The sequence below is a fragment of the Halorubellus amylolyticus genome (genome assembly GCF_034808145.1).
GTDB lineage: Archaea > Halobacteriota > Halobacteria > Halobacteriales > Natrialbaceae > Halorubellus.
Genome location: NZ_JAXHGM010000001.1, coordinates 44,321 through 268,843, shown reverse-complemented (window position 1 = coordinate 268,843; position 224,523 = coordinate 44,321). Strand labels below are relative to the sequence as shown.

The 224,523-nt window shown below is 69.4% G+C and carries 222 protein-coding genes and 2 tRNA genes (1 of these 224 running past the window's edge); 106 read left to right on the top strand and 118 right to left on the bottom strand.

The annotated features are described in order from the left end of the window. From SM754_RS01345 to SM754_RS01295, 11 genes are all read left to right on the top strand, one after another. Positions 1 to 482 carry the 3' portion of a V-type ATP synthase subunit E gene (locus tag SM754_RS01345; protein ID WP_323674419.1) on the top strand. 106 nt of this gene lie to the left of the window's left edge, so 482 of the gene's 588 nt are visible here — the last part of the coding sequence; its start codon lies beyond the left edge, outside the window; its stop codon occupies positions 480 to 482. Beyond that, entirely contained in the window at positions 479 to 1,534 is a 1,056-nt protein-coding gene (locus SM754_RS01340) for a V-type ATP synthase subunit C (protein WP_323674418.1), read from the top strand. Before SM754_RS01345 ends, SM754_RS01340 begins: the two co-directional genes overlap by 4 nt. Next, entirely contained in the window at positions 1,531 to 1,851 is a 321-nt protein-coding gene (locus SM754_RS01335; protein ID WP_323674417.1) for a V-type ATP synthase subunit F, read from the top strand. The genes SM754_RS01340 and SM754_RS01335 overlap by 4 nt, the downstream gene beginning before the upstream one ends. Position 1,852: 1 nt before the next feature. Further along, positions 1,853 to 3,619 carry an ATP synthase subunit A gene (locus SM754_RS01330; protein ID WP_323674416.1) on the top strand — a complete coding sequence of 589 codons (1,767 nt, stop codon included), beginning with the start codon at positions 1,853 to 1,855 and terminating at the stop codon, positions 3,617 to 3,619. Positions 3,620 to 3,621: 2 nt separating this feature from the next. Continuing rightward, positions 3,622 to 5,043 (top strand): ATP synthase subunit B, encoded by a 1,422-nt coding sequence (locus tag SM754_RS01325; RefSeq protein WP_323674415.1) that lies wholly within the window; start codon positions 3,622 to 3,624, stop codon positions 5,041 to 5,043. A 123-nt stretch (positions 5,044 to 5,166) separates the two neighbouring features. After that, the gene (locus tag SM754_RS01320) at positions 5,167 to 6,906 is read left to right on the top strand and encodes a bacterio-opsin activator domain-containing protein (protein WP_323674414.1); all 1,740 of its coding nucleotides are present in this window, start codon (positions 5,167 to 5,169) and stop codon (positions 6,904 to 6,906) included. 72 nt (positions 6,907 to 6,978) lie between these two features. Beyond that, positions 6,979 to 7,740, top strand: a complete 762-nt coding sequence (locus tag SM754_RS01315; RefSeq protein ID WP_323674413.1) for a bacteriorhodopsin — start codon at positions 6,979 to 6,981, stop codon at positions 7,738 to 7,740. A gap of 133 nt (positions 7,741 to 7,873) precedes the next feature. Beyond that, positions 7,874 to 8,671, top strand: coding sequence for a lycopene cyclase domain-containing protein (locus tag SM754_RS01310; protein WP_323674412.1), 798 nt, complete (start codon positions 7,874 to 7,876; stop codon positions 8,669 to 8,671). Next, positions 8,668 to 9,714 (top strand): Brp/Blh family beta-carotene 15,15'-dioxygenase, encoded by a 1,047-nt coding sequence (locus SM754_RS01305; protein ID WP_323674411.1) that lies wholly within the window; start codon positions 8,668 to 8,670, stop codon positions 9,712 to 9,714. The genes SM754_RS01310 and SM754_RS01305 overlap by 4 nt, the downstream gene beginning before the upstream one ends. Positions 9,715 to 9,851: 137 nt before the next feature. Then, positions 9,852 to 10,559: a V-type ATP synthase subunit D gene (locus SM754_RS01300; RefSeq protein ID WP_323674410.1), complete on the top strand. Its 708-nt coding sequence runs from the start codon at positions 9,852 to 9,854 to the stop codon at positions 10,557 to 10,559. A gap of 89 nt (positions 10,560 to 10,648) precedes the next feature. Beyond that, the gene (locus SM754_RS01295; protein ID WP_323674409.1) at positions 10,649 to 11,044 is read left to right on the top strand and encodes a DUF6276 family protein; all 396 of its coding nucleotides are present in this window, start codon (positions 10,649 to 10,651) and stop codon (positions 11,042 to 11,044) included. Between the two features lie 337 nt (positions 11,045 to 11,381). On the opposite strand, the gene prf1 is transcribed toward SM754_RS01295, so the two are convergent. Next, positions 11,382 to 12,623 carry a peptide chain release factor aRF-1 gene (prf1, locus tag SM754_RS01290; protein ID WP_323674408.1) on the bottom strand — a complete coding sequence of 414 codons (1,242 nt, stop codon included), beginning with the start codon at positions 12,621 to 12,623 and terminating at the stop codon, positions 11,382 to 11,384. Positions 12,624 to 12,820: 197 nt separating this feature from the next. Next, complete coding sequence (locus SM754_RS01285) at positions 12,821 to 13,363, bottom strand: hypothetical protein (protein ID WP_323674407.1); 543 nt, start codon at positions 13,361 to 13,363, stop codon at positions 12,821 to 12,823. 289 nt (positions 13,364 to 13,652) lie between these two features. On the opposite strand from SM754_RS01285, the gene minD reads away from it, so the two are divergent. Next, positions 13,653 to 14,681 (top strand): cell division ATPase MinD, encoded by a 1,029-nt coding sequence (gene minD / locus SM754_RS01280; RefSeq protein ID WP_323674406.1) that lies wholly within the window; start codon positions 13,653 to 13,655, stop codon positions 14,679 to 14,681. A gap of 174 nt (positions 14,682 to 14,855) precedes the next feature. Further along, complete coding sequence (locus tag SM754_RS01275; RefSeq protein WP_323674405.1) at positions 14,856 to 15,002, top strand: hypothetical protein; 147 nt, start codon at positions 14,856 to 14,858, stop codon at positions 15,000 to 15,002. A 97-nt stretch (positions 15,003 to 15,099) separates the two neighbouring features. Here the strand turns inward: SM754_RS01275 and argS are convergent, their stop codons facing one another. The 6 genes from argS to SM754_RS01245 all read right to left on the bottom strand — a co-directional run bounded on the left by argS (position 15,100) and on the right by SM754_RS01245 (position 22,165). Next, on the bottom strand, positions 15,100 to 16,851 hold the full coding sequence (argS, locus tag SM754_RS01270) for an arginine--tRNA ligase (RefSeq protein WP_323674404.1): 1,752 nt from the start codon (positions 16,849 to 16,851) through the stop codon (positions 15,100 to 15,102). Positions 16,852 to 16,912: 61 nt separating this feature from the next. Then, positions 16,913 to 18,397: a DUF5305 domain-containing protein gene (locus tag SM754_RS01265; protein WP_323674403.1), complete on the bottom strand. Its 1,485-nt coding sequence runs from the start codon at positions 18,395 to 18,397 to the stop codon at positions 16,913 to 16,915. A gap of 41 nt (positions 18,398 to 18,438) precedes the next feature. Beyond that, complete coding sequence (locus tag SM754_RS01260; RefSeq protein ID WP_323674402.1) at positions 18,439 to 19,578, bottom strand: S26 family signal peptidase; 1,140 nt, start codon at positions 19,576 to 19,578, stop codon at positions 18,439 to 18,441. Positions 19,579 to 19,870: 292 nt separating this feature from the next. Beyond that, on the bottom strand, positions 19,871 to 20,428 hold the full coding sequence (locus tag SM754_RS01255; RefSeq protein ID WP_323674401.1) for a DUF1102 domain-containing protein: 558 nt from the start codon (positions 20,426 to 20,428) through the stop codon (positions 19,871 to 19,873). A gap of 576 nt (positions 20,429 to 21,004) precedes the next feature. Further along, positions 21,005 to 21,571: a hypothetical protein gene (locus SM754_RS01250; protein WP_323674400.1), complete on the bottom strand. Its 567-nt coding sequence runs from the start codon at positions 21,569 to 21,571 to the stop codon at positions 21,005 to 21,007. A 3-nt stretch (positions 21,572 to 21,574) separates the two neighbouring features. Continuing rightward, entirely contained in the window at positions 21,575 to 22,165 is a 591-nt protein-coding gene (locus SM754_RS01245) for a DUF7344 domain-containing protein (protein WP_323674399.1), read from the bottom strand. Between the two features lie 425 nt (positions 22,166 to 22,590). On the opposite strand from SM754_RS01245, the gene SM754_RS01240 reads away from it, so the two are divergent. After that, positions 22,591 to 23,205, top strand: coding sequence for a DUF7344 domain-containing protein (locus tag SM754_RS01240; protein WP_323674398.1), 615 nt, complete (start codon positions 22,591 to 22,593; stop codon positions 23,203 to 23,205). A 44-nt stretch (positions 23,206 to 23,249) separates the two neighbouring features. Here the strand turns inward: SM754_RS01240 and SM754_RS01235 are convergent, their stop codons facing one another. Continuing rightward, positions 23,250 to 24,431: a CBS domain-containing protein gene (locus SM754_RS01235; protein ID WP_323674397.1), complete on the bottom strand. Its 1,182-nt coding sequence runs from the start codon at positions 24,429 to 24,431 to the stop codon at positions 23,250 to 23,252. 139 nt (positions 24,432 to 24,570) lie between these two features. On the opposite strand from SM754_RS01235, the gene SM754_RS01230 reads away from it, so the two are divergent. Together SM754_RS01230 and SM754_RS01225 are read left to right on the top strand one after the other, a co-directional pair. Continuing rightward, complete coding sequence (locus tag SM754_RS01230) at positions 24,571 to 24,951, top strand: cupin domain-containing protein (protein ID WP_323674396.1); 381 nt, start codon at positions 24,571 to 24,573, stop codon at positions 24,949 to 24,951. Positions 24,952 to 25,086: 135 nt separating this feature from the next. Continuing rightward, on the top strand, positions 25,087 to 25,209 hold the full coding sequence (locus SM754_RS01225) for a hypothetical protein (protein ID WP_323674395.1): 123 nt from the start codon (positions 25,087 to 25,089) through the stop codon (positions 25,207 to 25,209). A 65-nt stretch (positions 25,210 to 25,274) separates the two neighbouring features. Here SM754_RS01225 and SM754_RS01220 read toward each other — a convergent pair whose 3' ends face one another. Beyond that, entirely contained in the window at positions 25,275 to 26,288 is a 1,014-nt protein-coding gene (locus tag SM754_RS01220; protein WP_323674394.1) for a hypothetical protein, read from the bottom strand. A 128-nt stretch (positions 26,289 to 26,416) separates the two neighbouring features. On the opposite strand from SM754_RS01220, the gene SM754_RS01215 reads away from it, so the two are divergent. The 6 genes from SM754_RS01215 (at position 26,417) to SM754_RS01190 (ending at position 33,864) form a co-directional block, all read left to right on the top strand. After that, a complete protein-coding gene (locus tag SM754_RS01215) occupies positions 26,417 to 28,471 on the top strand; it encodes a DEAD/DEAH box helicase (protein ID WP_323674393.1) in 2,055 nt (684 codons plus the stop codon). Positions 28,472 to 28,554: 83 nt separating this feature from the next. Then, the gene (locus SM754_RS01210; protein WP_323674392.1) at positions 28,555 to 29,295 is read left to right on the top strand and encodes a DUF7504 family protein; all 741 of its coding nucleotides are present in this window, start codon (positions 28,555 to 28,557) and stop codon (positions 29,293 to 29,295) included. A gap of 234 nt (positions 29,296 to 29,529) precedes the next feature. Beyond that, a complete protein-coding gene (locus SM754_RS01205; protein WP_323674391.1) occupies positions 29,530 to 30,237 on the top strand; it encodes a DUF7504 family protein in 708 nt (235 codons plus the stop codon). 114 nt (positions 30,238 to 30,351) lie between these two features. Continuing rightward, the gene (locus tag SM754_RS01200) at positions 30,352 to 32,241 is read left to right on the top strand and encodes an SLC13 family permease (RefSeq protein ID WP_501993725.1); all 1,890 of its coding nucleotides are present in this window, start codon (positions 30,352 to 30,354) and stop codon (positions 32,239 to 32,241) included. A 49-nt stretch (positions 32,242 to 32,290) separates the two neighbouring features. Next, positions 32,291 to 32,363 (top strand) — tRNA-Pro (locus SM754_RS01195). A 241-nt stretch (positions 32,364 to 32,604) separates the two neighbouring features. After that, positions 32,605 to 33,864, top strand: a complete 1,260-nt coding sequence (locus tag SM754_RS01190) for a right-handed parallel beta-helix repeat-containing protein (protein WP_323674390.1) — start codon at positions 32,605 to 32,607, stop codon at positions 33,862 to 33,864. A 32-nt stretch (positions 33,865 to 33,896) separates the two neighbouring features. Here the strand turns inward: SM754_RS01190 and SM754_RS01185 are convergent, their stop codons facing one another. Continuing rightward, a complete protein-coding gene (locus SM754_RS01185; protein WP_323674389.1) occupies positions 33,897 to 35,288 on the bottom strand; it encodes a PAS domain-containing sensor histidine kinase in 1,392 nt (463 codons plus the stop codon). Between the two features lie 78 nt (positions 35,289 to 35,366). Further along, entirely contained in the window at positions 35,367 to 35,741 is a 375-nt protein-coding gene (locus SM754_RS01180) for a hypothetical protein (RefSeq protein ID WP_323674388.1), read from the bottom strand. Between the two features lie 89 nt (positions 35,742 to 35,830). On the opposite strand from SM754_RS01180, the gene SM754_RS01175 reads away from it, so the two are divergent. Both SM754_RS01175 and SM754_RS01170 read left to right on the top strand, forming a co-directional pair. Then, positions 35,831 to 36,298 carry a hypothetical protein gene (locus SM754_RS01175; RefSeq protein ID WP_323674387.1) on the top strand — a complete coding sequence of 156 codons (468 nt, stop codon included), beginning with the start codon at positions 35,831 to 35,833 and terminating at the stop codon, positions 36,296 to 36,298. A 120-nt stretch (positions 36,299 to 36,418) separates the two neighbouring features. Beyond that, positions 36,419 to 37,054, top strand: a complete 636-nt coding sequence (locus SM754_RS01170) for a type IV pilin domain-containing protein (RefSeq protein WP_323674386.1) — start codon at positions 36,419 to 36,421, stop codon at positions 37,052 to 37,054. A gap of 73 nt (positions 37,055 to 37,127) precedes the next feature. Here SM754_RS01170 and SM754_RS01165 read toward each other — a convergent pair whose 3' ends face one another. Continuing rightward, positions 37,128 to 37,469, bottom strand: a complete 342-nt coding sequence (locus SM754_RS01165) for a hypothetical protein (protein WP_323674385.1) — start codon at positions 37,467 to 37,469, stop codon at positions 37,128 to 37,130. A gap of 71 nt (positions 37,470 to 37,540) precedes the next feature. Beyond that, the gene (locus SM754_RS01160) at positions 37,541 to 38,665 is read right to left on the bottom strand and encodes an alpha/beta fold hydrolase (RefSeq protein WP_323674384.1); all 1,125 of its coding nucleotides are present in this window, start codon (positions 38,663 to 38,665) and stop codon (positions 37,541 to 37,543) included. Positions 38,666 to 38,806: 141 nt separating this feature from the next. On the opposite strand from SM754_RS01160, the gene SM754_RS01155 reads away from it, so the two are divergent. From SM754_RS01155 to SM754_RS01130, 6 genes are all read left to right on the top strand, one after another. Continuing rightward, positions 38,807 to 42,319, top strand: a complete 3,513-nt coding sequence (locus tag SM754_RS01155) for an LAGLIDADG family homing endonuclease (protein ID WP_323674383.1) — start codon at positions 38,807 to 38,809, stop codon at positions 42,317 to 42,319. After that, positions 42,320 to 42,601, top strand: coding sequence for a DUF7854 family protein (locus SM754_RS01150; protein ID WP_323674382.1), 282 nt, complete (start codon positions 42,320 to 42,322; stop codon positions 42,599 to 42,601). A gap of 66 nt (positions 42,602 to 42,667) precedes the next feature. Beyond that, positions 42,668 to 43,006 (top strand): DUF7855 family protein, encoded by a 339-nt coding sequence (locus tag SM754_RS01145; protein ID WP_323674381.1) that lies wholly within the window; start codon positions 42,668 to 42,670, stop codon positions 43,004 to 43,006. Further along, positions 43,003 to 43,863, top strand: a complete 861-nt coding sequence (locus SM754_RS01140) for a DUF7856 family protein (protein WP_501993724.1) — start codon at positions 43,003 to 43,005, stop codon at positions 43,861 to 43,863. Before SM754_RS01145 ends, SM754_RS01140 begins: the two co-directional genes overlap by 4 nt. A gap of 86 nt (positions 43,864 to 43,949) precedes the next feature. Next, positions 43,950 to 44,423, top strand: coding sequence for a DUF7857 domain-containing protein (locus tag SM754_RS01135; RefSeq protein ID WP_323674379.1), 474 nt, complete (start codon positions 43,950 to 43,952; stop codon positions 44,421 to 44,423). Further along, entirely contained in the window at positions 44,420 to 45,106 is a 687-nt protein-coding gene (locus SM754_RS01130) for a P-loop NTPase (RefSeq protein WP_501993743.1), read from the top strand. Before SM754_RS01135 ends, SM754_RS01130 begins: the two co-directional genes overlap by 4 nt. Positions 45,107 to 45,116: 10 nt before the next feature. Here the strand turns inward: SM754_RS01130 and SM754_RS01125 are convergent, their stop codons facing one another. Further along, the gene (locus tag SM754_RS01125) at positions 45,117 to 46,028 is read right to left on the bottom strand and encodes a transcription initiation factor IIB (RefSeq protein WP_323674377.1); all 912 of its coding nucleotides are present in this window, start codon (positions 46,026 to 46,028) and stop codon (positions 45,117 to 45,119) included. Between the two features lie 170 nt (positions 46,029 to 46,198). On the opposite strand from SM754_RS01125, the gene SM754_RS01120 reads away from it, so the two are divergent. Further along, positions 46,199 to 46,714 carry a DUF7858 family protein gene (locus SM754_RS01120; RefSeq protein ID WP_323674376.1) on the top strand — a complete coding sequence of 172 codons (516 nt, stop codon included), beginning with the start codon at positions 46,199 to 46,201 and terminating at the stop codon, positions 46,712 to 46,714. 122 nt (positions 46,715 to 46,836) lie between these two features. Here the strand turns inward: SM754_RS01120 and SM754_RS01115 are convergent, their stop codons facing one another. Beyond that, positions 46,837 to 47,592: a P-loop NTPase family protein gene (locus SM754_RS01115; RefSeq protein ID WP_323674375.1), complete on the bottom strand. Its 756-nt coding sequence runs from the start codon at positions 47,590 to 47,592 to the stop codon at positions 46,837 to 46,839. 50 nt (positions 47,593 to 47,642) lie between these two features. Next, the gene (locus SM754_RS01110; RefSeq protein ID WP_323674374.1) at positions 47,643 to 48,071 is read right to left on the bottom strand and encodes an HIT family protein; all 429 of its coding nucleotides are present in this window, start codon (positions 48,069 to 48,071) and stop codon (positions 47,643 to 47,645) included. A 165-nt stretch (positions 48,072 to 48,236) separates the two neighbouring features. On the opposite strand from SM754_RS01110, the gene SM754_RS01105 reads away from it, so the two are divergent. Further along, entirely contained in the window at positions 48,237 to 48,518 is a 282-nt protein-coding gene (locus SM754_RS01105) for a hypothetical protein (protein WP_323674373.1), read from the top strand. A 109-nt stretch (positions 48,519 to 48,627) separates the two neighbouring features. After that, positions 48,628 to 49,392: a hypothetical protein gene (locus SM754_RS01100; RefSeq protein WP_323674372.1), complete on the top strand. Its 765-nt coding sequence runs from the start codon at positions 48,628 to 48,630 to the stop codon at positions 49,390 to 49,392. Positions 49,393 to 49,421: 29 nt separating this feature from the next. Here SM754_RS01100 and SM754_RS01095 read toward each other — a convergent pair whose 3' ends face one another. Continuing rightward, positions 49,422 to 49,628, bottom strand: coding sequence for a hypothetical protein (locus SM754_RS01095; RefSeq protein ID WP_323674371.1), 207 nt, complete (start codon positions 49,626 to 49,628; stop codon positions 49,422 to 49,424). Positions 49,629 to 49,747: 119 nt separating this feature from the next. Here SM754_RS01095 and ileS point away from each other — a divergent pair, with 119 nt between their 5' ends. After that, positions 49,748 to 52,930: an isoleucine--tRNA ligase gene (gene ileS / locus SM754_RS01090; protein WP_323674370.1), complete on the top strand. Its 3,183-nt coding sequence runs from the start codon at positions 49,748 to 49,750 to the stop codon at positions 52,928 to 52,930. A 123-nt stretch (positions 52,931 to 53,053) separates the two neighbouring features. Beyond that, positions 53,054 to 55,231, top strand: a complete 2,178-nt coding sequence (locus tag SM754_RS01085) for a CARDB domain-containing protein (protein ID WP_323674369.1) — start codon at positions 53,054 to 53,056, stop codon at positions 55,229 to 55,231. A 29-nt stretch (positions 55,232 to 55,260) separates the two neighbouring features. On the opposite strand, the gene SM754_RS01080 is transcribed toward SM754_RS01085, so the two are convergent. The 3 genes from SM754_RS01080 to SM754_RS01070 all read right to left on the bottom strand — a co-directional run bounded on the left by SM754_RS01080 (position 55,261) and on the right by SM754_RS01070 (position 57,706). Further along, the gene (locus tag SM754_RS01080) at positions 55,261 to 55,797 is read right to left on the bottom strand and encodes a heme NO-binding domain-containing protein (RefSeq protein WP_323674368.1); all 537 of its coding nucleotides are present in this window, start codon (positions 55,795 to 55,797) and stop codon (positions 55,261 to 55,263) included. 129 nt (positions 55,798 to 55,926) lie between these two features. Beyond that, positions 55,927 to 56,775, bottom strand: a complete 849-nt coding sequence (gene prs / locus SM754_RS01075; protein ID WP_323674367.1) for a ribose-phosphate diphosphokinase — start codon at positions 56,773 to 56,775, stop codon at positions 55,927 to 55,929. Between the two features lie 73 nt (positions 56,776 to 56,848). Next, entirely contained in the window at positions 56,849 to 57,706 is an 858-nt protein-coding gene (locus SM754_RS01070) for an HVO_0234 family beta-propeller protein (RefSeq protein WP_323674366.1), read from the bottom strand. Between the two features lie 230 nt (positions 57,707 to 57,936). On the opposite strand from SM754_RS01070, the gene glmM reads away from it, so the two are divergent. Then, positions 57,937 to 59,301 (top strand): phosphoglucosamine mutase, encoded by a 1,365-nt coding sequence (glmM, locus tag SM754_RS01065; RefSeq protein WP_323674365.1) that lies wholly within the window; start codon positions 57,937 to 57,939, stop codon positions 59,299 to 59,301. Between the two features lie 19 nt (positions 59,302 to 59,320). Here the strand turns inward: glmM and SM754_RS01060 are convergent, their stop codons facing one another. The 4 genes from SM754_RS01060 to SM754_RS01045 form a co-directional block, all read right to left on the bottom strand. Then, positions 59,321 to 60,457, bottom strand: coding sequence for a DUF7118 family protein (locus SM754_RS01060; RefSeq protein ID WP_323674364.1), 1,137 nt, complete (start codon positions 60,455 to 60,457; stop codon positions 59,321 to 59,323). Continuing rightward, positions 60,450 to 60,821, bottom strand: coding sequence for a phosphoribosyl-AMP cyclohydrolase (gene hisI / locus SM754_RS01055; protein WP_323674363.1), 372 nt, complete (start codon positions 60,819 to 60,821; stop codon positions 60,450 to 60,452). The genes SM754_RS01060 and hisI overlap by 8 nt, the downstream gene beginning before the upstream one ends. A gap of 97 nt (positions 60,822 to 60,918) precedes the next feature. Continuing rightward, the gene (fer, locus tag SM754_RS01050; protein WP_323674362.1) at positions 60,919 to 61,308 is read right to left on the bottom strand and encodes a ferredoxin Fer; all 390 of its coding nucleotides are present in this window, start codon (positions 61,306 to 61,308) and stop codon (positions 60,919 to 60,921) included. A gap of 131 nt (positions 61,309 to 61,439) precedes the next feature. After that, complete coding sequence (locus SM754_RS01045; RefSeq protein ID WP_323674361.1) at positions 61,440 to 62,585, bottom strand: inorganic phosphate transporter; 1,146 nt, start codon at positions 62,583 to 62,585, stop codon at positions 61,440 to 61,442. Positions 62,586 to 62,789: 204 nt separating this feature from the next. On the opposite strand from SM754_RS01045, the gene hisA reads away from it, so the two are divergent. Then, a complete protein-coding gene (gene hisA, locus SM754_RS01040; protein WP_323674360.1) occupies positions 62,790 to 63,524 on the top strand; it encodes a 1-(5-phosphoribosyl)-5-[(5-phosphoribosylamino)methylideneamino]imidazole-4-carboxamide isomerase in 735 nt (244 codons plus the stop codon). A 219-nt stretch (positions 63,525 to 63,743) separates the two neighbouring features. Here the strand turns inward: hisA and SM754_RS01035 are convergent, their stop codons facing one another. Next, on the bottom strand, positions 63,744 to 63,992 hold the full coding sequence (locus SM754_RS01035) for a DUF8028 family protein (RefSeq protein WP_323674359.1): 249 nt from the start codon (positions 63,990 to 63,992) through the stop codon (positions 63,744 to 63,746). A 392-nt stretch (positions 63,993 to 64,384) separates the two neighbouring features. On the opposite strand from SM754_RS01035, the gene hisB reads away from it, so the two are divergent. From hisB to SM754_RS01000, 7 genes are all read left to right on the top strand, one after another. Continuing rightward, complete coding sequence (gene hisB, locus SM754_RS01030) at positions 64,385 to 64,972, top strand: imidazoleglycerol-phosphate dehydratase HisB (protein WP_323674358.1); 588 nt, start codon at positions 64,385 to 64,387, stop codon at positions 64,970 to 64,972. Between the two features lie 142 nt (positions 64,973 to 65,114). Beyond that, positions 65,115 to 65,618, top strand: a complete 504-nt coding sequence (gene trpY, locus SM754_RS01025; protein WP_323674357.1) for a TrpY family transcription regulator — start codon at positions 65,115 to 65,117, stop codon at positions 65,616 to 65,618. 283 nt (positions 65,619 to 65,901) lie between these two features. Beyond that, positions 65,902 to 66,120, top strand: coding sequence for a hypothetical protein (locus tag SM754_RS01020; RefSeq protein WP_323674356.1), 219 nt, complete (start codon positions 65,902 to 65,904; stop codon positions 66,118 to 66,120). A 70-nt stretch (positions 66,121 to 66,190) separates the two neighbouring features. Then, positions 66,191 to 66,346: a hypothetical protein gene (locus SM754_RS01015; RefSeq protein WP_323674355.1), complete on the top strand. Its 156-nt coding sequence runs from the start codon at positions 66,191 to 66,193 to the stop codon at positions 66,344 to 66,346. 67 nt (positions 66,347 to 66,413) lie between these two features. Then, entirely contained in the window at positions 66,414 to 66,938 is a 525-nt protein-coding gene (locus SM754_RS01010) for a hypothetical protein (protein ID WP_323674354.1), read from the top strand. Beyond that, positions 66,935 to 67,540: an IMPACT family protein gene (locus tag SM754_RS01005; RefSeq protein ID WP_323674353.1), complete on the top strand. Its 606-nt coding sequence runs from the start codon at positions 66,935 to 66,937 to the stop codon at positions 67,538 to 67,540. The genes SM754_RS01010 and SM754_RS01005 overlap by 4 nt, the downstream gene beginning before the upstream one ends. A 79-nt stretch (positions 67,541 to 67,619) precedes the next feature. Further along, positions 67,620 to 69,818, top strand: coding sequence for a S9 family peptidase (locus tag SM754_RS01000; RefSeq protein ID WP_323674352.1), 2,199 nt, complete (start codon positions 67,620 to 67,622; stop codon positions 69,816 to 69,818). Between the two features lie 6 nt (positions 69,819 to 69,824). On the opposite strand, the gene SM754_RS00995 is transcribed toward SM754_RS01000, so the two are convergent. Further along, positions 69,825 to 70,313, bottom strand: a complete 489-nt coding sequence (locus tag SM754_RS00995; protein WP_323674351.1) for a hypothetical protein — start codon at positions 70,311 to 70,313, stop codon at positions 69,825 to 69,827. Positions 70,314 to 70,510: 197 nt separating this feature from the next. Here SM754_RS00995 and SM754_RS00990 point away from each other — a divergent pair, with 197 nt between their 5' ends. Beyond that, a complete protein-coding gene (locus SM754_RS00990; RefSeq protein ID WP_323674350.1) occupies positions 70,511 to 71,746 on the top strand; it encodes an outer membrane protein assembly factor BamB family protein in 1,236 nt (411 codons plus the stop codon). 36 nt (positions 71,747 to 71,782) lie between these two features. Here SM754_RS00990 and SM754_RS00985 read toward each other — a convergent pair whose 3' ends face one another. Continuing rightward, entirely contained in the window at positions 71,783 to 73,006 is a 1,224-nt protein-coding gene (locus SM754_RS00985; protein WP_323674349.1) for a PQQ-binding-like beta-propeller repeat protein, read from the bottom strand. Positions 73,007 to 73,121: 115 nt separating this feature from the next. Between SM754_RS00985 and SM754_RS00980 the strand changes: the two genes are divergently transcribed. The 4 genes from SM754_RS00980 (at position 73,122) to SM754_RS00965 (ending at position 76,639) form a co-directional block, all read left to right on the top strand. Beyond that, complete coding sequence (locus SM754_RS00980; RefSeq protein WP_323674348.1) at positions 73,122 to 73,703, top strand: magnesium transporter; 582 nt, start codon at positions 73,122 to 73,124, stop codon at positions 73,701 to 73,703. Then, positions 73,704 to 74,267: a magnesium transporter gene (locus SM754_RS00975; RefSeq protein ID WP_323674347.1), complete on the top strand. Its 564-nt coding sequence runs from the start codon at positions 73,704 to 73,706 to the stop codon at positions 74,265 to 74,267. 125 nt (positions 74,268 to 74,392) lie between these two features. Beyond that, positions 74,393 to 75,469, top strand: coding sequence for a hypothetical protein (locus tag SM754_RS00970; protein WP_323674346.1), 1,077 nt, complete (start codon positions 74,393 to 74,395; stop codon positions 75,467 to 75,469). A 123-nt stretch (positions 75,470 to 75,592) separates the two neighbouring features. Then, entirely contained in the window at positions 75,593 to 76,639 is a 1,047-nt protein-coding gene (locus SM754_RS00965) for a nucleoside recognition domain-containing protein (protein ID WP_323674345.1), read from the top strand. Positions 76,640 to 76,651: 12 nt separating this feature from the next. Here the strand turns inward: SM754_RS00965 and SM754_RS00960 are convergent, their stop codons facing one another. Next, positions 76,652 to 77,566 (bottom strand): CBS domain-containing protein, encoded by a 915-nt coding sequence (locus SM754_RS00960; protein WP_323674344.1) that lies wholly within the window; start codon positions 77,564 to 77,566, stop codon positions 76,652 to 76,654. 153 nt (positions 77,567 to 77,719) lie between these two features. On the opposite strand from SM754_RS00960, the gene SM754_RS00955 reads away from it, so the two are divergent. Next, positions 77,720 to 78,781 carry a molybdopterin-dependent oxidoreductase gene (locus tag SM754_RS00955; RefSeq protein ID WP_501993723.1) on the top strand — a complete coding sequence of 354 codons (1,062 nt, stop codon included), beginning with the start codon at positions 77,720 to 77,722 and terminating at the stop codon, positions 78,779 to 78,781. Positions 78,782 to 78,821: 40 nt separating this feature from the next. Here SM754_RS00955 and SM754_RS00950 read toward each other — a convergent pair whose 3' ends face one another. The 4 genes from SM754_RS00950 to SM754_RS00935 form a co-directional block, all read right to left on the bottom strand. After that, entirely contained in the window at positions 78,822 to 79,484 is a 663-nt protein-coding gene (locus SM754_RS00950) for an HAD family hydrolase (protein WP_323674342.1), read from the bottom strand. A gap of 73 nt (positions 79,485 to 79,557) precedes the next feature. Then, complete coding sequence (locus SM754_RS00945) at positions 79,558 to 79,995, bottom strand: MaoC family dehydratase (protein WP_323674341.1); 438 nt, start codon at positions 79,993 to 79,995, stop codon at positions 79,558 to 79,560. 165 nt (positions 79,996 to 80,160) lie between these two features. Beyond that, a tRNA-Arg gene (locus SM754_RS00940) sits at positions 80,161 to 80,267 on the bottom strand. 90 nt (positions 80,268 to 80,357) lie between these two features. After that, a complete protein-coding gene (locus SM754_RS00935; RefSeq protein ID WP_323674340.1) occupies positions 80,358 to 80,735 on the bottom strand; it encodes a YccF domain-containing protein in 378 nt (125 codons plus the stop codon). A 103-nt stretch (positions 80,736 to 80,838) separates the two neighbouring features. On the opposite strand from SM754_RS00935, the gene SM754_RS00930 reads away from it, so the two are divergent. Further along, complete coding sequence (locus SM754_RS00930) at positions 80,839 to 81,411, top strand: AAA family ATPase (protein WP_323674339.1); 573 nt, start codon at positions 80,839 to 80,841, stop codon at positions 81,409 to 81,411. After that, on the top strand, positions 81,408 to 81,842 hold the full coding sequence (locus SM754_RS00925) for an RNA-binding domain-containing protein (protein ID WP_323674338.1): 435 nt from the start codon (positions 81,408 to 81,410) through the stop codon (positions 81,840 to 81,842). Before SM754_RS00930 ends, SM754_RS00925 begins: the two co-directional genes overlap by 4 nt. 65 nt (positions 81,843 to 81,907) lie before the next feature. On the opposite strand, the gene SM754_RS00920 is transcribed toward SM754_RS00925, so the two are convergent. The 5 genes from SM754_RS00920 to SM754_RS00900 form a co-directional block, all read right to left on the bottom strand. Beyond that, positions 81,908 to 83,383: a right-handed parallel beta-helix repeat-containing protein gene (locus tag SM754_RS00920; RefSeq protein ID WP_323674337.1), complete on the bottom strand. Its 1,476-nt coding sequence runs from the start codon at positions 83,381 to 83,383 to the stop codon at positions 81,908 to 81,910. A 119-nt stretch (positions 83,384 to 83,502) separates the two neighbouring features. After that, the gene (locus tag SM754_RS00915) at positions 83,503 to 84,603 is read right to left on the bottom strand and encodes an aminopeptidase (RefSeq protein ID WP_323674336.1); all 1,101 of its coding nucleotides are present in this window, start codon (positions 84,601 to 84,603) and stop codon (positions 83,503 to 83,505) included. Positions 84,604 to 84,821: 218 nt separating this feature from the next. Continuing rightward, positions 84,822 to 86,789, bottom strand: a complete 1,968-nt coding sequence (locus tag SM754_RS00910) for a phenylalanine--tRNA ligase subunit beta (protein ID WP_323674335.1) — start codon at positions 86,787 to 86,789, stop codon at positions 84,822 to 84,824. After that, positions 86,789 to 88,291, bottom strand: a complete 1,503-nt coding sequence (gene pheS, locus SM754_RS00905; RefSeq protein WP_323674334.1) for a phenylalanine--tRNA ligase subunit alpha — start codon at positions 88,289 to 88,291, stop codon at positions 86,789 to 86,791. The genes SM754_RS00910 and pheS overlap by 1 nt, the downstream gene beginning before the upstream one ends. A 427-nt stretch (positions 88,292 to 88,718) precedes the next feature. Then, positions 88,719 to 89,150: a hypothetical protein gene (locus SM754_RS00900; RefSeq protein WP_323674333.1), complete on the bottom strand. Its 432-nt coding sequence runs from the start codon at positions 89,148 to 89,150 to the stop codon at positions 88,719 to 88,721. Positions 89,151 to 89,319: 169 nt separating this feature from the next. Between SM754_RS00900 and SM754_RS00895 the strand changes: the two genes are divergently transcribed. Then, positions 89,320 to 89,976: a class I SAM-dependent methyltransferase gene (locus SM754_RS00895; protein WP_323674332.1), complete on the top strand. Its 657-nt coding sequence runs from the start codon at positions 89,320 to 89,322 to the stop codon at positions 89,974 to 89,976. Between the two features lie 83 nt (positions 89,977 to 90,059). Here the strand turns inward: SM754_RS00895 and SM754_RS00890 are convergent, their stop codons facing one another. Both SM754_RS00890 and SM754_RS00885 read right to left on the bottom strand, forming a co-directional pair. Next, positions 90,060 to 91,793 carry a hypothetical protein gene (locus tag SM754_RS00890; protein ID WP_323674331.1) on the bottom strand — a complete coding sequence of 578 codons (1,734 nt, stop codon included), beginning with the start codon at positions 91,791 to 91,793 and terminating at the stop codon, positions 90,060 to 90,062. Positions 91,794 to 91,961: 168 nt separating this feature from the next. Then, positions 91,962 to 93,572 carry a tryptophan--tRNA ligase gene (locus SM754_RS00885; RefSeq protein WP_323674330.1) on the bottom strand — a complete coding sequence of 537 codons (1,611 nt, stop codon included), beginning with the start codon at positions 93,570 to 93,572 and terminating at the stop codon, positions 91,962 to 91,964. A gap of 114 nt (positions 93,573 to 93,686) precedes the next feature. Between SM754_RS00885 and SM754_RS00880 the strand changes: the two genes are divergently transcribed. Beyond that, positions 93,687 to 93,866, top strand: a complete 180-nt coding sequence (locus SM754_RS00880; protein WP_323674329.1) for a hypothetical protein — start codon at positions 93,687 to 93,689, stop codon at positions 93,864 to 93,866. Between the two features lie 15 nt (positions 93,867 to 93,881). Here the strand turns inward: SM754_RS00880 and SM754_RS00875 are convergent, their stop codons facing one another. Next, positions 93,882 to 94,934, bottom strand: a complete 1,053-nt coding sequence (locus SM754_RS00875; protein ID WP_501993722.1) for a tRNA-intron lyase — start codon at positions 94,932 to 94,934, stop codon at positions 93,882 to 93,884. 224 nt (positions 94,935 to 95,158) lie between these two features. After that, positions 95,159 to 95,920 (bottom strand): topoisomerase DNA-binding C4 zinc finger domain-containing protein, encoded by a 762-nt coding sequence (locus tag SM754_RS00870; RefSeq protein WP_323674328.1) that lies wholly within the window; start codon positions 95,918 to 95,920, stop codon positions 95,159 to 95,161. A gap of 99 nt (positions 95,921 to 96,019) precedes the next feature. On the opposite strand from SM754_RS00870, the gene SM754_RS00865 reads away from it, so the two are divergent. Next, positions 96,020 to 97,036: a threonine aldolase family protein gene (locus SM754_RS00865; RefSeq protein ID WP_323674327.1), complete on the top strand. Its 1,017-nt coding sequence runs from the start codon at positions 96,020 to 96,022 to the stop codon at positions 97,034 to 97,036. 38 nt (positions 97,037 to 97,074) lie between these two features. Here the strand turns inward: SM754_RS00865 and SM754_RS00860 are convergent, their stop codons facing one another. Next, entirely contained in the window at positions 97,075 to 97,218 is a 144-nt protein-coding gene (locus SM754_RS00860) for a DUF7859 family protein (protein WP_227133913.1), read from the bottom strand. Between the two features lie 286 nt (positions 97,219 to 97,504). Between SM754_RS00860 and SM754_RS00855 the strand changes: the two genes are divergently transcribed. Next, positions 97,505 to 98,182, top strand: a complete 678-nt coding sequence (locus SM754_RS00855) for an ArsR/SmtB family transcription factor (RefSeq protein ID WP_323674326.1) — start codon at positions 97,505 to 97,507, stop codon at positions 98,180 to 98,182. A 391-nt stretch (positions 98,183 to 98,573) separates the two neighbouring features. Here the strand turns inward: SM754_RS00855 and SM754_RS00850 are convergent, their stop codons facing one another. Then, entirely contained in the window at positions 98,574 to 99,104 is a 531-nt protein-coding gene (locus SM754_RS00850) for a metallophosphoesterase (RefSeq protein WP_323674325.1), read from the bottom strand. A gap of 193 nt (positions 99,105 to 99,297) precedes the next feature. On the opposite strand from SM754_RS00850, the gene SM754_RS00845 reads away from it, so the two are divergent. Beyond that, a complete protein-coding gene (locus SM754_RS00845; RefSeq protein WP_323674324.1) occupies positions 99,298 to 99,894 on the top strand; it encodes a hypothetical protein in 597 nt (198 codons plus the stop codon). A gap of 81 nt (positions 99,895 to 99,975) precedes the next feature. Then, positions 99,976 to 100,956, top strand: coding sequence for a cation diffusion facilitator family transporter (locus tag SM754_RS00840; RefSeq protein WP_323674323.1), 981 nt, complete (start codon positions 99,976 to 99,978; stop codon positions 100,954 to 100,956). A 42-nt stretch (positions 100,957 to 100,998) separates the two neighbouring features. On the opposite strand, the gene SM754_RS00835 is transcribed toward SM754_RS00840, so the two are convergent. The 3 genes from SM754_RS00835 to SM754_RS00825 form a co-directional block, all read right to left on the bottom strand. Further along, positions 100,999 to 101,169, bottom strand: coding sequence for a DUF8027 family protein (locus tag SM754_RS00835; RefSeq protein WP_323674322.1), 171 nt, complete (start codon positions 101,167 to 101,169; stop codon positions 100,999 to 101,001). Between the two features lie 158 nt (positions 101,170 to 101,327). Next, the gene (locus SM754_RS00830) at positions 101,328 to 102,539 is read right to left on the bottom strand and encodes an ABC transporter permease (protein WP_501993742.1); all 1,212 of its coding nucleotides are present in this window, start codon (positions 102,537 to 102,539) and stop codon (positions 101,328 to 101,330) included. Positions 102,540 to 102,559: 20 nt separating this feature from the next. Further along, positions 102,560 to 103,348: an ABC transporter ATP-binding protein gene (locus tag SM754_RS00825; protein ID WP_323675234.1), complete on the bottom strand. Its 789-nt coding sequence runs from the start codon at positions 103,346 to 103,348 to the stop codon at positions 102,560 to 102,562. 235 nt (positions 103,349 to 103,583) lie between these two features. On the opposite strand from SM754_RS00825, the gene rpiA reads away from it, so the two are divergent. Next, entirely contained in the window at positions 103,584 to 104,318 is a 735-nt protein-coding gene (rpiA, locus tag SM754_RS00820) for a ribose-5-phosphate isomerase RpiA (RefSeq protein WP_323674320.1), read from the top strand. 210 nt (positions 104,319 to 104,528) lie between these two features. On the opposite strand, the gene SM754_RS00815 is transcribed toward rpiA, so the two are convergent. Continuing rightward, positions 104,529 to 104,696: a DUF1931 family protein gene (locus SM754_RS00815; protein ID WP_166039076.1), complete on the bottom strand. Its 168-nt coding sequence runs from the start codon at positions 104,694 to 104,696 to the stop codon at positions 104,529 to 104,531. 267 nt (positions 104,697 to 104,963) lie between these two features. Here SM754_RS00815 and larB point away from each other — a divergent pair, with 267 nt between their 5' ends. The 5 genes from larB (at position 104,964) to SM754_RS00795 (ending at position 108,770) form a co-directional block, all read left to right on the top strand. Next, complete coding sequence (larB, locus tag SM754_RS00810) at positions 104,964 to 105,737, top strand: nickel pincer cofactor biosynthesis protein LarB (RefSeq protein ID WP_323674319.1); 774 nt, start codon at positions 104,964 to 104,966, stop codon at positions 105,735 to 105,737. Between the two features lie 134 nt (positions 105,738 to 105,871). Continuing rightward, positions 105,872 to 106,024: a DUF7563 family protein gene (locus SM754_RS20460; RefSeq protein WP_418934291.1), complete on the top strand. Its 153-nt coding sequence runs from the start codon at positions 105,872 to 105,874 to the stop codon at positions 106,022 to 106,024. A gap of 56 nt (positions 106,025 to 106,080) precedes the next feature. Then, complete coding sequence (locus SM754_RS00805) at positions 106,081 to 106,344, top strand: GIY-YIG nuclease family protein (protein WP_323674318.1); 264 nt, start codon at positions 106,081 to 106,083, stop codon at positions 106,342 to 106,344. Positions 106,345 to 106,425: 81 nt separating this feature from the next. Next, entirely contained in the window at positions 106,426 to 106,671 is a 246-nt protein-coding gene (locus SM754_RS00800) for a ferredoxin (RefSeq protein ID WP_323674317.1), read from the top strand. A gap of 125 nt (positions 106,672 to 106,796) precedes the next feature. Beyond that, a complete protein-coding gene (locus SM754_RS00795) occupies positions 106,797 to 108,770 on the top strand; it encodes a bacterio-opsin activator domain-containing protein (RefSeq protein WP_323674316.1) in 1,974 nt (657 codons plus the stop codon). Between the two features lie 378 nt (positions 108,771 to 109,148). Here SM754_RS00795 and mdh read toward each other — a convergent pair whose 3' ends face one another. Next, complete coding sequence (gene mdh, locus SM754_RS00790) at positions 109,149 to 110,063, bottom strand: malate dehydrogenase (protein ID WP_323674315.1); 915 nt, start codon at positions 110,061 to 110,063, stop codon at positions 109,149 to 109,151. A gap of 308 nt (positions 110,064 to 110,371) precedes the next feature. Here mdh and SM754_RS00785 point away from each other — a divergent pair, with 308 nt between their 5' ends. Further along, on the top strand, positions 110,372 to 111,040 hold the full coding sequence (locus tag SM754_RS00785) for an Sjogren's syndrome/scleroderma autoantigen 1 family protein (protein WP_323674314.1): 669 nt from the start codon (positions 110,372 to 110,374) through the stop codon (positions 111,038 to 111,040). A 30-nt stretch (positions 111,041 to 111,070) separates the two neighbouring features. On the opposite strand, the gene SM754_RS00780 is transcribed toward SM754_RS00785, so the two are convergent. The 11 genes from SM754_RS00780 to SM754_RS00730 all read right to left on the bottom strand — a co-directional run bounded on the left by SM754_RS00780 (position 111,071) and on the right by SM754_RS00730 (position 126,167). Then, positions 111,071 to 113,596, bottom strand: coding sequence for a DEAD/DEAH box helicase (locus tag SM754_RS00780; RefSeq protein WP_323674313.1), 2,526 nt, complete (start codon positions 113,594 to 113,596; stop codon positions 111,071 to 111,073). A gap of 120 nt (positions 113,597 to 113,716) precedes the next feature. After that, positions 113,717 to 114,349: a dolichol kinase gene (locus SM754_RS00775; RefSeq protein ID WP_323674312.1), complete on the bottom strand. Its 633-nt coding sequence runs from the start codon at positions 114,347 to 114,349 to the stop codon at positions 113,717 to 113,719. Beyond that, positions 114,346 to 116,079: a glycine--tRNA ligase gene (glyS, locus tag SM754_RS00770; RefSeq protein ID WP_323674311.1), complete on the bottom strand. Its 1,734-nt coding sequence runs from the start codon at positions 116,077 to 116,079 to the stop codon at positions 114,346 to 114,348. Before glyS ends, SM754_RS00775 begins: the two co-directional genes overlap by 4 nt. Further along, positions 116,072 to 116,923, bottom strand: a complete 852-nt coding sequence (locus SM754_RS00765; protein WP_323674310.1) for a CBS domain-containing protein — start codon at positions 116,921 to 116,923, stop codon at positions 116,072 to 116,074. The genes glyS and SM754_RS00765 overlap by 8 nt, the downstream gene beginning before the upstream one ends. Positions 116,924 to 117,010: 87 nt before the next feature. Further along, entirely contained in the window at positions 117,011 to 117,643 is a 633-nt protein-coding gene (locus tag SM754_RS00760) for a DUF7529 family protein (protein WP_323674309.1), read from the bottom strand. A 140-nt stretch (positions 117,644 to 117,783) separates the two neighbouring features. Continuing rightward, complete coding sequence (locus SM754_RS00755) at positions 117,784 to 118,242, bottom strand: DUF7555 family protein (RefSeq protein ID WP_323674308.1); 459 nt, start codon at positions 118,240 to 118,242, stop codon at positions 117,784 to 117,786. 1 nt (position 118,243) lies between these two features. Next, on the bottom strand, positions 118,244 to 119,890 hold the full coding sequence (locus tag SM754_RS00750) for an ABC transporter ATP-binding protein (protein ID WP_501993741.1): 1,647 nt from the start codon (positions 119,888 to 119,890) through the stop codon (positions 118,244 to 118,246). 11 nt (positions 119,891 to 119,901) lie between these two features. Next, a complete protein-coding gene (locus SM754_RS00745; protein ID WP_323674306.1) occupies positions 119,902 to 121,290 on the bottom strand; it encodes an ABC transporter ATP-binding protein in 1,389 nt (462 codons plus the stop codon). After that, positions 121,290 to 123,029: an ABC transporter permease gene (locus tag SM754_RS00740; RefSeq protein WP_323674305.1), complete on the bottom strand. Its 1,740-nt coding sequence runs from the start codon at positions 123,027 to 123,029 to the stop codon at positions 121,290 to 121,292. The genes SM754_RS00745 and SM754_RS00740 overlap by 1 nt, the downstream gene beginning before the upstream one ends. Next, on the bottom strand, positions 123,026 to 124,096 hold the full coding sequence (locus SM754_RS00735; protein ID WP_323674304.1) for an ABC transporter permease: 1,071 nt from the start codon (positions 124,094 to 124,096) through the stop codon (positions 123,026 to 123,028). The genes SM754_RS00740 and SM754_RS00735 overlap by 4 nt, the downstream gene beginning before the upstream one ends. 157 nt (positions 124,097 to 124,253) lie before the next feature. Next, positions 124,254 to 126,167 (bottom strand): ABC transporter substrate-binding protein, encoded by a 1,914-nt coding sequence (locus SM754_RS00730; RefSeq protein ID WP_323674303.1) that lies wholly within the window; start codon positions 126,165 to 126,167, stop codon positions 124,254 to 124,256. A 401-nt stretch (positions 126,168 to 126,568) separates the two neighbouring features. Between SM754_RS00730 and SM754_RS00725 the strand changes: the two genes are divergently transcribed. The 6 genes from SM754_RS00725 (at position 126,569) to SM754_RS00700 (ending at position 133,128) form a co-directional block, all read left to right on the top strand. After that, complete coding sequence (locus SM754_RS00725; protein ID WP_166039045.1) at positions 126,569 to 126,739, top strand: DUF7556 family protein; 171 nt, start codon at positions 126,569 to 126,571, stop codon at positions 126,737 to 126,739. 142 nt (positions 126,740 to 126,881) lie between these two features. Next, positions 126,882 to 127,301: a PPC domain-containing DNA-binding protein gene (locus SM754_RS00720; protein WP_323674302.1), complete on the top strand. Its 420-nt coding sequence runs from the start codon at positions 126,882 to 126,884 to the stop codon at positions 127,299 to 127,301. After that, positions 127,302 to 131,000 (top strand): DNA polymerase II large subunit, encoded by a 3,699-nt coding sequence (locus SM754_RS00715; protein WP_323674301.1) that lies wholly within the window; start codon positions 127,302 to 127,304, stop codon positions 130,998 to 131,000. A 288-nt stretch (positions 131,001 to 131,288) separates the two neighbouring features. Next, positions 131,289 to 131,675 carry a hypothetical protein gene (locus SM754_RS00710; protein ID WP_323674300.1) on the top strand — a complete coding sequence of 129 codons (387 nt, stop codon included), beginning with the start codon at positions 131,289 to 131,291 and terminating at the stop codon, positions 131,673 to 131,675. A gap of 157 nt (positions 131,676 to 131,832) precedes the next feature. Next, positions 131,833 to 132,132 carry a DUF7130 family rubredoxin-like protein gene (locus SM754_RS00705; RefSeq protein WP_323674299.1) on the top strand — a complete coding sequence of 100 codons (300 nt, stop codon included), beginning with the start codon at positions 131,833 to 131,835 and terminating at the stop codon, positions 132,130 to 132,132. A gap of 78 nt (positions 132,133 to 132,210) precedes the next feature. Next, positions 132,211 to 133,128, top strand: coding sequence for a ketopantoate reductase family protein (locus SM754_RS00700; RefSeq protein WP_323674298.1), 918 nt, complete (start codon positions 132,211 to 132,213; stop codon positions 133,126 to 133,128). 46 nt (positions 133,129 to 133,174) lie between these two features. Here SM754_RS00700 and SM754_RS00695 read toward each other — a convergent pair whose 3' ends face one another. From SM754_RS00695 to SM754_RS00675, 5 genes are all read right to left on the bottom strand, one after another. Then, entirely contained in the window at positions 133,175 to 134,209 is a 1,035-nt protein-coding gene (locus SM754_RS00695) for a lysylphosphatidylglycerol synthase transmembrane domain-containing protein (RefSeq protein ID WP_323674297.1), read from the bottom strand. Between the two features lie 70 nt (positions 134,210 to 134,279). Beyond that, positions 134,280 to 135,842, bottom strand: a complete 1,563-nt coding sequence (locus tag SM754_RS00690; RefSeq protein WP_323674296.1) for a sulfatase family protein — start codon at positions 135,840 to 135,842, stop codon at positions 134,280 to 134,282. 114 nt (positions 135,843 to 135,956) lie between these two features. Further along, on the bottom strand, positions 135,957 to 136,313 hold the full coding sequence (locus SM754_RS00685) for a NifU family protein (protein ID WP_323674295.1): 357 nt from the start codon (positions 136,311 to 136,313) through the stop codon (positions 135,957 to 135,959). Positions 136,314 to 136,517: 204 nt separating this feature from the next. After that, a complete protein-coding gene (locus SM754_RS00680; RefSeq protein WP_323674294.1) occupies positions 136,518 to 137,207 on the bottom strand; it encodes a phosphatase PAP2 family protein in 690 nt (229 codons plus the stop codon). 121 nt (positions 137,208 to 137,328) lie between these two features. Continuing rightward, positions 137,329 to 137,646 carry a DUF5783 family protein gene (locus SM754_RS00675; RefSeq protein WP_323674293.1) on the bottom strand — a complete coding sequence of 106 codons (318 nt, stop codon included), beginning with the start codon at positions 137,644 to 137,646 and terminating at the stop codon, positions 137,329 to 137,331. A gap of 156 nt (positions 137,647 to 137,802) precedes the next feature. On the opposite strand from SM754_RS00675, the gene SM754_RS00670 reads away from it, so the two are divergent. Continuing rightward, a complete protein-coding gene (locus SM754_RS00670) occupies positions 137,803 to 139,599 on the top strand; it encodes a vWA domain-containing protein (protein WP_323674292.1) in 1,797 nt (598 codons plus the stop codon). 1,109 nt (positions 139,600 to 140,708) lie between these two features. On the opposite strand, the gene SM754_RS00665 is transcribed toward SM754_RS00670, so the two are convergent. Next, positions 140,709 to 141,317, bottom strand: coding sequence for a DsrE/DsrF/DrsH-like family protein (locus tag SM754_RS00665; protein WP_323674291.1), 609 nt, complete (start codon positions 141,315 to 141,317; stop codon positions 140,709 to 140,711). Between the two features lies 1 nt (position 141,318). After that, on the bottom strand, positions 141,319 to 141,564 hold the full coding sequence (locus tag SM754_RS00660) for a sulfurtransferase TusA family protein (RefSeq protein WP_323674290.1): 246 nt from the start codon (positions 141,562 to 141,564) through the stop codon (positions 141,319 to 141,321). Between the two features lie 259 nt (positions 141,565 to 141,823). Here SM754_RS00660 and SM754_RS00655 point away from each other — a divergent pair, with 259 nt between their 5' ends. The 7 genes from SM754_RS00655 (at position 141,824) to SM754_RS00625 (ending at position 147,102) form a co-directional block, all read left to right on the top strand. Next, on the top strand, positions 141,824 to 143,008 hold the full coding sequence (locus SM754_RS00655; protein ID WP_323674289.1) for an MBL fold metallo-hydrolase: 1,185 nt from the start codon (positions 141,824 to 141,826) through the stop codon (positions 143,006 to 143,008). Between the two features lies 1 nt (position 143,009). After that, complete coding sequence (locus SM754_RS00650; RefSeq protein ID WP_323674288.1) at positions 143,010 to 143,480, top strand: YeeE/YedE family protein; 471 nt, start codon at positions 143,010 to 143,012, stop codon at positions 143,478 to 143,480. Next, positions 143,477 to 143,953, top strand: coding sequence for a DUF6691 family protein (locus SM754_RS00645; protein WP_323674287.1), 477 nt, complete (start codon positions 143,477 to 143,479; stop codon positions 143,951 to 143,953). Before SM754_RS00650 ends, SM754_RS00645 begins: the two co-directional genes overlap by 4 nt. Positions 143,954 to 144,545: 592 nt before the next feature. After that, entirely contained in the window at positions 144,546 to 144,695 is a 150-nt protein-coding gene (locus SM754_RS00640; protein ID WP_323674286.1) for a DUF7512 family protein, read from the top strand. A 2-nt stretch (positions 144,696 to 144,697) separates the two neighbouring features. Next, positions 144,698 to 145,744, top strand: coding sequence for a sulfite exporter TauE/SafE family protein (locus SM754_RS00635; RefSeq protein WP_323674285.1), 1,047 nt, complete (start codon positions 144,698 to 144,700; stop codon positions 145,742 to 145,744). An 82-nt stretch (positions 145,745 to 145,826) separates the two neighbouring features. Next, positions 145,827 to 146,237 carry a helix-turn-helix domain-containing protein gene (locus SM754_RS00630; protein ID WP_323674284.1) on the top strand — a complete coding sequence of 137 codons (411 nt, stop codon included), beginning with the start codon at positions 145,827 to 145,829 and terminating at the stop codon, positions 146,235 to 146,237. Between the two features lie 217 nt (positions 146,238 to 146,454). Then, entirely contained in the window at positions 146,455 to 147,102 is a 648-nt protein-coding gene (locus SM754_RS00625; protein ID WP_323675233.1) for a DUF2270 domain-containing protein, read from the top strand. Between the two features lie 133 nt (positions 147,103 to 147,235). On the opposite strand, the gene SM754_RS00620 is transcribed toward SM754_RS00625, so the two are convergent. Then, positions 147,236 to 147,943 (bottom strand): TVP38/TMEM64 family protein, encoded by a 708-nt coding sequence (locus tag SM754_RS00620; RefSeq protein WP_323674283.1) that lies wholly within the window; start codon positions 147,941 to 147,943, stop codon positions 147,236 to 147,238. A 147-nt stretch (positions 147,944 to 148,090) separates the two neighbouring features. After that, entirely contained in the window at positions 148,091 to 148,711 is a 621-nt protein-coding gene (locus SM754_RS00615; protein WP_323674282.1) for a DUF2238 domain-containing protein, read from the bottom strand. 64 nt (positions 148,712 to 148,775) lie between these two features. Between SM754_RS00615 and SM754_RS00610 the strand changes: the two genes are divergently transcribed. Both SM754_RS00610 and SM754_RS00605 read left to right on the top strand, forming a co-directional pair. Further along, entirely contained in the window at positions 148,776 to 149,378 is a 603-nt protein-coding gene (locus tag SM754_RS00610) for a metal-dependent hydrolase (RefSeq protein ID WP_323674281.1), read from the top strand. Positions 149,379 to 149,598: 220 nt separating this feature from the next. Then, positions 149,599 to 150,735: a substrate-binding domain-containing protein gene (locus SM754_RS00605; RefSeq protein ID WP_323674280.1), complete on the top strand. Its 1,137-nt coding sequence runs from the start codon at positions 149,599 to 149,601 to the stop codon at positions 150,733 to 150,735. A 137-nt stretch (positions 150,736 to 150,872) separates the two neighbouring features. Here SM754_RS00605 and recJ read toward each other — a convergent pair whose 3' ends face one another. Next, positions 150,873 to 152,285, bottom strand: a complete 1,413-nt coding sequence (gene recJ, locus SM754_RS00600; RefSeq protein WP_323674279.1) for a RecJ family nuclease — start codon at positions 152,283 to 152,285, stop codon at positions 150,873 to 150,875. 60 nt (positions 152,286 to 152,345) lie between these two features. Next, on the bottom strand, positions 152,346 to 153,647 hold the full coding sequence (locus SM754_RS00595; protein WP_323674278.1) for a DUF2332 domain-containing protein: 1,302 nt from the start codon (positions 153,645 to 153,647) through the stop codon (positions 152,346 to 152,348). Positions 153,648 to 154,670: 1,023 nt separating this feature from the next. Here SM754_RS00595 and SM754_RS00590 point away from each other — a divergent pair. The 3 genes from SM754_RS00590 to SM754_RS00580 are packed head-to-tail and all read left to right on the top strand — an operon-like array spanning position 154,671 to position 159,087. Continuing rightward, positions 154,671 to 157,547, top strand: a complete 2,877-nt coding sequence (locus tag SM754_RS00590; protein WP_323674277.1) for a PAS domain-containing protein — start codon at positions 154,671 to 154,673, stop codon at positions 157,545 to 157,547. Beyond that, entirely contained in the window at positions 157,544 to 157,990 is a 447-nt protein-coding gene (locus SM754_RS00585; protein ID WP_323674276.1) for a response regulator, read from the top strand. The genes SM754_RS00590 and SM754_RS00585 overlap by 4 nt, the downstream gene beginning before the upstream one ends. Beyond that, positions 157,987 to 159,087: a hybrid sensor histidine kinase/response regulator gene (locus tag SM754_RS00580; protein WP_323674275.1), complete on the top strand. Its 1,101-nt coding sequence runs from the start codon at positions 157,987 to 157,989 to the stop codon at positions 159,085 to 159,087. The genes SM754_RS00585 and SM754_RS00580 overlap by 4 nt, the downstream gene beginning before the upstream one ends. A gap of 4 nt (positions 159,088 to 159,091) precedes the next feature. Here the strand turns inward: SM754_RS00580 and SM754_RS00575 are convergent, their stop codons facing one another. From SM754_RS00575 to hemL, 7 genes are all read right to left on the bottom strand, one after another. Then, the gene (locus tag SM754_RS00575) at positions 159,092 to 160,024 is read right to left on the bottom strand and encodes an ABC transporter permease (protein WP_323674274.1); all 933 of its coding nucleotides are present in this window, start codon (positions 160,022 to 160,024) and stop codon (positions 159,092 to 159,094) included. Then, positions 160,021 to 161,088 (bottom strand): ATP-binding cassette domain-containing protein, encoded by a 1,068-nt coding sequence (locus SM754_RS00570; protein WP_501993721.1) that lies wholly within the window; start codon positions 161,086 to 161,088, stop codon positions 160,021 to 160,023. Before SM754_RS00570 ends, SM754_RS00575 begins: the two co-directional genes overlap by 4 nt. 289 nt (positions 161,089 to 161,377) lie before the next feature. Next, the gene (locus SM754_RS00565; RefSeq protein ID WP_323674273.1) at positions 161,378 to 162,127 is read right to left on the bottom strand and encodes a uroporphyrinogen-III synthase; all 750 of its coding nucleotides are present in this window, start codon (positions 162,125 to 162,127) and stop codon (positions 161,378 to 161,380) included. After that, on the bottom strand, positions 162,124 to 163,026 hold the full coding sequence (cobA, locus tag SM754_RS00560; protein ID WP_323674272.1) for a uroporphyrinogen-III C-methyltransferase: 903 nt from the start codon (positions 163,024 to 163,026) through the stop codon (positions 162,124 to 162,126). Before cobA ends, SM754_RS00565 begins: the two co-directional genes overlap by 4 nt. Positions 163,027 to 163,029: 3 nt before the next feature. After that, positions 163,030 to 164,154, bottom strand: coding sequence for a hydroxymethylbilane synthase (gene hemC / locus SM754_RS00555; protein ID WP_323674271.1), 1,125 nt, complete (start codon positions 164,152 to 164,154; stop codon positions 163,030 to 163,032). A gap of 83 nt (positions 164,155 to 164,237) precedes the next feature. Continuing rightward, on the bottom strand, positions 164,238 to 164,570 hold the full coding sequence (locus SM754_RS00550; RefSeq protein ID WP_323674270.1) for a hypothetical protein: 333 nt from the start codon (positions 164,568 to 164,570) through the stop codon (positions 164,238 to 164,240). A 250-nt stretch (positions 164,571 to 164,820) separates the two neighbouring features. Continuing rightward, positions 164,821 to 166,158, bottom strand: coding sequence for a glutamate-1-semialdehyde 2,1-aminomutase (gene hemL, locus SM754_RS00545; protein WP_323674269.1), 1,338 nt, complete (start codon positions 166,156 to 166,158; stop codon positions 164,821 to 164,823). A gap of 191 nt (positions 166,159 to 166,349) precedes the next feature. Here hemL and SM754_RS00540 point away from each other — a divergent pair, with 191 nt between their 5' ends. Further along, positions 166,350 to 167,267 carry a DMT family transporter gene (locus SM754_RS00540; RefSeq protein ID WP_323674268.1) on the top strand — a complete coding sequence of 306 codons (918 nt, stop codon included), beginning with the start codon at positions 166,350 to 166,352 and terminating at the stop codon, positions 167,265 to 167,267. A 187-nt stretch (positions 167,268 to 167,454) separates the two neighbouring features. Continuing rightward, positions 167,455 to 167,649, top strand: a complete 195-nt coding sequence (locus tag SM754_RS00535) for a hypothetical protein (protein WP_323674267.1) — start codon at positions 167,455 to 167,457, stop codon at positions 167,647 to 167,649. 176 nt (positions 167,650 to 167,825) lie between these two features. On the opposite strand, the gene SM754_RS00530 is transcribed toward SM754_RS00535, so the two are convergent. From SM754_RS00530 to hemB, 6 genes are all read right to left on the bottom strand, one after another. Beyond that, a complete protein-coding gene (locus SM754_RS00530) occupies positions 167,826 to 169,136 on the bottom strand; it encodes an O-acetylhomoserine aminocarboxypropyltransferase/cysteine synthase family protein (RefSeq protein ID WP_323674266.1) in 1,311 nt (436 codons plus the stop codon). A gap of 201 nt (positions 169,137 to 169,337) precedes the next feature. Continuing rightward, a complete protein-coding gene (gene glnK1 / locus SM754_RS00525) occupies positions 169,338 to 169,691 on the bottom strand; it encodes a nitrogen regulatory protein GlnK1 (protein ID WP_323674265.1) in 354 nt (117 codons plus the stop codon). Beyond that, positions 169,684 to 171,174, bottom strand: coding sequence for an ammonium transporter (locus SM754_RS00520; protein ID WP_323674264.1), 1,491 nt, complete (start codon positions 171,172 to 171,174; stop codon positions 169,684 to 169,686). The genes glnK1 and SM754_RS00520 overlap by 8 nt, the downstream gene beginning before the upstream one ends. Further along, positions 171,174 to 171,332, bottom strand: coding sequence for a hypothetical protein (locus tag SM754_RS00515; RefSeq protein ID WP_323674263.1), 159 nt, complete (start codon positions 171,330 to 171,332; stop codon positions 171,174 to 171,176). The genes SM754_RS00520 and SM754_RS00515 overlap by 1 nt, the downstream gene beginning before the upstream one ends. A 419-nt stretch (positions 171,333 to 171,751) precedes the next feature. After that, on the bottom strand, positions 171,752 to 172,174 hold the full coding sequence (locus SM754_RS00510; protein WP_323674262.1) for a hypothetical protein: 423 nt from the start codon (positions 172,172 to 172,174) through the stop codon (positions 171,752 to 171,754). A 164-nt stretch (positions 172,175 to 172,338) separates the two neighbouring features. Next, positions 172,339 to 173,322, bottom strand: a complete 984-nt coding sequence (hemB, locus tag SM754_RS00505) for a porphobilinogen synthase (protein WP_323674261.1) — start codon at positions 173,320 to 173,322, stop codon at positions 172,339 to 172,341. Positions 173,323 to 173,525: 203 nt separating this feature from the next. Between hemB and SM754_RS00500 the strand changes: the two genes are divergently transcribed. The 5 genes from SM754_RS00500 (at position 173,526) to SM754_RS00480 (ending at position 176,469) form a co-directional block, all read left to right on the top strand. Beyond that, positions 173,526 to 174,170 carry a DedA family protein gene (locus SM754_RS00500; protein ID WP_323674260.1) on the top strand — a complete coding sequence of 215 codons (645 nt, stop codon included), beginning with the start codon at positions 173,526 to 173,528 and terminating at the stop codon, positions 174,168 to 174,170. 62 nt (positions 174,171 to 174,232) lie between these two features. Beyond that, complete coding sequence (locus SM754_RS00495) at positions 174,233 to 174,775, top strand: GNAT family N-acetyltransferase (protein ID WP_323674259.1); 543 nt, start codon at positions 174,233 to 174,235, stop codon at positions 174,773 to 174,775. 61 nt (positions 174,776 to 174,836) lie between these two features. After that, entirely contained in the window at positions 174,837 to 175,391 is a 555-nt protein-coding gene (locus tag SM754_RS00490) for a GNAT family N-acetyltransferase (RefSeq protein ID WP_323674258.1), read from the top strand. A gap of 113 nt (positions 175,392 to 175,504) precedes the next feature. Then, a complete protein-coding gene (locus tag SM754_RS00485; protein ID WP_323674257.1) occupies positions 175,505 to 175,843 on the top strand; it encodes a hypothetical protein in 339 nt (112 codons plus the stop codon). Between the two features lie 179 nt (positions 175,844 to 176,022). Continuing rightward, complete coding sequence (locus SM754_RS00480; protein ID WP_323674256.1) at positions 176,023 to 176,469, top strand: DUF4870 domain-containing protein; 447 nt, start codon at positions 176,023 to 176,025, stop codon at positions 176,467 to 176,469. A 156-nt stretch (positions 176,470 to 176,625) separates the two neighbouring features. On the opposite strand, the gene SM754_RS00475 is transcribed toward SM754_RS00480, so the two are convergent. Further along, positions 176,626 to 178,791, bottom strand: coding sequence for a (Fe-S)-binding protein (locus tag SM754_RS00475; RefSeq protein WP_323674255.1), 2,166 nt, complete (start codon positions 178,789 to 178,791; stop codon positions 176,626 to 176,628). A 335-nt stretch (positions 178,792 to 179,126) separates the two neighbouring features. Here SM754_RS00475 and SM754_RS00470 point away from each other — a divergent pair, with 335 nt between their 5' ends. After that, positions 179,127 to 179,747, top strand: coding sequence for a conditioned medium-induced protein 4 (locus tag SM754_RS00470; protein ID WP_323674254.1), 621 nt, complete (start codon positions 179,127 to 179,129; stop codon positions 179,745 to 179,747). A 93-nt stretch (positions 179,748 to 179,840) separates the two neighbouring features. Then, a complete protein-coding gene (locus SM754_RS00465) occupies positions 179,841 to 180,551 on the top strand; it encodes a CRISPR-associated protein Cas4 (protein ID WP_323674253.1) in 711 nt (236 codons plus the stop codon). 21 nt (positions 180,552 to 180,572) lie between these two features. Here the strand turns inward: SM754_RS00465 and SM754_RS00460 are convergent, their stop codons facing one another. Together SM754_RS00460 and SM754_RS00455 are read right to left on the bottom strand one after the other, a co-directional pair. Beyond that, positions 180,573 to 180,938, bottom strand: a complete 366-nt coding sequence (locus tag SM754_RS00460) for a hypothetical protein (protein WP_323674252.1) — start codon at positions 180,936 to 180,938, stop codon at positions 180,573 to 180,575. A 52-nt stretch (positions 180,939 to 180,990) separates the two neighbouring features. Then, entirely contained in the window at positions 180,991 to 181,608 is a 618-nt protein-coding gene (locus SM754_RS00455; RefSeq protein WP_323674251.1) for an L-threonylcarbamoyladenylate synthase, read from the bottom strand. Positions 181,609 to 181,733: 125 nt separating this feature from the next. On the opposite strand from SM754_RS00455, the gene SM754_RS00450 reads away from it, so the two are divergent. Further along, the gene (locus SM754_RS00450) at positions 181,734 to 181,949 is read left to right on the top strand and encodes a hypothetical protein (RefSeq protein ID WP_323674250.1); all 216 of its coding nucleotides are present in this window, start codon (positions 181,734 to 181,736) and stop codon (positions 181,947 to 181,949) included. A gap of 60 nt (positions 181,950 to 182,009) precedes the next feature. On the opposite strand, the gene SM754_RS00445 is transcribed toward SM754_RS00450, so the two are convergent. Both SM754_RS00445 and SM754_RS00440 read right to left on the bottom strand, forming a co-directional pair. Further along, the gene (locus tag SM754_RS00445) at positions 182,010 to 182,528 is read right to left on the bottom strand and encodes a peroxiredoxin family protein (protein WP_323674249.1); all 519 of its coding nucleotides are present in this window, start codon (positions 182,526 to 182,528) and stop codon (positions 182,010 to 182,012) included. Beyond that, complete coding sequence (locus SM754_RS00440) at positions 182,528 to 182,872, bottom strand: glutathione S-transferase N-terminal domain-containing protein (protein ID WP_501993720.1); 345 nt, start codon at positions 182,870 to 182,872, stop codon at positions 182,528 to 182,530. The genes SM754_RS00445 and SM754_RS00440 overlap by 1 nt, the downstream gene beginning before the upstream one ends. 132 nt (positions 182,873 to 183,004) lie before the next feature. Between SM754_RS00440 and SM754_RS00435 the strand changes: the two genes are divergently transcribed. Continuing rightward, positions 183,005 to 184,402: a hemolysin family protein gene (locus SM754_RS00435; protein WP_323674248.1), complete on the top strand. Its 1,398-nt coding sequence runs from the start codon at positions 183,005 to 183,007 to the stop codon at positions 184,400 to 184,402. 42 nt (positions 184,403 to 184,444) lie between these two features. Here SM754_RS00435 and SM754_RS00430 read toward each other — a convergent pair whose 3' ends face one another. Both SM754_RS00430 and SM754_RS00425 read right to left on the bottom strand, forming a co-directional pair. Continuing rightward, a complete protein-coding gene (locus SM754_RS00430; protein WP_323674247.1) occupies positions 184,445 to 185,638 on the bottom strand; it encodes an inorganic phosphate transporter in 1,194 nt (397 codons plus the stop codon). Between the two features lie 88 nt (positions 185,639 to 185,726). Next, positions 185,727 to 186,464 (bottom strand): response regulator, encoded by a 738-nt coding sequence (locus tag SM754_RS00425; protein ID WP_323674246.1) that lies wholly within the window; start codon positions 186,462 to 186,464, stop codon positions 185,727 to 185,729. A 125-nt stretch (positions 186,465 to 186,589) separates the two neighbouring features. Between SM754_RS00425 and SM754_RS00420 the strand changes: the two genes are divergently transcribed. Beyond that, entirely contained in the window at positions 186,590 to 187,495 is a 906-nt protein-coding gene (locus tag SM754_RS00420; protein WP_323674245.1) for a hypothetical protein, read from the top strand. Here SM754_RS00420 and SM754_RS00415 read toward each other — a convergent pair. Continuing rightward, the gene (locus tag SM754_RS00415) at positions 187,492 to 188,190 is read right to left on the bottom strand and encodes a DUF5828 family protein (RefSeq protein ID WP_323674244.1); all 699 of its coding nucleotides are present in this window, start codon (positions 188,188 to 188,190) and stop codon (positions 187,492 to 187,494) included. The genes SM754_RS00420 and SM754_RS00415 overlap by 4 nt on opposite strands. 165 nt (positions 188,191 to 188,355) lie before the next feature. On the opposite strand from SM754_RS00415, the gene upp reads away from it, so the two are divergent. The 3 genes from upp (at position 188,356) to surE (ending at position 190,805) form a co-directional block, all read left to right on the top strand. Beyond that, on the top strand, positions 188,356 to 189,033 hold the full coding sequence (gene upp, locus SM754_RS00410) for a uracil phosphoribosyltransferase (protein WP_323674243.1): 678 nt from the start codon (positions 188,356 to 188,358) through the stop codon (positions 189,031 to 189,033). 86 nt (positions 189,034 to 189,119) lie between these two features. Next, positions 189,120 to 189,329, top strand: coding sequence for a DUF7569 family protein (locus SM754_RS00405; RefSeq protein ID WP_323674242.1), 210 nt, complete (start codon positions 189,120 to 189,122; stop codon positions 189,327 to 189,329). Positions 189,330 to 189,938: 609 nt separating this feature from the next. Then, on the top strand, positions 189,939 to 190,805 hold the full coding sequence (surE, locus tag SM754_RS00400; protein WP_323674241.1) for a 5'/3'-nucleotidase SurE: 867 nt from the start codon (positions 189,939 to 189,941) through the stop codon (positions 190,803 to 190,805). A 33-nt stretch (positions 190,806 to 190,838) separates the two neighbouring features. Here surE and SM754_RS00395 read toward each other — a convergent pair whose 3' ends face one another. The 6 genes from SM754_RS00395 to rpl18a all read right to left on the bottom strand — a co-directional run bounded on the left by SM754_RS00395 (position 190,839) and on the right by rpl18a (position 196,369). Next, positions 190,839 to 192,065 carry an MFS transporter gene (locus SM754_RS00395; RefSeq protein ID WP_323674240.1) on the bottom strand — a complete coding sequence of 409 codons (1,227 nt, stop codon included), beginning with the start codon at positions 192,063 to 192,065 and terminating at the stop codon, positions 190,839 to 190,841. A gap of 3 nt (positions 192,066 to 192,068) precedes the next feature. Beyond that, a complete protein-coding gene (locus tag SM754_RS00390; RefSeq protein WP_323674239.1) occupies positions 192,069 to 193,472 on the bottom strand; it encodes a signal recognition particle protein Srp54 in 1,404 nt (467 codons plus the stop codon). A 313-nt stretch (positions 193,473 to 193,785) separates the two neighbouring features. Beyond that, on the bottom strand, positions 193,786 to 194,358 hold the full coding sequence (locus SM754_RS00385; RefSeq protein WP_323674238.1) for a response regulator transcription factor: 573 nt from the start codon (positions 194,356 to 194,358) through the stop codon (positions 193,786 to 193,788). 113 nt (positions 194,359 to 194,471) lie between these two features. Next, positions 194,472 to 195,725: a signal recognition particle-docking protein FtsY gene (ftsY, locus tag SM754_RS00380; protein ID WP_323674237.1), complete on the bottom strand. Its 1,254-nt coding sequence runs from the start codon at positions 195,723 to 195,725 to the stop codon at positions 194,472 to 194,474. A gap of 6 nt (positions 195,726 to 195,731) precedes the next feature. Further along, on the bottom strand, positions 195,732 to 196,196 hold the full coding sequence (gene pfdA / locus SM754_RS00375) for a prefoldin subunit alpha (RefSeq protein ID WP_323674236.1): 465 nt from the start codon (positions 196,194 to 196,196) through the stop codon (positions 195,732 to 195,734). Continuing rightward, on the bottom strand, positions 196,193 to 196,369 hold the full coding sequence (gene rpl18a / locus SM754_RS00370) for a 50S ribosomal protein L18Ae (RefSeq protein ID WP_323674235.1): 177 nt from the start codon (positions 196,367 to 196,369) through the stop codon (positions 196,193 to 196,195). The genes pfdA and rpl18a overlap by 4 nt, the downstream gene beginning before the upstream one ends. 364 nt (positions 196,370 to 196,733) lie before the next feature. Here rpl18a and SM754_RS00365 point away from each other — a divergent pair, with 364 nt between their 5' ends. Next, positions 196,734 to 198,788 carry a DUF7289 family protein gene (locus SM754_RS00365; protein ID WP_323674234.1) on the top strand — a complete coding sequence of 685 codons (2,055 nt, stop codon included), beginning with the start codon at positions 196,734 to 196,736 and terminating at the stop codon, positions 198,786 to 198,788. A gap of 34 nt (positions 198,789 to 198,822) precedes the next feature. Here the strand turns inward: SM754_RS00365 and SM754_RS00360 are convergent, their stop codons facing one another. The 4 genes from SM754_RS00360 to thpR all read right to left on the bottom strand — a co-directional run bounded on the left by SM754_RS00360 (position 198,823) and on the right by thpR (position 200,595). Next, positions 198,823 to 199,488 carry a translation initiation factor IF-6 gene (locus SM754_RS00360; RefSeq protein WP_323674233.1) on the bottom strand — a complete coding sequence of 222 codons (666 nt, stop codon included), beginning with the start codon at positions 199,486 to 199,488 and terminating at the stop codon, positions 198,823 to 198,825. A 2-nt stretch (positions 199,489 to 199,490) separates the two neighbouring features. Further along, positions 199,491 to 199,769, bottom strand: a complete 279-nt coding sequence (locus SM754_RS00355) for a 50S ribosomal protein L31e (RefSeq protein WP_323674232.1) — start codon at positions 199,767 to 199,769, stop codon at positions 199,491 to 199,493. Between the two features lie 2 nt (positions 199,770 to 199,771). Continuing rightward, entirely contained in the window at positions 199,772 to 199,924 is a 153-nt protein-coding gene (locus tag SM754_RS00350; RefSeq protein WP_166042609.1) for a 50S ribosomal protein L39e, read from the bottom strand. Between the two features lie 116 nt (positions 199,925 to 200,040). Continuing rightward, positions 200,041 to 200,595 carry an RNA 2',3'-cyclic phosphodiesterase gene (thpR, locus tag SM754_RS00345; protein ID WP_323674231.1) on the bottom strand — a complete coding sequence of 185 codons (555 nt, stop codon included), beginning with the start codon at positions 200,593 to 200,595 and terminating at the stop codon, positions 200,041 to 200,043. Between the two features lie 195 nt (positions 200,596 to 200,790). On the opposite strand from thpR, the gene SM754_RS00340 reads away from it, so the two are divergent. Beyond that, the gene (locus tag SM754_RS00340) at positions 200,791 to 201,831 is read left to right on the top strand and encodes a DNA primase large subunit PriL (protein ID WP_323674230.1); all 1,041 of its coding nucleotides are present in this window, start codon (positions 200,791 to 200,793) and stop codon (positions 201,829 to 201,831) included. A 46-nt stretch (positions 201,832 to 201,877) separates the two neighbouring features. Here SM754_RS00340 and SM754_RS00335 read toward each other — a convergent pair whose 3' ends face one another. The 5 genes from SM754_RS00335 to SM754_RS00315 all read right to left on the bottom strand — a co-directional run bounded on the left by SM754_RS00335 (position 201,878) and on the right by SM754_RS00315 (position 205,822). Then, on the bottom strand, positions 201,878 to 202,114 hold the full coding sequence (locus SM754_RS00335) for a DUF7472 family protein (protein ID WP_323674229.1): 237 nt from the start codon (positions 202,112 to 202,114) through the stop codon (positions 201,878 to 201,880). Positions 202,115 to 202,178: 64 nt separating this feature from the next. After that, positions 202,179 to 203,261: a DUF7350 domain-containing protein gene (locus SM754_RS00330; RefSeq protein WP_323674228.1), complete on the bottom strand. Its 1,083-nt coding sequence runs from the start codon at positions 203,259 to 203,261 to the stop codon at positions 202,179 to 202,181. A 103-nt stretch (positions 203,262 to 203,364) separates the two neighbouring features. Next, on the bottom strand, positions 203,365 to 204,651 hold the full coding sequence (locus SM754_RS00325) for a DUF7405 family protein (protein WP_323674227.1): 1,287 nt from the start codon (positions 204,649 to 204,651) through the stop codon (positions 203,365 to 203,367). A 296-nt stretch (positions 204,652 to 204,947) separates the two neighbouring features. Beyond that, positions 204,948 to 205,463, bottom strand: coding sequence for a winged helix-turn-helix transcriptional regulator (locus tag SM754_RS00320; protein ID WP_323674226.1), 516 nt, complete (start codon positions 205,461 to 205,463; stop codon positions 204,948 to 204,950). Between the two features lie 23 nt (positions 205,464 to 205,486). After that, complete coding sequence (locus SM754_RS00315; protein ID WP_323674225.1) at positions 205,487 to 205,822, bottom strand: DUF7471 family protein; 336 nt, start codon at positions 205,820 to 205,822, stop codon at positions 205,487 to 205,489. A gap of 187 nt (positions 205,823 to 206,009) precedes the next feature. Here SM754_RS00315 and SM754_RS00310 point away from each other — a divergent pair, with 187 nt between their 5' ends. Both SM754_RS00310 and SM754_RS00305 read left to right on the top strand, forming a co-directional pair. Next, positions 206,010 to 206,801: an SWIM zinc finger family protein gene (locus SM754_RS00310; protein WP_323674224.1), complete on the top strand. Its 792-nt coding sequence runs from the start codon at positions 206,010 to 206,012 to the stop codon at positions 206,799 to 206,801. Between the two features lie 92 nt (positions 206,802 to 206,893). Further along, on the top strand, positions 206,894 to 209,371 hold the full coding sequence (locus SM754_RS00305) for a DUF5059 domain-containing protein (RefSeq protein ID WP_323674223.1): 2,478 nt from the start codon (positions 206,894 to 206,896) through the stop codon (positions 209,369 to 209,371). An 84-nt stretch (positions 209,372 to 209,455) separates the two neighbouring features. Here SM754_RS00305 and hjc read toward each other — a convergent pair whose 3' ends face one another. Then, on the bottom strand, positions 209,456 to 209,884 hold the full coding sequence (gene hjc / locus SM754_RS00300) for a Holliday junction resolvase Hjc (protein ID WP_323674222.1): 429 nt from the start codon (positions 209,882 to 209,884) through the stop codon (positions 209,456 to 209,458). A gap of 203 nt (positions 209,885 to 210,087) precedes the next feature. Next, entirely contained in the window at positions 210,088 to 211,371 is a 1,284-nt protein-coding gene (locus SM754_RS00295; protein ID WP_323674221.1) for an adenosylhomocysteinase, read from the bottom strand. Between the two features lie 390 nt (positions 211,372 to 211,761). On the opposite strand from SM754_RS00295, the gene SM754_RS00290 reads away from it, so the two are divergent. Further along, positions 211,762 to 214,200, top strand: a complete 2,439-nt coding sequence (locus tag SM754_RS00290) for a PAS domain S-box protein (RefSeq protein WP_323674220.1) — start codon at positions 211,762 to 211,764, stop codon at positions 214,198 to 214,200. Positions 214,201 to 214,522: 322 nt separating this feature from the next. Here SM754_RS00290 and SM754_RS00285 read toward each other — a convergent pair whose 3' ends face one another. From SM754_RS00285 to SM754_RS00270, 3 genes are all read right to left on the bottom strand, one after another. Next, positions 214,523 to 215,251 carry a hypothetical protein gene (locus SM754_RS00285; protein ID WP_323674219.1) on the bottom strand — a complete coding sequence of 243 codons (729 nt, stop codon included), beginning with the start codon at positions 215,249 to 215,251 and terminating at the stop codon, positions 214,523 to 214,525. Positions 215,252 to 216,524: 1,273 nt separating this feature from the next. Continuing rightward, on the bottom strand, positions 216,525 to 217,811 hold the full coding sequence (locus tag SM754_RS00275) for an amidohydrolase (RefSeq protein ID WP_323674218.1): 1,287 nt from the start codon (positions 217,809 to 217,811) through the stop codon (positions 216,525 to 216,527). Between the two features lie 89 nt (positions 217,812 to 217,900). Next, positions 217,901 to 218,263, bottom strand: coding sequence for a hypothetical protein (locus tag SM754_RS00270; RefSeq protein WP_323674217.1), 363 nt, complete (start codon positions 218,261 to 218,263; stop codon positions 217,901 to 217,903). Between the two features lie 97 nt (positions 218,264 to 218,360). On the opposite strand from SM754_RS00270, the gene hisG reads away from it, so the two are divergent. Further along, positions 218,361 to 219,209, top strand: a complete 849-nt coding sequence (gene hisG, locus SM754_RS00265; RefSeq protein ID WP_323674216.1) for an ATP phosphoribosyltransferase — start codon at positions 218,361 to 218,363, stop codon at positions 219,207 to 219,209. Between the two features lie 79 nt (positions 219,210 to 219,288). Here the strand turns inward: hisG and SM754_RS00260 are convergent, their stop codons facing one another. The 3 genes from SM754_RS00260 to SM754_RS00250 all read right to left on the bottom strand — a co-directional run bounded on the left by SM754_RS00260 (position 219,289) and on the right by SM754_RS00250 (position 220,904). Then, positions 219,289 to 219,639: a hypothetical protein gene (locus SM754_RS00260; protein ID WP_323674215.1), complete on the bottom strand. Its 351-nt coding sequence runs from the start codon at positions 219,637 to 219,639 to the stop codon at positions 219,289 to 219,291. A gap of 77 nt (positions 219,640 to 219,716) precedes the next feature. Further along, positions 219,717 to 220,091 carry a DUF7473 family protein gene (locus tag SM754_RS00255; RefSeq protein ID WP_323674214.1) on the bottom strand — a complete coding sequence of 125 codons (375 nt, stop codon included), beginning with the start codon at positions 220,089 to 220,091 and terminating at the stop codon, positions 219,717 to 219,719. 243 nt (positions 220,092 to 220,334) lie between these two features. Next, positions 220,335 to 220,904 carry a TATA-box-binding protein gene (locus SM754_RS00250; protein ID WP_323674213.1) on the bottom strand — a complete coding sequence of 190 codons (570 nt, stop codon included), beginning with the start codon at positions 220,902 to 220,904 and terminating at the stop codon, positions 220,335 to 220,337. A gap of 172 nt (positions 220,905 to 221,076) precedes the next feature. Between SM754_RS00250 and SM754_RS00245 the strand changes: the two genes are divergently transcribed. After that, positions 221,077 to 222,186: a THUMP domain-containing protein gene (locus tag SM754_RS00245; protein WP_323674212.1), complete on the top strand. Its 1,110-nt coding sequence runs from the start codon at positions 221,077 to 221,079 to the stop codon at positions 222,184 to 222,186. 74 nt (positions 222,187 to 222,260) lie between these two features. On the opposite strand, the gene SM754_RS00240 is transcribed toward SM754_RS00245, so the two are convergent. The 3 genes from SM754_RS00240 to SM754_RS00230 form a co-directional block, all read right to left on the bottom strand. Next, entirely contained in the window at positions 222,261 to 222,641 is a 381-nt protein-coding gene (locus SM754_RS00240; protein WP_323674211.1) for a hypothetical protein, read from the bottom strand. Between the two features lie 97 nt (positions 222,642 to 222,738). After that, positions 222,739 to 223,176, bottom strand: coding sequence for an acyl-CoA thioesterase (locus SM754_RS00235; RefSeq protein ID WP_323674210.1), 438 nt, complete (start codon positions 223,174 to 223,176; stop codon positions 222,739 to 222,741). Between the two features lie 46 nt (positions 223,177 to 223,222). Continuing rightward, complete coding sequence (locus SM754_RS00230) at positions 223,223 to 224,245, bottom strand: AAA family ATPase (protein WP_323675231.1); 1,023 nt, start codon at positions 224,243 to 224,245, stop codon at positions 223,223 to 223,225. Between the last annotated feature and the right edge of the window lie 278 nt (positions 224,246 to 224,523).

Here is a 224,523-nt window from a genome sequence, read left to right as displayed (position 1 = left end):
CCGAAGCGGACGCCGAGGAGACGATAGAGGAGGCAGAGCGCGCGGCGGAACGGGCGGTCGAACAGGAGCGAGAACAGAAGATATCCAGCGCGAAGCTCGAAGCGAAGCAGATGCGGCTCGAAGCTCGCCGTGACGTCCTCGAGGACGTCCGCGAGCAGGTCGAGGACGCGCTCGCGTCGATGGAGGGCGAACGCCGCACGGAGCTCACGACCGCGCTGCTGGACGCTGCGAGCGTCGAGTTCGAGGGCGAGGAGAGCGTGAGCGTGTACGGTCGCGAGGACGACCAGGACCTGCTCGCCGACGTGGTCGCGGACTACGACGGCTACGAGGTCGCCGGCGTCCGCGACTGTCTCGGTGGCGTCGTCGTCGAGGCCGACGAGAGTCGGGTTCGCGTGAACAACACGTTCGACTCCCTCCTGGAGGACGTCTGGGAGGACAACCTCAGAGACATCAGTAACCGGTTGTTCGACGAGGAAGAATGAGCAGCGCACAGGGAGCCAATCCGGAGTACGTGAACGCGCGGATCCGGGCCCGCCGTGCGAATCTGTTCGGCGACGAGGACTACCGGAAGCTCCTCCGGATGGGGCCGAGTGAGATCTCTCGGTACATGGAGGAGTCCGAGTACGAGGCGGAGATGAACGCGCTCGGGTCGCGTCACAGTGGCGTGGACCTCATCGAGTACTCGCTGAACCGGAATCTCGCGGAGAACTTCGAGGACATCCTCGACTGGGCTGGCGGTGGCCTCTACGAGCAGATCGCGTCGTACCTGCGGAAGTTCGACGCGTGGAACGTCAAGACCGTCCTGCGCGGTATCTACTCGGACGCGCCGCGTGACGAGGTCGAAGCGGACCTCATCCGAGCGGGCGAGTTCGACGACCGCTTCCTGGAGCGCTTGCTGGACGCACAGTCCATCGAGGGCGTCGTCGAGCTGCTCGACGGCACGATCTTCGGGCGCGGGATGGCGGCTGCGTTCCCCGAGTACGAGGAGTCGGACGTCCTCGTGCCGCTGGAGAACGCCGCGGACCGTGCGTTCTACGAGAACCTCATCGCGGAGCTCGGCGACTACGAGCCCGACAGTGCGCTCGCGCTGTACGCTGGGTTCCTGAAGGCCGAGATCGACTTCCGGAACGCGCGGAACGCGCTACGGCTCGCGCGCAGTGGCGCGGACTTGGATCCGGCGGAGTACCACATCGCAGGCGGTGATCTGTTCTCCGAGGGACAGCTGTCGTCGCTCGTGTCGAGTTCGAGCGAGCTCGTCTCCGTGATCCGCGACAGCGAGTACGGTGACGAGCTCGGGCAGGCGCTCGCGGAGCTCGAGGACGCCGACAGCCTCATCGGGTTCGAGCGTGCGCTGGACGCGGCACTCCAGGAGTACGCCGACCACCTGAGTCACGTGCACCCGCTCTCGATCACGCCCGTGCTTTCCTACATCATCGCGAAGGAGCGCGAGGTCGACAACATCCGTGCTATCGCGCGCGGTCGAGAGGCCGGGTTGAGCGAGGACGAGATCGAGAAGGAGCTGGTCACGATATGAGTCAGGAGATCGCTGTCGTCGGGGCGCCGGACTTCACGACGGGCTTTCGGCTCGCTGGCGTCCGGAAGTTCCATAACGTCGACGGCGACGACGTGGAGGCGCTTGAGGATGCGGTCCGGGAGGTGGCGCGCGACGAGGACGTCGGTATCGTCGTGATGCACGACGAGGACGTCGCGAAGCTGTCCCGGGAACCGCGGAGTATCGTGGATACGAGTATCGAGCCGACGTTCGTGACGCTCGGCGGCGGTGCGGGGTCGGGCGGGCTGCGCGAGCAGATCAAGCGAGCGATCGGTATCGACCTGATGGACGAGGACTAATATGAGTCAAGCAACAGACACTGACGTCCGCGAGGACGGCCAGATCGAGAGCGTGAGTGGTCCGGTCGTGACCGCCACGGACCTCGGTGCCCGGATGAACGACGTCGTCTACGTGGGCGACGAAGGACTGATGGGCGAGGTCATCGAGATCGAAGGGAACCTGTACACCATTCAGGTGTACGAGGAGACGTCTGCGGTCGCGCCGGGCGAGCCCGTCGAGAACACGGGCGAGCCGCTGAGCGTCGACCTCGGGCCGGGGATGCTGGACACCATCTACGACGGTGTGCAGCGTCCGCTGGACGTGCTCGAGGAGAAGATGAACTCGGCGTTCCTGGACCGTGGTGTCGACGCGCCGGGTATCGACCTGGAGAAGACCTGGGAGTTCGAGCCGACCGTCGAGGAAGGCGACGAGGTCGAACCGGGTGACGTGATCGGGATCGTCGACGAGACGGTCACGATCGAGCACAAGGTCATGGTCCCGCCGGATTACGATGGTGGCGAGGTCGTCGCCATCGAGCACGGGAACTTCACCGTTGAGGAGCCGGTTGCGGAGCTGGCGAACGGTGAGGAGATCCAGATGCGTCAGGAGTGGCCGGTCCGCGAGGCGCGGCCGGCTGGTGACAAGCAGACGCCGACGACGCCGCTCGTCTCGGGGCAGCGTATCCTGGACGGCCTGTTCCCGCTCGCGAAGGGCGGGACGGCGGCGATTCCGGGGCCGTTCGGGTCCGGGAAGACGGTCACCCAGCAGAGCCTGGCGAAGTTCTCCGACGCGGACATCGTCGTGTACATCGGGTGTGGTGAGCGTGGGAACGAGATGACGGAGGTCATCGACGACTTCCCGGAGCTGCCGGACCCGCAGACGGGGAACGCCCTCATGGCGCGTACCTGTCTCATCGCGAACACGTCGAACATGCCGGTGGCGGCGCGCGAATCCTGCGTGTATACGGGTATCACCATCGCGGAGTTCTACCGCGACATGGGGTACGACGTCGCGCTGATGGCTGACTCCACCTCTCGGTGGGCCGAAGCGATGCGCGAGATCTCCTCGCGTCTCGAGGAGATGCCCGGCGAGGAGGGGTATCCGGCGTACCTCGCAGCGCGCCTCAGCCAGTTCTACGAGCGTGCAGGGTACTTCGAGACGATCAACGGCATGGAGGGCTCCATCTCGGTCATCGGCGCCGTGTCGCCGCCGGGTGGGGACTTCTCGGAGCCGGTCACGCAGAACACGCTCCGTATCGTGAAGACGTTCTGGGCGCTCGACGCGGACCTCGCGGAACGGCGTCACTTCCCGGCGATCAACTGGGACGAGTCGTACTCGCTGTACAAGGACCAGCTCGACCCGTGGTACCGGGAGAACGTCGCGGAGGACTTCCCGGAGATCCGCCAGTGGGCGGTCGACATCCTCGACGAGGAGGGCGAGCTCCAGGAGATCGTGCAGCTCGTCGGGAAGGACGCCCTCCCCGAGGACCAGCGCCTGATCTTGGAGGTCGCGAAGTACCTCCGCGAGGCGTGGCTCCAGCAGAACGCGTTCATCGAGGTGGACCAGTACTGTCCCCCCGAGAAGACCTACCGCATCCTCCAAGCGATCAAGCACTTCAACGACGAGGCCAGCGAGGCCTTGGAGGCTGGCGTGCCGGTCGAGGAGATCCAGAACGTGGATTCGGCGCCGAAGCTGAACCGTATCGCGTCGACGGAGGACGACGACGTCCCCGAGTTCGTGGACGAGCTCGAGGACGAGCTCTCGAATCAGCTGCGTGAACTCTACTGACCATGAAGGAATACCAAACCATTACGGAGATCTCCGGTCCGCTCGTGTTCGCCGAGGTCGACGAGGACATCGGTTACGACGAGATGGTCGAGATCGAGACGCCCGGCGGCGACACGCGCCGCGGGCAGGTGCTTGAGTCCAGCGAGGGCCTGGTCGCGATCCAGGTGTTCGAGGGGACCTCGGGTATCGACATGGAGTCGTCCGTCCGGTTCCTGGGCGAGACGATGAAGATGCCCGTGACCGAGGACCTCCTCGGGCGGGTGCTCGACGGGTCCGGGAATCCGATCGACGGTGGGCCGGACATCGTTCCGGAGGAGCGACGCGACATCGTCGGCGAGGCGATCAATCCGTACGCTCGCGAGTACCCCGAGGAGTTCATCCAGACGGGTGTCTCGGGTATCGACGGGATGAACACGCTCGTTCGCGGCCAGAAGCTCCCGATCTTCTCGGGGAGTGGGCTGCCGCACAACGACCTCGCGCTCCAGATCGCCCGGCAGGCGACGGTTCCGGAGGAGGCAGAGGGCGAGGGCGACGACGACGACGAGGAGTCGGAGTTCGCGGTCATCTTCGGTGCGATGGGGATCACGCAGGAGGAGGCCAACGAGTTCATGGCCGACTTCGAGCGCACGGGTGCGCTGGAGCGGTCGGTGGTCTTCATGAACCTCGCGGACGACCCGGCAGTCGAGCGGACGGTCACGCCGCGGCTCGCGCTCACGACCGCGGAGTACCTCGCGTTCGAGCACGGCTATCACACGCTCGTCATCCTCACGGACATGACGAACTACTGTGAGGCGCTGCGCGAGATCGGTGCGGCGCGCGAGGAGGTCCCGGGTCGTCGTGGCTACCCGGGGTACATGTACACGGACCTGGCGCAGATCTACGAGCGTGCGGGTCGCATCAAGGGCGTCGAGGGGTCGATCACGCAGATCCCGATCCTGACGATGCCCGGCGACGACGACACGCACCCGATCCCGGACCTGACGGGGTACATCACGGAGGGGCAGATCGTGATGGACCGCGACCTGAACAGTCAGGGATTGAAGCCGCCGGTGAACGTCCTGCCGTCGCTGTCGCGCCTGATGGACGACGGTATCGGCGAGGGCTTCACGCGGGCGGACCACGCGGACGTGTCCGACCAGATGTACGCGGCGTACGCGGAAGGTGAGGACCTCCGTGACCTCGTGAACATCGTCGGTCGCGAGGCGCTGTCCGAGCGTGACAACAAGTTCCTGGACTTCGCGGACCGGTTCGAGGCGGAGTTCGTCGACCAGGGCTTCCAGACGGACCGCTCGATCGACGAGACGCTCGACATCGGATGGGAGCTCCTGTCGATGCTCCCGCGGACGGAACTGAACCGCGTCGACGAGGAGCTCATCGACGAGCACTACCACGAGGACGTCGGCGAGGAAGTCGCCGCGGACTGACTGCGGGTCTCTCTCTCTTTCGTCGCTGGTCGTCGACGAGCGACTGCGAGCGGTCGGTTCGTCGATGGTGATGGGTAACTGGTCGGGGTGTAGGGACTTGGTAGCTCGTGACGTACGTGGGGTATGCGAGAGCGCGAGCGCCGTCGGTCGGACCGAGTGGTCCTGGCGGATGGTGGGTCGAGCGTGTTCGAGGAGGAGCCGGTTCCGTCCCAGCGCGAGCGGGCGCGTGCGGTGCCGGTGACGGAGGCGGTCAAGCAGCAGGCGATGGACGCGGCGCCGGTCGGGATCACGCTCACGGACCCGTCGCTCCCGGATAACCCGCTCGTGTACGTGAACGACGCGTACGAGCGCATCACGGGGTACGGTCGCGAGGACGTCATCGGGCGGAACTGTCGGCTCCTGCAGGGGCCGGAGACGCGGGAGGCGCCGGTCGCGAAGATGCGGGCGGCGGTCGCGGAGGCGGAGCCGGTGACGGTGATGTTACGGAACTACCGGAAGGACGGCGAGCTGTTCTGGAATCGCGTGGAGCTCGCGCCGTTGTTCGACGACGATGGCGAGGTCGCGTTCTACGTCGGGTTCCAGTTGGACGTGACGCGTCGGAAGCACGCGGAGCGTGCGGCTCGGGAGCGGGCGCGAGCGTACCGCGACGAGCGGATGGCGTTGGAGGCGGTCCTGTCGCGGGTGAACGGGTTGCTCGCGGACGTCTCGGCGACGGTCGTGCAGGCGACGACGCGCGAGGAGTTACAGGTGCAGGTGTGTCGATGCGTGGCGAGTACGCCGGAGTACGCGTTCGCGTGGGTCGGCGAGTACGGGCTGTCGGGGGAGACGGTCGACCCGGTCGTCGGGTTCGGTGGTGCGGGGGGTGCGCCGCGGCGCGTCGACGAGGTGTCGGTGTCGTTCGACGACGGCGATCCGGTGATGGCGGCGGTCGCGACGAACGCACTCCAGGTGCGGGACGCGAGCGAGTGCGCGGGTGGGCGATTGCACGGCGCGGAGTGGCCGGACCGGTACGGGTCGGTCGCGGTCGTACCGCTCTCGTACGGTGACGTGACCTACGGTGTGCTCGCGGTGTACGCCGACGGGGCGGGCGCGTTCGACGAGCACGAGCGCGTGGTGCTCGCGTCGCTGGGGCGGACGGTGGCGACGGCGATCAACGCGGTGGAGTCCCACGAGCGCGTGGTGACGGACGACGTCGCGGAGGCCAGGTTGGACGTCTCGGGGACGGAGCTGTTCCCGGTGGTGCTCGCGGCGGCTCGCGAGTGCGAGGTCGCGTTCGCGGGTGCGGAGGTCGCGAACGGGTCGGTGTCCGTGCTGTGGGACGTGTCGGGCGTCGACGCCGGAGTGGTCCTGGAGATGGCCGAGGGGTTCCCGGCGGTGTCGGCGTCCGTGGTTGTCGAGGGCGAGGACGGGTGTCTGGTGTCGGTGACGGGGTCGATGGGGGAGCTCGTCGAGGGGCTCGCGGCGCGGGGCGTCGAGGTCACGTCGCTCTCGGCTATCGGCGAGGGCGCGTCGCTCGTGTTATCGGTTCCGGCGGGCTGTGACGGCCGTGAGGTGGTGTCGACGGTCCAGTCGCGGTTCCCGGCGGCGACCCTGGAGGCGTACCGGTCGAGCGAGCGGTCGGTGCGGACGCGCCGGGAGTTCGTCGCGGCGCTGGACGCGGACCTGACGGACCGCCAGCGGGCGGCGCTCGTTCGGGCGCACGCGGCGGGGTTCTTCGAGACGCCGCGGGCGGTCAGCGGGGAGACGCTCGCGGCGTCGATGGGGGTGTCGACGTCGACGTTCCACGAGCATCTGCGGGCGGCGCTCGGGAAGGTCGTGAGCGAAGTCGCCGACGGCGTCGCCCCCACGGACGCCCACGTATAAACGCGGGTCGGTGGGGTCGGAAATTTCCGGTGGTGCAGTTAGTTCCGTCCCACTCGTATGGGTTGGTGTAGCATGGCATCACCAGAAGGCGAAGCACTGTGGCTATGGCTCGGTACCGCGGGAATGTTCCTGGGGATGGTCTACTTCATCGCCAGGGGCTGGGGCGTAGAGAACGAGAGACGACAGAAGTTCTACATCGCGACGATATTCATCACCGCGATCGCGTTCGCGAACTATCTCGCGATGGCGCTCGGGTACGGGTTGACGACAGTCGTCGTCGGTGGGGAGGAGATTCCCATCTACTGGGCGCGGTACACCGACTGGCTGTTCACCACCCCGCTGCTCCTGTACGACCTCGGGTTGCTCGCGGGCGCCGACCGGAACACGATCTACACGCTCGTCGGGCTCGACGTCGCGATGATCGGGACCGGCGCGGTCGCGACCCTCACGGGCGACCTGCAGGGCGCCGCGCTCTCCACGGGCGCGCAGCGACTCGTCTGGTGGGGCGTCAGCACGGCGTTCCTGCTCGTCCTCCTCGTGTTCCTCTTCCGGAACCTCACCCAGCAGGCCCGGAACCTGTCCGGCGAAGCTCAAGGGAAGTTCCGGCTGTTACGGAACATGCTGACCGTCATCTGGCTGGTCTACCCCGTGTGGTGGCTGATCGGGACGGAGGGCGTCAGCGCGGTCGGGCTCGGCATCGAGACGGCCGGGTTCATGGTCCTCGATCTGGTTGCGAAGGTCGGGTTCGGGTTCATCCTCCTGTCGAGTCACGCGATCCTCGACGAGGCCGACACCGCGACCGAGGCGCCGAGCGGCGCGACCACGGCTGACTGACGGCGTCCCGACGCGGTCTTTTCGTACACGACTCACTCATGCACCCGATACGCTCGTCCGGTCGACGGTCGCCTCGTGGCTTCGAGACCCGCTTCGGTCGTTCACCTCGCCGCCGTTCGCGGGGTGAGTGGGCGTGACCGACGCGTTGACCTACGTCGCCTTCCACCTGGCGTTCGTGGTTCCGGCGCTCGTGGCAGTTGCCGCCCTCCGGCGAGCCCGTGGACTGGGCGAGTGGACGCGGACGCTGAAGGTCGGGACGCCGGTCGTGGTCGTGCTCGCAGTCGCGTACACGACACCGTGGGACAACTACCTCGTCGCACGGGGCGTGTGGACGTACGGTGAGGGGACGGTGCTCGCGCGCCTGTGGTGGGCGCCCGTCGAGGAGTACGCGTTCTTCGTCCTCCAGTCGGTGCTCGCGGCGCTGTGGGTGGGGAGCCTCGGGTTCGCGGACGTCGCCGACGCCACCGTCTCGCGTCGGCAGCGCGTCGCCGGCGCGCTCGCCGCCGGCGCCGTCACCGCGCTCGGGCTGGCGTGGACGCTCCAGGGCGGACAGACGCTGTACCTCGGCGCCATCCTGGCGTGGGCCGGTCCCGTCCTCGCCGTCCAGTGGGCGTTCGGCTGGCCGGTCCTCGTCCGCGCCCGCAGAACCGTCCTCCTCGGCGTGCTCGCGCCGACGCTGTACCTCTGCGTCGCCGACCGGGTCGCCATCGACGCGGGCGTCTGGACGCTCTCGGAGACGTACACCACGGGCGTGCTCGTCCTCGGCCTCCCCGTCGAGGAGGGCCTGTTCTTCCTCGTGACGAACGTCTTCGTCGCCCAGAGCCTCGTCCTCCTCCGGTGGGTGTACGCCGCCCCCGCCGCCGCCGTGCCAGCGCCGCTGCGCCGGTTCGTCCGACTGGAGACGACCCGCGGCGAGGGCGTTCCGCGATGACCGAGCGCAGCTATCGCGTCCGGTCGACGCCGGCAGCGAGCGTCCGCGACCGGGTCGTCGCCCTCGGGCTCGCACCGTCGTGGGCGGTCGTCGGCGTCCTCGCGCTCGCGTTCGCCGCCGGCGTCGACCGCCCGCCGCTCTCGGTCCAACTCGTCCCGCTCGTCGCGAGCGTCGTCCTGTTCGGGCTCCCCCACGGCGCCGTCGACCACCTCGCGCTCGCACGAGCGGGCGGGCAGGCCGCGACGCGCGCCCACCAGCTCCGCGTCGGCGCGCTCTACGCCGTTCTCGGCGGCGCGTACGCGGTCGCGTGGTTCGTCGCCCCGGTCGCGGCCGCGGTCGCGTTCGTCCTCCTGACGTGGGCGCACTGGGGGCAGGGCGACCTCTACCCGCTCGTCTCGCTCTTCGACGGCCGACACCCCCACGGACGCGGCCAGCGCGCACTCACCGCCGCGGTCCGCGGGGCGCTCCCGATGACGATACCGCTCGTCGCGTTCCCCGGCCAGTACGAGCGCGTCCTCGGGTGGTTCGTCGCGCCGTTCGGCGCGAACACCGACGCGCTCGCGTGGCTGTTCACGGCCGACAGCCGGCTCGCGGTCGCGGGTGCCGTCGGCGCGCTCACCGTCCTCGCGCTCGCGAACGGCTCCCGTACCGACGGCGCCTCGGCCGCGTGGGTCGTCGACGTCGCCGAGACGCTCGCGCTCTGGGCGTTCTTCCTCCTCGTGCCGCCCATCCTCGCCGTCGGCGCGTACTTCTCCGCGTGGCACGCGCTCCGGCACGTCGCCCGCCTCGTCACCGTCGACGACGACGCCGTCGCCGCCCTCGAACGCGGGAGCGCACTCGGCGCACTCGCGGCGTTCGCGCGCGACGCCGCCCCCCTCACCGCCGGCGCGCTCGTCGTCCTCGCCGCACTCGCCGTCGCCGTCCCCACGACACCGACCGCCCTCCCCGGACTCGTCGGCCTCTACCTCGTCGGCATCGCCGTCCTCACCCTCCCGCACGTCGCCGTCGTCACCGGCATGGACCGCCACCAGGGGGTCCTGTAGCACGCTCGCGGACGCTTCCCGTCGCCACCCGACTCCGGTCGTCTCGTCGGCGGACGGTGCCGCGAGCGGCCCGCTCGCACCGCCGCACCCGCTGGAATCGTAAAGGGTTAACAGGCTGGCTACGCAACTGGCGCGTAATGGCCAAGGACGTCAAGCCGACCCGGAAGAACCTCATGGCGATCGAGGACCGCATCGAGCTGTCCGAGCGCGGCCACGACACGCTCGAGCAGAAGCGCGACGGACTCATCATGGAGTTCATGGACATCCTCGACAAGGCCCAGGACGTCCGCGGCGGCCTGGAGCAGGACTACCAGACCGCCCAGAAGAAGATCAACATGGCGCGCGCGATGGAGGGCGACGTCACCGTCCGCGGTGCCGCAGCGGCGCTGAAGGAGCACCCCGAGATCACGACGGAGTCGAACAACATCATGGGCGTCGTCGTCCCCCAGATCGAGTCCTCGAAGGTGAAGAAGAGCCTCGACGAGCGCGGGTACGGCGTCCTCGGCACCTCGGCGCGCATCGACGAGGCCGCCGAAGCCTACGAGGACCTCCTCGAATCTATCATCCTCGCGGCGGAGGTCGAGACGGCGATGAAGAAGATGCTGAAGGAGATCGAGACGACGAAGCGTCGCGTGAACGCCCTCGAGTTCAAGCTCCTTCCCGAGCTCTACGACAACCAGGAGTACATCGAGCAGAAGCTCGAGGAGCAGGAGCGCGAGGAGATCTTCCGCCTGAAGAAGATCAAGGACAAGAAGGAAGCAGAGGAGAAGGCCGAGGCGGAAGCGGAGGCCGAGAAGGAGGCGGAGGCCGAGGCGGCCGGGAGCGAGACGGTCGACGCGGACTGAGTCCGTCGGCGCGGTCGGCGGCGGCGTTCGAGCGCCGTTGGTCGGCGAAGCAGACTAGTTTTTAGGCGGTCGGGCGTGTCGGGGGGATTATGCAATGCTCTGAGTGTCGCGGTGACGTGACTGCGTTCGAGGTACCCGCCGACCTGCGCGAGTACGCACCGGGTGACGCGGCGACTATCTGCACGCAGTGCCTGACGGTGGCCGCGGCGGATCCGGCGAACGCGCAGAGCGCCGAGGAGGTGCGGTTCGAGGACGTCGTGGAGTCGTTCCCGTCCGGGACCGCGGGCGTGCGGATGGCGCTCGTCGTGGGGATGCTGTCGTCGCTGGCGTTGAATCGTTCGAACATCGAGACGCTCGTCGAGGACCTCACCGCGGACGGCGTTGACGCGATGCTGATACTGGAGGACCTCGAGAGCGAGTCGTCGCTCCAGCCGCGGGTCGCGATCGGTCGTCGCCGGAATCAACTCGAGCAACTCATGGAATAGTTCGGCGACCGCAATCGGGTGCTCTCGACCCCACAGCTCGACGGCACCGATAGACCTAAGTATTAGTTCTCGCGGTGCGTGCATCCGACCGGTAGGTGACGACTTACCGGTGCTCGACCTACGTTCCGGTGTCGTTCGACGCGACGACGGGAGCCGCCCACCAACGGCTACCGCACTCACCAGGGGGGAATCGGCGGCGACGGTCTGACACGAACCCGCCGTCGACGTCGAACGCACCGCCAGGTTCGCCGAGACCGACGCCTCTCCGATCGACGGTCAGCGAAGCAGACGACGAGGATGAAGAGTCAGGCGACCTCGCGGTCGCAGTTCGAAGCGATCAGACGCCGGTCTCGTACCGCAGCAAGCCGGCGATACCACCGAACGCGTTCAGGAGCTGTTCGCCCTTCTCGAAGTCCGTGGAGATGAACTTCGTCTCCGTCCCGCGCTGGTCGGCGATCGACATCAGGAACTCGATGACGTCCTCGCGCTCCTGGAGTTCGGCCTCGGTGCCGTCCTCGCACTCGTGACTCGGCGTCGCCTTCCGCGCGTTGAACACCTCGTACTCCTCGGTGTTCCCGCACTCGAAGACGGCGACGTCCTGCCGGAGGTCCTCGCTGATGAGGAGGTGCTCGACGGAGCCCATGACGAGGTTCTGGCGCGTCGGCTCGAACCCGTACGTCGCCTTGTTCCCGTCGTGGAGCTGCTTGAAGAACCGCTCCATCAGCTCCTTGTCCTCCATGATCTCCGCGTCCGCGAGCACGTCCTGGGCCGCGTCGACGAGGTCGTAGAGGCCGGACTCGTCGGTGTACGCGACGTCGAACTTCCCGAGGACCGAGTCCTGAAGCTCGTGGTGGAGGTAGTCGCCGTCGAGGAACTCGTCCTTCGTCGGCGAGGGACCGCCGACGAGCACGCCGTCGAGCTCGTGGCGTTCGGGGACGAACAGCTCGTTCGCCATCTCCGCGACCTCCTGGTAGAAGTTGTCGATGGCCTCCAGACGCAGACGAGCGAACCGCTGCGCGGACTGGCCACCCTTCCGCTGTTTCCCGGGGACGAGCGAGCTCGCGGATTTCACGGGTTCGACACGCTTCCCGCGGAGCCACCCGACGTTCGCCTCGCGGCGGTCGAGGACGACCAGGCCGTAGAGGCCCTTGTCCGCGAGCATGTGTTCGAGCGGTTCGGTGAGGAACTCGCTGTCGCAGTGATACCGGAAGGACTCGACGGACTGGGGCGGTGACTCAAGCACCTCGGTCTTCATGTCGGTCTGGCCACCGCCGGAGTCGATCGCGCCCGAGAACAGCACCATGCCGTTCTCCGGCGGGGTGTCGTAGTACTTCAGGCGCGCCTTCAGGGACGACAACGCGTCCTGGACGGCCGTCCGCGTCTGCTTGGACTTGATGTTCGACGCCTCGCTGTGCTCCTGGGTGATGTGGGCGACGACGTCGGAGATCCGACGGTCCTCCGGCACGTAGATGGTGACGAGTTGCGTTCCTGATCCCTCGTGGGACTGGAGGTCCTCGATGACCTTCTGGAACTCGTACTTCTTCCGGTCGGACTGTTCCTCGTCCGCTTGCTGACTCATTGACTACAACTGGCCGTCGTGCGCGTAAGTAACTGTTCCTTGTCCGCGAAACGGTCGCACGGGCCCGTTCGCGGGCGTGTACGTCCACGCGGTCGCTGTCGCTGGCCGGTCGCGTGCCAGTGCGTGAAGGAAGGTCGGTAGCCGTTCGAACCGTGCGAGCGAGTCACGTGCTGACTGGTCGCGTCGGTCGAGTCACGTCAGGCGTCGGCGTCGTCGCTCGTGAGGAACGAGACGACGGCGTGCACGACGCCCTCGTCGTTCGCGTTCGAACTGGCCTGACTCTGGCCGGTCGCGCTCGCGTTCGCCTCGGCGTCGTCGCCGCCGACGACGCTCGAGATGGCGTCACCGAGCGAGTCGTGCTCGCGGTCGCTCTCGTTCGCGCCGAACCAGTCGGCGATGGTCGACTGGACGGTCCTAGCGGTGTCGCTGGCCTGCGCGGGGAGCGACCGGTCGTTCGCCCCGGCCGTCGGGACGTCGACGGGTGCGTTCGCGCCCGGCTCGGCGTCGGCCTCGCTATCGTCGTCGTCCGCCGCCTCGTCGCCGTCGTCGTCAGGCTCGGCCGCGGGCGGTGCGCTGTCGCTCGCGCCCGCGTCGTCGGATTCGTTCGCGGCGTGGTCGTCGCCCGGGAGGACGTCCGCCGCGGTCTGTCCAACAGGCGATGCCGCCGGCGTGGCCGCGACCGCTCCCGCGCCCACGACGAGCACGGCGAGGACGGCCGCGACGACGTGTTTCGCGTTCATGATTGCTGCACTCGGTGCGAGGACCCAGAGACACTTGAAGCGCCAACGTCGTTCTGGACAGTTCGAGCGTTTCAAGCGCTCTGAACGGGTTTCGGGCGGTTCTGAACGTCGTGAACGAGCGTGAACGGCGGTGGAGACGGACGGTGCGAACGCCCCTGAAGCGAGTGAACGACGACGTCCAGGAGCCGGCGAGCGACGCACGCCATCCCGTCGTGCACGGTCGAGCCTGCGCGATCGAGTGCCGCGCGAACCACCATTTATTACTCCACCAGCACTGTATCGATTCGTAATGAGTACGCAGGAGACGGTGTACGCCATCGCGAGTGGGAAGGGTGGCGTCGGGAAGACGACGACGACGGTGAACTTGGGCACGGCACTGGCTGGCGTCGGTAATCGCGTCGTCATCGTCGACGTGGACCTCGGCATGGCGAACCTCGCCGGGTTCGTGAGTCTCGACGCACAGGGCACGTCGCTCCACGACGTCCTCGGCGGCTCCGCGACCGTCGACCAGGCGACGTACGAGCTCGCGAACGGCATCTGGGCGATCCCCAGTGGCGTCGAGCTCGACGGGTACGCGGACGTCGCGACGGAGGAGCTCACGACCGTCGTCGCGGAGCTCCGCGAGCGCTTCGACTACGTCCTCCTCGACGTCGGCGCGGGCGTGAGTCACGAGACCGTGCTTCCGCTCGGGCTCGCGGACGCGACGCTCCTGGTGTCGACGACGGAGCCGGCGTCGATCCAGGACGCGAAGAAGACCGTCGACCTCGTCGGGCGCGCCGGCGGGACCGTCGGCGGGATGGTGGTGACGCGAACGCGCCCGGACGACCCCGTGTCGCCCGAGGACGTTGCGGAGAACGTCGGGACAGATCTCCTGGTGGCGGTCCCGGAGGACCCGAAGGTCCGCGAGAGCGTGCACGCCGGCACACCGCTCGTCGTCCACGAACCGAAGTCGCCGGCGGCGCAGGCGTACCGGTACCTCGCCGCGCGCCTCCTCGGGCAGGCCGACGACGACGACCGGCCGCGGTTCGGCGCGAGAGACGACGACCGGGCGGCCGGGAGCGAGTCGTCCGAGAGCGAGGGTTCGGCCGACGACGGCGACGTGGCGTCGGCGGACGACGTGTCGAGTGCGATCAGCGAGGTGGACGCGGAGGACGGCGACGCCGACCGCGTCGACATCCCGGACGCGGACGCGGACTACGGCGCGCGGAGCGCGGACGACGAGCACGTCGAGCGCGCGCTCGCCGACCCCGAGCGCGACGGGGAGGACACGGGCGAACCGGCGACCGACGGCGGCCGCGACGACGACGACGACCGCTGACGTCGGCCGTCGCGAGCGAGGTCGGACGTCGGCGAGTCGAGCGTCGCCCCGGGCCTCGGCGAGTCGCGCGTCGACTCGAACATCGGGAGTCGCGCGTCGACCCGAGCCGAGCGTCGTACTGTGTGCGCTCTCGAACGGAAACGGCTTTCCCGTCCGACGTTCCAACGACCGTACATGGCTGACGACAACTCGATTCCGCTCTCGTGGATACTGCTCTTCCTGGTGCTCGTCATCGGCGTCGGCGCCGGCGCCGTCGTCTTCGTCGGCGGCAGCATCATGCCAACCGGCAGTGGCGTCATCGCACTCCCGCTACTCGGGTAGTCGCCGCCGTCGACCCGACTCGGTGAGCCGACAGGACGTCGTGAGCGCGTCGTCTCGACGCCCGGGACCGCGGTGACGTGGTCGTGTCGCCGGTCGCTTACATCGAGTCGGGAGCGGCGACGCCGAGGAGCGAGAGCGCGTTCGCGACGGTGTGGCGGGCGGCGGCGACGAGCGCGACCCGGGCCGCGCGCAGTTCGGGGTCGTCCTCGCTGAGGACGGGGCACTCGCGGTAGAAGGCGTTGAACGTCTCAGCGAACTCGCGCGTGTACGTCGCGACGGTGTGCGGCTCCAGGGCTTCCGCGGCGGACTCGACGACCGCGGGGAACCGCGCGATCGTCCGCAGGAGGTCGTGGGCCTCCTCGTTCTCGAGCGCGCTCGCGTCGAACTCGGGGACATCGTCGACGTCGTCGAGGATTCCGCAGGTCCGGGCGTGCACGTACTGGACGTACGGCGCGCTCTGGGCTTCGAAGTCGAGTGCACGGTCCCACTCGAACGTGATGGTCTTCGTGAGTTGCTTCGAGATGATGTCGTACCGGACCGCGCCGATACCGACCTGATGCGCGATGCGGTCGACGTCCTCGTCGGCGAGTTCGTCGTCGCGGATGCGGTCCTCCATGCGGTCCTCGACCTCCTGGCGCGCGCGGTCGACGGCCTCGTCGAGGAGGTCGTCGAGGTCGACGCCGGTCCCTTCGCGCGTGGACATCCCGAAGCCGCCGGGGAGATTCACCCACGAGAAGATGACGTTCTCCAGCTGGCTCGTGTCGTTCCCGAGGAGCTCGAGGGTCGTCCCGAGCTGTTCGGCCTGCAGCTTGTGGTCCTCGCCGAGGACGGTCACCGCGCGGTCGTAGTTCTCGAACTTCCACTCGTGGTGCGCGAGGTCCCGGGTCGTGTAGAGGCTCGTGTCGTCCGACCGCAGGAACACCATGTTCTTGTCGATGCCGTGCGCGGAGAGGTCGAGCTGCCAGGCGTCCTCCTCGTAGACCGCCTCGTCGAGCTCCTTCAGGCGGTCGACGAGGTCGTCCGTGGAGCCGTCGAACATGAACCGCGATTCCTTGACGAACTCGTCGAACTCCGCGGGCAGGCGTGCGAGGCACTCGCGCATCCCGGAGAGCACCTGGTCGACGACCTCGGTGACGCGCTCGTGGACGGCCTCGTCGCCTTCTTCGAGCCCCTGCATGATCGCCTGAATCTCCGCTTCGGCTTCCTCGACCTCGTCGGCGGGGCCGTCCTCGAGGAACGCGTTCCCCTTCCGGTAGTACCGGACGAGGTCGTACTCGATGCGGTCGCGTTCGGGCTCGGCGTCGAGGTCATCCTCGTCGAAGTGCTCGTACGCCCACGTGAACACGGCCATCTGGCGGCCGGCGTCGTTCACGTAGTAGTGCCGGTCGACGTCGTACCCCGCGAAGTCGAGGACGTTCGCGACCGCGTCCCCGACGATGGGGTTGCGGGCGCGTCCGACGTGGACGGGCCCGGTCGGGTTCGCGCTCGTGTGCTCGACGACCGCGGACTCGCCGGTGTCCTCGAGCCGCCCGTAGTCGGTGGTCTGGGCGGCTTCGAGCGTGCCGGCGTAGTACGCGTCGCTCGGCAGGAAGTTCACGTACGGGCCCTGCGTCGTGATAGCGGCGACGGACTCGATGTCGGCGGCGTCGAGCGCGTCCGCGATCTCCGCGGCGACCTGCGGCGGCGGCGCACCGGCTTCGCTGGCCAGTCGGAACGCGACGCTGGACGCGAGCACGGCGTCGACGTCTTCCGGCGGTTCCTCGATTCCGAGGTCGTCGGTCGGGTAGTCGAGGGCCTGGAGCGCGTCCGCGAGCGCGTCCTCGACGGCCGACCGGAGTGTCAGGAACATACTCTCCGGTTCCCCGCCGTCGCCTAAAGGGGTTACTGAACCACGTGACGGGGGAACGCGGTCAGTCCTCGGCGTTCGCGCCCGACGTCGCCGTGCCGTCGTCGCCCGTCGCACGTCCGGCGTCGACGGTCGTTCGCTCGTCGTTCCCCGTCGTCGCGCTGTCATCCGCATCCTCGGTGTCGTCGTCCCCATCTTCGGGGTTCGCGTCCGCGTCCTCGGAGTCGTCGACCGGGTCGACGTCGGGGGAGCCGTCGTCGAGGACGGCGTCCGGGTCGCGAGCGTCCGCGTCGCCGAACGGCAGGTCCTCGGGGTCGAGCGCTTCGGCGGTCAGGGTCGGTGGGTCGGCGTCGTCGGCTGGCGCGTCGTCGACTGGTGCGTCATCGTCCGGTGCGCCGTCGGCTGGTGCGTCCGTGGCCGCGAGCGCGTCGGCCGCGGCGGCCTCGTCGTCGGGGACGTCGTCTGCTGGCGCGTCGTCGACCGGTGCGTCGTAGGGGTCCGCCGGTGGCTCGAAGACGTACAGGAGGTCGTCGTGGACGACCACGTACTCCCCGCGGTCGCGGTCGTGGACGACGCGTTCGCCCGCGTCGATGGCGACGTCCGCGAGCCCCGCGAGCGAGTCGACGACGACCCGAGGGCGGTCCAGCGCGGTCGATGGAAGACGGCCCTCGGTTATCCAGTCGGCGTAGTCCGCGCGGTCCTCCCGGTACGCGAGCGCCGCCAGTTCCGCGTCGTCGACGTCGAGCGCGCCGCTACGTCGGAGGGTACGCATGGAGATGACGCCGAGCAGTCCGACGACAAGTGCGAGCGGGCCGCCGACGGACCGCAGCACGCCCGGCGGGTCGGCGACGGTCGTCGTCGCCGTGTGGTTGAACGGGACCGACCGCGGGCCGTCCTCGACGCGGTAGACGCTCCCGTCGCTCGTCACCGGGAGGACGAACGAGAGCGTCTCGTTCCCGCTCGCGCCCTCGCGGTCGACAGTCACGTCGAAAACGACCCGGGTCTGGACGGTGCCGGGGGCGCCCAGGCGTGCGCTCTCGTTGCGCGCCGCCGAGAGGGTCTCGGAGACGTTCAGCGAGAACGGAACGGTCGTCCGGTCGCCGGGCGCGAGCGTGGTCGCGTTCGACCCGAGCGACCGGACGTCCCGCCAGTACACCGTCCGGTCGGCTTCATCGCGTCCAGTCGAGGCGCTCTGGACGACGAGGCGACGGGAGACGCGGACCGTCGCCGGCGAGTCCGCGTCCGCGTACCGGAGCGACAGCCGGCCCGCGAGCGTCGGCATCACACGCGAGAAGTAGACGCTCCGGTTGTGCACGGTCGCTCCCGGCTCGAACGTCGTCGTGTTCGCGCCCTCGCGGACGGTCGCCTGATGTGCGAACGACCCGTCGACGCGGAAGTCCTCGACGGTCCGCTCGACCTGGCGCTCGTCCGGCGTCGCGTGCGCGTCGTACGCGACGGCACCGCCGACGACGGCGAGCGCGAGCGCGACGACGACGAGCACCGTCGCGTACTCGTCGAGTATCGCGCGCGTCCGAATCCCCCCAATCATGATATCATGTTGTCTTTTTGAATGGTATGCGTGTTGCTTGATTATCGGTACAGTCGCCGCAGTCGCCGCGTGAGAGACAGGCTGACGGGGAGCGTCCGCGACGGTTCGAGCTTGAGGCGCCCGCGCGCCCGACCGAGGACGAGTCGCGTGACCGAGAACGCCCCCAGCGCGAGGACGGCGTCGACCGCCCCGCGAGCCAGCCACGGGTCGACGTCGTGCAACCACCGTATCGCAGCCGGCGGCAGGACGCCGACGTACCGGTACTGGTCGACCGTCGCTTCATAGCTCCCCGTCGTCGCGGGCGCCGACAGCGTCGCGTTCACGGTCGCGTTCCCCCGTGGACCGAGCACCACCGGGTCGGCGGGCACGCTCGCGTGCGGCCCGGACGCTTCCACGACGGCGACGCTCGGCAGCGCGCCCGCGTTCGAGAGCGACACGCCGACCGCGCTCGACTCGCCCGCGACGATGCCGCCCTGCTCCGCGTCCGCTGGCGCGACGCTGTCGAACCCGAGGGTCGTCCCGCCCGTCGCGAGCACCATCGACACCGTCGCGGCGACGACGACGACCAGCACGCTCGCCACGAGGAGCACTCGGACGTCGTACCCGTCGGCACGCCCGACCGGCCGCTCCTCGCTCCGCGTCCCGTCGGACTCGGCGAGAAGTTCGTCCAGCAGGAACGCAGACATCGTCGTCGCGAACAGCATCGTCGCGAGCCGGCTCGGGTCGCCCGACAGGCCGATGGTTCGGGCCACAGCCCCAACGACGCCGCGAGCCCCCTCTACGACGGCGCCGACGCCGGGCAGCACCAGCGCGTCGCCGCCGGGCGCCCACGCGACGGCCACGATGCGGTCGCGCGACACCGGTCGGTCGCCGGCCTGCTGGTCGGTGAACGCGTTCGCGTCGCCACGCGTCACGAACCCATCGTCGGTCTCGCCGACGACGCGATGCGTCGTCAACCGGCCGTTGCGACCGTGGAACGTCACGACGTCGCCCTCGTCGACGCCACCGGCGAGCGGCGTCGGTACTGCGACGAACCCGTCGCCGGGTTCGAGGGTCGGTGCCATGCTCCCCGTCTCAACGAACGCGACGAGCACGGGCTGTCCCATGACGAACCCCGCGAACACGGCGACGAGCGCGACGACGACGACCAGCTCGAGTCCTCGTTCGACGACGTCGTTCATACCATTCCCCCTCGTTCGATTCCGGGCATCGACCGTCGATCGCGCCGACGCCCGGTCACGACACACTTTCGCTCACGCGTCCCCGTCAACATGCGTCCGTTGAGCCTCCCGAATGCCGCGTTTACTCCCGGCCTCGCGACGGGAACCCGCTTCGGCGTCCACGCGATCGAATCGGACGTCGATGAGTGCGGTGAGGACGATAGGACGACGAGCGAAAAAAGCGAATCGTGGACCGCAATGGTACCGAGCCGGATCCGCTCGGTCACCTACCTCGATCGCCTACGTGAGTCGACTACGTGCCGCCGCCGGACGTGTCGTCGGCGTGAATCGTGAAGTCGTCGTTCCCGGTGAGGACCTCCTGCGGGTTGTCGACGTCCTCCAGGTCGATCTTGACGCCGACGTCCACGTTCGTGTCCGCACCCTGGGCGTTCTCGAGCCTGACCGCGTTCCCCTGCGTCGTCGATCCGGAGTTCTTGCTGGACCAGTAGAAGCTGAGGTGCGGGTTGTCGCTCTCGATCCAGACGTCGAACGCCCCGCCGTTGTCCTGCGCGGCGATACGGAACACGCCGTCGAAGTAGTTCACCGAATCCGCGTTCAGGCCCTGCCCGTTCGTCGGCCCCGGCGAGCTGGTCTCCTTCGCGAAGTCGAGGACGAGCTGGCCGTCCTCGATGGACGAGAACTTGCTGTTCTCCCCGTACGAGCGGAACTTGAGGTAGGCGTACTTGTCGCCGACGATCTCCCCGGTGGCGGTACGGTCCATAGTCGATTCGCTGAGCGCGCCCGTACCGATTGCGGCTGCGCTTCCACTGAGCAATGCGCCTGCGCCGATGATGAACTTGCGTCGTTCCATAGTCGTTCCCCCCTTTCGGGGCACTTGTATCGAGAGTCTACACCCATGTTTACATGCGCCGAGAGAGTGCAACAGAGGGGGCGATTGTGGTACCCGCACGAGCCGATTACGGAGCGTAGACGCCGGCTTCCGACGACTCCGAACCGCTCGGAGTGGGCGAACTGCGAACCGATTCGTCGTACTCGACGAACAGCCATGCTGCTCGTACTATCCAGCGACCCGCGACGTGGGTCGTGCGCACCTGCACGCGGCTACCTGGCTCGCACCGAGTTGCCGCGTGCGGCTGGCGACCGAAGCCAGTCGCGTCGTTACGTCGCTAACGGAACGACAGCGACGGAGCGGCCGTGGTCGTCGAACGTCGGTAGCTTCGGATCGAACGGTCCGCGATTGGGTCACGATTCGAACCCGAGTCCCGGAGATCGCACAGGTCTCGTGGCGCGGTACAAGGGCGAGCCGGGTCGCTCTGTTAATTCGGTCAGCGTAGACATGTCGACGGAGGACTCTGATAACCGCGCGTTCCAGTCGAGCGCGCGAGTGCGCGTACCGTGTATAACGATTCACGCGGTCGGAGCGCGTTCAGGTCGTCGTCTGGGTCGTCGTACTGTTCGTCCCCGTGCCGTCGGTCGTCGTCCCGCTCGCTCCGGGTGCGCCTGCGGCGTCGTTCGGCGGACCCGCGCAGCGCACGGTCACGTCGTACTCGACGACGACGCGGAGACTGTCCGCGGTGTCGACGAACGTGACGCGGACCGGGACGGTCGTCGGTCCGCGCGCACCGCTGCAGTCCACAGTCCCACGGACGGGAGCGATAGCGCCGGTGCGGACGTCCCGTGCCGTCGCGTCGATCTCGACGTCGGTCCCTGCTGCATCCGTGACGTGGACGTGCCCGACGGCCCCGACGTTGTTCTGGACGACGACGACGCGCACGACGTCGTCGGGCGACGTGACCGGGTCTTCCCCGGGGTACATCGGCGGTTCCGGGGACGCGCCACCAGGGTCCCAGATGGCGACAGCCGCGTCCTCCGCCGGGGCAACCCTGACGACCGCCCCGCGGTCCAGGGTCGCGGCACTCAGCGACCCCGACGGCACGAGGAACAGCACCGAGAGAGCGACGAGTCCGAGGATTGCGACGCGACGCGAGGGCATCCGTCAGTCACCCCTGAGTTCCGGTGGTTTCTCGCGTTCGCCGAGGCGGTTCGCGCCCTGATAGTAGTGGTTCGCGCACGCGGACACGAGGAGGGTAACGGAGAGGAACAGGCCCGCGCCGACGTCAGGGATGCCGGCGAACGGCCCGACGTTCAGCGCCGTCACGGCGGTGACGGCCGCGCCGAGCGCGCCGATGCCGAGGTAGTACTCGCTCCAGGGGATGTCCCGGCCGTCGACGAGCTCCAGGTAGACGTCGAGTTCGGCGGCGCGCTCCGTGAGTTCGACCTCGCGGCGCTCGGTCTCGACGAGGCCGGTGTCGTCGAGCTCCGGGACGTGCGTCTGCTGGAGCGCGTTGTACACGCGACGGCGTTGCTTGGACGTGACGGCCTCGACCGGGACGTCGTTCTCCCACGCGGCGACCTGCGTCGCCAGGTCGCCGACGTCGACGGGTTCGTCCGCGCGCTTGAGGTGGTGGATGGCGTACCGTCGACGGCGGTTCCGGAGGACGTGGAACAGCTCGTCGCGGGTCGGGCCGTCGTCGTCGCTCGGGTCGAACGTCGCTTGCGTCGTGGGGCTATCCGGTGTCGTGCTCATGTGTAGCGATGGCGGCGTTCGGCCGGCGGCTGGCAGGGCAGGTCGACGCCGCCAGGGGTAGGTCCAGTTCGCGATAGGTGTTTCTTCCACGTTGTTATATACTACAATCGGGTGCGGGCGCTTCGACGACCGAGACCGGAATGACGCTCCTCGAGCGGACAGTGACCGCCTTCGAGTCGGGTCGGCTGACATCACGCTCGCGTGGCGCACGCACCCGGAGTCCCCGCCGATGGTGGACGTTCGACGGCCGAGTCCCGGTTTCATGTCTGGAATCGGCCTGCAGTTGGTCCGTAAACGTCGCTTACGGGTTGAGAGCGGTCAGTAACGCGATAGTCTACGGACGCGGATGCATGAAACTTGCATGATAAGGTAGTACAACTAAGGGGATGCGTCGTCGTCTATAAATTCGTCCGGGGGGACATTCGATGAGCAAAGCACAACCGAAGGGGGGAGTCGATACCACCACGTCGTCCGACGAGACGGAGACGGACGTGGACGGTACCACGGCCGACGACGCGGCCGAACCGAGCGACGACGAGGTGTTCGAGTTACTGGCGAACCAGCGTCGACGGTTCGTCCTGCACTACCTGCGGCGGCGTCCGGACGAGTCCGTGTCGCTGTCGACGCTGTCGGAGGCCGTCGCCGGCTGGGAGCACGGCGTCGACCCGGCGGAACTGGACTACCGGGAGCGAAAGAGCGTCCGGAACTCGCTCCACCAGTTCCACCTGCCGAAGCTCGACGACGCCGGAATCGTCTCGTACGACGACCGAGACGGCGAGATAACGCTGCACGACCCGGTCGTCGTGGACGCGTACCACGCGGTCGCGGGCGGCGACGAGGCGGTCCCGTGGACGGCGTACGTCGTCGGTGCGGGCGCGGGCGCGGTCGGCGTGCTCGTGCTCGCCGCGGTCGGCGTCGTCCAGGGGGTCGTCGCCTGGGCGCTCGCGGTGCTCGCCGCGATGGCGGTGACGGCGGCGCACTACCACGGTCGAACGGCCGACCGGGACGTCGACGGCCCGCCGCCGGAGTGCAGGGAGTAGGCGGCGGTCGGGTCGGTCCGTCGGGGCCTCGGCGTCGAGTCGACTCAGGCGATCCGGCTGTCGCGGTCGTTCGCGGGTTCGGCGGTCGAACCGGCGAGCCGACCGCTCTCTTGGATGACGTTGAACGCGGTGACGAGGTCGGTTCTGGAGACGAGACCGACGAGGTCGCCGTCCGCGACGACGAGGAGCCGTCCGACGTTGCTGCCCTGTATCTCCTGAAGGGCGTCCATCGCCGCGGTGTTCGGTTCGATGGTCTTCAGTTCGGTCGTCATGACGTCGCTGACGGTGTACGCGTCGCGCTCGACGGGTTTGACGTCCTTCGCGTCCGCGAGCGTGACGACGCCGACGAGGTGACCGTCGTCGAGCACCGGGTAGCCGGTGTGGCGCTCGCGGAACATGCGTTCGACGAGTTCGGCGATGCTCGTCTCAGGCGTGACCGTGTGCAGGTGCTCGCGGGTCGTCATCACGTCCGAGACCGTGACGCCGTTGAAGACCGCCTTCATCACGACCTGCTGGCTCTCGCCGCTCGCGCCGATGTAGATGAAGAACGCGATACCGATCATGAGTAACTGCGTCGTGAGGAGGCCGAACAGCCCGAGGAGGACGGCGAAGCCCTTCCCGACGCTCGCGGCGATCTGCGTCGCCTTCGCGTACGGCCGGTTCCGGGCGAGGAGCGCGCGGAGGACGCGGCCGCCGTCCATCGGGAACCCCGGGAGCATGTTGAACACGGCGAGTGCGATGTTCATCACGGCGAGGTACGCGACGACGAACGCGACCGCGGCGAGGGTCTCCGGGACGACGAACGCGACGGCGACGTACGCGAGCGCGCCGAGCGCCACGGAGACGGCGGGGCCGGCGATGGCGACCGCGAACTCCTGCTTCCAGTCCTCGGGCATCTCGGAGAGCGACGCGATGCCGCCGAAGATCCAGAGCGTGATGGAGTCGATGGTGTACCCGTACCGCATCGCGGTCAGCGAATGCCCGAGCTCGTGGAGGACGACGCTCGTGAACAGCCCGATGGCTGCGGCGCTCCCGACGACCCAGCGGATGGTCTCGCCTTCGAGCGCGCCGGCGTCGACGGTGATCTGCGGGAGCTGGTTGACGAGCTCGACGGTGCTCGCGACCTGGCCGGCGATGAGGTACGCGAACAGCGGGAGGACGAGGAGGAACGTCACGTCCAACTTGATCGGGATACCGAACAGCGACCCGATGCGGTAGCTTCGCATACGTGCACGTAGCGGTGGAAGGGGCTTAAATCGCCGGCCACGCTGGCACGGCGACCGCGGCGTCCGTCGTCTCGACTGCGCGCTGGGGTCCGCGTGGCGACGAGTCGGTTTCAAGTGCGGGCGCGGCGAACGGTCGGGCATGAGCGAGAGCGAGGAGGCGACGCCGGTGGTTCGGCGCGCGGGAGACGTGGAGTACGAGGCGGTGGACGCGGCGGCGGGCCTCGAGAAGGGCGTCCTGTTGGACGAGTCCGACGGTGCGCCGAACTTCGCGATGCGGCGGTTCACGCTCGCATCGGGGAGCGAGGTCCCCGAGCACACGAACGCGGTCGAGCACGAGCAGTACGTGCTCGAGGGCGAGTACGTGGTCGGTATCGGTGACGAGGAGTACGAGGTCGCTGCTGGTGATTCGCTCCTCATCCCGGCGGGCGTCGTGCACTGGTATCGGAACGAGAGCGACGAGGCGGGCGCGTTCGTCTGCGTCGTGCCGAACGGCGACGACACCATCGAACTCGTGCAGTAGCGGCGACGACACCATCGAACTCGTGCAGTAGCGGCGACGACACCATCGAACTCGTCGAGTAGTGGGAGCATCGAGGTCGGGCCGGGGCCGGTCGCGACCGGCACGCTTTTGTCCGTTTAGGGCAACCTAAATCGTATGAACGAGCGAGACTCGCCCCGGACCACGCGCGCCCGAACCGGGCTGGCGCTGTTCGGCGCCGTCTTCGGGTTCGGCGGTCGCGACGACGCCCTGCGCGCCGACGGCGGCGACGAGGACTGACAGCCGCGAACGCCGGCCGCACGTTGGCCACGCCCCGCGACGACGACCACCAGCGACCGCCTCGGTCAGATATCGAGGTAGAGGTTGAACACGTACCAGTCGCCGTCGTAGGACGCGACCGCGTGCCGGAAGTCGACGCGCTCGTCGTACTCGCCGAACGGCCGCAGGTCGTCCCCCATCCCGAGCGCGTCGACGACCGTCGAAAGCGCGTCGGAGAGCGGCGGGGCCTCCTCGTAGCGCCCCCCGTCCGACTCGCTGACGGCCGCGTCCAGCACCTCGCGGACCGCGTCTGACGGCTCGTCGAACCGGGCCTCGGGGACCGTCTCCTCGAGGTAGTCCTCGAGTTCGCTGCGCGTCTCCGCGACGCGCTCGACCGCGAACGTCCGCTCCGGGACCGTCACCGTTCGCCGTCGGGCGACGACGCGGAACGTCTCGTCGTAGTAGTCGACGTACTCGAACGGCGGGTCGGGGACGAGGTCGCTCGCGGCCGCCGACACGTCCCGGTGATATTGGACGGGACGGAGCCCGTCGATCTCCGGTTCCCCGAGGAAACCGTCGTTGCCGGCGTACACGGCGTCGAGCGCCGACTGGAGTATCTCGCGGTCGCGCTCGGAGAGCGAGTCGAACGGCTCGCTCCGGACGGTCGCGTCCCCGGGCGGTTCCTCGTCGGTCCGCGTGGTCGCGAACAGCCAGCGGTCGCGCTCGACCTGACGGATCCGCTCGGTGGTGACCGCGTGGAACGCGCCCTCGTGCTGGAGGACGGTTGGTCGTGGACGGACGTCGTCGCCCCACTCGTCCGGTTCGACGAGCGGCCACTGGACCGCGGTGACGCGCCCGGCATCGAACAGTTCGTCCAGCCACTCGCGTTTCGTCGCCTCGTCGAAGTCGAGCCGCGTGTCCGCGCGGACCGCCGTCGGGTCGGGGACGACGAACCTGCTGGCGAGCGAGCCATCGACGTCGTCGGCGTGGAGCACGTACCTGTCGTTCGACCCGATACTCACGCATCCAGCGCCCGCGGTCGCGGTGACTGCAGCGAGCGCGCCAGCCGAACGGAGGAGGGTGCGTCGAGAGGACGGCATCGTCCGGAACGTTCCAGCAAACCGGCAAACGTCTTGTGTTCGGCCACGCCGCCCCACCCGGAGCCGAGGCTGCGGGTCGCTAGCGTGACTCCGAGAACCTGAAATACCCGGGTCGAGTACGCTCTCGCGTGTCACAGCAGGTCCAGCGCGTCGACACGCTGTTCCTCCACGAGCGCGGCGACCGGTACGACGTCGTCGTCGAGTCGGGTGGAGAGCGTGCGCTCCGCGGGAAGCTCGAACCGAAGGAGACCAGCGCGGGCCCGCGCCCCGGGAAGTTCCGCGTCGTCGACGGCTCCAGCGAGGACCCCAGGTCCCCCGACGAGTTCGTGGACCTGGCGCGTCGCGCCGACCGCATCCGCATCAGCGAACAGACGAGTCAGCGGGCGCGCGACGAGATCCGCGACCTCCTCGACGGCTACCAGCTCTCCGCGAAGGTCGTCCGCACGTGCCGGTACTGCGCGACCGACGGCCGGTACTCGCCCGTCACGAGCGACACCGCCATCAAGGCCGGACGCGACGAGATCTGTCCGGACTGCGCTCGCGCGGAGCTCGAACAGGAGCTCGCGTTCCACGGCGAGTTCACCGCGGACGCGAAGGACCGACTCGAGGAGCTCATGGTCGACGTCCGCGACCTCGGCCGCATCAAGAACCTCCTAGAGGGCCAGCTCGACCCGGACCTGACGAAGTTCGACGAGATCTCCGCGACGACCGACGACATCGACCTCGTCAACGTCGACACCCTCGACCTCCACCCGGGCATCCAGGACCACCTCGAAGGCCGGTTCGACACCTTGCTGCCCGTGCAGAGTCTCGCCGTCGAGAACGGGCTGTTCGACGGGAGAGACCAGCTCGTCGTCTCCGCGACGGCGACCGGGAAGACCCTCGTCGGCGAGCTCACCGGCCTGGACCGCGTGCTGAACGGGCAGGGGAAGATGCTCTTTCTCGTCCCGCTGGTCGCGCTTGCGAACCAGAAGCACGAGGACTTCCAGGACCGGTACGGCGACATGGTCGACGTCACCATCCGCGTCGGCGCGAGCCGCATCAACGACGACGGGAACCAGTTCGACCCCGGGGCGGACGTCATCGTCGGCACGTACGAGGGCATCGACCACGCCCTGCGGACGGGGAAGGACCTCGGGGACATCGGGACGGTCGTCATCGACGAGGTCCACACGCTCAAGGAGCCCGAGCGCGGCCATCGGCTGGACGGACTCATCTCGCGCCTGAAGTACTACTGCGAGAACCGCCAGGAGCGACGGTCGGAGTACGGTGGCGCGCAGTGGGTGTACCTCTCGGCGACCGTCGGGAACCCCCGCGAGCTCGCCGCGGGCCTGGAGGCGAACCTCGTCGAGTTCGAGGAACGCCCGGTACCGATCGAACGGCACGTGACGTTCGCGAGCGGGAAGGAGAAACCGCAGATAGAGAACCGGCTCGTGAAACGCGAGTTCGACCGGGAGTCCTCGAAGGGGTATCGCGGACAGACGATCATCTTCACGAACTCGCGCCGGCGCTGCCACGAGATCTCTCGGAAGCTCGAGTACTCGTCGGCGCCGTATCACGCGGGCCTGGACTACGGGCGACGGAAGACCGTCGAACGGAAGTTCGGGAACCAGGACCTCGCCGCCGTCGTCACGACCGCGGCGCTCGCGGCCGGCGTGGACTTCCCCGCGAACCAGGTCATCTTCGACACGCTCGCGATGGGCATCGAGTGGCTCTCCGTCCAGGAGTTCGAGCAGATGCTCGGTCGCGCGGGCCGCCCGGACTACCACGACCGCGGGAAGGTGTACGTGCTCGTCGAACCCGATTGCGCGTACCACAACTCGATGGAGATGACGGAGGACGAGGTCGCGTTCAAGCTCCTCAAAGGCGAGATGGAGGACGTCCTCACGGAGTACGACGAGGACGGGGCGGTCGAGGAGACGCTCGCGAACGTCGCCGTCGGTGGCACGGACGCAAAGCGGTTGAACGACCGGATGCTCGGGGACATCCCGACGAAGCACGCGCTCGGGAAGCTCCTCGAGTTCGAGTTCATCGACGGGTTCGAGCCGACGCCGATCGGTCGCGTCGTCTGCACGCACTTCCTGACGCCCGGGGACGCGTTCACCATCCTCGACGGGGTCCGGAAGGACGCGCACCCCTACGATATCGTGGCTGATATCGAACTGAAGGACGCGAACCTGTAGCCGCGAGTCGAGCGGCAGGAGGGGGCCAGAAGTATCAAGGCGACGCATCTCAATTTTCTAACAACGCAGGCCGGGGTTGGAACATGGGATCTGTAGACATCGACGACGCCGCGTGTAACGTGCTCGTGACGTCCGACGACGTGGAGACGTGCACGGGCTGCCTCGACGAGGGGGACCCCGATCGCCGCGCGGAGCTGACGGTGACGTACCCGAGCGAGTCCGCGGAGGACGGCGGGTTCGGCGATCATACGCGGATGCAGCCCGCGAAGAAGGGCCTCGTCTCGGTCGGGGACGTGATGCGGTCGGCGTCCGCAGCCAGCGGCGGCGGCCCGGACTTCACGGGAGCGGTCGCGCAGGACGCCATCGCCGACCCGACGAACCTCCAGCGGCTCGGGACGTCGATCAGCGAGTTCTGCCAGCGCTGGGACGACACTGGCTACGACATCTACGTCTGCTTCGATTCGCTCTCCGCGCTCCTCGAGTACACGTCTCCGGAGGTCGTCTTCCAGTTCTGTCACGTCCTCACGAAGCGTCTGGAGTCCGTGGACGCGACCGCGCACTTCCACCTCGACCCGGAGCGGCACGCGGAGGAGACGGTGGCGACGTTCCAGTCGATCTTCGATCAGGTCGTCGGTGAGGAGACGGCGGCGTCGACGGTTGACGTCGACTACGAGGAGGCGAGCGACGACGAGATCGCGGCGCTCGCCGAGGACTGGAGCGAGGACGCGTCGTACTCGATCGTCGGCGACGCGTACGACCGACCGGACGACGTGACGGAGGCGACCGACGACGACATCGAGCAGACCCTCGCCGACCGCCTCTGACGCGGTCGTCGACCTCCGCTCCCCGGCATTCGACGCGTCGGTTCCGGCGACCGTCGCGGCGGTCCGGTTCGTTCTCCACCCCGACTCGAACGACCGACCACCGCGGCATGGATACCCAACGTCACCAGAGCCAGATAACCAACAGAGATAACCGTAGCGGAGCTCTCGGGCCGGAAACCATTTACTTACGGTCTCCGTGAGTCGTTACGAACCGGACACCGACCGGGGCATCCGATGACCGACCGAACCGAACCAGAGAAAGCCGTCCTGCTCGTCGACGAGACCCTCGACGACGAGGACGGCGAACACTGCGACGACCTCATGAACGTCGCCGCCGCCAGCGACCGCGCCGAGCTGTTCGTCACGTTCCCCGTCGACGCGACCGACCGCGTCGGGTTCGGGTCCGTCGGGATGGGTCGACAACCCCACAAACGCGGTATCGTCGTCGTCGGCGAGACCGTCGGCGCGCACGCCGACGAACCCGACTACGACGACCCCCTCGCCGAAGCCCACGTCGCCGACGCCGGCGACCTCCGCGCCGTCGGGCAATCTATCAGTCGATTCTGTCGGGCCTGGAACGACCGCGGCCACGAGATCGGCGTCTGCATCGACGGCCTCGGCGACCTCCTCGACGCGAACGACGCCGAAGCCGTCTTCGAGTTCCTCCACGTCCTCACCGACCGTCTCGAGACCGTCGGTGCGACCACGCACGTCCACGTCGACCCCGACCGCGTCCCCGAACGCACCCACCTCACGTTCGAACAGCTCTTCGACGAGATCGTCCACGAGGAGGTCGAGCTCGACGCGCTCATCCCGACGAGCAGCGACACCGCGAGCGACGACGACGTCGCACGCGCCGTCGGCGACGACGGCGAAGCTCGAACGCACCGCTCGACGAGCGAAGCCAGCGACGACGACATCACCGACGCCCTCCCCGACTGACCCGTCGCACCCCCTCACGACCACCGCCGTGGAAGCGCACCCGCGCTCACGCCGACCGCCACCGGTCCGGCCGGCTTCCCTAGGTTTTAGGCAGCGACCTCCGTCCACACTGCCGTGGTCGCACTCACGCCCGAGATACTCGTCGTCTTCCTCGTCATCGCGGGCGCACTCGCACTGTTCGCGACCGAAGTCGTCCCCGTCGACATCACCGCGCTCGGCGTCGTCGTCGCCCTCCTCGTCGTCTCCGAAGGCAGCCAGTACCTCCAATCGCTCGGCGTCATCGCCGACAGCGTCGTGCTCGTCACCCCACAGGAAGGTATCAGCGGGTTCGCGAGCACCGCCACCATCACCGTCCTCGCGATGTTCATCCTCTCCGAGGGCGTCCAGCGAACCGGCATCGTCGGCATCCTCGGCCGGAAGATGGCCGCGTTCACCAAGGACGACGAGAACCGCCAGCTCGGCGCCACCATGGGCCTCGTCGCCCCCATCAGCGGCTTCATCAACAACACCGCCGCCGTCGCCATCCTCCTCCCGATGGTCACCGACCTCGCACACGACGGCAAGACCTCCCCGAGCAAGCTCCTCATCCCCCTCAGTTACGCGTCGATGTTCGGCGGTACCCTCACCCTCATCGGCACGAGCACGAACATCCTCGCGAGCGAACTCGCTGCCGGCCTCTACGTCGCCGACGACGTACGCTTCGCCGGTCTCGAAGGCGGCTTCAGTATGTTCGAGTTCACCGCCCTCGGCGCGATCGTCACCGTCGTCGGGTTCGCGTACCTCTTCACCGTCGGCCGCTACCTCCTCCCCGAACGCGTCAAACCCAGGGCCGACCTCACCGAGGAGTTCCGGATGGCGGACTACCTCACCGAAGTCCAGGTCCGCGAGGACTCCCCAATCGTCGGACAGACCGTCAGGGACGCACTCCTCCAGACTGACTTCGACGTCGACCTCGTCCAGCTCATCCGCGGCGACGAGGTCTTCCTCGAACCCCTCGCCCCGAAGACCATCCAAGCCGGCGACGTCTTCGCGGTCCGCACCGACCGCGACACCCTCGTCGACCTCATGGACACCGAAGGCCTCGACCTCCTCGCCGACGTCACCGTCGACGAAGCCGAACTCGAGACCGCCGAAGGCGCCGAGAACCTCGTCGAGATCGTCATCGCACCCGGGAGTTCACTCGTCGCCGAGAGCCTCCGCACGTCCACGTTCCGCCAGCGCTACGACGCGACCGTCCTCGCACTCCGCCGCGGCGACGAGCTCTTCCGGAAACGCATGGACGACGTCCAGTTCCGCGTCGGCGACACCCTCCTCGTCCAAGGCACCGCCGACAGCATCGAGCGCATGGACGCGAACCGCGACTTCATCGTCGCCCAAGAGATCGAACGCCACGACTGGCGCGAATCCAAGATCCCCGTCGCACTCGGCATCGTCGCCGCCGTCGTCGGCGTCGCCGCCGCCGGCATCCTCCCCATCGTCGTCAGCGCCCTCGCCGGCGCACTCGCGATGGTCCTCACCGGCTGCCTCAAACCCGGCGAAATCTACGACGCCGTCCAATGGGACGTCATCGTCCTCCTCGCCGGCGTCATCCCCCTCGGCATCGCCATGGAGACCAGTGGCGCCGCCGCACTCGTCGCCGACCTCCTCGTCGACGCCGCCGACGTCCTCCCCGCCGTCGTCATCCTCGGCCTCTTCTACGTCCTCACCGCCGCCCTCACGAACGTCATCAGCAACAACGCCAGCGTCGTCCTCATGATCCCCGTCGCCGCCGAAGCCGCCGTCACCCTCGACGCCTGGGCGTACCCGTTCATCCTCGCCGTCACGTTCGCCGCCAGCACCGCGTTCATGACCCCCGTCGGCTACCAGACGAACCTCTTCGTGTACGGCCCCGGCGGCTACCGCTTCACCGACTACCTCCGCATCGGCACCCCACTCCAAGCCATCTTCGCCGTCGTCACCACCCTCGGCATCTACCTCCTCTGGGGCCTCCAACCACCGGCCTGAACACGCGGAACGAAACCCTTACCACCAAACCCAGCCAACGTACGACCGAGGGCTGGTGGGTTAGCCTGGTATACTTCGGGCCCTGGGAGCCTGCGACGCCAGTTCAAATCTGGCCCAGCCCACTCTGAATCGATACTTTTTGAGCGATTAGTTAACAGTTCGACCGTTCTGAGCGGGTGGTCTGCATGAGCGTCGACCACCGCGAGGAACACCGAAGCTGCGACTTCTGCGGGCACCGGATCGGCGAGCCGCTGAAGCGGTGCCTGGCGCTCGACGAGGGGGTGTCGGCCGTGAGACGGGGCCATTCAACGCTGTCTTTGAGTTTGCCGTAGGCACTTTTCCGTGGCTGTCGTGTGCCGAGGTATGAGCGGTGTTCGTTCGGTCGTGGTCGTCGTGTTCGTGGTCGTGGTTGCGGCCGCGAGCGTGCCTGCGGTAGCGAACGAGGCGTCGAGTGGTGGAGCGTCGCATGGCGAGGCATCGAGTGGCGAGGTGCTGGTGGTGGACGCCGACGGCGGGGCCGAGTTCCAGCGGGTCCAGCCGGCGGTGCGTGCGGCGTCGGACGGTGATACGGTGCGTGTGCGGCCGGGGACGTACCGGGAGTCGGTGACGGTTCGCGAGGACGTGCGTCTCGTGGCGCCGCGTGGAGCGACGCTGAACGGGAGTGGGTTGTCCGGCAATCGCGGCGAGTCGGGGGTGCGTATCGAGCGCGACGCGGCGCCGGTGGTGTCGGGGTTCCGTATCGCGGCGTTCGACGTCGGGGTGTGGGCGTGGGGGACGTCGGGCGAGTGGCGGGTCGCGAACACGACCATCGTGGGGACGCCGGGTGGGGGTGTGATTGCGGTGGGGTCGTCCGGCACGTGGCGGGTGTCGAACGTGACGGTTCGCGATTCCGGCGCTGGCGTGGAGGCCGTGATGGCGTCGGGCAACTGGACGGTCGAGCGTTCGGTGATTCGGAACGTGACAGAAGCGCACGGTGTCGACGCGGGGTCGTCGACGGGCGACTGGACGCTGTCGAACGTGACCGTGATGAACGCCGATTTCGTCGGCGTGGCGGCGTCGCACTCGCGTGGCGACTGGCGTGTCGTCGAGAGCACGGTCCGCGGGGCGGTCGTGGGTTTGGCGGCGGTCGAGGCGAGCGGGAACTGGAGCGTGCGCCGGTCGGTGTTCCGGAACGTGTCACCGTCGAGCCGGTACGATTTCTGGCAGCCGCCACTCGCGGAGGGCGTGGGCGTGGACGCGTCGAGCACGAACGGTTCGTGGTCGGTGTCGACGAGTCGGTTCGTGGACGCGGCGGAGACGGGAATCGATGCGACGGGTGCGGTCCGCGAGGGGGATGGGACGCGGAACTGGTTCGGGAACGGAACGACGACCGACGGCGAGGCGTGCACCGGGCACGTGGATTGCTCGAAGGCGCTGACAGCGTGGCCGCCAGCGACGAATCGCACCACCGGCACGACGACCGACCAGCCAGCGACGAATCGAACCGCCAGCACGACGCTCGCGACTGCGTCAGCTCCCGGTGACGGCGACGACAGCGCGTCGACTTCGGGGTTCGGGGTCGTCCCGAGCGTCCTCGCGATTCTCGGGGTGGTGCTCGCGGTTCGGCGACGCGGGCGGCCGTGAACGGCCGTGCCCGTCGGGGCGAGTGCGCGGGTTCAGTCTGTGGCGCGGTCGAACGTCACCTGGATGCGGTTCCCGCTCTCGTCCGAGTCGACGGTGATGTGGCCGTTGGAGCGTTCGACGAGCCAGTAGACGAGCCAGAACCCGAGGCCGCTGGAGTGGTAGACCTCACTCATGTCGTGGTGGCCGGTGAGGACGTTCGCTTCGATGCCGGGGATGGGTGTGGCGTCGTCGGTGACGGTGACGATGACGGCGTCGGTGGTTCGGGCGACGGTGACGTGAACGGTCGGGTCGGGGTCGTCGTTGTGACGGATGGCGTTCTCGAGGAGTTCGGCGATGGCGAGGTCGAGCCCGTCGACGCAGCGCGCGACGGCCGACTCGGGGCATTCCGCGTCGACGGTACTGTCCGGATAGCGCTCGGTGATACGCGCGACGGACTCGTCGACGGCGGTGACGACGTCGACGCGGTGCCTAGACGCGTCGACGTCGAGGCGTTCGATGAGCGTCCGGCCTTTCTCCGCGCTGGCGAGCAGCGCTTGCGCGGTCTCGCGGATGACCTCGGTGTGCGTGGCAGCGTCCGGGTGCTTGCTCGCGATGCGTTGCGCCTCGCCGAGGACGACCGTGAGGTCGTTCCGGAGGTTGTGCCTGAGGAGCGTATCCATCACGTACAGTTGCCGTTCACGACGCCGACGGTCGGTGACGTCGCGCGTGAAGCCCGTGATGCGGACGACCTCGCCGTCTTCGAATATCGGTTCCGCCTCCACCCACACCCACGTCCCGTACCCGTCGGTCGGGTCGACGCGGTACTCGATGCTCTGTGAGTCGCCGCCGGTGAGTGCAACCATCGCCTCCTCGACGCGCGGCACGTCCTCGGGATGGACGGTATCGAGGAAGGACGCGGGGTTCGCGCGGAGCTCCGCCGTACGCCCGCCGTAGACGTCCTCGTACGCGGGATTGACGAAGAGGAGGTCCGTCCAGTCGGCGCTGAACATCCAGAGGACGTCGCCCGTGGTCGCGGCGAGTTCCCGGAGGCGCGAGGTGGTCTGGCGCTGGTCGCGTTCCGCGGCGACGCGGTCGGTGACGTCGCGCGAACTGACGACGAACCCGTCGAGTTCGTCGTTCGTGCAGTTCGACAACAGGGATTCGAACGTCACCCACGACCCGTCGGCGTGCCGGAACCGGTACGTGACGGTGGTCTCGGTGTAGGTCTCGGCGTCGACGATGTCCTCGAACGCGGCGCGGGCGACGTCGACGTCGTCCGGGTGGACGTAGTCGAACGCGTTCGTGTCGCGGAACTCGTCGGGGTCGTACCCGAGGGTTCGGCGGACCGCCTCGTTCGCGTACGTGATGACGCCGTCCTCGTCGATCACGACGATCTTGTCCTGGGCGAGATCGAGGAGGGTGTCGAGCGACCCGGACGAGACCATTGACTAGGACCGTAGGAGCTTGGAGGTGTATAGGTTCGTCGGCAAACTATCCGGTTCCTTATGCGTCGAACGGGTCGGTCAGTCGTCGACGCCGTCGGTAGACGTCTCCTCGGCGTCGTACGGGTCGACGTAGAGGTTGACGCCGAGGATGGTGATCTCCTGGTCGCTCGCGGGGTCGTCGGCGGGGAACTCGGGCGTGACGTACTGGTAGGAGCGTTCGCGGACGACGTACGCCTGGTCGTCGACCGCGAGGTCGCCTTCGGCGCGGGCGTCGCCGTCGCTCCGGTCGATGGGGAGCGACCCGAACTCGACGACCTCGCCGACCTCCGGGACGGGGAGCTGGGACGCGAACCGCGTCTCGAGGAGCTCCTCGGTGTCGTCGTCGCGGAAGTAGTGATACGTCTGGTTGGGTGCGCGCGGGCCGGCGTTCACGTCGATACTCGGGTCGGTCATACCTGACGGTTCTCCGGACCGCGAAATAAGGGTTGGGTGCGCGAGCCCCAAGACGTACGCCGCCCGCGTGAGAAGTCGACCGTGACTCGATGCACGTCCGCGCCCTCCTCGTCGACTCGCGTGCCGTCGCACCGGTCGTGCAGTTCGTCCTCGGTGTCGGGGTCGCGCTCGCCGTCGTCGCCGTGGCCGTCGTCGCACTCGGCGGCGTCGCCCCCGCGCTCGCGTGCCAGGTCGTCGGCGGTTGTCAGGACCCCACGGCCACCGCGACCCTGGACGGAACGGGCGACCCCGGGACCGACGGCTGGGGGACCGGCGACGAGACCGTGACGTTCGTTCACCGCGGCGGCGACAGTATCGCGGTCGCGCGACTATCGTTCCGCGTCGCCGACGATCGCGTGACCGGGGTCACGTGGCCCGACGGCGACCGCTGGAACCGCGGGGAACGCGCGACGTACGACGGGGTCGTTCCGGCGGACGCCGAGGTCGTCGTCGTCTGGACGAGCGCCGACGGCGAGAACAGACTGGTTCTCGGCGCCTGGACCGCGGGCAGGAACTGACTCGACCGCCCCGACCGGTCGAGCGTCGGAGTCACTCGGGACGCTCGCGGAGGTCCAGGAGCGCGCACGTCCGTCGGCAATCAGCGGCAAGAAACTTCAGTCTCGACGGCAAGTACCGGTATGGTCACCCGAAGCGAACGCGGCGTCTCCTCGGTCGTCGCAGCCGTCCTCATGGTCGCGGTGACCGTCATCATGGCCGCCGCCGTCGGCTCGTTCGCACTCGAGTTCTCAGGCGTCGAGCAACAACCCGCGCCGCAGGTCGCGAACGCGGACGCGAAGTTCCTCGTTACGGGCGGTGGGACCGATCAGACCGTCCGCATCACGCACCGCGGCGGCGACACGGTCGACGTCGCCGACCTCGAGATCGTCGTGTCGTTCTCGGACTCACCGAAGCGGTCCAGGCTCGTCGGTATTCCGACCAAAAAGGTCGGCGCGGGTGACTACGAAGGCGACAACATCTGGGACGGACGTGCAGGTATCGGTGTCGCCGGTGCGCTCTCTCGCAGCGACCCCGCGGGTAGCGACGGCGAGTGGTCCGCCGGTGAGTACATCCAGTTCCGAACCAAGAGCGGGGCTGTGGACGTCAAATCGGGAGAGCACGTGTACGTCACCGTCGTCCACGAGCCCAGCGGGAAGGTCCTCCTCGAACGCTCGCTGCGAGCGACGACGAACGCACTCGAACCACGGTCGGCAGCGAGCTCGCTCGTATCGCCAGCCGCAGTTCCGGCAGCCTGGGTCGTTCAGGCGCGCGGATAGCGAGCGCGCCGCCAGCGCTCGTTGCCGGCCATCGGAGCGTCACCGGTCGGCCACCGTCTTCTTTACGCGTCGCTTAGACGCGCAACTCGTGACGCGACGACGCGGCCAGTGGGACGACGAATCGGAGCAGGACGACTGGAGTGACGACGGGGCTTGGTCGCGCGAACGCAAGGCAGTCGCCGCAATCGCCGCGACGCTCGTCGTCGCCGCCGCGGTCGCAGCGTTCGTCGGCGCGTACGTCCTGGAACCGGGAGGCCCGCCATGGTCCGACGACCGGCCACGTGCGCCCCAGGTGGCCTTCAGTGCGTCCGCCGACCCCGGCGCGGGCGGCTGGGGGACCGGCGACGAGACCGTCGAGATACAGCACGACGGCGGCGACGCGCTCGACCCGGAGACGCTCGAACTGGTCGCCCACGAGTCCACCGGCGACCCAGTCGATGGCGTCACCTGGCCGAACGACGCGTGGACGGCCGGCGAGACCGTGACCTACACCGGAACGGTCTCGGCGGATGCGCCCCTCACCATCGTCTGGACCGCTCCAGCAGCCGACACTGCCCAGATACTCTGGGAGAGCGACGTCGAGGCCCTCGACGGCGGCGCAACGCCGTCCACCGAGTTCACGGCGCCGAGCACCGAGGAACCGACGACGACCGGCGAGTCCCCCACCACCGAGGAACCGACGACGACCGGGGAGTCACCCACCACAGCGGAATCGACGACGGCCGGTGACGACCGCGGCACCGAGGTCCGCGACGTCGCGTTCGCCGCACCCGCGCTCGAACAGCGGTCGTACTCGGCGCAGACCCACGCGTCGACGGCGGCCGCGAGGCGGTCGTGCGCGGTCGGATACGTGACGGTCGCGGGCTGACCGCCGGCCTGCCCGTAGTACCAGCCCGCCTGCGAGTGGTTCATGCCGTCGATGCGGACGACGGACGCGTTCGCGGGGAGGTTCCCCGTGGTCTCGCGGAAGCGGTCGCGGTCGAGGACCGCGTCGCGCGTGCCGACCACCGAGAGCGCCGGGATGCGCTCGACGGGCCGGTCGCAGTACGCGCCGACGAGCAGGAGTCCGTCCACGCGGTCGGGGTTCGCGTTCGCGTACCGGCACGCCATCGCCCCGCCCAGCGAGTGCCCGCCGACGACCCACGTCTCCACCTCGCCCTCACCCTCGATAATCGCGTTCGCTTTCCCCTGCGAGAGCACCGCGAGGTTCGCCGTCATCCGCGGAACGAACACCGTCGCCCCCGTCTCCTCGACGACGCGCGCCGCCGACGACAGGTACGCGTCCGGCGCCACGCGCCCACCCGGATAGAACACCACGCCGAGGCCGTCACCGGTCGTTCGCGTCGCCTCGTCCAGCTCACCCGTCGGTCGCACCACGAACCCGCCGTACGCGCGCTCGACGTTCACGTCCGGGTTCGCGCGCACCGACTCCGTGACCGCCGCAGGCGCCTGGAACCCCAGCACACCGAAGTACACCCAGAACCCGACCGCGGCGAGCACCAGCACCGCGAGCACGCCCGCGACGACCACGCCCACCCACTGCCGGCGCGACCACGACGGTACCCGCTCACGAACTGCGTCGACGAACGACGATTGCACGCGTTCGAGCACGCACACCAGCCTCCTCAAACCACGTGGTCCCGGTCACGACGGACCGGCAGCATCCCGCTGTCCCACCCACGTTCGACCGCGCGTTCACTTCCACCCGGGTTTGCGAACCTTCTTGAGTCGGCACGCGTCTAGAAGCGTGTAATGGCTGCAGGGGACAACTCCGAACTCGTCGACGCGTTCCTCGACTTCTACCGCACATACTATCGCGACGAAATCGGGAAACTCGCACAGAACTACCCCACCGACCAGCGCTCGCTGTACATCGACTACGACGACCTCTACCGGTTCGACCCCGACCTCGCCGACGACTACGAGAACCAACCCGAACAACTCCAGCGGTACGCCGAGGAAGCCCTCCGGCTCTACGACCTCCCCGTCGACGTCAAACTCGGGCAGGCGCACGTCCGCATGGACCCGCTCCCGGACTCCACGGACATCCGCGAGATCCGCGCCCGGCACGTCAACACGCTCGTCACCGTCCGCGGCACCGTCAACAAGGCCACCGACGTCCGCCCGAAGATGCAGGAGGCCGCGTTCGAATGCCAGCGCTGCGGCACCCTCACACGCATCCCCCAGTCCGGCGGCGACTTCCAGGAACCACACGAGTGCGGCGGCTGCGAACGCCAGGGCCCGTTCGGCCTGAACTACGACCAGTCCGAGTTCGTCGACTCCCAGAAACTCCGCGTCCAGGAATCACCCGAAGGCCTGCGCGGCGGCGAGACCCCGCAAGCGATCGACGTCCAGATCGAGGACGATATCACCGGGAACGTCACCCCCGGCGACCACGTCGCCGCCACCGGCATCCTCCGCCTCGAACAACAGGGCAGCGACCAGGACAAGTCCGCGGTGTTCGACGTCTACATGGACGGCGTCAGCGTCGTCATCGACGAGGAGGACTTCGAGGACATGGAGATCACGGACGCCGACAAGGAAGCGATCTACGAGCTCTCCAACAACCCCGACATCTACGAGAAGATGGTCGCCTCCGTCGCCCCCAGCATCTACGGGTACGACGAGGAGAAGCTCTCCATGATCCTCCAGCTCTTCTCCGGCGTCACCAAACACCTCCCCGACGGCTCCCGCATCCGCGGCGACCTCCACATGCTATTGATAGGGGATCCGGGTACGGGGAAGTGCGTCGCCGGCGACACCACCGTGACGCTCGCCGACGGAAGCGAACGCGAGATACGCGACCTCGTCGATTCGAACCTCGACGACCCGAAGCCCGTCGACGACGGCGTCTGGGACCACGCCGACTTCGATCTGCCGTCCCTCCACCCCGACGGTGGCATCGCGACGGAATCCGCGACGAAGGTCTGGAAGCGCGAAGCACCCGGAAAGATGTATCGAATACGGACGTCCAGCGGCCGCGAGATCGACGTCACGCCCTCGCATCCGCTGTTCGTACAGAGCGACGCCGGATTCGAGGCCGTGAAAGCTGACGGCCTTACGGAGGGTGATTTCGTCGCCACTCCGAGCGAACTCGATGTCGGTAGCAACGATGCAATCGACGTCTCGTACCGGCGGTCGAAGTCGCCGAACGCAGTTCGACTCGACTTGCCAGACGAGTGGACGCCGTGGCTGGCACGGCTCGTCGGGTATCTCGTCGCTGAGGGATACATCGAGTACGGCGACGACAACACGGGATTCGTCTCGGTGACGAACAACGACAAAGAGGTACTTGAGTCCGTCGCCGGGAGCCTGGATCGACTCGGTCTCAACTGGTCGAAACGACAAAGTCGAGAACACAAAGCTGCGCACGAGATACTGTGCACGTCGGGTGAGTTCGCGAGTTTCCTCGAAAACCTCGAACCATCTCTCCTCGACGGCTCCGCGTCGAAGACGGTACCGGATCCGGTCTTCCGGGCGTCTGAAGAGACCCAGCGTGCATTCCTCCAAGCGTTCATCGAAGGAGAGGGTCACGTGACGTCGACGCAACGCGAGATAACGGTCGCGTCGATGAGCCGCGAACTCCTCGAAGGGGTTCGGCGTCTGCTCCTTCGGTTTGGCATCCAGAGTCAACTCCATCCGCGCCAGAACGGCAGTCATCGGCTCCGAATCAGCGGCTTCGAGGCTGCGAGATACGTTCGTGAGATCGGGTTCCTGACTGACCGCAAGCAATCCGTCGGCGACGAATACGCGAGTGGCTCGGGGAACACGAACCGGGACGTGATTCCGGACGTCGGTGCGGTTTGTCGGCGCGTTCGTGAAGGGCTCGGACTCAGCCAGTCTGACTGTGGTCTCCCACGGTCGACGTACCAGCACTACGAGCGCGGTGACCGGAACCCGAGCAGAGAGAGTCTGTTGACCGTCGTCGAGGAATTCGAGAAGGCCCTCGTCGAGCAACCAGCCCCCACGCCAGCGGGCCAGACTGCCGATGGTGGAAGCCTCAGAGCAGCTATTACAGGACTCCGTCATCTCGCAGAAGGTGACGTCACCTGGGACCGAATCGACTCGGTCGAGGCGTACGAACCCGACGACGAATGGGTGTACGACCTCGAAGTCGCCGGGACGCACACGTACATCTCGAACGGCGTCATCTCGCACAACTCACAGCTCCTGTCGTACATCAAAAACGTTGCGCCGCGGTCCGTCTATACGTCCGGTAAAGGCTCCAGCTCGGCGGGTTTGACCGCTGCGGCTGTTCGCGACGATTTCGGGGATGGCCAGCAGTGGTCGCTGGAGGCCGGTGCGCTCGTGTTGGCTGACCGTGGAATCGCGGCGGTGGACGAGTTGGACAAGATGGCGCCGGACGACCGGTCGGCGATGCATCAGGCCCTGGAGCAGCAGGAGATCTCGGTGTCGAAGGCGGGGATCAACGCGACGTTGAAGTCTCGGTGTTCGCTGTTGGGGGCGGCGAACCCGAAGTACGGGCGGTTCGATCAGTACGAGCCGATCGGCGAGCAGATAGACTTAGAGCCGGCGCTGATCTCGCGGTTCGACCTGATCTTCACGGTGACGGACCAGCCGGACGAGGAGGAGGACCGGAATCTCGCGCAGCACATCCTGAACACGAACTACGCGGGGGAGTTGGAGACCCAGCGGACGAAGATGACGAACGTGGACGTCTCCAGCGAGGAGATCGATTCGGTGACGGCGAACGTCGATCCGGACATCGATCCGGAGTTGATGCGGAAGTACATCGCGTACGCGAAGCAGAACTGTCATCCGCGGATGACCGACGGGGCGCGGCAGGCGATCGAGGATTTCTACGTGGACCTGCGGTCGAAGGGGCAGGACGAGGATTCGCCGGTGCCGGTGACGGCGCGCCAGCTGGAGGCGATCGTGCGGTTGGCGGAGGCCTCTGCGAGGGTGCGGTTGTCGGATACGGTCGACGAGGCGGATTCGGAGCGCGTCATCGAGATCGTGCGGTCGTGCCTGCAGGACATCGGCGTGGACCCCGAAACCGGGGAGTTCGACGCGGACGTGGTGGAGACGGGGCAGTCGAAGACTCAGCGCGACCGCATCAAGAACCTGAAGGCGCTCATCGCGGACATCGAGGAGGAGTACGACGACGGGGCGCCGGTCGACGTGGTGATGGATCGGGCGGACGAGATCGGGATGGACGCGAGCAAGGCCGAGCACGAGATTGACAAGTTGAAGCAGAAGGGCGAGGTGTACGAGCCCAAGCACGAGCACCTGCGGACGACGTAGATGGACCGGATCTCTGCGTTACGGAACGTCGAGACCGCGCTCCGGGAGTTCGAGGACGGCGAGTGTTCGTTCGCGGAGCTGGAGGGGACGGTGCAGGGCGTGTTGCGGACGTACGTGTCGTCGTTCGAGGGCGATGGGGTGGCGCCGTATCGCGTGGTGGAGGGGCCGGAGGTGGCGGTGGGCGTGGTCGTCGTGGCCGAGGACGCGGTGGGGGCGCGCGAGCGGGTTCGCGGCCTCGTGGACGTCGAGGGCGGGGTGCTGTCGGTCGAGCGCGTGACCTAGGCGGGAGTGGCGTCGGTCGAACGAGTGACGGAGCACTTTTTTCGGACGGGGTTGGAGTGAATGGTAGTGATACTGGTGGTGACGTACTCGCGGGCGGCGCGGCAGGCGCTCCGGAACGCGTGTCGGGCACACGAGGACGCCGTCGTCCGTCGGTTCGGTCGGGTTGCGCTCCTGGAGGCGACGGCGTTCGGGGCGTTCCTCGGGTTGCGGTTGCGCGAACGCCACGGCGGTGACGTCCAGCTGGAGCGGACGATGCCGTTGAACGAGTTCGAGGACGCGTTCGCGGACGCTCGCGAGGCGGCGGTCGCGTACGAGGACCGGGAGTCGCCGTCGACGCCGTACGCGAAGTTCGCGGCGGGCCGGGACCTGCCGTCGAAGGAGCGGCTCCGCGAGCAGGAGCTGTGAGGGTCGCGTACGGGTCGGCGTCGTGGTCTGGGCCGGCGGTCGACGTGCGTGACGTGGCCGTGCCAGTGCGTGCGTTCGCGGCTGCGGTTCGCGCCAGCGGGTCGGTCGCGGTCGACGGCGACCGGGAGTTGCGGGTGGAGTGCGACCCGCCGGGGTGCGTCTTCGAGCACGTCGGCGTCGTGCGCGCCGGGACGACGGTCGACGTGCGGGCGGCGCTGGCGGCCGCGGCGCGGTCGCGCGACGTGGACGTCGAGGGTGCGTCCGCGCTGTCGGAGGCGAGGGCGTCGCTCGCCGCGGTCGAGGTTCCGGAGGTGGACGTGTCGGCGGCGCGCGAGCGGGTGGCGGCGGCGCGGGCGGCCGTCGAGGCGGTGTCGGCGGACGTGGCGGCGGCGCGCGGTGCGGTGCAGGCGCGCGAGGACTTGGACGCGGACGTGGACGTCGGCCGGGAGCGGTTGCGGGCGGCGGTGGCGGACGCGAGCGAGCGCGAGACCGAGCTGGTCGCGGCCGAGCAGGCGCTCGCCCGGGAGCGCGAGCGTGCTCGGGAGGCGCGGGACGCGCGCGACCGACGGTTGTCGTTGGCGGACCGCGTCGGACGGTTGGAGCGGGAGGTGCGCGCGAACCGCGTCGCGGCGACGTGGCCGGCGTTCCGCGAGGCGGTCGCGGCCGTTCCCGGCGGTGACCGAGACGAGGCGGGGGCGGAGCCGGGGTCGTTCGCGGGCGACGACGCGACCGCGGCGCTCGCAGTCGCGCGCGTCGCCGCGGTCGATGCGCCGGTGGTCGTCGGCGTCGACCGGTTCGACGACGTCGACGCCGCACGCCGCACGCTCGACGCGCCGGTCGTGCTCGCCGCGGACTGACCGGCGGTCGTTGCTCGCGGTCCCGCGACGCGGGCCGTACGCGAGCGCGTCGTCGTTTATCAGTGATGACGCGGCCAGGTCGGAGTATGGTCGACGTGAGTGTGCGGCGGTCGCGCCGGGACGGCGTGACGTTCGCGACGGTCGTCGTGGAGAACCGATCGAGTGAGCGCCGGCGCGTGCGGTTGGCGGTGGACTGCGAGGGCGCGCTCTGGCCGCCGCGGCGTCGTGGCGTGCCGGCGGCGGGGTGGGACGCCGACGGCGTGACGCTGACGGTCGCCGCGGGCGGCGTTCGCGGGGTCGGGTTCGCGACGCCCGCGTCGACGGTCGACGTCGAGTGCGTCGCGACGGAGCGCCGTGGTGGTGTCGACGCCACCGACCCTCTCCGCGCGGACTCGGGGGAGCGCGACGGCGCGGACGTCGACGGCGTGGTGCGGGCGCTCGGGTCGTTCGCGCCGCCGCTCGCCGCGACGCCGCGCGAGACCGCGGGCGAGCGGCCGGCAGGTGCCGGCGGGTGCTCGGGGAGCGTGGCGTCCTCGGACGACGACGGGTGGAGCGCGTGATCCTCGCGGTCGCGGGCGGGAAGGGCGGCGTGGGGAAGTCGACGGTGGCGCTGAACGTCGCGGACGCGCTGTCGGCTGTCGTCGTGGACGCGGACCTGGCGATGGCGGACCTCCCGGGCGGTCGCGGCCCGGACCTCCACGACGTCCTCGCGGGGCGGGCGAGCGCGCTGGAGGCGGTTCGGTCGGTCGCCGGCGTTCGCGTGCTCTCGTGCGGTCGGACGCTCGCGGGGGCGCGAGCGAGCGACGTTCGGCGACTTCGACCGGCGCTGCGGGCGGTCGAGCGCGAGTTCGGCGCGGTGGTCGTGGACTGTCCGGCGGGGATGGCGGCGGACGCGGGCGTGGCGGTCGCGGTCGCGGACCGCGTCGGCGTGGTCTGCGAGCCGACCGCGTTCGCCGTCCCGGCGGCGGTGCGGACGCGAGCGCTCGCTCGCGAGCTCGACGCCGGACTCGCGGGCGTCGTCGTGAACCGTGCGCCCGCCGACCTCGACGTCGCGCGGTTCTCGCGCGCGCTCGGCGCACCGGCGGTCGCCGTCCCCGACAGCGACGCCGTCGCGAGCGCGCAAGCCCGAGGACGTCCCGTCGCGCGCGACGCCCCCGACGCACCGGCCGTCGACGCGTTCGGGTCGGTCGCGCGGACGCTCGCGGACGGCGCGACCGACGGGCGAGCACGCCCCGAAGGCTGAACGGCCGCGGTCAGTCGTCCGCGGGCGCGGGTGAGACGCCGTCGCCGGCCGGTTCGTCGCATCGCTCGTCGAGCGCCTGGTACGTGTGGCGGACGGTGACCGGCGAGACGTCCGCGGCGTCGGCGGCGGCGGCCTGCGTGCAGTCGACGCCCGCCTCGGTCGCGGCGAGGTAGAGGCAGCCCGCGGCGACGCCGCTCGGGTTCTTCCCCGTGGCGAGCCCGGAGTCGACCGCGGTCGCGGCGAGGTCGGTCGCGCGCCCCTCGACGCGCTGGGGGAGCGAGAGGGCGTTCGCGTACCGCGGCAGGTACTCGCGGGGGTCGACCGGGCCGGTGGGGAGTCCGAGGTCGCGATTGAGGGCGTCGTACGCGACGCGGAGTTCGCGTTCGTCGGCGCGCGCGACCGCGGCGATCTCCTCGACGGTCCGGGAGAGAGACCGGACGCGACACGTGGCGTACACCGCTGCGGCGGCGAACCCCTCCAGCGACCGACCCTTGAGGAGGTCCTCGTTCTGCGCCGATTCGAAGAGCGTGCACGCGGACTCCTGGATGGACTCGGGGAGGGAGAGCGCGCCGACCACGCGGCGGACCTCGGTGAACGCGTACACCTGGTTCCGGTCGCGTTTCGTCGCGATGCGCGCTCTGGCGTGCTCGCGACGCATCCGCGCGACGCGACGGCGCTTCCGGCCCGTCAGGCGCGTATCGTTCCCGTGCCCGATGGTCGTGGAGAGTCCGCGGTCGTGCCGAGAGCGCGTCAGCGGCGCGCCCGTTCGCTTGCCGTCCGCGGGGCCGTCGTCGAAGCTCCGCCACTCGGGCCCGCGGTCGACGCGGTCGGCGCTGACCACGAGGCCGCAGTCGGTGCAGACGGACTCGTCGTCGCTCGGTCGAACGGCGCCATCGCACTCGGGGCAGACTGTCGTTCCCATACTCGAACGTTCGCCGCGAACCCTTACTTAACTGCAGGTGGTCGCGGGGCGAATCACCCTACTGCGACGCGTCGAACGTACCGGATTCCGGTACGTTCCTCGTCCGGACCGGCGTTAGATACGCTCACGTATGCGATGGTTTAAACCCCGATAGCGACGTACGTGCTGGCATGGGGTTGGCCGACATCGCGGCGGGACTGTCGACGACGACCGAGCAGGACGAGCGCGGCGTGGCGAGCGTCGACGCCACGGACGCCGTTCTGGGGGACGCGCTCGCGGAGTTCGCCGCGGCGTTGCCCTGCAAGCCCGTGGCCGCAGCAGCGGTCGCGGAGGCGTACGTCGGCGGTGCGGCGGTCGACGCCGCCGGCCACGACGCGGGCGTCGCGCCGATGACGGCCGCGAAGACGCTGCATCGACTCGGATTCGCGGGGCTGTCGCCGGTGAGCGCGACCGGCGAGCGCGTGCTCGAGGATCACCTCGCGGGCCGGGTGTCGCGAGCGGACGCTCGTGGATTGCTGTCGCTGTCGGACGCCGAGTTCGCGCTCGCGACGTACGTGGCGACCCACGACGCCATCGACGGGGCGCGCGACGTCGTCGAGGGCGCGCTCGCCGCGGAGCGGACGGCGAGCGTCGAGAAACGCGACGCGCTCGACGCGACGATGCCGGACGGCGAGAACCGGCCGTAGCACGCAGCGGTCGTCGCGAACGGTCGCCCGGTCGAGCGCGTCGACCTGGACGGCGGTTACTGGGGTCTCGAAGAGACGGTTATTCCGCGCCGAAGAAGCGGGTACTCCACCTGGAGAGTCGGTTATTCCGCGCCGAAGAGCCGAGCGGTAACGCCGGTCGGTTCGAGGTCGACGTCGAGTTCGACGTCGAACGCGCGCTCGGCGAGTGCGGCGACCGCGCTCGGGAACGCGCCGGTCGCGGTGTCGCTCACCGGGGTGTCGGTCGGGTCGACGACGTCGCTCTCGGGGACCGCGACCGCGGGGTCCGCGACGACGGGCGGGTCGTCGACGCGGTTCGCGACGACGAGGTCGCCGGGTGCGGCCGCGTCGAGGTCGCGGAGGCGGTCGCGGACGCGCGGGAGTGCGTCCGCGCCGCGGCGTCCGTCGGGGGCGACGACGGCGACGCGGTCGGTGGCGGTGACCGCGGCGACGTGCTGGTTCGCGGCGACCGGTGGGACGTCCACGAGGACGTGGTCGAAGGCGTCGGCTGTCTCGCGGACGACGGCGTCGAAGCGTTCGGCGGCGTCCGCGGTCTTCGCGTCGGCGAGTTCGGTGAACGACGCGCGGACGGGGCACGCGGCGACGCGGCCGGGTGCGTCCACGTCGAGGTCGACGAGCGACTCGCTCGGTGCGACCGCGTCGTCCGTGAGCAGTCGGGTCGCGTCGACGTCGACGTCGCCGGGGACGTACTGAGCGAGTCGTTGCGTGGCGAACGCGGCGTCGAAGACGGCGACGTCGCGGCCGTCGCGTGCGAGGACGGCGGCGGTCTCGACGACGAGTCGCGTCGCGCCCGCACCGCCGGTGGCGCCGACGACCGCGACCGAACGTGGCGTACTCATACCTCCAGTTCGGTCGCTTTCACTGATAAACCTCGTGAACGAAAGCGCGATTACGTGGCGTCGCCGGCGATGCGTGCGGCGATGTCGTCGAGTTCGTCGTCGTCGAGGTCGGGTCGGGCGCCGGCGATGGCGTGGATGGGGCCGCCGCCGTCGCCCTCGAACCGCGGGATGACGTGCCCGTGGACGTGCGGGACCTCCTGGCCGGCGGTCTCGCCGTTGTTGAACGCGACGTTCGACGCGTCGGCGTCCACGGCGTTCTCGACGACCGGCGTCAGGCGGTGGAGGGCGGCGAACACGCTCTCGCCGGCGTCCGCGGGGAGGTCGCCGAGCGTCTCGTGGTGCGTCTTCGGGATGACGAGCGTATGCCCGGGCGCGAGCGGGTTCGCATCGAGGAACGCGAGCACGTCGTCGTCCTCGTAGACGGTCCGGCTCGGGATGTCGCCCGCGACGATCTGACAGAAGATGCAGTCCTCGCTCATGTCCGTGTCGTCGTCCGGCGGCCGTATGAAGATTACCCGTAGCCGTCAGCGGTCGCTGGCGAGGTGACGGCAAGGCCATCCGGTACCAGCTCGTCCCGACGCCATCCCTTGGATATACAGCCAGAACGTTCCTAACCGTCCCGTCTGTCGGTCCGCTTACAGGGAATGGGTTCGAGCATCTTCGCCGACGAGTCGGGGGACGAGTCGGTGCGCGAGGAACGGGGGGACGGACGACCACCGTCGGTGTTCCGGCGGCGTCGCGACGACGAGGGCGGACGCGCGGACGATAGCGGCGAGACGACCGACGGCGACGAGCGAACCGACGACGACGCTCGACGGGAACCCGATGCCGGCGCTCGCCGGGCGTACGGGGACGACGACGAGTCGACGATGACGGTGTTCAGCGGCGACGAGGTCTACGAGGTCGTGGTCGACGACGCCGAGTGAGTGGCCGACGACGGACGAGGGACGTGGTCGGAAACGGGCGGTTCGTGGCACGTGACTGGAGACCCCCCGTCCGGAACGTTTATCATTCGACCGGGATTCGTCTGGAACCATGTCAGGGTGGTTATCGGTGAATGGACGCGTGGACGACACGGACGTGGACGAAGGGGCGGAGGTGGACGGCGACGTGGATGACCCGGAGCTGGGCGACGCGGACGAGGGGCGGCTCCGGACCGACGGCGGCACCGACGACGACGCCGCCGAGATCAAGCAGTTGCTCTCGGAGGGTGACGACGACGGCGGCCTCGCGGACGCCGTCACCGGCGAGGACGAGGACGACGAGTACGAGGGCGGGCCCGCGATGGACTTCGGGTTGAAGCTCGGTGCGCCGTTCGCGCTCGTCGCCGTCGGCCTGCTGTTCGTCGGCCCACAGCCCCTGCTCGAGTTCGACCCGACGGGGAGGTACGTCATCGACACGCTCGACGTCGGCGGCCCCGGGAACATCGTGTACATCTCCGCGGCGACGCTCGCGCTGTCGTTCCTCGCTGGATTACTGTACCCGTCGGTCGCCGACGACCTCGACGCCGACGACGACTTCAAGATGGACCTCGGCCTCGGGCTGTCGCTCCCGACCGTCGCCGTGATGGGCCTGGGCGTCCTCTTCTTCATGTTCTGGCCCGCCGTGTTCGCGCTCCTGAACGGCGCGCTCGTCGAAGCGCTCCTCACGGTGGTCGTGGCGGTCGTCCTCGTCGCGATCGCGGTCGCCGGCTCGGTCGTCACGCTCGTCGTCGCCGCCGTCGCGACGCTGTACTTCGTCGGCCCCGCCCTCGTCGGCTCGTACGTCGGCGGGTTCATCGGGGAGCGTATCGCGACCTGACGGCGACGGGTCGCGGTCGCCGCGCGCGGTCACCGACGAGCTCGTCGCCTGCGCGACAGGACGTGGAGACCGACGAGCATCGAGACCGCCGCGACGACGAACGAGAGACCAGTCGTCGCGAGACGCGAGACTCCGGCGAGGTCGGTCCCGAACCACGCCATCGCGGCGACGGTGGTCGCGACGACGACCACCGCGCTGGCCTCCTCCGTCGAGAACGACGACAGTGTCGCGTTCATACCAACCTTTCGTAGAGGAATCATATCAAGCCCAGTGGAGGTTCGCGTGGCGCTGCGGTCGTCCGGTCTCCGCCTGCAGGACCGAACCCACTTTAGTGACGGAGGGAGTTAGCGCGGATATGGAACGGTTCGAGGAGGTCGCGGACCAGTACGACCCCGACGCGGTCGAGGACCGCGTGTTCGAGCACTGGGACGCGGTCGACGCCTACGAGCAGACACGACGCCACCGCGAGGGCGAGGAGACGTTCTTCTTCGTCGACGGCCCGCCGTACACCTCGGGTGCGGCGCACATGGGGACGACGTGGAACAAGACCCTGAAGGACGCGTTCATCCGGTACTACACGATGCAGGGGTTCGACGTCACCGACCGTCCGGGCTACGACATGCACGGGCTCCCCATCGAGACGCGCGTCGAGGAGAACCTCGGGTTCGAGAACAAGAAGGACATCGAGGAGTTCGGCGTCGAGAACTTCATCGAGGAGTGCAAGGACTTCGCCGACGAGCAGCTCGAGGGGCTCCAGGAGGACTTCCAGAGCTTCGGCGTCTGGATGGACTGGGAGAACCCCTACAAGACCGTCGAGCCGGAGTACATGGAGGCGGCGTGGTTCGGGTTCGAGAAGGCCCACGAGCGCGGGCTCGTCGAGCAGGGCCAGCGGTCGATCAACCAGTGTCCGCGCTGCGAGACCGCGATCGCGAACAACGAGGTCGAGCGCCACGACGTCCACAAGCCGGCAATCTACGTGCGGTTCCCGCTGGTGGGCGAGGAGGGGAACCTCGTCGTCTGGACGACGACGCCGTGGACGATCCCCGCGAACACGTTCGTCGCCGTGGACCCCGACGGCGAGTACGCGAAGGTCCGCGCCGAGAAGGGCGGCGAGAGCGACGTGCTGTGGGTGTCGGCGAGCCAGGTCGAGGACGTCCTGTCGGCGGCCCGGTACGAGGACTACGAGGTCCTCGAGGAGCGCGACGCCGACGAGCTGGTCGGCATGGAGTACGAGCACCCGCTCGGCGAGGAGGTCCCCGACCACCCGCAGGGCGAGGGCGCCGGCCAAGTATACACCGCCGAGTACGCGGACGCCACGGACAGGTCCGGGATGGTGCACTCCGCGCCCGGGCACGGTGAGGAGGACTTCGAGCGCGGCCGCGAACTCGACCTGGAGATCTTCTGTCCGGTCGGGAGCGACGGCTGCTACGGCGACGGCGGCGGCAAGTACGCCGGGACGTTCGTGCGTGACGCGAACGCGGACGTCATCGCTGACCTCGACGAGAAGGGGTTCCTGCTCGCGCACGACGAGAACTACCTCGTCGAGGGCGAGGGGAAGTGCTGGCGCTGCGACACCGACATCGTCCGGCTCGTCACCGACCAGTGGTTCATCACGGTCAGCGACATCAAGGACGAGCTGCTGGCGAACATCGAGGACTCCGAGTGGCATCCGAGCGACGCTCGCGACAGTCGCTTCAAGGACTTCGTCGAAGGGTCCCCGGACTGGAACGTCTCCCGGCAGCGCTACTGGGGCATCCCCATCCCCATCTGGACGTGCGACGACGACGAGTGCGAGCACCTGAACGTCGTCGACACGCGCGAGACGCTCGCCGACCGCGTCCACCAGGACGTCGACCCGACGGCCGTGGACCTCCACAAGCCGACGGTGGACGACCTGACGATGGACTGCGCGGGCTGCGGCGCCGAGGCGACCCGCGTCCCGGACGTGTTCGACGTCTGGCTGGACTCGTCGGTGGCCTCGTGGGGGACGCTCGACTACCCCGAGGACGATTCGCAGTTCGACGAGCTGTGGCCCGCCGACCTCATCATGGAGGCCCACGACCAGACCCGCGGGTGGTTCTGGAGTCAGCTCGGCATGGGAACGGCGGCGTTCGGCGAGATTCCCTACGAGGAGGTGCTCATGCACGGGTGGGCGCTGATGCCCGACGGCCGCACGATGAGCAAGTCCAAGGGCATCCTCGTCGACCCGCAGGAGGTCATCGAGGACTACGGCGTCGACCCGATGCGGGCGTTCCTCCTCAGTCAGAACCCGCAGGGGAGCGACATGAAGTTCTCGTGGGACGGCATGGACAACGTCTCCCGGGACCTGAACATCCTCTGGAACGTCTTCCGGTTCCCGCTGCCGTACATGGAGATGGACGACTTCCGCCCGGGCGACGAGGACCTCGCGCAGCTCGACACGCGCCTCGTCGACGAGTGGGTACTCGCGCGCCTCCAGTCCGTGAAGCGCGAGATGACCGAACACTGGGAGGCGCGTCGGCCGGACAAGGCGCTGGACGCGCTCCTGTCGTTCGTCGTCGACGACGTGTCGCGGTTCTACGTGCAGGCGATCCGCGAGCGCGTGTGGGAGGAGGACGACAGCGAGAGCAAGCTCGCCGCCTACGCGACGACCTACGAGGTCCTCCACGAGGTCGTCGCGTTGCTCGCGCCGTACGCGCCGTTCGTCGCGGACGAGATGTACGGGACGCTCACGGGCGACAGCGGGTTCGATACCGTCCACATGCGCGACTGGCCCGCGGTCGAGGAGACGTGGGTGGACGCGGAACTCGAGGCGGACGTCGAGGCGCTGCGCGCGATGGAGGAGGCGGGTGCGAACGCGCGCCAGCAGGCCGACCGGAAGCTCCGCTGGCCGGTGACGCGCGTCGTCGTCGCGCCGAACGACGAGCGGACGTACGAGGCCGTCGACCGTCACGCGTCGCTGCTCGCGGAGCGGTTGAACGCGCGCGACGTCGAGCTCGTCGACCCGGACGAGCAGTGGGGCGAGCTCGCGTACTCCGCTCGCGCGGACATGAGCGAGCTCGGGCCGGCGTTCGGCGACCGCGCGGGCGAGGTCATGCAGGCGCTGAACGACGCGCGGCTCGACGCGAAGGACCTCGACGCGCTCCGTGACGTCGTCGGCGAACCCGACCTCGGCGAGTCGATGGTGTCGTTCGAGTCGGAGACGCCCGAGAGCGTCGCCGGGTCGACGTTCGAGGTCGAGGGCGACACGAGAGGCGTCGTGTACGTCGACACGACGCTCACCGAGGACATCGAGAGCGAGGGGTACGCGCGGGAGGTCATCCGGCGCGTCCAGGAGATGCGCAAGGACCTCGAGTTGGACGTCGACGAGCAGGTGCGCCTGCACGTCGAGATCTCCGACGACCGCATCGCGGACCTGGTCGACCGGCACCGCGACCTCGTCGCCGAGGAGACCCGCGCGACGTTCGACGCGGACGTCGACGGCACGACCCGCGAGTGGGACGTCGAGGGAACGACGGTCACTATCGCGCTCGACCCGGTCGCCGAAGCCGAGGCCTGACCCGGCCGACCAGTCGAGGCAGTCGCCGACGCCGGACCCGGTCGACCCGCTGGGGCCGACGGCGACGGGCGAGCGGTGGCGGGTCGGGACAAGAGTCTTCTCCGGACCGACCGAACGACGGGTGTGTTCCGTCGGCTCGCGCTCGTCGTCGTCCTCGTCGTCTCGCTCCCAGCGGTCGCAACCGCCGGTGTCGGTGCGCCCGCGTCGCCGCAGTCCGTCGATTCGCGAGCCGCTACGCCCGTGTCGCCACAGTCCGTCGACGCGCGAACCGGTGACGTCGGTCAGTCCGCGGCCGACTCCGTCGAGCCCCGGGCGAGTGCGTCGGAGGTCGGTGCCGCTTCTGCGGGCGCGTCTGCGGAGACCATCCGGCGCGTCGTCGAACTGTCGTTGACGCCCGACGAGCCGGGGTCGGTGCGGGCGGTGGTGCGGTACGACGTCCCGTCGGCGGTGACGCGCCTCGAGATGTCGGTCGGCGAGGACTCGACGGTCGTGGCGGCCGACGGCTTCGAGCGGGAGGGCGACGGGACGTACGCGTGGACGGAGTCCACGTCGACGCCGACGCTCGAGTTGCGCGTGGACGCGAACCAGACGTCGGGCGGCCGTCGCGCCGTCTCCGACGGAGCCCGCGGTCTCGCGGCGGCCACCCGCGCGGGCGGTGACGGGACGGCGAGCGACGACGGGTACGTGTTCGTGGACGCCGGGTCGTGGGCGCTCGTCCAGGTGCCGCGCGTCGGGACGCGCTGGCGGTGGACGGGCGCCGACGACGTCGGACTGGAGAAGGAGGCGGTCGTCGACGGGCCGGGCGCGACCGGCGGCGAGATGGCGTACCTCGGTCCCGTCGAGCGGTACGCCGCCGACGGACGAGATGAGCGCTTCGAGCTCGTCGTCCCCGAGCGCGCCGAGTTGAACGCGACGCCGGACGCGGTCCTCGGATCGCTCGTCGCGGCGAGCGAGGCCCTCCGCGTCGACGCGCGAAGCGAGTCGGTGTTCGTCGTCGCCGCGCCCGACGACGTCGACTGGGAGGTCGCCGGCCTCCAGTACGGCGAGGACGACGCGTGGGTGCTCGCCGGGTCGCCCGTCGAGTCACCGGACAGCGTGTGGCTCCACGAGTACGTCCATACGCGCCAGGCGTTCGAAACGAGCGACAGCGGCCGGTGGGTGACGGAGGCGACCGCGGACTACTACGCGGCGTTGCTCGCGTACGAGCAGGGACTGGCGAGCTACGGGGCGTTCCGCGAGCAGCTGGCGCGCGGCCAGCGCGACCGGTACGACGACGACGTCCTGGCGTTCCCGCAGACGTGGAGCGGCGGCGCGAACTACCTGAAGGGCGCGCTCGCGACCGGCGCCGTCGACCTGGCCGTGCGCGAGTCCACGAACTCGTCCGCGTCGTTCCAGACGGTGTTCCGGGCGCTGAACGAGCGCGACGGGGCGGTGTCGAACGACGTGATACTCGACGCGGTCGGGGACGCCGGCGGCGGCGACGTCCGCGAGTACGCGGCGGCGTTGACCCGGAGCGACCGGACCGCGGAGACGTGGGACGCGGGCACGCACGAGCGGTACTTCGGCGTGCAACCGCCCGTGTTCGACGTCTCGGTGCCGGTGGACGGCGTCGCGGCGTCCGGGTCGTACGGCGAGCGGACGCTCGGGCGGACGCGAGCGACGGTCGTCACCGGGGAGACGCTCTCCGTGACGGCGACGGTGGCGAACGTCGGCTGGCGGGCCGGCACGTACGCGACCGAGATGCGCGTCGACGGCGAGCGCGTCGCGGCCCGCGACGGCGAGCTCGCCGCGGGGGCGTCGACGACGGTCACGTTCGAACGGGCGTTCGACGCGCCGGGCACGTACCGGGTGCGCGTCGGCGGTCGGACGCTCACCGTCGAGGTCGTCCGACCGCCGTCACCGACCGTCGAGGACGTCTCGGTGCCGACGACGGTCGCGGCCGGCGACCAGGTGACGTTGTCGTTCTCGGTGCGGAACGACGCGCCCGTACCGGGGCGCGTGGTCGTCCCGGTGACGCTCGACGGCGAGGTGCTCGCGAACGAGACCGTGGTCGTGCCCGCGGAGTCGAGCGTCAAGCGGACGTACGCCGTGTCGTTCGCCGACCCCGGCGAGCGCGTCGTCAGCGTCCGCGACACGACCGTAACCGTCCAGGTGACGGGGACGGCGGCCACGGCCACGTCCGAACCCGGGAACGCGAGTGCGACCGAGCCGTCGCTCCCCGTTCCCGGCTTCGGTGCGAGCGCCGCACTCGCCGCGCTTGCGGCGCTCGCGGGGGCTGCCGTCGGTCGAGCGCGCGGCTAGCTCCGCGTTCGCCCTCGCGCCGGCCGCGTCTAGGTGCGTTCGACGTGGAACTCGCAGTGGTCCTCGCCGTCGCGCGTACACGACTCCTGGGTGACCTCGCACGGGTCGTCGAGCGCGTCGGCGACGCCGACGAGGATGCCCTCGCCGAGCGTGCAGAGGTCGCGGTCGGACCGGAACTCGACGACCGCGGTCCCCTCGGTCAGGCGTTCGGTCGCGACGTCCGGCGTGGTCGTCTCCGGGTTCTGGGCCTCTATCTGCTCGTAGATGCCGGGTAGGTTCCTGAGGAGGTCGAACGTCGTCCAGTCGTCGCGAACGTGCGCCTTGAACGTCGAGAGCAGGTCCGCGGCGAGGAACGCGCCGAAGTCCCGCTGGACCGCCGCCTCGTCGTGCCCGCTCATCTCCGCGATGACCGACAGCGACCTCGTGAGGTCGCTGTCCGGGTAGTGCGAGACCGGGAGGTAGAGCTTCGGGTCGATATCTGCGCGCTCGAGGACGTCGTCCCAGACGTCTTCGCCCATGTTCTCGGCGACGTACGTCTTCAGTGACTTGTGGAGGATTCCGTGCATGTTGCGTGGTCGACTGACTGACTGTCGCCTACGTACGGCGACCACATCTTAAAGGATTGGGGTGAGTCCCGCGTTGACGACAGGAACCCGACGCGCACTCGCGGTGCGACGACGGGAATCGTCCCGCGGTCAGAGGTGCTCGGCGATGGCGGGGGCGACGCTGACGACGCTCTGGGGGCGTTCGAGCGTGTCGGTGCCGACGATGCGGGAGACGCCCGCGCGCCGGAGTTTCGTGACGGCGTTCGCGGCGAACAGCGGGTGGACGGTCGCGACCGAGACCGACGCGGCGTCGCGCTCGCGGAGCACCGCGATGCTCTCGCTCATCGTCGTCCCGGTGGCGACGATGTCGTCGACGACGACGACGTCCCGTTCGGCGACCGTCGCGTCGCTCGGCGTGATCTCGACCTCGTCGCCGCTGACGCGGTGCTTCACGAAGTGGTCGACGTCGCCGTGGCCGTACGCGTCCCGCACCGTCTCGGCGAGGTCGCACGCGCCCTCGTCGGGCGCGAGGAACAGCGGCTCGCCGAGGTCCCCAGGGAGCGGGTCCGCGAGCACGCCCGCGGCGTCCACGGCCGTCGCGGTCGGCTCGAAGAACTCGCAGACGGCCGTCTCGTGAGGGTTCACGGTGAGGACGCGGTCGGTGTTCGCGGAGAGCGCGCGAGCGACGGCACGCGCCGACACCGGGTCGCCGGCGGTGAACGCCTCGTCCTGGCGCGCGTACCCCATGTACGGCACGACCGTGACGACCTCGCTCGCACCGGCCTCGCGCGCCGCGTCCTGCAGCTGGAGGCACTCCACGTGCGCGTCGCTGGACGCGGTCGACGCGACCACGACCGCACGGTCCGGGGCGACGTCGCCGACGTTCACCTTCAGTTCGCCGTCCGGGAACCGCTCGTAGTCGACGAGCGCCAGTTCCTCGTCGAGTTCGCTCGCGAGCGCCGCCGCGAGCGACTGGGTGCAGGACCCACCGAGTATCATGTTCGACGCCTCGCCGCGGGCGCGTAAATCCGTTTTCTTTACGCGCGAGAGCAGCCGCTTGACGGCGAGCGCGTCAGTCGGTCGTCGTCCGCGCGACCGCCGCCGTCACGTCCCGCACGCCGAGTTCCTGATGCCGCCAGCCGTCCGGACCCTCGGCGGCGAACCGGCCGTCCGCCGACACCGCGTACACCGTGTCGCCGTACGCGACGTCCACGACCGGGCGTTCGAGCTGCGTCGTCGACGACCAGTCGCCGTCGTGGTGCGCGTACAGCACCTCGTCGGTGCCGGCGTGCGCGCGCCCGAGGCGGCCGTCGGCCGACCCCGGGTCGCTCGCGACGAACCGGAAGTCGCCGTCGGCGACGTCCATCCAGCCGTTCCCGAGCTGGAACAGGCCCTCGTCGGTCGTCGCGAGCGGGACGCCGGCGGCCGCGACGTCCGTCGCGCTCGCCAGCCCCGCGTGCCGGAGGGCGTCGTCGAGCGCGCGGTAGACGCCGTCCGCGGTCGCGAGCAGGTCGCCGTCCATCCGCGCGACCGCCGTCAGCTCGCCGAGGTCGCGCCACTCGCCGTCGCGGTACCGCGAGACCGCGCCGTCGTCGGTCGCCGCGAGCACGTCCTCGCCGTGGACCGCGACCGCCGACGCCGCCCCGAAGCCCGTCGGCGCGAACCGCTCGCCAGAATCGGCGGCAGTCGACCCCTCTCCGTCGCCCGCGTCCAGGAGGACGGCGTCGTCCGTCGCGACCGCCAGCCCCGCCGGGCCGCTCGCGACGTCCCGCGCCGTACAGCGCACCGCGAGCTCGAACCCGCCGACGCGCTCCTCGACCACCGACACGGCGACCACGCCCGTCGACGCGGCGACGTACACGGTCGTCTCGCGCTCGTCGCCATCGTACACGCGCTTCTCGTCGATCCCGATGTCCTCGTCCGCGCTCATCACCCGTTCCTTCGGCGCGTCCACGTATCAAACCCCGGCCGGGAACGCCCGTCGTCGCCGGCGGCGTCGACCGCACGCCGGGCGCGCATCCCTCAGCGGTATCGGCCGCGCATCCTCCAGCGACTTCGACCGCTCGTCGTCCGCTGGCGTCGAGCCGGGGCCTGCGAGCGCGTGACGGACGCGAGCGGTAACGGAATCCCTTAGTCGACGCCGCGCAAGAGGGGACACGAATGAAGGTATTCGGTTCCAGTGGGACACGCGGCGTCGCCAACGACGAGTTGACGCCGGGATTCGTCCTCCGCGTCGCGAAGGCCGCGGGCACGGCCTGGACCGCGGAGCGCGTCGCCATCGCGCGGGACACGCGAGCGACCGGACGGATGCTCGCCGACGCCGCCGCCGCGGGCCTGGCGAGCGTCGGCGTGGACGTCGACCGCCTCGGCGTCGTCGCGACCCCGGGCGCGCAAGCGTACGCCGAACACGAGCACGTGCCGGCGGTCATGATCACCGCGAGCCACAACCCGCCGGAGTACAACGGCGTGAAGCTCGTCGGCGCCGACGGCGTCGAACTCGCCGTCGAGGACCTGGAGCGGGTCGAGGACGTCCTCGTCGGGGAGACGTTCGCGGACGCCACCTGGGACGAGGTGGGCGACGAGACGCGGGTCGCCGACGCCCGCGACCGCTACGTCGACGAGCTCCTCGCGAGCGTGGACCGCGAGCGGATCGCGGACGCCGACCTGACGGTCGCGCTCGACCCCGGGCACGGCGCCGGCTGCCTCACGAGCCCGACGTTCTTCCGGCAACTCGGCTGCAAGGTCGTCACCGTGAACGCCCAGCCCGACGGCCACTTCCCGGGTCGGGACCCCGAACCCGTCCCGAAGAACCTCACGGACCTGGGGCGGCTCGTCCGGTCGACGGACGCGGACGTCGGTATCGCGCACGACGGCGACGCCGACCGCGCCATCTTCTACGACGAACGCGGCGAGTACGTCGAGGGCGACGCGACCCTCGCCGCGCTCGCCGCCGCGAAGCTCGAACCCGGCGACACCACCGTCTCGGCGGTGAACGTCTCCCAGCGGCTCGTCGACGTCGCCGCCGACGCCGACGCCGACCTCGAACTGACGCCCATCGGGTCCACGAACATCATCACGCGCATCGAGGAGCTCGAAGCCGACGGCGAGCACGTCCCCGTCGCCGGCGAAGGCAACGGCGGCGTCTTCTTCCCCGACTACCGGCTCTCCCGGGACGGCGCGTTCGTCGGCGCACGCTTCCTCGAACTCGTCGCCGACCGGCCCGTGAGCGAGATCGTCGCCCCCTACGACGACTACCACAACGTCCGGCGGAACCTCGACTACGACACCGAGGCCGAACGGACCGCGATGCTCGACGCCGCCGACGCCGTCGCCGCCGACGCCGACGCCGACCTGTCGACCATCGACGGCTACCGGCTCGACTACGGCGACGCGTGGGTGCTCGCCCGGCCCTCGGGCACGGAGCCGCTCGTCCGCGTGTACGCCGAAGCCCGCAGCGAAGAGCGCGCGAACGAGCTCGCGGACTTCGTCGTCGCGGAACTCGCCGACGCGCGCGACGCGGCGTAGAGACCGCTCGGAGCGTTCTTCACGCGAGGTCGTCCGTGTCGTCGAGCGCCCCCCGCAGGTCGTCGCGCTCGCGTTCGAGCGCGTCGCGCGCCTCGACGACCGCACCGGACGCCAGCCTATCGCGCTCCTCGGGACCGAGTTCGTCGAGCGCGACCGCAGCGGTCCGCAGGCGCTCGTAGTCCTCGCGCCACGCGAGCTCGCGGACCGACTGGAGCGTCGCCGCGACGTCCTCGTCCGCGAACCCGGGCACGACCGACAGCAGCTCGCGGGTCACGTACTGGAGGACCTCCGCCTCCGGCGGCGGCCACCCGATCGTGAACCCGGCGCCGTCGAGCCGGTCGAGGTACGTCCGGCGCGTCCCCACCGCCGTCCGGAGCGCCCCCGGGTCGTCGACGTAGTGCTCGAGCTTCGACTGCGAGTAGTCCGCGTACTCCAGGAGCTCCGGGATGGTGTGGTCGTCGCCCGCGGCCGCGACGTACTCGCGGAGCTCGTCCGGCGGCGCGTCGACGTCGACGAGCGGGTACGCCGCGGCGTCCGCGAGCACGTCGAACACCTCGCCCGCCCGAGCCTCCCGTCGGAACGACGCGAACGCGTCCGTGACCGCGTCGTCGTACGTCTCGACGGGGTCACGGAGGGCCTCGACGGGCGCATCCAGGTCCGCGTCCCCCAGCTCCAGCAACCGCTCGCGCGCCGCGAGACCGTTCCGGACGGCCTCCAATCGGTCGGTCGCGCGACGCCGCGCGTCCGCGAAGTCCTCGCGCGCCGCGTCCAGGCGCTCGCGGACCGACGCCAGCTCGCGCGCCGGCTCGAGCGCGTCCCGCGCCGCCGCGAAGTCCGACTCGCTCAACCGACGCTTGTCCACGCGCTCGGCCGCGGCCTCGAACGCCTCGCGCTCCGGGAGCTCGTCGTCGAGTTCCTCGACGAGCGTCGCGAACTCGTCTTGGAACTGCACGTACGACTGGAAGTCGCCCGTCCCCGTCGCCGACTCCTCGTAGCCGTCCAGCTTCCGGTCCGCATCCCGGAGCGCCGACGCGACCGCCTCCAAGCGCTCCCGACCGCCGTGGTCCGCGACCGCCTCGCGCGCCGCGCGCAACTCCGCGGCGGCGTCCCGGAGCGCGTCCGCCGCCCCCGCGTCCGACGGGTCGACGTCACTCATCGTAGACCTCGTCCGGATCGAACACGCGCTCGCCCACGACGTCGCCGTCGACCGTGCGGTGGAAGCACGACTCGAACCCGGTATGGCACGCCCCACCCTCCTGCTCGACGAGATAGAGCAGGGCGTCGGCGTCACAGTCGACGCGCACCTCCTCGACGCGCTGCACGTGCCCGCTCGACCCGCCCTTCTGCCAGAGCTCACCGCTCGACCGCGAATGATAATGCGCGAGCCCCGACTCCAAGGTCGCATCCAGCGCCTCCTCGTCCACGTACGCGAGCATCAGCACCTCGCCCGAATCCGCGTCCTGCGCGACCGCCGGGACGAGTCCATCCTCCCCGAAATCGATATCCAGACCCTCGCTCATGGACGAGAGTCGCCCCGGACGCGCCATGGGTCTTTCCCTCGGACAGGACACACCCGCCGCTCGCCGACGGGCGAGTCAAAGAGAAAGGAGTGACCTTTCAGATGACGCGGTTCTGCAGGTAGTCGAGGTGCTTGGCGTTGTAGACGATCTTGACCTCGTCGGCGGCGGGGCTGCCGATGCAGGTGAGGCGGACCATCTTCTCTTCGACCTCTTCGTCGGAGAGGATCTGCTGCATGTCCATGTCGATCTCGCCCTCCTTGACGATGGCTGCGCAGTTCGCGCAGGCGCCGGCGCGGCACGAGAACGGCCAGTCGTAGCCCTGGGCTTCGGCGGCTTCGAGGATGTATTCGCCCTGGTTGACTTCGAGGGAGCCGTAGTCTTCGTCGTCGAGACCGGCTTCTGCGGCGTTCTCGAAGAGGTCGTCGTCGTCCATGTCCCAGCCGTTGTCGTCGAGTACTTCGTAGTTGAGGTATTCTACCGTGGGCATCAACGCGTGGGTTCGAGTTCACGCCCCTAAGACCTTGCTGTTTGCGAAATCACGAACGACCATGGAGGATTCGGCGTTCCAGGGTGGGGAGCGGGGGTGTCAGAGGGGGTAACGGGCGGGGAGCGGGAGCGTCAGAGGAGGTCGACGGTGGAGAACAGTGCGTAGCTCGCGCCGGCGGAGATGCTGGGGGTGAGCACCCAGAGCATGATGACGCGGCCGGTCGCGCGTGGGTCGAAGAGGTCGCTGGCGTCGAGTTCGTCCGGTTTCTCCTCGCCGATGGGGGCGACGTCCTTCCCGGGTTCGTCGGCGTTGAGTGCGCTCATCGCGACGCCGGCTTCGGCGGGTTCCTCGTCGGGGTCCTCGATACCTTGTCCCTGGACGGCTTTGGTGGCGGCTTCGGAGATGGTGGTGGTGCGGGTTGCGCGCCCCCAGCCGAGGCCGACGATGCTCATCGTCGCGGACACGGCGAGGCTGGCGGGGATGCCGAGGAAGGAGAGGAAGGAGATGAGGCTCGCGCTCACGGTCTCGACGATGAGCGACGCGAGCAGCGGGAGGTCGGTGAGGTCGTTCCCGACGGTGTCGAGGGTGCGGCGGGCGATGGTGAACGCGCCGAGTGCGATGGCGCCGCCGGCGAGGAACACGCCGTTGTTCGCGGAGAGCTCGTTCGCGCCGACGAGTGGTGCGACCGCGTTCGCGACGTTGCTCGCGCCCGCGGAGTACGCCATGTAGCAGCCGATGGCGACGACGAGGAACTGCCCGATGCGTTCGGCGATGTCGCTGGACTCGCCGGTGCCGAGCGGGAACGACGACGCGAGGTAGGGGTAGAGGTAGCGACCGATCATCGCGCACACCCAGAACGCGAGGATGGGGGCGACGAACCACCACGTGACGATCTCGCCCATCTTCTCGAGGTTGAGTTTGCCGATGGCGGCGCCCATCCCGGCGATGGCACCGACGGCTGTCATCGACGTTGACGCGGGGACGCCGAAGAGGTTCGAGATGAGGAGCGCGAACCCGACGAAGAAGAGGATGGCGACGCTCGCGGCGAGCGTGAACGTCACGGTGACTATCTCGCTCGACATCGTCGTGATGACCTCGCGGCCGGCGGTCCAACCGCCGATGAGCGCGAACGTGCTCATCAACGCTGCCGCGCCGCCCTTCCCGATGGTGTCGCTCCCGACTGCGGGCCCGAACGCCACGCCCGTCGAGGACCCACCGATGTTGAACCCGACGAACACGGCGACCGCGATACCGACGAGTAGCAACAGGGCAACCATTCGTCACCCCGTACCGACCGACAACCCGTATGGCTTCCGGTCCCCGCCAGTGCCGGAGACGGCGTCGCGGCGTGAATGCCAGGGCGGCCGTCGGCGTGAGCGGTCGCGGTCGAGAGTGGCCGTCGAGGTGAACGGTCGCGGTCGGGAGCGCCCGCCGACGCGGATTCCGGTGGGTTCTTGCGCGACGCCGTCGGTCTGGCGCGTATGCAACCGTTCCCGGAGTTCGAGGTCGTGCCCGCCGTCGACGTCCAGGACGGCGAGGTGGTACAGCTCGTGCAGGGCGAACGCGGCACGGAGACGACGTACGGCGACCCGGTCGACGCTGCCCGCAGATGGGTCGAAGCGGGCGCGGAGACGCTGCATCTCGTCGATCTCGACGGGGCGTTCGAGGGCGAGCGCGCGAACGCGGCGGCGGTCGAGCGCGTCGTGGACGCGGTCGACGTCCCCGTCCAGCTCGGTGGAGGTATCCGGACTGCCGCGGACGCTCGCGACCTCCTCGACCGCGGCGTCGACCGCGTCATCCTCGGGACGGCGGCGGTTCAGGAGCCCGAGATCGTCGCGGAGATCAGCGAGACGCATCCGGACTCGGTCGTGGTGAGCCTGGACGCGAAGGACGGCGAGGTCGTCGTCGAGGGCTGGACGGAGTCGACGGGGCTGGCGCCGGCCGAGGCGGCGACGCGGTACGCGGACCTCGGTGCCGTGGCCATCCTGTTCACGGACGTGGACGTCGAGGGCCGGTTGGAGGGCGTGGCGACCGAGCCGGTGCGCGAGCTCGCGGCCGCGGTCGACCTCCCGGTCGTCGCGAGCGGTGGCGTCGCCACCGTCGACGACGTCCTCGCGCTCCGCGACGCCGGCGCGGCCGCGACGGTCGTCGGGAGCGCGCTCTACGAGGGTCGCTTCTCGCTCGCCGACGCGCGCGACGCACTCGCCGACGAGTGACGACCCGGGCGGTCTCGACGTGCTTCTACTGAATCGCGGGTGCGTAGCAGGTTGGCAGCGGCCTGGAGAGCCGCTGCTACGTGGTGGGTTGGGAAGGTGGAGGAGGGTCGTCCACGACCACGTGTCGCCCGTGCCGCGTCGGGCGCGGCGTGGGCGCGCACCGCGTTGGTGTGGGAGTCCGGTGCGCGCGTGGGTCGTGCGATGCCAGGGGAGTCGCGTCTATTCGCCGGGTTGGTGTCCGTGTCCGGCCGCGAGCGCGAGGACGTGCAGGCCGAGCAGGAGAGCGAACGTCGTGGTCTGCGAGACGGTCTCGAGCCCGGACACCAGCAGGGGCACGTACGCGAGGGGGAGCGCGAGTGCCGCGTAGAAGCTGGTCGCGCGGACGGGCTTGAGTATCGTCTCGACGCCGAGACGGGAGCGGAGGTCGGTGGGGGACGGTTCGGACGTGGAGGGAGTGGTCGTGGACATGGTGAACACCTCGTCGGCAATCGTCCCTATAACCTGTACCATAATAAACGGGGTCGAGGGTTCGGTTGAATTCGCGACGTTTCACCCGGTTCTCGCCATTTTACGGATTCGATTTGGCGCTTCGAGAGGCGGTTAGACGTTTTATGGGCGTTTTTGGAACGATACGATAGTAACTGAGAACCACGCCGATAATGTATACGTTTACTGGTATTTACCGGGTAAGGCGGGGTTTCTGCGAGTGTCGAGTTGTTCGCGCGCACCGTCCGGTCGCGACCGTCGAATCGACCCGAGGTCGCGCTCGCGTTCGGTGCGGAACGACGCGTCACCGCCTCGTCCGGTCCGGGTCGACGCGCCCCGCCAGCGCTATGAGTCCGCCCACCCAACCCCGAAGTATGACCGACCGAACCGCCGCCGTCACGCGAGAGACGGCGGAGACGGACGTGGAGGTGACCGTCGCCATCGACGGCGACGGCGACAGCGAGGTCGACACCGGCATCGGATTCCTGGACCACATGCTCGCGTCGTTCGCGAAGCACGGCCTGTTCGACGTGACCGTCCGCTGCGACGGCGACCTTGAGGTCGACGACCACCACACCGTCGAGGACGTCGCCATCACGCTCGGGTCGGCGTTCGCGGACGCCCTCGACGACAAGCGCGGCATCCGCCGGTTCGCGGACCGGAAGGTCCCGCTCGACGAGGCGGTCGCCGGCGTCGTCGTGGACGTCTCCGGCCGCCCCCTGTTCGAGTTCGACGGCGCGTTCAGCCAGGCGCAGGTCGGCGGGATGACGAGCCACATGGCCGAGCACTTCCTGCGGTCGTTCGCGATGAACGCCGGCCTCACGCTCCACGCCGAGGTCTCGGGTGCGAACGCCCACCACGAGATCGAGGCGCTGTTCAAGGCGCTCGCGCGGACGCTCGACGACGCGACCCGGCTCGACGACCGCCGGAGCGACACGCCGAGCACGAAGGGCGAACTGTAGCTTCGAGCACGCGCGTTCGTGCGACCCGCAGTGGGCGTGCGCTGTCTCCCGACCGCCGCTGGCGGCGTGAGACGCCCGGTCACGCGCCGCGCTGCGGTCGACAACCACAGTCCTAAATCGTCGGGCGTCGTCGATGGACGTGATGTTCGACGAGATCATGGAGAAGTTCGAGGGGTCGCCGAGCCAGCAGGCCGTCATCCGCCTGCTCCTCGAACGCGGGTTCTCCGTGAACGACGACGGGCGAGTGGTCTCCGGAGGCATCGAGATACCGAACACGGGCATCGCGCGCGAAATCGGGGTCGACCGCCGCGTCGTCGACTCGACGACCGACGCCATCCTCGCGGACGAGGAACTGCGGCGCATCTTCCAGAACATCTCGCAGGTGCCCAGTCTCATGGACCTCGCGCCCGTCCTCGACCTCACCGTCCTCACCATCGCGGTCCACGACGCCGACGACGTCGGCATCGTCGCCACCGTCACCGGCCTGCTCGCCGACCACGACGTCTCCATCCGCCAGACCATCAGCGAGGACCCCGAGTTCACCGACGAACCGAAACTCCACATCGTCACCGACCACGACCTCCCCGGCGACCTCATCAACGAGTTCCGCAACCTCGAGTTCGTCCGGAAACTCGAGTTTCAATAACTCAGCCAGATATAGACAGAAAGATTACACACCCGCTGGGCGTCTGATTCCCAATAAGGATGGACGCACTGATGCATCGGAGTCGTCGCTCGGTGCTCGCCGCCTGCGGCAGTGTGCTAGCCCTCTCCGGGTGCCAGTCGGGGGCGTCCGAAGCGACGCGAATCTCCAGACTGTTGCTCTCGAACCGGTTAGAGGAGCCGCGCCGGGTCGTCCTCTACCTCACCCGCGCGGTGAAACCGTCCTCGACGACGAGTTCCGGGCTCCTCCAACCGCTGATGGTGTGATGGGAACACGGATGATCGAGATGGACTGGCCGGACGGCCCTGCGAGGTACGTGCTCGAAGCGCAGTACCCGACGGAGACGGACCACGACGGTGCGACGATGGGACGGGGCGAGTTCACGCTCGACCCAGTTCCGGGTGGGGAGAACGATTGCACGTACGTCAAAGTGTACATCGGCCCGACTGGTGGACTCACGTACGGTTTCGGCAACAAGTGGTGACCAGGGACGACATCGTGACGATTCGCGGTTGTTGCAAAGGTTGAACAGGTTCGTTATCGTATAAGAACGCATGTCACACTATGTCGGTCCGAGCCTGCTCGCAGCGGGTGTGCTCGTCCTCGCACTGTCAGCCGTCTATCAGGTTGTCCAACGCGAGTTCGACGGCGTGTTCTTCCTCTCGGTGGCGCTGTGCTGCGTGTTCGCCGGGGGGTACGTCGCGCTGTGAGGGCGGTCGACCCACCGTCGCGCCGAACACCGACGCGTTGAGGTAGCGCGAACCCCGAGCGTGGGGTATGGACGAGAACGTGGACGCGGCCTTGCGCGTCGGCGCCCTCCAGCTCTCGCTCGTCACGGCCGCCATCCACCTCTGGGTGGGGTGGCCGCGGCTGTTCGTCTACGTGCAGGCGGGGACGCCGTTCATCGACCCGCTCCAGATCCTCTTCGTGCTGTCCTCTCTCGCGGTGCTCGCCGGCGTCGGCCTCGCCGCGTGGGGGGTGCGTCGCGACTACGTGTACGCGCTCGGCGTCGTCCTCATGCTGGGCTACCTGCTCGGGTGGGTGTTCCTCGGCGGGCATCGAACGGGCGGGGCGCTCGTCGCGCCGGCGTGGGAGACGACCGGGCACGCCCACGGCACCGCGCTCGCGACGCTCGTCGAGCACCTGTTCGAGGACTGGCTGTTGCTCGTGAGCAAGGTCGTCGAGGCGACGGCGCTCGTCGTCCTGCTCGCGCTCCTGTACGGCGAACGGACGACCGACGACGCGACCGCCGGGAGCGCGGCCGGCGACGCGAGCGACGGCGACCCGGGGACCGACGCGTGACCGACGACACCTACGAGACCGTCGCGGGCCGCGGCGAGGCCGCGTTCGAAGTGCAGGGCTCGGAGTTCGTCGGTCGCGTGCGACCCGTGGAGACCGTCGACGAGGCGGAGGCGTTCGTCGACGAGGTCGCGACCGAGTTCGCGGACGCGACGCACAACGTCCCCGCGTACCGCGTGCGCGCCGACCCGCTCCGGGAGTACGCGAGCGACGACGGCGAGCCCACGGGGAGCGCGGGCAAACCGATGCTGAACGTCCTCCAGATGCGCGAGCTGGAGAACGTCGCGGTCGTCGTCACCCGATACTACGGCGGGACGAACCTCGGCGTCGGCGGGCTCGCGCGCTCGTACTCGAAGGCCGTGAAGGACGCCGTCGACGACGCCGGCGTCGTCGCCGAGCGCCCGCACGAGCGCGTCGAGGCGGTCGTCGACTACGACGACTCCGGGACCGTTCGGGGTATCGTCGAGAGCGAGGGCGTCGAGTTCGACGCCGACTACGGCGAGCGCGTCCGCATCGACGCGCGCGTTCCCGTCGAGGACGCCGAAGCCCTCCGCGACCGCCTGCGGTCGGCGACGAGCGGGCGCGTCGAGTTCGACGCGGAGTGACACCGGCGGTCGCCTCGGGCTCGCGGCCGGCGGTTCCTCGGTCCGAATTCCCTTGTGGGTGGCTGGCGTTCGCCGATGCATGAGGACTGTCGACGCCGAGGACTACCTGGAACTGGCGACGCCGAGCGACCCGCGGGTGTCGCCCGACGGCGAGCGCGTCGCGTTCGTCCGTCGGACGGCGCGCGTGGACGACCGCGAGCTCGGGACCGACGCTGACGCCTGCGACGAGGGCGAGGACGCCCGGTCGGTCGACGGCGAGGGCGACGGTGAGATGGACGCGACGGACGTTCGAGAGGTCGAGGCGTCGGTGTACGTCGTCGACCTCGGTGGTGGCGAACCGCGTCGGTTCACGGCGGCGGCGGGCGTGGATTCGGAGCCGCGATGGTCGCCGAGCGGTGACCGCATCGCGTTCGCCACGGACCGCGGCGAGGAGCGCCCGCCGGACGTGTGGGTGCTCCCGGTCGACGGCGGGGAGGCGCGCCGCGTGACGAACGTGCCGGGCGGCGTGTCGGCGCTCGCGTGGGGGCCCGACGGCGACCGGGTGGCGTTCCTGCAATCGACGACGGCGGGCGAGCGCGAGCGCGGGGACGACCTCGCGGTCGACGACGACTACGAGCGCGAGGACCCGGACCCGCGCGTCGTCGACCGCACGGTCTACCGCGCCGCGCAGTCGTACACTGACGGGACGCGCTCGCACGTCTACGTCGCCGACCTGACCGCGGACGACGCGGTGACTCGCGTCACCGACGGCGCGGTCGACCACACCGCGCCGGCGTGGGGAGACGACGGTGCGCTCTACTTCGGGGCGCGCGACCCCGCCGACGACGCGGCCGACCCCGACGACACCACCGAGTTCGCGCTCCGGCGTCGCGGCCCCGACGGCGGCGTGGAGACGCTCGTCCGCGACACGTCCTGGGCGCCCCGTCTCGCGGTGGCGGACGACGGGCGGGTCGCGTACGCGTCCACGCCAGAGGACCGCAGCACGCTCCGGCAGGCGGACGTGCACCTCTACGACCCCGACACGGGAGACGTCCGCGTGCCGACCGCCGACCTCGACCGCACCATCGAGGGCGACGCGCCACTCCAGTTCGGGCCGGGCGACGAGTCGGTGTACGTGCTGACACCGGAGACGGGGAGCGTCGTCGTGCGACGCGTCCCGGTCGCACCCGCTGGTGCAGACGCGCCTCCGGATGCGGCGCCGACCGTGGTCGTCGGCGAGGACGCGCACTGTAGCGGGTTCGACGCGAGCGCGGACGTCCTCGCGTTCGCGGCGAGCGAATGGGACCACCCCGGCGACGTCTTCGCCGCCACCCCGCGCGGCGCGGAGCAGACGCGGCTCTCCACGCTGAACCGCGACTACCTCGACGAACGCGCCGTCGTCCAACCCGAAGCGCTGTCGTTCCCCGCGGGCGACGCGAGCGCGCTCCGCCCCGACGACGGTGCGGCGTCGGACGACGGAAACGAGACGCGGGCCGTGGCGTCGGTCGACGCGGACCGCGTCGCGGACGCGGCCGTCCAGGGCTGGCTGTTCACGCCGCCGGAGCTCGGCCCCGAGGAGTCCGCGCCGCTCGTCGTCGAGGTCCACGGCGGCCCCCACGCCACGTGGACGGGGTCGGGGACGATGTGGCACGAGTTCCAGACGCTCGCCGCCGCCGGCTTCTGCGTGTTCGCGTGCAACCCGCGCGGCTCCACCGGGTACGGCGAGGCGTTCCAGGCCGCCATCGAGCGCGACTGGGGCGCGGTCACGGCCGCGGACGTCCTCGCCGGCGTCGACCGCGTCACCGAGCGGGACGCCGTCGACGACGACGAGCTGTTCCTCGCCGGCGGCTCCTTCGGCGGGTACATGACCGCGTGGCTGCTCGCACACACCGACCGGTTCGACGCGGGCGTCCCGCAGCGCGGCGTCTACGACCTCGTGTCGTTCTACGGGTCGACCGACGGCGCGTACAAGCTCGTCGAGGACGACTTCGGCGAGACGCCGTGGACCGACCCCGAGTTCCTCGCAGCGCACTCGCCGGCGATGGCCGCCGACGCCATCGACGCGCCGACGCTCGTCGTGCACGCCGAGGACGACTACCGCGTCCCCATCGGTGGCGCGGAGCTCCTCTACCGCGGCCTCCGCAAGAACGGCACGCCGACGCGGCTCGTCCGCTACCCCCGGGAGGGCCACGAGCTCTCGCGCTCGGGCGAACCCGGGCACGTCGTCGACCGCATCGAGCGCATCCGCGACTGGTTCCGCGGGTACTCGGACGCCTTCGAGCTCGACGAGCCGCTCTGAGAAGCCCTACCGGACGACGTCGAGGACGACGAGGTTCGCGCCGCCGACCGCGACGACCACGCCGAGCGTCCCGACCGTCACCGTCACCCCGCCGACCGCGACGAGCGCGACGCCGCTCCCGGCCGCGAGCGCGGCGAGACCGACCGCGAGCGTCCCGTGCCCGAGCGCCCGCAGGCCCTGGCCGCGAGCGCTCGCCTTCCCGCCCGCCGCGACGGCAGCGAGCCCGAACAGCCAGAACGCCACCGCGAGCGCCGACACCGACCCGCCCGGGACCGCGACCGCCGTCGACCCGTCCAGCCAGAGCGCGAACGCGACCGACGCGCTCACGAGCGACCCGACCTCCGCCGCCAACCAGCCGGCGCCGTCCACGTCGTCGACGTCGCTCTGTGCGTCGCCGTCCGCGTGCGCGGCGACACCGGTCGCGTCGGTGCCGTCGGTCGCGACCGTGGCGGGCTCGCTCTCGTCGGCGTCCGTTCCGGCGGCGGAGTCGGTCATCGTTCGTGGGTCGGGTCGCGCGGTCGGAATACCTGTCGCTTCCGGGTCAGCACCATCGGTCGTCTCCGGGTCAGCACCATCGGTCGTCTCCGGGTCAGCACCATCGGTCGTCTCCGGGTCAGCACCGTCGGAGTCGACGCCCGACCGTCGGTCGCTCAACCCCTATGCCTAAAACCACCGCGCTGAAATAGGGGTCCATGAATCGCCGCGCCATGGTCGGCTTTCTTGGAACGGCTCTGACGGGCGGGTGTCTGCGACTCACCGAGGACGGGACGTCGACCGCGGCGAGTACGTCGACGGCGCGCGAACAGACCGAAACCACGTCCGAGGCGACAGCGACGCAGACCGCAACGCGCACCGAGACAGGGACGACCGAAGAGACCGCGACAGAGCGGCCGCAGCAGGCAGACGTCGAGACGGTCTGGGCGGCCGACCACGGCGCGGGCTTCTCCCATCCACACCCGCGCGTCGACGGCGACATCGTTGCGGGCGACGTCGACGACGGCATCGTGCGGCTCTCGACGACCGATGGGTCGGTCGTTTGGCGGCAGCAGCTCGCGAACGCGACGCCGCCACGGAACCTGACCGTCACTGCCGCCGACGGGCGACTGTTCCTCGCGTCGAAGCGACGGTTCGTCGCGCTGAACGCGAAGACGGGCGCCGTCGACTGGATGACGTCAATCCCCACGCAGGCGTCGGACCCACGCGAACTGGAGGTCGAGAGCGTCGTCGCCGACGGCACGGTCCTCTTCGCGGTGGAATACAGACTCGCCGACGACGAGAACCGCGCCGCGCTCGTCGGCGTCGACGCCGCCACCGGCGACGTGACGTGGCGCCATACGCACGACGAGATCGCCAGCGAGTGGGACGCCTGGCTCGGCGTCCAGTCGCTCTCCCCGCAGATCGCTGGGCGAACGATCGTGGGTGGATGGAACAACGACTTCTGGATCGACGTCGCCACGGGCGCGTTCGGCGAGTCCACCCGGGGCGACGCCAGGTACCAGTCGGTACGCGACGGCGACTACCTGTACGGGTCCGGCGGTGGCGTCCTCTACGGCTGGCAGGTGACGGGCGGCGCCGTCGAGGAGGCGTGGTCGTTCGAGCCGTTCGGCCGGTCGAGTTCACCGCCGTCTGTCGCTGACGGAACGGTTTACGTCGCCGCCGACGACGACGGCGTGTACGCAGTACGCGACGGAGAACAACAATGGCGATTCCGGACGAACGGCGAGATCCGAACGCCGCCAGTCGCGACGGATTCAGCCGTCTGGGCGGGCGAAGACGAGGTGTACGTGATCGACAGGGAGACCGGGGAGGGGTTGCTCGGCGGGTCGACGGTAGAGGGCAGCGACTGGGTCGTGTCGCTGTCGGCCCACGGCGACACCGCGGTCGTCAGTTACAGGCACCGGACCGTCGCGTACCGCGTCGTCCGCTGAGTGCCGGCCGACGCATTCGCCGCGAGTAGGGCGCAATCACCGTTCGAGCGGAAACCGGCTGACCCGCGAGTCGCCGGTCGCGTAGTAAAGCCAGCCGTCGGCAATCGCGACGTTCGTGTTCCGCACGCGCTCCGGTGAGAGGCTGTGAGAGGCGAAGACGACTCCCGATGCCGGGTCGAGTTCGTACGCCGTCGTCTGCGTGCTCGCGACGACGCGGCCGTCGGTGAAGGCGAGGTGGCGTCCCGCCTCGGCGGCCTCCCGTGAGCGAATAGACCACTGTCGGTCGCCTGACGCGACGCCGAAGGCGTGCGTTCCCGCCGATTGTGACGAGACGAAGACGCGGCCGTCTCGAACGAGCGGTCGCATCGGGACGTTCCCGTCCTTCTCGACGCTGACTCGCCAGCTTTCCTCGCCCGACGCGACGTCGAACGCGGCCACCGTCCCGTATCGACCGGCGAGCACTGCGATTCCGCGTTCCTCCGAGACCGCGACGGGGGAGACGAGCGAGTCCGCGTCCACTTTCGTCCGCCAAGAGGTCTCGCCCGTGGCGGGGTCGAGTCCATAGACGATGCTCCGGTCGCTCGGTCGCGTCTGCGAGTCGCCTGCATCGCTAGTCACGAGGACGCCGTCGACGAGTGCGGGGCGAGCACCGAACGCGCTCGGACTGTCCTTCTGCCACTTCTCCCGCACGTCGTCGACATCGAGAGCGAGGAGGTCCTCGGCGGCGTAATACAGCGTATCGTCGACGACCAGCGGGGCGTTGATCCCGAAATTGACGTCGAAGTTCCACTCGTCGAGCGGCGGATCCAGCGTCCGTTCGCCGGTCTGCGCGTCGACACCGAAGATGCCACTCGGACCGGTCCCGTAGACGACGCCCGCTTCGAACGCGAGCCCGGACCCGACCTGGTCCCCGACATCGGACTTGAAGACTTCCGCGCCACTGCGGGCATCGATCCCGTACAGGTTGTGGTCCATGTTTCCCACGAGAACCAATCCGTCCCGGACGAGTGGAGTCGTGGTCACTGGGGCCGGCAACTGGGTCGACCACGGGTCGCCCTCGGCTGACGCCGTGGTCTCCTCGGTCGTCTGCGAGCGATCGTCAGTGCTCGCCGAGTCTCCCTCGCCCGACGTCGTCGCAGCGTCAGTACTGGTGCTCTGAGTCGCCGATTCAGAGTTGGTGAGCCGAAGACAACCGCTCGTCCCAGCCGCCGCCAACGCTGCCGTGGCGAGGAATCGCCGTCGAGAGTTCCGCGAGGACATCTGTTAAAGGCCCAAGAGGAGCAAGCATTTGAAAGTTCACGTCCGGCGGTTTGCAGAGGCCGTCGAACTCGCCGCCTGGGGAACTGTCAAGGGCCATCGGCGTGTGCCGTCTGGCATGACAGTCCGCGAGGTCGCCGCGAGCGCGTACCGCGAGGCACTCCCGGCCCTCGCCGCGAGCGTCGTCGGCGGCCTGTTCGCGGGCGCGGTGCTCGGCGGGATGCGCGCGGAGCTCGGTGAGGTCTCCGGCCTCCTCGTGCTCGTCCCCGCGTTGCTCGCGACGCGCGGGAACGTCTACGGGAGTCTCGGTGCGCGCCTCGCCACCGGCCTCCACCAGGGGCTGCTGGAACCGAAGATCGACCTCGGCGACGACCGCCTCCGGGGCGCCGTCGCGGCCGCGCTCGCGAACGGCGTGCTCGTGTCCGTGCTCGCCGCGGTCGCGACGTACGCCGCCCTCGTCGCACTCGGCGAGAACCCCGCGGGCCTCCTCGCGCTCGTCAGCATCGCGCTCATCGCCGGCGTCCTCTCCGGGGTCGCGCTCACCGTCGCCGTCGTCTCCGTCGTCATCGTCGGCTTCCGGAGAGGACTCGACCCCGACACGTTCGTCGGCCCCGTCGTCACGACGACCGGCGACTTCGTCGGGCTCGCCGTCCTCCTGCTCGCCACGCGGATCGTCGCCGCCGCCCTCGGAGGTATCTAGATGCCGGAACACTGGACGGTGCGCGCCATCACGCGCGCCACGCTCCCGCTCCTCGTCGTCCTCTCGCTGGTCGAACTCGGGAGCGGGCTCGTCCTCGGGAGCGTCGAGGACACCCTCCTATCTTCGCCGTCGCTCCTCGTGCTCGTCCCCGTCACCATCGGGACCGCGGGGAACCTCGGGAGCGTCCTCGCCGCCCGTCTCTCCACCGCCGTCCACCTCGGGACCGTCAGCTTCGAACCCGACGACGACGCGCTCGTCGGGAACGCGCTCGCGACGTTCGCGCTCGCCGCGACCGTCTTCCCCATCGTCGGCCTCGGCTCCTGGACGACTGCCGCCATCGTCGCCGGCACCACGCGCCTCTCGCCGCTCCGCGTCGTCCTCGTCGCGACCGTCGCCGGCGTCGTGCTCGCCGTCCTCGCGGTCGCCGTCACGCTCGCCGCCACGTACGTCGCGTACCGTCGCGGCCTCGACCCGGACGACGTCGTCATCCCCGTCGTGACGAACGCCTGCGACGTCCTCGGCGTCCTCGTCCTCGTCGGCGTCGCGTCCGTCCTCGCACCGTAGCACGCCAGTTCGACCGCACCGCGGGCTCTCGAGTTCGGACGCGTGAACCGTCGTGAACGGTTCGAATAGTCTGAACCTACCGGAACCGCCAACGCGTTCAAGGGGCCGTAGACGCAGGTGAACGTATGGAACGACGAGACATGCTCGGCACGATAGCGACCCTCGGCGCGGGCGCCATCGCGGGCTGTTCGAGTGCGCCGACGTCCGGCGGGACCGACGACGGCGATGGCGGGGGCGACGCCGACGGCAGCGGTGGCGATGGCGGGACAACTGACGGGAGCGGTGGTGGCTCCGGCGGTGACGGCACCGGCGACGAGAGCGAGGCGACGACGAGCGACGAGAACGACGCCGACCTCTACATCGCGCAGGCGGTGAGTACGCTGAACGCGGTCGCGCTCCGCCTGAACAAGGTCAAGGACAAGCTCGACTCGCCCGACGACGTCGACCTCGACAAACAGACGCTCCTCGACGGAATCGAGGAGGCTCGCGGCCAGCTCGACACGGCGAGCGAGACCGCGACCGAGACCCAGACCGCGCAGATAGCGACCCTCCGGAACCTCGCGACCGTGCTCGCGGAGATGACGCGCGTCGTCGACCTCCTGCTGTCCGTCGACGCGGACACCGTCGCCGGGGACGCCCAGACGGCGCTCGACGCGGGGAACTACGACGAGGCGCTGTCGGTCGTCCGCGACGCGAAGGAGACGGCCGCGACCGCCGAGGAACGCACCACGACCGCGCAGGAGACACTCGAGGGCGTGAACCAGGAGCGACTCGCCGCCGTCGACGGCGTGGAGTACGCGAAGGTCGAGAGCGCGGTCGCGCAGACCACGTCGCTCGTCGACACGCTCGACGCCCTCACGAGCGGGTACGAGGCGACCATCCTCGGCTCGAAGGACCTGGAGACCGGGCGCTCACAGAGCGAATCCAAGGAGTACGAGAAGGCCGAGGAGACCTTCGGAGAGGCGAAGACGCACTTCGAGACGGGCGACGCGACGTTCGCGGACGTCGCCGGGGACGCACCGGACGACGTCGCCGCACGCGTCGAGGTCGCGGCGTGCCAGACCACGCATCTCCTGAAGGCCGCGACCGCGTTCGAGAAGAGCGCCGCGGCGGCGAGCGACGGCGACCTCGCGGACGCGAAATCCCACCAGAACGACGGCGAAGCCCAGATGCAGCAGGTCGACGAGTGCAGTACCGACTGACTGCAGCAGGTCGACGAAGACGGTGACGGCCGGCGGCGTCCCACGTTCGGGTCGCAGACGCCGATGGACGAAGGACGCGCTGACATCGAGACGACTTTACTCGCGCCGTGCTGACGTCGACGCGTGAGCGAGGCGTCCATCCTCGAGGTCGTCGTCGGACAGGTCCTCCCGCGAGTCCTCACCGTCACCGCACTCATCGCGGTCGGCGTGACGCTCGCGAACCTCGCCGTCGAGTTCGGCGTCGTCGACCGCGTCCGCGGCCTCGCCGAACCGCTCACCGCGAAGGCGAACCTGCCCGCGGAGGCCGGCGTCGCCGTCGTCACCACCGCCGCCTCCCCGACCGCCGGCTACGGGATGCTCGCCACCCTCCGGGATTCCGGGACGCTCGACGACCGCGCGACGCTCGTCGCCGTCACCATCAACACGTTCTTCGGGTTCGTCCAGCACATCTTCACGTTCTACGTCCCCGTGCTGCTACCGATTCTCGGCCTCGAGGTCGGGCTCATGTACGTCGGCGCACGCGCCGCCATCAGCCTCGGCATCACCCTCACCGGCGTCCTCGCCGGCGCCGTCCTCCTCTCGCCCGCGAACGTCGACCCGGACGCGACCCCCGCCGACCTCGCCGCGGACGACGACGACACCGACGTCGCGAGCGACGGCGGTCGCGAGCCCGGCGACGCGGACGCCGACCCGGACGGCGACGAACCGCCGTCGATGCGCGAGCGCGCCAGCGAGGCCTTTGACTCGACGCGGTCGACGCTCCGCCGGGTCGTGCCGCGTCTGCTCGTCGTGTACTCGCTCGTCCTCGTCGTCGTCGAACGCTACCCGAGCGTGTTCGACGCCGTCACCGGCGTCGCCGACCCGCTCACGAGCCTGCTCGGACTCCCCGGCGCCGCCGCGGGCGTCGTCGGCGTGTTCGCCGTCGACACCACCTCGGGCGCGTTCTTCATCGCACCTCTCGTCGGCGCGGACGGCCCCTTCACCGCGCGGACCGCGGTCGCGACGATGCTCGTCGGCGGCATCGTCTCCTTCGCCGTCTCCACGTTCAAACGCTCCATCCCCTTCCAGTACGGCATCTGGGGCGCCAGCTTCGGCTCCAAGGTCGTCGCGCTCAATACCGCACTCAAGGTCGTCTTCATCGCGCTCGCGCTCGCCGTCCTCCTCGTCTGACTCACCCGCTCGCTACTGCTCGGGGATGTCGTCGACGAGCACCGTCGACGCGCCCTCAAGGAGCTCCTCGCCGGCTTCGTTCTGGACGCGGGCGTCGAGACGGAAGCGGTCGTCGCCGAGGTCGTCGACGACCTCGCACATCGCCATGCAGCGGTCGCCGAGGTCGACGGGCCCGAGGTACGAGCAGTCCTGGCTCAGGTAGATTATCGCGCCCGGCATCCGCGCGAGCGCCGCGGAGACGAGCCCGAGCGTGAGCACGCCGTGGGCGATGCGGCGCCCGAACCGCGTCCCCTCGGCGAACGCGTCGTCGAGATGCAGGCGGTTCGTGTCGCCGGTCGCGTGCGCGAACTCCTCGACGTCCCCCTCGGTGACCCGCTTCGAGAACCGCGCGACGTTCCCGACCGCGATACCGTCCCCGCCGTCCCACTCGAACGCCCAGTCGTCCTCCTCGTACGCCGTATCGGCGCGCCCCGGCCGTCGGACGTGCCCGTGACGGTCGCGCTCGCCGACCGCCGTCGGCTCCTCGCTCCCCGGGACCGCGTGCCGTCGTGCGAGCGCCGGCACGTAGTCGACGACGTCCGTCGCCGACAGCACGCCCACGACCGCCCCGTCGTCGTCGACCACGACGACCTGGCCGACGTCCGCGTCCCCGAGGACCTCCGCGGCGTCGCCGAGCGCGTCGTCCTGGCGAACCGAGAGCGGCGGCGCGGACATCGCGTCCGCGACCGTCCCCGAGGTGTCGCCCGCGGCGAGCGCACGAACGAGGTCCGACTGCGTGACGATACCGACCGCGTCGCCGTTTTCCACAACGACGAGCGACCCGTACCCCGCCGCGAGTCGCGTCGCGGCCGCGGTGAGCGTCGCGTCCGGCGCGATCGTCTCCACGGGGCGCGTCATGACGTCCGCGACCGCGAGTTCGACGAGCATACCCCGACGTGCGACGCGGACCGGCAAAGTCCTCGGGGTGGTTGGACGCGAATCAGCGACATCGCCGAGATGGTGCGGCGCGAACCAGCGACGTCGTCGAGGTGACGTCTCGGCTCGCGTGCCGCCGAGAGCGCGAGCACGGTACCAGCACTCATGCCCGTCCGGACCGTACGCATCCCCGTGCCCTGGCTGTCGTCGCAGCTCGTGGACGCGCTCCTGCTCGCGGGCGTCGTCGTCGCGGCCGTCACGGGGGTCGCGAGCATCCTCGCCGGGACCGCGAGCGACGCGTGGGTGTTCTGGACGCACGGTATCGCGGGCGTCGTGCTCGTCGGCGCGCTCGCCGCGAAACTCGCCAGGGTCCGCCATCGCCTCACCGGGTCGTGGAACTGGACCGTCCGGGTGTCGGTCGCGCTCACCGTCGTCGCCGTGCTCGCGCTCGCGAGCGGGCTCGCGTGGACGCTCGGCGTCGTCGAACAGGTCGGCCCGTTCACGCTCCTCGTCCTGCATGCGTACGTCGGCATCGCGCTCCTCCCCGTCTTCCTCGTCCACCTCCACTCGCGGTTCCGGACGCCGACGGCGCAGGACGCGACCCGGCGGAACGCCCTCAAGCTCTCCGCGACGCTCGTCGTCGGCGCGGTCGCGTGGCGCGCCAGCCGCCTCCTCGGCCCCGCACGCCGCTTCACGGGCTCGACCGAACGCGGGAGCGACGACGGGAACCGCTTCCCGGTCACGTCGTGGGTCGCCGACGACCCCGAACCCGTCGACGTCGACGACTGGACGCTCTCGGTCACCGGCCGCGTCGACAGCCCGCTCGACCTCGACGAGCGCACGGTGCTCGGCGACGCGACGCTCGACCACGACACGTCCCGCGTCGTCCTCGACTGCACGAGCGGCTGGTACAGCGAACACGACTGGCGGGGCGTCCGCGTCGCGGACCTCTTGGACGCCGCCGACGCCGACCCGGACGCCGACTGGGTCCGGTTCACCTCGATAACCGGCTACCGGTGGAGCCTCCCGCGCGAGGAGGCCGAACGCGCGCTCCTCGCGACGCACGCCGACGACGACCGGCTCTCGCACGGCCACGGCTACCCGCTCCGCCTCGTCGCGCCCGGCCGCCGCGGGTTCCAGTGGGTGAAGTGGATCGACTCGGTCGAGGTCCGGGACCGCGCCGACCCCGCGCAGTGGGTCGTCACGCTGATCTCCGGGTTCGACTGAGTGGCGGACGTCGGCTGCACCGGTGCGGCGCGCTCGCCGGTCAGTTCAGCCGGTCGAGCAGGTCGTCGAACGACTTCAGGGGGTCGCTCGCGGGCGAGTCGCCGTCCGGCGCGTAGTGGATACCGCGCCACCCCATCGCGCGAGCGCCCTCGACGTCCGCCTCGTAGGAATCGCCGACCATCACGTACTCCTCGGCGGGCAGACGCTCCGCGGCGAGCGCGAACGGGCGCTCGTCGGGCTTGTGCGCGCCCGCCTCGTAGGACACCACGGTCGCGTCGACGTACCCGTCGAGGTCGTTCCCGCGGAGCTTCGCGAGCTGGAAGTCGGGGACGCCGTTCGTGAGCACGCCCACGCCGACGTCGCTGCCGCCGAGTTCCGCGAGCACGCGCTCGATGCCCGGTGCGGGCGCGACGCCCGCGACCTCGCGCTCGCGGAGCGTCGCCACGAGCGCGTCCACGGACTCGACCGCGTCCGCGTAGTCGTGCTCGGCGAGCGCGTGCTCGAACGCCCGCCGGTACGGGTCGTCAGCGTGGTCGCCGAGCAGTTCGAGGAACCGGTCGCTGTAGGTCACCTCGAACGCCTCGTCGCCGCCGCCCAGGTGGCGCTCGGTCACCTTCCGGAGCACCGTCGCATACGCCGTCTCGAACTCGAGGAGCGTGTGGTCGAGGTCGAAGAACACCGCACGCCGGAACGCGTCAGTCATACCGACGACGACGACGACAGCACGCACCGAAAAACCACCGCCAGCACGCCACACCGTCGCACGCGACGCGTCCTCAGTCCCGTTTCTCGTACAGCACGAGCCCGACGAACGTACACACCTCGCGGTCGTCCTGATTGAGCGTCCGCGTCTGCGACCGCACCAACCCCACACCCGGCTGCCAGTCCTCCTTCGCGAGCACCGTCGTCTCCACGCGAAGCGTATCCCCCGGGAACACCGGCTGCTTCCACCGCAACTCGTCCACCCCGATGGCACCCATCGCCTTCGTGTCCTGCAACTCGTTCTCCACCAGCAACCGCATCGTCATCGCGCACGTATGCCACCCGGACGCCACCAGGTCCCCGAACATCGACTCCTGGGCCGCCTCCGGGTCCGTGTGGAACGTCTGCGGGTCGTACCGCTCGCCGAACTCGATTATCTCGTCCTCGTCGACCTCGTACTCGCCGAACGCGTGCTCCTCACCGACCGTGACGTCCTCGAAGTACCCGTCCATACCAGCGCGTTCGCGGACCACCGGCAAAACCACTCGGGTCACAGCCCACCCGACGCACCCCACGAACAAGCGCGAGCACGAACGGAGCGAGCGCGAGCGAGCACGAACGGATTCGAATCCCTCGCTTCGCGATCCGCTCCTCACGGCCGTTCGTCGTAGAATCGACGAGCACGAGGGGATTCGAACCCCTGACCATCGGATGTCTCCCCCCACCACCCGTGAGTGCGTGGGGATAGAAGTCCGACGCTCTATCCTGGCTGAGCTACGTGCCCTCGTTGTCGTGTGGACGGCGCGGGCAAAAAAGCAGTCCGGATTCGGTGTCCGAGCGAGTCAGGCGTCCAACTGGCCGGGCCGCGAGCGAGTCAGGCGTCCAGCCGGTAGAGGCTCGTGACGTAGGGAAGCTTCCCGAACATCCAGATACCGAAGGGAAGGCCGATGACGGTGACGCAGAGCGCCCACGCGAGATTCGCCCAGATGAAGCTCGCCCACCAGCCGACGAACACGAAGTAGATGGCGCGCACGACGAGGTTCGTCTGCGGGACGCCATCCGGGTCGAACCCGGTGTCGCGGCGCTTCAGCGTCAGGAGATACGGGACGCGATTGATGATCTTGATTCCGACGGGGAGGAGGACGACGGTGACGTTCAGGAACCACGCCACGTTGATCGCGAGGAGCGCGAGCCACCAACCGACGAGGAAGAACCAGACGATGCGGACGACGAGCGAGTGCTGGTCTGACATACACACTCGTATCCTCCTCGGACGTATGGGTCTTCTCCCGGCCGCGACGCCCGCGAGCGAGAGAGCGGTGGGGTTAAGCCGCCGACTCGACTATTCGTCTCCAATGACTGTCATCGGTACCGTCGGCCTGGCCGGCAGCGGGAAAGGCGAGGCCGCGGCGGTCGCACGCGACACCGGCATCCCCGTGGTGACGATGGGGGACGTCATCCGCCAGGAGTGCCGGGACCGCGGCCTCGACCCCGCGACCCACCACGGCGAGATCGCGCAAGCGCTCCGCGAGGAGAACGGCCCCGACGCCATCGCACGACGCTCGCTCCCCATCATCCGCGAGCACCTCGACGAGACCGACACCGTCCTCGTCGACGGCCTCCGCTCCGGCGTCGAAGCCGACCGCTTCGAGGACGCGTTCGGCGACGACTGGCTCCTCGTCAGCGTCGAAGCGCCCTTCGACGTCCGCAAGGACCGCATCACCGAACGCGGCCGCGACAACACCGACGGCGACGTCGGCGAGAGCCTCCGCGAGCGCGACGAGCGGGAGCGCGGATTCGGGATGGACGACGCCATGGCGCGCGCCGACGTCACCATCGACAACACGGACACGCTCGAATCGTTCCGCGCCCGCATCCAGGCGCTCCTCGAAGACGGCCCGGACGCCGTCACGGAGGTCGACGCATGATATACTCCGTGGACGTCGAGATAACCGCACCCGTCAACGACACCGAGGTCACCGACCGCGTCGTGGACGCCGTCACGAACCTCTTCCCCGACGCCGACGTCACCGAGCGACCCGGCGAGGTGCTGGCGACCACGCACCAGCTCGAGGACTTCTCCGAGCGCTTGCACGCCCAGGAGATACTCGACACCGCCCGCGGCCAGTTCCAGGCCGGCACGGACGGCGACGCGTTCGCGTTCGCACTCAAGAAACAGGCGGCGTTCCAGGGCGTCGTGAACTTCGCCGTGGGGAACCCCGACGAACTCGGCGACATCCACGTCCGCGTCAGCGTCGACGACCCCACCGTCGACGAGGTCGTCGACTACGTCGCCCCGCCGACCGAGGACGGGCGGCCCGTGACGAGCGACGCCGAGGACCGCGGCCCCGGGAACTGACCGCGCCCTCGACGACCACCGGAACGGTCGCGTCGTCGGCCTCGGCAAGCCCGCTCGCGGCGCGCTCACGTCGACGCGAGCCAGGTGCCTCCGTCCGGCGTCGCGCGGTACGGCGTCCACGGCGCCGACGTGACGTCCCAGACGGTCGCGTTCATCGTGCCGGCGTACTCGGCGTACCCGTGCCACTCGCCGGTCTCGTTCGGGTCGCCGTCATTCGTCCCCCATCGGTTGACGAGCGTGCGCGTGCCCTCGTCGACGATGTCCTGGTGGTCGACGCCGTAGACGCTGTCGAGGACGGCGTGGACCGCGTCCGACCCGACGAACAGTTGCCAGTCGACAGCGGGATCGCCGCCGAGACCGAGGATGCGGCAGTGGTCGGCCTCGACGCGTGCGAGCGTCGTGCTCGCGTCCGCCGACGACCGGACGCCCCAGAGGTTCGTCGCCGTCGACCCCGCGCCCATCAGGCGGACGAGGGGCGCCCAGCCCTTCTCAGTCCCCCAGTTCTCGACGGCGACGTCGGACACCGTCGCGTCGCGGCCGCCGACGAACAGGCCGGCGTTCGCGACGTCCGCGACGTACCCCGATGACACCGTCGTGTGGCGGCCACCGCTGGCGATACGCACGCCCATCGAGAGGTTCTTCTTCGCGACGAAGTTAGTGAGGACGTTCCCCGGGGACGTGAACTCGAACGCGACGCCGTCGTGGAGGTCGAAGACGGTGAGGTTCGAGAAGTTCCCGTGGGTCCCGTTCTGCGCGACGCCGCCGCCGGTACCGGTGACGTGAACGTTGTCGACTTTCACGCGAGAACCGTCGTCGACCCGCAACGCCCTGCCCGGGCAGTTCTCCAGCCAGCAGTTCGTGACGCGCGTCCCGGATCCGCTCGCATGCACGCGAACCGCGTCGCTTCCGCCGTGGCGAACGATGGCGTTCTCGATGACGTGGTCGTAGGGGTTCGGACCGGCCTCGAGAATCGGGGCGTCACCGACATCCATTCCCGCACCGTAGAGTGCGACGTTCCGGACGCCACCCCCGTTGCCCTTCGCCGCCTGGAGCGTCACCGTCGGCGTCGACCCGTCGACGTGCTCGACCGCGGTCGCCCACACGCCGTCGCCCTCGACGTACACCGGACAGTCGTCCCAGTTCAGGGACGCGTCCGTCGCCAGGCCACTCGTCACCCAGCGGCCCCTGTGGAGGACGAACCGCCCCTGGAACCCCTCGAGTGCGGACTCGTCGAGCGTGTACGGGTCCGCCGACGGCGGCGCGTTCTCGCCGCGGCCACTCCCCCCGGTCGGTGTCGCGTACCGGACTCCGTTGACGTTCCGCGTCGACACGGAATCGTTGTCCACGGGCGCGACGAGGTTCCCGTCCTCGAAGTACGCGCTCACCGACTCGGGGTCGTCGACGTCGACCGTCGTCGCGCCGGGCGAGCCCCCGGTTCTCCCGCCGTCCATCCCCACGGATTCGCGGCCAGGGCTCGAACAGCCCGCGAGCGCGAACAGCGAACCGGCCACGGCGAGAGCGTCTCTCCGAGGAAGTTGCATGCAATCAACCATTTCGACAGTTTGCATAAGTATAGGCCGCCTACCGTCGTCGAACGACGGGACCGAGCTCGCGCTCGCGGTCTCGCCGTCCGCTCGCAGACGACGCCCAACGGACCGGGTTACGCGCCCTCGAACCCGTCCTCGAACCGGAAGGTGCCGTTGCGCTGGACGACCTCGCCGTCGACCTCGATACGGGAGTCCTCGCTCATGTCCACGATCATGTCGACGTGCACCGCGGAGTCGTTCTGCTCGTTGTCCTCGCCGACGGTCGCGTCGTACGCACGGCCGACCGCCATGTGGACGGTGTCGCCCATCTTCTCGTCGAACAGCATGTTGTACGTGAACTCGGTGATGTCGCGGTTCATCCCAATTCCGAGCTCGCCGAGGTAGCGCGCGCCCTCGTCGGTGTCGAGCACGCCCGTGAGGACGTCCTCGTTCTTCTCGGCGGCGTGCTCGACGACCTGCCCGTCCTCGAAGGCGAGGTGGACGCCCGTGATCTCGCGGCCCTGATGGTAGAGCGGCTTGTCGAACAGCACCTCACCTTCGACGGAGTCCTTCACGGGCGCGGTGAACACCTCGCCGCCGGGCAGGTTCCGTTCGGCGGTGTCGTTCAGCGTCGAGTTCCCGGCGACGCTCATCGTCAGGTCCGTCTCCTCGCCGGAGACGATGCGGACCTCGTCGCCGTCGTTCAGGACGTCCACCATCTGCTGCTGGAACGCGCCCTGGGCCTCCCAGTCCTTGTTCACGGCGTCCCAGACGAACCCCTCGTACGCTTCCGTGCTCATCTCCGCGAGCTGCGCGAACGAGTCCGTCGGGTACTGCGTGAGCACCCACGTCTTCCCGAGACGCTCCTCCAGGAGCGGTCGACGCGCCTTGTCGTACGCCATCTGGACGTCGCTGTCCACGTCGCTCGTCTGCGTGACGTTCCCCCCGGAGCGGATGGCGACGTACACGTCCATCTCCTCGAACAACGCCATCTCGTGACTCGGGAGCTCGAACTCGTCGGGGTCGGCGTTCCGGAGGTACGCACGGCGGAACCGGTCGCCCATCCGCTGATTTATCGACAGCGGGTTCGCGCCGACGTCCGCGCACTGCTCGAACAGGGCGGTGACGAGGTCGTCGGCCGTCCCGTGCGCGTCGACGACCACGTTGTCGCCCGCCTCGATGCCAGCCGAATGATTCGCGATGATCTGTGCGTGCTCGCGTACTCGTGGGTCCATACCTCGCAGTCCGACGGCAGCCCGCAAACACCTTTTCGTTTCGAATCACGTCGAACGCGCTCCGAGGTCGAGCGACGACCACCTCTTGTCGCGGGCCTCGCTCCGGCTCACGGGCAACGCCCGTTCGCCATCGAGGCGACTCCGTCGCCTCGTTTCGCTCGGTCCGCGCGAAACGTGGGCGAGAAACAGGACGCGAAAGCTCGCTCGCTATCGGGGGGTCACTCCAGCGCCGCCAGGTCGAACTCGAACGCGACCGCCGGCACCTCCAGGTCGTGCTCGACGAGCACCGACGGGTGGAGTTCGCCGACGATACCAGCGGGCTCGCCGTCGAGTTCGACGGTCGCGGTCCGACCGCCGATGAACGACGGATGCTCAGTGGGTGGGGTGGCGAGGTCGACGTCGAAGTTCCGTGCGAGCGCCTGCAGTCGCGCCTTCGCGTCCTCGTAGGAGGCGTCGGCGCGCGCCAGGACGGCGGCGACGTGACGCTCCTCGCGGACGCCCGTCGGCTCGTCGGGGTCGACGTGCGCGACCAGCCCGATCTCCGCGAGGTCCTGGGGGTACTGGCGGTGCGTGTTGTTCTCTAGGACCATCGCGAGGCTCGGGAGCGCCCACGACCGCAGCATCTCGTAGTCCTCGCTGTACGGCTCCGTGATCGTCACCGGCGGTGCCGCGCCGAGCGCGTCGGCCTCGACCGCCGAGTCCGCCGCGGCGAGGTTCATGCGGTCGTAGTTCTCCTCGGTCGCGATCATGTGGAAGTTCAGGAGGTCCTGGAACCCGAGACCGACGAGCTGGCCGCGGACCGCGCGTTCGAGCCGCGAGCGCTCGTGACGGCCGCCGGTCGTCGACACGTCCGGGGACTTCGGGTCGAGTTCGTTGAACCCGTACGCACGACCGAGGTCGTCCACGACGTCGAGCGCGTGCAGGACGTCCACGCGGTACGGCGGCACGTCGACGTCGTACACGAGATCGCCCTCGACGGTCGGGCCCGCGTCGGCGTCCGCGTCGCGGTCCGCGCTCGCCGTCGTCGCGGCGTCGCCCTCGATGCCGCCACGCGGGTCGTCGGGGAGGTCGTTCCCCACGTCGTCGCTCGCCTCGGGATGCGCGCCCGTCGCGGTGTCGATGGGCGTCGCGTCCAGCCCCGCTCGCTCGGCGAGGTCGACGACGTCGGTCGCGTCGAGCGCGACGCCGAGCACGCGCTCGATGCGGTCGTGCGCGACGCGCTTCTCGTCGACGTCCAGGTTCGGGCGGACGAGCGTCGCGTCCGGGTCGACGAGGTCGTCCGCGGCGTACACGCCCGAATCGGGGTACTCGACCTGGACCTCCTCGACGGTCGCGCCGCGCGCTTCGAGCGCGTAACAGACGACGTTCAGCATCTTGTCGATCGTCCACTGGTCGGTACCGGTCATCTCCACGAACAGGTCCCGCGAGCCCGTCGAGACCTCCGTCCGCCGACCGTTGATGACCGGCGGGAACGAGAACAACCCGAGGTCGTCGTAGATCGCCGGATACCGCTCGTACCCGGAGACGAGGTCCGCGTACTCGCGGCCGGTCGCGTGCTCGGCGAGCACGTCCGCGGGCGTCATCTCGCGGTCGCTGTCGAGCGGAACGAACGTGTCCTCCTCGGGTTCGAGGCCGACGTACGAGATGGACTTGCTCGTCTCCGAGACCCGGACGTCGTCGCCGACGTCCGCCGCTGTCTCGCCGACATCGGCGGCGTCGTCGTCGCGCTCGACCTGCGAGCCCTTCAGCGCGATGAGGTCGTGGATACCGATGGCGCCCTTCGCGCGCTTGCGGCCCATCGTCGCGTGGAGCTTCTCCTGGAGCTGGATGAGCGAATCCAGCGCGTCCTCGTCGAGGTTCACGTCCCGGATCACGGCACCGGTGACGTACGGGCGCTCGTCGGGCACCGAGTCGTCGACCTCGATCGTCCAGTCCGCGTCGTTCGTGCTCGGGACGTAGACGCCGCGGTCGTCGCCGTACTGATACCGCAGGCTCCGGGCGACGCCCTCGACGGAGAGGCGGTCGAGGCGGTCCGGTGCGAACTCCAGTTCGAACGCGCCGTCCTCGGTCTCGCCCTCGAACTCGAGGCCGAGCGCGAACAGGTCGCTCTTGAGTTCCTCGTCTCCCTTCTCGTCGTGCCCGGTGAGCTCGCGGAGGTCGTCGGGGTGAACGTCGACGACGGGCATCAGTACACCACCTCCTCGCCGCGGAGGAAGTCGAGGTCGACGAGCGTCCCGTGGACGTCGCGGATGTCCTCGAACCCGTGCGTGAGCATCAGCAACCGCTCGAGGGCGAGCCCCCACGCCATCACGTCGCACTCCACGCCGAGCGGCTCCAGGACCTCCTCGCGGAACAACCCGGAGTTCCCGATCTCGACGACCTCGCCCGTCTCCGGGTGCTCGCCGAACAGCTCGAAGCTCGGTTCGGTGTAGGGATTGTAGTGAGGCTTGAACTCGATGTCCGTGATGCCGAACTGCGCGTAGAACTCCTCGAACGTCCCCATGAGGTCGCGCACCGACAGGTCCTCGGCCATCACCCAGCCCTCGATCTGGAAGAACTCGAGCAGGTGCGTCGCGTCCAGCGTGTCGTTCCGGTACACCTTCTCCACGCTGAAGTACCGCTCGGGCGGCTCCAGGTCCCCCATCTGCTCGCCGGAGAGGTACCGCATCGAGAGCGAGGTCGTGTGCCCGCGGAGGTCGACGCCTCTGGCCATCTCCTCGCCCCACGGCGAGTGATAGCCGTCGCCGTCCTCGCCGACGCCCTCCCTGTGGGCGTGCTCGACGCGGTCCATCAGGTCCTCGGGGAGGTCCTGCATCGGCGGGACGTCGAGCGCGAACTGGTCCCAGTGGGTGCGAGCGGGGTGGTCCTGGGGCATGAACAGGCAGTCGTTGATCCAGAACTCCGCGTCCGCGTGCGGGCCGTCCATCTCCCGGAAGCCCATCCCGACGAGGACGTCCTTCACGCGCTCGGCGGTCTGCCGGAGCACGTGCTCCTTGCCGCCGTACTCGACGTCCGCGTCCGCTTCGACGTCGTACGCCGCGAACTCCGCGTCGCGCCACGCGTCCGAGGACAGCATCTCGGGCGTCACCTGACCGACCGCGTCGGTCGCCTCCACGCCCTCCATGAGCGCCGTGACGCCGTCCTCGGTCAGCTCCACGAACCGGTTCGTGCGCTCGTCGACCGCGACGAGGTTCCGACGCTCCAGGTCCCCGAGGACGTCCTCGTCGACGGCCTCGCCCGCGGCGACCGCGTCGAGCGCCGCCGCCTCCGGGTCGGCGTCCGGGGCAGCGTCCCCGCTCGCCGTGACCGCACCGGCGTCGACGACGCCGTACCCCTTCCGCGCGTAGTTCGCCAGGGCGATGTCGACCGCGTCCCCGAGGTCGCTCGCTCCGATGACCTCGCCCATCGGAACCGCGTCCTCGTCGGTCGCCCCGACGTCTCGCGCCGCCCGGTACAGGCGAACCTCCGGCAGGCCCGCCGCTCGATACGACTCCCCTTCCTCGGTCAGTTCGACGGTCTCCTCGACGCGCTCCGTGACGTCGACGAGCCCGCGCTCCGCGAGGTCGAACGCCGCGCCCGCGACCGACTCCGGGGGCTCCCCCGCGTCGTCCGCGAGCGCGTCGACCGACCGCGCCTCGGTCGCGTCCGCGGCCTCTAAGACCGCGACGTGTGTCGCTTTCAGTTCCATCAGTCTTGTGTGCGTATCCGCAACTCGGTCAGTTATCTGTTCCGACAACGCGACGACCGCGGTTTCGCGACCCCTCGGCGGGACGACCCTCGCCCTCGGCCGTGGTGGCCCTCCACCGCGCTCACGCCACCGCGAAGAAGAAGCCGGCTCCCGCGACCGTGGGGCGTTCGTGCACGCTACCACCGGAGCCGGATGCGGCTACCATACCTCAACGTAGGCGTCCCTCGACCGTTAAACGTTCCGTCAGCAGCGCCGCCGCCACACCACGCCACGTCGGACCGCGTCTCACCACGTCACGTCGGACCGCGTCCCACCGCGGTCCCCCGCACCCACGTCCATCGCGTCGGGTCCCGCATCGTGCGCGACCGACCACCAGTCGAATCCCGATCCGAGGTCGCTACCGGTCCGCCTCGCGGAACCGGCGTCGCTACCAGTCGACGTCGAGCTCCCAGTCGGGCGTCGGGTCGTCGACGTCCGCCCACTCGAAGCGCGTGTTCGCGGGCGGGACGGCGTACAGCGTGTTCGCGAGGAACGCCGCCGCGTTCTCGTAAGGGATGGAGTCGACCTCCGTGTTCGCCGCGACGTCCTCGAAGTCCGCGCGCTCGCGACCGAGTCCACCGGCGTCGTCGGCGGCGTCGTCGACCGCGCGGTCGGTCGTCGCGTCCGTGGGTGCGTCGACGACGGACGCGAGTTCCGCGAGGGCGTCGTCGAGCGCCGGGAGCACGGGTGCCTCGTCGTCGGTCCCGTCCGCGACCGTGTAGACGTCGACGTCGTCGAGCGCGGTGAGGACGTCGTCGATGTCGCCGGCCGGCGTGTACGGGACGGACGGCACTTCCTCTGGGCTGGACGTGGTTGCCATTAAATCAGGTATCGGCGCAATATTATTTAATAGTTGTAATCGTTTCACGTCGTAGGTTCCGCCGAACAAGACGCAATCGGACCGCGATCGACCGTAGGCCTCGTTTACGGGCGCGTCGAGCGCGAACGCGCTCCGCAACCCTGAAGCCCCAATCGGGCCCAGCGTCGGTATGGGTTTCTCGTGGGAGTCGTACTACGACGACGGCGACTGGGAGCGTGGCGCGTACGTCGGCGGCGACGACATGGCGACGCACCTCGAAGCGTTCCTCGACCGCGTCGGTGACGTCGACGCGGTCGCGAGCATCGGGTGCGGGCCGGCCACCGCGGAGTTCGACGTCGCCGCACGACGCCCGGACGTCTCGTTCGCGTGCTACGACGCCGCGCCCGCGGTCGTGGACGCGAACCGCGAGAAAGCGCGCGCGGACGACGTCGAGAACGTCGCGTTCGACGTCGCCACGCTTCCAGACACCGGCGTGGACCGCGAGTTCGACGTCGTGTACTGCATGGCCGTCCTCTACTTCGTCCGCGACGCCGAGGCGGCGCTGCGCGAACTCTGGCGGCTCACCGCACCCGGGGGCGCGCTCGCGTTCACGTACCCGAACCGGAACATGCAGTCGTGGGCGCAGGGACTCGGCGACGACGACCACGACAAGCGCGAGGCGTTCGCTCTCGTCGCCGCCGGCGAGAACCTCCTCTCCTACGACCGGATTCGCGACGTCCTCGGCGCGTCCCCGCGGAACTACTGGACCGCCGTCGACGCCGACCCCGACGCCGACTACGTCCAACGCAGCGGCTCGCCGGCCGTGTACGTGCGGAAGCAAGCGTGACGCCGCCCGCACCGACCGACACCCCACACTGACCGGCACCGCCCGCATTGATTCGACGCCGCCCGCGTGGGGCGGCCGGGCGGTCAGTCGCTCGCGCTCGTCCGGTCCTCGCCGAGCCCCGAGGACTCGTTCACCCACACGAAGCCGTCGTCGGTCTCCCGTTCGTCCGCGGGGTCGGCGGTCGGGTCGAACTCGTCCTCGAACGTGAGTCGCGTCTCCGCAGGTTCCGCGCGCGGTATCTCGGGGAGGAACTCGTCGTCGTCGAGCAGGCCGCGACACGAGATGCCCGCGGGTGCGGCGATGGCCGCGCCGACCGCCGCGAACCGGTCGTCCTCCGTCTGCTCGCCGGCGTCCACGCCGAAGGAATCGCCCTCGACGCGACTCGTCTCCGCGCCCGCGTCGAACGACGACGCCGCGTCCGCCGAGAAGAACCCGTCGCCGCTGTCGGCGGCGTCCGCCTCCTCGCTCCCGATAGTGTCCCCGCTCCCGGTTCCATCTCCGTTCCCGCTCCCGCTAGCGTCCGGGCTGGCAGAGAGCGGGTCGTCGGTCGCGGTCGCGTCCTCGGTCGTGTCGTCGTCCCCCCACGTGAACCCCGACGTGGACAGGTCGCCGGACGAGTCTCCGTCGTCGACCGGCGTCGAGGAACGCGTGGTCGCGTCGACCGACCCGCCGACGGACCAGCCATCGAGGTCGTCGTCCGTCCCGTCCGACGCCGTCCCGGCGCCCGGGACGCCACCGGTCTCCGCGTCGCGGACGACCGTCGACCCGCCGCGTTCCGCCTCCGGGACGTCGACCCCGCTCGACTCGTCGCGCGTCGACGTGGCGTCGTCGGTCGACCCGGTGTCGGGGGCGTCGACGAACTCGATGGCGGCCGCCGCGTCGGCCGCGTCCGCGTCGCTACCGCCCGCGTCACCACCACCGGCCGCTGCGTCCGCGCTCTCGGTCGCCGCGTCACCGCGGTCGCCGTCGTCCGCGAGGTGGTCGAGGCCGCCGACGTGGTCCGCGTCGAACGCGTCCGCCGTCACCCGACGGCCGCGCCACGACCGCTCGCGGGACTCGCGCGCCCACGCCGGTACCGGCACGCCCCCGTCGTCCCGGGAGACCGCGTCGCTACCAGCGCCCGCACCGTCCACACCGATACCAGCGCCGTCGGGGTCGGCGTCGTCGAGACCGGGGACGTACGCCGCCGGCTGGTCCGTGGCGAGCAGCGGCCGGTCGAACGCCGCGATACGGTCACCGAACCGGTCGACGAGCCGCTCTAGTTCCTCGGACTCCACGAGCGCGAACCGCCAGCGGTCCGTCCCGTCCGACAGCTGGACGAACCGACAGTCCAGCCCGAACAGGAGCTCGCGGTTGATCGTTGCCACGAGCGCCGGATAGTTGTCGTCGCCGAGCGGCGTGTCCGGGAACGAGAACTCCGTCGACCGCGTCCGCCCGTCGGCGTCCTCGACGCGCAACCGGTACGGTTCGGCGTCGTCGACCGACAGCGACCGCCCGTTCGCGCTCTTCACGTCGAACGTCCAGTCGATGGCCGCGAACACGTCCCCGAGCTGGGTCTCCGGGGCGGTCGTCCAGAACCGCGCGGGCGAATCCACGCCCCGGGGCGCCGCGGCGACCGTCCGTCGAACGAACGCCGTCGGGTGCTCGGGGTCCGCGAGCGCACGCTGGATGGCGGCCTCCAGGTCGTCGACCGCGTCGACGGTCGCCGCGTCCGCGACGCGCTCCCGGACGTGCGTACTCGACACGCCGAACCCGCCGAGGACGTCAGCGCACGCGAGCGCGTCCTCTCGCTCGAACCCCGGGGTACCCTGGCGCATGACTCCGCGTGACTACGCTCTTGGACGGACGAACGTATATATTTTCGTCAGACGAACCCGCGAGGAAACCTATCAGTGAGAGCTAGAGACGTCCTACTGGCGGAACCGTCCCGACCGCCTGCAGGCGGTTCCACGGCCACGCCAGCAGTCACATCGGCCCGAACCCGACTATCGCTTCCGCGAGGACTCCAGCTGGACGTCGAGGTCGTCGAGGAGCGCCTCGGCCTCCTCGCGCTTCTCCTGGTGGTCCTCGAGGAACTCCCGCATCAGCGTCGCCGCCTGCTCCTTGCAGTCCCCGCAGAGGCGCTCGCCGCCGACGCACTCCTCGTACACCTCGGTCGCGAAGTCGTCGTCGTCGTTCGCGAGCAGGTACGCGTACAGCTCGTACACCGGGCACTCGTCGGCCTTCCCGCCCTTCTCGCGCTGCTCCTCGGCGGACTGTCGGCCGCCGGTCGTCGCGGACTTCACCTTGTCGTAGCCGTCCTCGGGGTCATCGAGCAGGCTGATGTGACTCGCGGGAATCGACGACGACATCTTCCCGCCCGTGAGTCCCGTCATGAACCGATGGTAGATCGACGAGGGTGCGACGAACCCGTAGCCGCCGTGGTCGAGCTCCACCTGGCGCGCGAGCGCCTCGGCCTCGCCGCGGTCGAGGTCGAACGCGTCCACGTGCCCCTCGTACACGCGCTTCTCGCCGTCGACCGCGTCGATGAGCGCCTCGAACGCCTCGTCGGTCGCCTGCCGGTCGAAGAACCGCGTGCGGGGGCGAACGGGCTCCATCCCGGCCTCGTCGAGCTTCGCGACCACGGACTCGCGCGCGCCGGTCGGCTCGGGCGCGTGCTCGCGCAGCCAGTCCGCCGCGTCCTCGCACCGGACCGTCTCGTCCTCGTCGACGTCGTCGGCGAGCGCCGCGTACGCCGCCGCGACGAGGTCGCGCTCGGCGTCCTCGCACTCGAAGCTCGCGTACGCCTTCGAGACCTTGAAGAACCGCATCCGCGTCGCGAGGTCCCGCGCGAGCCGAACGTGGGGGTCCTGGTCGGGGCCGACCGGGATGACCGTCGGCTTCGGCTCGTCGAGCTGCGGGTAGAGGATGTCGGCCATCTGCGTGACGACGCTCTGCATGTGACTCACGTCCGTCTCCCCGTCGAACCCGTAGATCGCCTGGAACTCCGAGAAGTTCGCCTCCGCGCCCAGCTCGAACGCGAGGTCCTGCAGCTCGCGGTTCTCGCTCTGCCGGTACAGCTCGCCGTCCTCGGGGTCGAACCCGAGCGCGATGAGGGAGAGGAGGTAGTCCCGCGAGTGCTCGTCGATCTCCGCCCACGTCAACCCGCGCGCAGCGTGCGCTTCCAGGTCCGCGATGAGGCCGTACGCGTCCCCGCCCTGCTGTTGATGCCAGATGAGCTCGTCGAACACGAGCTTGTGCCCGATGTGCGGGTCCCCGGTTGGCATGAACCCCGACAGCGCCGCGAACGGCTCGCCCTCGCGCATCGCTTCGGCGACCGGGTCGTAGTCACGATGCCCGAAGATGACGCCGCGACGCATCAGGTAGTGCGGGTTCGGCACGCCCTCCAGCAGTTCGTCGAAGCTCTCGATACCGAACTCCTCGAAGAGCTTCCGGTAGTCCGCGACCGTCGAGGACCCCCACGGGTCCAGGGTCACGTCGTCCGCGCCCGCAGCCGCGGTGTCCCCGCCGTCGGCGCGCAGGTCGTCGTCGAGTCCCGTCCCGGGAGCGCCGTCGCCGGCGTCCGAGTCGGCCGCGTCCGCGTCGTCGTCTGTCATACCCCGCACTCGCCGCGGAACGCGCAAAAAGCGTTCGCTCTCGGCACCGCCGCTCGCCGCGGGACGCCGACGGAGACCCCGAGCGTTTTCCCGTGTCGTTCCGTGCGTCGAGTCGTGCAGTTGGAAGACCGGATACCGGACCGTCTCGACGACATGGCGGTGGGGAGCGCGTTCGGTATCGCCATCGGAACCCTTGCGACGAGTTCAGGTGGCAGCGCGCTCGCGGAACGACTCCTGTTCGCCATCGCGAGCGGGTGCCTCGCCTACGCGATCGTCTGGGCGGTCCGACGGTAGGGCGAAACTCGGTCGCTACGGCGTGAGTCGCTGGATGGCGAGCCAGTCGACGCTCGCATCGTCGACCGTACTCTCGGTATCGTCGACGATGGCGTACGTCATCGTCTTCTTGACGCCGTTTGCGAGGCGGACGTCGAGCGCGAGGTCGCGGGGCGCGAACGCGTGGCCGGCGGGGAGGACGCGCACGAGGCGTTCGCTGTGCCCGACGTCGTCGGGGCTCCGGAAGTCGGCGTACGTCCGGAAGTCCGCGCCGAACTTGAACCCGGTCTTGGGGGCGACGCCGCCGGCGCGGAGGTCGCGATACGCGGCGAGCCGACGGTCGAACCGGTCGCCTTCGACGTCTCGACCGCGTGCGACCGCGTCGGCGGGGTCGACGTCGAGCGCGCCCTCGGCGGCGAGGGACGCGCCTTCGACGAGCGACAGCACGACCGCGTCCCGGCCGGTGTCGCGCCCGGAGAGCGGCGTGCCGTAGAACCCGGTCTCGTAGAGCGCCTCGCCGGCCGCGCCCCAGACGGTGACGCGGTCCGCGAGCAGGTCCGCGTCCGCGCCGTCCGGGAGGCCAGCGGTCACGTCGCCCGCGACCTCGGGGCGGGTCGTGTCGAGGTACGTGATCTCGGACTCCTCGTCGACGACGGCGAGCACGCAGTCGCCGAGCGCGCTCGCGGGCACCTCGGTGCGTTCGCCGGTGACGCGGACGCGGTACGCGAGTTCGCCGTCGCCCGGGCCGCTCCCGCGCGGATAGACGACGAAGTCGTCCGATTCGCGAGCGAACTCGGTCCAGTCCGGGTGCGAGGGCGCGCAGTAGAACCCGCGCTCGCGGAGGTCCGCGTACACGAGGTACCGGACGGGCAAGGTCGGGTCGTCGCTCGCGCGGAGGAACGCGCGGAATCCCATGCCGTCGACCGCCGCGAGGTCCTCCCTGGCGAGGAGGTGCGCGGCCTCGACGGGCGCGAGCGCAACCGCGTTCCCTTCGAGCGGATAGCCGTAGCCGCGGGAGTCGTGGAACCGCTGGCGGGCGTCGTGCCCGACGTGCACGACGTCGCCGTCGACGTGGCCCTCGATGTTCATGCTCGAACCGTGTCCGTGGCCGCCGAAAGCGGTGTCGGTACGCACTGACCGCACCAGCATACGGCGGCCGCTAGGCCGCTGTTTCTGTTCTCCTGATCGCACCACCGTACGGCGGCCCCCAGGCCACCGTTTCTGTTCTCCTGATTGCAGCAGCATCCGATGACCGCCAGGCCGCTGTTTCGTGCGGTGTGACGGTGGCTGTCGGTTGCGAGGGTCGTGAGGGGTCAGGTGCGGTCGCAGGTGGCGTCGAGGCAGCGGCGGCCGTTGGGGACGGTGAACGCGGGGAGGCCGCAGTTGCAGGTGCCGTCGTGGATGCCGTTGGGGACGTAGTAGGCGGTGTCGCAGTCGGGGCGGTGTTCGCAGGCGAGGTAGAGGCCGCGTTCGCGTTGGACGACGAGGTCGCCGTTGCAGGCGGGGCAGTCGAACGCGTGGTCGAGGTGGTCGCTGACGTGGTCGTCGAGCCGTTCGCAGTGGCGGTCGACGCAGCAGTCGATGGCGGCGCCGCGTTCGACGCGCATCCGCGGGAGGCCGCACTCGCAGCGTGCGCCGTGGAGGACGGCGTCGTCGGGGTAGCCGTGTGTCTCGTCGCAGTGGATGCATGCGACGGCGCTGCCGGTGTCGACGAGCGCGCCGTCGCAGTCGGGGCAGTCGCCGACCGGTTCGCCAGCGACCGACACGGGGTAGCGGCCCGAGAGCGCGGGGCGGCCGTCGTCGCCGGTGGCGTCGTGGCCGGTGACGCGCAGCCAGTCGTCGGCGCGTTCGTCGTGTGCGGTGACGCGGACCGCGTCCTCGTCGTCGGTGACGGTGACGGCGTCGGCGCGCGTGAGCCACGCGACCGGCTGGTAGCCGGATTCGTCGTGGACGAGGACGGTCCCGTCGGGTTTGGCGAGGACGACGACGTGCCCGCGGTGCTCGCGTCGGTCGGTCGCGTCCTCGACGACGGTCGCATCGCCGGCGTACAGCGTCGCGGTCTCTGTGGGCGGCATACCCCGGGTGGCCGCGGGTTCGTACTTGAACCCTCGGCGTGGTGGCGGGCGGGTTCCGCGTGGGGCAGGTTTTTGCTGGCACCGCGGGTACGTCCGAGCATGATAGATCTCAGGAGCGACACGGTGACGACACCGAGCGAGGAGATGCGAGCGGCGATGGCGGACGCCGAGGTCGGGGACGACGTGTACGGCGAGGACCCGACGCTGAACGAACTGGAGGCGCGTGCCGCCGAGCTGCTGGGGATGGAGGCGGCGCTGTTCGTCCCGAGTGGGACGATGGGGAACCAGATCGCGGCGCGCGTGCACACCGAACGCGGCCAGGAGGCCGTCGTGGACGTCCAGAGTCACGTCTACAAGTGGGAGCTCGCCGGGTTCGCGCAGCACGCCGAGTTGCAGGTGCGGACGGTGGATGCGCTCCGGGGCGTGCCCTCGCCCGAGCAGGTCGAGTCCGCGCTCGTCGACGAGGACCTGCATCGGCCCGGCACGGGCCTGCTCTGTCTGGAGAACACGCACAACTCGCGCGGCGGGCTCGCCATCCCGCCGAGCGAACTCGGGGACGCGGCCGCCGTCGCGCAGGACGCGGGCGTGCCCGTGCACCTCGACGGCGCGCGCCTGTTCAACGCCGCCGTGGCGCTCGACGAGCCCGCGAGCGCGTTCGCCGCGCACGTCGACTCCGCGATGTTCTGCCTCTCGAAGGGCCTGGGTGCGCCCGTCGGGTCGATGCTCGCCGGGAGCGAGGCGTTCGTCGAGGAGGCGCGACGCGTCCGGAAGCTGTTCGGTGGCGGGATGCGGCAGGCGGGCGTGCTCGGCGCCGCCGGCCTGTACGCGCTCGAGAACGTCGACCGGCTCGCGACCGACCACGAGCACGCGCAGCTGCTCGCCGCCGGGCTCGACGACGTCTCGGGTGTCACGGTCGAGCAGCCGGAGACGAACATCGTCGTCGCCGACGTCACCGGGACGGGGATGACCGAGGACGAGTTCGCGGACGCGTGCGCCGACGCCGGCGTCCAGTGCTCCGGGTTCGGCGGCGGTCGCGTCCGCCTCTGCACGCATCTCGACGTCGCCCGCGAGGACGTGGACGAGGCTATCGATGTCGTCGCGGACGTCGTCGGCTGAATGGCGTCGACCGACTTCGGTCGTCGGCGTCGAACCGGCTAGTTCTGGCCTTTCCGCATGCCCTCGCTGAACTCGGTGACGGTCTTGCGGAGCATGAGGTACACGAAGAAGATGAGCCCGAGGACGAGGAGGACGAACACGAGCGCGACGGGGTCCTCCGGGATGAAGCCTAACCACGCCATTGTTGCGTGGACGTTCCGGCAGTGGCGGCATAGGCCTTTCGCAGGATGCGTGGGATGCGCACGACCGCAACCACGTGGTGTGCACGCACGAACCAGGAGAAAGTTTGACAATGCTGCTGGTGATTTCCATGTCGGTCACAGTGTTTCTACGAGACGTGAACCGCACTCGCGGTATTGCCTCGCATCTCACCAATCGTCAGCGACGTTCGTTCGACGGTTCGGTACCGTGTTTCTCCAGGGGAGAAATATACAAACATTCATGGGAACCGATGACTAGCCGTTGCACATGGCTGACTTGCTGCCCTCCACCCCCGACACGTCGGCCGTCGAGGACGCGGAACCCCGCGTCATCGGGCTCGACAGCGAGGACGCCGACGACCTCATCGGGGCGCTCTCCTCGGGCACTGCCAGGGAACTGCTGACGGCACTCCACGAGGACCCAGCGACACCGTCGAAGCTCGCCGACCGCGTCGACACCTCGCTCCAGAACACCCAGTACCACCTCGAGAAGCTGGAGGACGCGGACGTCATCGAGGTCATCGACACCGCGTACTCCGCGAAAGGCCGCGAGATGAAGGTGTACGCGCCCGCGAACCAACCGCTGGTGGTGTTCGCCGGCGGCGAGGAGAAGTCCACGGGGCTGAAAGCCGCGCTCACGCGCCTCCTGGGTGCGTTCGCCCTTCTCGCCGGCCTCTCCGTGCTCCTGCAGGCACTCGTCGGGGACCTCGGCGCGCTGTTCGGCGGCGACGCCGGCGTCGGTCGACCCGCACCGGGGCCGGGCGAGGCTCCCGTCGCCGGGAACGCGAACAACTCGACGGTCGAGACGACCACCGCCGCCACGGACGCCGCGGCGGGCGCGGCCGACGCCGCGCTGAACGCGGTCCCGCCAGGCGTCGCGTTCTTCCTCGGTGGCGCGCTCGTGCTCGCCGCCGGGTTCGCGTACTGGTACACCACGAGCGCCTGAAGACCGTCCAGCAGTCGTCTCGGCGCCCGTTTTCGGGCACATGGACGTTTTTCGCGACGCCCGCAGGGGCTAGGTAAAACTCCGGTTTGAGTATTCGGTATGCCTTTTGATACATACGCTGTACGTACAGGTGCGTCCCGGGCGTCGCGCTGATGCCCGCCCCTCCACCCCCACCCCCCACCCACCCACCTCGGTGGCGCGCGACGACGCGTCGCACGCCGCCCCCGCTGACGCGACCGCCCGGTCCCCCGCTGACGCGGTCGGCCCTTGACGGACGCCCACCTCCACCAACCCCTACCCTTCCTGCGGTTCGTCGCGAACGACGGCGAGCGAACGCTCGACGACGCTCCTCCGGTTACTGCGTCCCGTTCGGTTGCTTCGTCCCGCTCGATTACTGCATCTCGTCACCGCCGCTCGCGGGGACGTGGAACGTATCCGCGACGGTGCCGTCGGGCGACACGAGTCGACCGTCGAGTCCGTCCTCCGTCGGTTCGAGCTCCGCGTGTCCGGGTCGATTCCCGCGCGGGTCCGCGTGACTCCCCGGGTTCAGGAGCGTGAGCGCGTCCGCGCGCTCGACCCGCGGGCGATGCGTGTGGCCGGAGACGACCAGGTCCGCGTCGCGCTCCCGGCCGAACAGTTCCAGACCCATCCCGCCACCGCGCTGGCGGTGCGTCATCGCGACGGACACGTCCGCGTACGCGAACGAGCGCGCGGTCGGCAGGCGCTCGCGGACGCCCGACCGGTCCGCGTTCCCGTGCACGGCGTGGAGTCGCCCGGCGACGTCGTGGAACGCGTCCAGCGCGTCCTCGGTGACGAAGTCCCCGGCGTGCGCGACCACGTCCGCCTCGCGGACGGCGTCGAGTGTCCGCCCCTCCAGTCCGGTCCCGGTCTCCCGATGCGAGTCAGAGACGACGACGAGCATACCCGCCGTTCGAACCGACGCCTGTCGTGTCTTTCGGCACGCTACGACCGCACCCCGACGCCCGGTCAGGACCCCGCTCCGTCACTCGACCGCGACCGCGCTCCGCCAGTCGACCGCGGCCGCTCCAATCCCGACCCGATGCGGGCGCGTCGAGTGGGAAAGGACCATGTGGACGGGTCACCAACGCAGGCGTATGTCCCAGGAGGGCGAGCACGACGACGCGGCGACGTCCGCCGGCGACGACCCATCGGAGCGACCGCCGGTCGTCGACCGCGACGCGGTGTCGGCCGCGTTCGTCGACGCCGCACCACGCACGCTCCCCGAGGTCGTCGACGAGACCGGGGTCGAGCGCGAGCGCGCCGCGGACGCGCTCGACGCGCTCGTCGCCGACGGCGACCTCGCAACGAAGCGACTGCAGTCCGGCGCCGCGACGCTCCGCGTCTGGTACCTGCCCGCGACGGCGCACGTGGAACGGCTCGCGTCCGGGACGCCGGACGCGGACCGGACCGACGCGGTCGAGGACGCCATCGCCGACCTCGACGTCCCCGGCGTGAGCGAGATGATGCAGGACTGGCGGCGGGACGCCATCCGGAACGCGTGGGGGTACCTCGCCGAGCACGGGGCGGCGACCGACGCCGGAATCATCGACGCCGTCTACGGCGCTCACAGCGCCGGCTACGACGACCGACAGCAGTGGTGGGAGTGCGTCCGGCCGCGTCTCCGAACGCTCCCCGGCGTCACCGCACCGGGTGACGGCGACGACGACGTCTGGACGTACGTCCCTGCCTGACGCCGGTCGCGTCCTCGACGACGCCCGTCGGGCGATACGGAAACTACTTTTGTCGACGGGAGCGCGTGACAGAACGAATAGATGGCCTCCAGTACAAGCGTCGTTCTCGCAGCGCTCATCGCGAACGGAGCCATCGCGGTCCTGAAGTTCGTCGGGTATCTCCTGACGGGCAGTCCCGCGATGCTCTCGGAAGTGTATCACTCCATCTCGGACACCGGGAACCAGGTGTTCCTCCTCGTCGGCATCAAGTACGGCGGGAAGGACGCCTCGCGCAGCCACCCGTTCGGGTACGGGAAGGCGCAGTTCTTCTACGCCTTTCTCGTCTCGGTGATGCTCTTCGGTATCGCGGGCTGGGAGTCCGCGAAGCACGGCTGGCACGCCATCAACCATCCCGAGCCGGTGTCGACGTCGTCGGTGCTCCTCCCGGTCGTCGAGGTGTCGATCACGAGCGTGTGGGTGAACTACGCCGTCCTCGTCGGTGCCATCGTCTTCGAGGCGTGGGCGTTCGCGAAGGCGTACAAGGCGATCAAGAAGCAGATGGAGCGCAACGGGTGGACGACGGTTCGAGAGGCGTTCCGGAAGACGAGCGACATCACGACGCTCACCGCGCTCACCGAGGACACGATCGCGATGGCGGGCGCCGGAATCGCGCTGCTGGGCGTCTACCTCTCTCGCGTCACCGGCAACCCCATCTACGACGCGTCGTCGGCGTTCATCATCGGCCTGCTCCTGATGGGGTTCGCGATCGCGCTCGCCTGGGAGAACAAGCGCCTCATCCTCGGGGAGAGCCTCCCAGAGGACGCCGAGAGCCCGCTCCGTGACGTCGTCGCGGAGTGGGAGGGCGTGGAGAACGTCGCGGACTTCCGGACGGTGTTCTTCGGCCCGCAGAAGCTCGTCGTCACGGCGGACGTGGCGTTCCGGAGCGACATGGATACCGAGGAGATAGACGACGCCATCACCGCCATCGAGTCGAAGCTGAAGACGATGGAGTCGTCGGTGAAGACGGTGTACATCGAGCCGCGCGTGCTCGGTGGCGTCGAGGGCGAGGCGACGGGCGACTGACGGTCGCCGCCGGCGTTCCGTCGTGTGACCGGCGTCGGTCCGTCAGGCTGTGACGCGGTCGAGGTCGTCTTCGTCGAGGACGTCGAGCAGGCTCTCGCCGGCGTCGAGTCGTGCGCGGTCCTCGTCGCTGAGGACGTCGTCGAGCTTCTTCTCGTCGATGCGTTCGCGGAGGTTCTCGTCGAGGTCGTCGAGGTCGTAGCCGGGAATGACCATGCTAGAATATACCACACGAACGGTCTTATCTCTGGTCCCGGCCAGGCGTCCGCGAGCGCCTGCCGACCGCGCGTTCGGCCCGGACGCGACCTGGCCAGGCCGCGACTCGGTCACGCACGGGCGTGACCCACGACTCGCGCCCGGAGCCCGATGCGGGCCTACTCGTACCGGAGCGCGTCGATCGGGTCGGTCTTCGACGCGTTGTACGCCGGGTAGAGGCCGGCGAGGACGCCGACGCCGATACCGACAACGACGGCGATGGCGCCCCACTCCCAGGGAACGACGAGCTCCTCGAACCCGACGAGCTGCGCGACGCCGTACCCGGCGACGAGCCCGAGCACGAGCCCGAGGATGGCGCCGACGACGCCGAGCACCATCGCCTCGACGATGAACAGCTGGAGGATGTCGCGGCGCTGCGCGCCGACCGCCTTCATGATGCCTATCTCGCGCGTGCGTTCGGTGACGGAGACGAGCATGATGTTCGCGATGCCGATGGAGCCGACGAGCAGCGAGATGGCGGCGACCCCGACGACGAAGTTCTGGAGGACGCTGAACAGCTCCTGGAACTGGTCGAGGAGCTCCAGGCTCGTCTGGAAGTTGAACACGAGGTCCTCCTCGCCGAAGTTCGAGGCGTCGCTCGCGGAGCTGTTCAGGTACGCGAGCGTCTGACTGCGCGCGTCCTCGACGCTCCCGCGGTCGACCGCCTCGACGACGACGAGCGAGAACCGCGTCCGGTCGGCCTGCGTCACGTCCGTCACGTACGGGTCCGTCGGCAGGTACACGCGCGGCGACGGCTCGAACCCCTCGAACGGACTCCGGGACTCCGCGTTCGCCGTGATGCCGACGACGGTCGCGTTCACGCTCCCGACGACCGGCACCTGGACCTCGATCACGTCCCCGACCGTGAGGTTCTCCTCGAACAGCGCCGCCGCCGCGGGGTTCAGGACGGCTTCGCGTTCCCCCGTCCGGAACTGGCGGCCCTCGGCGACGTCCTCGGCGTCGACGTACGCCGGCCCGGTCGCGTACACGCCGCTCCCGCGCGGCACCGTCTCGTTGCCGGCCGAGAGCGTCTGCGTCGGTACCGGCTGGAAGCCGTACGCCGCCCGGACCGCTGGCTCGTCCTCTATCGCCGAAAGGTCCCGGGGCGTGAACACCGGCTGGGCGCCGGCACCCGGCCCGCCGTTCGTGTCCGGTGGCGACGCCCACCCGTAGACGTTCTCGCGGTCGTCGGGGCTCACGTCCCCAATGACGCCCGCCTGCAGGCTCGCGCCGAGGATGACGAAGGTCAACACCGCGGCGACGCCGATGACGACGCCGAGCGTCGTCAGCGTCGACCGGAGCTTGTGCGCGCGGATGGCGCGCCACGCCATCGTCACCGTCGTTCCGGCCTTCACGCCGCATCACCGCCGACGTCGCGGCGACCGCCAGCGTCGTCGTGCGGCGTCCCGCCGCCGTCGCCGCGAGCGCCCTCGCGTTCGCTCGCCGCCGCCTCGTCGTCGTGTCGGCGTCCTTCGAGGTCGTCGACCGCCTCGATGCGCTCGATCTGGCCGTCGAGCAGGTGGACGATGCGGTCGGCGCGCTCGGCGACGTCGCGCTCGTGGGTCACCATCACGAGCGTGTTCCCCTCCGCTTTCAGTTCGTCGAAGAGGTCGAGGATGTTCGCGCCCGTCTCCGAGTCGAGGTTCCCCGTCGGCTCGTCCGCGAGCAGGATAGCGGGGTCGTTCACGAGCGCGCGAGCGATGGCGACGCGCTGGCGCTGTCCGCCCGAGAGCTCGTTCGGCGCGTGCTCGAGGCGGTCGCCGAGCCCGACGCGCTCCAGGATGGCTGCCGCGCGCTCGTGGCGTTCGTCCTTCGAGACGCCGCGGAAGACGAGCGGGAGTGCGACGTTCTCCACCGCGGTCAGTCGCGGCATGAGGTTGAACGTCTGGAACACGAACCCGACCTGCTCGCCGCGCAGACGCGTCCGCTCCCGGTCGTTCATCGCGCCGACGTCCGCGCCGTCGACGAGCACCGACCCGGACGTCGGCGTGTCCAGACAGCCGACGAGGTTCATCAGCGTCGACTTCCCGGAGCCGGATGGCCCCATGACGGCCGTGTACGAGCCGCGCGGGACGTCGACGGTCACGCCGTCGAGCGCGTGCACCGGCTCGCCGAGCTGGTACGTCTTCCTGGCGTCCACGAGTTCGACCGCGGCGTCGTCGGCGGGGGCACCGCCGGCGTCAGCGTCGGTGGTCGAGGACGCACTCGCCGCGTCCTCCCCACCTGAAGGTCCTCCAGTCACACCCGGAACGAGGGCGCCCGGACGTATCAATACCGCACCCGACGAGGGAGGTCTCGGCGGTCTCGGGAGCCCGCTCTTCGGTTCTCGGCGACGACCGAAGCGCCTACCTGGCGGGCCCGCGACCGTCTCGGACATGAAGCAGTCCGGTGGGAGCGAGGGCCAGAAGCGTCGTGCGGGCGAGAGCGCGGCCGAGCGCGTCGACGACGGGACGGTCGTCGGGCTCGGAACGGGGTCGACTGCGGCGCACGCCATCCGCGAGCTCGGCGAGCGCGTCGACGCCGGGCTGGACGTCGTCGGCGTCCCGACGTCGTTCGCCTCGCGCGAACTCGCTCGCGAGGTCGGCGTCCCGCTCGCGGACCTGGACGCGGTCGACGGCGTGGACGTCGCCATCGACGGCGCCGACCAGGTCGTCGGCGTCGACGCCGACGACGGCGGGAGCGACGCTGGTGTCGTGCTCGTCAAGGGCGGCGGGGCGGCTCACGCCCGCGAGAAGCTCGTCGACGCGACCGCCGACGCGTTCCACGTCGTCGCCGACCCCTCGAAGCTCGCCGCCGCGGTCTCCGTTCCGGTTCCGGTGGAGGTCCTCCCGGCCGCACGCACCGTCGTCGCCGACGCGGTCCGCGAGCGCGGCGGCGACCCCACCCTCCGGCGCGCCGACCGCAAGGACGGCCCGGTCGTCACCGACAACGGGAACGTCGTCCTCGACTGCGCGTTCGACGCCGTCGAGGCCCCCGGCGCGCTCGCGACCGCGCTCTCGACGACCCCGGGCGTCGTCGAACACGGCCTGTTCGTCGACCTCGCCGACACCGTCCACGTCGGCACCGACGACGGCGTCGACGTCCACGACGTCACCGGCGGCCGCGCGTAGCGCACGCGTCGCCATCGGTCGAACGGCGCGAGCGAATCCAGCGGGCGCGACGCCGTCGCTCGCCGGCTCGGGGGTGAACCGACCGAACGTAGCGCTGCAGCTGGTCGGTTCGAGCGTGGACCGACCGAGCGCGACGCGGTGGCTGGTCGGTCGTTAGAAAGCGGCGACCAGCGTAGTCACCGCCGGTTCAGAAGTTTGTTGGGACCGATTTCAGAGGTCGCGCGGCTGGACCGTCTTCCGGTCGTTGGCCTCGGCGCGACGGGCGGCGTCCTCGAGGAGCTCCTCGACTTCCTCGTCGAGTGCGTCGTAGAAGTCGGACGCGACGTTCTTACCCTCGAGCTGTTCCTTCACGGCTGCCTTGACGATGAGGTCTGCCATACAAGCGGCCATTCCCCTGCCCCCTTTATAATAGTTTCCAGTTAGAGCCGTCAGACGGGCGCGAGAGCGCGTCTACAGGGGTGACAGCCCCACCCACGAACCGAAAGGTACTCATTCGTGGGTGGGTTCAGGGCGGCGCTCTCGTCGTCGAGGCAGGCGCGCGCTGGGCGCTCGCAGTGGCGCGCGCACCCGCGTCGCCACGGCTGTCGTCCAGCGGCCGGTTCGGACGTCGACGGATACGAGTGCGTCCGTGCCCGAGGGTCGGGCATGCGCGACGTCCTGGAGCGAGTCGCCGACGGTGACCTGTCGCCGGCGGCCGCCGAGGCCGAGTTACGGGGGTACGCGACGACCGACGACGGCCGTTTCGACGCGGCCCGCGAGCAACGCCGCGGCGTGCCAGAGGCCGTGCTCGCCGACGAGAAGACGCCCGAGGAGGTCGCGACGCTCGCGGCCGCGGCCGTGGAGACGACGGGGCGTGCGCTCGTCACGCGAGCGAGCGACGACGCCGCGACCGCGGTCCGCGAGCGTCTCGCGGCCGAGCACCCCGACGCCGAGGTCACCGTCCACGCCCGGTCCGGGTTCGTCGTCGCGCACGCGCCGGCGTTCGACCCGCCGGCGGTTCCGGCGACGGTCGCGGTCGTCTCCGGCGGGACCGGCGACGCCGCGGCCGCCGAGGAGGCCGCCGTGGTCGCTCGCGAGATGGGGGCGACCGTCGAGACCGTCCACGACGTCGGCGTGGCGAGCATCGCACGCGTCCTCGACGCTCGCGAGACGCTCGACGCCGCGGACGCGCTCGTCGTCGCCGCCGGCCGCGAGGGCGCGCTGCCGACGGTCGTCGCGGGACTCGTCTCCGCACCGGTCGTCGGCCTCCCCGTCTCGACGGGCTACGGGCACGGCGGCGAGGGCGAGGCGGCGCTCTCGGGGATGCTGCAGTCGTGCACCGTCCTCTCGGTCGTGAACGTCGACGCCGGGTTCGTCGCGGGTGCGCAGGCCGCGCTCGTCGCCCGACGCGTCGGCGCCGCGCGTTCGGACGACACGTGAAACCCCACACCATACCACTCCTTTAGGCAAGAAACTTTTCCCGATTCCCAACGTCGTCTTGTGATTCCGGCCGTATTTATACGTATATCGCCAACTGGATGCTACCGGCACCCGAACGACGCCGGTCCCCCACCATGCCAGACTGTGACAACTGCGGCGCCCACGTCTCGGAGCGATTCGCACGCGTGTTCGCGGACGAACACGGACGAATCCTGGCGTGCGTGAACTGCTCGGCGAACGCAGGAATCGCCGAGGAGTCCCGGCGCCGCGCGAGGCCGGATTCCTGACCGCGTGTGAACCACCACGCGAAGCCTCTTTCAGCGACCGCCGACTACCGCCCCCCGTGAGCGACCACCACGTGTACGTCCTCGAATGCGCGGACGGGACGTACTACACGGGCTACACCACCGACGTCAACCGTCGCGTCGCCGAACACGACGCCGGTGACGGCGCGAAGTACACCCGCGGGCGGACGCCGGTCTCGCTCGTGCACGTCGAGACGTACGACTCGCGGTCCGCGGCGATGTCCCGCGAACACGAGGTGAAGACGTTCTCCCGAGCGCGCAAGGAGCGCCTCGTCGCGAGCGACCGCGGCGACGCGAACTGACCCCGCCCCCGACCCGTCGACCCGACCGTGACGGCGGCGCGGGCGTCAGGGTTTTCCCCACCGTCCCCGAACCGGCGGCGTATGCGCGTCGAGTACGACTACGACACCTGCATCGGGATGTTCCAGTGCGTCGCGGAGTGGGACGCCTTCGAACGCGACGAGGACGCCGGGAAGGCCGTGCTCGCCGACGCCGAGGAGCGCGACGACGGCGTGTTCGTCCGCGAGGTCCCCGCCGACGCGGAACTGGACGCGAAGTTCGCCGCACGCGCCTGCCCCGTCGACGCCATCACCGTCTACGACGACGACGGCGACCAGCTCGTTCCCTGACCGCCCACCGACGTCTCTCGCGCCCTGACCGCCCACTGAACTCTCGCACCGCACTTACACGCACCACCTAACAGGTGAGGGTTCGGACACCGTACTTCTATATCACTGGAGTTGTAGGCTATGGTATGACGACACGTTCCCGGGTGCTCGTCGCCGACCCGGACGGGACCCGCGCGGCCGAGACCGCGGACGAGCTCGCGACGCCGGACCGAGAGACCCGGACCGTCGACGCCGCCGACGCCGCGCTGACGGCCCTCGGCGACGACCCGATCGACTGCGTGGTCTGCGAACGCGACCTCGACGACGACACCGGACTCGACCTCCTCCAGCACGTCCGCGACGTCCACGGCGACGTCCCGTTCGTGCTCCTGACCGCCGACGGCGACGAGGCGCTCGCCGAACGCGCCGTCGCGCACGACGTCAGCGCGTACGTCCGTCGCGTCGACGACTGGGACGACCGCCTCCGGACGGCGGTCTCCCGAGCGATCGACACGGACCGCGACCCGACCGGCCTCCTCAAGGAACGCGCGCTCGACGAGGCCCCCGTCGGCATCACCATCGCAGACGCCCGCGACCCGGAACTCCCGCTCATCTACGCGAACGACGCGTTCGAGGAGCTCACGGGGTACGACCGCGAGTACGCGATGGGCCGGAACTGTCGGTTCCTCCAGGGCGACGACTCCGACCCAGAGGCCATCGGCGAGATGCGCGCCGCGATCAACGCCGAGACGAGCGTGACGACCGAACTCGCGAACTACACGCGCGACGGCGAGAAGTTCTGGAACCGCGTCGACATCGCCCCGGTGCGGGACGCGACCGGCGAGGTCACGCACTTCGTCGGGTTCCAGACCGACATCACCGAGCGCGTGGACGCCGAGCGCGTCGCGGAACGGCGCGCCGCCGAACTCGCCGCCGAACGCGAGAGCCTCCAGCACGTGCTCGAACGCATCGACGGCCTCCTCAAGGACGCCGGACAGGCGCTCGTCGAGGCGACGACCCGGGAGTCCGTCGAGACCGCGATGTGCGACCTCGTCGTCGACAACGACCCGTACACGTGCGCGTGGGTCGGCGAACCCGACCTCGCGGACAAGTCCATCGCGCCGGCCGCCATCGCCGGCGGTCGCGACGACCTCGACCCGCTCGACCTCCTCGGCGGCGACGGCCCCGTGAACGAGGCGATGGACTCGGGCGAGACGCGGGTCGTCGACGCCGCGGACCTCCCCGACAGCGAGTGGCACGAGGCCCTCGTCGACGACTCGTTCGCGACCGTCGCCATCGTCCCGCTCTCCCACCGTGACGCGAAGTACGGCGTGTTCTGCGCGTACGTCGACGACGCCACCGCCATCGACGACCGCGAACTCGCCGTCCTGAACGCGCTCGGGCGGATGGCCGGAACCGCGATCTCCGCGGTCGAGACCCGGCGAACGCTGACCGCGGACGACATCGTCTCGCTGTCGTTCGCCGTCCGGAACCGCGACGCGTTCTTCGTGCGCGTCGCCGAGATCGCCGGCGTCTCGCTGACCTACGCCGGGTCGATGCATCGGGACGACGACCGGCTCGGGCTGTTCTTCACGGTCGAGACCGACGACCCGGACGCGCTCGAAGCGGCGGCCGCGGACGTCGACGGCGTCGTCGACGTCACCGTCATCACCGCGAACGACGGCGCGTGCCTCGTCGAGTTCGAGGTGGACAACGCCGGGTTGCTGTCGACGCTCGCGGACTACGGCGCGGACATCCGCGAGATTACGGCGTCGCCGACGAACGCGACCGTCGACGTGGAGCTCCCGCGGGACGCGAACGCGCGGTCGCTCGTCGACCACGTCGAGGCCGAGTACGACGACGTGGAACTGACCGCGTACCGCGAGCGCGAGCGGAGCGCCTCCACCAAGCAGGAGTTCATCACGAGCCTCGAGTCCCAGCTCACGGACCGCCAGCTGACCGCGCTCCGGCGCGCGTACTTCGGCGAGTTCTTCGAGTGGCCGCGCCCGACCAGCGGCGACGACCTCGCCGAGTCCATGGGAATCGCGCGGTCGACGTACCACCAGCACCTCCGCGCGGCCGAACGGAAGCTCGTCGGCGAGTTCTTCGACCGCCCCTGAACCCGGTCGACTCCCTCCGTCAAAATGGCACTGAGTCTACATTTCGAGAGTCAGCGTAAGAGTTAATCTCTCCGGGGTCCACGGTACCTACCGACATGGGAGGAACAGAGCGACGCACCCACATCGACGAATGGGCACAACTCCTCGACGGGTCCGTCCCCGACGCGCTCGTCGACGACCGCCGCACCGACCGCGACCACCGCGAGTGGTGACGCGAGCGGAACGCGCCCGTCACGAGAGACGCGTGACGGTCGGGGAATCGGCCGACACCGACCGACGCCTCCGAACGGACCACAACATCGAGGACCGAACCGACCGCGGCACCGAGAATCGAGTCGACCGCAGCGCAGCACCGGAGAACCGAACCGCTCGAACCCCTTAGGCGATCTCGTCGTACTGCTCGGAGAGCTTGTCGACGGCCTCACCGAGCTGCTCGCGCTCGTACGCCGACAGGTCCCACTCGACGACCTCCTCGACGCCGTTCGCGCCGAGCTTCACCGGGACGCCGAGCGCGACGTCGTCGTGCCCGAACTCGCCCTGGAGCTTCACGCTCGCCGGCAGCACCTCGCCGGTGTCGTTCAGGATTGCCTCGACCATGTGTGCGACGCCCGTCGCGGGCCCCCACTCGGTCGCGCCCTTCCGCTCGATGACGTTCATCGCGGACTGCTGGAGGTCCTCGAGGATCTCCGTCTTCTCGTCCCCACTGAACTCGGGGTCGCGGCCGTCGACGCGGACCTTCGAGAACACCGGGACCTGCGCGTCCCCGTGCTCGCCGAGGATCGTCGCCTCGACGTTCCCGACCTGGGTGTCGAAGCGCTCCGAGAGGACGTACCGGAAGCGCGCGGAGTCCAGGCGACCACCGAACCCGATGACCTGATTCCGGTCGCGGTCACCGGCCTCGTAGAGGTGCCGGTTCAGGAGGTCGACGGGGTTCGACGTCGTCACCGACACGTAGTCGTCGTTGTGCTCGTCGAGACTCGACTGGATGTCCTCCATGATGGGCGCGTTGTCGCCCGCCAGGTCGATACGCGTCTGGCCCGGCTGCCGGGGGATACCCGCCGTGATGATGACGACGTCCGAACCCGCGGTGTCCGCGTACGTGCCCTGTCGGACGGTCGTGTTCGAGTCGTACGCGACGCCGTGGTTGGCGTCCGCGGCCTGCCCGATCGTGACGTCCTCCTGGTCCGGGATGTCCACGAACACGAGGTCGTCCACGACGTCTCGAAGTGCGAGGTTGTACCCTGCTGCGGCACCGACCGTGCCGGCCGCGCCGACAACGCTGACTTTCGTCATAACATCCGGAACTGCCCGCGGAGGGGAGTTAATCGTGTCGAAGTCCGCAGAAACTGGGTGCCGTCGCTCGCCGCCACCACCTCGCTGCCCGAGAGGTACCCGACACCGAGGACGCCGGTCGCACCGAGGACACCCGCGACGAGCACCACCGGCAACGGCCCGCCGCCACCGCCCGCGTCGGCGCCCTGCGTGGTCGTCGATAACGTTCAGTACGAGACTCGGCGGGGAACCACACCCTACCCCCGTCGAACGCGTCGACCTGTAGCCCGAACGTCACGCTTTTCGCCGGCGACCGCGTCCCATCGCACATGAGCGACTTCGACGAGGAGGCCGAACGACAGCGCCTCAGAGAGAAGTACGAGGCAGAACGGGAGGACCGCGAGGCGACCCAGCACATGAGCGAGTTGCTCCTCAAGGGCGCCACGATGACGAACAGCCACTGCGGGACCTGCGGCGACCCCATCTTCCGGTACGACGGCCAGGAGTTCTGCCCGACGTGCAACAATCAGGTGCAGGACGACGCGACCGCGGACGCGACTGCGGACCAGCAGTCCACCGGCACCGCCGGACGCGAGGACGAGACCTCCGCGAGCGCACGACCCGGCGACGGACGGCCCCAGAGCGCGAACGCGGAAGCTCAGGACGCGAACGCACGACCGCAGGACGCGACCGCGTCGACGACCCAGGCCGGAACCGGCGTCGACCAGACGCCCGCAGCGCCGACCGCTTCGAGCGCGACGCCCGACCCGAGGACGAGGACACCGACGGCCGACGAACCGAGCCAGCACCGCGACACCGCCTCGACCACCGACGCCACGCCGGGCCCCGCGGACGCCGTCGCGAACGTCGAGGCGACCGTCGAGCGGTTCGCGGCCGCCGCCGCCGACACCGACGACCCGGCGCGCGCTCGCGAGTACCTCGCCGTCGTCCGCGACGCCACCGACACGCTCCGCACGCTACGGGGCGACGCTCGCTGACCGCGGACTCGAACGCGGTCGAGAACCCCCTCAGTCCCGGCCCGGGTCGTAGTCGCTCCCGACGACCTCGCGGACCCGCTCGGCCGTCACCGCACCGACGCCGGACACCTCCTCCAGGTCCTCGGCGCGCGCCGTCATCACCGCCTCCACCGTCGAGAAGTGCTCGAGGAGCGAGCGCGCCGTCACCGGCCCGACGTCCGCGATCGAGGACACGACGTACTCCTGTTGTTCGGTGAGCGTCTTCGACGCCTTCTCGCCGTGCACGCTCACCTCGCGGTCGTCGACCTCCTGCTCGCGTTCCGCGACGACCGAGAGCAACTCCATCGTGTCCGCCTCGCTCTGCGTGCGGAGGACGCTCACGCCGAAGTCCACCGCGAGCGACGCGAGCGCCCCCCGAATCGCGTTCGGGTGCACGTTCCGTCGCCCGTAGAGACTCCCCTCGCCCTCGACGACGACGACCGGCCGCGAGTAGTGCCGGGTCGCGTCGCCGAGCTGCTCGAACATCGACCGGTCACCGCCCGTGAGCGTGTCCAGGAAGTCGTCGACGGACTTCCGTTCGACGACCACGCGGTCCGACAGCACGTAGTCGCCGACCGACAACGTCTCCAGTCGCGTCCGCACGCCCTCGCGCTTCGAGAGCTCGCGCGGGATCGTCGAATCCATCTCGCGCTGGTCGACCACCACCTCGACGGTCCCGTCCGCGTCCGGTTCCGCGCGCTCGACCGGCTCGCTCGACGCTCCAGCCGCCACCGAACCGCCATCGTCGTCGTCCGCGCCCGGTTCACCGTCCGCGTCCGATACGCCGTTTCCATCTGCGTCGTCGTCCGCATCCGCATCGTCACCCGTGAAGTCCCGGAGCCCGGGCTGGGCGTCGCCGTCGGCCCGTGGCGCGCTCGCGCCACCGTCACCCGCAGCCGCTTCGGTCTCACGGTCACCGCTCGCACCACCGTCGGCCGCGTCCTCGAACGCGTCCAACGACGCCTGCGAGTCGTCCAGTTCCTCGGCGAGGTCGTCCACGCTCGCCTTCAACTCGCGGAGCTCGCTCTCCATCTCGCGCTCCCGGCGCTTGCTGATCCAGAAGTACGCCTCGTCCCGCGTATCCTCCGCCATCAACACGACCACGCGACCCTCCGCCTGCCGGCCGGTTCGGCCCTTCCGCTGGATGGAGCGGATTGCAGTCGGCACCGGCTCGTAGAACAACACGAGGTCGACCTCCGGGACGTCCAGGCCCTCCTCCGCGACGCTCGTCGACACCAGAACCTCGAACTCGCCCGCGCGGAAGTCGTCCAGGACCGCCTGTTGCTCGTTCTGCGTCATCCCGTCGCTGCCCTCCTTGTCGCCCTGGCCGACGAACCGCCGGACGTCGAAGCCGTCCGAGAGGAACTCCGTCAGCGCCTCCGCGGTGTCGCGGGACTCCGTGAACACGATGACGCGCTCACCGCCCTCCAGCCCGAGGGTCTCCGCCAGCAGCCGCCGAGCCTGCGCGTACTTCGGATGCAGGTCGTCGTACTCCCTGGCGCGCCGCATCGCCTCCTTCACCTTCGCCTCGCTGATCATCCGCTGGCTCGCCTTCGACGCCCCCGAGGAGCGCGCCGCGTTCTCCTGGCGCTCGAAGTACCGCCGCAGACTCTCGACGCTCTGAGTCTCCACGTACGTCACCGCCGTCCGGAGCTTCCGGATCTCCGCGAGGAAGCTCATCCCCTGATAGCCCTCGCTCTGGTCGTTGTCCATCAACGTCCGCAGCTCCGCACTCATCCGGTTGACCTCCTTCTCCGAGAGGTCCGGCTGGGTCGTCGACGCCACGCCGAGTTCCTTCAGCTCCTCGAGCCGGTCGCTGATGACGTCGTTCAACGCGTCCCGTATCTCCAGGATATCGTCGGGGAGCGTCACCTGCTCCCACTCCACGTCCGTATCGTGCGTGTACTCCTCGACGTCAGCGTCCTCCTCCGTCATCACCTCCACCTGCCGGATGCCGAGGTTCGCGCAGACGTCGGCGATCTCCTCCTCGTTCCCGCCCGGTGACGCGCTCATCCCCGTCACCAGGGGGTCGTCGGCGTCCTGATGATACCGCTCCGCGATGTACGTGTACGCGTAATCGCCGGTCGCGCGGTGACACTCGTCGAACGTCACGTGCGTCACGTCCGCGAGCGAGATCCGCGACCCGACGAGGTCGTTCTCGACGACCTGCGGGGTCGCGATCACGACGCTCGCATCGCCCCACACCGCCGCGCGGTCCTCGGGCTTCACCTCGCCGGTGAAAACAACGATATCGTCGTCCGGGATCGAGAGCGCCTCCCGGTAGAACTCCGCGTGCTGGTTCACGAGCGGTTTCGTCGGCGCCAGCAGGAGCGACGTCCCGCCGACCTCGTCCAGTCGACGCGCCGTCACGAGCAGGCTCACCGTCGTCTTCCCCAGGCCCGTCGGGAGGCAGACGAGCGTGTGCGCGTCCGCCGCCGCACCCGCGAGCTGGAGCTGGTAGAGCCGGCGTTCGATGAACCCGGGATTCAGCAGGGGGTGCGAGACGTACGCGACGTCGCCGTCGTCAGTCGTCGCCATCTACCTCGTCGTTGAGCGGCCTCGCGGTTAAGCGTTCGCCGAGCACGGTGAAAGTGAAGCGCCGGTGCGCTCGTCGGCGCGGACAGCGACGACCGCGCAGGCACGAGCGGGACCCACCGCCTACAGCGAGAGCGGCCCGAGGACGGGTGGAACGTACCGCAACCCGAGCCAGGCCGCGGCCGCGACCGCGAGCGGGATCGAGAGGTTGTCGTCGACCACCACACCGCGGAATCGCGGCTTCACGCCGTCCGCGACCGTCGCCCCGACCGCACCGAGCGCGGCCGCCGACAGCGGGAGGAACGACCACGCCAGCACGAACGACGTCCCGAACATCGCGATCAGGACGCGCGGGCGCTTCACGGTCCGCAGCTCGCCGTCCGACAGCAACCCGCTCACCGGGTCACCGAGCATCAACGCGAGCATCGCCGGCACCGCGACCCGTGGCGCGAACGCGAGCGCGACCGCGGTCGCACTCCACGTGTACAGCGCGTACCCCGCTGGATTGTCCTGCTCGTACTCGCGGGTCAGCTTCTCGAACACCACCCACTCCAAGCCGACGAACAGCCGCAGCACCTCAAGCGCCGTCACCGCGACCGCGAACACGACGAGGAACGCCTGCACGTGACGCCACTCGACGCCGACGGACCGCCCGAACACCCACGCGAGCGGGACGACCGCGCCGCTCGCGTGCACGAGCCGACGCGCCACCTCGTCGCGGAGCCCCACGAACTCCCGCTGACCGGACTCGCTCACGCGTCCGCGAGGTCCTCGAAGTCGAGTTCGCCGGCGCGAAGCTCCGCGAACGTCCCGGCGAGGTCGTCGACGTCCACGCGAACCTGCTCGGTCGAGTCGCGCTCGCGGATCGTCGCCGTCCCCGCCGGGTCCGCGTCCAGCGTCACGCAGTACGGCGTCCCGACCTCGTCCTGGCGACGGTACCGGCGGCCGATGCTCCCCGAATCGTCGTACGTCACGTCGAACCCGGCCGCGCGAAGCGTCGACGCGACCTCGCGCGCACGCTCCGGCAGGCCGTCCTGGTCCGTGAGCGGGAACACGCCGACGAACGTCGGCGCCACGGCCGGTGGGAGTCGAAGGACGTCACGCTCCTCGCCCTCGACCTCGTCGGTCTCGTGAGCGTGCGCGAGCACCGAGTACACGACCCGACCGACGCCGAACGCCGGCTCGACGACGTGGGGCGTGATGTGCTCGCCGTGCTCCGTGACCGCCTCGACCGAGAACCCCGTCCGCTCGGTCGGTATCGCGTGTTCCTCGCCGTCGACCGCGACGACGACCTCGTCGCCGTCGAACGCCGACCGGTCGCGCTCGGCGAGCGACTGGAGCGCGTCCGCAACCGCACCCGCCTGCCCACCGAACTCAGGCCCGAGGTAGCTCATGTCCGGGTCGACGGTCGCGCGCTCGGTCGACACCGGCTCGTCGTACTCCTTGAAGAGCGTGAACGAGTCGTCGCCGTGCTTCGCGTGCTTCGACAGGTCGTAGTCGCTCCGCGCCGCGATACCCTCGATCTCCACCCAGTCACCGTCGACGAGCGCCTCGGCGTCCCAGCAGTCGCTCGCGTAGTGCGCGAGCTCGCCCGACAGATGCTGGCGGAGCCGGTACCGTTCCATGTCGATACCGACGCGCTCGAACCACGCCGTCGACCGCGCCAGGAAGTACGCGAGCCACTCGCCGGCGACCACGCCCTCGTCGACGGCCTCCCCCGGCGTCAGGTGCAGGTACTCCTCGCCGTCGGCCTCCTGCGCGTCCGCCGGATACAGCGGCAGTTCGACGTCCGCGACCGCGTCCAGGTCCGGTTCGTCCTCCTCCGGGTCGACGAACATCTCCAGCTCCGCCATCGTGAACTCGCGAGCCCGCAGCAGGGCGTTGCGCGGCGAGATCTCGTTCCGGTAGCCCGCGCCGATCTGTGCGACCCCGAACGGCGTCTGGTTGCGCGCGTACTCCTTCAGCCGCGGGAACTCCACGAACATCCCCTGCGCGGTCTCCGGGCGCATGTAGCCGGCCTGGTCGCCGCCCGGCCCGATGCTCGTCTCGAACATCAGGTTGAACGTCTCCACGGGCTGGCCCGCGAGCGCCTCGCCGCACTCCGGGCACGCAAGCTCGTGTTCGGCGATGAGGTCCTCGACCTCCTCCGTCGGGAGGCTCTCGGCGTCCTCCAGGTCCGTCGCGTCCTCCACGACGTGGTCCGCGCGATGACTCTCGCCACAGGCGGGGCACTCGACGAGCATGTCGTCGAACCCGTCCAGGTGGCCCGACGCCTCGAACACCGCCTCCGGCGTCACCGTCGGCGCGTCGATCTCGAGGTTCCCCTCCTTCGTCACGAACCGGTCGCGCCACGCATCCTCCACGTTCCGCTTCAACGCCGCACCCTCCGGACCGTACGTGTAGAACCCAGCGACGCCACCGTAGGACTCGTTCGCCTGGAAGAAGAACCCGCGTCGCCGCGCGAGCTCGCCCAGGTCGCTACTCATACAGCGCCTCCAAGACGTCCACGTCCCGAATCACGCCGACGAGCTGGTCGCCGGACACCACGGGCACCTGCTCGATGTCGTGCGTGATCATCTCCTGGGCGGCCTCCTGCACGGACTTCCGCGTCGAGAGCGTCACCAGGTCCGCCGTCATGAACTCACGGACGGGTTCCGCGGGGATCTCGACGTTCCGCGTCGGCACGTACCGCCCACCGACCGCCTTGATGCCCTCCCACATCCACTCGTCGTCCTCGTTCGCTATCGAGTTCCCCGTGTCGTCCTCGCCCTCGACGATGCGCGCAACCTCGATGATGTCGACCTCCGTCAGCATCCCGGCAAGGTCGGCGTCGTCGTCCAGCACGACCGCGTAGGGGACGTTCGCGTAGAACAGTTCGCGTTCCGCGACCGGGAGCGGCGTCCCCGCGTACGTCGTGTTCACGTCCCGCGTCACCGCCGAATCCACGCTCGTATCCGTCGCCGCCTCGCCGCGAGCGATCGCGTGCACGACGTCCGTCACCGTCACGATACCCTCGAGCTCGCCGTCGACGACCGGCATCCGCCGCGCACCGGACTCGACCATCCGACGCGCGACCGCCGTCAGGTCCGCGTCAGCCGTCGTCGTCGGCACGTCGTCCATCAAGATCGCGAGCTGGTCCTCGTCGGGGTGCTCGATGAGCGCGTCGCGAGACACGAGCCCGCGGTACTCCTCACCGGCCTCGGTCCGCTTCACCACGGGCACCGACGAGAACCCGTGCTCCTGGAGGTACTCGAGCACGTCGTCGCGCGTCCCGGGCAACTCGACCGTAACCAACTCCGAGCGCGTCGTCATAGCGTCGGCAACGTTCATACACGCACCCTACAGTCAAAACGGAAATAAAGCCCCTGTTTCTGCCGGCGCGCACGCACCGCCTCGTCCGACGACGCGAACGACCGTTCAGGCGTCCTCGACCGCGCCGTCCTCGACGTCCTCGGCCTCGACGTCGTCGAGCTTCTTCGCGACCTCCTGAGGGTCCATCGACTCCATCCGGTAGTCCTCGATGCGGTCGATCTCCGGCACGAACTTGTCGACGCTATCGTGCTCGAACGCACCGACGCGCGTCCCGTCGATGAGCTGGGCGTACGTGTACATCTCGTCCTCGCGACGCGCCGCCTTCACCATCCCCGGCGCGAACCGGAGCTCGTACTGGCCGGCGACGAAGATCGCCGTCTCCGTCTCCGGGTCGATATACTCCACGACCACGTACGCACGACCCTCGTCAGACGCGCGATACACCTCGTACTTCGGGAACGCCTTGCCCTCGTAGGCGTCCTCGAAGTCCTCGGCCATGTTGTTCGGGAGGACGAACACCAGACCGAAGTCGTCGCGGTCGCCCGCGTCCGGGTTCGTTGGGGCCGTATCCACCGCCATACACGACACCGCCTCCCAGCCGTCCTCGCGGCGAGCCGCCGCCATCGCCTCCATGTCCTCGAGCGTCGCCTCCCACGCCTCCCGGATGGCGTCCGCGTTCGACGCGATCCGGTCCGCTTGCGTGAAGTCCTCCTCGTCGATATCGGGGGCTTCGGGCATGGTTCGCACGACGCACCCGAGTCGGTTAAGCGTGTCTCTACGCGCCGACGACCAGGACGAAACGCCACCATCGCATCGACCCCGCGACACCACCACTTGCACCGTAGCACGCGAAAAACGAGAGCACCGCACCCCACCGCTCAGGCGCCGAGTCCGATACCGAACACGAACTCCATCGCCATCGACGCCCCGGCGATCGCCACCCCGCCGACGAACCGCTTCACGTTCGGCGAGAACCGCTCACCGACCGACAACGCCGTCCACCGCGCCGGCGGCACCGCCGCCGCAACCCGCTGGACGACCGACACCTCGACGTTCCCGACCGTCGGCTGACTCGCACCCGCATCCACCGACGCCGCGCGCTTCTTCGGCGAATCCGGCCGCAGCTTCAGGCTCGCGTACGCCACGACCGCCGCACCGACGACGAACGTCAGCCACTTCGTGAACACCAGTCCACCGAACACCGTCCACTCCACGATGGACAACGGCGCGAACACCACCGCCAGCAGGACCACCACGTACGTCGCCAGATCGACGACCTTCAACGCGAACGCCTCGACGGCGTCCGGCGACACGCCCTTCGAAGACGACGCGGACATCCTAGAGGCGCTCGAAGACCGACTGGCTGTCCTCGAACTCGTCGATGTGACGATGACAGAAGCTCGTCCGGAGCTCCGTCACCGAATGATGCCGCGGCTTCTCCTTGTCGCAGGCGCTCCCGAACTCCTCGAAGAGGTAGTTCCGCGCCTGATTGTCGTTCCCAGCGTCGACGTAACTCGACGCCTCACGGATGTGCTGGCGCGCGTTCTCCGGCAGCTTGTCCTGAACGTCGCCGAACAGCTCGTCCGTGATCTCCGAGATGTCCGAGAACCGCGTCTCCTTCCCGAGGAACTCGCGCACGCGGTCCGAGAACGACCGGTCGGCACGCGTCCGCTCGCGGATGACCTCCCGGAAGATCTCGATCCGCTCCCACGCCTCGTCGTCCATCCCACGGTACGCCTCCGGCCGGATCTTCGCCGGACAGCGCGTACTGAACGGACAGCCGCTCGGCGGATCGCGCGGACTCGGCGGCGTGCCCCGCAGCGTCACCCGCTCCTTCTCCGAGTTCGGGTCCGGTTCCGGGATCGCCGACAGCAACGAGTGCGTGTAGGGGTTCGCCGGCGCCTCGAACAGCTCCCCGGTCTCACCGATCTCCATGATGTGCCCGAGGTACATCACCGCCACCCGGTCACAGATGTGCTTGACGACGCTCAGGTCGTGCGCGATGAACAGGTACGTCAACCCGAACTCCGTCTGGAGGTCCTCCAGGAGGTTCAGGATCTTCGCCTGCACGGACACGTCCAGCGCGCTCACCGGCTCGTCGAGCACCAGGAAGTCCGGCTCCAGCGCGAGCGCTCGCGCGATCCCGATACGCTGGCGTTGCCCGCCACTGAACTGGTGGGGGTACCGGAAGTAGTGCTCCGGGCGCAACCCGACCGTCTCCAGGAGCTCGCGAACGCGCTCGCGGCGCTCGCGCTTGGTCCCCCAACTGTGGACGTCGAGCGGCTCCCGGACGATCTCGCCGACCGTCATCCGGTCGTTCAGGCTCGACTCGGGGTCCTGGAAGACGATCCCGAGTTGCTTCCCGCGGAGCTTCTTCAACGCGTAGTCCGGCGCCGACGTCACGTCGATGTACCCGGCGTCGACCTGCACGCCGTCACCGCTCTTCGACCCGGACTCCACGAACACGAAGTCCTTCTCGCCGTACAGTCCGAGCCGCTCACCGAACCCTTCGTCGACGAGGGACTCGACGGTCACGTTCCCCTCCGTGACGAGCGTCTTCGCGTTCGCCTCGTCCGCACTGATCGTCGCGAACTTCGGCACGTCAGTGATGAGCTGGGGTTTCACGCCGTCGTTCAGGAGTTGCTGAACGAGCTCGACCGCGTCGTGCTCGTCGTAGACGTCCGGCAGGAACACCGTCCGCCGCCGGTTCCCGTTCGCGAACGTCTGTACGACCTCCGGCTTCGAGAACCGACTGACGCCAGCCGTCGCATCCTCAAGCTGCACGAGCGTCCGACCGAGCGTCGACTTCCCACACCCGGACTCGCCGACGAGCCCGAGCGTCTCACCGCTCCGGATGTCGAAGTTCACCCCGTCGACCGCCTTCACGGGGTTGCTCGAGACCAGCCCGCCACCCTCGTAGTACGTCTTCAGGTTACGGACCTCGATCATCGCGTGCTCCTCGTCTGTCGCCTGCGCCGTGGACATCGCTTGTTTGCTCATTCGTCACGCCCTCCTTTCGCCTTGTGGAGTTCGATCGCCTCTGCCTGCGTCACGTCCTCCGGATACAGGAGGCACGCCGCGACGTGGTCGTCGGTATCGTTGGCAACGCCGACGCGCTCGGGATGCACCGCCTCGCAGTCCTCGAACGCCTCCGGACACCGCGGCGCGAACCGACAGTACGTCGGGTCTTCGTTCGGCGTCGGCACGTCACCTTCGATGGTCAGCAAGCGATCACCATCCTGCTGGCCGGGGATCGACTTCAGGAGTCCCTGCGTGTACGGATGCTTCGGGTCGTGGAAGACGTCCTCCACGTCCGCCGTCTCCACGACCTCGCCGGCGTACATCACGTTCACACGATCGGAGATGTCCGCGATGACACCCATGTCGTGCGTGATGAACATGATGGACAGCCCACGTTCCTCCTGGAGTTCCTCCAGGAGCTCCAGAATCTGCGCCTGGATGGTGACGTCGAGCGCGGTCGTCGGCTCGTCACAAATCAGGACCTCGGGGTCGCACGCGAGCGCCATCGCGATGACCGCGCGCTGACGCATCCCGCCACTGAACTGGTGGGGGTACTCGCGGACGCGCCGCCGCGAGTCCGGAATCCCGACCGCTTCGAGCAGGTTGATCGCCTCCTCGGTCGCCTCCGCACCGCGAAGCCCACGGTGCAGGCGAAGCGCCTCCTTGATCTGATTCCCGACCGTGTACACGGGGTTCAGTGACGTGAGCGGGTCCTGGAACACCATCGCGATGTTCCCGCCACGGAGCTTCCGGAGACCCTTGTCGTGCGCTCGCGTCACGTCGATGTACCCCGAGTCGACGGACGCCTCACCCGAGACGTCGCCGCGTTCGACGAACACGAAGTCGTCCCCGTCGATGAGACCGAGGTCGTCGGCGTACCCGGACGTGATGAGGTCGTCCCAGTGAACCGCGCCGTCGGCAACCATCTGCTGGGGGTTCACTTGCTCGGCCGGCTTGTTCGCGTACTGCTCGTTGTTCGTCACCTCGCTCGGCTTCGCGCCGAGTTGCGTGAACGCGTCGTCGAGCGCCGTCGCCAGGTCGTGCTTCTCGGAGAGCTCCCCGAGGTCGACGGTCGCCCCGCCGAACGTGTTCGCGAACCGCTCGACCGCTCTCGGCGCACGGAACTGGACGCTGCTCCCGCGGAGCACGCGCCCCGGGCTCTCGACGAGCCCCATGATCGACCGCGCCGTCACCGACTTCCCGGACCCGGACTCGCCGACGATACCGACCGTCTCGGCCTCGTGGATGTCGAAGCTGATACCGTCGACAGCGCGGATCGTCTCCTTGTCCGTGAAGAACGACGTCTGCAGGTTCTTCACGCTGAGCACCGCGTCGGACCGCTGGACTTGCTCGGGCGTGGACATCATCCACCACCCCCTGCGGCCGCGGCCTCGTCACCCGACGCCCCTTCGGACTGCGGGTCGATGGCGTCACGGATCCCGTCACCGAACGCGTTGAAGCCCGTGACGACGAGCACGACCATGATACCGGGGACGGTCGCGATGTGCCACGAGAACGACGCGACGTACGGCTGTCCGGAGTTCACCATCCGACCCCACTCGGGGACCGGCGGCTCGATACCGAGACCGAGGAACGACAGCGCCGCGACGCTGATGATGATACCACCGAGGTTCAGCGACCCGTACACGAGCAGGTACCCGAGGATGTACGGCGCCATGTGTTTCTTCATCGTCGTCGTCGGTCGCTGCCCGTAGCTCTTCGCAGCGTCGATCCACTCCTGCTCGGACACCTGGAGCGCCGGCCCACGCAACGCGCGCCACAGGCCGGCCCACTGGATCGCGATGAAGATGAGGACGAGCACGAGCGCGCCGTTGTACACCTTCGATATCGGATGCCCGGCGAGCACCGTACTCAACAGGATGAGGACGAGCAACGCCGGCATCGCCTGGATACCGTCGGAGAGGACGACGACCGCGAGGTCCGTCAGTCCCTTGTAGTACGCCGTCACGAGCGCGAGCGATGCGGCGATGAACCCGCTTCCGACGATGGCGAGCAGCCCGATGAACAGGCTGACGCGCGACCCCATCGTCATGAACGTCCACAGGTCCTTGCCGTTCGTCGTCGTCCCGATCGGGTGGAAGCGACCGAAGTCGTCGTACTGGAGGACGCCGACGTTCCGGTCACCGCCCTGCGAGAGCGACCCCGAGTTCGCGCCACCGTGCGTGATGTTCTTCACCGTTTCGTTCTCTGTGTAGTTCACTTGATAGCTGTACGGCTCCTGGATGTTCTCCTGTGCGGTCACCGGCCCGAGGGGCGGTGCGAAGATCGCCATCGTCAGGAACATCGCGACGACGACGAACCCGAACTGGCCCCAGCGGTGCGTCGAGAACCGGTCTATCATGTCGTCCCGCGGCGTCCAGTCGGCGTACCGGTAGTGCCGGCGGAACGTCTTGTACCCGAACCACGTCCAGCCGATCCAGAGGAACGCGTAGAGGTACACGAGCACGACCCGAACGGCCCACACGACCGCCGGCTCAAGGCCGAGGAACGTTCCGTGGTACGGACCGAGTGCCCCCGTCGAGTACTGGTCGGTCGCTCCCGCCGGCGGCTGGAACCCCTGATTCGGCATCACGTCGCGCGACAGCAACGTCCAGCGGTCCGCGAACACGGTCGCGATGTCGGCGAGCACTGCGAACAGCGACTGGAGCGCGCTACCGAGCGGCGAGAACACGAGCACGATCCCGAGCACGGTGATTGCGGCCCCCACGATCGTGCGCTCGAGGAGGTCCGCACTCACCGGAAGGTCCTCCCAGCCGGCCGTCTCCACGATGGAGAACGGGATGAAGAACGCCTTCACGAGGACCGTGACGAGCGAGACCACGGCGAGTCCACCGACCGCGACCATGAAGTAGCCGCCGACGGGGCCGAGCGTGTCGACCATCGTATCGACGTACCAGCTCATGATCTCGAGCGAGCCCGTCGTGAACGGGTTCACCATGTTGCCCCAGAGCAAGAGCGTCTCGAAGAACGCACTCGCCTGCGGGAGGAACAGCAACAACGCGCCAGCGAGCCAGATCATCGCCGGCTCGGGATGCGCGAGAACCCGCTCGCGTAGCGTCGACGTCTCTCCTGTCTCACTCATTTGTCATACCCCACTCTCGGATCGATTATCGTGTACAGGAAGTCCTGCAGGATGTTGAGGAACACGATTATCAGGATGAAGATGTACATCAGCGACCCTGCAAGCGGCAGGTCCGCCTGGGTCACCGCCTGGAAGAACAGCCAGCCGAGGCCGTTGATCCCGAAGATGGTCTCGAGGATGACCGAGCCACCGATGAGGAGGAACGCCTCGTTCAGGATGATGGGCACGAGCGGGATGAGCGCGTTCCGGAAGACGTGCTTCCAGACGATCTTCCCGTTCGAAAGCCCCTTCGCTCGCGCGGTCTCGACGTAGTTCGAGTTCACCGTCTCGAGGACCGCGGTACGGCCGAGTCGCATCTCGTTCCCCATCGACGCCGACCCGAGGACGACCGCGGGCGGCAGGATGCGCTTGATCGCTTCGATGAACGTCTCGAACTTGAACTTGAACGGCAGTCGGAACAACGTCGACCCGCCAACATTGATGCGCGTGATGCCCTCGACGTTGTAGAAGTCGAGTGGTGGCGCACCGATGACGCCGGTGTCGACGATGAACGTCTTCCAGTTGAACCCGAAGAGGACGTCGTCCTGACTGAGTCCCGCCAGGAGGATCACGCCCAGCCAGAAGTTCGGCATGGACCGCCAGACGATCCCTCCGAGGGATGCGAGATAGTCCGACCACGTGTTCGGATTCAGTCCCGCGTAGAACCCGAGCGGGATACCGACGAACAGCGGGAGCAGCACCGACCAGAAGCCCAGCCAGAGCGTCCGCGGTGCGAAACTCCCGATCAGTTCCATCGCCTTCGTGTCGGGTTGGATGACCCACGACTCGCCGAGGTTGAACATGGCGAGGTCGGTCAGGAACTGGATGTACTGCCCGAACAACGGCTTGTTGAGCCCGAGTTGCGCCTCGATCTGCTCGTACGCCTGCGTGTTTGATTGCGGGCCGAGGATGGCCGACACTGGGTCGATCGGACCCAGGTAGATGATCATGAACGTGAGTGTCGTCCCGAAGAGCACGACCGGGATTGCCAGTATCAGTCGGCGCGCGAAGTACGACCACCGACTCATTTTTCGGCCCTCCGGTGAGCCACTTCCATCACCATTGTTCTACTGATAGTGTATTTCGCACCCATGGTTATGTCTTGCGTTCCTTCGTTGAGTATAATCGGCTCGTAGGCGGCGCTATGGCCGCGAAAAAACGGAAAACGCGTCGGCTGCCGAGACGTTACTTGTCGCGCTCGCCGACCACGAACTTCCAGCGCTTCTGACGCGAGGGACCGCCACCGCCGAAGCGCGGGATGTCGACCCAGTCGTACCACATGCGCTCCTCGGCGACGTGGTACATCGGAAGGAGGACCATGTCCTCCCACATGGCTTCCTCCATCTGGACGTACGCAGTGTCACGCTTGGACTGCGCGGAGTCCGTGGGCTCGGGGTTGTTCTGGATGGTCTCCCAGGCGCTCTGGGCCTGCTGTGCGGCGCTGCTCATGCCACCGTTGTCGCCGTCCCAGTCCAGGTAGAAGCCCTGTGCACCGCCCTCCTGGTCGGTGTTCGTGAGTTCCGGGACGGCCTGCCCGAGGAAGTTGTTCGGGCGCGGCCAGTCCATGATCCAGCCCAGCGAGTACGCTTCGAGGTTCCCGTTACGACCACGCTGGAGGAGCGTCGAGAACGGCGCCTCCTCGAGCTGCATGTTGACGTGCGCGGACGCGAGCTTGTCGCGGAGGATCTTCCCGAGACCCTGCCACGTCGGCGACTGGTACGTCGTGAACGTGACCTCGTACTTGTTGTCGGGACCGTAGCCGGCGTCCTCCATGACGCTCTTGGCCTTGTTGATCTGGGTCTTGTTGTACCCGTAGGGATAGCTGCTCTCGGCGTGCGAGTCGTACTCGGGTGCGCCACCGGGGTAGATGTTCGGCGGCGTGAGGTGGTACGCGGCCTTGCCGCGACCCTTGAACACCTGCTCGACACCTTCCTGCTGGTTCATCGCGTGCGCGATGGCCTGCCGGACCGGCTTCTCGACGTTCTCGCAGTTGAAGCCGACGTAGTACGTGTTGATCGTCGCGACCTGAAGGTAGTTCGCAGTCGCGCCGTTGCCCATCGGGCCGTACTGTCCGTACTTGCGTCCGAGGTCGTCCGTGCCCTCAATCTGCACCTTGCCGGGGTCGTACTTCGACGTCGGCATGGAGATGAGGTCGGAGTTCTTGTTCTGGGCGTACTGGTACTGGGTCTCTGCCTTCGGAATGACCTTCCAGTAGACGCCGCCGTTGAGGACCTCGCCGCCGTGGTAGCTGTCGTTACGGACGATTTCGGCTTCCTGGCTGGTCTCCCAGTGATCGAACTCGTAGGGACCGGCGCCGATGGGGTTGTTGGTCGCGAACTCCTTGTGCTCCATCATCGCGTCGCCGAGTTCCTCGGTCTCGTCGCTGCCGAGCGAGCCGCCCGAGGGGACGACGTCGATGTCGCCGACGATGTTCTTCGGAATGACCGAGAACGAGGTGTACGCGAGCATCTCGAGGGTCGGTGCGAACGGCTTCTTGAGCCGCATCTTGAACTCGTAGTCGCCGGTCGCCGCTACGTTGAGCGACCCTGGGACGTACGCGCCCTCGCCGTCGGTCTCGTGCATGACGTTGAGTGCGTACGCGAGGATGAAGTACGACCGTCGGGAGTTGTCCGAGGCCGCGAGGCGCTCGAAGGCGTACACGACGTCGTCGGCGGTGACCTCGCCGTTGTCACCGTGGTACTCGACTCCTTCCTTGAGTTTGAAGGTGTACGTGCGGTAGTCGTCCGAGACGGAGACCTCGTCCGCGAGGAGGTTCTCGACGGCGACCTCGCCGTTCGGGTAGTTCATCAGGGCGTCGAACACGTTCTGGATGATCGAGCCGGACGCGGTGTCGGTCGCCTTGATGGGGTCGAGCGTGGTGATGGTCGAGTTGATGAGCTGGAGGGTGCGGTCGTTACCCTTGGGCTCTCCGCCATCCTCGCCAGTCGTGGTGCCGTCGCCACCGTCGTCGCTGGTGTCTTCGGGCTCTGTTTCAGTCTCGTCGCCGCCACCGAGACAGCCCGCGAGGGCTGCTGCGGTTGCTGCGCCACCGGTCGCCTGCAGGAAGCGACGCCGGGGAACGCTGTTATTGTCTGTCATCCCACGCACTCCTTTGACGACGGTTCGGTTAAAATTACCGTTATGGTCTGTCCCGGTTTTACATACCCAAACGTACTTGTAGTTGTATTTGGAATCGGCAGAGGGCTCGACCCGACCACGAGCGCCAATTGTTGCCGCTACCCGGAAGACATTATATACGAATCTGAACACGTCGTCACCGTGCACTCCCGCGTTTTCGAGGACCGAGGTCGACCGCTCGGGTCCCGCGCGCCGGTCCCGTACCGTACAGCGGTAACGTCCCTCGTGACAGCCAGAAACGCGGCGTTATCCGCCCGGCAGAGCGTCCATCTCGACCGCATCGAGACCACGGCACGCAGGGAGACGATAAATCGCTCTGTATTTTCGGAGCGTTTATACCCCTCCATGAGACAGGTACGCACATGGCCGCATCCGAGTCTGGACCCACCGACGCGAACAGTGGGTACGATGTGGTATCGTCTGTCGACGGCGAGGGCTCCAGTAAGGAGTACGTAATCGCCGACATCACAGCAGACGGTGCCTGGCTCGCGATGCAGGCGGACGACGCTCCGGACCTCCCGGACTGGCGTTGACGCCCTCGCGTCCACCGTCTCGAACCACCCGCTAGCGGCGGGACTCGCGACGACCGCCCGTCGCGAGTAGCGCGCCGGTGACCCGCGTCGGTGGCGCGTGACCTTGGTCAGTTTTTTCCCCGCCCGTTCCGTGGACGGTCGTATGAACTACCGGGAGGTCGAGACCGTCGGGGAGTACCTCGTTCGGCTCGAGAACGGGCGGGACTGGCGAGCCCAACTGGAGGAGCTCGCCGCCGTCGAGGACATCGACGCGGGCTGGTTCGTCGGACTGGGCGCGGTCCAGGATGCGACGGTCTGGTACTACCACCAGGACGCGGGCGAGTACGAGCCCGTCGAGTTCGACGAGCACCTCGAGGTCGCGGCGTGCGTCGGGAACCTCAGCGACCTGGACGGCGAGCCGTTCGCGCACACCCACGCCGTCCTCTCCCGACCGGACGGGGAGTCGGTGGCGGGGCATCTCGACGCGGCGACCGTGTTCGCCGGCGAGGTGTACGTGACCGCGTTCGACACCGAGCTCGTTCGCGAGCACGACGCGACCACCGACCTGGACCTCTGGTTATAGATGCGGGAGGCAGACGAACGGTACTTCGAGCGGCTCGAATCCCGGCTCGACGAGGCGTTCGACGTCGCCGAGCGCGCGAAGGCGACGGGCGCGGACCCGAAGCCGGAGGTCGAGATCCCGACGGCGCGGGACATGGCGGATCGCGTGGAGAACATCCTCGGTATCGACGGGGTGGCCGAGCGCGTCCGCGAGCTCGAGGGCGAGATGAGTCGCGAGGAGGCGGCGCTCGCGCTCGTCGAGGACTTCGTCGAGGGGTCGGTCGGTGACTACGAGACCCGCGAGGGGAAGGTCGAGGGGGCGGTCCGGACCGCGGTCGCCCTCCTCACCGAGGGCGTCGTCGCGGCCCCGATCGAGGGCATCGACCGCGTGGAGCTCCTGGAGAACGACGACGGGTCGGAGTTCATCAACATCTACTACGCGGGGCCGATCCGGTCGGCGGGTGGGACCGCGCAGGCGCTGTCGGTGCTGGTCGCGGACTACGCGCGGACGCTCCTCGGCGTCGACGAGTACCACGCTCGCGACGCGGAGGTGGAGCGCTACGCCGAGGAGGTCGCGCTCTACGACAAGGAGACGGGGTTGCAGTACTCGCCGAAGGACAAGGAGACGAAGTTCATCGCCGAGCACATGCCAATCATGCTCGACGGGGAGGCGACGGGCGACGAGGAGGTCCAGGGTGGGCGGGACCTGGAGCGCGTGGACACGAACTCGGCGCGCGGCGGGATGTGCCTCGTGCTCGCGGAGGGAATCGCACTGAAAGCTCCGAAGATCCAGCGGTACACGCGCCAGCTCGAGGAGGTCGATTGGCCGTGGCTCCAGGACCTCATCGACGGCACCATCGGCGGTGACGACGGCGACGCCGCGGCCGACGACGGCGACGACGACGCGGACGCGAACGAGGGCGAGGGCGACGTGCCCGCGGCCGACGACGACGGCGACGCGGAGGACGGCCCGGCGCGACCGGAGCCGTCGAAGAAGTTCCTGCGGGACCTCATCGCTGGCCGGCCGGTGTTCGGGCATCCGAGCGAGTCCGGCGGGTTCCGACTGCGGTACGGGCGCGCTCGGAATCACGGGTTCGCGACGGCGGGCGTGCATCCGGCGACGATGCATCTCGTCGACGACTTCCTCGCGACGGGCACGCAGATCAAGACCGAGCGGCCGGGGAAGGCCGCCGGGGTCGTGCCCGTGGACTCCATCGACGGGCCGACGGTCCGGCTCGCGAACGGGGACGTCCGCCGGATCGACGACCCAGCGGAGGCGAAGGAGGTCCGGAACGGCGTCGAGTCCATCCTCGACCTCGGCGAGTACCTCGTGAACTACGGCGAGTTCGTGGAGAACAACCACCCGCTCGCGCCGGCGTCGTACACGGTCGAGTGGTGGCGGCAGGACCTCGACGCGACCGAGTGTAACGTGCAGGCGCTCGCGGATTCGCCGCGCGTCGACCTCGCGGACCCGACGGCGAGCGAGGCGCTCGAGTGGACGACGGCGTACGACGCACCGTTGCACCCGAAGTACACGTACATGTTCCACGACGTGAGCGTCGCGGACTTCGAGACGCTCGCGGACGCGGTCGCGGACGCCGCGGTCGAGCCCGCGGTGGCCGACGGCGGGACGCTCGCTCGCGACGACGACGGCGCGGACGAGAGGGCGGACGCGACGAACGACGGGACCGTCGACCAGACGGACGACGACGCACGGGAGCCCGTCGACCCCGACAACCCCGGCGTGCTCGTGCTCGAACGCACGGAGACGACGCGACGCGTGCTCGAACGTCTCCTCGTCACGCACCGCCAGACCGACGACGAGCTCCGCGTCGACGACTGGGTGCCGCTCGCGCGGTCGCTCGGCGTCGAGCCGACGCGCGACCCGTCCGCGGACGGCCCGACCGTCCACCTGGCGAAGCCCTGGAGCGCCGACGACCTCTCGGAGCGCGCTCGCGAGTACGTCGACGGCGAGAACGCCATCGAAGCCGCGAACGAGGTCGCGCCGTTCGAGTTGCGGGAGCGCGCACCGACCCGGATCGGGAACCGCATGGGGCGCCCGGAGAAGTCCGAGTCCCGCGACCTCTCCCCGGCCGTCCACACGCTGTTCCCCATCGGCGAAGCCGGCGGGAGCCAGCGCTCGGTGAGCGACGCCGCCAAGCACGCCCCCGACATGCGCTCCACGCCCGGTATCGTCGAAGCCCAGGTCGGCCGCCGGCGCTGCACGGACTGCGGGACCGAATCGTGGCGCGCCCGCTGCCCCGAGTGCAACGCCCGAACCGAACCGGAGTACTGGTGTCCGTTCTGCGAGCAGGACCTCGAACCGGACGAGGCCGGACGCGTGTACTGCGACCGCTGCGACGCCGACGGCACGAGCGTCGAACCGACCGACGTCGACGTGAACGCAGTCTACCAGGACGCCATGCTGGCGGTCGGCGAACGCGAGAACGCGTTCGACATGCTCAAAGGCGTCAAAGGCCTCTCGAGCGCGAACAAGACGCCCGAGCCAATGGAGAAGGGCGTCCTCCGCGCGAAACACGGCGTCACGTCGTTCAAGGACGGCACCGTCCGCTACGACATGACGGACCTCCCCGTCACCGCCGTCCGCCCGAGCGAACTCGACGCCACCGCCGACCAGTTCCGCGGCCTCGGCTACGAGACCGACGTCCACGGCGACGCCCTCAGGCACGACGACCAGCTCGTCGAGCTGAAGGTGCAAGACATCGTCCTCAGCGACGGCGCCGCCGAACACATGCTGAAGACGGCGGACTTCGTCGACGACCTCCTCGCGCAGTACTACGGCCTCGACCGCTTCTACGAGTTCGACGACCGCGACGACCTCATCGGCGAACTCGTCTTCGGCATGGCTCCCCACACGAGCGCCGCAACGGTCGGCCGCGTCGTCGGGTTCACGACCGCCGCCGTCGGCTACGCACACCCGTACTTCCACGCCGCGAAAAGACGCAACTGTGACGGGGATGAAGATTGCGTGATGCTCCTTCTAGATGGGCTTTTGAATTTTAGCAAAACCTACCTGCCGGACCAGCGGGGCGGCAGGATGGACGCGCCGCTGGTCATGTCTTCGCGAATCGATCCGTCGGAGATCGACGACGAGGCGCACAACATGGACGTGATGTGGGAGTACCCGCGGGAGTTCTACGAGGCGACGCGGGAGATGGCGGACCCGGAGGACGTCGAGGACGTGATGACGATAGCGGAGGAGAACCTCGATACGGAGCGCGAGTACACGGACTTCTTCCACACGCACGATACGAGCGACCTGGCGCTCGGCCCGGACCTGTCGGCGTACAAGACGCTGGGGTCGATGGAGGAGAAGATGGACGCGCAACTGCACCTCTCTCGGAACCTGCGCGCGGTCGACGAGACGGACGTGGCCGAGCGCATCATCGAGGGGCACTTCCTGCCGGACCTCATCGGGAACCTGCGGGCGTTCGCGCGTCAGGAGACGCGGTGTCTCGATTGCGGCGAGAAGTACCGACGGATGCCGCTCACCGGCGAGTGCCGCGAGTGCGGCGGGCGCGTGAACCTCACCGTCCACCAGGGCAGCGTGAACAAGTACATGCAGACCGCCATCGACGTCGCCGACGACTTCGGCTGCCGCCCCTACACCAAGCAGCGCTTGGAGAAGTTGGAGCGCGCGCTCGAATCCATCTTCGAGAACGACCACAACAAGCAGTCCGGCATCGCGGACTTCATGTGACTCGGTGACCGGAACGATTCGAGACCAGTCGCGCCCTCGCCGTTCGTACCCCGATTGGCGTGCTCGATATTGGTACGCTAGTTCGTAGTTTTCCAGAACGGACAGCTACAGAATACTTCATGCTTGAGGACCTGTCGCGAGTTTTGAAATCGGCGTTCTGTTCCGAACTCCAGCCACGCGGACGCGTATTTCTGGCCGTGTTTTTGGGTATATTAAAATAGATTATAAATAATTAAGCAGATAATATTTGGAAAAGTATAATACTGCTTTCGAGATATGCTGGAGTGCATGTCGGACGAACACCAGACGACCGAGAGCAGACGTAGCGTCCTCAAGAAGAGTGCAGTCGCGGCGAGTGCTGCGGTCGGCGGACTCGCTGGGACCGCGTCGGCGGCGAGCGCGGAGACAGGTGCAACCGCGGCCGCTGACGGGAACATCACGGTCAGAGGGTACGGCGATTTCAAGGTAATCGTCGAGGCCGAGTGGGTCGACGTCGAGAACGGCTGCGGGGCGGATATCAGCGAGAGCGGCGACTACGTCACCATCGAAGGAACCGTGAACGGGTATCCGAACACCCCCGGTGACGACGGTGCGTACTACACCATCCAAGGGTACGGGAACTTCCACACGAGCACCTCCGATAGCGACGTGGAGCTGGACGTCAACGTCTACTGACGGCGCGTCCAGAGCGGTCACTGCCGTCGCGGACCCCGATTTTCAGACCGGTTCCCCGGAGAGAACATCGTTCTGTCGTCACTCGGTCGCTATCTGACAGGGTGCGGACTGCGGACCGGGACGGAAGCTTATGTTCCGTGGTACCGTTTATCGTGGTATGAGTCAGTCCGAGGAGCGGTCGGACGTCAAGTTCGGCACGAAGGTGTACGGCGAGGACGGCGAGTTGCTCGGGCACGTCCGCGGGTTCGACGAGCACGGGTTCTACGTCACCGCGGAGGACGGCGTCGAGGGGTGGAGCATCGAGCACTCGCGTGCGGGCCACGACTTCGGGGAGGCGGAGTTGATGTGGCGGTGCTGGGAGTGCGGCGAGATGGGGCAGCTCGACGGCGACCTCCCGGAGGCGTGCCCGAACTGTGGAACCGAGCGCGAGGACATCTACTACTGGACGGAGGACTAGCCGCGGACGCGGTCGTCGCCCGGGGTCGTTGCGCGGCGACGGGAGCGTTTTTCTCGCGCGACGACGGTAGTGTCGAGCATGGACATCGTCGTCTTCGGCGCGGGGAGTCTCGGGTCGCTACTCGGTGGCGTACTGGCGCGCGAGCACGACGTCACGCTCGTCGGTCGCGACCCGCACGTCGGCGCGGTTCGCGACTCCGGCCTCCGCGTCGAGGGCGCGTTCGAGGGGTCGACGACGCCCGCCGCGACGACGGACGGCACGGGCCTCTCGGGGGACGTGGCGCTCGTGACCGTGAAGGCGTTCGACACCGCCGACGCTGCGGCGGCGCTCGCGACCGGCGACTTCGACGCGGTGTGCTCGCTCCAGAACGGCATGGGGAACGAGGAGACCCTCGCCGCCCACCTCGACGCCGACGTCCTGGCAGGTACCGCGACCTGTGGCGCGATACTCCGAGAGCCGGGCGTCGTCGAGTGCACGGGCCGCGGCGAGGTCGTCGTCGGCGCGGCCGACGGTGGCGGATCGTCGACCGCGGAGCCGCTCGCGGCGGCGTTCGACGCGGTCGGGTTCGACTGCGACGCGGTCGGGGACATGCCCCGGCGGCTCTGGGCGAAGCTCGCGGTGAACGCCGGCATCAACGCGGTGACGGCGCTCGCGCGCGTCGACAACGGCGCGCTGCTCTCCGGGGACGCGAACGAACTCGCTCGCGGGGCGGCGCGGGAGACCGCGCGGGTCGCGAGAGCGCGCGGCGTCTCGCTGTCGAACCGCGAGGCCGTGGCGCGCGTCGAAGCCGTCGCCGACGGAACGGCGACGAACACGTCGTCGATGCGCCAGGACGTCGAGGCCGGGCGGCGGACGGAGGTCGACGCGATCAACGGCTACGTCGTCGACGCCGCCCGCGAGGCGCGCCGCGAGCTCGACCTCGACGTCCCCACGAACCGCGTGCTGACGAGGCTGCTGCGAGCGTGGGAGGCCGGCGTCGGCGTCCGCGAACCGTAGCCGGCGGTGGTCGCGGGGCGGTCGCCGACCGCGTCCGGTCAGCGAGCTACGTCCGGTACGTCACCCAGAACGCGGCGATACCGCCGAGCACGAGCGCGAACACGTAGCTTTCGAGGCGGTACAGCGTGGTGACGGCGGTCGCGGTCGCGCCAGTGGTCGCGGTGAGACTCACGATCAGCCCGATGATGGCGCCCTCGACGGCGGCGAGCCCGCCCGGCGTGGGGACGAGGCCGGCGATGGTGCTCGCCGGCACGATGAACAGCACCATCAGGAGGCCGACGGGCGCGCTGACGGCCTGCACGGCGAACCACATCGGGAGTGCGAACAACAGCCATCCGACGTACGAGAACGCGAGTGCGACGAGGAGCTGGCGGGGGTCGCTCGCGATGCGTTCGACGCTCTCGTAGAACCGCTCGATGCGGTCTCGCGTCCCGTCGACGGTGATGCGGTTCGTGACGCTCGTCACCGGTTTCACGAGCGAGAGCACGAGCGATTCCACGGCGTCCCGCCAGTGCCAGCCCGCCCAGACGATACCGGGGACGCCGACCGCCATCGCGCCGAGCGCGACCGCGAGCCCGTCCGCCGTCCCGTTCCCGCCGAACCCCGAGGAGAGCACGAGGTACGCGGTCCCGACCGCGGCGAAGTTGAAGAACGGCAGGAGGTTCAGGAGGTCGGCGGTGACGACGCTCGCGAGACTCTGCTCGTAGTCCGCCTCGGTGTCCCGCGAGAGGACGTACGCGATGAACGGCTCGCCGCCGGCCTGCCCGAGCGGCGTGACGTAGTTCGCGAACGTCGCCGCGAAGTACGTCACCACGAGCTTGCGGTACGGCGCGTCGATGTTACCGACGCGCAGCACGACCTGCCACGCCTTCCCCCACGCCATCAGCCCGAGCGCGGTCGACAGACAGCCGAGCGCGACGTAGACGGGGTTCGCGCTCCGGAGTTCCGCGAGCGCGGACCGCCACCCGATCGCGGTCGCGAGTATCGCCAGGAGCGCGATGGCGATGGCGAACCCGACCGCGATCTTCACGATGGTCTGCCGGCCGAACACGTCCGCGAGCGACCCGTCCGTTCGCGTCACGTGTCTCGTCCTCCTGGCGTCGATGATCCTCCTGTCATAGCTGAGCCTCGTCGGTGGTCGTCGGCCAAGGTTACTCGAGGTACCCGAGGTCCTGCAGGCGGTCCTTCGCGTCGTCGCTCATGTCCGAGAGGACGTCGTCGTCGTCGACGGACTTCCACTCGCCGCCGCGACGCTCCTCGAACGCCGCGAGCGCCGCCTCGGTCGCCTCCAGCGCCGCTTCGTCGAGTTCGCTCGCGTGCTCGCGGGCGTCGCCGGCGAGGTCGGCCGCCTCCTCGGGGTCGCCCTCGAGGCGGTAGAACTCGTCGGCGATGCGCTCGTTCCGGATGTACTTCGCGTCCGTCCGGCGGCTGGCGCGCATCCGCGAGTAGAACCGCGACTCCTCGTCGAGCGCGATACCGGCGCCGCTCGCCTTCTGTTCGAGCTGCTTGAGTTCGACGACGGGGCGGTAGTACTCGACGAACGCGTACTCGCCGCGGTCGCGGTCCGCGCCCTCGTACGCCGGCGTGTCGAAGGTACGGTGGTCGTCGCGCAGCAGCGAGCGCGCCGGGTCGAACGCTCGGGCTTGCGGCTCTCGCGTGAGTGCCGCCGGGTCGTCCCCGCCGGCGTGGTCGAGGACGGTGTCGTAGAGGTCGAGGGTCTCGAACTGGTCGTCGTACCGCCCCGAGTCGAGGTCGGGGTGTTTGACCAGACAGGGGACGTTCACGAGCGGGTCGTAGATGCAGAACTCGTGCCCGTACAGGTCGTGTTCGCCGAACAGCTCGCCGTGGTCGGCGCAGACGACGACCATCGTGTCCTCCCAGACGCCCTCGGCTCGCATCCACGAGAACAACCGGTCGAGCTGGGCGTCCATGTGGCGTATCTCGGCGTCGTACAGCCCCTGGATGTCCGTCCACTCGTCGTCGTCGATGTCCCTGGCGCCGCAGTTGTACTCCTTGGAGTTCTGGCAGACAGCGGTCGAGTCGACGCCGGGCGCGAACTCCTCGGCGTACTCCTCGGGCGGGTGATAGGGGAGGTGGGCGTCCATCAGGTTGATGAACTGGAACCAGTTCTCGCCGTCGGCCTCGGCGTCCGCGATGAACTCTCGGGTCTTGTCGATGACCTCCGGCGTCTTCGAGTCCGCGCCCTCGCCGCTGGCGGTGTACTCGTGGATCTTGTTCCCGACGCTGACCAGCCAGTCCGCGACCTTCCGCAACTGGTCGTTGTCGTTCATCGTCTTCCAGACGGACGCGAGCGGCCCGGAGAGGAGGTCGCCGGGCATCACCTCGAAGAAGTTGTCCTGGTCGTCGAACCCGTCGGTGAGGTGCGTGTACGGCGTGATCCACGCGTTCGACGAGTAGCACGCCGAACGGTGCGAATCGGAGAGAGATTGCGCGAGCGTCGTGGCGTCCTCCAGGTACGGGTTCTCCTGGCTGGCGCCGTGCTCGCTCGGATAGAGGCCCGTGAACATCGACGCGTGCACGGGGAGCGTCCACGGGGCGGGGGAGACGGCTTGCTCGTAGACGGCCGCCTCGTCGGCGAAGTCCTCGAGGGCGGGCGTCGTCGGGCGGTCGTAGTCGTAGACCGAGAGGTGGTCCTTGCGGACCGTGTCCAGCACGACGAAGAGGACGTTCCGCCCGGTCTCGGTGCGGTCCATACCGGCCTTCGAGTGAAGCAACGACTAAGAACTGTTGTTTTCGGCGAGCTGCTGTCGCGGTCGCTCTCGGCGCGTGCTGCGTCGCGAGGAGGAGTGGCCGGCGCGCTCGAACCGCTAGAACGGTGCCTGCGGGCCTTCGTCGCCGTCGCCGTCGTCGCCCTCGTGACCGGGGAACGACGGGCTCATGCCACCGCCACCGCCGCCGCCGCCGTCCATGCCCGTGTCGGCGTGCACGGTCTCGATCTCGGGGATCTCCTTGACCATGCGGGACTTGATCGCCTGGATGGTCATCGGAGAGATACCGCAGCCCGAGCACGCGCCGCCGAGCTGGATGGAGACCTCGCCGGTCTCGCGGTCGAGGTCGGTGATGGCGGCGTTCCCGCCGTGCATCTGGATCTGGGGGAAGTTCCGGCGAAGGAAGTTCGTCACGCGCTCCTCGAGGTCGTCGCCGTCCTGGGTCTCCGTACTCATGGTGCGGACTAGCCCGTGAACGGGCTTAGGCCTTTGGACTGACGCGTTCGGCCGCCGGGTGCGACCGTCCCCCGGAACCGACCGCCGTCGGCCGGGTGAGCGCGAACGGCCGGTCGCGGTCGGTCGACCGAGTCCGTGCGACCGGCGGCGGTCCGCCGGGCGGTGGGTGGTGACCGCCGGGCCGTCTGGTGACCGTCGGGTCGTTCAGTCGCCGCTCGCGGGTGCGGGCTCGTGGCCGGCGCCGGCGCGAGCGAGCGCGGCGCGGATCGACGGCGTGAGACGGTAGGACGCGTACGCGAGCCCGAGGCCGAGGGCGAGGTCGGTCAGCCAGTGGATGCCGAGGTAGAGCGTGGACGCGAGCACGACGCCCGTGACCGTCCAGCTCGCACGCTCGTAGCCGCGGGGTGCGTGCAGGGACGCGCTCGCCGCGAGGCCGGCGTGCAGGCTCGGCAGCGCCTTCTGGAGCGTGTCGACGTTCAGCATGAACGCCTGTATCGGGCCCGTGGACTCGTAGAGAACGGGCTGGACGCCGTCGAGGAAGTACCCGGTGACGCCCACGGGCACGAAGTAGAAGAACGGTATCGAGACGACGATGGTCGTCGTGTACGTGACGACGTAGTCGAGCGCTCGCGACCGTCCCTGCTGGCGCTTCACCGCGACGTACGTCCAGAGGAGGAGTGCGGGGTACGCGAGCAGGTAGGTCGCGACGAACAACGTCGTGATCGCGGGGTCGACGAGCGGCTGGAAGAGCGCGACGGTACCACCTTCGAGCGCGTGCACGAGGTCCGTTCGAACAGGGTAGGGTGACAGTTCGGACGCCATCCCGGCGATGGCGGAGACGATGAGCGGCACCGCGATGTAACTGCAGTCGCGGAGGTCGAGTGGAGGGCGCATCCCTCGAACGTCCCCCGCGAACCATTGAATATCTGTTGTTTGAGTTGTCAAGGGTACGAGTCGAGCTGGCGAGGGCCAGAGAGATGCGGGGGAAGCGGAGCGGCGGCGGTCGTGGCGGCGTTCAGACGCTGAAGACGCGCTTCAGTTCGACCTCGATCTCGTCGAGGTAGGCGTCGAGGACGGCGTCGAACTTCTCGCGGTCGGCGAGCACGCCCTCCAGGCGCTCGTAGGGGTCGTCGGGGACGTCGATGGTGAACTCGCCGTCGCCCTCGTAGTGCGGTTCGCTCTCGTTGAGCACCTGCTGGTCGATGGCGTGCACGAGCTCGGCGTCGTACTGCTCGTTCACGCGGTTGAACGCGTTCTTGTACGCCTGCTGGAGCTTCGGGAAGTAGTCGACGTACTTCTCCTCCTCGAACGTCTCGGGGTCGAGGTCGGTCATGCGTGACTGTCGGCGGCGGCGAGTGAAAAGTGAGGCGTTTCGCGTGCCCGATGGTCGTTCGACGGGAGCGTTTCGGCCGCGTCGAACGTCCAGACAGGTGAAATCGTCGTTTCAGCTAGTCTACGTGTTATGGTGGTGGCGGCCCATCGTGTCCGTATGTCCCCGCACAGCAGACGGACGGTCCTCTCGCTCGCGACCGCCGCGACGGCGGCGCTCGCCGGCTGTAACGGACGTATCGGGAACGTGCCCCCGTCGACCGACGACGACGGACGGGTCGTCGACGACTGGCAGTACTCCCCCGGCGACCTCGGCGGCGACGGTGGCGCCGGCGGCGCCGGCGGCGGGTCGAACGCCACGTTCCAGGCCGCCTCGTCCGGCGGTGGCGCCACGGAATCGGTCGGGCTCGCCGCCGGCGGCGCGAAGGACGCGAACACGTTCCGGCGGAACGTCGAGAACGACTACCTCCCCATCCCGTCCTCGCTCTCCTACGAGGGGTTGTTCTACGACTACTACTTCGACACGGGCGACGCCGGCGCGTGCAGCGACCTGTTCTGTCCGCGGTACGCGCCCGCGGTCACCGCGGACCCGCTCTCGGAGGAGACCGAACGCTACCTCTCGGTCGGCCTGAACTCGGGTCTGGACGCTGACTCGTTCGACCGGAAGCGCCTGAACCTCGTGCTCGTGCTCGATATCTCCGGGTCGATGGGGTCCTCGTTCGACGAGTACTACTACGACCAGTACGGGAACAAGCAGACCGTCGAAGCCTCCGGAAGCGAGTCGAAGATGGCGGTCGCGAAGGACGCGCTCGCGTCGGTCACGGAGAAGCTCCGTCCCGGCGACCGCCTCGGCGTCGTCCTCTACAACTCCGACGCCGCGGTCGCGAAACCCCTGAATCCAGTCGCCGAGACGGACATGGACGCCATCCGCGGCCACATCGAAGAGGACATCCGGCCCGGCGGCGGCACGAACCTCGACGCCGGCATGGACGACGCCCTCTCGCTCCTGGATCCGCACGCGAACGCGGACCAGACGACGTACGAGAACCGCATGATCGTCCTGACGGACGCGATGCCGAACGTCGGCGAGACGAGCGACGAGGGGCTGCGCGGACGACTGGCGACCGCCGCCGCGGAGCGGAACGTGCACGCGACGTTCGTCGGCGTCGGCGTGGACTTCAACACCGAGATCGTCGACGAGATAACGAGCGTCCGCGGCGCGAACTACTACTCGGTGCACTCGCCCGCGCAGTTCCGCGAGCGCGTCGTGGAGCAGTTCGAGTACATGGTGACGCCGCTCGTGTTCGACCTGTCGCTCGACCTCGACGCCGACGGCTACGAGATAGAGCGGGTGTACGGGTCGTCGGCGGCTGACGAGTCGACCGGCCGGATGCTCTCCGTGAACACGCTGTTCGCGTCGCCGACCGCGGACGGGCGGACCAAGGGCGGTGTCGTGCTCGCGAAGGTCTCGCGGACCGACGACGGCTCCGGTGACGGCTCGCTCCGCCTTCGCGCGAGCTGGGAGGATCGAACCGGCGAGCGCAGCGAGCGCGAGACGACGGTCGAGTTCCCCGACGGCGGCCCCGACGAGTTCGCGAACACGGGCGTCCGGAAGGCCGTGTTGCTCTCGCGGTACGCGGACCTCCTGAAGAGCTGGATGGTCGCGGAGCGCGAGCGCGACGGCGAGCCCACCGCGGATGGCGTTCCGGTGTACGACGACGACCACCTCGGCGAGTGGGAACAACAGAGCGACCCGCTCAGCGTCTCGCGCGAGTACCGCGACCGCATCGGCGCGTTCGCCGAGCACTTCGAGCGCGAGATGGACGCGGTCGGCGACGACGCTCTCCAGCAGGAGCTCGACCTCCTCCGGACGCTCGCGGCGTATCGACCCGAGGAGTCCATCGGCACCGGCTCGGAGGGCCGCACGGTTCCTGGAGACGTCGCGCTCGGTCGCTGAACCGCGACGCTCGCCGGACAGCGACTCGACGCGACCATCGGCCGGACGCGACCCGCTTCCGGACGGAAGACGGTCCGTCATCGACTGACCGGGAGAAAGCGGTTCTGTATCGCATTATGGAATTTATCGGAGTGGTTCGGCGGTACCGGGCGAACAGCCGGTCTCGCCCCAGAGAGAGGCTCGGAACGTTAGAATCAGGCCCAGATGACACCAGGAGTCCAGCGTCCGCCTCGCGAGCCATGCAGGTCATGCTGTGCGCGGTGGTACTCGCCCCAGGTCACCCGGAGACGCCCCAGGTCACCGCAGCGACTGGGGCACCGATTCGACAGCGCGAATCCGAGCGACCTCACGAATTCCGCTCCAGGACCGCCGCTGGCGCTCCGCCGTCGCGACCGCTCGTTCCGTCCACGAGCGTCGACGGTGTCGAACGCGGGATTCTCGGCGATAGCGGGTGCTGGCTGCGCAGACGCGATGACGGGTCCCCTCCCACACCGGACTCGGGAGACGAGGGAAGGCGAACCGAGGACCGACCGCGACGACCGGTAGCGGACCGTTCAACAGCCACCAGTCCGAGGCGGAGTTCGCCGCGACGGCTGACGGGTGCCTCGCGAGCCGTGACTGACCGGTTCGGCCGATACCGAAGGTTCCCGAGGCGTCGGAGATACCACCGACCTCATCCCGAAGTCGTGGACTTGCGTTCTCGTTCCGGCAGACCCTTCCCACCCACCGAGTGCCCCGACACTGAGCGACGAACCCCCCTACCGGGTGTCGAAGTCGACGGACTCCTGCACTGGACGTCAAGCCCGGACCGAACAGAGTGTCCCGCGCGTGCGCGGCCCTGCAGGTCGAGGGCGACTCCACGACCCACCCACGCACCCCGGCCCGCAGTCGGCGAAGCCCGCCCGGGCATCGAGATTCGGGCGATATGGGCGATGAGCGTCGTCAGCTCGTGGGCTTCGGGGAATCGCCCCCGATCGGCCGGACACCACAGCATAAATCACATATCGCGATACGAAATCCGGTGGGCGTCGTGATGGGCGGGGGCACCGCGACGCCGCTGCTATGGGTGCTGCGGACGGAAGAACGAGTTCTCGAGAGGTCCGGGCGGCTCAGACGAGGAGCTGGACGTCGGCGTCTCCCATATCGCCGAGTGCGCTGGCGGCGCCGACGCCGGTGGTGACGCCGTCGAAGAAGTCGTCCTCGTCGTAGTCCATGAGGTCGATCGTCATCTGGCACGCCTGGAACTCGACGCCCATGTCCAGACTCGTGTCGATGAGCTCCTGGATAGACGCCGTGTCGTTGTCCGCGATGCGTTTCTCCATCATCTTCGTCGTGAGTCGATCCATGCCGGGAAGCGCGCCGAGCGCGTTCGGCATCGGCATGCTCGGGTTCCCGACAGCACTGAGCTGGAGGTTCTGCGAGCGCTCCTCGTGGAGAATGTCCAGTCCCCAGAACGTGTGGAAGACGGTGACGTCCCAGCCGAACGCCGCGGCGGTGCTAGCGAGTATCAGCGGCGGGTACGCCATGTCGAGCGTCCCCTTCGTCGCGATGATCACCATCTTCCCCTGGTCGTCGCCCTCGTCCGCGCGGACGTCCGCGATTTCGGCCTCGAGTTCGTCGATGCGGGATTCGAGCGCGGCGACTGTCTCGGGGTCCACGCCGCTCGTGGCCGTCGCGGCAGCGTCCTCGGTGTCGGTCGCGTCGGTCTCGGTGCTCATCTCACTCGGTCTTCCGCACGTAGTGCGTGTACAGGTCGTCGCCCTCGACCTGGTCGAGTAGTTCGACACCGTTCGTGGTGTCCGCCCAGCCGGCGATGTCGCTCATCGAGCCGGAGTCGGTCGCGACGACCTCGAGGACGTCGTCGACCGCGAGGTCGTCGATCGCCTGCTTGGTCTTGACGACCGGCATCGGGCAGTTCTCGCCTTTCACGTCGAGCGTCTCGGTGGCACTGATGTCTACACTCATCGTTGTGTGTACCCCACAATATTGCACTGCACACTAAATATCTGACGGTGTCTGGTAGGCGTTTCCGAAGTCCATTGAGTTCCTCGCATCGGTTCCGCTCGTCCAAAAGCGACCAAAGGAGGCTTCTGAGGCTTATTGGTGCGCGCGTTCGTGTGCATACACCGAGACGAACGCCCCTCCAACCGAACAGTAGTATTGTGGATGTTGCGTACAACTATCCAAACCGTTAAGTGCGGCGGTCGGATACACTCGACCGAAGATGAGCGAGCAACTGTTCCCGGAGACGGACGCAACCGTCGACAGCATCGACGCCGAAACTCTCTACGAGCAGGTCGAGCGCGACGACGAGGTGACACTCCTCGACGTCCGCGCCAGCTCGGAGTACGACGACTGGCACATCGACGGCGAGAACGTCGACGTCGCGAACGTGCCGTACTTCGAGTTCCTCGACGACATCGACGACGACCTCCTCGACCGCGTGCCCGACGGCGACCCGGTCGTCGTCGTCTGCGCGAAGGGCGGGGCCAGCGAGTACATCGCCGCACAGCTCGCCGAGGCGGGCTACGACGCCCTGAACCTCGACGGCGGCATGAACGAGTGGGCGCGCCTGTACTTCGCGACCGAGGTCGACGCGGACACCGACGCGACCGTCCTCCAGTACCAGCGGCCCTCGAGCGGCTGCCTGTCCCACATGGTCGTCTCCGACGGAGAGGCGCTCGTCGCCGACCCGCTCCGCGAGTTCACCGACCGGTACGTCGTCGACGCCGCGGACTACGGCGCGGAGATCGCGTACGCGGTCGACACCCACATCCACGCCGACCACGTCAGTGGCGCGCGCGAACTCGCCGACGAGGTCGGGTCGGTGGAGGCAGCGTACCCGCAGGCGTCCCTCGACCGGGGCGCGGCGTTCGACCCCGACGTCGTCCTCGAAGACGGTGACGAACTCACCGTCGGTGACGTCGCCGTCGAGGCGGTGTTCACGCCCGGGCACACGACCGGGATGACGAGCTACCTCGTCGACGACGCCGCCCTCTTCACCGGCGACTTCCTGTTCACGGAGAGCGTCGCGCGCCCGGACCTGGAGGACGGCGACGAGGGCGCACCCGACGCCGCGCGACTCCTGTACGACTCCCTGCAGACCCTCCGCGAGTTCGACGACGACGTCGTCGTCGCCCCCGGGCACTTCTCCGACGCGGCAACGCCTGCCGAGGACGGCACGTACACCGCGACGCTCGGGGAACTGTTCGACGAGATGAGCGCGCTCACGATGGACAGGGAGGACTTCGTCGACTTCGTCCTCAGCGACATGCCGTCGCGGCCGGCGAACTACGAGGACATCATCGCGACGAACCTCGGTGAACAGGACCCGGACGCCGACGAGGCGTTCGAGCTGGAGCTCGGGCCGAACAACTGCGCGGCCAGCAAGGACGCGATGACCGAGTAGGATGCTCGAGACTCTCTTCCCGAACGGGATCGCGCAGTACGCGGTCGGTGGCGCGCTCGTCGGGCTCGGCGTCGTCATCATCTACGTCGGTACCGGGATCATCGCGGGTGCGAGCACGTTCCTGGAGTCGACGTGGTCGTACGCCTCGAACCTGGACCGGTTCCAGCGCCGGAAGTACGTCGCGTCCCGCGACTGGCGCGTGGTGTTCACGCTCGGAATCGTCCTGGGTGCGGCCGCGTACACGTACGTGACCGGTGACTTCAGCTACTCGACGCGCGTGGAGCCGTGGCGGCTCGTCGTCGGCGGGTTCCTCGTCGGTGTCGGCACGCGAGTCGGGAAGGGGTGCACGAGCGGGCACGGCGTCTGCGGCGTCGGGTCGCTCTCGCAGACGTCGCTCGTGAACGTCGCCACGTTCCTCCTGGTCGCGGTCGGGACCGCGCAGTTGGTGTTCGCGATGGGGGTGCGGCCATGAGCGCGGTCGAGCCGAACGACCGCGGTCTGCTGTTCAACCTCCTCATCCTCGTCGGTGGGCTGGTGTTCGGCGTCGGGCTCGCGGTGAGCGAGATGGCGAAGCCGGAGGTCGTCCTGAAGTTCCTGCAGTTCGAGGACTTCGGGCTCGTGTTCGTGATGTTCGGCGGGAGCATCGTCGCGGGTGCGGCGTTCTGGCTCCTGAGCAAGACGGGGCGGTCCGCGCCCTTGACGGGCCGCGAGTACGCTCGGCGGTTGAAGTCGTTCGACCGGAACGTCCTGGCGGGCGGCGTCGTCTTCGGCGTCGGCTGGGGGCTCTCTGGCATCTGTCCGGGGGCGGCGTACGCGAGCGTCGGTATCGGGAACCTGACCATCCTGTGGGCGATCGGTGCGATGTTCGTCGGCGCGTACGCGCAGGCGCTCTGGCGTCAGTGGAGCACGAGCGACGCGGAGGCGGGGACGACGACCGCGGACTGACCGGAGCCCCGGGAACGTCCGTCGACTCGTCCGATTTTTTCGCGCCGCGAACCGCCGCCTCGGAACGCGTTCCTCGGGCCCCGTTGCACCTCGACGGCCGCGGCGCTCGGCGCAGGTACCCGCTTGAGTCGCTGTGTGTCCCGGAAACGGTCGAGCCGTGTCGTCGGTCGGACCTTCACGGTCGCTCCGTCTCGGTCGAGCTTCGCCGGTCGCTCCGTCTCGGTCACTCTTTTTCAGTCGTTCCATTATTCCACTATCGTGATGGCGGGTGTCGTGCCGTTCGTCGCGGCGGGTAGCTGGTTCACAGGGTGAGTCTCGAGCGTGCGCCAGTGGTCGCTCGGGCGACCGAGACGGTCGGCCTCTCGCTCGGGCGCGCGGTGCCGTGGGCCATCAGGGGTCGGACCGGCTGTCGAATAGTCAGTGAGTCGTCGGGTTCAGGGGGTGTAGTCATGCGTAAGTTATGGATGGCGATGGGTTGGGTAGCGAGATATAGTATTGTACGCTCTTCCCAAAACCGTTAAGGCCCGTTGTCGGCTACGGTCGACTGCACAGAAATCCATGCTCCACACAATACTGAAGCAGGTGTTCGTCGATGTTCGGCATTGAGATCTCCCAGGGCGTCGTCGACGGGGCGACGCTCATCGGCATCGTACTGCTCGAGGCGGTACTGCTCTACGTGGGCTACGGCGCCCTCGAGAAGCTACTCGGAAGGCGGCTCACCGCGTTCCTGCGGGGTGACTGACCATGGAGGTGTTCGGGGTCGCCCTCTCGCTGCTCGTGATGTTCAGTGGCTTCGGCCTCCTCATCGGCCTGCTCTTCGGGTTCTTCGGGATGGGCGGGTCGTTCCTCGTCACCCCCGCGCTCCTCGTCATGGGGTACGAGACCGACGTCGCCGTCGCGTCCGGACTCGCGTTCGTGTTCGGGACCTCCGTCATCGCGACGCTCAAGCACCGCGACCTCGGGCAGGTCGACTACAAGCTCGGCGTCCTGATGATCGCCGGCACGACCGCCGGCATCGAGGTCGGGAAGCTCGGACTGCACTGGCTGCAGGACATCGGGGTCGCGAACACCGTCGTCAGCGTCTCGTACGTGTTCCTGCTCGGCGCCATCGGGGTGTTCATCACGTACAACGCGCTCAAGGGCGGCGGTGACGGCGACGGCGGCGTGAGTCACGACGCCTCGGCGGACGACGAGGAACTGGACGCCGACGACATCCCGGACATCGCGAAGAAGATCCAGTCGTACCGCGTCCCGCCGATGATGAAGCTCCGCGGTGGCGTCCGCGTCTCGCTCTGGATGATCCTCGCGGTCGCGTTCCTCACGGGCCTCCTCTCGGGGTTCCTCGGCGTCGGGGGCGGGTTCATCCGGATGCCCGCGCTGTTCTACCTCATCGGCGTCCCCGTCCCGGTCGCGGTCGGCACCGACCTCTTCGAGATCGTGTTCTCGGGCGGTATCGGGAGCTTCCTGTACGCCATCGACGGGGCGGTCGACCTCGCCATCGTCGCGCCGCTGCTCGCCGGGAGCGCGCTCGGCGCTCGCATGGGTGCGGCCGCGACGAGTCTCGTCGAGGAGTCCGAGATCAAGGTGTACTTCGGCGTGATGCTCCTGCTCGGCGCGACCGCGGTCGCGGTCCGCGAGATCGGTGGTATCGTCGAGATGCCCGTGCTGGACCTCGTGAGTCTCGCCATCATCGTCGGCGCGGCGCTCCTCGTGAGTGGCGCGGTCGTCGTGAGCTCGATCCGCGAGCTCCGGACCGAGACGACGCAGCCGACCACGCAGACCGCGGACTGACCGGGCGCCCGTCGGCGCCCGTGCGCGGTGTTGCACACACCGAACAAGACTTTTACGCGCGGAGTGCGAAGACGAGACAACGATGGCAAACTCGATGCAGGAGTACCTCCAGCAGGACATGGAGTGCGAGGGGCTGCTGGAGTGCATCCACGGCCTGAAAGAACTCGACAGGGACGTCTACATGACGATCGTGGAGAGCCCGGAGCCGCTGACGGTCGACGAGGTCGCCGACCGCGTCGACCGGGAGCGCTCGACGGCGTACCGTGCCGTCAAGCGTCTCCAACAGACCGGGTTCGTCCAGCAGGAGCAGGTGAACTACGACCAGGGCGGGTACTACCACGTCTACAAGCCCGTGAACCCGGACGACGTCGCGGACGACATGCAGTCGATGCTCAACGAGTGGTACGCGAAGATGGGGACGCTCATCGGCGAGTTCCGCGAGAAGTACGACGAGCAGGCCACCGCGCAGGAAGCGACCGCGGCCAGCGAGTGACTCGTCGAGCCGCCGCTCGATGACGGGAGACACCTCGACGGACGCCGCAGGTTCGCCGCCGCCGGACGCCTCCGCCGACCACGCACGCCGGGAGGAGTCGCCTGCCGACCACGCACGCCGAGAGGCGGATTCGACGGCCGGCGGTGCCGAGGAGGACACCCGCGATGCCGGGGGCGTGGACCCGACCGTCGGTGCGGCGCGCGACATCGGCCGCGGGATGTTCGAGGAGGAGATGGGGCCGGGGTCGTCGCTCGCGCACCTGTACCGCGGCGAGATACACCGGATGAAGTTCTGGCGCGAGCGCCTCGACCGGACGACGAACTGGGCGGTGACGACCATCGCGGCGATCCTGACGTTCTCGTTCTCCAGCCCCGGGCACCCGCACTACCTCCTGTTGGCGGGGTCGGTGATGCTCGGTATCTTCCTCGTCATCGAGGCGCGACGGTACCGGGGGTACGACGTGTGGCGGAGCCGGGTGCGCGTCCTCCAGGAGAACGTCATCGCGCACGGGCTGGACCCGCGAGAGCAGGTCCGGGACGACCGCTGGCGCGAGCGCCTGAGCGACGACTACCGCGAGCCGACGTTGAAGATATCGGCGGAGGAGGCGCTCGCGCACCGCCTGCGGCGCGTGTACCTCCCGTTGTTCTCGGTGCTCGTCGGCGCGTGGGTGGTGCGCGTGACCGTGATGGCGACCGCGGCGTGGCCGACGAGTGCCGCGATCGGGACGGTATCGGGTCGCGTGACGACCGCCGTGGTCGTGCTCGCGTACGCCGCGCTCTTCGCGGTGTCGTTCCGGCCGCGCGAGTGGCACGCGGAGGCGGAGCTACGGACCGAGGACCTCTCGGCGTGGGACGACCGCCACTGACCGCACTCGCAGTTCCGGCGACCGCTACCGACCGCACTCGCAGTTCCGGCGACCGCTACCGACCGCACTCGCAGTTCCGACCACCGTCACTGACGGCGCTCGCCCGTTCTCGTCGTCGAGCGCGTGCGCGTCGCTACTCGGGGCCCGAATCGTCGTCGGCGAGCACGCGGTAGATGCGGTCGCGTTCGCGGTACGCGAGGAGCGTCGCGGCGCCGGTGACCCCGAGGAGGACCGCGGTCGTGGCGTACGCGTCTGTGGCGACGCCCGAACCGGCGGTCGTGAGGAGGAGGTAGCCCGGGGCGCGGCCGAGGACGGAGACGACGGCGACGTCGCGGGCGTCGAGTCCGAGGAGGCCCGCGGTGAAGCAGACGACGTCGTCCGGGACGCCGGGGACGAGGAATACGAGGAACACGGCGAGGAGTCCGCGGCGTTCGACGACCGCGTCCAGGTCGGCGAGCGCGTCGTCGTCGACGATCCGTTCGACGTGCTCGCGACCGAGTGCGGTCGCGATCCGGACGGCGGCGTACGTCCCGATGGTCGCACCGAGGAGGCTGTACGCGAGCCCGCGCCACGGGCCGAACAGGTAGCCGGCGAGGAACGCGAACAGCTGGCCGGGGATGGGCGCGACGACGACCTGCGTCGCCTGCGCGAGAACGAACGCGACGGGGGCGCCCGGGCCGAACGACAGGACGAACGCGCGGAGCGCGTCGAGCGACGCGACGTCGGCGAACGCACGGTCGAGTCCGGCGACGACGACCGCGGCGAGCACCGCGAGCGCCGCCGCGTACGCGAGGACTCGACCGCGGTCGACGTCCGGCGCGAGGATAGGTGAACGCGACACGGTTCGGCGTTCGGAACCCGGGCGCTTGAACGTACGTGCCGACCAACGCGACGCGCCAGCGGCTGAGAGTCGACCGTGACGTACCGGCGACGGCCGGTCGTCCGTGACGTGCCGGCGACCGCGTCTCGTCGTCGGCCCGGTACGGGGTCAGTCGCGGAGTCGATCGGCGAGGTATCCCGCTGGTTCCGCGAGAGGGCCGTGGCCGAACAGCGCGACGACGACGCCGCCGGCGGCGTCGAACACGAGGTCGAGCACGGAGTCCTCGAGACCGTACACGACGAGGACGGGGTCGAACCCGGCGGCGATGGCGAGTGCGCGCATCGCCTCCTCGCCGACCTCCCAGAGGACGCCTGCGGCGAGCGCGAACGCGACGACGTACGCGCCGAGGTACGGCTGTGGGATGTGGACGCGGCGGTCGTGTTCGTCGAACGCGGTGACGGCGAGGTAGCCGACGCCGCCGACGACGGTCGCCGACAGGACGTGCGTGAGGTGATCCCACCACCAGACGTCGTCGTAGAGCGCGACCATCCCGACGCCGTGCAGGAGGACGGCGACGGCGACGTAGGCGGCGGTCCACGGTGGGAGCGGGACGTCGAGGTCGCGTCGGATGACGCCGGGGAGGTAGGATACGGCGAGTGCGCCGGTCGCGTTCACGATGACGGAGACGTTCCGCGTGAACGCGCCCGCGACGAGGACGGCGACGATGCCGGCGCGTGCGGCTCGCGTGACGGCTCGCGAGTCCAGGAGCGCGCTGCGGAGGGGGTTCACGGCCTCGGGTACGACACGGGGTGACAAAAAGGTGCAAATACTCGCGGCTCGTACTGGCTCATCCATGATGGGGACGACACACGCGCTGGCTGGGGCGTTCCTCGGGGCGGCGATCGCGGTGGTCGCACCCGAGTCCGCGGCGGTCGTGGTGGTGGCCGCCGTCGCGGGGAGCGTCGCACCGGACCTCGACATCTACCGCGGGCATCGGAGGACGCTCCACTACCCCGTGTACGGGTGGGTGGTGGCGGCGCCGGCGGTCGCGATAGCGGTAGCGGTGCCGTCGACGTGGACGGTCGGTGCTGCGACGTTCCTCGCGGCAGCGGCACTGCACGCCGGCATGGACGTCTTCGGCGGTGGCCTGGAGCTCCGGCCGTGGGAGGCGGGGAGCGAGCGCGCGGTCTACAGTCACTACCACGGCGCGTGGCTCGAACCGCGTCGGCTCGTGCCCTACGACGGGTCGCCTCACGACCTCGGGCTCGCCGGCGTGCTCGCCGTGATGCCCGCGACGACGCTCCCGGACCCGATTCCGGCGTTCGTCGCCGCGGTCCTCGCGGTGTCCGTGGCGTACGTCGCACTTCGGAAGCGCCTGGCGGCGCTCTGGGCGTCGGTCGCTCGCGCGCTCCCGGCCCCGGTCGCGCCGTACGTCCCGGAGCGCTTCTACGACTGAGACGCCGCGACCGTTCGACGCCTCCCACGTCTATCCATGTGTCAGTACCACACACCATCGGTTGGGTGGCGGCAGTGCCGATAGGAACCAGCTAGTTCCGGTACGAGTCCCCCAGTTCGAGTCAGAACCGGGCATAGTGCTAAGACCCCAATATGGCACTCTGAACCACCTGTACCCCTATTATAAACCGCTTTACTTGATATGGAGCGAGTACCCAGTGATGGCCGACAAGTCACAGCGGGTTGCTGACGTCGTATCGCGGCGGAAGTTCATCGCCACATCTGGCGTCGCCGGCGTCACCGCAGTCGCCGGTTGTATGGGGGACTCCGGGAGCGAGACCGAAGCGGACGACGACTCCTCGGGCGGCGAGTCGACGACGTCCCAGAGCGACGGCTCGGGGAGCGACTCCTCGTCGACGGGTCCCGGAACGCTGACCTCCGGTGGCTCCTCGACGGTCTACCCCATCATGAACACCGCGGCGTCGTACTGGAACGCGAACCGGCCCGCCGACGACACTGAGTACTGGCCGCACGGCGAGTACGGCATCGACACCGACGAGAACCTCGCCGACTACTGGGGCGGCCTCTACGGCTTCGAGGGCGAGGACGGCGACCCGGCGTTCCAGTTCACCGTCGGCCTGTCGCACTCGGGGACCGGCGTCGAGAAGGTCATGAACGGCCAGCACGACATCGGGAACTCCTCGGGGAACGTCGAGGACGAGCTCCCCGACCGCGACTCCTACGACGACTTCGTCGACCACGTCGTCGGCGTCGACGGCCAGCCCCTCGTCGTCTCCCAGGAGATCGCCGACGCCGGCGTCGACCAGATCACCGGCGACCAGCTCAAGGACCTCTACAAGGGCCGCATCTCGAACTGGAGCGAGCTCGGCGGCCCCGACAGGGAGATCCAGGTGCTCGGCCGCGTCAAGGGCTCCGGGACGCGTACCAGCTTCGTGAGCAACGTCTTCGGCAACCCCGAGGAGGACACCTCCGTCGCGAACCGCTTCGGCCAGAACCAGCGGCTCGCACAGGCCATCGCGCAGGCCGACAACGCCATCAGCTACCTCGCGCTCGCGTTCATCGACACCGACGGCCTCGCCCCCATCGCCCTCGAGTGGGAGGGCACCACCTACAGCTATCAGGACGACCAGAACGGCCTGGACTCGACGGCGTACCCCCTCAGCCGTGACCTCCACTGTTACACGTGGCAGGGCACCAGCGAGCAGGAGGCCGCCGTCATCCGCATGGTCCTCAGCGACTTCGGCCAGGACACCTTCGTCAAGCCAAACAACTACTTCGCGCTCGGCAAGCGCCGCCAGGAGGAGCAGATGGCCAAGCTCCCCGAACCCTCGAACTGAGTAGGCGAGCACCCCGACCGACTCGCGGGCGTCGGTCGTCGCGCCACCACGCGTCATCCCACGTCACCCTGCCACCACCGCCCGCACCTCTCTTTCGACGCACGATACCGCCGAGCGATAGCTCGGACGTCGCTCTGTCAGCCGAGTTGCTCGCCGACGATCCGGTCGGCTTCGGCGACGAACGCCTCGCGTTCGCCGCGCGGGATGGTCGCGCCGGCGGCGACGTCGTGCCCGCCGCCGTCGCCGCCGACCGCGCGCGACGCCTCCTTCATGACGACCGAGAGGTCGAGGCCGTCCCGGACGAGCGCGTGCGTGCCGCGCGAGGACACCTTCACGTGCTCGTCGTCCTCGTTCGCGAACGCGAGGATGGGGCGGTCCCGCGCCACGCCGTCGGCGCCAAGCGCCATCCCGGCGACGATGCCGACGATGGTCTCGCGGATGCGGTCGTCCGCGTCGAACCACTGGACGTGGTCCTCGTGCGTGACGCCCTCGTTCTCGACGAAGGTCACGCCCTCGCTGAGGTTCCGGCGGTGGTTCCGGAGGAGTTCGCGGGCGCGTTCGAGCGCGCCGGTGCGGTCGCCGAGGCAGACCGCGAGGCCGACGTCCGCCCGCTCGTACCGCGCGGTGGCGTTCAGGAGCGTCGAGAACTCGCTCGCGTCCCGAAGTTCCGTCCCTTCGGGTTCGTTCGGGAGCGTGTACGACGTCGCGACGAGCTCCTCGATGCGGCGCGCGGGCACGCCCCGGCGGATGGCGTGCTGGATGAGCGCGCTCGCGACCGCCTCGCGTTCGGCCATGGAGAGGTCGACCCACGTCCGCCAGTCGCCGTCGCCGTAACAGTCCACGTCCACGTCGTCGAGGAACCGCCGGACGCCATCGGGGTCGTTCGTGATTCCCGGTATCGAGACGTCGCTCGCGTACTCCAGGAGCTTCGGGAGCGGGCGCGTCTGCTTGCCGTACACCGCGAGGTCCTTCGCCGTGTCGAGTGACCCGACTGCCACCCCTTCGTCGACGATACCGGCGTTCGCGCCGACGAGCTCGCCGCCGGACTCCTGCATGTCGCCGACGGCGCCGACGACGGCGAGCGCGGCGAGGTCGCGGTTGTCCACGCCGTCGGGTTCGAGCGCGCGAGCGAGCACGTACGCTGCGCCGGCCCCGGAGAGTTCCGTCGCGCCGTTCAACCCCACGAGCAGCGGGTTCAGGTGGAACTCGGTGTCGGCGTCCGCGGGCTGGTGGTGGTCCGCGATTATCGGCACGAACTCCCCGCGTGCTTCGTGTTCGGCGATGACGTCGAGCTGGCCGCTCCCGAAGTCCGTGAACAGCACGACGCGTTCGTCGCGAGCGGCGATGCTCGCAATCTCGGTCTCGTCCAGTTGCTTCTTGAACACGACTTCGTGGGCGACGTTCGCGCGCGCGAGCGCCGTGGAGGCGACCGCGGCGCTCGTGAGCCCGTCGGCGTCGATGTGCGACGCGAGGAGGACGCGGTCGGCGACGTGGATACGGGCCGCGCACGCCGCCGCGGGCGCTTCGAGTTCGGGGACGGGACCTGCCATCACTCGATGTAGTCGCGGCTTCGGGGTTAAACTCCCGGGTCCGCGGTCCCGGTGACGCGGTCAGACGTCCTCGTGGACGACCGCCTGACCGTCGGCGTTCTCGGGGGCATCCGTGCGGTCGTTCGCGTCCCGCCAGGCGACCCACGCCCCGTGCTGTTCGAACGTCCCGAGGTGCTCGCTCTCGACGGCTCGGGAGTCAGTAGCGTCGACGGCTCGGGAGTCAGTAGCGTCGACGGCTCGGGAGTCAGTAGCGTCGACGGCTCGGGAGTCAGTCTCCACGGCTCGGGAGTCAGTAGCGTCGACGGCTCGGGAGTCAGTAGCGTCGACGCGGGCGAGTCGCAACTGGATGCCGTTCTCGCGGTCGGGGTCGGGGCGTTCGCCCGCGAGGTGGTAGGTCGGTGCGTCGCGTTTGGCGGCGAGGGCGGCGACGGCGTCGTGGAACGCCTCGCGGGCGTCGTCGTCGAACTGGTAGAGGACGAGGCTGTGGGCGACGACGAGCGGTGCGTCCGCGGGGAGGTGGTCGGCGACGGCGTGGAGGTCGATGACGGCGTCTCCTTCGACGACGTCGGGCGGGTGGTCTCGGGCGACGGCGAGCGCGCCGTCGAGGACGCGCCGCCGGTCGCGGTGTTCCGGCCAGACGAGCGAGCGCAGCCACCGTGCGTCCACGAGTTCGGTCGAGTCGAGCGGGTTCACGTCGACGCCGACGCGGCCGGCGACCGCGGGCGGGTCGCTGGGGAGCGGCGGGACGGCGTCGCCGCGCAGGTCGCTGGTGACGGTGAACGGAGCGTCCGCGTCTCCGACGACGTGCTCGCGGACGTCGTCGCCGGCCGCGTCCTCGTGCTCGCTCCGGTAGGCGTACCGGTAGCGGTCCCAGTTCAGGTTCAGGCCGGCGCTCGACCCGACCTCCAGGATGGCGAGCGGGGCGTCGACGCGTTCGGCGACGGTCGCGTACCCGGGGTAGAGCGCGCTACATCGTCGGACGGCGTTGGTCTGGACGCGCCGCGAGCGCACGTGGTCGCGGACGGTGGTCTCGTTCGTTCGGACGAACGCGCGGACGGCGTCGGCGAGCGCGTCGTCGGGGTCGCGGGCGTCGTCGACGACCGAGGGGTAGTACGCGGCGAGCGAGCCGTCGACCGTTCCGGGGTCGTCGGCGTCGTCGCTCGCGAACAGTGCCGCCTGGATGGCGGCGAGCAGGAGCTGGGGGGCGGGCTGGCCGGGGGTGTGGTCGGCGGCGACGTCGAGCAGGAACGCGTCGGTGGCGGCAATCGCGCAGAGGCGCTCGTAGAGCGGGGAGGAGTCCTCGCACCATCCCGCGAGGTCGTCGAATTCGGCGGCGACGGCGGCGTCGTCGTCGGCTGGCATATGTCGGTCGTCGCTCGGAATGCACGTGAAACCCCGTCTCGTCGCGGTCGTCGTTGACGGCCTTAGACCGGTTTCGTATCGTCGATTGCGGTTGATAGCGTCAGACGCCCGTCGGTCGGTCGCCGCCAGGCGAGAACGAGAATCACAGGACTGCGGCCGGTTCGATGCGGATTACGGTCGGCTTAGGAGACCTGTGGTCGGTTCGCACGGACTGTGGCTGGTTCGGGAGGTCGTCGCACGATGCGAGCGTGACCGACCGGTTTCCGCGCGTCTCGGACGTGCACGCGGGGTATCGCCGTGGCCGTGGTCGTCACCGGGGCGCTCGCGGACGGTCCCAGGGGTCGACCCAGAGGCACCGTCCCGTGTGTCCGTCGGTCGGACCGAAGGTGGGGGGACCGGTGAGCGGCGTTCGCGGCCTCGCACACACGGGAACCGTCGCGTGGGCGTTGTCTGCGGCGGCGGCCTCGGGAACGGTTCTGGGAGTGGTCGTCGCCCCCGGGAGACGGGGACGACGGGTCGGGGACCGTCGTGCCCGCGACGCGCGCCCGGTCGGGGCTGCTGGCGGGGGCGCTGACGGTTGCGCCGACGCTGCTGGCGGAGCCGTTGACGACCGCGAGCAGCTGGCGGAGCCGTTGACGACCGCGAGCAGCTGGCGGAGCCGTTGACGACCGCGAGCTGCTGGCGGGGCGCCGGGGAGCTCGCCGACGCGGTCGGACGGGTGCGTCGTCGAGCGAGCCAGTCGAACGCGGTTTGTGGTCGCGGATGCGGGGATGGTCGGCTGTGGTCGTCGTCGTGTCGTCGCGCTCGGTTCTCGTGGTCGGTCGCCGGTGCTGTGCCTGGTCTCGGGGCGTTCGACGGCGAAGTGGCGGTTCCGGTGGGTTCGACGAAGCCACCCTCGAACGCACCGATAAATCGATAGTCGCTATATCGAATCGTCTGAATCGGGTGTATGGGCCCGACTCGGCGCCCAGTGATGCGTGGCGTGGCCCAAGCTCATTTCATCGCGGGGTCCGTCGGGGACGTATGAGCGAGCACGACCCGGGGACGACAGCGAGCGACTCCGACCGGGACCCGCGACAGCGGGACCTCTTCGAGGTGTCCCGGGACGCCATCCTCGTCCACGACGTCGACGACGGCCGCGTCGTCGACGCGAACGACGCCGCCGAGCGACTGCTCGGGTACGACAGCGAGGCCCTCGTCGGCCTCTCCATCGAAGCGCTCGGGTCGGGCGTCGAGACCGTCGACGGCACCGGCTCGACACTGTCCGGCGCGGACGCACGCGACGCCATCTGGGAGGCACTGGAGACCGGTGAGACGCGGTTCCAGTGGCAGGTCGAGCGCGCCGACGGCGACCGACGCTGGGTGGACGTCTCCATGGCGCGCGCACAGCTCCGCGAAGAGGAGCGCCTGCTGTCGTTCCTCAGGGACGTCACCGGGCAGCGCGAGCAGACCGACGCGCTCCACGAGAGCCGGGCGGCACTCCGCGATCTCCACGAGAACCAGATGGGCGACGGCAGCACCGAGTCGAAGATCGCGGCGATGCTCGAGACCGGGTGTCGGTTCCTGGACATGGAGTACGCGTACCTCACCGCCATCGAGGACGACGTCCAGACCGTCACGCAGTCCCTCGGCAACCACGAGACGCTCCGGGCGGGCGCAACCGCGCCGCTCGCGGAGACGTACTGCCAGCTGACCTACGGCGAGGACGCGACCGACGGCCTCTGCACGGTCCGCGACGCCGGCGAGGTGATGGCCGACACCGAGGCCTACGAGCGCTTCGGCATGGAGCGCTACGTCGGCAAGCAGGTCGTGGTCGACGGCGAGGTCCACGGGACGGTCTGCTTCGCCGGGTCGTCGCCGCGGACGCGGCCGTTCTCGCAGGCCGAACGGATGTTCGTGGACGTCGTCGCCGGCTGGATCGGGACCGAACTGGAGCGCGGCCGTCAGCGGACCGAGCTGGTGGAGCGGCAGCGGCGCGCGAACGCGCTGTTCAACGCCCCGTCGAGCTTGATCGGCGTGGTGGAGCCCGACGGAACGCTCATCGAGGCGAACGAGACGGCGCTCGACCTCGCCGACGTCGACGCCGACGACGTGCGCGGCGAGCCGTTCTGGGAGACGCCGTGGTGGGCGTACGACGCGGCGTCCCGCGCGAAGCTGCGCGACGCGATCGAGCGTGCGGCCGGCGGCGAGACCGTGGACTTCGACGCCACGCACCTGACGCCGGACGGCGAGGAGTTGACCGCCGCGGTGACCGCTCGACCGGTCGTCACGGACGGCGAGGTGGAGACCGTCGTCGTGCACGGGATCGACGTCACGGAGCGCGAGCGCCGGGAGCGCGAACTCCGTCGGAACCAGCAGCGACTCCAAGCCGTCCTGGACAACGTCCCGCTCGTGTTGTTCGCCGTCGACGCGGACGGGACGTTCACGCTCTCGAAGGGGAACGCGCTCGGGCGACTCGGGATGGCCGAGGACGAGGTCGTGGGCGAGGACGCGTTCGAGTTGTACGACGGGAACGAGACCGTCGTCGACGGGTTGGTGCGAGCGCTCGCCGGCGAGTCGGTCTCCTTCGAGACCGAGTTCGGGTCGGCGTTCTTCCGGACGTGGGCGCGCCCGCTCTACGAGGACGGGGCGGTGACCGGTGCCATCGGGGTGTCAGTTGACGTCACCGAACGCCACCGGCAGGAGAAGCGCCTGGAGACGCTGAGTACGGCGACCCGACGCCTCATGTACCCGTCGACGCCCGATGGCGTCGCGGCGGAGGCTGTGAGCATCGCGCAGGACGTCCTCGACGAGCCGATGAGCGCGGTCTGGGCGTACGACGACGACCGGGACGCGCTCGTGCCGATGGCGGCGACGGACGCGGCGCTCGACACCGTCGACGGCGAGTCCGTCGCCGACCTGACGACGTTCGGGCCGGGAACCCGCGAGTACGACGTGTTCCGGGGGAACGAGACGACGGTCGTCGAGGACTACCGGGCGCTCGACGACGGCGGGAGCGGCGAGGGCGCGCTCGGGACGGTCGCGTTCGCACCGCTGGGCAGTCACGGCCTGCTGACCATCGGTCGGCCTGACGTGACCGCGTACTCGGACGTGGAGGTGAACCTCCTCGCGGTGCTCCGGAACAACACCATCGCGGCGCTGGATCGCGCGGACCGCGAGCAGGCCCTGGAGCGCTACCAGCGCGAGCTCGAACGGTCGAACGAGAGCCTCCAGCAGTTCGCGTACGTCGCGAGCCACGACCTCCAGGAGCCCCTGCGGATGGTGTCGAGCTACGTCGACCTGCTCGCTCGCGAGTACGGCGACGCGTTCGACGACGAGGCCGAGGAGTACATGGAGTTCGCGGTCGACGGCGCCGACCGGATGCGGTCGATGATAGACGCGCTCCTGACGTACTCGCGCGTGGAGACGCACGCCGACGACTTCGAGTCGGTCGACGTCGACGCCGTGCTCGACGACGTCCTGCAGAACCTGGAGCTCCGCGTCGACGAGACCGGCGCCGAGGTCACCGTCGACGACCTGCCGACGCTCCGAGGGGACCGCGACCAGCTCGGGCAGGTGTTCCAGAACCTCGTGAAGAACGCGTTGGAGCACGCGGGCGAGGACGCACCGACGGTGGTCGTCGAGTGCGAGGAGCGCGAGGACGCGTACGCGTTCAGCGTCGCGGACGACGGCGTCGGCATCCCGGACGACCGCCAGGATGCGGTGTTCGAGATATTCGAGACCGACCATCGGTCCGCTTCGGGTGACGGCGGCGGAATCGGACTGGCGGTCGTCGAACGCATCGTGCACCGGCACGGGGGCGATATCTGGGTGACGTCCGAGCCGGGTGAAGGTGCAACGTTTTCGTTCACGATACCGAAGGATGCGGTCACCGAACCAATGCACGAGGTCACGCCATGACTCCAGACGCAGACCCCATCGAGATACTGCTCGCCGAGGACAACCCCGGCGACGTCAAGCTCACCGAGAAGGCGTTCGAACAGGGACAGGTACTGAACAACTTCAACGTCGTGAACGACGGCGAGGAGGCGTTGCAGTACCTCCGGCAGGAGGGCGAGTACGCGGACGCCGAGCCCGTCGACCTGCTCTTGCTCGACCTGAACATGCCGCGGAAGAGCGGCGACGAGGTCCTGAAGGAGATGACCGACGACCCGCAGTTGCAGCGCGTGCCGACGGTCGTCCTGACGAGTTCCAGCGCCGAGGCGGACATCGCGAAGAGCTACGACCACAACGCGAACGCGTACCTCACGAAGCCCGTGGACTTCGACGGCCTCCTCGACGTCGTCGACCGCATCGAGGGGTTCTGGCTGTCCGTCGTCAGGTATCCGCCGGAGCGACGATGACGGGGTCGGACGCGAGAGGTGAGGATGCGACGGCGGCGGGGTCGACGTGCATCCTGATCGTGGAGGACAACCCGGGGGACGCGAAGCTCATCGAGCATCACTTCGCGCGGGAGTCGTTCGGCGAGGTCGGCGCGGACGTCGAGTTGACGCACGTCGAGTCGTTGACGGAGACGCTGTCCGCCCTCGGGGAGCGGTCGTTCGACTGCGTGTTCCTCGACCTCGGGCTCCCGGAGAGCAAGGGACTGGAGACGCTGAAGCGGGCGCTCGACGCGGAGCCGGACGCGCCGGTCGTCGTGCTCACGGGACTGGACGACCGCGAGCTCGCCGTCGAAGCCATCCAGACCGGCGCGCAGGACTACCTGGTGAAGGACGAGATCGACCCGCGGACGCTGTCGCGGTCGCTCCGGTACGCGATAGAGCGCAAGAAGCAGGAGCGCGAGCTCCGCCAGCGGACCGAGCAGATAGAGTTCTTCAACAGCATGCTCCGGCACGACATGGGGAACGACCTGCAGCTCATCCGGTCGCGGGCGGCGCGGTTGTCCCGCGAGGTCGACGGCGAGCAGGCGACGGCCGCGGCGGACATCGTCGACCGGACGGACAAGATAATCAACCTGGCGACGAAGGTGCGGTCCGTGCTCGCGGCCGTGACCGACGACGACGGCCGCGACCGGGCGGTCGTCGACGTCGTCGACGAGCTCGCTTCGGAGGTCGAGCGCGTGCGAGCGATGGCCGGCGACGTCACCGTCGACGTCGACGCGCCGGACGACACGTTCGTGTTCGCCGACGACCTCCTCGGGGACGTCCTCAAGAACCTGATGACGAACGCGGTCGAACACGGCGGCGACGGCGCCACCACGATCGAGGTCACGGTCGAGGAACAAGCGGAGACGGTCGCGGTCGCGATCGCCGACGACGGCCCCGGTATCGACGAGCCCGAGCGCGTGCTCGAACGCGGCGAGACCGCCGGTCCCGCGGGCGGAACCGGCTTCGGGCTGTACTTCGTCGCCTCGATGGTCGACGCCTACGGCGGCGACGTGCGTATCGGGGAGAGCGACGCGGGCGGCGCGGAGGTCGTCGTCGAACTGCCAGCGGCCTGAGCGGTCACTTCACGCTCGAGCTCGTGGAGCTCGACAGCAGGTAGACGGCGACGGCGCCGAGTGCGAGCGCGAGCGCGGCGAGGACGGCGACGCCGGGGACGACGGCGTTCAGTGCGCCGTCGAACGCGGTGACGTCGATGACGGTCATGACGTCGCGGTCGAGCATGATGGCGCGCGCGGTGTCGACGCCGTACGTCACGGGGTTGAACCGCGCGAACGTCTGTATCCACTCGGGGAGCGTCTCCAGTGGGAGGAACGCGGAGGAGAGGAAGAGCAGCGGGAACTGGAGGAGGTTCGCGGCGATGATGGTCGACTCCTGGTCCTTCGTGATGACGGCGAGCGAGTTCGAGAGCGCGACGAACCACAGCGAGAACAGGACGCCGACGGCGACGATGCCGACGGCGCCGACGACGCCGGTCGCGATATCGGCGCCCAGGAGGACGCCGAGGCCGAGGATGATGGCGACCTGGACGGCGATGCGGAACACCTCGGCGGCGGTCTTCCCGACGAACACCGCGGTGCGGCTCATCGGCGACACGAGGACCTTCTCGAACATCCCCTCCTCGATGTCGTTCACGAGCCCGATGCCGGAGGTGACGGCGGCCGCGAGGCTCACCTGGATGGTGATGGCGGGCACGAGGTACGTCTCGTAGCTGACGTCGCCGAGTCCCTGGCTGACGGCGGCGCCGGCGACGTTCCCGAACACCTCCGTGAAGAGCACGAGGAAGATGATGGGTTGGGCGAGCGAGACGACGAGCACGAACGGATTCCGTACCGCCTTCAGGTTCCAGCGTTTGAAGTTCACCCAGGCGTCGCCGCGGAACGTGTTCCGTGAGCGCCTGACGGGACGGTCGGCGCTCGCGTTCGCGGTCCCGCCGTCGGCGCGGGCGTCCGCGTTCGGCGTTCGCTCGCCGTCGGTGCGCGCGTCGTCGGTCATCGGTCGCCCTCCGTGGCGGCGGCGTCGTCCGCGACGTCCGCGTCGAGGTGTTCGCCGGTGATGGCGAGGAAGACGTCGTCGAGCGTCGGTGCGCGGACGTTGAACCCGGTGACGACGAGGTCGGCGTCGCGGAGGGCGACGAGGAGGTCGGTGCCGTGTTCGCGCGCGACCTCGCTCGTGACGGTGATGCCGTCGTCGGTCGTCTCCACGGCCGCGTCACCGAACACCGCCATGTCGTCGGCGATGGCAGCGGCGCGGTCGTACGCGTCCGCGCCGTCCTCCAGCGAGACCTCGAGCACCTCGCCGCCGACCCGTCGCTTGAGGTCGGTCGGCGAGCCGTCCGCGACGATCTCGCCGTCGAGGATGACCGCGAGGCGGTCGCAGAGCGCGTCCGCCTCCTCGAGGTACTGCGTGGTGAGGAAGATGGTGGTGCCGCGGTCGTTGATGTCCTCGAAGTACTCCCAGAGCCGGTTCCGGGCCTTGGGGTCCAGGCCCGTGGTGGGTTCGTCGAGGAACACGAGCGGCGGCCGGTGGACGAGCGCGGTCGCGGCGTCGAGGCGCTTCTTCATGCCGCCGGAGAACCCGTCGGCGCGCTTGTCCGCGACGTCGGCGAGGTCGACGAGGTCGAGGAGGTCGGCGATGCGGTCCTCGCGGTCGGCCTTCGGGACGCCGTAGGCCTCGCACGCGAACCGGATGTTCTCCTCGGCGGTGAGCTCGGGGTCGACGCTCGTCTCCTGAGCCATGTACCCGATGGACTCGCGGACCGCTCGCGGTTCGGCGGTGACGTCGAAGCCGTTGACGGTGACGTCTCCGCCGGTCGGCGAGAGCAGCGTCGCGAGGACCTTGATCGTCGTCGTCTTCCCGGCGCCGTTCGGCCCGAGGAACCCGAAGAACTCGCCTTCGGGAACCCGGAGGTCGACGCGTTTGACCGCCTGGGTACCGTCGGCGTAGGTCAGTTCGAGGTCGGATGCGTCGATGGCCGCACGCTGGGAGTCGGTCGGTTCGTCGGTCTCGTCCGCGCCTCGTGTGGACGCGTCCGTGGACGAACGAGGTTGCTGGGTCACGCTCCACACTACGGCGAGTGTCGCCTTATCGTTGTGACCCCGAAGTGATGGAACTGCTACAGAACGTGTAGCGACCGACCCACACCGAACGACCACCCGTACCGTACGGCTTTTTTGCACGCAGTCGGTGCGCGTCGGTAGTCTTCTTCGCGTGAGAACCGGGTAGCCGCGGCACTGCGGTGTCGAGCGGTCGACTCCGAGACGTCGACGCTCCCCTGACGGTCGCCGGGGACGGTCCCGCCGCTCCCGAGAGCGGGGACGCTGACGAGGAGACGGAGTCGACGGCCGGTTAGCCGTGGTACGTCGGCGCGGCGGCCTCGACGACGGCGGTGGCGAGCGCGTCGAAGTCCGCGACGTCCGGGACGACGTCGACGTCGATACCGTGGGATTCGGCCGCGTCGCGCGTCGGCGGACCGATGACGCCGACCGTGGCGTCGTTCAGGCCCGCGATGGCGTCCTCGCGGACGCCGCGGTCGGCGGCGGCGTCGAGGAAGTGCTCAACGGTGAGCGTCGACGTGAAGCAGGCGGCGTCGAGGTCGCCGCTCGCGGCGAGCGCGGCGGACTCGCCGCTGCCCTCGGGGCGCGTGAGCTCGTAGAGGACGGTCTCGTGGACGAACGCGCCGGCGGCTTCGAGGCCGTCGACGAGGACCGGCGAGCCGTGGTCGCTGCGCGCGACCTCGACCCTCGCGCCGTCGACGCGCGATTCGAGCGCGGCGACCAGGCCGGTCGACGTGAACTCGTCGGGGACGACGTCGACGTCGTACCCGCGGTCGCGCAGGCGGCCCGCGGTCGTGTCGCCGATGGCGGCGACGACCGCGTCGCGCGCGTCGAACCCGGCGTCAGCGGCGAGGTCGACGCCGGTCTTGCTCGTGAGCACGACGACGTCGGCGTCCTCGCGCGGGGCGGCGTCCGTCGCGGCCACCGCGAGCATCGGGTCCGCTATCGGCGTCGCGCCGAGGGACTCGACGAGGTCCGCGGCCGCCGCGAGCCGGCCGTCGTCCGGCCGGAAGACGGCGACCGTGGTGTCCCGCGTCGTCATCGCTCGCCCTCCGCGTCGTCAGTGCCGTCCGTCGCGTCGTCGCCGGTACCGTCCGTCGCGTCGGCCTCGTCCGTTCCGTCGCCGAGAACCGTCGTGACGCGGTCGTTCGCGAGGAACGCGCGGAGCCGGTCGTGGCTCGCCGCGACCTCGCCGATGACGGTGACGGCGGGCGGTTCGACGCCGGCGTCGTCCCGGGTCGCCTCGGCCGTCCCGAGGGTGCCGGTGGCGACGCGCATGTCCGGCCACGTCGCGCGTTCGACGAGCGCGATCGGGGTCGCCGGGTCCATGCCCGCGTCGAGCAGCGCCCCCGAGTACTCCGGGAGCTTCCCGACGCCCATCAGGACGACGAGCGTGCCGCCGGTCGCCGCGAGCGCCTCCCAATCGACCGCCGACTCCGCCTTCGTCGGGTCCTCGTGACCGGTGACGAACGAGACGCTGGAGGCGTGGTCGCGGTGCGTGACCGGGATGCCGGCGACGCCCACGCCACCGATGGCGGACGTGACGCCCGGCACGACCTCGAAGGGGACCCCGTGCTCGGCGAGGTGCTCGGCCTCCTCGCCGCCGCGTCCGAACACGAACGGGTCACCGCCCTTCAGCCGGGCGACGGTCTCGCCCCGTTCGGCGAGTTCGACCAGCCGCCGATTGGTGTACTCCTGGGGCGTCCACTCGCCGCCAGCGCGCTTCCCGACGTCCTCGCGCTTGCCCTCGGGGATCGACTCGAGTATCTCCGGGCCCGGGAGCTTGTCGTGCAGCACCACGTCCGCGTCGTCGATGACCTCGCGAGCCCGCACCGTCAACAGCCCGGGGTCGCCGGGCCCGGACCCGACGAGGTACACCGTCCCGACGTCGCGCTCGCTCGCGCCCTCGCCAGCCGAATCCACGGGGGAGTCCTCGACCATCGGTCAGTCCTCGCGAGCCTGCGCGACGAGGTCGGCCGCACCGCGCTCGCGGAGGTCCGCCGCGAACTCGCGGGCCGCGGTCGCGTGGGACTCGACGGGGAGGTCCCGCGTCTCCACGACCGTCTCCTCGCCGCGCTCGTCGTACACCGCCGCGGTGACGCTGACGTGCGCACCCTGGACGACGCCGTACACGCCGATAGGCGCGATACAGCCGCCGTTCAGGCCCGCGAGGACGCTGCGTTCCGCGGTCGTCTCGACGCGCGTCCGGGCGTGGTCGAGGACGCCGTGGATGGCCTCGCCGACGTCGTCGTCGCGCGACGTCACCGCGAGCGCGCCCTGGCCCGCGGCGGGGACGAACTCGCGGAGCGGGAGGCGCTCGGTCTCGACGTGATGCGCGAGCCCGATGCGCTCCAGGCCCGCTTCCGCGAGCACGATCGCGTCGAGCTCGTGGTCCGGGTCGCGCTCCATCGCGCGGCGCCGCACCTCGCTCAGCGAGTCGAACCACTCCTCGACGGTGCGCTCGAACGCGTACGCTGCCGCGTCGAGGTCCACGTCGTCGAGCTCGATGCCGTCGGGGACGTCGCCGGCGTCGCCGCGCTCGGCCGCCTCGGCCGCGGTCCGGCGCTCGTGTTCGTCCTGCAGGCTGGTTGCGAGCAGCTTCTCGACGCGCGTGTCGACGTTCCCGCGGAGCGGGACGACGTCGAGGTCCGGGCGCGACGACAGCAACTGCGCCTTCCGGCGGAGCGAGCTCGTCCCGACCGTCGCGCCGTCCGGGAGGTCGTCGAGCGCGCTCCCATCGGGGGTCACGAGCACGTCACCGGGCGGTGCGCGCTCGGGGACGCCCGCGACGACGAGGTCGTCCGGACTGTCCGTCGGCATGTCCTTCATCGAGTGCACGGCCGCGTCCACGTCACCCGCGAGCACCTGCTCGTCGAGCGACCGGACGAACGCGCCCGTCTTCCCGAGGTCCTGGATGAGCTCGTCGCGGACGCGGTCGCCCTCGGTCGAGACCTCCACGAGTTCGACCTCGTACCGGCGGTCCTCGAGGGCCTCCGCCACCGTCGCCGCCTGCCGGCGCGCGAGGTCCGAGCCACGCGTCGCCAGCCGTATCGTCCCCTTCGTTCGCATATACACGCCAGTCGGCGGCGAGCGGGGAAAAGTACGTCCGTTTGCGCGCGCCACGCGTCACGATCCCAACCGGACCGCCGTCCTCAGGCGTCCGCGGCGACGAACGCCGCCGTCGCGACGACGTACCCCGACGCGATTCCCGCGAACGCGGAGATGGCGAGCGCCGGCGCGTACTCCGCCCCACCCCACGCGAACGCGACCCCGGCGAGCGCGAACAACGGCGGCGGCACGTCGTCCAGGACCTCGGCCGCCTTCGGGATGCGCTCCGCGACGATGGACCCGATGAGGCCGACGCCACCACCGAGCACGACCGCCACCGGCCGCCACAGCGCCCCGAAGTACGCCATCCCCACCATCACCACGGCGACCACTCCAACCACCACGAGCCGATTCGCCACGAGCGAGCGAACGTTCACACCCCCAGCAAGCACCCCCGCCGGCTTTCGCGTTCCGGTCCACGCCGCGAACTTTCGCGTTCCGGTCCGCGCCCGATGACCGACGCTAATCAGCGATGACCCGCCGCCGTCGCGCCCAAACGTTCAAGAACCAACCCGCGGCCAGCCCCGCCGTGACGTAGCCGCGGTTCGCGAGCGGCCCAGACCGTCGCGCCCCGCACCGCCGCGACCCCCCGAGCAGCCACGCGGGGCCTGCCAGCCCCCGAGACAGCTACAGCGCCTCGCGGTACGCGTCCAGGGTCTCCTCGATGTCGGCCTCGGTGTGAGCGTACGACACGAACTGGGACTCGTACTGGTTCGCGGTGAGGAACACGCCCTGCTCTTTCATCTCCTGCCAGAACACGCGCTCCCAGCGTTCCGTGTCGCACGCCGCGACGTCCGCACCCGTCTTCGGGCACACGTCGAACCGCGGGCAGTCCTCGCGCTGCGAACAGCCCGCCTCGCAGTGCCCCTCGAAGTCCTCGGGCGCCTCGCGCGTGAACAGCACCTTGAACATCGAATCCGTCCCCACCACCGTGTACTCCGGCGCCTGCTCGCGGCAGATCTCGGTGAGGCCCGCCCGGAGCTGCTCGCCGAGCGCGTTCACGTGCTCGTAGACGTCGTTCTCCGCCGCGTACTTGAGGTACGCGTGCCCCGCCGCCATCGTCACCGGATGCCCGCTGAACGTCCCGGACTGGAACACGGGCCCGCTCGGCGAGAACTGCTCGATGAGCTCCGCGCGCCCACCGATGGCGCCCACCGGGAACCCGCCGCCGATGATCTTCCCGAACGTCGTCACGTCCGGCGTCACGCCGAACTTTCCCTGCGCGCACTGCAGGCCACCGACGCGGAATCCCGTGATGACCTCGTCGAACACGAGGAGTGACCCGTAGTCGTCGCAGAGGTCGCGGAGCGTCTCGTGGTAGCCGTCCACCGGCATCACGATGCCCTTGTTCCCGAGGATGGGTTCGGTGAGGACCGCCGCGATGTCGTCGCCGTGCTCCTGGAACACCTCGATAGCCGCCTCCGTGTCGTTGAACGGCACCGGAATCGTGTGCTGCGCGAACTCCTCGGGGATGCCGCGCGTCGACGGATGCACGTCGCCGGGTTCGCCCTCGACGAGCGTCGACTCCTGCGCGCCGTGGTAGCCGCCCTGCATCACCACGATCTTGTCCCGGCCCGTGTACCCGCGAGCGAGCCGCACCGCCGAGACGGTCGCCTCGGTCCCGGAGTTCACGAACCGCAGCATCTCGACGCTCGGCACGTGCCGCGCCACGAACTCCGCGTGCTCCACCTCTATCTCCGTCGGCGCACCGTACATCGGTCCCTGGCTCGCGTGCTTCTGGACCGCCGCCTGGACGTCATCGGGCGGCGAATGGCCGTACAGGAGCGGGCCGTAGCCGTTCACGTAGTCGAGATAGCGGTTCCCGTCCGCGTCCACGACGTGCCCGCCGTCGCCCTTCTCGACGAAGAACGGGTACGGCATCGTCGCGCGCACCGAGGAGTTCACGCCCCCCGCGAGGACGGACAGCGCGCGGTCGTACAGCCGCCGCGACTCGTCACTGGTCATGCGAGGCGATTCGAACCCACCCCACAAGTGCGTGTCGAGACCGCAACCAGCACTCGACCCCTGCCTGGCGTCCATGGTCGCCCCGGTCCCGAACCGGACGGCGACGCACACGTTCGAACGATGCCCAGACCAGTCGCGTTGAGAGTTCCCACCACGCAAATGCTATGCCAGGCGGCCGCTTCGGTCGACGTGTGACCCGTCACGAGAACGCGCTGGGGTTCCTCGCGCTCGCCGCGCTCTGGGGCGCCAGCTATCCCGCGATCACGGCGGCGAAAGCGGGCGTCGACCCGCTGTTGATGGCGGCGTTGCGGTTCGACGCGATCGGCGTCGTCGTCCTCGCGTACGCCGTCGTCCGCGGGCAGCGGGTCCGACCGACGCGCGCGGACCTGCGGACGGTGCTCGTCGGTGGCGTCGGCATCGTCGCCATCCACAACGGCCTGCTGTTCGCCGGGCAGGCGCGCGTCACCGGCGCAGTTGGCGCGGTCGTGCTCGCCACGGTCCCCATCTGGAGCGTGGCGTTCGCGGTCGCGTTCCTGAACGAGGCTCGGCCGACGCCGGCGCGCGTCGCCGGCATCTGCCTGGGCGCGGTCGGCGTCGCCGTCCTCGCCGTCCCCGCGCCAGGCGCGGTTGACTCTCCGGACCCCGTCGGCGTCGGCCTCCTCGCCGCGTCCGCGATCGCGTTCGCACTCGCCGCCGTCGGCCTCCGGCGCACCACGCCCGGACTCGGCGTCGCCGCCCGCCAGGGCTGGATGATGCTCGTCGGCGGCCCGCTCCTCCACGCCGGCAGCGTCCTCGCCGGCGAGACCCAGGCCGTCACTGTCTCCACGCGGTTCGCGGTCGCGTTCACGTACCTCGTCCTCGCCGCCGGCGTCGTCGGCTACCTCCTGTACTTCGAGCTACTGGACCGCCTCGGCCCCGTCGAGATCAACCTCGTCGGGTACGTCGCGCCCGTGTTCGCCGCGCTCGTCGGCTGGCTCGTGCTCGACGACGCGCTCTCCGCGCAGACCGGGCTCGGGTTCGTCGTCGTCGCCCTCGGGTTCGCGCTCGTCAAACGCGCCGCCATCCGCGACGCCCTCGCCGACGACCCCCAGCCAGCGACCGGCGACTGAACGCGTTCGAGACCCGGTGCCGCCGAAACTCGCAGCCGTTGACAGAAACTGCGTGCTGCAGCCGGAGCAGAGGCCCAGTTCGAAACCATCGCTCGGTTCGGGTGAGGTGCGTGCAACGCTGCTGTTGCGTGCTCTTGCGAACCTATCGAGAGGGAAGATTTTTTGCTAGAGCTAACAGTCATCGAACATGGCCGCTCCATCCGAGACGACTTTCGGATTTGCCTCCCGGTTTGCGCTGCAACTCCCGGTAGTTATCGCTGTGGTCGTGGCCGTCACGGCGTCGTCACTGTACCTTTCGGTGATTGCGGCTGCGGTCGTCGGCCTCCTCGTCGGAACCGTCGCCGCCGTACTCGTCTCTGCGCTCGCGACGGTCTTCGATTGACACGACCAACACGCGCAAGCTATCTCCGTCACGTGGACGCCACCTCTACTACTTCGGAGGACGAGAGCCGCGGCGAGTTGACGCGACCGAGACGGCCGCTGTCACCGAGTGAGAATTTCGACAGGGTGGGCAGCTCGACTCCCGAAACGACGTCCTGACGGCCGCCGGACGCGTGCTCAGTTGGAGGCGGTCTCGATGGCGTCGGCGAGGTCGGCGACGATGTCCGCGGGGTCCTCGATACCGACGGAGAGGCGGACGAGGTCGTCGGTGACGCCGGCCTCCTCCTGTTCCTCGTCGGTGAGCTGCTGGTGGGTCGTCGACGCGGGGTGGATGATGAGGGTCTTCGCGTCGCCGACGTTCGCGAGCAGACTCGCGAGGTTCGTGTTCTCGACGGTGCCGCGGGCGGCCTCGTAGCCGTCCTCGAGGCCGAACGTGATCATGCCGCCGTAGCCGCCGTCGAGGTACTTCTTCGCGTTCTCGTGAGTCGGGTGGGATTCGAGGCCGGGGTAGTTCACCCACGCGACGTCCTCGTGGTCCTGGAGGTACTCGGCGACGGTCATCGCGTTCTCGCAGTGGCGGTCGACGCGGAGCGGGAGCGTCTCCAAGCCCTGCAGGGTCTGCCAGGCGTCGAACGGGCTCTGCTGGTTCCCGAGGTCGCGGAGGCCGCGCGCGATGGCGGCGTACGTGAACGCCGCGTCGCCGAACGTCTCCGCGAAGTTCACGCCGTGATACGCGGGGTTCTCCCCGCCGATCTCCGGGAACTTGGCGGCGTGCTCGCCCCAGTCGAACGTCCCGCCGTCGACGACGACCCCGCCGACGGTCGTCCCCGAGCCGTGGATCCACTTCGTCGTGGACTCCCAGACGAGGTCCGCGCCGTACTCGATGGGGTTGCAGAGGTGCGGTGTGGCGAACGTGTTGTCGACGAACAGCGGGACGTCGTGGTCGTGCGCGATGTCCGCGACGCGCTCGATGTCCGGCGTGTCCAGCGCGGGGTTCCCGATGGTCTCCAGGTGGACGTACGCGGTGTCCTCGTCGATGGCCTCATCGTAGGCGTCGTAGTCGAGCGCGTCCACGAACCGCGTCGTCACGCCGTTGCGTTCGACGCTGTGCGTGAGGTACGTCGCGGTGCCGCCGTACAGCGACTTCGAGGAGACGACGTTGTCGCCGGCGTCCGCGAGCAGGAACGTGACGAGGTTCAGTGCCGCCATCCCCGAGGACGTCGCGACCGCGCCGACGCCGCCCTCGAGCGCCGCGAGACGCTCCTGAAGCGTCTCCACGGTCGGGTTCATCAGGCGCGAGTAGATGTACCCGGGTTTCTCGAGCGCGAACTGGCTCGCCGCGTCCTCGGCGTCCTCGAACACGTAGCTCGTCGTCTGGTAGAGCGGCGGCGCGCGCGCGCCCGTCGCCGAGTCCGGCTCCTGCCCGGCGTGCAGCGACTCGGTGGCGAACCCGCGGTCGTCGGTATCGTCGGCTGCTTCGTCTGTCATAGACCCCTCTAGGGCGTCGACGCCCTTAGCCAAGTGGAGTGTGGTGACTCTTGCCGGCGTCTACGACCGAGTCGAAGCAGCGAGGCGTCGAACCGAGTCGAAGCGGCGGGTCGAGGAACAGGGTCGAGTCGAGGGACCGGGTCGAACGAGGAACCGAGGAACGAACTCGAATCGGTGGTCGTGCGTGGCGAGAGGGCGCCGTCAGACGGCGTCGGTGCCGGTCTTGCCGGTCCGGACCTGGTAGGCGTCCGCGACCGGGAGGACGAATATCTTCCCGTCGCCCTTCTCGCCGGTGTGTGCGGCCTCCGCGATGGCGTCGACGACGTCCTCGGCGGGGACCTCCGCGACGACTGTCTCCACCTTCACCTTCTGGTGGAGGTCGACGACGTACTCCTCGCCGCGCCACTGGCTCTTCTTCGCGGGCTGACTGCCGCGCCCGGAGACGTCCGTGACCGTCAGCGACGGTGCACCGGCTTCGGAGAGCGCGCGCTTGACCTCCGTGAGGCGGTCGGGGCGGATGATGGCGACGACCATCTCGATGTCGCTGTCAGTCATCGCTCTCACCTCCCGTGGCAGCGTCCGAGGCATCCGCGGTCGCGTCCGTGGTGTCGACCGCGTCGGCGCCGCCGTCGGTGCGGACGTTCGTGCCGCCGTCGGTCGTCACCGTCGCGCGACCGGACTCGGGGCTGGCGTCCCCGACGAACTCGGGGTACGTCGAGATGCCGTGTTCGCCCGCGTCCAGGCCCGCTTCCTCCTCCTCCTCGGTGACGCGGAGGCCGACGAGTGCGTCGAGCGCGAGGAACACGCCGCCGGTCGCGAGCACCGTCCACGTGCCGATGACGGCGACGCCGACGACCTGCATCGCGAGCTGGTCGACGCCGAGGAACGCCCAGCCGTCGCCGAGGATGGCGACCCCGCTACTGGACGCGCCGAAGAACGGGATGAGGATGGTGCCGACGCCGCCGGCCGCGCCGTGCACCGCGAAGACGCCGCAGACGTCGTCGATCTTGAGGGAGTCGACCGTCCACCGGTACGCGGGCAGGACGAGCGCACCGCCGATGGCGCCGATGACGAGGCCGCCCCACCACGTGACGTGCGGGACGGCGCCCGTGACCGCGACGAGCCCGGCGAGCAGGCCGTTGGCCATCCAGAGCGGGTCGGGTTTGCCCTGCCAGAACGTCGAGACGAGCATCGCGGCGACCGACCCGGCGCCCATGCCGAGCGTGGTGACGAGGACGACGCGACCGAGTGCGGCGCCCATGAACGCGACGGAGCCGTCGTCGGCGACCGAGAGCACGGTCGCCTGCGTGCCGACGTTGAACGCGTACCAGCCGAACGCGAGGATGAGCGTTCCCAGGACCGCGAGCAGCATCGAGTGCCCGGGGATGGGCTGGCTGTCGCCGTTCTCGTCGAACCGGCCCTTGCGCGGGCCGACCATCTTCGCGGCGACGAGGCCGGCGAGGCCGCCGACCATGTGGACGACGGTCGCGCCGGCGAAGTCGAGGTAGCCGACGCCGAGCGCTTCACCGAGGAACCCGCCGGTGCCGCCCTCGACCGGGCCGGAGAGGAGGCCGCCCGCCCAGGTGAGGCCCTGGACGGTCGGGTAGATGATGGCGGTGATGGCGACGACGAACAGGACGTAGGCTTTGAAGTCCATGCGTTCGGCGACGGCGCCGGAGACGATCGTCGCCGCGGTCATCGCGAAGACGGCGCCGAACACCCAGCCGATCCAGGAGTCCGCGGCGCCGACGTGCGAGAACGCGCCCATGACGTCGAACGCCGACCCCGACGTGAGTGCGGCGACGACGCCGGCGAAGCCGGCGCCGACGACGAAGTACACGAGGACGCCGAGCCCCCAGTCGGTCATGTTCTTCATGAGGACGTTCCCGACGTTCTTCGCGCGTACCTGGCCGGCTTCGAGGAGCGCGAAGCCGGGCTGCATGAAGAAGATCAGGAAGGAGACGACGAGCACCCAGACGGCGTTGATGCTGTTCGCGACGGCGGTGGGGTCGACCTGGAGTGCGAGGCCGTCGAGCATCAGAGCTCGACCTCCGCGAGCGTCGCGAGCAGGTCGTCGTTGACCGCGCGCGGCTCCGCCGCGTCGGCGTCGGCCGTGCGCCGCGCTGCCGAGCCGGGGTCCGTCGACGAGTCCTCGAACCCGCCACCCGTTCCGTCAGTGGCTGACCGTTCGTCCACGATACGTCCGCATTTACACGCGTTCGTGTTCCGAGTCACGGATAGTCGTCATCATAGCACAGTACATAAGGATTAGCGTTACCGAACGTCCACAATACCAACACCATGATGGACGTTCGTACGAACTTCAATCGAATCAAGTCTGTTTAAGGATGTAAAGCGTCCAGAAACCGGGCGTTCGCCAGCACGGAATCCGACGTTCGTCGACTCCGCGGACGCTCCGGAAGACCGACCCCAGTGACACGCGTCACCACGGCACTCTGATTCGGACTGGAGAACCGCAAGCAAGCGTCGACCTTCGAGGCCGGCAAATCTTGCACGCGCGACCGCAGAGACCCGACCAGAACGGCTTCACGGCGTCGACGACCGGGTCGCGACCGCACCCGCGACGCGACCCCTCCAGCCCGGCGGCCGTGACGCTACTCCTCCAGGCCGATGTCCGTGACGATGATCGTCACGTCGGCGTCCGTCTCCGCCTCGGGTTCGATGGGGAACCCGACGGCGTACGCGCAGTCGCCGTTCTCGATGTTCTGCAGCTGGAACCCGCCACCGAGCGTCTGGAGGGACGCACGCCCGGTGCCGTCGTCGACGATGATCTCGGACTGCGTCGCCTTCTCGATCGACCCGACGACCCGCGGGAGCTCCTCGGTCGTCTGCGATTCCGAGCCCTCCCCGCCCTCGGTCTCGTTCTCCTCCTCCTGCTCGCGCGCTCGCTCCGCCAGCGCACCGATCTCGTTCTCGCCGGGGCCACAGCTCCCGAGCACGCCACAGCCAGCTACCGATGCCATCCCGCCCGCTGCCGTCGCAGCCGCGGTCCGCTTCAGAACATCTCGCCTGTTCATGTACCCACACCGACAGCCGTGCATCATAACGATTTCCAAACTCGCGGTCGTTCACGATCGACCCACCAGGCTCGATTCGACCACCCGACGTAGCGGTCGAGCGGACCCGAGAACGTAGCCGCCGGGCGAACGAATCGTCCCGCGTGAGCGACGCGCTGACCGCCTCAGTCGTCGCTCTCGGCGAGCAGTTCCGCGAAGTACGTCACGACGAGGTCCGCGCCGGCACGCTTGATCGAGAGCACGGACTCCCTGGCCGTGGCTTCGAGGTCGAGCCAGCCCTTCTCCGCGGCGGCGTGCAGCATCGCGTACTCGCCGGAGACGTTGTACGCCGCCACCGGCCGGTCGAACTCTCGGCGGACGTCCGCGACGATATCCAGGTACGGGAGTGCGGGCTTGACCATGAGGACGTCCGCGCCCTCCTCGACGTCCAGCCGGACCTCCCGCCCGGCCTCCCGGCGGTTCGCGGGGTCCATCTGGTAGTGCCGGCGGTCACCGAACGCGGGCGCACCGTCCGCGGCGTCCCGGAACGGCCCGTAGTACGCCGACTCGTACTTCGCCGCGTACGAGAGGATGGGGACGTCCGCGTGCCCGGAATCGTCGAGCGCTCCGCGGATCGTGCCGACCATCCCGTCCATCATCCCCGACGGCGCCACCATGTCCGCGCCCGCCTTGGCGTGACTCACCGCGACGCTCCCGAGCAACGGCAGCGTCTCGTCGTTCTCGACCGTGAGCTCGGCGTGCTCGTGTGCGTGAGGCTCCAATACCCCACAGTGCCCGTGCTCGGTGTACTCGCAGAGACACACGTCCGTGATGACGTACGCGTCCGTCGCGTCCGTCACCCGCCGCGTCGCCTCCTGCACGACGCCGTCGCCGGCCCACGCACGCGACCCGGTCTCGTCCTTGGATTCGGGGATTCCGAACAGCATCACGGCCTCCACGCCCGTCTCCAGGACCTCCTCGACGCGCGCCACCGCCTCCTCGACCGGCACGCGCTCGTGGCCCGGCATCGACTCGATCGGGACGCGCTCGTCCGTCGTCGCGTCCACGAACACGGGCGCGACGAGGTCCGTCGCGTCCACCGTCGTCTCGCTCACCAGCTCGCGCACGCCGTCCTTCCGGAGGCGGCGCGGACGCTCGGTACGCTCCATACCGGTCACTCCGGGGTCGCCCGGGGTAAGCGTAGCGCTCTCGACGACGACCACCGCGAGCGAACCACGGGACCCACTCCGTCGTCACGGGACGCACCCCGTCGTCACGGGGGCGCCGCCAGCGAGCCAGGGGTCGTGAGTGGTCGCGTCACAGGGCTGCGTGACACAACGCATTTACCTGCCGACTCGTGACTGTATGTCGAATGACGACCGACGTCGCCGACGGCACGCAACCGCGAGATGACGGCCTGCGATGGCTGCTCGCGGAATACGGGCCGCTCGCGGTCGCCGTCGGGTTCGCGCTCCTCGCCGCCGCCGGCGTCGCGCTGTTCCTCGTCGGCGACGAGTCCCTCGCACGGGCGTACCTCGACCGATACGGGATGGTCGCGCTGTTCGCCATCCTCGTCCTCGAAGGCGCGATGCTCCTGTACTTCGCGCCGAGCGAGGCGCTCGTACCCGCGAGCATCCAGTTGCTCGCCGCGAGCACCGGCGACCTCCGGACCATCGCGGCCCTCGTCCTCGTCGCCGCCGCCGGCGCGACCGTCGGCCAGTACGCGCTGTTCACGCTCGCGAAGCGCACCGGTCGCGACTGGCTCCTGGAGCGGACGTGGTTCCGCGTGAGCGAGAGCCGGCTCGCGCGCTTCGAAGGCTGGTTCGACCGCTGGGGGCGCGCCGCCGTCCTCCTCTCGAACGCGCTGCTGTTCACGCGCGGGATGCTCACCGTCCCCGCTGGCTTCGCGGACATGGACGACGTCGAGTTCGTCGCGCTCTCCGCGGTCGGGAGCGTCCTGTTCCAGACGTGGCTCGCGCTCGCGTGGCTCGGCGTCCTCGAACTCGGCGCCCTCTGACCCCCGTCACGGACCCGCACACACCCACAAGGGCTTTTCTCGCGGCGTCGAATCGTCGTCGTATGCCCGGCGCACGCTTCCTGGAGACCGACCGGTTGACGCTGCGGACGATAGAGGAGGAGGACGTGGACTTCGTCCACGAGCACAAGAACCCACCCGCCGTGCATCAATCGTACATCTGGCCGTACCCGGAGAACCGCGACGACGTCGAGACGTACCTCTTCGAGGACGACGACGGCACCGGCCTCCTCGTCTGCCGCGAGGACGACGACGGCGACCCGGAGCCCGTGGGGGAGGTCGGGCTGCACGTCGACGACCGGACGCGCGAGGCCGAGATCGGCGTCTGGGTCGCGCAGCCGTACTGGGGCGAGGGGTACGGGACCGAGGCCTGCGAGCGGTTCGTCGACTACGCGTTCGACGAGCGGAACGTCCACCGGATGATGGCGAAGCACATCGAGGGGAACGACGGCTCGAAGCGCATCTGGGAGAAGCTCGGGTTCGAGCACGAGGGCGTCCACCGCGAGAGCGAGTTCATGGACGGCGAGTACCGCGACATGCACGTCTACGGCGTCCTCGCCGACGAGTGGCGCGACCGGCGCGACTGACCGCGGGACGCACTCTCACGCCGCCCCAACGCCTTTTGTGGCGTCACAGGAACCGGGGAGTATGCCTGGTGCAGCCTTCCTCCGTGGCGACCGCGTCTCCCTCCACACCGTCGAAGAGGACGACCTCGAACTCCTGAACGAGAACGTGAACGACCCGCGGGTTCGGCGGCCGCTGACGTCGGCGACGCCGACGACGATGCACGGCACCGAGGAGTTCTACGAGGAGGTCGTCAGCGACGACGACTCGGTGAACCTCCTCATCTGCGTCGAGGGCGACGACGATGAGCCCGAGGCGGTCGGGGACATCGCCCTCTTCAAGATCCACGAGCGGACGCGCTGGGGCGAGGTCGCCATCGCCGTCCATCCCGACCACTGGGGCGAGGGGTACGGGACCGAGGCGAGCCGGCTGCTCGTCGCGTACGCGTTCGACGAGCGGAACCTCCACCGGGTGCAGGCGCGCGTGATGGCGACGAACGACGCCTCCCGGCGGGTTTGGGAGAAGCTCGGGTTCGAGCGGGAGGGACGGCTCCGCGAGAACCAGTTCGTCGACGGCGAGTACGTCGACACGCTCTACTTCGGGTTGTTGGAGTCCGACTGGCGGGAGCGCGAGAGCTGACCTGGTGGCTCCGGTCGACGGTCGCGCGTGGAACCACCTGGTGACCGGGTGTCGAGAACGTGGCCACCAGGTGTCACACTAAGTATATCGCCTCGGCCGTCGTATCAGTGTTCATGGTCAAGAAGTTCACACTCCTGGAGCTGCACCTCGACGACGCCCGATTCAGCAACGCCGTCGGTTCGACGCCGGAGGCGGCCGCGGAGCTGCTCGACGACACGGACGAAGACATAGACGGCGACGTGGACGTCGAGATGGAGATGGACGATGTCGACGGTTCGAGTCGGTCTATCGGCCGCACGCTCGGACGCGCGGCGTTCCTCGTCGTGCTCGCGGTCGGTATCCGGACCATCGCACGCCGCATGCTCTCCGACGACGTCGAGGGCGTCGAGGACGTCGTCCGCGAGGACTCGGACTCGGTCGCGGTCGACCTCGACGAGAGCGTCGAGGCCTGAACTCACGCGAAAACATACGGTAGCCTATATTTTCCGGTCGTATGTCTACCTCTAGTGGCCGCTTTGTGACCACTACGTCCGGTTCGTAGCCGTATAAGAACCATACTATAACCATGTTATTTCTTACACATCTGCCGTATTTATTACGTCGCGTGCGGTAATTGGTACCGAGCCACATTATGGCAACCGAAGACGTCAACACCGACACGTCCACCACCGAGCACAGCACAGAGACCGTCCAGCAACCCACCAGCACCGGCCTCGACTCGAACGTCGCCGGCGCACTCGCGTACCTGTTCGGCGCCCTCACCGGCATCGTCTTCTACGTCCTCGAACCCGAGGACGAGTTCGTCCGGTTCCACGCCGCACAGAGCATCGTCGTCTCCGTCGGCTTCTTCGTCCTCGCCATCGCCACCACCATCGTCACGACCGTCCTCAGCGTCCTCGGCGGGGCCGGGACCACCGCCACTCTCGCCTTCGGGCTCGTCTCCCTCGTCATCAGCCTGCTCTGGCTGCTCGTCGCACTCGCCGGGTTCGGCCTCTGGCTGTTCCTCATGCTCCGCGCGTACCAGGGCAAGAGGACGCGCATCCCCATCGCGGCCGGCATCGCCGACCGCATCGCCTGATTCCCCGACTCCACCCGAACCCATCGCTCTCCACCTCCATCGACTCCAGAGAACAGCGACCGCACCATGGCCACTCCGAGACACCAGACCGTCGGTCACGCTGGACGACCGACGCCCACGGACCGCCATCCAGACGACCGGAACGACCGACCGCCCTCAGACCTCGATCTGAGCGTCGACGTCGAGTGCCTCGACGATGAGTTCCGCGACGTCGACGACCTCGATGTCGTCCTCGAACCCGCCGGTCTTCCGCCCGTCCTCGTACATCGTCATGCACATCGGGCACGCCACGACGAACTTCTCGACCGCACTCCCGGCGTCCGTGTCCTCCAGGGCTTCGCGGAGGCGTTCCTCGCTCGGCTTCGTCTCCTCCTCGACCTCCATCCACAGCCCACCGCCGCCGCCACCGCAGCAGAACGAGTCCGCGCGGTTCCGGGGCATCTCGTGGAGCTCGCAGCCCGTCGCCTGCACGAGCTCGCGGGGCGCCTCGTACTCGTCGTTGTACCGGCCGAGGTGACACGGGTCGTGGTACGTGACCGTGTAATCCAGTTCCGTGCCGGAGAGCCCGAGCGCGTTCCGCTCGACGAGCTCCTCGACGACCTGCGTCCAGTGGCGGACGTCGATCTCGCCGTCCGCGTTCCACTGCCCTTCGAACTCGAAGGGCATCATCGGGTCGTCCGCGAACTCCTCGAAGTCGACCTCCGGGTACTCGTTCTTGAACGTGTTGTAGCTGTGCGGGTCCGTGCAGACGAGCTTCTCGAACTCGCAGTCCTCGAACGACTCGACGTGATGCCCGGCGAGTTCGACGTACAGGAACTCCTCGCCGACCCTGCGGATGTCGTTCCCGTCGTACTTCTCGTCGTCGAACAGGATACCGAAGGAGACGTCTGCCTCCTGGAGGATGGTCGCGAGCGACCGCGCGACCTTCTTGTTCCGGTCGTCGTAGCTCGGGTAGTCGCCGACGTACCAGAGGTACTCGACCTCCTCCTCGCGGGCATCGGTGACCTCGAAGTCGAGGGGGTCCGCCCAGTCCGCGCGCTTCCGCTGCGGGTCACCGAACGTGTTCCCCTTCTGCATGACGTTCTGGAAGACGTCCTGGAGGTTCGAGTCGATCTCGCCCGCGTCCGTGAGCTCGCGGTTCATCCGCGTGAACGACTTCAGGTGCTCGATCTCGACGGGACAGGCGTCCATGCACGCCATGCAGGACATGCAGGACTCCATCGTCTCCGCCTGGATGACCGAGGAGCCGCCGTCGGCGACGATGGCCTTCTCGTCGCCGCCGGCGTCGAGGTTCTCCCGGTACTGCTTGAGGTCGAGGATGACGTCGCGCGGGTCGAGGTTCCGGCCGCTCGCGTTCGCCGGACACACCGACGAGCAGCGGCCGCACTTCGTGCACGCGTCCTGGTCGAGGATCTCCTTCCAGCTGAAGGAGTCGATGCTCTCCGCGCCCGTGTCCGCGTCGAGGTCCGCCGGGACGCCGGGGAGGCGCTTGCCGGCCTTCTCGTCGCGCGTGACGACGTTCGCGAAGCTCGAGATCATGTGGAACGGCTTCGCGTACGGGATGGCGGCGACGAACACGAGCGCGACGACGGCGTGAGTCCACCACGTGAGCGGGTAGACGGCGGTCGCCATCGACTCGGTCACCCCCGCTGCCGCGAGGACGTCGGCGACGAACCAGCCGACGAAGCTCACGTTCTCGAAGTCCGGGAAGCCCGTGCCGAGGATGCGGACGCCCTCGGTGAGGTAGCCGCCGACGCCGAGGTAGAACAGCGTCCACACGAAGAGGTCGTCCTCGGCGCTCGTGTGCTTCCCCCAGAGGCGGCCGTTCCGTTCGACGTACCGCCGGTAGATGGCCATGCCGACGCCGACGACGAACAGGAGCCCCATCGCGTCCATCACGAGCGAGTACGCGAGGTAGAAGTCGCCGACGAAGAACGACGCCTCGTTGCTCAGGACGTACTTCGTGAACTTCTGGTAGCCGTCCATGTCCACCGCGAGGATGCCCGTCCCGATGGTGAGCGTGAGGAACCCCCAGAGGATGAACGTGTGCATCACGCCGGCGTAGAGGTCCCTGTCGAACTGTTTCTCGTTCGAGGCGACGATCTTCGTCGCCTCGAGGACGCGACGGCCGAGGTCGTTGGTGCGCTCGAACCAGTCCTCGTCGCCTTGCGCGTAGCGCGCGAAGCGACCGTAGACGCCGTAGCAGAAGACGACGATGGCGACGGCGGCGAGGTAGTAGAAGACGACCTCGCCGACGTGACTGATCTGCCAGAACGTCGGGCGGGTCGTCTCTTGGGCGAGCGGTACCAGCGGAACTGTCATAGTCTATCACCCGGGCGATTCGGGCTTAAATCTTGCCACACTCGGTCGGTGGACCGCTCCCGTCTTGCGAGAATCCTCCCGGAGTTGAGGGTTTCTACGTCGGAGTGGGCTGCCTTCGTGCGATTCACCCCCGGGTCGACGCTTGGTCGTGACCTCCGGAGGACCAGCGACGGACTTCCGAGAGCGGCGGTGCCCGTCGTGCGTCGTAGCCGATGGTTGTCAGCCGAACCGGTGGGTAGACGGACTGCTGTCCGCCGAACCGGTGCGTAGACGGATGTTACCGGGCTCGAAAGGTGTGGTACGTTTATGTACCGCGAGCGGTTGAGTGCTCGGTGATGGACCGCAAGACCGAGGAACTGCGTGACATCTTCATGGACGTCGCCGGTGACGACACCGTCACCGAGTCCCAGGAGGAGTCCCGTGGCTCCCTCACAGACCGCCCAGACGTCGACGCCGCCCTCCACGACGTCGTCGAGACCCTCCGGGACCGCTACGGGTTCGGGACCGACCTCGACGACGACGCGCTCGTCGAACTCGTCCAGCTCGTCTACGACGGCGCGGACGACGACGCCATCGCCGGCGAGCTCGACGCCGACGTCGACGCGTTCGAGGTGTTCGTCGCCCGCACGGACTGTCACCTCGTCGACGACGACGACCTCCCCGCCGAAGGCGACGCGGCCGTCGACGACGACCGCGACCCCGTCGCCGTCCTCCGTGACGCCCGCGAGGACGGCCTGGACGCCGTCGAGACCGCGTTCGACGTGGACGAGCGCACCGCGCGCAGGTACGTGCTCGCGCTCGACGCGAGAGAGCGCTCGCGCGCCGCGAACGACCGGTACCGGGACGCGTTCGACGACGTCCTCACGGACGCCGCGCTCTCCACGGACCTCGACGCCGCTCGCGAGGACGGCCTCGACGAGGCGACCGAGGGGATGGAGGTCGACGTCGACTTCTAGCCGCGCGCCGTCCCGCGACCGGTCCCGCACCGTCCGACGACCACGCTCCACGACCGCGCCCGCCTCGCCCGACGACCACCCCCGCGCTCTTTTGTGCGATGGGGCGCGAACGTCGGCGTGCTCGCGTTCAGCGACCTCCGGACCGCCGCGTACTGCCCGCGACAGCTCTGGTACGCCCGCCAGCGCGACGACCGGTCGCCGCCGGCGCACGTCGACGCCGTCCGTGCGCTCGCCACGCGGTACGACGACGCGCTCGCCGACCCGCGTCCGTCCGACGACGACACCTCGGGTAGCGTGGACGAGTCTCTCCTGAAGGTCCCGGTCGAGCGGTGGCGCGAGCGCGTCCGCGGCGTCCGCAAGCGCGAACCGCGGTTCCCGGACCTCTGCGAGCCAGCCGGGACCGAGGTGTTCCTCTCGGGGCGCGAGTGCCACGGCGTCGCGTCGAAGGTCCTGCCGGACCCGCCGCTCCCGTCGCTCGTCTCCACGGGGCGTCCGCCCGAGCAGGGCGTCTGGGAGCCCCACGCGGTGTGGGCGGTCGCCGCGGCGAAGGCGCTCGCGTGGGAGCGCGAGCGTCGGGTCGACGAGGCGATCGTCGAGTATCCCGCGTACGGCGTGGTGCGCCGCGTCCGCCTCACGACGCGGAAGAAGGCGGCGTACCGGGAGGCGATTCGAACGGTCCGAGAGCTCGACGCACCGCCCGCGCGCCTCGACGGCGACGACGCGTCGAAGTGCGGACCCTGCGACTACGCCGACGAGTGCGGCGTTCGCACCGGCACGCTCCGGTCGCGGCTCACCGGACGCTGAGCGGCTGGTACTCGGGTCGGGTCAGCACGGCGAGACGTTCGTGCCGCCGAGCCGTCGGACGGCGTCCTCGGTCACGAGGTACGTGGCGTCGGTCGCGACGTCGGCCTCCTCGTCGTCGGTCGCGTACGAGACCGGGTGCGTGACGTCGACGTGGACGCCGTCGGCGGTCCGGTTCACGACCGTCGCCTCCTCCTCGATGCCGACGAACGAGGTGGGACTCCAGCTCTCGACGCAGGGCGCGTCCTCGAACCGGTCGGTGATGTACGCCTCCTCGGCGTCGAGCGCCCGCTCCGTGGCCGCGTCGTTCGAGACGCCGCCGGCGGTCAGGCACCCGGCGGTCGCGAGGACGACCACGAGACAGCAGGCGATGCGAGTTCGTCGACGCATTGTCGGAATCGTCGACCGCGCCCCGTGAATATCTTCTCCCGAGGCGGGGGAGTCAGTGCTCGTCGAGCCAGGCTTCGATTGCGCCAGCGAGCGCCCCGCGACGGTGGATTTCCCCGGTCGCGGGGTCGACGACGGTGCTCTCGCTGCCGTCGGTGCGGCCACCGTCGAGGACGGTATCGACTGCTGCCAGAAAGTCGGGGTCGAGGTCGTCGGGGTGGCGGACGCTCGGGTGCCCCGAGCGGTTCGCGCTCGTCGCGGTGACGGGCGTGCCGGCGGCCGCGTAGAGGTCGAGCGCGAGGTCGTGCGCGGGAACGCGGACGCCGACGCGCTCGCCGCCGGCGACGAGGACGTCCGGGACGTGGTCGGCGCGCTCGCAGAGGACGGTGACGGGGCCGGGGAGGAACGCCTGCATGAACGCCATCGTGTGGTCGTCGGCGTGCACGTGCTCGCGGGCGGCGGCGACGTTCGGCACGCCGAGCGAGAGCGGTTTCGAGCGGTCCCGGCCCTTCGCGTCGAACGCGCGCTCGACGGCGTCGGCGTTCAGCGCGTCGGCGCCGAGGCCGTACACGGTCTCGGTCGGATACACGACGAGGTCGCCGGCGGCGATGGCGGCCGCGGCGGCAGTCACCTCGTCGTCGCGTGCAGCTGTCGAGTCGTCTCCGCGTGACATCACTACGAGGTACGGCGGGCGAACGCAAGAATCCGCTGGTTCTCGCCCCGGCGAGTGGTCGCGGTGACGCTCGCGTCGCCCCGGAACTGAAAGAGTGAACTGCGTTCGCGTCCACGGACGAACGAATGGACGTCGGCTTCGACGAGCGGACGCTCGTCCTGAACCACGTGTTCTTCGCCGGGTGGACGATCCTGTACCTTCCCGCCAGCGACCCGCTCGCGGTGCTCGACGGGGGCGTCGGACTCGGACGGAGCGCGGTGTTCGCCCTGTGGGCCGTCGCGGGCCTCGCCCTGCTCGCAATCGACTGTCTCGTCGCGTCCCGCCTGCTCGCGGGCGACTGAGCGCTTCGAGATGCGACCGGGAGCGTGTCCGGTGGCGCCTCGCGTGACGCGACCGGTCGCTCAGGCGTCGTCGAGCGCGTCCGCGACGTCGTCGTACGGCGGGAAGTCCGGCCACTCGCCCGCGGTCCAGGCGTACTCGACGGTGCGTTCGGCGTCGAGGAGGAACACGCTCGGTCGCGGTTCGGTGACGCCCGTCATCCCGTCGAGGTCGTGGACGACGCCGTACGCCTCCGCGACGCCGTTCTGCGGGTCGCTGAATATCGGGTAGTCGATCTCGCGGTCGCGGATGGTCTCGGTCGTGTCGTAGGGGTCGCTTATCGTGACGCCCACGACGGAGACGTCGTGGTCGGTCTCCCAGTCGCGCTCGCGGAGCTCGTTCCACGTGTACGTCGCCGGGAACGCGCCGTTCATCGTCGTGAACACGAGCAGCACTGGGCCGTCGTCGAGCAGCGAGTCGAGGCTGCGGTCCTCCCAGTACTCGTCGTTGACGAGCGGTCGCGTGAAGTCGGGGGCGGTGTCGCCGACCTCGGGGTGGTCGGCGTCGGGGAGTGAGACGACATCGAAGTCGAGGTCGACCATCAGGCGTCACCTCCGTCCGCCGCAGGGGACTCGGCGTCGGCGGTCGACCCGCCGTCGGTCGCCACGTCCTCGCCGCCGTCGGTCGCGCGCTCGTCGCCGTACGTCGCGTGCAGGTACTCGACGATGTTCGCGGACTCGCTCATCGTCACGCCCGTCGACTCGTCGACGATGGCGGGCGCGGTGCGACTGCCGCTGACGCGCTGGAGGACGTTCCGCCGCGAGTGCAGCGGTTCGACGAACCGCGAGCGATAGTCGAGGTCGTACTCGTCGAGCACGCGGACGACGCGCTCGCAGAACGGGCACGCCTGCAGTCGATAGAGCGTTATCGGTGCGTTCTCGGTCATACGCGTACTCGGTCGTCGCGAGACTAAGGGGCTTGGGACGCGGCAGGCACGCGCCGACGGTCGGAGACGTCGAGGGCCGTGTCACCGACAAGAAAAGAGTTAATCCACCGGGACCCGAAGCTTCGGAGTTGAATGGGTTCATCGCTTAGTGTCGTATCTGCGTTGCTAGCCGCGTATACCGTTCCGTTCGTCGGCATCGAGGTCTCCGAGACCACCGTCGCGGTGCTCGGAAGCGCCACGATCGGGGTGCTCATCGTGCTCTCGGCGTTCTTCTCGTCTTCCGAGATCGCGATGTTCTCGCTCGCCGCGCACCGCATCGACGCGCTCGTCGAGGACGGACGGTACGGGGCGGAGACCGTCAAGGAACTGAAGGACGATCCGCACCGGCTCCTGGTGACGATCCTCGTCGGGAACAACATCGTGAACATCGCGATGTCCTCGATTGCGACGGGTCTGTTCGGAATCTACATGACGCAGGGACAGGCAGTCCTCGCCGCGACGTTCGGCATCACGGCGCTCGTGCTCCTGTTCGGGGAGAGCGCGCCGAAGTCCTACGCGGTCGAGAACACCGAGTCGTGGGCGCTACGCATCGCGAAACCGCTGAAGTTCTCGGAGTACCTGCTGTTGCCGCTGATCGTCCTGTTCGACTACCTCACCCGCGTCGTGAACAAGATAACGGGCGGGCGGTCGGCGATCGAGACGAGCTACGTCACGCGCGACGAGATACAGGACATGATCGAGACCGGGGAGCGCGAGGGCGTCATCGAGGAGGACGAGCGCGAGATGCTCCAGCGCATCTTCCGGTTCAACAACACCATCTCGAAGGAGGTGATGACCCCGCGCCTCGACATGGACGCGATCTCGAAGGAGGCCCCCATCGAGGAAGCGATCCAGCAGTGTATCCACGGCGGGCACGCACGCCTCCCCGTCTACGAGGGGAGTCTCGACAACATCATCGGCGTCGTCCACATCCGCGACCTCGTCCGCGACCTGAACTACGGCGAGAACGGCGACCTGGAGCTCGGCGACATCATCCAGCCGACGCTGCACGTCCCCGAGTCCAAGAACGCGGACGAGCTGATGGCGGAGATGCGCGAGAACCGCATGCACATGGTCATCGTCATCGACGAGTTCGGCACGACCGAGGGCCTGGTGACGATGGAGGACATGATCGAGGAGATCGTCGGCGAGATCCTCGAAGGCGAGGAGGAGGAACCCATCGAGCAGGTGAGCGAGGACGAGGTCCTCGTGAAGGGCGAGGTGAACATCGAGGAGGTCAACGAGTTCCTCGACATCGAGCTGCCGGAGGGCGAGGAGTTCGAGACCATCGCGGGGTTCATCTTCAATCGCTCCGGGCGCCTCGTCGAGGAGGGCGAGGTCATGGAGTACGGGCGCGTCCGCATCACCGTCGAGCAGGTCGAGAACACGCGCATCATGAAGGCGCGACTGACGCTCCTCCCCGAGGAGGAGGCCGACGACGAACCGGACGCGGACGCGGACGTCGAACCCGGCGAAGTGCCGACGGAGTGACTCGCACGCGGAACCCACGCTCGGTCGTGACGCGGGGACCGGTCAGACGAGGAGTGCGTCGACGGCCCAGAACCCGCCGTAGGCGACGACGAAGGAGAGGGCGAGCGAGCCGATCCACGCGGCGACGGTCTTCAGCATCTTCTCGCGGCTGACGCCGCTGGAGCCGGCGGCGTACCCGCTGCCGACGATGGTGGAGACGATGATCTCGTTGAACGAGACGGGGACGCCGAGGAAGATGGCGACCTGCGCGATGGAGAACGCGGGGATGAGGGCGGCGATGGAGCGGCGTGGGCCGAGCGACGAGTAGTCCTGACTGAGTGCCTTTATCATCCGGGGGGCGCCCGTCCACGAGCCGACGAGGAGGCCGAGGCCGCCGGCGAGCAGGAGGGCGACGAGGGGAACGACGACGGCCTGGCCTTCCCCGACGAGGGGCGTGAGCGGGCCGATGGCGAGGCCGACCTGGCTGCCGCCCGCGGAGAACGCGACGAGCCCGCCGAGCGCGACGAGGAAGTGCCGCTGGCCGGCGGCCTCGTCGCTCCGGAGGTCGAGTGCGAGGAGTCCGGCGACCGCGAGCGCGATGGCGGCGGTGACCGCGACGACGCCCGTCGTGGAGACGACGCCGAGCGCGGCCGCGGCGGCGGCCGCGATGGAGCGCGTCTCGCCACTGGGGCCGAGGAGCGTGAACCCGACGTTCGCGACGATCGCGCCGACGATCGCGGCGAGGACGGGGACGACGGCGCGCTCGGAGACGGCCTCGGCGCGAAGCAATCGGGCGGTGACGTACGCGACGAACCCGCCGACGAACGGGATGGAGACCCAGACGGCGACGAGTTCCTGGTACTTCGCGACGGCGGGGTCGCCGCCCATCGCGAGGCCGACGCCGACGACCGCGCCCGTGACGGTGAACGCGGTCGCGATCGGGTAGCCCGTGTAGACGCCGAGCGCGACGAGGGCGGCGGCGACGAGCAACCCGACGGTCGCGGCTTCGGCGGACAGCGCGGTGTTCAGGACGAGTTCGCTGCCGACGGCTTCGGTGACGTTCGCGCCCTGGAGGACGGCGCCGGCGAAGCCGAGGATGCCGACGACGAACCCGGCGCGCATCACGCCGATGGCGTTCGCGCCGACCGCGGGCGCGAACGGCGTGGAGCCCGACGAGCCCGCGCCGATGGTCCACGCCATGAACAGACTGGCGAGTCCGGCGATCGCGAGCGTGCCGAGCGTCCCGGCGTCCACCATTTCGTATAGCTTCGAGTGTGGGACGGTACAAGTAGGCGTCGTCTCCGGCAGCGAGGTCGTCGAGCCGACGGGAGGCGGGCGGCCGCGGTCAGCGCTCGCTGGCGTCGTGGACGATGGAGAAGAGGACGTCGTCGCCGTCGACGCTGACGGGCGTGGTGTAGACGTCGACGGCGCGGACCTCGCCGTCGGCGAGTTCGTGCTCGAACTCGAAGTGGTTCTCGTCGCCGGCGTCCGCGGCCACGCGGCGTTCGGCGACCTCGTCGGCCGGGAGGGCGTTGATGTCGTCGACGTCGAGGCCGGTGAACGCGTCGGCGTCGTACCCGTAGAACTCGCAGGCGGCGTGGTTCGCGCGCTCGATGCGGCCGGTGTCGGGGTCGACGAGCAGCATCGGGGAGGCGTGGCGCTCGAAGATCGCTTCGAAGCGGTCGGCGCGCTCGCGGAGTTCGCGCTGCGCGCGGTACTCGGAGACGGCGCGCTCGACGCGGTTCGCGAGCAGCGTCCAGGCGTCCGTGCCGCCCTTCTGGACGTAGTCGCTGACGCCCGCGGAGATGGCGGTGCTCGCCACCGCCTCGCTCCCTTTCCCCGTGAAGAGGACGAACGGGACGTCGGGGTCGCGCTCGCGGACGCGCTCGAGGAAGTCGAGGCCGTCGCACGCCGGCATGTCGTAGTCGCAGACGACGCACTCGACGTCGTCGAGCGCGTCGAGTGCCGCGTCGGGGTCGGCGTACGTGCGCACGTCCAGTCCCTTGCGTTCGAGGAACCGTTCGGCGAGGTCGAGGAACGCCTCGTCGTCGTCGAGGTGCGCGACGGTCGGCTGCGCGACCATACGCGGTCAAGTCGTCGTTCGAACAAAGAACTTCGGGCGAGAGACGCCGGGTCGCGGGGCGCCGCGTGGACCCTGGACCTCGAACCCGAACGTTCGAGTGCCGGCCGGGCGAACCGCTCGCGTCCATGGTCTCCCTCCCCGAGTACGTGCAGGCGGCGTGGGGGCGCGTGCGGTCGGACGCGCTCCTGCTCGCGCTGCCGGTCGTCGGTACGGCCCTCCAGTTCGAGAACGCGCTGCGCGTGTTACGCGCCGGACCCGGCGGTGGCGTGACGTTCTCGTTCCCGACGGGGTTCGCGACGCTGTGGTCGTTCGTGAACGTCCCGACGCCCGAGGGCGTGTTCGTCCGCCCGGTCGCGTTCGTCGTCGGCATGCTCGTGAACGCGGCGCTGACCGCGGTGTACGTCCCGCGGGTCGTCGAGCGCGTCCGCCCGGGGCGCGGCGAGACGCGCGTCGACGCGGCGCTGTCGCGGTACTTCGCGCCCCTGTTCGGCATCGCGCTCGCACTCGCCGCGGTCGGACTCGTCCTCGTCGCGGCCGCGCTCGCGCTCGGTCCGCTCGTCGTGCTCGCGTTCCCGCTCGTCCTCGCCCTCGGGTACGCGCTGTACGCCGCGCCGTTCCTCGTCGTCGTCGAGGACCGCGACGCGGTCGACGCGCTCTCCCGGAGCGTCGACCTGGCGACCGACGGCGGCGCGTACGCGAGCTTCGGCGGCCAGTACCTCCTGCTCGCCGCACTCGTCTCCCTGCCCGCGTCCACGGTCGTCCGCGCCGGCGTCCTCACCATCGCGCTCGCGACGGTCCTCGCCGCGCCGCTGGCCGCCGCGACCACCGGGGCGACCGCCGCGTTCGTCGTCGACCTCGTCGACGGCCGGTTCGACCGCGGGAGTGGTCGAAGTGACGACCCGTCGACGCCCCGGGATGCCGACCGCCGCGAACCCGACGCTCGCAACTATGAGACTCACGGCGGCCGCATCACTCGCGGCCGCGACGACGACGCACGCGACGTCGATGACGCCGACCGCCACGACCGCTAGTTCGAGTCCGGTCGGGACCGTCCGTCGGTCGTCGACTGCGGCGGTTCGACGCCCTCGGCGGCCTCGACGGTCTCGGTGTCCTTCTCGGTGTCGACGTGCCAGCGGTCGACGGTGTCCTCGTACTCGTAGAGCCGTTCCGCGACCTGCTCCTTGAGGTCGTCGTCGTTCACGTTCACCTCGAACACGAACGTGTCGTCGTCACCGCCGGTCTGCTGGATGTTCGCGGACACGAGCGCGTTGTCGAAGTAGTACGGCGCGAGCTGGGTCATCACGTGCTGGTAGACGGTGTCCTCGACCTTCCGCAGGGCCTTCCGGCCGGCGGAGTCGGCGGCGCGGGCGACGTACCCGATGGACTTGCGCCACTCCTCGACGGCGTCGTCCGTCTCGCCGTCCTCCAGGCGGTCGTAGGACTCGCTTATCTTCTCGCCCGCGGACTGGACGTCCTCGCCGGGTTCCTTCCCGGCCTTCTCGCCCTCGCCCTCCTCCACGCTCGCCTGGTCGGCGGTCTTCGGCGCGACGTCGTCGTCGATGTCCTCGTGATGTTTCGGTCGCCACTCCTCCCACTCGTCGAACGCGCCCGCGTACTCGTCGTAGGGAACGTCGAGGTCCCGGAGCGCCCGCGTGACGCGTTCGCCGTGCTCGACGACGTCCGACCACGACCCACGGACCTTGAACCCGGAGATGCTCTCTTCCATTCGGTTGGGAGCGACGTACGGCGCGAACCGGGATAAGTGTTCCACGCCGCTCGATACCACGACGCTGGGGCGCGGCGGTCGAGCGGCGTGCGCTCGGGGGCGGACCGTTCGAGGCGCGGTCGGGAGACCGAATGGATTTACTTCGCGGACGTCGCGTTGTCGGGTATGACCATCGAGAACCGCGACGAGGCGTACCTCGTCACGCACGCGCTCGCGAAGGACACGCTCTCGAAGCTCCGAAGCGTCGAGACCGAGCAGGTGGCGTTCCGGAAGGGCCTCGTGAAGCTCGGCCGCATCTGCGGGTACGAGATCATCGACGGCCGGATGGAGACGGAGTACGTCCAGATAGAGACGCCGATGGCGGAGACGATGGGCGAGCGCGTGAAGGGCCTCGACGACGTCGTCATCGTGAACGTGCTGCGGGCGGCGACGCCGTTCGTCGAGGGACTCCTGAAGGCGTTCCCGCGCGCTCGCCAGGGCGTCATCTCCGCGAGCCGCGACGAGGAGGCCGGGCGGAACGAGGACGGCGAGTTCCCCATCACGGTCGACTACGTGAAGCTCCCGGAGATAACCGAGGAGGATACCGTCATCGTCGCGGACCCGATGCTCGCGACGGGGTCGACGATGGGGCGCGTGCTCGAGCACGTCTTGGAGAACGCGCCCGAGCCCGAGCATCTCATCGCGCTGTCGGCGGTGTCGGCGCCGGAGGGCCTGGTTCGCGTCGCCGAGCAGTGCCCGGACGCGGACCTGTTGACAGTCGCGATAGACGACGAGCTCGACGAGAACGGCTTCATCGTCCCGGGGCTCGGTGACGCGGGCGACCGCGCGTTCCGCACGACGTAGGTCGTGCTCGTGGCCCCGTCCGCTCGGGGTGTGTCCGCGGTCGCACGGAACGGGGGTTTATTAGCGGTGGCGTGCACGTAGCGGGCATGACCGAGGACGCGTGCGACGACTGCGGGGACGCGGTGTCCGACGCGCTGGCGCGGACGGTGCGGCTGGCGGTCGACCGCACACAGATAGACTCCCAGCGGTTGTGCCCGGACTGTTTCGCGGGCTGGATCGACCGGTATCAGGTGGAGATGCAACCCGAGAACGCGAGCGAGCCGACGGTCGACGACGACGACATCATCGTCGACTAGCTCGCGGGCGTCGATAGCCGCCGTCGAGGCGCGAGTTCGCGGTCCTCGAACCCCTTCGTTTCACGTCTAGACCCCCGTCGGGCGTCGGGGTGTCTCGGCTGGTGTTCCACTGGAGACGGTCCCCGTGAGCGGTGGGGTTCGCTCGGTATCGCTCGGGAGCGCTCTGGAGATGTCGGAGGTCGGCCACGGCGAACCCCCCCGTTTCGGGTCCGGGACCGCACGACGACGGTCGATTCGAGGTGGCTGTGACTCGGTCCGAAATCACCCATTCATTGTCAACGTTACGCACACGACTGGGACTGGTGGGTCGCGTCGTCCAGACCGCTCGAACCCCCTCGTTTCGACTGTGTAATCGCGGGACTACGCCGGTTTCGGGACGTCGTCGGTTCCGTCCGAAACCCACCCCGCATTGAGAATCACTCTCACAGGAACGGTTCGTACCGTACGACCGGGCCGCTCGACCGGACCCCTTCGCTTCGAGTACGTCGTCGCCGACGGCGCGACGGCCGGCGGCCGGAATCTCCACCCGGAACGACCCACTGTAGACTCCGGAGCCGGTGACGTCCCGCGGTCGAAAGCCGTTTCTCTCGGCACGCCAACGTCCTCGCAATGACAGAGGTGCTGCTGACGAACGACGACGGCATCGACGCGGACGGACTCGCCGCGCTCTACGAGGAACTACGGGCGCTCGGCGACGTCACCGTCGTCGCGCCCGCCGAGAACCAGTCCGGCGTCGGCCGCGACCGCTCGCAGTACGTCACGCGCGAACCCCACCCGTGGGGGTACGCGGTCGACGGGACGCCAGCGGACTGCGTCGCGTACGCGCTCCGCGGACTCGACACCGAGTTCGATCTCGTCGTCTCCGGTTGCAACCACGGCCCGAACCTCGGGGCGTACGTCCTCGGTCGGAGCGGGACCGTCGGCGCGGCGATGGAGGCCGCGTTCCTCGGCACGCCCGCGGTCGCGGTGTCGGCGTACCACACGCGGGACTTCCACGTGCATCCGCCCGACGACCACGACTTCGACCCGCCGGCGCGCGTCGCCCGCGAGGTCGTCGCGAGCGCGCTCGACGCCGGCGTCTTCGACGACGTCGACGTCCTGAACGTGAACGCCCCCATCGAGGACGCCGACGCGCGCGTCCGCCTCACGCGACCGGACATCGACTTCGACCTGCACGTCGAACGCCACGAGGACACCGACGACCTCCCCGTCGACGCCGCGGACGACCAGGACGTCATCGGCCTGCAGGACTCGCTGTGGCCGCACGTCGTCGGCTGGGAGAACCCGATGCCGGGCATCGACGACCACCGCGAGCGCTACCCGGTCGGGACCGAGCGACGCGCCGTCATCGACGGCGAGGTCGGCGTCTCCGGGCTCACCGCACCGCGGAACGCGCTCGAGACCGACGCGCTCGAACGGGTCGTCGAGTCGGTCGACCGCGCTCGCACAGCGCTCGCCGACGCCGGCGACGAGTAGTCGAGCGCGACGGCCAAGATTCGAGTCGGAGATTCACTCCGAGAGCACCGCGACCGCGGCGAGCGCGACGAGCGCACCGACGAGCGCGGCCAGGAGCGCGGCGAACGCGACCCGGAACCCGAACGCCTCCGCGAGGACGCCGACGGTCGCGGGCGCTATCGCGCCGACGCCCATGATGGCGGTACGGACGACGCCGAGCGCGCCACCGGCGACGTCGTCCGGGACGAGCTCCACGAGGTACGCGCCCCTGACGGGACGGAAGCCGTGACTGCCGAGGCCGAACGCGACGACGCTCGCGCCGACGACGAGGACGCCCGCGGTCGGGACGGCGACGACGACCACGAGCGCGGCCGCGGCGAGCGCGAGCGTCCCACCGATGACCGGGAGGCGACCGACGCGGTCGCTCGCCGCACCCGTCCCGACCTGGACGACGCTGACCGCGAACAGCGCCGCGTACACGGCCCCCGCAGTCCCCGTCGAGAGCTCGCCGGCCTCGACGAGGTACGTCGGGAGGAAGGCGACGGCGCCGTTGTACGTGAACGAGAACAGGACGGTGACGGCGACGAACGCGGCGACGTCGCGGTCCGCGAACGAACCCACGTACGCCGAGAGCGACGTCGCGCTGTCGGGGTCGCCGTCACCGACGGCACCCACTCGCTCGGGGACGCGGAGCACGAACGCGCCCGCGAGAACGAACCCGGTCGCGCCCGCGGCGAGGAACACGGCCGGCCAGTCGAGCGCGTCCGCGAGAGCGCCGGTCGTCGCCGCGACCACCGCGACCGGTGCGACCACGCCACCGAACGCCCCGAACGTGTCGAGGACGCCGAGCGCCCGGCCGCGTCGCCGCGAGTAGATCCGCGACAGGAGCGGGACGGCGACGGTCTTGTGCATCCCAGTGCCGACCCCGACGAGTACCATCGCCGCGACGAGGACCGCGAACGGGAGTCGCGAGCCAGTCACGAGCGGCGCGGCGAGCGCGAGCGACGCGACCGCCGCGAGAGCCGCGCCCGCCGCCACCACGCGCCACCCACCGAACCGATCCGCGAGCACGCCCGACGGTAACTGCATCGCCGCGTACGCGAGCATCAGCGCCGTGAACGCCCCACCGACGACCGCGTTCGACACGCCATACTCGACGGTGAGCGTCGGGAACAAGGGCGGGAAGAGATACCGGAGGAACTTCGCGAGGAACCAGATCGCGGCCGTCAACGCGAGCGCGTCGAGGCGCGCGACGCGGTCCCGGAGCGAACCCAGCCCCACCGTTCAGTCGCCGAACGGCCCCATGCCGCCACCGCCCATGCCGCCCATACCGCCACCGCCCTCGCCCTGCATCTTCTTCATCATCCGCTGCATGTCACCGTCCATCCCACCCTGGAACTGCTTGAGGGTGCGCTCCATCATCTTGTGCTGCTGGAGGAGCTCGCGGACCTCCTCCTCCTCGCACCCCGACCCGCGAGCGATGCGCTCGACCTGCGTCTGCCCGACGCCACGCGGGTTCTCCATCTCCTTCTCGGTCATCGAATCCATGATGATCTCGAACCGCCGCATCCGGTCCTGCGTGACGTCCATCGCGTCGTCCGGCAACTGGTCCTTGATGCCGCCGCCCATCCCCGGAATCATGTCCATGACCTGGTCGAGCGGCCCCATGTTGTTCATCGCCTCCAGTTGCTTCTGCATGTCCTTCAGCGTGAACTCCCCCTTCAGCATGTCCTCCGGGTCCCAGTCGTCCTCCTCGCCCTCGCCCGTCTCCGCCATCGCGCGCTCCACGCGCTCCGTGAGCTGCTTCAGGTCGCCCATCCCCAGCAGGCGAGAGATGAAGCTCTCGGGCTCGAAGCGCTCGATGTCCTTCACCTCCTCGCCGGTACCGAGGAACCCGATCGAGGAATCGGTCTGGTCGACCGCCGTCAACGCCCCGCCACCTTTCGCCGTCCCGTCGAGCTTCGTGATGACGACGCCGTCGATCCCGATGGACTCGTCGAACTGGCTCGCCTGGTCCTTCGCTCCCTGCCCGATGGCGGCGTCGAGCACGAGCAGCGACCGGTCCGGGTCGACCGTCCGGTCGATCTCCTCGATCTCGCTGATGAGGTCGTCCTCGAGCGCGTGCCGACCCGCCGTGTCCACGATGTGCACCTCCGCGTCGCTCGTCGCCTCCAGGCCCTCGCGAGCGATCTGGACGGGGTCGTCGCAGTCCGGGTCGCCGTAGAACTCGACCTCCGCACGGCGACACATCTCCTTCGCCTGGTCGTACGCACCCGGGCGGAACGTGTCCGTCTGGATGACCGCCGGCCGAAGCCCCTTCTTCGAGAACCACCACGCCATCTTCGCCGCGGACGTGGTCTTCCCCGACCCCTGGAGGCCGGCGAGCAGGATCGTCTGGTTCTCGAGGGGGATCTCCGTGGACTCGCCGACCATGTCCACGAGCTCCTCGTAGACGATACGGAGGACGTGGTCGCGGGCGGTCGTGCCCTTCGGCGGTTCCTCGTCGAGGGACCGCTCCTTGATGCGGTCCGAGAGGTCCATCACGAGGGAGACGTCGACGTCGGCCTGCAGGAGCGAGCGCTGGATCTCCTTGACGACCTCCTCGACGTCTTCCTCCGAGATGCGTGATTTCCCGCGGAGCGTGTCGAGCGTGCCCCGCAGAGAGCTTCCGAGGTCGTCGAGTACCATTATTGGACGCAGGTACGTGGCTCCCACCTAAAGGCCTTTTTCTCGCGCACGGAGCCCGACCGGGTCGACGGCCGAACACCTCGACAGGCGGATAGGAACTGTCTTCGCGATAGCTTTTTCACGGGGGACTACCCAGTTCTGTACGCAGCTGGTGCCTCGCCACCGCTGGCTGTAGGTCAGTCAGTAACCGACGCTGGCTGTCATCCTCCACTTCCATCACCACTTTCGCACGCCACCCGCGAGCGACCGCGTTCCGCTCGACGGGGATCGAACGAGCCGACGGTGCCGCGACCGGCGGAGACGGCCGAGCGCGTTACGTGCGACCGCGGTGCGACGACCGGTACGCCTCGACCACGGACTCGAAGTCGTCGACCGTGCGCTGGAGTCGGTCCCTCAGTTCGTCGTACTCCTCGATGAGCGACTCCCACTCGGGGCGCCCCGAGAGCGCCATCTCGCGGTGCTCGGTGAGCAACACCCGTCGCTTCGTATCGAGCCGCAGGAACCGCTGGAGGTCCGCGTCGTGCTCGCGCGCCCGCATCTGGAGTTCGATGGCGTCCACGAGCTCGTCGTGCTGCACGGGCTTGACGAGGTAGTCGTCGAACGGCATCTCGAGCACGTCCAGCTCCGGGTCGATTGCGGTGACGACGATGACCGCCGGGTCCGCGTCCCGTCGCCCCAGCATCTCCAGGACGTCGTCGCCCGAGTACCCCGGCATCCGTCGGTCCAGCAGCACCACGTCGACGTCCTCGTCCACCTCCGCGAGGAACGCCTCCCCCTCGTACACCGTGCGAACGTCGTAGTCCCCGCGCAACCAGAGCGTGAACATGTTCGCGAGCTTCTCCTCGTCGTCGACGACGAGCACGGTCGTCTCCTGGTCTTCTGGCATCTGCTATCGAGCCTCTAACACGTGGAGGGACTTAGCCGTTGTAGCCGCGGCCGCGAGGACGGACGGCGCGACCGCCACCCGCGGTAACGGCGAGAACGTATCGAGGCGACCGGTCACTCGTCGTCGAGCAGCCGGTCGACCATCCGGTCCGGGTCGAACCGCTCCAGGTGATCGTAGCCCTGGCCGACACCGAGGAAGAGGATGGGCTTCCCGGTGACGTGCGCGACGGAGATGGCGGCCCCACCGTTGGAGTCAGCGTCCGCCTTCGTCAGGATGGCGCCGTCGATCTCGGCCGCGTCGTCGAACTGCTTCGCGCGCTGCACGGCGTCCTGACCCGCGACCGCCTCGTCCACGAACAGCGTCATGTCCGGCCCGACGACCCGCCCGATCTTCTCGAGCTGGTCCATCAGGCCCTCGTTCGTGTGCAATCGACCCGCGGTGTCGCCGAGGACGACGTCCACGTCGTTCGCGTTCGCGTACTCCACGGCGTCGTAGATGACCGCCGCCGGGTCACCGCCCTGCTCGTGCGCGATGAGCTTCTTCCCGAGCGCGTCGGCGTGCTCGCGGATCTGCTCGTTCGCCCCCGCGCGGTACGTGTCGCCGTTCGCCATGACCGAGGACATGCCGCGCTCCTCGAAGTACCGCGCCATCTTCGCGATGCTCGTCGTCTTCCCGACGCCGTTCACGCCAGTGAAGATGATGACCATCGGCTTCTCGGCGTCGGCGACGCGCTGCTCGAAGTCGAACTGCCCGACGCTGATGACGTCGTACAACGCGTCACGGAGCGCCGACTCGACGACGCTCCCGGTCGACTCCGTGAACTTCCGCGTCTCGCCGACGAGGTCCTCGCGGATGTTGTCGAGGATCTGCTGGGCGACTCCCATCTCGACGTCCGACGACAGGAGCGCGATCTCGAGCTCCTGGAGGGGGCCTTCGAGGTCCTCCTCCTCGATGACGAACTTCCCGGTGGCGAGGGACTTCGCCTTCCGCGCGAACCCGGTCGACTTCGACGACTCGTCGCCGTCCGCGGCCGCATCGTCGTCGTCCGCGGCCGCGTCGTCACCGACCCCGTCGTCATCGGCCGCGTCCGCGTCGACGTCCGAGGCGCTCGGGTCCGCGTCGGCCACGTCCGCGTCCGGGGCGTCCGCGTCGCTCGCGGCAGCGGTCGCTTCGTCCGTCGACGCGGTCGCGTCGGCCGTCGCGTCGACGGCAGCCGAGGCTTCCTCGCCGTCGACGTCGGCCGCGTCAACGGCCTCGCCCTCGGCGACCTCGGCGTCCTCGGGGTCGAGCTCCTCGGCGTTCTCCTCGGCCGCCTCCTCGGCGTCCTTCCGGAAGCTCCCGAGCTTCTCCTTCAGACTGTCGAACATCGGGCCTTACTCGTCGTCGCCTTCCTGCTGCTGCATCTGCTGCATCTGCTGCTGCATCTGCTGTTGCTGCATCTGCTGGGCCTTCTCCTCGAGTTCGCTGGATTCGGCCTCGAGGTCGTCGATGTCCTCGGAGACGGCGTCGATCTTGTCGTCGACGACGCCCTTCTTCGTCTCGAGCGTCTCGATAGCGTCGCTCTCGGACTGCTCGGCCGCGTACCCGCCGCCGAGTCCGACGACGACCTCGTCGAGGTCCTGGACCTCCGCGCGAACGTACGCGTCGCCGCCGAGGGGGACCTGCACCGTCGACCCCGTCTCGAGCGTCTCGAGCGCTTCGATGGCCTCGTCCATCTCGGTCTTCTCGTCGCGGAGCTCCTGGATGTCCGCTTCGAGCCCCTCGATCTCTTCCTGAATCTGCTGGAGTTCCTGGGAGAGCTGCTGGAGTTCGCCGCCGCCGCCACCACCGCCCATCATTGTGCTTCGACCTCCTCGATCTCGACCTGCTGACGCGTGCAGCCGTGACGGCTGCCGAAGTTGGCGTACGTGTGTTCGCGGGCGACGTTCTCGTTCGTCGCGTCGATCGTCGTCTCGAAGTTGTTCTGTCCGCGCTTCGTCTGGAACGTCCCGCGGATAGTGAACTGACTCATGTAGTCGAATCCGTCGCCTAGGGGGAAGAATCTTCTCACTTCAATATCCCGCCGTTGCGGTGCGTTCGCCGCGTCGACGCCCGAGATATCCGGCGGTACGCGTACACCATGGTCGTCGGCGGCAGCACGTGTCTACCACGGTCCTCTCGGCGGGACGCGTGCGTCACGGTCGTCGCTCCGGGTAGGTCGCGTCTACGGGCGGTCCGGGCGACGATGGCCGTCGTTTCGGTCGTCGCTGGCGCTCCGGTGGCCGCGGCGGCGTCTGTTCGGGCGCGTAAGCGGTCGTTCCGGGGGCGTAGGCTCTCGTTCCCGTCTGGCTAGCTGGCTTCTAACTAACCCCAGTCTATGCCAACTGGTAACTATCATGCAGATGCTCGGCTGGGGTCGGGGGCACGCTCGCGCGGTCGCTCCGCTCGTCGGCGTCGTCCTCCTTCTGGGCATCGTCGCCGCCGGTGCCGGTATCGTGTTCGTCACCGGGATGGACGCGAAGGCGTCCGTCCAGGACGCGTCCGCCGCCGACAGCGCGGAGACGTCTCTGCAGGCGGCCGGGGCGACGTTCGCGTCGGTCGCACACGCCGGGCGCGACGCACGAGAGCTCGTCGACCTCGGGGACGCGACCGAGGACGTGCGCGTCGAGCCCGACGGTCGACTGCGCGTGCAGGTGAACGGTCGCGCGGCGTGCACGGCCGAGACCGACCTCGGGACGGTCGTCGTCGACGCCGGGTCGGACGGCGCGGTCGCGTACCAGGCGGGCGGCATCTTCAGGCGGTCCGCGAGCGGGACGACCGTCGTGCAGTCGCCCGCGCTCGACTACCGCACGGAGCACGTGAACGGCCACCCGATCCGGACGGTGTCGTTCTCGGTCCCGAACGTCACCGGCGACGTCCACGGCAGCGAGTTCCTCGCGAGCGCCGACCGCGCCGACGACGGCGTCCAGGCCGACCTCTGCCTCACCGACGACGGCGCCGTCGACCTCGAGTACGTCCGCGAGGTCACCATCACGGTCGCGGGCAGCGACAACTATCGCGCGTGGCATCGGTACTTCGAGCGCGAGTTCGGCCCGGTCGCCACCCACACCGTCGACGCCGGAACGCGGACGGCGTCCGTCACCGCACCGCTGGGGGCCGGCGTTCACCCGGACCAGTACACGTTCGAGGGCGTTCAGGTGTACGGCGCCATCTTCTCGACGGCGTCCTCTGGCGAACTCCTCCTGCAGACGCGGCACGCGACGGTCGACAGCTACGACAGCACGACGGGGCCGTGGGACGGTGGCACGCCGACGTACGACAGCGGGGGGACCGTCCTGACGCGCGGCGACGTCGCCGTGCAGGCCAACGGCGCGACCATCGAGGGGAACGTGTACGCGGAGGGGTCGGTGTCGCTGTCGTCGTCCTGTGCCGCGGGCGGCGACCACTGCGTGAACGGCGACGTGTACGTGAACAACTCCACCGCGGGCGGTCCCACGACGGCACTGACCCCGTCCGAGGAGGGCGACCGCACCGGCCACATCACGGGGGCGTGGGGCAACGGCACCCAGGTCCCGTCGATTCCCCCGCTCGACGCGACAATCGACCAGACGGTCGGGACCGCGAGCACGTACAACACGAACGAGGACGAGCCCGCGGTCGACGCCTCGGGCGTCCAGTACGCGGGGTCGGACGCGACCGTCGAGAGCGGCGTGTACTACCTCGACGAGCTGACCGTGCCCGCGGGGCACGACCTCACGTTCGACACGACCGACGGCGACGTCGTGCTCGCCGTCGCGGGCGACGTCGACATCGAGGCGGACGCGACCGTGACCGTCACGGGCGACGGCCAGGTGCACGCGTTCGTCGCCGAGTCGACGACCGCGGGCGACCAGCTGTTCGTCGGCGAGGGCGCGACCGTCCGCGTCGTCGACGGCGGCACGCGAACGTACCGGTCGAACGCGCTCGTCGTCGCGTGCAAGGCCGGGTGTGGCGCGACGTTCGCCGACACCACGCCGTCGAACCCGACGACGTTCACGGGCGTCCTGTACGGGCCGGGGAACGCCGCCGACGACGGCACCATCAGCCTCGGGAAGCGCGTGGACGTCTGGGGGGCGCTCGTCGGCGGGACCGTGACCTTCGAGCAGCAGGCCGAGTTCCACTTCGACGAGTCCCTCCGGAACCAGGTCACCGCCGACGAGGACGGCGACGGCGCTCCCGACGGCGGTGGCGGCGGCCTCACGTACGCCGACCCGGACGTCGAGAACGGGTACGTCATCTCCGTCACGTACGACGACGTCAACGTCACCGACGACACCACCCGCGTCGCGCCCGCGAGCGGCGAGCTCCACGGCGTCCCATCCGCGAGCGCCGCACTCTCCGGCGTCTCACCCGCGAGCGTCGACTGGCGACCGCGTGCACGTGCGTCGCTCGCCGTCGACGCCTTGGCGTGAAGAAGAAGCGTCTCGCGACCGAGCGGAACGCCGCTCAGTCGATGAAGCCGAGCGTCTGCTCGATGCGCGTCAGCTCGGGGCCGCTCGTGTCCTCGCCGACCACGTACCCGTTGTCGTTCGCGAGCAGGCCCGAGCCGACGAGCGGCGCGCCGAAGTTCACGGTCCCGACGTCGGCGTGCACGCCGAGGTGCTCGTCGAGCGCCGCGAGCTCTTCCTCCGTGGCCTTCGGGTGACAGAGCACGCCGTCGTTCGTCGCCACCGCCGCGGTGCCGACGGTCCGAACGCCACCGAGCTCGCCGCGTTCGACGGGGACGTCGAGCGTCTCCTCGACGACCGCGACGGCGTCGTCACTCAGCTCGGGGTGGACGTACGCGCCCGCGTCGTTCGCGAGCACGACGTTCCCCGCGGCGTTCCGACGACCCGGGAGCACGCCGACGTCGACGTCGACGGCGTCCGCGAGGCGGTCGCGCTCGCGGTCGCGGACGCGGCCCGTGACCACGAGCCCCTTCGAGTTCCCGGCGACGAGCGACCCGACGGTCGCGGACCCGCCGATGTTCGTCGCGATCGCTGGAACCGCGAGCTCGTCGGCGAGCGCGTCGACGAGCTCGTCGTCGACGTCCGGTCGAACGACGAGTACGGTGTCGGTGGCGCGAGCGAACACGCCGACGTACGGTGATCCGACGAACGCGGTGCGTAGCACCGTTATTCTGCGTACTCGGCTTCGACGACGCGGTCGCCGTCCACGTCGAACGGCGCTGCGCGCACGCGAACCTTACTCGGGGGCTTCTTCCGGCCGCGGGACCAGATGGCCTCGTTGATGGAGGGGTCGAGGCGGACCTGGTCTTCGTCGACCTTGAAGTGCTGCGCGAGGTGCTCGCGGACGAGCGTCATGGCCTTGTCCGCGCGCTTGTGCTTCGCTTCGGCTTTGGCGTCTCGGAGCGGGACGGTGACGACGCGCTCTTCGAATTCTTCTGCGCTCATCGTTACTCGTCCGTGTCGTTACGCCGCCAGTTCCGGCGCTTGTAGTTCCGCTGCGTCTCCATGTCGGTCTTGAGCATGACCCACGCCGGCACCCGACTGTTCTGTCGGTCGAGCTTGGCGAGGCGCTTCTTCTTCGCCTTCGACTTCTTGCTCATAGTGGCCGAGACTATCGCGTGAGACCTTATAGGGTTGTCCTTTCGGTTCGGTGATGGACGCCGTCGGTCCCGCACCCGGCCGTCGAACGGGCGCACGAGCCAGGGATGGGAGCAGGTCAGAGCTCGAACGCTCGCAGGGTCTCGTACCGCGGGCCGTCGTCGGTGAGCGTGCTCTCGGTGAGGTGGACCTCGTCGACGGTCGTGGTACCGACGGTCGGTTCCGCCTCGACGACGACCGACTGGACGTGGTCCTTGCCGCCGCCGTGGCGGACGCGAGCGATGGTGGCGTGCGGCGTGAAGTCGTGGTCCTCGGGGTCGTACCCGAGCGCGGTGGTCTCGCGTTCGATGGCGTCGTGGAGGTGCGCGAGCTCTAGGTCGCCGCGGCGGACGCCGAGCCAGACGACGCTGATGTAGTCGAGGCTCGGGAACACGCCGAGGTCGCCGTACTCGACCTCGAACGGGTCGACGTCGGCGTCGGCGACGGCGCGCTCGACGGCGTCCGCGACCGCGTCGAGGCGATGCTCGGGGGTCTCACCGAGGAACTTGAGCGTGACGTGCACGCCGTCGGGGTCCGTGGGGTCGACGCCGGCGGCGTCCGCGAACAGCGATTGGACGTCGGCGACGGCGGGGGCGAGTGCGTCGGGGAGGTCGACGCTCACGAACAGTCGCATACCCCGAGTCGAGCGCGCGCAACCGTAAACCCCCACGCCCGTTCAATCGCGGGCGGGCTCGCCCGTCGAACGCCCGGCCGACCGCCGTGCCAGTGCGACCGTCGAGCGGCCCGCGGCGGCGCTCGCGGTCGACCCGCTCGACTGCGCTGGCGCGGACCGTCGCGCTTATTCGACGGCGCTCGGTAAGACCCTGGCATGGAGTCGTTGCACGCGCGATACCCGTTCTTCGAGAGCGCGCGGGAGGCGGTCGACGACGCGGCCGTGGACCTCGGCGAGCTCGTCGCTCGCGGGGACGCGCCGGCGGTCGACCGCGCGGTCGACCGCGTCACGGCCGCGCTCACGGAGGGCGACGTGGGCGCGCCCCGGCGGCGGACGCGCACGGAACTGCTCTCGTACCCGGTCGCGCGCGTGCTCGTGTCGCTCGTCGACGAGCCCGCGGTGACGCGGACGTACGCGCAGGCGGAGGCGGCGACCGCGGTCGAACGCATCCGCGCGGACGTCACGGAGAACGCGGACCTGTCCTACGGTTCGGGCGGCGAGGTGTCGCTGTCGGGGTTGCTCGCGGAGTTCGGGCTCGACGACGCCGTCGAACCGGTCGGCGGCGAGGACGCGTACCGCGTGGACGTGACGGCGTACCTCCGGCTGTCCTCGAACCTCGACGGTGACGCGTGGCGGTTGAACCGCCGCGAGCTCGCCGACGGCGAGGTCCCCGTCGACCGCGACGAGCTGCTCGTCCTGCTCCGGCAAGCCATCGAGGACCGCGTCGCCGACGGACTCCCGCTGTCGGTCCCCGACGCCATCGCGGACGCGCTCGCCGCGGCGGTCGGGCGCGTCGAGGAGGTGCTCGCGGACATCGACGTCGCCGTGGACATCGACCGCGTCGTCCCGGAGCTGTTCCCGCCGTGCGTGCAGGCGCTCCTGGAGCGCGCTCGCGACGGCGAGACGCTCCCGGCGCACTCGTGGTTCTCGCTGTGCTCGTTCTGCGCCGCCATCGGGATGGACGACGAGGACGTCCTCGAACTCCTCGACGTCGCCGAGGGCGAGGACCCCGTGCTTGCTCAGCGCGTCCGCTACGGGATCGAGCGCGTCGCTGGCGAACGCGGCGTCGAGTACCCGCTCCCCTCGTGCAAGACGATGGACGCGTACGGGGACTGCGTGAACAAGGACGACCTCTGCGCGGACGTCCAGCATCCGCTCTCGTACTACGAGGCGCGCGTCGAGTCCGCGGGCGACTGACCGCTCGCGGCGCGTCGACGGGTCGAAGGAAAGGTCGCGTTCGTCGTCAGGCCGGGTTGCCGTTGTCGTCCTCGTCGGGCTTCAGGAAGTACGCGAGTCCGTACCCGATACCGACCATGAACAGCACGAAGAACATGATGGCGCCGGCGAGCACGAACCCGCCGTCGACGGTGAGGACGCCCTGCGCGTCGCCGTAGGTCAGGCCGATGCCGACGAAGATGGCGAGCATGACGAGAACCGAGCCGATGGAGACGGCGACCTCGGTCCAGTCTTGACGGTCCATAGGCAACCTGAACCGGGGCGGGAACAAAAGGGTGTCTAACTCGCGGTCAGCGCGTTCCGGGCGCTCAGGCGGTGAGCGTGACGTCGTCGAACTCGAGGAACGCGGTCTCGTAGCCCTCGTGGCGCGCGACCTGCGCGGGCGTCGTCACCGAGAGCGTGACCTCGTCGCCGGACCGGACGTCGACGGGACGCCCGTAGTGGTAGCCGAGTTCGGGGTCGAGGACGCGGTCGAGCGCGTCGTCGTAGACGACGTCGCCGTCGCGCTCGACGGTCGCCTGGATGCCCATCCGCGGGATGATGTAGCCGTTGTAGGGCGTGCGCGGGCTGACTGCGAGGTAGCGGCCGTCGAAGCGGTCGGCGTCGACGACGGTCGTCGCGAACACGGCGTCGCCGCTCTTCGGCTCGCCGTTCGCGGGGTCGCCGAGGACGCGCCCGGGGAGGTCGCCCGCTGCGGGCGCGACGCCAAGGGGCATGTCCATCCCCATGGGTTCCTGCGCCGTGCGCTCGCCGGCTCTCTCCGGGGTCTGCTCGAAGGAGATGTTCTCCTTCGTGGCCTCGCTGTAGGGGAGTTCCACCGGGATGGTCGCTCGCTCCTCGAACCGCCCGGCGTACTCGCCGGCGGTGACGACGCCCCCGGACGTGACGCCGCTGACGGACACGTCGACCGTGAGCGTCGCCGCGTCGACGTCGCCGATGTCGAAGTTCGCGCCGTAGTGGAACGCCATCGGCTGGGAGAGCATCGGGTAGATGGTCTCCTGACTGACGGTATCGCCGTCGCTCGATATCTCGATGCTGACGCCGGCGTCCGGGAGGACCTGCTTGGTCTTCGGGTCGAACACGTTCACCATGATGTGCGCGTCGTCGCCCTCCTGGATGGGCGTCTTCTCGACGGTCGTCCCGTTGACGTTCCAGAACCGATGCGAGTACGAGTACATCGCCATCACGGCGTAGTCGCCGGACTTGCCCATCTCGCCCATCTCCATGCCCTCGACGTGGGTCGGGTAGTACACCGCGTTCGGGCGGTCCTCGAGCACGGGCGGTGCGCGCGCGGAGCGCGTCTCCAGCAGCCCCAGACAGCCCGCCGTCGCGCCGAGCGCGCTCGCGGTCGTGGCCGCGCCGGCCGACCGGAGGAACGTGCGTCTATCCATGCACGAGAGTCGGGGAGTCACGCAGAAGCGGGTTGTGGTTTAGGACTCGAAATCGCGTGGTTCGCGGGTCGAATACCGGGGGTCCGGTCGAGGCGTCGATGCGTCATTCGGGGCGCGGCGCCGGGAGCGCGCGATGCTGCCGGGGCGGGAGGAGGAAGTTGCCGCGCCGGTGGACGAACGTGTACTCGAGGATGCCGTTGTTGACGCGCTGGCGGATGGCGGGGTTCTCGGTGGCGTCGGTGCCGTTCATCGCCTCGCGCGTCTCCACGAAGTCCGTGATGGTGCGCTGGACCGCGAGGAAGTGGAGGCCGGCTCTGCCGTCGTCGGTGGAGTCGAAGTCACGTCGGAGGATGCGCGGGTTGTCGTTCTCGTCCCTGGCGCGCGCGGTCTTCTGGTTGTGGCCGACGCGCCCGTACTCCTGGGCGGTCTCGTCGAGGTGCGCGGGACACTCGCTCACCTTCGAGCCGTCCCCGAGGTTCTCGCCGACGCCCTCGACGACGTCGTTCTCGGCGTGCGCGGGACAGAACATCTCGGCGACGCGGTCCTCCTGGTCCTGTTCGCCGTACCAGTCGTCGAGTCGAAGCCTGATCTTCGAGACGTGCTGGGTGGTAGCGTCCGCGAACGGCCCGGACTGGATGGTGACGGCGTCCTCGGCCGCCTGATTCTTCGTGAAGCCCGACTTGAACCCCATGTATAGCGGGGCGTCCTCGTCGATGTCCGCGTCGTCGGGGATGCCGTCGACGTCGCTGTGCTCGGCGGGGAGGCCCTTCCCGACGAAGCCGGTGCGGCGGTCGGCCTCCTCGAGGACGCCGGCGACGGACGCGTCCATCTCGCGGTCGTTCGCGGCCTCGCGCTCGCCGAGCAGCGCCTGTTCGGCCTCGAGGACGACGTCGCCGTGGTCGCTCGCGAGGTGCACGACCGCGTCCTGTTCGTCGAGCGTCGGGTCCTCGAACGACGACAGCGCCTCGGGCGCGGGGAGGTCGACGCTGTCGGGGAGCGACTCGTCGAACCGGTCGAAGTACGACGGCGAGTACCCGACGGTGAACAGCAGGCCGTCGTTCGAGTACTCGTAGGCGCGTTCGAGGCTGCGGAGGGCGGTCTCGACGGTCTCGCGCTCGCTCTCGGTGGGCGTGCCGTCGCCGGCGTAGTCGAGGTACGCGAGGACGTGGTGGCGCGCGTTGACGTCGTTCCCGTGCTCGTCCGTGGCGAGGAACTCGTTCCAGGCGTGCTGGCGCGCCGGGAGCGACGACGGGTCGCCGCCCTTCGGGACGTCGCGACCGCCGCCGGGGAGGCGGTCGAGGCACGCCGAGAGCGCGCTCGCCCCGCCGATGGCGACCGCCGATTTCACGAACTCGCGTCGGTCGAGTCCGCGACCGTCTCGTGGGTCCATGCGCGGCGCTAGGCACTGGGCTTTCTTGTACCCCGTGGTACGCACGTCGAAAACGAGGCAGGAAAACGCGCGCCTCTGGCGCGCGGCAAACTGCCTCGCTGCCGAGCGGGTCCCGTCCCGCGAGGCTGCGGTGTGGTGCGGTCGAGGAAGTCCGAGAACGCGCGCCTCTGGCGCGCGGCAAACTGCCTCGCTGCCGAGCGGGTCCCGCCCCGCGAGGCTGCGGTGGGTCCTGGGTGTTGTCGACGGCGAAGCCCAACGAGTCAGTCGGCGTCGAGGAGGTCGTCGACGGCGAGCGTTCACTCGGCGGCGAGGAGGTCGTCGACGAGGCGCGCGAAGCGGTCGACGAGCTTGTCGGAGACGCTGGGTTCGACGGTCTCGAGGAGGTCGGCGGTCCGCTGGGGGCGGGCGAGCGCGAGCGTGACGCGACCGCGCCTGTCGCGGTGCTTCTCGAGGACGCCGGCGTCTTCGAGGTTGGCGACGTGGTGTTCGAGCGTGCTGCGGGCGATGCCGACGCGGTCGGCGACGTCCGCGGGGCGGTTCGAGGCGTCGTCGAGGCACGCGAGCAGGACGTCGCGGGTGGTCTCGCGGCGGACGAGCGCGAGCACGCGCCGCTGGAAGGCGTCGTACTCGGGGGGATAGTAGTGCGTGCGACCGAACAGTTCCTCGCGGGCGAGCACGCCGGCGTCGACGAGGTCGCGGACGTGGTACTGGACCTGTCCGGGCGCGTACGCGGTGTCGCGGACGAGTTCGTTGAAGTGCACGCCCGGGGTGGCGGCGACGGTGCGTTCGATGCTGGTTCTGGTGTCGGTCATGCGGGTGTCTGTGGGTGTGGCGGTCAGGACGTGGTCGTGGGGCGGACGCTTCGGGCGTACCAGACGGCGGCGACGACGAGCGCGACCATGACGACGTCGAGGCCGTGTTCGGCGGTGTGGTGCGTGGTCGCGGAGAGGCCGCCGACCATCCCGAGCCAGCCGAGCGCGCTCCGCGCGCCGAGCGCGAGCACGGCGAGCGCGACGAAGAGGTACGGACTGGTGCGGCGGCGCGCGAACGCGGCGAGCGCGAGGCCGCCGAGGGCGGCGCTCCCGAGGCTCGCGAGCACGAGCACGGCGGCGTACGCCGGGCCGACAGTTGGAGCGGCGTGCAGGGCGACGCTCGCGACCACGGAAGCCATCGACGGCGCGTACGCGCTGGAGCCTCCTGAAGGCCTCGGTCGGTCCGCAGCGCCACGGCCAGACTCCAGCCACCGTCGTCATTCACTTTTTCTCGCGCGAGCGCGCGTGAGAGGCTTGAAGTCGCTCGAACCCCTGTTTCTAGTCGACGGATGCACGGCCGCGACGGGTCGTGCTCCCTGGATACCTATGACGCACACTCGAAACACACCCGCGTCACGAACCGAGCAGTTCGACGACCGTTCCGCGTCGCCGAGCGACCGCAACGCCCCGGACGGGGCGAGCGCCGGGGGCGCGACCGACGGCGGCCGCGAGGACGCGCTCGACGAACGGTCGGTTCGGGCGCGCACGGAGGCGATGACGGTGCTGGCTCTCGGGAGTGGCCGGTACGCGGTCCACAGCGAGAGCGGGCACGACTACCTCGTGGACGTCACCGAGGGACGGTGTTCGTGTCCGGATCACGCCATCAGGGGCGCGCGCTGCAAGCACCTGCGGCGGGTCGCCATCGAGATAACCGCGGGTGCGGTGGCGCCGCCGAGTCACGTCGCGTCGACGTGCGCGTCCTGTGGCGCGTTCGCCCTCGTCCCCCCGGGCGCGCCGGAGCCGCACCTCTGCGAGACGCACGCGTTCGCGGTCGGGGAGCGGGCCCGCGACCGCGAGACGGGCGAGGTCGTGCTCGTCGTCGCGGTGTCGCCCGAGCGCGCGGACGAGGTCGCGATTCCGGGACGGGACGTCACGGTGGCGGACTACGAGACGAACGCGGCGTACCCGGACGACGACCCGGTCGTCGCCGCGGTGTACCCGTCGGTCCGCGTGGACGGCGACGGGCCGCGGCCGGCGTCGTTGCGCGTGTACTCGTTCCCGCTGTCGCGACTGGAACGCGTGGACGGCGGGGCTGTCGCGGGCGAGGACCCGACGCGCGGCGCGCCAGACCGCGGCGAGGCGGGTCGTGACTCCGGCGCGGGAGGGCGTCATGAGTGAACAGGCGACACAGCAAACCGCACGACAGCGGCGTTTTTAGGCCAGCCAAAGAACCGACGGCTTTTTATTCTTTAGGCAGGCCTAAATCCGGTATGGAACTCGATAGACGGAGACTGCTCCGCTCGCTCGGCGCGACCGCCGGCGCGGCGGCGCTCGCAGGGTGCTCCAGTACGGCCGACGACGCGACGGGTACAGACGGTGAACCGACCGACGGCTCCACGGACGGCGAGGGCACCGCGAGCGACGATGACGAGGAGTCCAGCGCCGCCGCGGACGTGTCCGCGAAGGTCGCGGTCGCCGCGGAGTGGTCGGCGATGCGCTCGCGGCTCGACGACGCCCGCGCGCTCGTCACCGCTGGGGAGTTCGACGCGGCCGCGGACGTCAGCGCGGACGTCTTCGCGAACTTCGAGCAGGCGAACGGCGAGTACGGCGCCCACGAGATGCTCGAGGAGACCTCGGAAGAACACTACGAGGGCTTCGAGAGCGCGCTCGGGACGTTCAAGACGAAAGCCGAGGAGGGAGACCCCGACGGCGCGAAGGCCGCCCACGAGACCGCCGCGAACCACCTCTACGAGGCTCAGGAGACCCTCGTCGGTGGGACGACGACGCACGCGCTGGACCTCCAGCGGCTCGGCGCTCGCGTCGCGAACGCGCGCTACCTCGCCGCCGCCGAGAAGTACGCGGCCGCGGCGACCGTCGCCGCGGACACGAAGGCCGCGTTCGAGGGCTCGGGCGCCTACGAGGACGTCGAGGCGGCCGCACCCGAGGCCTACGAGTCCTTCGAGGCCGCCGTCGAGGCGACCCAGGACGCGACCGGTTCGGGAGACACCGAGACGGTGGCGGCGAAGGCCGACGAGGCGCTGAGCGCGGCCATCGAGGGGTCGTACGCGATGGCTGGGCACGCGGAGAACGCGGGCGCCGGCGAGCTCGCGACGATGCAGGCGCGCGGGTTCGACGCGGCGACGCTCGCCGGCATGGGCGGCCCGTCGACGGCGTACGCGCACGCCGCGGCGCTGAACGTCTACCGGCACGCCGCGTTCGACGCGCGCTGGCTCGCGGCGCGCGGCGAGACCGACGCCGCCGCGACGCTCGCCGGCGACATCTTCGCGGACTTCGAGGGCGCTCGCGCCCACGAAGCCCTGGAGGACGCCGACCACGAGGCGTACGAGGGCTTCGAGCGCGGCCTCGAGTCACTCAAGTCCGCCATCGAGGACGGTGACTCGTCGGGCGTCGACGACGCGGTCGCGACGGTCGAGTCGAACCTCCGCGCGGGCATCGGCGCGCTCGCCGGCGGAACGGGCGCGGCCGTCCTCCAGGCGTCGTTCTTCCGGACGCGGCTCGAGGACGCACTCGCACTCTACGGGTCTGGCCAGAACAACACGGCCGCGGGCGTCGTCGAGTCCGTCTTCGGTCGGTTCGAGGCCGACGAACTCGGGCTCCACGAGGCCGTCGAGTCCTGGGACGCGGAGACCTACGAGTCCTTCGAGGGCCACCTCGAATCCCTACGGGAGGCGCTGTCGAGCACGAACGACTCGGGCGTGGAGACGCACGCGACCGGGGCGCTGGACGCGCTGTTCGCGTTCGAGACCGGCGCCGGCGCCACGGCGCAGGTCAGCGCCGCCGCCTCGGGCTACATGGCCGCTCGCGCGTTCGACGCCTCGAACCTGGCGGCGCTCGGGAAGCTCCCGCGCGCCGCGGCGACCGTCCAGGAGGCGTTCGAGTTCTTCGAGAGCGGCGCCGGTGGATTCCACGAGGCGCTCGAGGCCGCCGACGAGGAGCTCTACGAGGGCTTCGAGGAGGCACTCGGTGGCGTGACGACCGCCGCGGAGAACGACAGCGACGTCTACTCGGCGGCGGTCGCGTACCACGCGAAGGCCGTCGAAGGCATCTACGCGGTCGTCGCGAACGCCGGCGGGTCGTTCGGTGGCGCCGCGAACGCCATCGCGAGCGACGCGTTCGCCGCGTTCGAGAACGCCGAGGTCCACGAGCTCCTCGAGGACGGCGACGAGGGCGCGTACGAGACGTTCGAGGCGAAGCTGAACGCGCTCGTCGAGGCGACCGGCGACGGCTCGGGCGTCGACGGGGCGCTGTCGGCGTACGCGACGGCGACGACGCGCGCGCAGTTCGCGGTCGTCGGCGCCGTCGAGTCGGCGCCGGTCGACGCGTCCGGAAGCGGCGAGAGCGAGGCGGAGACCGACCTGGAGGGCGGCCCGAACGTCGTCGAGGGCGTCCCCGCGGACGCGGACCACGTCGTCGACGTGAAGGCGGTCTCGTTCGACCCCGCCGAACTCACGGTCTCGAAGGGCGACAAAGTGGCGTTCGAGCACGTCGCCGGTGAAGCGCACAGCGTCACCGCGAAGGCCGACGGCATCCCGAGCGACGCCGACTACTGGGCGTCCGGCGGCTTCGACTCGCAGGAAGCGGCCGAGACCGGGTGGGAGAACGGGAAGGGCGCGGTCGCGTCCGGCAGTACGTTCGTCCACACGTTCGAGACCGTCGGCACGCACGAGTACTACTGCATCCCGCACGCCGCCGCCGGGATGGAGGCGACGGTCGTCGTCGAGGAGTAGCGACGCCGGACCGACGCCGGCGCTATCCTGTCATCCCCCGCGTTCTCGCTGCCGGCGATCACCGACGAGCGACCCGTCCGTCCCTCAGTCGTCGAAGTCGCCGATGCTCGTCCGCTCGGTGTCACCGACGAGCTCGTCGAAGTCCGTCCCGTCCGCGAGCGCCGTCTCCTTCTTCACGCGATAACTCCCCTTGTCGGTCGTGTAGAGGTCGCCCGGGTGGAAGAAGTACCAGTCCTCGCGGTCGAACCGCACCGCGATACGTGGTTTCGCGCCGAAGTTCCGCGCGAAGTACACGAGGTTCTCGACCTCCTCTCCCTCCAGGTAGATGGGGCGCCCCGACGAGGACTTCGCCTCGATCGCGTAGAAGTCCTCGGCGTTCCCCGCCAGCACGTCCGGGAGCTCGCGCTCGGTCGCCGCCCCCGACGCCGGCGCACGCATCACCGCGAACCCGGCGTCGTCAAGCGCGTTCACGAGCTCGCGCTCACGCCGATTCCCCTTCCGACTCGCACTCATGACCACACGTCACTCGCCGACGCGCATAAACCACCGGAAAGCAGGGTGAAAGTGAAACCGCGCTGCGAACACCAGACACCAGGCAGCGAGAAACCGAACGCAGACCACCACGACACCCCCAGAACCGCGACCGCGCAACGACCGCACCGCGACCGACTCCGGGGAAACGGCGGCCTGGCGGCCGCCGTATGCTCGGCGGGCCGTTAGGTCCCGTGCTGCCAGCTGCCCATGTACTCGGCTTGTTCGTCGGTGAGCGCGTCGAAGTCGACGCCTTCGGCGTCGAGCTTGATCTCGGCGACCTCCTTGTCGAGTTCGTCGGGGACGTCGTGGACGCCGGCGTCGTACGCGTCGGGGTTCTCGACGAGTTCGCGGACGCAGACGGCCTGGATGCCGAAGGACTGGTCCATGACCTCGACGGGGTGGCCGAGGGCGATGGGGGCGGCGAGGTTCACGAGGCGGCCTTCGGCGAGGACGTTCAGGCGGCGGCCGTCGGCCATCTCGTAGGCGTCGACGCCGTCGCGGGCCTCGTAGCGGTCGACGGCCTTGTCGTCGAGGGCGTCCAGGTCGATCTCGATGTCGAAGTGGCCGGCGTTCGCGAGGAGGACGCCGTCCTTCATCTGCTCGAAGTGCTCGTCGACGACGACGTCGCGGTTCCCCGTGGTCGTGATGAAGACGTCGCCGATCTCGGCGGCCTCGCTCATCGGCATGACGTCGTAGCCCTCCATGTGCGCTTCGAGCGCGCGCCGGGGCTCGACCTCCGTGACGACGACGTTCGCGTTCTGGCCGCTGGCCTTCTGCGCGACGCCCTTCCCGCAGTAGCCGTAGCCGGCGACGACGACGTTCTTCCCCGCCCAGGAGAGGTTCGTCGTCATCGCGATGCTCGCGAGGCTCGACTCGCCGGTGCCGTGGACGTTGTCGAACAGCCGCTTCATCGGCGTGTCGTTCACCGCGAACACGGGGTAGTCGAGCGCGTCGTCGTCGTCCATCGCGCGCAGGCGGTGGACGCCCGTCGTCGTCTCCTCGGCACCGCCGAGGATGCTGTCGATGAGCTCCGGGTAGTCCTCGTGGATGGCGGCGACGAGGTCCATGCCGTCGTCAACGGTGACGGTGGGGTCGACGTCGATGACCGCCTCGATGGCCTCGTAGTACTCGTCGTCGTCCACGCCGCGGACCGCGTAGCTCGTGATGGCGTCGTGCGCGTCCAGTGCCGCGGAGACGTCGTCGTGCGTGCTGAGGGGATTGCAGCCCGTGATCGCGACCTCCGCGCCGCCGTCGGCGAGGAGTTCGACGAGGTTCGCGGTCTTCGCCTCGACGTGCATCGCCATCGCGATACGCTGCCCGGCGAAGGGCTGGTCGGCCTCGAAGTCCTCGCGGAGCGCCTCGAGGATGGGCATGTGCTGGCGCGCCCACTCCATCTTCCGACGGCCCTCTTCGCGAGCGGCGTCGGGGTCGTCGAGTTGCGCGGTCACCGACGGGTAGTCTGTCATAGGCGATACCAGCGGAGGCGACGGCAAAACCCTACCGAAGCCGGATTCGTCCCGGTGCAGCGTCCACCAGCCCGAATCGCCCCGCATCGCGACCAACAGCGCCTGATTATCGCGGATTTCCCCCAGTCGGTTCGTCGGTACCGGGGTGCGGAGGTGCCGGTACCCGGAGGTCGATGCGGTCGCTCCGAGCGAGCGCGCACTTGCCGGTGAACGCGAGGTGGCCCCGGGAACGCACCTGGTGGTCGGTGAACGCGACGGGGTTCCCGAACTCGGCGACGGCGGCGGGGAGGACGGGAGCGAGCCGCAGCAGCGCCGGTCGCCCCGGTTAGAGTGTCAGGGCTAGAGAATTAGGTGGGGTGTCTTTGCGGTCCGCTCCACCCATGATTGAGTATGGACATCAGCGACGACCTCCAGCGGCGGATCGGCGTGTTCGTCCTCCTCGCACTCGGGGTCGTCGTCGCGGTCGCACAGCTGTACGACGTGTACGCGGACGTCGTGAGCGACGGCGCGTCGCTTTTCATCTCGCTCGTCGAGTTCTCGTTCCCCGGGCTCCTCCTGGTGGCGTTCGGCGTGGTCGTCGGCTGGCTGTACCTGAACGACTGGAACGGCAGGCACGTCCTCCGCGTGGCGACGTGGAGCCTCGTCGTCAGCGCCGGCGTGCTCGCGCTCCAGGCGTGGGTGCTCGGCATCCAGTTGTTCTACCAGAACGGGACGGACGTGGGCGTCATCGCGTCGAGTAACGCCGCGGTCGGGCTCGTCCTCGGGTCGTTCATCGGAATCTACAGCGTGATGCGTTCGCAGGACCGCCGCGAGCTGGAGCGCAGCGAGGAGCGGTATCGGTCGATGACGGAGGACGTCCTCGACTCCAGTGACGTTGCGCTGTTCGTTCTGGACGCCGACGGCGACGTTGTGTGGGTGAACGAGGCCGTCGCGGACTACTTCGGCGTGGACCGCGACGCCATCATGGGGCGCCCGAAGCGCGAGGTGCTCTCGGAGACGGCGGCCGCGGTCGCGGAACCGACCCGGTTCCGCGAGCGACTCGAAGCGGTGTACGACGCGGACGGGTCGCGGGGCGAGGAGCGGTTCGAGTGCCACGTCCTCCCGGGTGACGGTCGCGAGGAACGCTGGCTGGAGCACCGGAGTCGACCCATCGAGTCCGGGCTCTACGAGGGCGGCCGTATCGAGCACTACACGGACGTGACCGCGCAGAAGGAGACGGCTGCGCGACTCGAGGACCGGGAGCGCGTCCTCCGTGAGCTTCACGGCGTCCTGATGGATCGGTCCGCGGACGTCGACGAACGCATCGCGTCGCTGCTGGACGTCGGTCGGAAGCAACTCGGTCTGGAGTTCGCGCTGCTGGCGCGCGTCGAGGACGAGGACGTCCACGTTCGGGCGGCGAGTCCGCGCGACTGGCCGCTCGCGGAGGGCGAGACGTACCCGCTCTCGGACACGGTGTGTCGGCGCGTCGTCGAGACGGGCGAGAGCCAGCGGTTCGCGCACCTCTCCGCGGAAGCGGCGGAGCTCACGGACTGTCTGTCGCACGCGGACGTCGACGTGGAGTCGTACGTCGGGATGCCCGTGCACGTCGACGGCGAGCAGTACGGGACGCTCGCGTTCTACGGCCCGGAGCCGGGCGAGCCCGTCGACGACTGGGAGATGACGGTCCTGGAGTTGATGGGGAACTGGGTCGGGAACGAACTGGCGTTGGCGCGCCGGCGCGACGAGCGCGAGCAGGTGCTCCGGGAGACCAGAGAGCAGTTCGCGTCGCTCGTCGGTGACGTCGAGGAGTACGCGATCTTCCGCCTGAACGCCGACGGGCACGTGGCGTCCTGGAACCGTGGTGCACGCCAGATCAAGGGCTACGAGCCGTCGGAGGTCCTCGGCGAGCACGTCCGGATGTTCTACCCGGAGGCGGCTCGGGAGGCAGGTGAGCCGGAGCGGTTGCTGTCGGAGGCGCGAGAGCTCGGGCGGACGGAGACGGAGGGCTGGCGCGTCCGGAAGGACGGGTCGCGGTTCTGGGCGACGGTGTCCATCACGGCGCTCCGGGACGCGGACGGTGACCTCCGCGGGTTCCTGAAGGTGACGCGGGACATGACCGAGCGCCGGGAGCGCGAGCAGCAGTTGGAGCACGAGCGCGAGCGGCTGGAGTTCATGAACCGCATCATCCGGCACAACCTCCTGAACGGGATGAACGTCGTGGAGGCGCGCGCCGGCCTCCTGTCGGGGCGCGTCGACCCGGAGGTCGCGGAGCACCTGGAGACGGTCCAGTCGCGCGTCCGGGACATGGTCGACCTCATCGAGACGATGCGGTCGTTCATGCAGGTGTTGACGGAGGAGGACGGCGAGCGGACGGAGCCCGTCGTGCTGGATGCGGTCCTGTCGAGCGAGGTGGAGAAGGCGCGGAAGGCGTACGACGATGCGACGGTGGCGTACGACCCGCCGCCGGACGTTCGCGTCGTCGGGAACGACCTCCTGCCGGAGGTGTTCGAGAACCTGTTGTCGAACGCGGTCCAGCACAACGACTCGCCGGAGCCGACCGTCGAGGTGACGGCTCGCGTCGACGGTGACGAGGCGGTGGTGACGGTCGCCGACGACGGCCCGGGGGTCGACGAGGCGATGCGCGACGCCATCTTCGAGAAGGGCGAGAAGGGCTTCGATTCGCCGGGCACCGGGTTCGGGCTGTACCTCGTCCGCGAGCTCGTGGCGTCCTACGATGGCACGATCGACGTCGAGAACCGCCCGGACGGCGGCGCGAAGTTCACGGTCCGACTGCCGCTCGCGGCCGCCGCCGTCGAGGGCGTCGAGGAGTCCGAACTCGTGTCGGATTGACTGGTCGTTCTCTTGTACGGCCGCCGCCAGGCGGCCGTTTCTCGTTGTGCAATCGGCGGAGACTGACGGGTCGTTCTCTTCTACGGCCGCCGCCAGGCGAGTGTTCGTCTCGGTCGATGTGCAGGGCGGTCGCGGGTGCGGGCGTCGCGGTGTGGTAGTGTCGCGGTCGCGGTGCTGTGGGTCGTTCGAGTGGTACGACGCGGGGGGAGTGCGTCGCGAGTGGAGAGAAGCGGCACCGCGAGGGGAGAGGACCGTGCCGTCGGGCTGCGGAGTCCGCGGGGCGGTGTGAGGGGTCGGTTGGGCCTGTCCGGTGCGTGCCGTGTCAGTAGTCGAACGGCGTCGCGGTCACGGCGGCCGCGGCGTGTGCGGCGAGGTCGGCTGCGACGGTGGTCGTGGCAGTGACCTGCTTCGGGCCGTTGCCGTTCCCATTCCCGCCGCCGTTGCCGTTCCCGCCGCCGTTGCCGTTCCCGCCGCCGTTACCGGGTGCGCCGTCGTCCGTCTCGTTGCCGGTCGGTGCGCCACCGGGCGTCCCGTTCGGCAGGCCGCCGCTGGAGCCGTTCCCGGCGCTCGCGCCCGGCGTTCCCTCGGGGGGTCCGCCGGCGGACGCGTTCGTCTCGTTCCCCGCATCGGCGCCGGGGGTGCCGCTCGGCGGCCCTGCGTGGGCCGGCGCGTTCCCGGGGTTGTTCGCGACGACGTACGACGCGATGACGCGACCGGGCGCCGACGCGTTCGTGTCGTTCGTCGCGTTCGCGATGACGCGCTGGAGGCCGACGACGAACTCCTTCATCGCCGCCTCGGAGCTCGTCTCGTTCCCGTCCATCACGTCCTCGTCCGTCTCGTTCTCATCGACGTCGGTCTCGTTCTCATCGACGTCGGTCTCGTTCTCATCGACGTCGGTCTCGTTGTCTGGGCTGACGGCGAGGTCGGTGTCGTCGTCGATGGCTGTCGTCGCGGTCGTGTCCGTGGGTGCGGCGGCGCCGACCATCGGGCCGACGGCGGCGACCAGCATGACGAGCACGCCGAACAGCGCGGTCGTTCTGGAGTCTGGCATCACCTGGTAACAACGCGGATACCTGCATAAACCGGGCACCTCGTTCGTTCCGTTCACCCGGCCACTGAGACGGCTCCAGAGACCGTTAGGACGTTCAAGGACCGTTCTCGTCGTTCAACCATGTCTCGGTCGGGGCGTTCGTCCTCGGTCGGGAGTGCCGTGCGTTCGCCGTCGGGCACGTCAGCGAACGAACGTTTCATTGCCGTCGCGCGTGGATGGGACGTATGCGCAAGGGGAGTGGTCGTGGGGCGACGTCGCCGCTGGGGACGCTGTTGATGGTCGCGTTGACGCTCGTCGTGGTTGGCGCGACCGGCGTGTTCGTGTTCGACCTGGCGCCGACCGGCGAGGAGCGAGCGCCGTCCGCGAGCGTGACGGTGACCGCGGTCGCCGACGGCGAGAACGCACAGCGACTGGTGCTCGGGCACGACGGCGGGGACCCGCTCGCGGTCGACGAGTTCGACGTCGTCGTGCGCGACGCCGGGACGACGACGCGCACGCCGCTGTCGGCGTTCGACGACCGGTCGGGGACGAGCGGCGGCGTCGTAGAAGCGGGCGACGAACTGCGGACGGCGTTCCTGCTGGACGGCCCGACGACCGTCCACCTCGTCCATCGGCCGTCCGGGTCCGTGGTCGTCGAACGGTCCGTGTCGCTTCCGTCCGGATCGCCGGACGTCGTCGACATGGCGGCGGGCGACCCGACGAAGCCGTTCCTCTCCAGACAGGACGGTACCGGCGAGACGACCGTCGAAGCCGGCGGGGCGACGGTGCGGCTCTCGGGCAATCAGTGGAAGTACGTCGATTACTCGTACGACGTCACCGAGGAAACGATGCTCGCGTTCGAGTTCAACAGCACGGCGCGCGGCGAGATTCACGGCATCGGCCTGCAGGAGAACAAAAGCCAGGTAGAAGACAGGATCGTGCGGGTGTTCGGTACCCAGAAATGGGGCAAGAAGGTCTCCAGCGTCTCGGGCGCCACGGGCGACTACTACGACCTCGGCGACGGCTGGGTCCGCTACGAAATCCCCATCGGAGAGCTGTACGGGGACAACGGGCGACTGGGGCAGACGAACCACCTCGTGTTCATCATGGACTGCGACGACAGGGTTGAACCCACCTCACAGACGAGTTGCCCGGGGAACCCGGACGAGGGAGAGTACTCGAACTCACAGTTCAGGAACGTCCGCGTGTACGAGGCGTCGCCGGTCGTGACGGCGTCCCGGAGTGGACCCGGTGTCAGTGCGATGAACGCGACCGCGACCGGACGCTGGATGAGTCAGGCGCGTTCGACGAGTTCGGTAGCGTGGTCGCTGGCGCGCTCGCGGACGGCGGCGGCGTCGAGCGTGGTGAGGTCGCGGTCGCGCATGAGGACGTCGCCGTCGCAGACGGTGTGGCGGACGTCGCTGCCGCGGGCGGCGTACGCGAGGTGACTGACGAGGTCGTGCTCGGGCGTGAGGTGGGCGGCGTCGAGGTCGAGCACGGCGAGGTCGGCGTTCGCGCCCGCCTCGACCCGGCCGGAGTCGATACCGAGGACGTCGGCGCCGCCCCGGGTCGCCATCTCGACGACGGCGCCGGCGGGGACGGCGCTCGCGTCGTCGGCGGCGAGCTTCCCGAGCATCGCGGCGTCGCGCATCTCGTCGAAGACGTCGAGGTCGTTGTTCGACGCGGCGCCGTCGGTGCCGAGCGCGACCGTCACGCCCGCGTCCCGCATCGCCTGCACGGGCGCCATCCCGCTCGCGAGCTTCATGTTCGACGCCGGACAGTGCACGACGCCCGCGCCGGTCTCGGCGAGCAGGTCGTGCTCGTCGCTCGTCGTGTGGACGCCGTGCGCGAGGAAGTCCTCGGCGTCGAGGAGGCCCTGCTCGCGCGCCCACGCCAGCGGTCGGCGGTCGTACTCGTCGACGATCGGCGCGACCTCGTCGGTCGTCTCGTTCGCGTGGAAGTGCACTGGCACGCCTGCCTCGCGCGCCTTCCGGACGTGCTCGCGCAGTATCTCGGGGTCGACGGTGGTGAGCGAGTGCGGCATGAACGCCGTGGACACGCGGCCGTCCGCCGCGCCGTCGAGCTCCTCGGCGACCGCGATGGACTCGGCGGCGTCCGCGCGCGCGGCCTCGTCGTCCTTCCCGACGGTGACGACGCCGTGCCCGACGGTCGCGCGGAGCCCGGCGCGGTCGACGGCGTCGACGACCGCCTCGCACTCGAAGTACATGTCCGCGAACGCGGTCGTCCCGCTCCGGATCATCTCCACCGCCGCGAGCTCGGTTCCGGCGCGGACGTCCTCGCTCGTGAGCGCCGCCTCCACCGGCCAGATGTCCTCCCGGAGCCACGCGTCCAGCGGTTTGTCGTCCGCGATACCCCGCAGGAGCGTCATCGCGGCGTGCGTGTGCGCGTTCACGAGCCCCGGCAGCACGAGCGAGCCGGTGGCGTCGAGCGTCTCGTCGCCCGACAGGTCCTCGCCCACCTCCAGAATCGTTCCCGCGGTCTGGTCGACCAGCACGTCCGCCCGCACGACGTCGTGGTCCGGGAGCAGGACGCGCCCACCGGATACGCAGAGCGTACTCATGCCCGCGGCTTCATGCCGGTATCCCATGTCGCTTCCGGGTTCGTTGTCCGAGTGCCGCTCCGGGTGGTGTCGCGACCACCGCGGGGTCGTCAGGCGCGACCGTCGGCCTGCTGGCGGGCCTTCGAGGCGAGGTCCAGGAACGCGATCACGCCGACCAGGACGACGACGACCGGGAGACCGGTATCGCGGCCAGCGCCGTAGTACTGGGCGAGCGCGATGGAGCTGATGCTGACGCCGAACAGGCCGATCGCGTACCCGGCCCTGTGCGTGCGGTCGTCGAATCGGGTGGCCTGGCCGAGCAGCGACACGTCGAACGCGAGGTAGAAGTACGCCGCGCCGGCGTAGACCGCCGCGACGCCCGCGACGACGAACCAGTTCGAGACGAGGACCCGGTACGCGCCGAGGCCGAGCGAGGCACCGAACAGGACGGCGCCGAGGAGGGACCGGTCCATACGTCGGCCTCGGACGACGGCCACAAAGTATCGACGATGCGGCCACCCTCGCTGCCGGGAGGGAAAGCGGTTTGCGGCGGCCGCGTGAAACAGCGGTATGCGCATCGCGGTACCCAACAAGGGTCGGATTCACGACCCCTCGATCTCCCTCCTCGAACGAGCGGGCCTCCCCGTGGTGGACGGCGCCGACCGGAAACTGTACGCGGACACCGTCGACCCCGACGTCTCCGTGCTGTTCGCGCGAGCAGCCGACATCCCCGAGTACGTCGCCGACGGCGCCGCCGACCTCGGCATCACCGGCCTCGACCAGGCCGAGGAGGCCGGACACGAGAACGTCGAAGCGCTCCTCGACCTCGAGTTCGGCGAGTGCCGGCTCGTCCTCGCCGCCCCCGAGGACGGCGACGTGGAGACGCCGTACGACCTCGACGGCGCCACCGTCGCCACCGAGTTCCCGCGGCTCACTCGCGAGTACTTCGCGGAACGAAGCATCGAGGCCGAGGTCGTCGAGGTCACCGGCGCCACCGAACTCACGCCGCACGTCGACATGGCCGACGCCATCGTCGACATCACCAGCACCGGCACCACCCTCCAGGTGAACCGACTCGCCATCATCGACGAGGTCCTCGCCTCCAGCGTGCACCTGTTCGCGCGCAGCGACGTCGTCGACGACGGCAAGACCGAGCAGGTCCGGACCGCGCTCGCGAGCGTCCTCGCCGCCGACGGCAAACGCTACCTGATGATGAACGCGAACGAATCGGACCTCGACGCCATCCGCGACGTCATCCCCGGCATGGGCGGCCCGACCGTCATGGACGTCGCCGGCAAGGACAAGGTCGCCGTCCACGTCGTCGTCGACGACGCCGACGTCTTCGAGACCATCAACCGCCTGAAGGGAGCGGGTGCGAGCGACATCCTCGTCACCGAGATCGAACGCCTCGTCGAGTGACCACGACGGGACGTCCTCGCCGCGTCGCACGACGGGACGTCCTCGCTTCACCTTCCGAGTCGACTCCGGGACCGAACCCTCAGAACTGCTTCTCGAGGAGGCCGGCGGTGACCAGTTGGACGACGCCGAGCGCGACGAGGAGGCCACCGACGACGAGTTGCGGGAGCGAGAACAGGTCGGTGACGCCGACGCCGACCGCCGCGACGCCGGGCGCGAACCACACCGCGCGCACCACCGGTTCGCTCGACAGCACGGACGCGACGGCGAGTGCGAGCGCCCCGCCGACGAGGCCGGCGTACAGCGACGGCGACGATTCCACGCCCGCGACCGCGAACGCGGCGACGACGAGGCCACCGACGAGGAGGAACACGCCACCGCGCGCGAACTTCGCGCGGTCGTCTGCGTCCATCTCGACCTCGGAAGTGCTCATGGCGCGACCTACGGCCGGTACCGTACAAAAAGCCCGGCGTTCCGGTCGGCCAGCCGACGGTGCGGCGGTTCGTGCGTTCAGGCGGGCGCGGTCTGGAGGAGCGCGACGAGGTTGTAGACGGTGATACCGGCGATGACGGCGACCGTGTAGTGCGCGACCGCGACGAGCGCCGTCGACCGCCAGGACAGCCGGTAGATCGCGGATATCGCGAACGCGTCCAGTCCGAGCGTCATCGCGATGACGATCGCGGGCTCGTACCGCTGGAGGAGCATCGACGCGACCGCGAGCACCACGCCGACGGCAACGGCGCGTTTCAGTGGCGCGTCACCGAGGACGTACCTCGCGGCGACGAACAGCGTCAGCGAGTAGAAGGCCGCGGCGACGAGGAACGTCCCGATGAAGGCGACCGGACTGCCGGCGACCGGGTCGAGTTGCGCGGGCGAGAGCACCATCACTCGACGTAAGGAACCGACGGGATTTCAGTCCCGCCCTTCCGGACTCGCGACGGGACGGTCACGAGGTCGCCGACCGGGTCCACCGCCGACCGCATCCGCTGCCGACCGCATCCGCCGTCGACCACATCCGCTGCCGTCCGCGGCGGCGGACTCGTCGAGTCGAGACGCCTGGCTGTGCGTGGTCGCTGCTGGGTGGCGCGTCGAGAACGGGTCGCGGAGGGGTCGCGAGGAGTCGCGTCGCTAGGAGTCCAGCAGGCCGAGGTCCTCGAGCCGCGAGACGATCTTGTCGACGGCGTGCCGCGCGTCGTCGGGCTTCTTCCCGCCGGTGATGACGAGCTTCCCGGAGCCGAACAGGAGCGCGACGACCTCGGGGTCGTCGAGCCGGTAGACGAGGCCGGGGAACTGCTCGGGCTCGTACTCGATGTTCTCGAGGCCGAGACCGATAGCGATCGCGTTCAGGTTGAGGTTCCGGCCGAGGTCCGCGCTCGTGACGATGTTCTGCACGACGATCTCGGGGTCGTCCTGCACGTCGATCTTGAGGTCGCGGAGCTTGTCGAAGACGATGCGGAGGCTCTCGTGGACGTCGTCGGTGGACTTCGCGCCGGTGCAGACGATCTTCCCGCTGCGGAAGATGAGTGCCGCCGACTTCGGTTCCTGTGTCCGGTAGACGAGACCGGGGAACTGCTCGGGGTCGTAGTCTGCGCCTTCGAGGTCCATGGCGACGGACTGGAGGTCGAGCTCCTGGCCGATGCCGGTGGAGGCAACGACGTTCTCGATGTTGATGGTGTCCTTGGGGTCGTCGTCGGTCATCGTTCGCTCTTAAAGTCGTATTTAAGGCTTATAAAGGTTGGTGCTGCGGTGAACGTACCGCGACCGACAGTCCCCCCGGTTTCTCGACGGTTCGCCGGCACGAACCCGGTCTTAAGGGGCACTTGAGGCGGTGTTCGAACGCCTTTTGGGCGACGGCGAGGTACGGGCGGTCGTGTACCTGCTGGAACTCGGCGGCGAGGACGACGCGTTCGCGCGCCGCGAGGCGGCGACGGCAGCGACGGGCGTCTCGCGGCTCGGCGTCGGCCTCGCGACCGCCGACGCGGTCGTCCCCGAGCGCGTCCGCGGGCTGGCGTATACCCGGCGCGCGAGCGAGCTCGTCGGGACCGGCGACGCCTCGATACCGTCGGCGCGCGCGCTCCTCGACGCCGCCCCGCTCGCCCGCGAGGGCTCGGTCGCGGTTCGCGCGCGCGACGTCCGCGGCGGGACCGGCGTGTCGACGAGCGACGCCGAGCGCGAACTCGGCGGCGTCCTCGTCGACCGCGGGTTCGACGTCGACCTCGACGACCCCGACCACGTCCTGCGCGTCGCGTTCGCACCCGAGACCGACCCGGAAGGCGAGGGCGAACCGGCCGAGGACGCGCCCGCTGGCCGCCAGCGCGGGGACGCGGGCGTCTGCGCGGTCGGCTGGGAGACCGCGGCGTCGGTGCGGGACTTCGGCGACCGGCGGCCGACGGACCGGCCGTTCTTCCAGCCGGGGAGCATGGACCCGCTGCTGGCGCGCGCGATAGCGAACCTCGCCGGCGCCCGTCCCGGCGCGACCGTGCTCGACCCGATGTGCGGGACCGGCGGCGTCCTCGTCGAGGCCGGGCTCGTCGGCGCGGACGTCCTCGGCGTCGACGCGCAGGCGAAGATGGCGGCCGGCGCGCGCGAGAACCTCGCCGCGTTCCTCGACGACGACGGGGAACGGGGGGCCGCCGACGACGCCGGCCGCCCGACGCCCGGGGACTGGGCGACGATGCGCGGCGACGCCACCCGGCTCGCGCTCCGCGACGACGCCGTCTCCGGCGTCGTGTTCGACGCGCCGTACGGCCGTCAGTCGAAGATCGAGACCCACGGGCTCGACGACCTCGTCGCGGGCGCCCTCGCCGAGAGCCGGCGCGTCGCGGACCGCTGCGTGCTCGTCGCGGACCGCGACTGGCGCGACGCGGCTCTGGACGCGGGCTGGACGGTCGACGCGGCGTTCCAGCGGCGCGTGCACGCGAGCCTCGACCGGTACGTGCTCGTGCTTGACGACGACGACGTCGACGCACGCGCCGTCTGATAGCGGTTCCTCGCAGGGGTTCGACGCAAGCGCCGTCTGACGGCGGTTCCTCGCGCGGGGTCGACGCCGGCGAGCTACGCGTAGCGGTCGTAGCCCGCGGCGGCCATCGCGCCGCCGACGCCGGCGACGGCGAGGACGAGCACGCGGTAGCCCGCGTCGTCGAGGAAGACGTTCGACGCGACGAGCACCGCGAGACGGCCTTCTGGCGCGAGCGAGACGAGCGGGACCGCGACGAGCCACGCGCCGAGCGCGAACGCCCACACCGTCTCGTAGTCGAGGACGCCCGAGGTCGCGGCGACGACGCCCGCGAGCGCGCCGAGCGCCAGCACGACGACCGCGAACGGCGTCCGAGCCGCCGTCGCGGTGACGTCTCCGAGCAACGCGACGACGAACACCGCGACCAGCAGGACGCCGACGACGACGCCCGCCCGCTCGAACCGACCGGCCTCTGTCATGCGGAGGGCTGCGAGACCCCACAGAATATGTCTGTTGGTCGACCCCACACCCTCGATAGCGACGACGGCGCCGTCACCCCTCGTGGTCGCCCCTCCGTCACTCCGCGAGGTCGCGCGCGGTCGCCTGCAGCTCGCGTTCGTCCTCGGAGTCGACGTCGAGCGCGGGCACGGCCGTCGGCGCCCCGTCCGCGTCCACGGCGACGAACGTGAAGCACGCCGCCGTCGTCCTCGACCGGTCGCCCGTCAGCGGGTCCTCGCGGTACGCGCGCAGGAACACGCGGACGCTCGTCCGCCCCGCGTCGAACACGTACGCCTCGATGACCGCGGTGTCACCGACCGGAATCGGTCGCTCGAAGCTGAACTCGTCGACCGCGGCGGTCACGCACGGCGCGCCGGCGAACCGCATCGCGCTCATCGCCCCCACCTCGTCCATCCACTTCATCAGGTTCCCGCCGTGGACGGCGTCGTAGTTGTTCGCGTGATTCGGCTGCACGCGCTGGCGGTTCTCGAGGTACGTCTCGGCGAGCGTTGGCATACCACGCCTTCGCACACGCATCGCAAAAACCCCTGGCGCGAGCGACTCAGGTGTCGACGCGCGGCCCGTCCTCGCGACCGAGCTCCGCGAGCAGGTGCGAGAGGTGCACGCGGTCGCTCGACCCCTCGGTCATGTCGAGGTCGATCTGGCCGGCGAGTTCGTAGAGCGTCGCGAGGCGCTCGCCGTCGTACCGCGACCTGGCCTCGTCGAGCACGACCTCCAGGACCTCGTGCCCCTCGTAGCCCTCGTCGACGAGGAGGTCGTCGAGCACGCCCCTGGCGTCCGTGAACTCGCCCGCCTCGGCGGCGTCCAGCATCTCTTGGACCTGCTCCTCGTGCGCGACGTCGCCCAGCACCTCGTAGGCGGCCTGCATCGACACCTCGCCCTCGCCCTCGTACGTCGTCTGCGCCGCCAGCACCGCCTCGCGCACGTCGCCGTCCGCGTACCCGGCGACGTACTCCAGGCCGTCCGCGTCGTACTCGACGCCCTCGCGCTCGCAGACGCGCTCGAGGACGTCGACGAGCGCGCCGTGACTCGCCGCCGGCATCGACACCGGGAAGCACCGCGAGCGGATCGGCGGGATGAGCTTCGTCGGTTGGCGCGTCGTCACCACGAACTGCGTCGCCTCGTGGTACTGCTCCATCACCCGCCGGAGCGCCTGCTGGAAGTCGATGCGAACCGCCTCCGCGTTGTCGAGCACGACCGTCTTGTAGTGCCCGCTCACGGGCTGATAGCTCGCGGACTCCTTCAGGACGTGATTGATCATGTCGCGCTTCGAGTAGTCCGACTTCCCGCGGAGGAACGAGGCGAACCGCGGGTCGTTCGTGATCTCGGTCTTCGTCCGGTCGAAGAAGTCCGCGACGTTGATCTCCACGAGGTCGTTCTCCGGGTCCGCGTGGCTCTCGCGAGCGAGCGCTCGCGCGGCGGCGGTCTTCCCGACGCCCGCCGGCCCGTACAGCACGAGGTTGATCGGGTCGTCCACGGCGTGCTGGAGGTACTCGCGAGCGTCCTCCTGCGGGAGGTCCGCGAGCGTCGGCGCGTGTCGGTCGGTCCACAGCGGCGCGTCCATCACCACGTCGTAGTCGCGGCCGCGGTACATTTCTGTCGGTTGCGTACGCCACGCCACCGGTCGGCGCGGGCCGTTGTGGTCGCGCGAGTGAAGCGAGCAGCGCGGACCACCCACTCGGTTCACACTGTGAGTGAACCTCGTCCCGTGGCGCGTCCTCGCCACGAACCGACCGCAGGAACTACCGACAGAAACAGACCGCACGAACCGACCGCAGGAACTACCGACAGAAACAGACCGCACGAACCGACCGCAGGAACTACCGACAGAAACAGACCGCA

Bases quoted from the DNA above. Each gene is read 5' to 3' on its own strand.
- SM754_RS01340 (WP_323674418.1), top strand. From the start codon at position 479: ATGAGCAGCGCACAGGGAGCCAATCCGGAGTACGTGAACGCGCGGATC.
- SM754_RS01335 (WP_323674417.1), top strand. From the start codon at position 1,531: ATGAGTCAGGAGATCGCTGTCGTCGGGGCGCCGGACTTCACGACGGGC.
- SM754_RS01330 (WP_323674416.1), top strand. From the start codon at position 1,853: ATGAGTCAAGCAACAGACACTGACGTCCGCGAGGACGGCCAGATCGAG.
- SM754_RS01325 (WP_323674415.1), top strand. From the start codon at position 3,622: ATGAAGGAATACCAAACCATTACGGAGATCTCCGGTCCGCTCGTGTTC.
- SM754_RS01320 (WP_323674414.1), top strand. From the start codon at position 5,167: ATGCGAGAGCGCGAGCGCCGTCGGTCGGACCGAGTGGTCCTGGCGGAT.
- SM754_RS01315 (WP_323674413.1), top strand. From the start codon at position 6,979: ATGGCATCACCAGAAGGCGAAGCACTGTGGCTATGGCTCGGTACCGCG.
- SM754_RS01305 (WP_323674411.1), top strand. From the start codon at position 8,668: ATGACCGAGCGCAGCTATCGCGTCCGGTCGACGCCGGCAGCGAGCGTC.
- SM754_RS01300 (WP_323674410.1), top strand. From the start codon at position 9,852: ATGGCCAAGGACGTCAAGCCGACCCGGAAGAACCTCATGGCGATCGAG.
- SM754_RS01295 (WP_323674409.1), top strand. From the start codon at position 10,649: ATGCAATGCTCTGAGTGTCGCGGTGACGTGACTGCGTTCGAGGTACCC.
- prf1 (WP_323674408.1), bottom strand. From the start codon at position 12,623: ATGAGTCAGCAAGCGGACGAGGAACAGTCCGACCGGAAGAAGTACGAG.
- SM754_RS01285 (WP_323674407.1), bottom strand. From the start codon at position 13,363: ATGAACGCGAAACACGTCGTCGCGGCCGTCCTCGCCGTGCTCGTCGTG.
- minD (WP_323674406.1), top strand. From the start codon at position 13,653: ATGAGTACGCAGGAGACGGTGTACGCCATCGCGAGTGGGAAGGGTGGC.
- SM754_RS01275 (WP_323674405.1), top strand. From the start codon at position 14,856: ATGGCTGACGACAACTCGATTCCGCTCTCGTGGATACTGCTCTTCCTG.
- argS (WP_323674404.1), bottom strand. From the start codon at position 16,851: ATGTTCCTGACACTCCGGTCGGCCGTCGAGGACGCGCTCGCGGACGCG.
- SM754_RS01265 (WP_323674403.1), bottom strand. From the start codon at position 18,397: ATGATTGGGGGGATTCGGACGCGCGCGATACTCGACGAGTACGCGACG.
- SM754_RS01260 (WP_323674402.1), bottom strand. From the start codon at position 19,578: ATGAACGACGTCGTCGAACGAGGACTCGAGCTGGTCGTCGTCGTCGCG.
- SM754_RS01255 (WP_323674401.1), bottom strand. From the start codon at position 20,428: ATGGAACGACGCAAGTTCATCATCGGCGCAGGCGCATTGCTCAGTGGA.
- SM754_RS01250 (WP_323674400.1), bottom strand. From the start codon at position 21,571: ATGCCCTCGCGTCGCGTCGCAATCCTCGGACTCGTCGCTCTCTCGGTG.
- SM754_RS01245 (WP_323674399.1), bottom strand. From the start codon at position 22,165: ATGAGCACGACACCGGATAGCCCCACGACGCAAGCGACGTTCGACCCG.
- SM754_RS01240 (WP_323674398.1), top strand. From the start codon at position 22,591: ATGAGCAAAGCACAACCGAAGGGGGGAGTCGATACCACCACGTCGTCC.
- SM754_RS01235 (WP_323674397.1), bottom strand. From the start codon at position 24,431: ATGCGAAGCTACCGCATCGGGTCGCTGTTCGGTATCCCGATCAAGTTG.
- SM754_RS01230 (WP_323674396.1), top strand. From the start codon at position 24,571: ATGAGCGAGAGCGAGGAGGCGACGCCGGTGGTTCGGCGCGCGGGAGAC.
- SM754_RS01225 (WP_323674395.1), top strand. From the start codon at position 25,087: ATGAACGAGCGAGACTCGCCCCGGACCACGCGCGCCCGAACCGGGCTG.
- SM754_RS01220 (WP_323674394.1), bottom strand. From the start codon at position 26,288: ATGCCGTCCTCTCGACGCACCCTCCTCCGTTCGGCTGGCGCGCTCGCT.
- SM754_RS01210 (WP_323674392.1), top strand. From the start codon at position 28,555: ATGGGATCTGTAGACATCGACGACGCCGCGTGTAACGTGCTCGTGACG.
- SM754_RS01205 (WP_323674391.1), top strand. From the start codon at position 29,530: ATGACCGACCGAACCGAACCAGAGAAAGCCGTCCTGCTCGTCGACGAG.
- SM754_RS01190 (WP_323674390.1), top strand. From the start codon at position 32,605: ATGAGCGGTGTTCGTTCGGTCGTGGTCGTCGTGTTCGTGGTCGTGGTT.
- SM754_RS01185 (WP_323674389.1), bottom strand. From the start codon at position 35,288: ATGGTCTCGTCCGGGTCGCTCGACACCCTCCTCGATCTCGCCCAGGAC.
- SM754_RS01180 (WP_323674388.1), bottom strand. From the start codon at position 35,741: ATGACCGACCCGAGTATCGACGTGAACGCCGGCCCGCGCGCACCCAAC.
- SM754_RS01175 (WP_323674387.1), top strand. From the start codon at position 35,831: ATGCACGTCCGCGCCCTCCTCGTCGACTCGCGTGCCGTCGCACCGGTC.
- SM754_RS01170 (WP_323674386.1), top strand. From the start codon at position 36,419: ATGGTCACCCGAAGCGAACGCGGCGTCTCCTCGGTCGTCGCAGCCGTC.
- SM754_RS01155 (WP_323674383.1), top strand. From the start codon at position 38,807: ATGGCTGCAGGGGACAACTCCGAACTCGTCGACGCGTTCCTCGACTTC.
- SM754_RS01150 (WP_323674382.1), top strand. From the start codon at position 42,320: ATGGACCGGATCTCTGCGTTACGGAACGTCGAGACCGCGCTCCGGGAG.
- SM754_RS01135 (WP_323674379.1), top strand. From the start codon at position 43,950: ATGGTCGACGTGAGTGTGCGGCGGTCGCGCCGGGACGGCGTGACGTTC.
- SM754_RS01125 (WP_323674377.1), bottom strand. From the start codon at position 46,028: ATGGGAACGACAGTCTGCCCCGAGTGCGATGGCGCCGTTCGACCGAGC.
- SM754_RS01120 (WP_323674376.1), top strand. From the start codon at position 46,199: ATGGGGTTGGCCGACATCGCGGCGGGACTGTCGACGACGACCGAGCAG.
- SM754_RS01115 (WP_323674375.1), bottom strand. From the start codon at position 47,592: ATGAGTACGCCACGTTCGGTCGCGGTCGTCGGCGCCACCGGCGGTGCG.
- SM754_RS01110 (WP_323674374.1), bottom strand. From the start codon at position 48,071: ATGAGCGAGGACTGCATCTTCTGTCAGATCGTCGCGGGCGACATCCCG.
- SM754_RS01105 (WP_323674373.1), top strand. From the start codon at position 48,237: ATGGGTTCGAGCATCTTCGCCGACGAGTCGGGGGACGAGTCGGTGCGC.
- SM754_RS01100 (WP_323674372.1), top strand. From the start codon at position 48,628: ATGTCAGGGTGGTTATCGGTGAATGGACGCGTGGACGACACGGACGTG.
- SM754_RS01095 (WP_323674371.1), bottom strand. From the start codon at position 49,628: ATGAACGCGACACTGTCGTCGTTCTCGACGGAGGAGGCCAGCGCGGTG.
- ileS (WP_323674370.1), top strand. From the start codon at position 49,748: ATGGAACGGTTCGAGGAGGTCGCGGACCAGTACGACCCCGACGCGGTC.
- SM754_RS01080 (WP_323674368.1), bottom strand. From the start codon at position 55,797: ATGCACGGAATCCTCCACAAGTCACTGAAGACGTACGTCGCCGAGAAC.
- prs (WP_323674367.1), bottom strand. From the start codon at position 56,775: ATGATACTCGGTGGGTCCTGCACCCAGTCGCTCGCGGCGGCGCTCGCG.
- SM754_RS01070 (WP_323674366.1), bottom strand. From the start codon at position 57,706: ATGAGCGCGGACGAGGACATCGGGATCGACGAGAAGCGCGTGTACGAT.
- glmM (WP_323674365.1), top strand. From the start codon at position 57,937: ATGAAGGTATTCGGTTCCAGTGGGACACGCGGCGTCGCCAACGACGAG.
- SM754_RS01060 (WP_323674364.1), bottom strand. From the start codon at position 60,457: ATGAGTGACGTCGACCCGTCGGACGCGGGGGCGGCGGACGCGCTCCGG.
- hisI (WP_323674363.1), bottom strand. From the start codon at position 60,821: ATGAGCGAGGGTCTGGATATCGATTTCGGGGAGGATGGACTCGTCCCG.
- fer (WP_323674362.1), bottom strand. From the start codon at position 61,308: ATGCCCACGGTAGAATACCTCAACTACGAAGTACTCGACGACAACGGC.
- SM754_RS01045 (WP_323674361.1), bottom strand. From the start codon at position 62,585: ATGGTTGCCCTGTTGCTACTCGTCGGTATCGCGGTCGCCGTGTTCGTC.
- hisA (WP_323674360.1), top strand. From the start codon at position 62,790: ATGCAACCGTTCCCGGAGTTCGAGGTCGTGCCCGCCGTCGACGTCCAG.
- SM754_RS01035 (WP_323674359.1), bottom strand. From the start codon at position 63,992: ATGTCCACGACCACTCCCTCCACGTCCGAACCGTCCCCCACCGACCTC.
- hisB (WP_323674358.1), top strand. From the start codon at position 64,385: ATGACCGACCGAACCGCCGCCGTCACGCGAGAGACGGCGGAGACGGAC.
- trpY (WP_323674357.1), top strand. From the start codon at position 65,115: ATGTTCGACGAGATCATGGAGAAGTTCGAGGGGTCGCCGAGCCAGCAG.
- SM754_RS01020 (WP_323674356.1), top strand. From the start codon at position 65,902: ATGGGAACACGGATGATCGAGATGGACTGGCCGGACGGCCCTGCGAGG.
- SM754_RS01015 (WP_323674355.1), top strand. From the start codon at position 66,191: ATGTCACACTATGTCGGTCCGAGCCTGCTCGCAGCGGGTGTGCTCGTC.
- SM754_RS01010 (WP_323674354.1), top strand. From the start codon at position 66,414: ATGGACGAGAACGTGGACGCGGCCTTGCGCGTCGGCGCCCTCCAGCTC.
- SM754_RS01000 (WP_323674352.1), top strand. From the start codon at position 67,620: ATGAGGACTGTCGACGCCGAGGACTACCTGGAACTGGCGACGCCGAGC.
- SM754_RS00995 (WP_323674351.1), bottom strand. From the start codon at position 70,313: ATGACCGACTCCGCCGCCGGAACGGACGCCGACGAGAGCGAGCCCGCC.
- SM754_RS00990 (WP_323674350.1), top strand. From the start codon at position 70,511: ATGAATCGCCGCGCCATGGTCGGCTTTCTTGGAACGGCTCTGACGGGC.
- SM754_RS00985 (WP_323674349.1), bottom strand. From the start codon at position 73,006: ATGTCCTCGCGGAACTCTCGACGGCGATTCCTCGCCACGGCAGCGTTG.
- SM754_RS00980 (WP_323674348.1), top strand. From the start codon at position 73,122: ATGACAGTCCGCGAGGTCGCCGCGAGCGCGTACCGCGAGGCACTCCCG.
- SM754_RS00975 (WP_323674347.1), top strand. From the start codon at position 73,704: ATGCCGGAACACTGGACGGTGCGCGCCATCACGCGCGCCACGCTCCCG.
- SM754_RS00970 (WP_323674346.1), top strand. From the start codon at position 74,393: ATGGAACGACGAGACATGCTCGGCACGATAGCGACCCTCGGCGCGGGC.
- SM754_RS00960 (WP_323674344.1), bottom strand. From the start codon at position 77,566: ATGCTCGTCGAACTCGCGGTCGCGGACGTCATGACGCGCCCCGTGGAG.
- SM754_RS00955 (WP_501993723.1), top strand. From the start codon at position 77,720: ATGCCCGTCCGGACCGTACGCATCCCCGTGCCCTGGCTGTCGTCGCAG.
- SM754_RS00950 (WP_323674342.1), bottom strand. From the start codon at position 79,484: ATGACTGACGCGTTCCGGCGTGCGGTGTTCTTCGACCTCGACCACACG.
- SM754_RS00945 (WP_323674341.1), bottom strand. From the start codon at position 79,995: ATGGACGGGTACTTCGAGGACGTCACGGTCGGTGAGGAGCACGCGTTC.
- SM754_RS00935 (WP_323674340.1), bottom strand. From the start codon at position 80,735: ATGTCAGACCAGCACTCGCTCGTCGTCCGCATCGTCTGGTTCTTCCTC.
- SM754_RS00930 (WP_323674339.1), top strand. From the start codon at position 80,839: ATGACTGTCATCGGTACCGTCGGCCTGGCCGGCAGCGGGAAAGGCGAG.
- SM754_RS00925 (WP_323674338.1), top strand. From the start codon at position 81,408: ATGATATACTCCGTGGACGTCGAGATAACCGCACCCGTCAACGACACC.
- SM754_RS00920 (WP_323674337.1), bottom strand. From the start codon at position 83,383: ATGCAACTTCCTCGGAGAGACGCTCTCGCCGTGGCCGGTTCGCTGTTC.
- SM754_RS00915 (WP_323674336.1), bottom strand. From the start codon at position 84,603: ATGGACCCACGAGTACGCGAGCACGCACAGATCATCGCGAATCATTCG.
- SM754_RS00910 (WP_323674335.1), bottom strand. From the start codon at position 86,789: ATGCCCGTCGTCGACGTTCACCCCGACGACCTCCGCGAGCTCACCGGG.
- pheS (WP_323674334.1), bottom strand. From the start codon at position 88,291: ATGGAACTGAAAGCGACACACGTCGCGGTCTTAGAGGCCGCGGACGCG.
- SM754_RS00900 (WP_323674333.1), bottom strand. From the start codon at position 89,150: ATGGCAACCACGTCCAGCCCAGAGGAAGTGCCGTCCGTCCCGTACACG.
- SM754_RS00895 (WP_323674332.1), top strand. From the start codon at position 89,320: ATGGGTTTCTCGTGGGAGTCGTACTACGACGACGGCGACTGGGAGCGT.
- SM754_RS00890 (WP_323674331.1), bottom strand. From the start codon at position 91,793: ATGCGCCAGGGTACCCCGGGGTTCGAGCGAGAGGACGCGCTCGCGTGC.
- SM754_RS00885 (WP_323674330.1), bottom strand. From the start codon at position 93,572: ATGACAGACGACGACGCGGACGCGGCCGACTCGGACGCCGGCGACGGC.
- SM754_RS00875 (WP_501993722.1), bottom strand. From the start codon at position 94,934: ATGAACATCGAGGGCCACGTCGACGGCGACGTCGTGCACGTCGGGCAC.
- SM754_RS00870 (WP_323674328.1), bottom strand. From the start codon at position 95,920: ATGCCGCCCACAGAGACCGCGACGCTGTACGCCGGCGATGCGACCGTC.
- SM754_RS00865 (WP_323674327.1), top strand. From the start codon at position 96,020: ATGATAGATCTCAGGAGCGACACGGTGACGACACCGAGCGAGGAGATG.
- SM754_RS00860 (WP_227133913.1), bottom strand. From the start codon at position 97,218: ATGGCGTGGTTAGGCTTCATCCCGGAGGACCCCGTCGCGCTCGTGTTC.
- SM754_RS00855 (WP_323674326.1), top strand. From the start codon at position 97,505: ATGGCTGACTTGCTGCCCTCCACCCCCGACACGTCGGCCGTCGAGGAC.
- SM754_RS00850 (WP_323674325.1), bottom strand. From the start codon at position 99,104: ATGCTCGTCGTCGTCTCTGACTCGCATCGGGAGACCGGGACCGGACTG.
- SM754_RS00845 (WP_323674324.1), top strand. From the start codon at position 99,298: ATGTCCCAGGAGGGCGAGCACGACGACGCGGCGACGTCCGCCGGCGAC.
- SM754_RS00840 (WP_323674323.1), top strand. From the start codon at position 99,976: ATGGCCTCCAGTACAAGCGTCGTTCTCGCAGCGCTCATCGCGAACGGA.
- SM754_RS00835 (WP_323674322.1), bottom strand. From the start codon at position 101,169: ATGGTCATTCCCGGCTACGACCTCGACGACCTCGACGAGAACCTCCGC.
- SM754_RS00830 (WP_501993742.1), bottom strand. From the start codon at position 102,539: ATGGCGTGGCGCGCCATCCGCGCGCACAAGCTCCGGTCGACGCTGACG.
- rpiA (WP_323674320.1), top strand. From the start codon at position 103,584: ATGAAGCAGTCCGGTGGGAGCGAGGGCCAGAAGCGTCGTGCGGGCGAG.
- SM754_RS00815 (WP_166039076.1), bottom strand. From the start codon at position 104,696: ATGGCAGACCTCATCGTCAAGGCAGCCGTGAAGGAACAGCTCGAGGGT.
- larB (WP_323674319.1), top strand. From the start codon at position 104,964: ATGCGCGACGTCCTGGAGCGAGTCGCCGACGGTGACCTGTCGCCGGCG.
- SM754_RS20460 (WP_418934291.1), top strand. From the start codon at position 105,872: ATGCCAGACTGTGACAACTGCGGCGCCCACGTCTCGGAGCGATTCGCA.
- SM754_RS00800 (WP_323674317.1), top strand. From the start codon at position 106,426: ATGCGCGTCGAGTACGACTACGACACCTGCATCGGGATGTTCCAGTGC.
- SM754_RS00795 (WP_323674316.1), top strand. From the start codon at position 106,797: ATGACGACACGTTCCCGGGTGCTCGTCGCCGACCCGGACGGGACCCGC.
- mdh (WP_323674315.1), bottom strand. From the start codon at position 110,063: ATGACGAAAGTCAGCGTTGTCGGCGCGGCCGGCACGGTCGGTGCCGCA.
- SM754_RS00785 (WP_323674314.1), top strand. From the start codon at position 110,372: ATGAGCGACTTCGACGAGGAGGCCGAACGACAGCGCCTCAGAGAGAAG.
- SM754_RS00780 (WP_323674313.1), bottom strand. From the start codon at position 113,596: ATGGCGACGACTGACGACGGCGACGTCGCGTACGTCTCGCACCCCCTG.
- glyS (WP_323674311.1), bottom strand. From the start codon at position 116,079: ATGAGTAGCGACCTGGGCGAGCTCGCGCGGCGACGCGGGTTCTTCTTC.
- SM754_RS00765 (WP_323674310.1), bottom strand. From the start codon at position 116,923: ATGAACGTTGCCGACGCTATGACGACGCGCTCGGAGTTGGTTACGGTC.
- SM754_RS00760 (WP_323674309.1), bottom strand. From the start codon at position 117,643: ATGCCCGAAGCCCCCGATATCGACGAGGAGGACTTCACGCAAGCGGAC.
- SM754_RS00755 (WP_323674308.1), bottom strand. From the start codon at position 118,242: ATGTCCGCGTCGTCTTCGAAGGGCGTGTCGCCGGACGCCGTCGAGGCG.
- SM754_RS00750 (WP_501993741.1), bottom strand. From the start codon at position 119,890: ATGTCCACGGCGCAGGCGACAGACGAGGAGCACGCGATGATCGAGGTC.
- SM754_RS00745 (WP_323674306.1), bottom strand. From the start codon at position 121,290: ATGTCCACGCCCGAGCAAGTCCAGCGGTCCGACGCGGTGCTCAGCGTG.
- SM754_RS00740 (WP_323674305.1), bottom strand. From the start codon at position 123,029: ATGAGTGAGACAGGAGAGACGTCGACGCTACGCGAGCGGGTTCTCGCG.
- SM754_RS00735 (WP_323674304.1), bottom strand. From the start codon at position 124,096: ATGAGTCGGTGGTCGTACTTCGCGCGCCGACTGATACTGGCAATCCCG.
- SM754_RS00730 (WP_323674303.1), bottom strand. From the start codon at position 126,167: ATGACAGACAATAACAGCGTTCCCCGGCGTCGCTTCCTGCAGGCGACC.
- SM754_RS00725 (WP_166039045.1), top strand. From the start codon at position 126,569: ATGGCCGCATCCGAGTCTGGACCCACCGACGCGAACAGTGGGTACGAT.
- SM754_RS00720 (WP_323674302.1), top strand. From the start codon at position 126,882: ATGAACTACCGGGAGGTCGAGACCGTCGGGGAGTACCTCGTTCGGCTC.
- SM754_RS00715 (WP_323674301.1), top strand. From the start codon at position 127,302: ATGCGGGAGGCAGACGAACGGTACTTCGAGCGGCTCGAATCCCGGCTC.
- SM754_RS00710 (WP_323674300.1), top strand. From the start codon at position 131,289: ATGTCGGACGAACACCAGACGACCGAGAGCAGACGTAGCGTCCTCAAG.
- SM754_RS00705 (WP_323674299.1), top strand. From the start codon at position 131,833: ATGAGTCAGTCCGAGGAGCGGTCGGACGTCAAGTTCGGCACGAAGGTG.
- SM754_RS00700 (WP_323674298.1), top strand. From the start codon at position 132,211: ATGGACATCGTCGTCTTCGGCGCGGGGAGTCTCGGGTCGCTACTCGGT.
- SM754_RS00690 (WP_323674296.1), bottom strand. From the start codon at position 135,842: ATGGACCGCACCGAGACCGGGCGGAACGTCCTCTTCGTCGTGCTGGAC.
- SM754_RS00685 (WP_323674295.1), bottom strand. From the start codon at position 136,313: ATGAGTACGGAGACCCAGGACGGCGACGACCTCGAGGAGCGCGTGACG.
- SM754_RS00680 (WP_323674294.1), bottom strand. From the start codon at position 137,207: ATGCGCCCTCCACTCGACCTCCGCGACTGCAGTTACATCGCGGTGCCG.
- SM754_RS00675 (WP_323674293.1), bottom strand. From the start codon at position 137,646: ATGACCGACCTCGACCCCGAGACGTTCGAGGAGGAGAAGTACGTCGAC.
- SM754_RS00670 (WP_323674292.1), top strand. From the start codon at position 137,803: ATGTCCCCGCACAGCAGACGGACGGTCCTCTCGCTCGCGACCGCCGCG.
- SM754_RS00665 (WP_323674291.1), bottom strand. From the start codon at position 141,317: ATGAGCACCGAGACCGACGCGACCGACACCGAGGACGCTGCCGCGACG.
- SM754_RS00660 (WP_323674290.1), bottom strand. From the start codon at position 141,564: ATGAGTGTAGACATCAGTGCCACCGAGACGCTCGACGTGAAAGGCGAG.
- SM754_RS00655 (WP_323674289.1), top strand. From the start codon at position 141,824: ATGAGCGAGCAACTGTTCCCGGAGACGGACGCAACCGTCGACAGCATC.
- SM754_RS00650 (WP_323674288.1), top strand. From the start codon at position 143,010: ATGCTCGAGACTCTCTTCCCGAACGGGATCGCGCAGTACGCGGTCGGT.
- SM754_RS00645 (WP_323674287.1), top strand. From the start codon at position 143,477: ATGAGCGCGGTCGAGCCGAACGACCGCGGTCTGCTGTTCAACCTCCTC.
- SM754_RS00640 (WP_323674286.1), top strand. From the start codon at position 144,546: ATGTTCGGCATTGAGATCTCCCAGGGCGTCGTCGACGGGGCGACGCTC.
- SM754_RS00635 (WP_323674285.1), top strand. From the start codon at position 144,698: ATGGAGGTGTTCGGGGTCGCCCTCTCGCTGCTCGTGATGTTCAGTGGC.
- SM754_RS00630 (WP_323674284.1), top strand. From the start codon at position 145,827: ATGGCAAACTCGATGCAGGAGTACCTCCAGCAGGACATGGAGTGCGAG.
- SM754_RS00625 (WP_323675233.1), top strand. From the start codon at position 146,455: ATGTTCGAGGAGGAGATGGGGCCGGGGTCGTCGCTCGCGCACCTGTAC.
- SM754_RS00610 (WP_323674281.1), top strand. From the start codon at position 148,776: ATGATGGGGACGACACACGCGCTGGCTGGGGCGTTCCTCGGGGCGGCG.
- SM754_RS00605 (WP_323674280.1), top strand. From the start codon at position 149,599: ATGGCCGACAAGTCACAGCGGGTTGCTGACGTCGTATCGCGGCGGAAG.
- recJ (WP_323674279.1), bottom strand. From the start codon at position 152,285: ATGGCAGGTCCCGTCCCCGAACTCGAAGCGCCCGCGGCGGCGTGCGCG.
- SM754_RS00595 (WP_323674278.1), bottom strand. From the start codon at position 153,647: ATGCCAGCCGACGACGACGCCGCCGTCGCCGCCGAATTCGACGACCTC.
- SM754_RS00590 (WP_323674277.1), top strand. From the start codon at position 154,671: ATGAGCGAGCACGACCCGGGGACGACAGCGAGCGACTCCGACCGGGAC.
- SM754_RS00585 (WP_323674276.1), top strand. From the start codon at position 157,544: ATGACTCCAGACGCAGACCCCATCGAGATACTGCTCGCCGAGGACAAC.
- SM754_RS00580 (WP_323674275.1), top strand. From the start codon at position 157,987: ATGACGGGGTCGGACGCGAGAGGTGAGGATGCGACGGCGGCGGGGTCG.
- SM754_RS00575 (WP_323674274.1), bottom strand. From the start codon at position 160,024: ATGACCGACGACGCGCGCACCGACGGCGAGCGAACGCCGAACGCGGAC.
- SM754_RS00565 (WP_323674273.1), bottom strand. From the start codon at position 162,127: ATGACGACGCGGGACACCACGGTCGCCGTCTTCCGGCCGGACGACGGC.
- cobA (WP_323674272.1), bottom strand. From the start codon at position 163,026: ATGGTCGAGGACTCCCCCGTGGATTCGGCTGGCGAGGGCGCGAGCGAG.
- hemC (WP_323674271.1), bottom strand. From the start codon at position 164,154: ATGCGAACGAAGGGGACGATACGGCTGGCGACGCGTGGCTCGGACCTC.
- hemL (WP_323674269.1), bottom strand. From the start codon at position 166,158: ATGACCAGTGACGAGTCGCGGCGGCTGTACGACCGCGCGCTGTCCGTC.
- SM754_RS00535 (WP_323674267.1), top strand. From the start codon at position 167,455: ATGGCCGCTCCATCCGAGACGACTTTCGGATTTGCCTCCCGGTTTGCG.
- SM754_RS00530 (WP_323674266.1), bottom strand. From the start codon at position 169,136: ATGACAGACGAAGCAGCCGACGATACCGACGACCGCGGGTTCGCCACC.
- glnK1 (WP_323674265.1), bottom strand. From the start codon at position 169,691: ATGACTGACAGCGACATCGAGATGGTCGTCGCCATCATCCGCCCCGAC.
- SM754_RS00520 (WP_323674264.1), bottom strand. From the start codon at position 171,174: ATGCTCGACGGCCTCGCACTCCAGGTCGACCCCACCGCCGTCGCGAAC.
- SM754_RS00510 (WP_323674262.1), bottom strand. From the start codon at position 172,174: ATGAACAGGCGAGATGTTCTGAAGCGGACCGCGGCTGCGACGGCAGCG.
- hemB (WP_323674261.1), bottom strand. From the start codon at position 173,322: ATGGAGCGTACCGAGCGTCCGCGCCGCCTCCGGAAGGACGGCGTGCGC.
- SM754_RS00500 (WP_323674260.1), top strand. From the start codon at position 173,526: ATGACGACCGACGTCGCCGACGGCACGCAACCGCGAGATGACGGCCTG.
- SM754_RS00495 (WP_323674259.1), top strand. From the start codon at position 174,233: ATGCCCGGCGCACGCTTCCTGGAGACCGACCGGTTGACGCTGCGGACG.
- SM754_RS00490 (WP_323674258.1), top strand. From the start codon at position 174,837: ATGCCTGGTGCAGCCTTCCTCCGTGGCGACCGCGTCTCCCTCCACACC.
- SM754_RS00485 (WP_323674257.1), top strand. From the start codon at position 175,505: ATGGTCAAGAAGTTCACACTCCTGGAGCTGCACCTCGACGACGCCCGA.
- SM754_RS00480 (WP_323674256.1), top strand. From the start codon at position 176,023: ATGGCAACCGAAGACGTCAACACCGACACGTCCACCACCGAGCACAGC.
- SM754_RS00475 (WP_323674255.1), bottom strand. From the start codon at position 178,791: ATGACAGTTCCGCTGGTACCGCTCGCCCAAGAGACGACCCGCCCGACG.
- SM754_RS00470 (WP_323674254.1), top strand. From the start codon at position 179,127: ATGGACCGCAAGACCGAGGAACTGCGTGACATCTTCATGGACGTCGCC.
- SM754_RS00460 (WP_323674252.1), bottom strand. From the start codon at position 180,938: ATGCGTCGACGAACTCGCATCGCCTGCTGTCTCGTGGTCGTCCTCGCG.
- SM754_RS00455 (WP_323674251.1), bottom strand. From the start codon at position 181,608: ATGTCACGCGGAGACGACTCGACAGCTGCACGCGACGACGAGGTGACT.
- SM754_RS00450 (WP_323674250.1), top strand. From the start codon at position 181,734: ATGGACGTCGGCTTCGACGAGCGGACGCTCGTCCTGAACCACGTGTTC.
- SM754_RS00445 (WP_323674249.1), bottom strand. From the start codon at position 182,528: ATGGTCGACCTCGACTTCGATGTCGTCTCACTCCCCGACGCCGACCAC.
- SM754_RS00440 (WP_501993720.1), bottom strand. From the start codon at position 182,872: ATGACCGAGAACGCACCGATAACGCTCTATCGACTGCAGGCGTGCCCG.
- SM754_RS00435 (WP_323674248.1), top strand. From the start codon at position 183,005: ATGGGTTCATCGCTTAGTGTCGTATCTGCGTTGCTAGCCGCGTATACC.
- SM754_RS00430 (WP_323674247.1), bottom strand. From the start codon at position 185,638: ATGGTGGACGCCGGGACGCTCGGCACGCTCGCGATCGCCGGACTCGCC.
- SM754_RS00425 (WP_323674246.1), bottom strand. From the start codon at position 186,464: ATGGTCGCGCAGCCGACCGTCGCGCACCTCGACGACGACGAGGCGTTC.
- SM754_RS00420 (WP_323674245.1), top strand. From the start codon at position 186,590: ATGGTCTCCCTCCCCGAGTACGTGCAGGCGGCGTGGGGGCGCGTGCGG.
- SM754_RS00415 (WP_323674244.1), bottom strand. From the start codon at position 188,190: ATGGAAGAGAGCATCTCCGGGTTCAAGGTCCGTGGGTCGTGGTCGGAC.
- upp (WP_323674243.1), top strand. From the start codon at position 188,356: ATGACCATCGAGAACCGCGACGAGGCGTACCTCGTCACGCACGCGCTC.
- SM754_RS00405 (WP_323674242.1), top strand. From the start codon at position 189,120: ATGACCGAGGACGCGTGCGACGACTGCGGGGACGCGGTGTCCGACGCG.
- surE (WP_323674241.1), top strand. From the start codon at position 189,939: ATGACAGAGGTGCTGCTGACGAACGACGACGGCATCGACGCGGACGGA.
- SM754_RS00390 (WP_323674239.1), bottom strand. From the start codon at position 193,472: ATGGTACTCGACGACCTCGGAAGCTCTCTGCGGGGCACGCTCGACACG.
- SM754_RS00385 (WP_323674238.1), bottom strand. From the start codon at position 194,358: ATGCCAGAAGACCAGGAGACGACCGTGCTCGTCGTCGACGACGAGGAG.
- ftsY (WP_323674237.1), bottom strand. From the start codon at position 195,725: ATGTTCGACAGTCTGAAGGAGAAGCTCGGGAGCTTCCGGAAGGACGCC.
- pfdA (WP_323674236.1), bottom strand. From the start codon at position 196,196: ATGATGGGCGGTGGTGGCGGCGGCGGCGAACTCCAGCAGCTCTCCCAG.
- rpl18a (WP_323674235.1), bottom strand. From the start codon at position 196,369: ATGAGTCAGTTCACTATCCGCGGGACGTTCCAGACGAAGCGCGGACAG.
- SM754_RS00365 (WP_323674234.1), top strand. From the start codon at position 196,734: ATGCAGATGCTCGGCTGGGGTCGGGGGCACGCTCGCGCGGTCGCTCCG.
- SM754_RS00355 (WP_323674232.1), bottom strand. From the start codon at position 199,769: ATGAGCGCAGAAGAATTCGAAGAGCGCGTCGTCACCGTCCCGCTCCGA.
- SM754_RS00350 (WP_166042609.1), bottom strand. From the start codon at position 199,924: ATGAGCAAGAAGTCGAAGGCGAAGAAGAAGCGCCTCGCCAAGCTCGAC.
- thpR (WP_323674231.1), bottom strand. From the start codon at position 200,595: ATGCGACTGTTCGTGAGCGTCGACCTCCCCGACGCACTCGCCCCCGCC.
- SM754_RS00340 (WP_323674230.1), top strand. From the start codon at position 200,791: ATGGAGTCGTTGCACGCGCGATACCCGTTCTTCGAGAGCGCGCGGGAG.
- SM754_RS00335 (WP_323674229.1), bottom strand. From the start codon at position 202,114: ATGGACCGTCAAGACTGGACCGAGGTCGCCGTCTCCATCGGCTCGGTT.
- SM754_RS00330 (WP_323674228.1), bottom strand. From the start codon at position 203,261: ATGGATAGACGCACGTTCCTCCGGTCGGCCGGCGCGGCCACGACCGCG.
- SM754_RS00325 (WP_323674227.1), bottom strand. From the start codon at position 204,651: ATGGACCCACGAGACGGTCGCGGACTCGACCGACGCGAGTTCGTGAAA.
- SM754_RS00320 (WP_323674226.1), bottom strand. From the start codon at position 205,463: ATGACCGACACCAGAACCAGCATCGAACGCACCGTCGCCGCCACCCCG.
- SM754_RS00315 (WP_323674225.1), bottom strand. From the start codon at position 205,822: ATGGCTTCCGTGGTCGCGAGCGTCGCCCTGCACGCCGCTCCAACTGTC.
- SM754_RS00310 (WP_323674224.1), top strand. From the start codon at position 206,010: ATGACGCACACTCGAAACACACCCGCGTCACGAACCGAGCAGTTCGAC.
- SM754_RS00305 (WP_323674223.1), top strand. From the start codon at position 206,894: ATGGAACTCGATAGACGGAGACTGCTCCGCTCGCTCGGCGCGACCGCC.
- hjc (WP_323674222.1), bottom strand. From the start codon at position 209,884: ATGAGTGCGAGTCGGAAGGGGAATCGGCGTGAGCGCGAGCTCGTGAAC.
- SM754_RS00295 (WP_323674221.1), bottom strand. From the start codon at position 211,371: ATGACAGACTACCCGTCGGTGACCGCGCAACTCGACGACCCCGACGCC.
- SM754_RS00290 (WP_323674220.1), top strand. From the start codon at position 211,762: ATGGACATCAGCGACGACCTCCAGCGGCGGATCGGCGTGTTCGTCCTC.
- SM754_RS00285 (WP_323674219.1), bottom strand. From the start codon at position 215,251: ATGCCAGACTCCAGAACGACCGCGCTGTTCGGCGTGCTCGTCATGCTG.
- SM754_RS00275 (WP_323674218.1), bottom strand. From the start codon at position 217,811: ATGAGTACGCTCTGCGTATCCGGTGGGCGCGTCCTGCTCCCGGACCAC.
- SM754_RS00270 (WP_323674217.1), bottom strand. From the start codon at position 218,263: ATGGACCGGTCCCTCCTCGGCGCCGTCCTGTTCGGTGCCTCGCTCGGC.
- hisG (WP_323674216.1), top strand. From the start codon at position 218,361: ATGCGCATCGCGGTACCCAACAAGGGTCGGATTCACGACCCCTCGATC.
- SM754_RS00260 (WP_323674215.1), bottom strand. From the start codon at position 219,639: ATGAGCACTTCCGAGGTCGAGATGGACGCAGACGACCGCGCGAAGTTC.
- SM754_RS00255 (WP_323674214.1), bottom strand. From the start codon at position 220,091: ATGGTGCTCTCGCCCGCGCAACTCGACCCGGTCGCCGGCAGTCCGGTC.
- SM754_RS00250 (WP_323674213.1), bottom strand. From the start codon at position 220,904: ATGACCGACGACGACCCCAAGGACACCATCAACATCGAGAACGTCGTT.
- SM754_RS00240 (WP_323674211.1), bottom strand. From the start codon at position 222,641: ATGACAGAGGCCGGTCGGTTCGAGCGGGCGGGCGTCGTCGTCGGCGTC.
- SM754_RS00235 (WP_323674210.1), bottom strand. From the start codon at position 223,176: ATGCCAACGCTCGCCGAGACGTACCTCGAGAACCGCCAGCGCGTGCAG.
- SM754_RS00230 (WP_323675231.1), bottom strand. From the start codon at position 224,245: ATGGACGCGCCGCTGTGGACCGACCGACACGCGCCGACGCTCGCGGAC.